Raw genomic sequence first — 167,804 nt, forward strand, 5'->3', positions numbered from 1 at the left:
AGACTCGCAGCGCCGATGGTACTGCAGGGGCGACCCTGTGGGAGAGTAGGACACCGCCGGACATTCATTGCAGAGTGGCCACCCCCAGCGTTCAATAGCGAACGCCGGAGGGTGGCCATTCTTCGTTAACGGGCGTCGCGCAGCGACGCCGAGAGTACGGTTGAGTCCGCAGGACTCCCAGGCAGGACGACAGGAAGCACCCGTGAGCGATTCCACGCAGGATCCCGGCGAACGCCGGAACAACCGAGACGACGAACGCCGCGGAGGCCGCTCGGGGCAGGGGAGTCGCTCCGGTAGCGGCAGGTCGTCCGCCGGCCAGGACGGCCGCCGTTCGTACGGGTCGCGTGACGACCGTGGAGATCGGCGTTCGTACGGTTCGCGTGACGATCGCGGTGGCGAGCGGAAGTACGGTTCGCGTGACGACCGCGGTGGTCAGCGTTCGTACGGTTCGCGTGACGATCGCGGTGGCGATCGGAAGTACGGGTCGCGTGACGATCGCGGTGACGAGCGGAAGTACACCTCGCGTGACGACCGTGGCGGTCAGCGTTCGTACGGGTCGCGTGACGATCGCGGTGGCGAGCGGAAGTACACCTCGCGTGACGACCGTGGCGGTCAGCGTTCGTACGGTTCGCGTGACGATCGCGGTGGCGAGCGGAAGTACGGGTCGCGTGACGACCGCGGTGGTCAGCGTTCGTACGGGTCGCGTGACGACCGCGGTGGCGAGCGGAAGTACACGCCGCGCGGCACCGGTGAGCGCAGGTACGGTTCGCGCGACGACCGCGGCGGTCGCGACGAGCGCCGCTCGGACCGGCCCGGCGGTTCGCGCGAGCACCGCTCGCACGGTCGTGTCGCGGGACGCCCGGCGCAGCGCTCCTCGGACCGCGAGCGCGCCCCTCGCCAGGCAGGGCACGGCGCTGCCGAGCTCTCCATCCGGCCGCGCCACGACGACCCGCCGATCGCGGAACGCATCACGCCGAGGGACCTCGACCCGGCGGCACGCGCCGAGCTCAAGACCCTCTCCAAGGAGAATGCGGAGTGGGTCGCTCGGCACCTCGTAGCCGCATCCGAGGCGCTCGAGGACGACCCGGCGCTCGCGCATCGGCATGCGCTGTCGGCGTCCCGCCGTGCGGGACGCGTCGCCGTCGTCCGCGAGACGCTCGCGATCACCGCGTACGCGACGGGCGACTTCGCCCTCGCGCTCCGCGAGCTGCGCACGTACCGCCGGATCTCCGGCAACGACGACCAGATCGCCCTGATGGTGGACAGCGAACGCGGCGTCGGACGACCCGACCGCGCGCTCGAGCTCGGTCGGTCCGTCGACCGGTCGACGCTGCCGGCGGCGGTGCAGGCCGCGCTCGCCATCGCGATGTCCGGAGCGCGACTCGATCTCGAGCAGCCCGAGCTGGCGCTCGGCGAGCTCGAGGTGCCGCAGCTCGACCCGGACCGCGCATTCTCGTACAGCCCGGCGCTGTTCTCCGCGTACGCGGAGGTGCTCGACGAGCTCGGTCGTTCCGCGGATGCCGCGCGCTGGCGGGCGCTGTCCGACCGCGCGGAGGCCGCGCTCGAGGGCGCACGTCCCGACTTCATCGAGGTGTTCGAACTCGAGGTCGAAGAGGAGCCGGTCGCGATCGACGACCCGGCCGAGACCGACGGTTCGGCCGACACCGACGCCGACACGACGGAGCCCGAGCCGGAGCCCGAGCCCGAGGTCGACGCCGAGGGCGATCCCGCGGATGCGATCGAGCCCGAGGTGGCCGCGGTCCTGGCCGAGACGGCTCACCTCGACGGCGAGCAGGACGCGGGCCGGGGCGCCGACCGCGGATGAGTCCCCTCTTCTCCTCGCGACGCGTGACCGCGACGCCGCTCGACGGCGTCGACGCGGTCTTCGCCGACCTCGACGGCGTCGTCTACGCCGGACCCCACGCGATCCCGCACGCGGTCGAGAGCCTGAACCGCGTCGCCGGATCGCTCCCGGTCGCGTACATCACGAACAACGCCTCGCGCAGCGATGAGCAGGTCGCGGCGCATCTCACTTCGCTCGGGCTGTCGCCCACGCCTCGTGACGTCGTGACCTCGCCGCAGGCCGCGATGCGGCTGCTCGCGGCATCCGTCGCCCCCGGCGCACTCGTGCTCGTCGTCGGCGGGGACGGCATCGTCACCGAGCTCGAACGCGGCGGCTACCGGGTCACGCGTTCGGCCGACGACGCTCCCGACGCGGTCATGCAGGGATTCCACCCGGACGTCGGATGGCGTCAGCTCGCCGAGGCCGCCTTCGCGCTGAACGCGCACGGCGGGCCGGGCGAGCCCGGCGGCATCCCCTGGATCGCGACGAACATGGACTGGACGATCCCGGTCGAACGCGGCATCGCACCCGGCAACGGGACGCTCGTCTCAGCCGTGCACACCGCGGCGGGACGCTTCCCGGAGGTCGCCGGCAAGCCGGAGACGCCGATCTTCGACGAGGCGCGCGAACGCTTCGGCGCGGAGCGTCCGCTCATGATCGGCGACCGACTGGACACCGACATCCGGGGCGCGAACCGCGCCGGCATCGCCTCGCTCGTCGTGCTCACGGGCATCGACCGGGCGAAGCAGGTGCTGGCAGCGGATGCCGCGAGCCGCCCGGACTTCATCGTCTCCGATCTCCGCCAACTGCATGAGCCGTACCCGGAGATCGAGCGTCGTCGTGGCGGCGTGCGCGTGCGCGGGTCGGAGGTCCGGATCGAGGGACGCCGGGTGGTGATCGAGCGCGACGGCGACGATCCGCTCGACCTGCTGCGCGCCGCGTGCGCGGCGATCTGGGAGAACGGCACGGCGATCCACGCGCTCGAGGTTCCGGAGCGCCTGTACCGCTGAATGGGGCGGCGCCGCATTCGCGGTCGGCGGGCCGTTCACAGGCGTGGGCCGAGCCGCGGCGACGGTGGCACGCGGTAGCGTGGAGGTCGTGAGCACAGGAGACTTCGACCCGGACGACCCGGTGGAGGCATCGGACCTGGCGGCGGCGGCCGCCGATGCGCTCTCCTCGATCGAGGCGTCGCCCCTCGAGGAGCGCGCCGCCGGGTTCGACGCGATGGCCGAGCAGCTCCGGCGCGAGCTCGAGCGATCCGATCCCGCGCGCGCCGCGAGCTGATCGGTGACGGCCCAGCGACTCGACGCGGCGCTGGCGGCGCGCGGCCTCGCGCGGTCGCGCACGCACGCGGCGACGCTCATCGCCGACGGCGCGGTCCGCGTCGACGGCGAGCCGGTCACGAAGGCCGCGCATCGTGTCGCGGACGACGCCGTCCTCGAGGTCGCCGAGGCGGATCACTACGTGAGCCGCGCCGCCCACAAGCTGATCGCGGCGCTGGACGCCTTCGGCGTGGACCCGGCCGGCCACGTCGTGCTCGATGCCGGCGCGTCAACGGGCGGATTCACCCAGGTGATGCTCGAGCGGGGGGCCGCGACGGTGCTCGCGGTCGACGTCGGCCACGGGCAGCTCGCTCCAGAGCTGCACGGGCTGCCCGGGCTGATCCTGGTCGAGGGCTGCAACGTGCGGCACCTCGACGCGACGACGCTCGCCCGCCTCACCGGCGTCGACGATCGACCGACGCTCGTCACGGCCGACCTCTCCTTCATCTCCCTCACGACGGTGCTGCCCGCACTCCATGCGACGGCGTCGTCCGACGCCGAGTTCGTGCTGCTCGTCAAGCCGCAGTTCGAGGTGGGGCGGAGCGGCACGCGAGAGGGCGTCGTGCGCGATCCCGCCGCACGGGGCGACGCGGTCATGAACGTGCTCTGGGCCGCGCACGACCTCGGGTTGCGCACGGCGGGCGTCCTGTCCTCCCCGATCGCGGGCACCCACGGCAACCGCGAGGTCCTGGTCCTGCTCAGCTCGACGCGCGGCGCCGATCCGTCAGAATGGTCCAGTCAGGTCAGAGCAGCGACGGGAGGCGTCACGGCGTGAGCGATGCACGGTACTTCCTCGTGGTCTCCCACACCGGTCGGTCGTCGGCCCTCGACGCCACGGCAGACGTGTGCGGGCAGCTGGCCGCGGCCGGAGCGGTGCCGGTCGTCGCCGCGGAGCAGTGGCACGACGTGATGACGGCGCTGCCCGAGCTCGAGGGCATGGTCAAGCGCTTCGAGGAGGTCTCGCCGAAGCACATCGAACTCGTGATCGTCCTCGGCGGCGACGGCACGATCCTCCGCGCGGCGGAGCTCACGCGCGACCATCCCGTCCCGCTGCTGGGCGTCAACCTCGGCCACGTGGGCTTCCTCGCGGAGAGCGAGCGCGACGACCTCGGCTACACGGTGGGCCGTGCGCTCGCGCGAGACTACACGGTCGAGGAGCGCATGACGCTCTCCGTGCGAGCGAAGGTCGGCGAGGACGTCGTCTACGAGGGGTGGGCGCTGAACGAGGCGACCGTCGAGAAGGCCGAGCGCGAACGCATGCTTGAGGTGGTCATCGAGGTCGACCGCCGCCCGTTGTCGTCGTTCGGGTGCGACGGCGTCGTGATGTCGACGCCGACCGGCTCGACGGCCTACTCGTTCTCCGCCGGCGGCCCCGTCGTGTGGCCCGCGGTCGAGGCGCTCCTGCTCGTGCCGCTCAGCGCGCACGCGCTGTTCGCCCGCCCGCTCGTCGTCGGCCCGGACTCGTCGCTCGCCGTCGAGGTGCTGCAGCGGACCGAGGCGGCTGCGGTGATCTGGTGCGATGGCCGGCGGATGTTCGAACTCCCGCCGGGCGCCCGCGTCATCGTCCGGCGGTCGCCGGTCCCCGTCCGCCTGGCGCGGCTGCACCAGGCGCCGTTCACCGATCGGCTCGTGAACAAGTTCCAGCTGCCCGTCACGGGCTGGAAGGGGCCGGTCGCCGGTGATTGAGGAACTCGGAATCCGCGATCTCGGGGTGATCGCCGAGGCTACGCTGCCGCTCGGACCGGGCTTCACCGCGGTGACCGGCGAGACCGGCGCCGGCAAGACGATGGTGGTCACCGCGCTCGGGCTCCTGCTCGGGGCGCGCTCCGATGCGGGCACGGTGCGCTCCGGCGCGAAGCAGGCGTGGGTCGAGGGGCGTTGGCTGCTCACCGAACCCGAGGCCGTGGCCGAACGCGTCGCCGATGCGGGCGGCGAGATCGATGCGGGCGAGTTGCTCCTCGGGCGCTCCGTGTCCGCTGAGGGGCGAAGTCGCGCCATCGTGGGCGGGCGCAGCGCCCCCGTGGGCGTGCTCGCCGAGCTCGCGGACCACCTCGTCGTCGTCCACGGTCAGGCCGACCAGCAGCGGCTCCGTTCGGCGACCGCGCAGCGCGATGCGCTCGACCGGTTCGCCGGTCCGGAGCTGGCGGGCGTGCTCGGCGCGTACCGCGGCGCGTACCGCGGCTGGCGCGCCGAGGCCGACGAGCTCCGCTCGCTTCGGGAGCACCACGACGAGCGCCTCCGCGAGGCTGAGGAACTCCGTCTCGCGCTCGACGAACTCGAGGCCGCCGATCCGCAGCCCGGCGAGGACGAGGCGCTGCAGGAGCGCGCCGAGCGCCTCACGAACCTCGAAGACCTCCGCCTCGCCGCGGCCCAGGCCAGGGAGCTCATCTCGGCCGAGGTCGCCGGCGACGACACGCCCGATGCCATCACGCTCGTCGAGTCCGCGCGTCGACACGTCGACCGCGTGGTCGCGCACGATCCGGCACTCGCCCCCATCGCCGAAGCGGTGGCGAGCGCCGGCTTCGCGCTCGCGGATGCGGCGACCGAGCTCTCCGGCTACCTCGCCGGCCTCGACGCCGACGGCGCAGCGGAACTCGAAGCGGTGCAGGAGCGTCGTGCGGTCCTCGCGAACCTCTCCCGACGGCACGGGACGCTCGACGAGGCGATCGCGTTCCGGCACGACGGCGGTCTCCGCCTCGTCGAGCTCGATGGCGACGACGACCGGATCGAGCTGCTCGAACAGGCCGTCGAGCGTCGCGCCGAGGAGGTCGACGAGCTGGCCGGCCGGATCAGCGCTCTGCGCACCGACGCGGCATCCCGCCTCGCCGCCGCGGTCACGGCCGAGCTCGCGGCCCTCGCGATGCCCGACGCCGAACTCACCGTCGAGGTCGAGCCGCTCGCCGAGCCGACCTCGCACGGCCGCGACCAGGTCGCGATCCTGCTGCGGCCGCATCCCGGCACCGAGCCACGGCCCGTCGCGAAGGGAGCCTCGGGCGGTGAGCTCTCGCGCGTGATGCTCGCCATCGAGGTCGTCATCGCCGGCGCCGACCCCGTGCCGACATTCGTGTTCGACGAGGTCGACGCGGGCGTCGGTGGCGCCGCAGCGATCGAGATCGGCCGCCGCCTCGCGCGACTCGCCGAGCGCTCCCAGGTGATCGTGGTCACCCACCTCGCCCAGGTCGCGGCGTTCGCGTCGAATCACCTCAGCGTCGTCAAGGGCACCGACGGTCGCGTCACGGCATCGAGCGTGCGCCAGCTGGAGGGCGTCGAGCGCGAGGCAGAGATGGCCCGCCTGCTGTCGGGACTCGCCGACTCCGAGTCCGGGCTCGCGCACGCGCGCGAGCTCCTCGAGATCGCCGACGGCGACGCGGCGGCCTGACCTGCGACACGCCCGGGGAGGCCCGACGCTCGGGCGAGTTCGACGAGCGATTCGCGCGCGATCTCGCGGGACGCGGCATCCGTCTTCGGGGTTCGGCGACGGCTCGGGCCATTCCCAGCCGGGAGTCGGATAGACTACAAGCCCGTGGTGGATGATCGCGGCGCAGACATTTCGAACGGCACGACCAAGCACATCTTCGTGACTGGTGGTGTCGTTTCCTCTTTGGGCAAGGGCCTGACGGCGGCAAGCCTCGGCAACCTGCTCACGGCGCGGGGCCTGCGGGTGGTGATGCAGAAGCTCGACCCCTACCTCAACGTCGATCCGGGCACCATGAACCCGTTCCAGCACGGCGAGGTCTTCGTGACCGATGACGGCGCCGAGACCGACCTCGACATCGGCCACTACGAGCGGTTCCTCGACATCGACCTGTCGCAGGCGGCCAACGTCACGACCGGGCAGATCTACTCGACCGTCATCGCCAAGGAGCGTCGCGGCGAGTACCTCGGCGACACCGTCCAGGTGATCCCGCACATCACCGACGAGATCAAGCGCCGCATGCGCCTCCAGGCGACCGAGACGCCGAAGCCCGACGTCATCATCACCGAGATCGGCGGCACGGTCGGCGACATCGAGTCGCAGCCGTTCATCGAGTCCGCGCGTCAGGTGCGTCACGAGCTCGGTCGCAAGAACGTCTTCTTCGTGCACGTCTCGCTCGTGCCGTTCATGGGCGCGTCGGGGGAGCAGAAGACCAAGCCGACGCAGCACTCCGTGGCTGCGCTCCGCTCGATCGGCATCCAGCCCGACGCGCTCGTGCTGCGCAGCGATCGCCCCGTCACCGAGGCGAACAAGCGCAAGATCGCGCTCATGTGCGACGTCGACGAGGCCGCCGTGGTCAACGCGGTCGACGTGCCCTCGATCTACGACATCCCCACGATGCTCCACGAGCAGGGCCTCGACGCGTACCTGATCGAGGCGCTGGGGCTCGGCGAGAAGGCCGCCGAGGTCGACTGGTCGGCGTGGGCCGACCTGCTCCGCGTCGTCCACGACCCGGCGCACGAGGTCACGATCGGCCTCGTCGGCAAGTACATCGACCTCCCCGACGCCTACCTGTCGGTCACCGAGGCCCTCCGCGCCGGCGGGTTCGCGAACGACACCAAGGTGAGCATCGAGTGGATCCCGTCCGACGAGTGCCGCACCCCCGAGGGCGCGAAGGAGAAGCTGTCGCACCTCGACGGGATCTGCGTGCCCGGCGGCTTCGGCGTGCGCGGCATCGAGGGCAAGCTCGGCGCGCTGCACTTCGCGCGCGAGAACGGCATCCCGACGCTCGGTCTCTGCCTCGGCCTGCAGTGCATGGTGATCGAGTACTCCCGGAACGTGGCCGGGCTCCCGGGCGCCTCCTCGAGCGAGTTCGACCCCGACACCGAGTTCCCGGTCATCGCGACCATGGAGGAGCAGGTCGAGATCATCGCCGGCGGCGACCTCGGCGGCACCATGCGCCTCGGCCTCTACCCGGCTGCCCTCGACGAGGGCTCGATCGTCTCCGAGCTCTACGGAGCGACCGAGGTGTCGGAGCGGCACCGCCACCGGTACGAGGTCAACAACGCCTATCGCGACCGCATCGCCGAGGCGGGCATGGTCTTCTCCGGCATGTCTCCGAGCCGGCACCTCGTCGAGTTCGTCGAGCTGCCGCGCGACGTGCACCCGTTCTACGTCGCCACGCAGGCGCACCCCGAACTCCGGAGCCGGCCGAACGACGCGCACCCGCTGTTCCGCGGACTCGTCGGCGCGGCGCTCGAGCGCCGCAAGGCGAGCCTGCTGTTCGACGACGTCGAGGGCGCCTGACATGACGGCCGGGGTCGGCGGGCCGGTCGACCGCACCGCCGACCTGCCCGCCGACGAGTACGTCGACCTGCCGGTCCTCGACCGCGAGACCGTGTTCGAGGGGCGCATCTGGGACGTGCGTCGCGACCGGCTCGAGTACGGTCGCGACGCGGTCCCCATCGTCCGCGAGTACGTCGCGCACCCCGGTGCCGTCGCGATCCTCGCGCTCGACGACGCGGACCGCGTCCTGCTCATCAAGCAGTACCGGCAGCCGGTGCGCGCGCGCGACTGGGAGATCCCGGCCGGCCTCCTCGACGTCGCGCACGAACCGCCACTCGAGGCGGCGAAGCGCGAGCTCGCCGAGGAGGCGGACCTCGTGGCATCCGACTGGGCCGTGCTGGCCGACTACTTCACGACCCCGGGCGGCAGCGACGAGGCCATCCGCGTCTTCCTCGCCCGCGGGCTCGCAGCGGCGCCCCAGGCGCACGCCCGCGAGGACGAGGAGGCCGACATGGAACTCCGATGGGTGGCGCTCGACGACTGCGTCGACGCCGTCCTCGCGCGGCAGGTCGGCAACCCGTCGCTCACCGTCGGCGTCCTCGCCGCCGTGGCGGCGCGCGCCCGCGCGTGGTCGACGCTCGCGCCGGCCGACGCGCCGTGGCTCGCCCACCCGAACCACAGGCCGGCCGCCGGGTGAGTCAGCGCGCGGTCGACGAGTACCTGCGCCACCTCACGGTGGAGCGAGGACTCGCGCGCAACAGCCTCGCCTCGTACCGCCGCGACCTCGCGATCTACACCGACTGGCTGGATCGAGCCGCCATCGCGGGACCGGAGGCCGTCGCCGAGGCCGACCTGTCGGCGTTCGTCCGCTACCTCGGCGCCGAGCGCGAGCCCACCCTCGCCGTCTCGTCGATCGCGCGGGTGCTCTCCGCGGTGCGGGGCCTGCACCGCTTCCTCGCCGAGGAGGGGCGGACGCCCACCGACCCCGCGAAGGACCTCCGTCCCCCGAAGCTGCCCATGCGGCTGCCGAAGGCGATCCCCGTCGAGGACGTCGCCGCGATCATCGACGCCGCCCGCGTCGGCGGGGAGGTCACGGCGCTCCGCGACGTCGCCCTGCTCGAACTGCTCTACGCGACCGGGGCGCGAGTGTCCGAGGCGACCGCGCTCAACGTCGACGACCTCGTCGACGAGGAGGTCGTGCGGCTGTTCGGCAAGGGCGGCACCGAGCGTATCGTGCCCGTCGGCAGCTACGCGCGCGCGGCGCTCGACGCCTACCTCGTCCGGTCCAGACCCGTGCTCTCGGCGCGGGGGAGTGCGACGCCGGCGCTGTTCCTGGGCGTCAGGGGCAGGCGGATGTCGCGTCAGGCCGTCTGGCAGGTGCTGCAGGATGCCGCGGAGCGCGCCGGGGTCGCGGCATCCGTCTCGCCGCACACGCTGCGGCACTCGTTCGCGACGCACCTGCTCGCCGGCGGCGCCGACGTGCGCGTCGTCCAGGAGCTCCTCGGGCACGTGTCCGTGTCGACGACCCAGATCTACACGCTGGTCACGGCCGATACACTCCGGGAGATGTACACGGTCGCCCACCCCCGTGCTCGTTAGAATCGACCAAGCATTCCGGAATCGACGGGGAGAGAGAGCCGCACCGTGACCTACGAACACGACCCGGCGGACGGCACCGCCACGCTGGAGTCGTCGGACCTGGGTCCCACCGGCCGCCCCGCTCGCGACTTCCCGGAGCCCGCGCCGCTGCGTTCGCACGGACCCGCCCGGATCATCGCCCTGTGCAACCAGAAGGGCGGCGTCGGCAAGACCACGACGACCATCAACCTCGGTGCGGCGCTCGCCGACTACGGACGGCGCGTGCTCGCGGTGGACTTCGATCCGCAGGGCGCCCTGTCGGCGGGGCTCGGCGTGCCCACGCACGACGTTCCGACGATCTACGACCTGCTGCTCTCGCGCAGCGTCTCGCCGGCCGACGCGATCCAGCGCACCGCGGTCGAGGGACTCGACGTCATCCCGGCGAACATCGACCTGTCGGCCGCCGAGGTGCACCTCGTGACCGAGGTCGCGCGCGAGCAGATCCTCGCCGGCGTGCTCCGCAAGGTGTCGGCCGACTACGACGTGATCCTGATCGACTGCCAGCCCTCGCTCGGACTGCTCACCGTGAACGCCCTCACGGCGAGCCATGGCGTGGTCATCCCGCTGGAGTGCGAGTACTTCGCGCTGCGCGGCGTCGCGCTCCTCATCGAGACGATCGACAAGGTGCGCGACCGCCTGAACCCGGCCATCACGCTCGACGGGATCCTCGCGACCATGTACGACGCGCGGACGCTGCACTCGCGCGAGGTGCTCGAGCGGGTCGTCGACGCGTTCCACGACCAGGTGCTCGAGACCGTGATCACGCGCACCGTGAAGTTCCCGGATGCCACGGTCGCCGCGACGCCGATCACGGAGTTCGCGCCCGAGCACCCCGCCTCGCGGGCGTACCGTCAGCTCGCGAGGGAGCTGGTCGACCGTGGCGCGGTCGCCTGAGCCGGCGGCGGCGGAGTCGAACACCCCGACGGGCGATGCGGGCGAGGTGCCCGAGTCGCCTGCTGCCGCGGATGCCGCCGCCGAGGCCGGGGCCGAGCCGGAGTTCCGTGTCGCCCTGTCGAACTTCGAGGGCCCGTTCGACCTCCTGCTCTCGCTCATCGCCAAGCACGAGCTCGACATCACCGAGGTGTCGCTGTCGGCCGTGACCGACGAGTTCATCGCGTACCTGCGAGGCATCGAGACCGATGAGGACCTCGATCGCGCGAGCGAGTTCCTCGTCGTCGCGGCGACCCTGCTCGACCTGAAGGTCGCGGGGCTCCTGCCGCAGGGCGAGCTGGTCGACGCCGAGGACGTCGCCCTCCTCGAGGCGCGGGACCTGCTCTTCGCGCGGCTGCTGCAGTACCGGGCGTTCAAGGAGGCGGCGCGCTGGTTCGGCGGTCGCATGGAGGTCGAGTCGCTGCGGCACGCGCGCACGGTCAAGCTCGAGGAGCGGTTCCGCCAGCGCACGCCCGAGCTCCGCTGGACGCTCGGGCCCGCCGACTTCGCCGCCCTCGCCACGCTCGCGCTCACGCCGCGCGAGCTGCCGACCGTGGGCCTCGACCACCTGCACGCGCCGCTCGTCTCGATCCGCGAGCAGGCCGCGCACGTCGTCGCGGTGCTCCGCCGCGGGGAACCGGTCACGTTCCGGCGGCTCATCGCGGGCGTGGACCGGCCCGGGGTCGTCGTCGCGCGGTTCCTCGCGGTCCTCGAGCTCTACCGGCACGACGCGATCGGGTTCGACCAGCTCGAACCCCTCGGGGAGCTGACGCTGCGCTGGGCCGGGAACGAGAACTGGTCCGACGACCGACTGGACAGCCTGGGAGCCGACTATGACGAGTGAGACGGATGCCGCGATGCCGATGGACGACGCGACGGAACGGGATGCCGGGGCGCCGACGGACGACGCGGTGCGCGCCGACCCCGCGGCCGCCGGCGTCGGCGAGCGACCCGAGGTCTCGGTCGCGACGCCGCTCGACGTGCCCGGCCAGCCCCGCCTCGACCTCGACCGCGCGATCGAGGCGCTGCTCTTCATCGCCGACGAGCCGCAGGGCCTCGTGCACCTCGCCGCGGCGGTCGCGCGTCCCATCGCCGAGGTGAAGGCGTCGATCGCGCGCCTCGTCGCGGACTACGACGGCGGGGCGCCGTCCGGCGAGCCGCGCACCGATGCGGCGGGCGAGCAGCCCGCGGCCGGAGGCATCCGTCGCGCCTTCGAACTTCGCGAGGTCGGCGGCGGCTGGCGCTTCTACGCGCGCACCGAGTACGACGCGCTGATCACCGACGCGGTGCTCGCGCAGACCTCGACGAAGCTCTCGCAGGCGGCGCTCGAGACGCTCGCCGTGATCGCCTACAAGCAGCCGATCTCGCGCTCGTCGATCGCGTCGATCCGGGCCGTGAACGTGGACTCCGTCGTGCGCACGCTCTACGGTCGCGGGCTCATCACCGAGGTCGACACCGACGAGGAGACCGGGGCGATCCTCTACGGCACGACCGACCTGCTGCTCACGAACCTCGGCATCGCGTCGATCGACGACCTGCCGCCGATCTCGCCGCTGCTCGACGGCGGCCAGGAGGGATTCGAACGTGACCTCGTCTGACCGGCCGGGCGGCCAGGCCGGCTCGCCCGAGGGCGTCCGGCTGCAGAAGGCGCTCGCCGCGGCCGGCGTCGCGAGTCGCCGCGTCGTCGAGAACCTGATCGTCGAGGGCCGCATCGAGGTGAACGGCCGGGTCGTCACGGAGCTCGGCACGCGCATCGATCCGCTCGCCGACCGGGTGTCCGTCGACGGCGTCGCCGTGCAGCTCGACCAGGACAAGCGCTACTTCATGCTGAACAAGCCGCGCGGCGTGGTCTCGACGATGCGGGACGAGCAGGGGCGGCCCGACCTGCGCCGCTTCACCGACCCGCTCGACGTCCGCGTCTTCAACGTCGGCCGCCTCGACGGCGACACGAGCGGCCTGCTGCTGCTCACGAACGACGGCGAGCTCGCGCACGTGCTCGCGCACCCGTCGTTCGGGGTCGAGAAGACGTACATCGCGAAGGTGGCGGGGCGGATGACCCCGCAGACGCTGCAGCGCCTGAAGCGCGGCGTCGACCTCGACGACGGCCCGATCCGCGCGGATCGCGCGAAGATCCTGCAGGCGCAGGGCGACCAGCGGCACACCATGGTCGAGGTGACGCTGCACTCGGGCCGGAACCGGATCGTCCGGCGCATGCTCGATGCGGTCGGCCACCCGGTCGTGGAGCTCGTGCGCCGCCAGTTCGGGCCGCTCCACCTCGGGACCCTGAAGTCGGGCGCCGTGCGCGAGTTGACTAGAGTCGAACTCGGCCAGCTGCTCACCATCGTGCGCGCGGCGGACGCCGAGCGGAAGGGGAACGGGTAGGTGGTCGAGTCACGGCTCATCGGACCGGTGCGCGTCGTCGGCGCCGGCCTGCTCGGAACGAGCGTCGCGCTCGGGCTCCGGGCCCGCGCCATCGACGTGATCCTCGCCGACGCGTCGCCGACGCACGTCGCGATCGCGGTCGACCTCGGCGCCGGGCGTCCCGCGCAGCCCGACGACGCCCCGCAGCTCATCGTGGTCGCGGTCCCGCCGGATGTCACGGCGAGCGTCGTCGCGGCCGAACTCGCCGCGTTCCCCGAGGCGATCGTGACGGATGTGGCGAGCGTGAAGGCCGGGATCCTCGCCGAGCTCGAGGCCGCGGACGCCGACGTGTCGCGCTACATCGGCTCGCACCCGCTCGCCGGTCGCGAGCGCGGGGGACCGCTCGCCGCCCGTGCCGACCTCTTCGCGGGCCGCCCGTGGGTGGTCGCCGCGCACGACGAGATCAGCTACCGGCGCGCGAGCGCGATCGACGACCTCATCCTCGACCTCGGCGCGACGCTCGTCGAGATGACCCCCGAGGAGCACGACGCCGGGGTGGCCCTCATCTCGCACGTGCCGCAGGTGGTCTCGAGCATCATGGCCCGACGGTTCCTCGACGCGCCGAACGCGGCGCTCGGCCTCGCCGGGCAGGGCGTGCGCGACGTCACCCGGGTCGCCGCCAGCGACCCCGACCTGTGGGTCCAGATCCTCGGCGCCAACGCATCGCCCGTGCGCGACATCCTCATCGCCTACCGCGACGACCTCGACCGCTTCATCGACGCGCTCGCCGAACCGGCCGCGCCCGGCGCGCGTCGCCGCGTCGCCGAGGAGCTCACGGGCGGCAACACCGGCGTGGCGCGCCTGCCCGGCAAGCACGGCACCGACAAGCGCTTCACGACGATCATCGTGATGATCGACGACCGGCCGGGGCAGCTCGCGCGGCTGCTCGCCGAGATCGGCGAGATCGGCGTGAACCTCGAGGACCTCCGCCTCGAGCACTCGCCCGGCCGCCAGGTCGGCCTCGCCGAAGTGCAGGTCGTGCCCGAGGCGGCCGACCGACTGACCACCGAGCTGGCCGCACGCGGCTGGCGGATCGCAGGATGAGCATGCAGCACGACCCCGTCCACCCCGTCGTCGTCGCCGTCGACGGGCCCGCCGGAAGCGGCAAGTCGAGCGTCTCGAAGGAGGTCGCCCGACGCCTCGGCTGGGGCTTCCTCGACACCGGGGCGGCCTACCGGGCGCTGGCCTGGCACGCGGAGGCGTGCGGCGTGGACACCGCGGACGCGGCATCCGTCATCTCGTGCCTCGACTCGTTCGACTACCGCATCGGCACCGACCCGACCGGCTACGCCGTGCACGTCGGCTCGACGGATGTCACGCGGGCGATCCGCGAGCCCGGGATCTCGGGCGTGGTGAGCCAGGTGGCGCGCGTTCCCGAGGTGCGCAGCCACCTCATCGAGCTGTTCCGGGCGATCATGGCCGCCGAGCGGCGTGGCGGGATCGTCGTCGAGGGCCGCGACATCACGACCGTGGTCGCGCCCGACGCGCCCGCGCGCATCCTGCTCACCGCGTCGGAGGAGGTGCGGACGGCCCGGCGCTCGGCGGAGCTCGTCGGCCACTCCGCCTCCGCGACCGGGCAGCAGCTGCGCGCGCGCGACGCCGCGGACTCGAAGGTCGTCGACTTCATGAACGCCGCGGAGGGCGTCGTCACGGTCGATTCCACGGACCTCGACTTCGACGAGACCGTCGAGGCGATGCTCGCCGTCATCCGGGACGCTCAGGTTCGAACTGGTTGAATAGACAGGTTGTGCGCTCGCGCGCGCAGCCCCGAGACCACCCAGGAGTTGCCATGACCGATCGCGACGACGAGTTCGACGCCACCGACGACGACCTCGCCGAGCGCCTCGCCGACGTCGACGACGACCTCGCCGAGCAGCGCGCCGCCGCCCTGCGGTCGGGCCTCGAGGACTACGACCTGGAGGACGAGGACCTCGACCTGCTCGAGCTCGCCGACGAGGGCGAGGAGGGCATCCGCTACCTCCCGGCGCTGCCGGTCATCGCGATCGTGGGCCGCCCGAACGTCGGCAAGTCGGCGCTCGTCAACCGCATCCTCGGCCGCCGCGAGGCCGTCGTCGAGGACACGCCGGGCGTCACCCGCGACCGTGTCTCGTACAAGGGCGAATGGCTCGACCGCCGCTTCACGCTCGTCGACACCGGCGGCTGGGAGCCCGACGCGAGGGGCATCGACGCGTCGGTGGCCGCGCAGGCCGAGGTCGCGATCGACCTCTCCGACGTGGTCCTCTTCGTGGTCGACGCCACGGTCGGCGCGACCGCGACCGACGAGCACGTCGTGCGCCTGCTGCGCAAGACGAAGAAGCCCGTCTTCCTCGTGGCGAATAAGGTCGACGACGCGCGCCAGGAGCCCGAGGCCGCCGCGCTGTGGAACCTGGGCCTCGGCGAGCCGTACCCGGTCTCCGCTCTGCACGGCCGTGGCGTCGCCGACCTGCTCGACGAGGTCTTCAAGGTCCTCCCGCAGGTCTCCGCGGTCGCGAAGGAGGAGTTCGGCGGCCCTCGCCGCGTCGCGATCCTCGGCCGCCCGAACGTCGGCAAGTCGAGCCTGCTGAACAAGGCCGCGCGCGAGGAGCGCGTCGTCGTCAACGACCTCGCCGGCACCACGCGCGACCCCGTCGACGAGCAGATCGAGCTCGGCGGCAAGGTGTGGCGCTTCGTCGACACCGCCGGCATCCGTCGCCGCGTGCACCTGCAGCAGGGCGCCGACTTCTACGCGTCGCTGCGCACGCAGGCCGCGCTCGAGAAGGCCGAGGTCGCGGTCGTGCTGCTCGACGTCTCGCAGCCGATCTCCGAGCAGGACGTGCGCATCATCGACCTCGTGCTCGAGTCGGGCCGCGCGCTCGTGCTCGCGTACAACAAGTGGGACCTCCTCGACGACGACCGCCGCCGCTACCTCGAGCGCGAGATCGAGCAGGACCTCCACCACGTGGCGTGGGCGCCGCGCGTGAACATCTCCGCGAAGACCGGCCGCCACCTCGAGAAGCTCGTCCCCGCCCTGGAGACCGCGCTGGAGTCGTGGGACACGCGCATCCCCACGGGCAAGTTCAACGCGTTCCTCACCGAGCTCGTGCAGGCCCACCCGCACCCGCTGCGGGGCGGCAAGCAGCCGCGCATCCTGTTCGGCACCCAGGCCTCGACGCGCCCGCCGACGTTCGTGCTGTTCACGACCGGGTTCCTCGACCCCGGATACCGCCGGTTCATCCAGCGGCGCCTCCGCGAGATCTACGGCTTCGTCGGCACGCCGATCGTGCTGAACATGCGCGTGCGCGAGCGCCGGCAGCGGCCGTAACGGGTCCGGTCGGCGAGACGATCGAACGGCGCGCGGATGCCTCGGCCGAACGGGACGCGATGGAACTGACCGTGCGCGTGAAGCCGGGCAGCCGGCGCGGGCCGCTCGTCGAGCCGACGCCCGGCGACCCCGCGGCATCCTTCACCGTGCACGTTCGCGAGCGCGCCGTCGACGGGGCCGCCAACGCGGGCGTCGTCGCGGCGCTCGCCGACCACTTCGGGGTGCGCAAGTCCGACGTCGAGATCCTCCGCGGGCACTCCGCGCGGATCAAGCGGGTGCGGGTCGACGGCGCGTGATCGGCTGGAGGCGCCACGCGGGCGCCTCGATCGCGCGCGGGCGGCTGAAGGCCGTCGCCACGCCGGACGATGCGAGCACCGAGTCGGGGTGACGCGTCGCGAGGTCGCCGAACCCCGACGCCGCGAGCAGCTCGTCGTCGATCTCGACGAGTTCGGCGCGCAGCAGGGGCCACGGTTCGTGCGTGTTCCGAGCCCACACGGTGCGGCCGAGGTGCTGCTCGTGGAAGCCCCATCGCGCGGTCAGGAACCGTGCGAGGGACGCATCGGGCGCGTCGGCGCGCACGGGCTCGCCGAGGCGGGCGCGGATGCGGGTCGACGGGCCGCCGGGGCCGTGTCGACGGCTTCGGAAGTCGAGCTCGTGGCCGGAGGCATCCACCCGATGCACGACCCGCGAGCTCGCCCAGTGGTAGGGGAGCCCGAAGGCGACCCGGGCCGCGATGACCGGGAGAAGGCGACCTGCCTCGAGGGTGCGGAATACCACGCCCCGGTTGCCGTCGTGGTCGACCGAGTAGAGGCGCACGTTGACCTCGACGAACGTCCCCAGGCGGTGCATCGGCGGGAGCGGGGGGAAGCGGGTGTCGGCGAGGACGAACGGGATGAGCCCGACCCAGGTCGAGCCGTCGACGACGTCGGGACGCGTCCCCGCCGGGAGGAAGGGCGCGACCCGGTCGGGCTCCACCCGCCAGTGCAGGAACACGAGGTCGCGCCAGCGCTGCTCGACCACGGTGCGGCCGGGCAGCGGCGGGGCTTCGTGCGGCAATCCCTCCACGGTGCCATCCTCGCGCGACCGGCCGCGCCGCCGGAAGGGGACTCGTGCGGTTGACTCGCCGCGGCGCCGCGCCGGACGATGGTCGCGTGGACGCAGCGGACGGTGGGTCACCGGCGGGGGAGCGTGTCGTCGGTGCCGACGCCGATGCCGGTACCGTCGTCGTCGTCGCGCTCCTGGCCGCCCGCGACCGGTTCCGCGAGTTCCTTCCCGGTGCGCTCACCGACGAGCCCGACGCGCTGCATCAGCTCCGCACCAGCGTGCGCCGGCTGCGCAGCGTGCTCGCGGCGTACGGCGGGCTGCTCGACGAGGCGGTCGTGACGGGCCTGCGGCGACGACTTCGCGAGCTCGGCCACGAGCTCGGAACCGTGCGCGACCTCGAGGTGCGCGTGCAGGTCGCCGAGGCGGCCATCGCCGACGCCGACGAGGCGGGTCGGTTCGCGTCCGAGGCGGAGCTCGAGCGGATCCACGGGATCCTGGTCGACGACGAACGGGTCGCGCACGATCGCGCGCACGCCCGATTCGTCGAGCGGCAGGACCTCCCGCGCGCCGTCGAACGGATCGAGGAGCTCGACCGGGTGCTCGCTGCGCCGCCCTTCACCGAGCGCGCCGCCCGCGACGCGGCCACCGAGCTCGGAGAGATGCTCGATCGCGAGGCGGAACGCGCCGGCAGACGCGCGCGGCGACTGCCCGACGACCCGTCGCTCGACGAACTGCACGACCTCCGCAAGGCGTCCCGCCGCCTGCGCTACGCCGCGGAGGCCCTCTCCGAGCCGCCCGTGGCGCTGTTCGGCGAGCTGGCCGCGGACCTCGCGGAGGCGGGCGACGACATCCACGATGTGCTGGGCGACCACCGCGACGAGCTGCTGTTCGCGGAGCACCTGCGTCGCGCGGCCGCGCACGCGGCGCACGCGGGGGAGCCGGCCGACGTGCTGCGGCGCCTCGCCGACGACGCCGACGCACGCGCCGCCGCGCACCTCTCAGAGCTGCCGGACGCCGTCCGGGCGCTGCGGAAGGCGGCGAAGGCCTGGAGCGCGCACCGACCGGACTGAACGCGGCGCCGGGAGGGCCTCAGTCGAGCGGATGCTGCATGACCACGCGGTGCGGCTTCGGTCGCGCCACCTCGCGGAATCCCGCCGCCTCGAACATCGAGACGGTGCCCGGGAAGAGGTCGGCGGCGGGCGGCTTCGTTCGCGCGGCGGGGTCGACGGCGTATGCCTCGAGCAGCGTCGCGCCGTGCTCGCGCGCGGTCGCGACGGCGGCCGCCGCGAGCGCGCGACCGACGCCGCGACGCCGGAAGGCGCGGGGCACCACGAAGCACGTGACCGCCCAGATCGACGAGTCGTCGAAGTCGTCGTCGGGCGAGGCCGACGCCACCGGACTGTGACGGAGCCGCTCGAGCCCGCTGCGGGGCTCGACGGCGCACCAGCCGACCGGGGTCTCGCCGTCGTAGGCGAGGATGCCGGGCCCGGTGCCGGGCGCAGCCAGTTGCTCCTCGAGGCGCCCGCGGAGTTCGTCGCGGCTCGCGGACTCCCACGCGGAGCCCCGGAGCTTGTACCACTGGCACCAGCAGGTCGCCGGGTCGCCGCGGGTGCCGAACACGGCCTCGACGTCGGCGAACGGCACCGACGACGCCGAGACCACGCGCAGGGTCGGGGCGTCGTCGGCTCCGGCGGCAGCGTGGGCCGGGGTGGCAGCGTCGCTCATACCGTGACGGTAACGCGAGCCGGCGACATCCGTCACGCCTCCTTCGGGTCGAGGCGCAGGGCGCGGAGATCCCGCGCGAGGAACCGGAGGTCGTCGGGGTCCGCGGTGAACGCCTCGCCGAGCGCCGCCTTCCCGAGCATCGCGGCGGCGCGGGGATGGCGCCGCTGGTAGTCGGCGAGCAGGTCGAGGCGGGCGGCCGCGTCGAGGTCGACCGCCTCCGCCGCGTACCGGCGCGAGCGCCAGTCGACGCGGACCTCCGGGTTCGCGACGGCGTTCCGCCACCAGTCCGTCCTCCGTCCGCGACTGGCGACGACCCAGAGCGTCGGAGGGGCGGGCGACGCGCCGGCCGCCTCGCGCTTCACGACCTCGATCACGGTGCGGCGTGCGATCCCGCTGGTCCGCCCGACGGCGGTCAGCATGAGGAAGCGGCCGCCCAGGATCCAGCCGAGCCGTGCACGATACAGGGCGGAGGGTGCGCGGTAGAACCAGGCGAGCAGGGGTCCGGGCTTCGACATCGCCATGGGCCCACCCTAGGCAGGGTGCGGGCGGGCGGTGCGGATGCCGCGCGCGGCCGACGCGCGAGTCGAATCGTGCAGCAAGGTGATAGTGAAGTATCATCACGGTATGGATGCGCCCGTGACCGTGCTCGATCGACTCCTCGAGATCAGCGACCTCTTCCAGCGCGATCTCGCCCGCGAGTTCGCAGGCAGCTCGCTGACGCCCGCCCGGACCCGCGTGCTGTGGGACCTCGTGCACGCCGGTCCCTCGACCCAGCACGCGCTGGCCACGCGTCTGGAGGTGAGCCCGCGCAACGTCACCGGCCTCGTCGACGCGCTCGAGGCATCCGGCTACGTCCGGCGCGAGCCGCACCCCGGCGACCGCCGGGCCGTCCTCGTCTCGCTCACCCCGTCGGCCGCCGAGCTCATGCACGCGATGCAGCGCGACCACGCCGAGCTCTCCGACGTGCTCCTGGGCGCAGTCGCGCCGTCGGACCGGGAGGCGTTCCTCCGCGGGGTCGGCGCGGTCGCCGACCGGCTGCGCGACCTCGTCGAGGCCGCCGAGGCGGGCCGGACGGCCGCCCGCGCGGGGGTCGAGCGGTGACCGCCGACGTCCATCGCGCGCCCGCGCCATCCGTCGCCCGTCGCGCCGCCGGCGTCGCCCTTCGCGCGTTGAAGCTCGAGCTGCGCATCTACGCGAGCATCGGGCGCCTCATCGCCAGGCGCCCGGCCATCGCGCCCGGCGCCGCGGGGTTCGGCTACCACGCGCCCGTCATCACGATCCTGTGGATCTTCATCGTGCTCTCCGCCGTCGAGATCCCCATCCTCGACCTGATCGTGCATCGCTGGCCGGTCGTCCGGATCATCGTGCTCATCATCGGCATCTGGGGGCTCACGTGGATGCTCGGGCTGCTCGCGGCCTACCTCATGCGGCCGCACACCGTCGGGCCCGAGGGCATCCGCGTGCGCGAGGGCCTCGAGACCGACGTCCTGCTCGCCTGGGACGACATCGCGTCGGTGGCGCGCGCGAAGCGCGTCGACGAGCCGAAGTCGCCGAAGGTCACCGAGGCGGATGGCGCGCGCACGCTGTCGCTCCGCATGCAGCACGAGACCGTCGTGGCCATCGAGCTGGAACGGCCGACGCTCGTCCGGCTGCCCGGAGCGGCGCCGAAGGGCGGCGAGCAGGTGGTCGACGAGGTGCGGATCTGGGTCGACGACGTCGACGGCTTCATGGCCGCGGTGCGGCGGCACATCTGAGGGGCCGTCGGGTTCGGATGCCGCTCCGCACTCGTGCTCGCCGACGTCACCTGCGAGGCCGCCCGCGTGCACGAGCACGCCTCCGGATGCCGCTATGATGGTCGAGTTGCCTTCGACGGAGACGCTGAGGGCATCGGGCTGTGGCGCAGCTTGGTAGCGCACTTGACTGGGGGTCAAGGGGTCGCAGGTTCAAATCCTGTCAGCCCGACCGATGGAAGTCCCGGCGGATCGCGATCCGCCGGGACTTCTGCGTTTCCGGGGAGATCCGGGGCACCGCGAACGCGGCCCTATCGTGAGGACATGGAGATCGTGCCGGCGGCGGGTGCCGTGATCACCGACGACGACGGGCGCGTGCTGCTCGTCAAGCGCGGAGCGGCGCCGCAGCGCGGCCGGTGGTCGGTGCCCGGCGGCCGGCTCGAGCCGGGGGAGTCGTTCGCGGATGCCGCGGCGCGAGAGGTGCGCGAGGAGACCGGGCTGCGCGTCGCCGTGGGGCCGGAGCTGTGGCGAATCAGGCTGCCGACCGCCGACGGCGGCGAGTTCGACATCCGCGACTTCGCCGCGACCGTCGAGGGCGGTGCGCTCGCCGCGGGCGACGACGCCGCGGATGCGCGCTGGTTCGCGCCGGGCGAGCTGCACCGCGTCCGGGTCACGACCCACCTCGTCGAGCACCTGCGCCGGGCCGGGGTCGTCGAGCCGCTGCCGTTCGTCGACGAGCACGCCGTCGAGGCGACCGCGGATCGCGATGGCGTCTGGCGGGCGCTCGTCGCGGTCGTAGCGCACGTGGCATCCGCCCGGTTCGCCGCCCTCCTCGGAGCCGAGGACGTCGCGAGCGACGCCCCCGCGATGCCCACCCCCGGCGCCGTCGTCCCCGGCTTCCACGTGGTCGCTGCCGACCCGCCCGACCACCTCGCGCTCGCGGGCCGGCACCGGTTCTCCGACTACGAGCTCGTCTTCCGCGTCGACGAGCTCGGACCTGGACGGAGCCGCCTCCGCGCGGAGACGAGAGCGATCTTCCCCGGATGGCGCGGAAGCATCTATCGGACGATGCTCATGCGGTTCGGCCTGCACCGGGCGGCGACGCAGCGGATGCTCCGTGCCGTGCGTCGGCACGCAGAGGCATCCGCCCGCACGCCGTGACGAACCGCACGGGCGGACTCAGTCGAGCACCGACGCGGTCTCGATCGTGCGGCGCAGCGTCTCGGTGAACCGCGAGGCGGGGGCGCCGTCGATCAGGGCGTGGTCGAAGCTCAGCGTGATCGGCAGCATGCGCCGCGCCACGACGCTCCCGTCGCGGACGACGGCCCGGTCCGCGACGCCGCCGACCGTCGCGATCACCGTCAACGGGGCGAGCGGCACCGCCCAGCCCCAGCTGCGCGAGAACATGCCGATCGAGGTCACGCCGACGGCGGGCCCGAACGCGGCGGCGATGCCGGGCACGGTCCCGGCGATGCGGGTCGCGGTCCGCCGGAGCGGGCCGGGCAGCGCGAGGACGGCCCGCATCGCGCCACGCGGGCGGTGATCCGCGCCCGGCCCGGACTTGGCCGCGTGCAGCAGTGCCGTGATCTCGGCCGGCGTCATGCGGTCGGCGTCGCGGACGGTGGCGATGTCGAGCGTCGCGCGACCCTCCCAGTGCCGTTCGACCGTGGCCCCGACGTCGACGTGGTCGAAGGACAGCACCCGCCCGCCCGCCCGCCTGACGTTCACGTCGGGATGCTCCGCGACGGCCCGCGCGAGGGAGGCGACGACGAACCCCGTCCACGACACGTGCGGCTCGGCGACCGCGAGTCGCGCGTCGGCCTCCGCGACGTCGAGCTCGACCAGCGCGTGCACCTGGAACCGGCGCCGGGCACCCGCGAGGCGGTCGAGCACGGGGCGGCGTTCGCGGGGCATCCGCGTGAGCGTGTAGCCGGGCGGCCGCCGGCCCTCGCCGCCGGGCACGGACCCCGCGGACGGCCGGGCGGCGGACCTCACCTGACGCCCTCCCACAGGTCGCGCTCCCACGCGCGCGGATCCACGACCACCCGCGACTCGACGTCGAAGCGCATCGTCGCGCGCAGCTCGGCGTCGTACCGCGGCCAGTGCTCGCCCGGGTCGCCGGAGGCCGCGAACGCGACCCACGCGCCGTGCATCGCGTCGGCGAGCGGATGCGGCGGATCCGCGCCGAGCATCGGCCCGAACAGCGGCGCATCCGGGGAGAGCGTGTCGAACACGAATGGGACCTCCAGGGCGTGCACCGCGCCGAGTCCCGGTGACGGCCACGCGAACTCGTACATGTAGGTGCGACCGCCGCCGGCCGCATGCGCGTCGGCGAGCCGGATCGCGGGGATCCGCATCCACCAGTCGGTCTGGACGGAGGCGAGCAGGTCGCCCGGGGCGGCCCCCGGGTACCGCTCGCGGTACGCGGCGAGCGAGGTCGCCGGCGGGAGGTCGTACGCCGCGAGCGACTGGGAGCCGTACCTCGCCACGGGACCCGTCAGGATGTCGTCGGTGATCTGCGCGAACGCGCCGCTCACCAGGAGCCAGAGCCGCCAGTCGTCGACGTTCGTGCCGACGACGACGTCGACGCCGCGCGCGGAGCCCGCCGCGATGCGCTCGATCGGCGGCCCGGGGATCACCTCGCCGTCGATCACCGGCTGCCACGGCATGGTCGTCGCCACCAGTGGCATCCCCCATCGACCGGGATCGGGATGCGCCATCAGGTCGGCCTTCAACCCGGCCTGCGCCGCGAGCAGGCGGGGCACGCCGACGGCCGCGAGCGCCTCGAGCGTCGGGGCGACCCCGAGGCGCTCGGCCACGAGCCCGGCCACCCGCGTCGCATCGGACATCGCGAGCACGTGATGCGCGGCGCCGCTCTGCAGGACGGCCCGCTGGAACAGCCCGGCCGCGGCGGGCATCGCCAGCAGCATCCCGATGCTCATCGCCCCCGCCGACTCGCCGAAGACGGTGACGTTCCCGGGGTCGCCGCCGAACGCGTCGATCCGGTCGCGGACCCACTCGAGCGCCGCCACCTGATCGAGGAGGCCGCGGTTCGCCGTGCCGCCGTCGAACACCAGGAACCCCTCGGCGCCCGGCCGCCAGTTGATGACGACGCACACGATGCCATCCTGTGCGAACCGGCTCCCGTCGTACGCGGCCGTCGAGCTGAGCTCGAACATGCCGCCCTGGATCCAGACCATGACCGGGAGCCGGACCGCACCGGGATCGGGCGTCCACACGTTGAGGGTCAGCACGTCCTCCGCCGGTGCGGCGTGCTCGAGGTGCGCGAACGCGGCATCGACGCGCCGCCAGTCCTCCGTCGCGCCGGCCTCGGCACCGCCCGTCGACGGAGGGGCCACCTGCGGCGGCTCCGGTCCGAGCGCCCCCGCATCGCGGACGCCGTCCCACGGCTCGACCGGGCGTGGCGGGAGGAGGCGGTTCGCGCCGAACGGCGGGGCCGCGAACGGCACTCCCAGGAAGACATGGACGCCGTCGACGATCCTGCCTCGCACCGCGCCGTGGTCGGTCGTGACCACCGTGTCCATGACCCAACGCTGCACCCGTCGCCCGCGGTCGCGGCGGGGCGAAGGTCCCGCATCGCCCTGTCGCGCCCGCGCAGTAGGCTGACGGCGGCATCCGCGCCGAGGAGGGGACCGGGATGGGCTTCACGCGCGCCGAACTCGAGTCGTACCGCGACGCGACCGTCGACGACCTCATGCCCGACCACCCTCGGCTCGTCTTCGTCGGCATCAGCCCCGGACTCTGGACCGCGGCGACCGGAACGCGCTTCGCCCACCCCGGCAACCGGTTCTACCCGGCGCTCGTCGCGGCAGGGATCCTGCCGGCGCTCCCCGACTTCGCGAACGGCCTCGCGGACGCCGATCGCCGGACGTTCCTCGACGCCGGCATCGGCATCACGAACCTGGTGCACCGCGCCACCGCGCGGGCGGACGAACTCGACCGGAGCGAACTCCGCGAGGGGGCAGCGCGCCTCGAGCGCGACATCGCCCGGTGGCATCCGCTCGTCGTCGCGGTCGTCGGCCTCACCGCCTACCGGCAGGGCTTCGACCGCCCGAAGGTCCGCGCCGGCCGACAGGACGAGTCGATCGCGGGCGCCGAGCTCTGGGTCGTCCCGAACCCGAGCGGGCTCAACGCCCATGCCGGCGTCGCGGACCTCGCGCGCGCGTACGCCGGGCCCGCGCTCGCCGCGGGCATCCCCGCCGCCCCACCGTCCGCCGGCTGAGCGCTCAGCCGCCTCGACGGGACCAGAGTTCGAGCCCGCCGACGCGATGCACCAGGGTGAACTCGCGCTCGAACTCCTCGCGGTGCTCCGCGTCGAGCCAGTCGAGCTCGTCCGGATCGAGCGCCGCGCCATCCGCCCCCTCGAGGTACGACCACCAGCGCGCCTGCCACTCCTCCGACGCGAGGAAGCGGTCGCGGGTCAGCTCCCCGGCATCGGGGAGCGTCAGCGAGAGGCTCAGCGGGTCGACGTCCATCGTGCATCCGGCCTCGAGGTTCCGGCCCACGTGATCGGCCACGACGAGCACCGAGGGCATCCCGGCGACGCACTCGTGTTCGGCCGCCCAGTCCGCGACGACGGATGCCGCCGGCCGCGGGCCGACGACCACGAGGTCGCCCACGGCCATCAGCGCGATCACGGCGAGGCCGCCTGCGGCCACGAGACGACGGGCCCGCGTCCGCCGGATCCGGCCGACGGCGGCGCCGAGGGCGAGGGCGAGCGGCGCCATGAGCCACACCGCGTAGTGGTAGAACGAGACCCCGGATGCCGCGAGCGCGATCGCGTGCGCGAGGGTCACGATCGCGCACCACGCCTCCGGCGGCCACGAGCCCGGACGCGTCCGCCGGCCGATCGCGCCGACGAGGGGCAGCGCGGCGACGGCGAGCGCGAGCACGACGCCGGCGGCCGACGCGGCCGTCGGGACGGCCTCGCGGATCGCCGGGAACGCGAAGTAGGGGGAGAGGTAGTCCGCCCGCTCGGCGAGGTCGACGTCGTTCCCGGCCCGACCGAGCTGGGCGCTCACCGTGAGCTGCCACATGGCGCCGGGGTCGGCGAGCAGGAACGGCAGGCCGATGAGGGCTGCGACGATCGCTCCCGTGCCGAGGTAGCGGAGCGCCGCACCGCGTCCGAGGCGGCTCCAGATCATCCAGCCGACGATGACGACGTCGATCACGACCCAGTACTTGACCAGGAGCGCGACGCCCAGTGCCGCACCGGCGACGATCGGGGCGGATCGGCGGCCGCCGAGTACGGCGAGGAGCGCGACGAGCAGTCCCAGGTTGAGGTACGGCTCGAGCAGGTACGTGCGCTCGGTCGCGACCGCCATGCCCCACGTCGCGTACAGCCCGGCGCCGACGAGCACGGCGGAGACGCCGAATCGCCGGAGCAGGACGCCGATCAGCACGGTGTTCGCGGCGCCCACCGCGACCGTGAGCAGCCGTGCGCCGGCGAGGCCGACGGCCTCGTTCGTGATCTCGGCCCAGCCGGCGAACGGGAGGAGGAGCAGCAGCGACCCGGGCGGATGGACGTAGCCGAAGTCCGCGTACGGAAGTCGGCCGTGGAGCATCGAGACGGCGCCGGCGAACATGATGCCGTCGTCGTTCTCGCGCATCCAGAGGAGTGCGTCCGGGAAGGCGAACGCCGCCGCGCGGAGGACGAGCGCGACCACCCCGACCGCGACGATCGCGACCGTCGTCGCCTCGCGGCGGGTTCCGGTCGCGCTCGTCGGCGCGGAGGTGGCCTCGGTCACGGTCTCCTCCTGGCGTGAGGTCGGCGCGGGAGCGTGGCGCGGGCGGCGCCGTTGCGGACGACCCTAGCGTCTCCGGCGACGGTCGATGGGCCCGGGCATGACGCCCGACTCGACGATCCGGCACCGGCAAGTCGGAACGACCTCTTCCGTATTCCGAGTTATGATCGCAACACGGAATACCATCGTATTCATTCCGAGAAGAGGTGACATGGCGAACGCAGGCACCGGCTGGCCCGTGCACGGTTCACGCACGGTGCCGTGGCAGCAGTCCGGGCGTCACGGCACGCGGGCCGATCGGATGCTGCGCGAGATCACGGTCTCGTTGCCGCCCATGATCGCCCGTCTCGACTACCGTCCCGACCCGACGCTCACGGTCGCGCTCGCCGATGCGGCGCGAGCGGTCATCGCCGTGGACACCGATCCGCGCGGGCAGCTCGGGGCGCTCGGCGGGCTACTCCTTCGCACCGAGTCCGTGTCGTCGTCCCGCATCGAGCAGGTCGACGCGAGCATGGACGACTACGCCCGGGCGGTCGCCGGCATCCGCTCGAACGAGTCCGCGTCGTCGATGGTCGCCGCCACGCGGGCGCTCGGCCGGATGATCGAGCGCGCGGGGACGTCGCGGCGGATCGAGCTCGACGACGTGCTCGACGCGCATCGCACCCTGATGGCCGACGACCCGGTCGACGCGCGGTACGCCGGCCGGGTCCGCGACGTGCAGAACTGGATCAGCGGGTCCGACCACTCGCCGATCGGCGCGGTGCACGTCCCGCCGCCGCCCGAGCTCGTGCCGGAGCTCCTCGAGGACCTCCTCGCCTTCGCCGCGCGCGACGACCTCGATCCGGTCGCCCAGGCGGCGATCGCGCACGCCCAGTTCGAGTCGATCCACCCCTTCACCGACGGGAACGGCAGGATCGGCCGGGCGCTCATCAACGCCGTGTTCCGGCGTCGGGGGCTCACGTCGCGCACCGTCGTGCCCGTGGCATCCGCCATGCTCGCCGAGCGTGACCGCTACTTCTCGCTCGTCAACGGCTACCGCGACGGCCGCGTCGACGCGTTCGTGGCCGACCTCGCGCGCGGCACGCGGATCGCCGCGATCGAATCGCGTCGGGCGGCCGACCGGCTCGCGGAGCTGCCCGGCTACTGGCGCGAACTCACGCGTCCGCGGGCGGGCAGCGCGGCGGCGAAGCTGCTCGACGCGCTCGCCGAGCATCCGATCCTGGGCGCCGAGGAGGCGCAGTCGCTGACCGGAGCGCCGCTGTCGAGCGTGTACACGGCGCTCGATCGACTCGAGGCCGACGGCGTCATCCGCCAGGTCACGGCCCGACAGCGGAACCGCGTCTGGGGCGTCGTCGACCTGCTCGCGGAGCTCGACGACCTCGCGGCGCGGATCGCGGCTGCGGTGCGCGCGGCCGAGTGAGGAGCCGGACGCAGGAGGGGAGTCGCGCGGATGAGCGCATAATGGATTGATGGATCCATCAATCCATGGAGGAGTCACCGTGTTCACCGACGCCAGCCGCCCGCTCTACGAGGTCAAGGCCAACCTCTTCAAGGGGCTCGCGCACCCGTTGCGCGTGCGGGTGCTCGAGGTGCTCGCGGCGTCGCCCGGTTCCGAGACGCCGGTCTCCGCCCTGCTCGACGCCACCGGGCTCGAGGCGTCCCACCTCTCGCAGCACCTCGCCGTACTGCGCAACTACCGGCTCGTGACCGCTGAGCGCCGTGGCAACCAGGTGTCGTACCGGCTCGCCTATCCGCAGGTCGCCGACCTCCTGCGCGTCGCGAGGGCGCTCCTCGGCGAGATCCTGCAAGCCACCGAACGCCAGCTCGTCGAGCAGGCCGGGCTGCCCGACCTCCCGGCGCAGGCGACGGACGGCCCGGCCGCACCGGTCGCCTCGACCGACTCGGTCACATCGGCCCGCTCGGCGGCCCGGCCATGACGGCGACGACCGCGCGGCGCGCCGGCCGCGGCATCCGCTCGCTGCTGCCCGGCGTCGCCGACTACCGCGACATCCGGCGGACGTGGAGGGGCGACCTCGTCGCCGGCGTCACCGTCGGGATCGTCGCGCTCCCGCTCGCGCTCGCGTTCGGGGTGAGCTCCGGCGCCGGCGCCGCGAGCGGGCTGGTCACCGCGATCGTCGCGGGCGTCGTCGCGGCCGTCTTCGGGGGGTCGAACGTGCAGGTGTCCGGGCCGACGGGAGCGATGGTCGTCGTCCTGGCACCGATCATCGCGACCCACGGCGTCGGCGCGCTCGCGATCGTCGGGCTGCTCGCCGGAGCCATCGTGCTCGTGGCCGGCGTCCTGCGGCTCGGGCGCGCCGTCACGTTCATCCCCTGGCCGGTGATCGAGGGGTTCACGCTCGGGATCGCCGTGATCATTTTCCTCCAGCAGGTGCCGGCTGCACTCGGCGTTCCGGCCACGGAGGGCGCGAACGCGGTCGTCGGTGCGATCGACGCGGTGCTCGGGGCATCCTGGCCGGAGGCGGCCTGGGCGCTCGCCGTCGTCGCGACGGTCGCCGCGATCATGCTCATCGCGCCGCGCATCCACCCGCTCGTGCCCGGGTCGATCGTCGCGATCGTCGTCGTCACGCTGGTGGTCGTGCTCATCGGGATCCCCGTCGCGACGATCGGGGCTCTGCCCAGCGGCCTCCCGGTGCCGACGCTTCCGGCCGTCGACCCCGCGACCCTCGCCGCGCTCGCGCTTCCCGCGGCCACGGTCGCCGCCCTCGCCGCGATCGAATCCCTGCTGTCGGCGCGGGTCGCCGCATCGATCTCCGACACGGGGCCGTACGACGCCGACCGGGAGCTCGTCGGCCAGGGGCTCGCCTCGATCGCGTCGGCGCTGTTCGGCGGAATGCCCGCCACGGGCGCGATCGCCCGGACGGCCGTGAACGTGCGGTCGGGCGCCCGGACGAGGCTCTCGGCGATCGTGCACGCCGTGCTGCTCGCCGCGATCGTCGCGGTCGGCGCATCCGTCGTGGCATCCATCCCGCTCGCGGCGCTCGCCGGCGTCCTCATGGTCACGGCCACGCGCATGATCTCGGTCGCGACCGTGCGCTCGGTCGTCGGGTCGACGCGGGCGGATGCGGTCGTGTTCGTCGCGACGGCCATCATCACGGTGAGCGTCGACCTCATCACGGCGGTGCTCGTCGGCATCGCGGTGGCGGCGTTCCTCGCGCTGCGCGCGCTCGCGCGTTCGAGCGGGGTGCACCGCGAGGAGCTTCCCGGGCCGGCCGAGGTCGGCGACGAGCGGGTCGCACTGTTCCGCCTCGAGGGCGCCCTCTTCTTCGGGGTGGCCGAGCGCATGCTCGAGCGCGTCGGTGCGATGCGCGACGTCGACGTCGTGATCATCCGGATGTCGCAGCTCCAGATCCTCGACGCGACGGGCGCGCAGGTCGTCACGGAACTGGTCCACGCCCTCGAGCGGCGCGGCGTGACCGTCCTGGTCAAGGGGATCCAGGACCGCCACCTCGACCTCGCGCGTCGCGTCGGCGTCATCGACTCGCTGCGGCACCGGAACCACCTCTTCGACGACCTCGGGGGCGCGGTCGCGCACGCGCGGAGCCACGTCCGCCGGGCGTCCGCCGCGATGTGACGATCGGGGCCGGCCCGACGTACGATCGAGGCACGCCGGCCGGGGCGCTCGGGAGGGAGCACCACTGGCCAGCTGGCATCCGATCCTCGCCGCCGACGAGCCCGAACCGGGGCGGTGGCGGCTGGTCGACTCGCTCGGCCGCGAGTACGGCCGGGTCGATATCGTGCGCCTCGACGGCGCCGTGCGATACCGCGCCGAGTTCGAGGGGCGACAGCTCGGATGGGGCACCACGTTGCGCGGTGCGTGCGAGCGCGTGCATCAGGCGTTCGTGCGCTCCCACGGCCCGGGCGAGTGGCAGGGCTACCCCGATTTCACGCGTGCCGAACCATGAGGATCCCCCTGTCACGGAGGTGAGCATCCGTCGACTGTTCGGATGACTTTCACAGGGAATGGGCACGACTCGTGGAGAAAGGGTGTGCAGACTGGCGACTTCGCCGCGGCGACCCCCCATTTCATGCACCGAGACGAGAACCGCGGCGCGCGAGGACAGCACCTCGAGCGCCGCCCACGAGATTCCATGCGCAACGAGAACAGTTCCCCCAGCACCACCCTGACCACCCCTGACGAGACCGTCGACGCCACGCGCGCCCGGGTCCGTCGCACCCGGCGCAACCGCCGGGCCGCCTGGATCGCCTCCGGCGCGGTCGTCGCCGTCGGCGCACTCGTCGGCTCCGGCTTCGCGGTCCAGTCGGCCGTGGCCGACCAGGAACGGCGCGTCGCGGAGACCGCCGCCATCGCCGAGGGCGCCGACCGCGGGATCGACCAGCTCGACGCCGCCGGCGGCCTGCTCGAGGCCCACGCCGTCAAGACGGCCGAGGACACGCTGAAGGCCGCCGACGCCACGATGGCGAAGGCGAAGGGCAAGGCGGATGCCACCGAGCTCGCCTCGTCGGTCGCGAGCCTCGAGCACTACAGCTACCTCGCGCCCGAGCGCGTGTTCGAGCTCGCGAGCCTCACGTCCGACAAGGCCGACCAGGTGACCGCCAAGGTCACGGAGTTCGACCGCAAGGCCGCCGAGAAGGCCGCTGCCGAGAAGGCGGCCGCCGAGAAGGCCGCCGCCGAGAAGGCCGCAGCGGAGGCCGCCGCCGCCGAGCAGGAGTCCGCTTCCGCCGCGCCGGCGTACCCGAGCGGCCCGGCGAACCCCAGCGGTGCGCAGGCGATCGCGCGCGACCTGATGGCCTCGATGTACGGCTGGGGCGGCGACCAGTTCGGCTGCCTCGTCGACCTCTGGAACAAGGAGTCGGGCTGGAACGTGTACGCGCAGAACCCGTCGAGCGGCGCGTACGGCATCCCGCAGGCGCTGCCCGGCTCGAAGATGTCGACGGCCGGCGCCGACTGGGCGACGAGCGCGTCGACCCAGATCACCTGGGGCCTCGGCTACATCGCCGGCCGCTACGGCACGCCGTGCGGCGCCTGGTCGCACTCGGTGTCGGTCGGCTGGTACTGACCCTCGGATCCGATCGGATCCCCGCTCACCCGGTGGTCGGCGGCGTCTCGAACGCCGACAGCCACCGGGTGAGCACCCCTTCGAGCACCGCTCGTTCGTCGGCGTCGATCGCCGCGAGCAGGCGGTGCTCGTTCGCCATGTGGGCGGTCATGACCTCGTCGATGAGCTCGCGGCCGCTCGGGGTCAACGCGATGACCCGGCCGCGGCCGTCGACCTCGCTCGTGCGTCGCGTGACCAGTCCGCGTGCGACCAGCCGGTCGACGCGCTTCGTGACGGCGCCGCTCGTCACCATCGTCGATGCGGCGAGGTCGCCCGGCGTCCGCTCGAAGGGCTCGCCCGCCCGACGGAGCGTGGCGATCACGTCGAACTCGCCCTCGGAGAGCCCGAACCGCTCGTAGACGGCGACCAGCTCGTCGGTCAGCGCATTCGCGAGTCGGTGCAGGCGGCCGATCACGCCCTGCGGCGAGACGTCGAGGTCGGGTCGTTCACGGCGCCACTCGCGCATGATGCGGGCGACCCGGTCGTCCGTGGCATCCGTCGTCATGTGCGGAAGTATATCTTCCACGGAAGCTATACTGTCTTCCATGGAAAATACATGGCGCTGGGTGCTCGTGACGGCGATCGCGCCCGTCGCGTGGGGGAGCACGTACTGGGTCACGCGGGAGTTCCTCCCGCCCGACGCCCCGCTGTGGGGCGCCGTGCTCCGCGCGATCCCGGCCGGGCTGCTGCTGCTCGCCATCCGACCGCGGCGCCCCCGAGGCGCGTGGTGGTGGCGGGCGGCCGTCCTCGGCGTCCTCAACGTCGGCGTGTTCTTCGCGCTCATCTACCTCGTCGCGCAACTGCTGCCGACCAGCCTGGCCTCGACGATCATGGCGACCTCGCCCGCCGCGATGATGCTGCTCGCCTGGCTGTTCGCCGGTGAGCGGCTGAGGCTCGTCCCGCTCCTCGGCGCGGGCCTCGGGATCGGCGGCGTCGCGCTCATGCTCGCGGGCGACGGCCCGGCCGCAGCGCCGCTCGGCATCGGCGCGTCGGTGCTCGCGATGCTCCTGTCCTCACTCGGGTACATCCTCGCCAAGCGCTGGCGCGAGGGCGCGGACGTCCTCTCGATCACGTCGTGGCAGCTGGTCGCAGGCGGTCTCCTCCTGCTGCCCGCCGCACTCGTGGTGGAGGGAGCGCCGCCTCCGGTGGATGGCCCGGGCCTCGCCGCCTTCGCCTACGTCAGCGTGATCGCGACCGCCGTCGCCCTCGCCGCCTGGTTCGCCGGGCTCTCCCGCCTGCCGGCCGGCACGGTGGGCCTCGTCGGGTTGCTCAACCCGGTCACCGGCGTCCTGCTCGGCGTGCTCGTCGCGGGGGAGCAGCTCGGCGGCCGGCAGCTCGCCGGCCTCGCCATCGTCCTCGTGGGGATCGTCCTCGGACAGCCGTTCGCGCATCGGTCGCTCGCCCGGGTCCGGCGGCGGCTCGGCGGACGCACGGTCGCCGACGGCACGGATCGGCGCATCCCGCGCGCGCGGCGGACCGAAGTCCGTGCGCCCCTGCCCGCCGACTGCTAACCTGCGGCCCAAGTGCCGCGCCCGGGCTCCGGCGGCGGCGGATCGGGGGGATCATGGCACTCGGGTGGTGGCGTCGGGAGCGCGCGTCGGCGTCCGAGGCGGAACCGCACCCCGACGACGCGGCGTCGACGGCACGGACCTCGGTCGCGTTGCCGCGCGCGGCCGTCATCCTGCTCGGCTTCGCGGGGGTGGTCGTCGTGATGTTCGGGCTGGCGGCCGCCCGATCGGTCGTCGCGCCGGCGTTCCTCGCGCTCGTACTGACGATCTGCGTCCATCCGGTGCGGATCGGGCTCGTGCGGCGCGGAGTGCCGGTCGGCCTCGCGACCGGCGCCGCGATCGTCGCTGTCTTCGCCCTCCTCGCCGGGTTCGTCGCCACACTGGTCTTCGCGCTGGCGCAGTTCACGACGCTGCTGCCCGAGTACGCCCCGCAGATCCAGGCGGCAGGGGCGAACCTCAGCGATGCGCTCGAGGGCCTCGGCATCGGCGCGCAGCAGGCGCAGACCATCGTCGACGGGCTCGAACCGTCGCGCATCATCGACGTCGTGGGCGCGGTGCTCGGCGGCGTCGCCGGCATCACGTTCTCGCTGGTCGTCATCCTCACCCTGCTCATCCTCATGGCGATGGACGGCACCTACGCGCCGGCGATCCTCGCGCAGCTGCGTCCTCGCCGTGCCGCGCTCGTCGACGCGCTCGTCCTCTACACGAGGAACGTCCGGCGCTACATGGTCGTCACGACCGGGCTGGGCGTCGCGCAGGGCGTGCTCAACTGGATCGCCCTGCTCATCCTCCAGGTACCCGGAGCCCTGCTCTGGGGCGTCCTGTCGTTCATCTGCAGCTTCATCCCGAACATCGGCTACTTCATCGCGATCGTGCCGCCCCTCGTGTTCGGATTCCTCTCCGGAGGCTGGCCCGTGTTCATCGCCGTGCTCCTCGTGTACGGCGTCGTGAACGCGGTGGTCCAATCGATCGTCCAGCCCAAGGTGGTCGGCGGCGCGGTGCGACTGAGCGAGACCATCACGTTCGTCTCGGTGCTGTTCTGGGCGCTCGTGATCGGGCCGGTGGGCGCGGTGCTGGCCGTCCCGCTCACGCTCCTCGTGCGCTCGATCCTCCTCGACGCCGATCCCACCCTCGCCTGGTGGCGGCCGGCGACCGGCGACGTCGAGGAGACGAAGGGGATCGCCGCGGAACTGTCGGCCAAGGCGCGCGCGCAGGCCAAGGCCGACCGCGCGGCACGCCCGCCACGGGGGCGGGCGGCCCGCGCGTCAAGGCCGTGATCGCCCGCGGTGCGCTCGCTAGCCTGACGGGATGAGCGAGCAGGCGGGGGAGACGACCACCGGAGGCGGATTCCGCGAACGGGTCACGCACATCGTGCAGTGGGTGCTCAGCACCAAGCCCGCCCGCGCCTTCCTCCTCTACCAGGAGCAGCACGGAGCGCTGCTCGCCGACAGCGTGACCTACCGGACGCTCTTCTCGGTCTTCGCAGGCACGTTCCTCGGGTTCGCCGTCGCGGGCATCTGGCTCGCCGGCAACCCCGACGCGATCGACGCGATCGTGGCCACCGTGAGCGGGGTCATCCCCGGCCTCATCGGCGAGGGCGCCGTGCTCGACCCGGACGCCCTGATCCAGCCCATCACGCTGAGCATCGCCGGATCGCTCGCGCTCATCGGCGTCGTCGGGGCGGCGATCGGCGCGATCCGCTCCCTCCGGATCGCGCTCCGCCAGCTCGCCGGGCGACCCGACGACGACAGCTTCTTCCTCTGGCAGCTGCTCCGCGACCTCGCGATCGCGATCGGCTTCGGCGGCCTCCTCGTGGCGGGCGCCGCCGTGACCGTGGTCGGCACCGGCGCACTGGATGCAGTGGTGGGCTGGCTCGGCCGCCCCTTCGGCGGGGTCCTGTTCGACACCGGGTCGCGCACGCTCTCGGTGCTCGTCGCGTTCGCGATCGACACGGTGGTCATCGCCGGGCTGTTCCGGTTGCTCGCCGGGCTCCGCCCGAGCGCCCGGGCGCTGTGGTCCGGGTCGCTGCTGGGCGGCGCCGGCCTGACGGTGCTCCAGCTGCTCTCGAGCCTCTTCGTCGGCGGAGCGACGAGCAATCCGCTGCTCGCCTCGTTCGGTTCGCTGATCGCGCTGCTGATCTGGCTCAACCTGTCGAGCCAGGTCGTGCTCATCGCCAGCGCCTACATCGTCACCGGCGTCGACGAGGAGCGCGACCGGGTCGCAGTGAGGTACGGCGCGACGTCGATGGCGCTGCGTCGCCTGAAGCGGGCCGAGCGACGGGCAGCGGATGCCGCGGCGGAGGTCGCCGCCGCCCGTGACGCGCTGCCCGGGGTCGCCGACCCGGCGGCGCGCGGACGGCGCTGACCGCACTCGCCCGGCCGGCCGGCCGGCGCCGGGGTTCGCCGTCGCACCGCGCTGGCGCCGCGCGCGAGGCGCGCGCCAGACTGGTCGCGTGCCGACCGTCCTCCAGCTCACCCGCTCCGTCGTCGCCCCGATCACCCGCACGCGGCTGTTCCGTGCGATCGCCCCGGTCCTCCTGCCGCCGATCGAAGCGGTGCTCGGCGCGCTGAGCGGCGGGCGGCTCCAGCTCGCCTCCCTGCTCGTGCCGTCGCTCGTCCTGCACACCGTGGGCGCGCGCACGGGCATGGCGCGGGACGTGCACCTCATGTACACGCCGGACGGACGCGGTCGGGCGATCGTCGCCGGGACGAGCTTCGCGCGGGACCGGCACCCGGGATGGACCTACAACCTCATGGCGGACCGCGACGCATCCATCACGGTCCGCGACCGGACGCTCCTGGTGCGCGCGAGCCTCATCCCGGCGACGGATCGGGACGCCGCGTGGGCCCGCATCGAGGCCCAATGGCCCGGATACCGCGGATACGAGCGGGACTCGGGGCGCACCGCGAGGCTGTTCCTGCTGCAGCCCGTCGCCGAGCTCGCGGGCCCGCGCGACCACGGCGAGGCCGCCGCCCGCCCCCTCGACGCGTCATCCGACCCGGATTAGGCTGCACCGCATGTGCCGGAACATCCGAACCCTCCACAACTTCGAGCCCGTCGCGACGAGCGACGAGGTCCGGGCCGCCGCACTCCAGTACGTCCGGAAGGTGAGCGGCTCGACGCATCCGTCGAAGGCCAACCAGGCGGCCTTCGACGAGGCGGTCGAGGAGATCGCGCACGTCACGCAGCACCTCCTCGACCACCTGGTGACCTCGGCGCCGCCGAAGGACCGCGAGGTCGAGGCCGCGAAGGCGCGCGCTCGCGCCGCGCAACGCTACGCCACGGCGAGCGCATGAGCGGGGGCGTCGGGGGCACGCGGTAGCTTCGCGTCATGGCCCGCGACGCGACGACCCTCGAGATCGACGGACCCGACGGCGTGCGCGCCGTGCGGGTCTCCAGCCCCGACCGGATGGTCTGGCCCGAGGAGGGGATCACGAAGCTCGAACTCGCCGAGTACTTCGTCGCCGTCGGCGAGGCGTTCGTCGCGGCGAACGGCGATCGCCCGGTCTCACTCGAGCGCTTCCGCGACGGCATCGGCGGCGAATCGTTCTTCTCGAAGAACCCGCCGAAGGGCGCGCCCGAGTGGATGCGCGACGTGACGGTGACCTATCCGAGCGGTCGCAGGCATCCGCAGCTCGTCATCGACGAACCCGCCGGCGCGGTCTGGGCCGCGCAGATGAACACGATCGTCTTCCACCCGTGGGCCTCGCGTGCCGGCGACCCCGACCTGCCCGACCAGCTGCGCGTCGACCTCGACCCGCAGCCCGGCACGGGATTCGCCGACGCGGTGCCGACCGCGTACGCCCTCCGCGACCTGCTCGAGGAGGTCGGGCTGACCGGGTTCGTCAAGACCTCGGGCAACCGGGGCATCCACGTCTTCGCGCCGATCGAGCCGGTGCACGAGTTCCTCGACGTGCGTCACGCGGTGATCGCCCTCGGGCGCGAACTCGAGCGACGGATGCCGGATCGCGTCACCACGGCGTGGTGGAAGGAGGAGCGCGGCGAGCGCATCTTCGTCGACTTCAACCAGGCCAACCGGGATCGGACGATGGCCGGCGCCTACAGTCCACGGGCCCTTCCCACCGCGGCGGTCTCGTGCCCGCTCGAGTGGGACGAGCTCGACGCCGCGGAGCCCGCGTCGTTCACCGTGCGGACGGTGCCCGCTCGGCTCGCCGAGCGAGGCGACCCCTGGGCGCACATGCACGACGCACCCGGTCGCATCGACACGCTGCTCGACTGGTGGCGGCGCGACCTCGACGACGGGCTCGGCGAGCTGCCGTTCCCGCCCGACTTCCCCAAGATGCCGGGGGAGCCCACGCGAGTGCAGCCGAGCCGCGCGCGCAAGCCCGGCGCCGACTGAGCTCAGACCTCGGTCGAGATCGCCCCGCGCGGGGGCGGCGGCGGGCCGTGCACCTCGCGGTGCAGCCGCTCCATCCGCGCGTCGAGCTCGGCGGCGGTCCGGGCGGCGTCGGTCAACTGGTCCAGCAGCTCATCGGGCACCCGGCGGTCGAACTTGTAGTAGATCTTGTGCTCGAGGCTCGCCCAGAAGTCCATCGCGATCGTGCGGATCTGCACCTCGACGGCGACCGGGTGCGCTCCCGTCGACAGGAAGACGGGGACCTCGACGATGAGGTGCAGGCTCTGGTACCCGTTGGCCTTCGGCTCGGCGATGTAGTCCTTGACCTTGATCACGCGCACGTCCTCCTGCGCGGTGAGGAGCTCGGCGATCCGGTACGCGTCGGACACGAAGCTGCAGGTCACGCGGACGCCCGCGATGTCGGTGATGGTCGCACGGATCGCGTCGAACGAGGGCTCGATGCCCTTGCGTCGCATCTTGTCGACGACGCTGTCGAGGCTCTTCAGGCGGCTCGAGATGTGCTCGATCGGGTTGTACGCGTGGGCCTGGCTGAACTCCTCGCGCAGGATCGAGAGCTTGGTGATCACCTCGTCCATGCCGAACTTGTAGCGCTGCATGAACCGTTCGGTCTCATCGCGGAGCGCCCGCATCTCGTCGAGGGTCCGCCCGTCGATCGTGTCGAGCGTGCGCTGCGCCCGGTCGGTCAGCATCGGCTGCGGGGCGGGTCGGGCTGGCGGGGTTCCGTCGAGCGGCGTCACGCGGGCCACGCTACGGTGCCAACCTCGGTGTTCCCTCTGCGGCGTCGTCGCATCGGCCGTGCATGCGGCCGCGTCGGCCGCCTCGCTCAGTCGACCGCGTCGAGGTAGCGCCAGCGGTCCTCGCGCAGGAATCGGCTCGTCTCGCGCTGCACGCCCCGCTCCGCCCCGTGCGCGTAGCGCGCGGCGAACTCCACGACGCCGTCGCGGTCAAGCGGACCGCCGCGTTCCGTGCGCACGATCTCGAGCGAGCGCCAGCGGACCTCCGGGTCGAGGTCCAACCGCTCGGGCCGGGTCGACGGATGCCATGTGGCGAGCAGGTACGCGGTGTCGCCGACCACGAAGGCGGTGTAGCGCGAGCGCATGAGCTGGACCGCGGTCGGTGCGGGCCGGCCTGCGAGCAGTGGACCGCAGCATTCGCCGTAGGTGCTCCCGCTCCCGCACCGGCAGCGGGCATCGTCGGTCGGCCTCGCGACGGCGCGTTCGGGCTCCATGCGCTCCAGTCTCACGCACTCGCGGTCATGGTCTGCCCAGCAGAAGTCGAGGTTTCGTTCAGGAATACCGTGCAGAGTAGGGCTTTCGTGCGCCCGGGCCGTCGGCTCGGGCCCGTCCATGCCCCCGCTCGGAGGGCCACCGACCCCCAGGATCCGAGCCACCCCATGCCTATGCAGACCTCCAACTCGATCACGCCTGCCCCCTCCCAGACCACCGAGACCACCGGGACCACCGGGACCGCCTCGTTCCGCACCGAGGCGGCGACCCGTCGCGCCGCTCGGCGCAACCGCATCGGCCGCCGGCGCCGCCTCGTCCTCGCCGGCGCGCTCGTCGCCGTCGGTGCCGTGGCAGCAACCGGTCTCTCCGTCAACTCGTCGCTCGCCGCGCAGCGCGTCGCGGAGACGAGCGCGCTCACCGCGTCCACCGGCCTCGCCGCCGAGCAGCTCGGAGCCTACGCCGGCGTCGCCGAGGCGAAGGTCCACGCCGAGGCGCAGGACACGCTGACCCTCGCCGAGGACACGCTCTCGAGCGTCGAGGGCAAGATCGACGCCGATCCGCTCGCGTCATCGGTCGCCACCCTCGGCGACTACGAGGCGCTGCCGCTCGACGAGGTCCGCGACCTCACGATCTCGACCCGCGCCGAGATCCGCAAGGCGGAGGAGGCCGCGACGGCGCACGACCGCGAGGTCGCCGAGCGCGAGGCCGCCGACGCGCTCGCCCGGGCGAACACGCCGGACGGCGCCAAGCAGACCGCCCGCGCGATGGCCGCCTCCCAGTACGGCTGGGGCGAGGCCGAGTTCCAGTGCCTCGTGCAGCTCTGGACCAAGGAGTCCGGCTGGAACTACCAGGCCGTGAACGCCTCGAGCGGCGCCTACGGCATCGTGCAGGCCTGGCCCGCCGAGAAGCTTGCGACGGCCGGCGCCGACTGGCGCACCAACGCGGCGACCCAGATCAAGTGGGGCCTCGATTACATCGCGCGCGGCTACGGCAGCCCGTGCGCCGCGTGGGGTCACTCGCAGTCCGTCAACTGGTACTGAGCGGCTGCGTCGCCCGTGAGCCGTCGATCCGACCGGATCGGCGGCTCACGCCGTCCGCGGGTCCAGCAGCGTCCGCCGACTCGGGTGCCGGTCGAACCACTGCTCCACGTACCAGCAGCTCGGCACGATCCGCAGCCTCGAGCGGGCCTCGACGTCGTCGACCGCGAATCCGACGAGTTCGGACGCGAGGCCGCAGCCGCGGTAAGGCGGATTCGTGAACGTCCGCACGAACGCGACGGTGCCGTCGAGTTCGCGGTAGTCCAGCGCGCTGGCGACCTGCCCGTCGATGCGGAGCACGTACCGCCGGTGGTCGTGTTCGTGAACGAGTTCCTTCACCCGTCCAAGGCTACGCCCGGGCGGGCGCATCGCCGATCAACGACCTCGGAGACGGTCGAGATCGCGTCGCTCGCGCTTGGTCGGCCGTCCGGCGCCGCGGTCGCGCAGCGGGACGGATGCCACGGCCTCCCGCGGTGGCGGTGCGGGGGTCCGGTCGTCGGCCGCCGCCGCCGCGAGCTCGGCCGAGACGCGCTTCACGATCGGGCGGCGGACGATGAGGATCCGGTCGAAACCGTGCAGGCGCACGCGCACCTCGTCGCCGGGCCGGACCGGCTGCGCCGCCTTCGCCCGATCACCGTTCACCCGCACGTGGCCGGCCCGGCACGCCGCCGTCGCGGCCGAGCGCGTCTTGCACACCCGGACCGCCCACAGCCACGCGTCCACGCGCGCCGCATCGAGCTCCGCCATCCCCCCAGCCTAGGACCGCCGACGGGCACCGGCTCCGCCGCTCAGCGGACGAGGGCCCACCAGATCATCAGCATCGTGACGAGGAATCCCACGACGTAGTTGATGAGGATGAAGTGCCGCCAGCCACGGTTCGACGCCCCGGACCCGGCATCCGTCACCGACCGGTAGGGCCAGGCCGCCCACAGGTAGGGCAGCACCAGCACGGCGGCCAGCGGCCCGGGCCATTCGGTGGCGAGCATCAGGAGTCCCGCCGCAGCCCACAGGCCGAGGGCGATCCGCACCGTCGCGGCCGCGCCGAACGCGGTCGCGATCGATGCGATGCCCGCCTCGCGGTCGGGCACGACGTCCTGCACGGCGCCGAACGCGTGGCTCGCCATCCCCCAGAAGAAGAACGCCACGAGCAGCGCGATGAGCGGCCAGGTGAAGTCCGCTCCCGCGACCGCCAGGCCGTAGACCGCCGGGCTCGCGAAGTGCGTGCTCGAGGTGACCGAGTCGAGCACCGGACGCTCCTTGAAGCGGAGCCCCGGCACCGAGTAGGCGAAGACCGCGAACAGGCTGACGGCGAGCACGACCCACGACCACGGCTCCTCCGTGCCGCCGAGCCAGAGCATGACCGCCGCGAGCGGCGCAGCGGTCGCGATGCCCGCCCACACCACGGTGCGATGGAGGCTCGGGTCGAGAAGGGCGCCCTCGGCGCCGCCCTTCCTCGGGTTCCGCAGGTCGGACTCATAGTCGAAGACGTCGTTCACGCCGTACATCAGGAGGTTGTACGGCACGAGGAAGAACAGCGTGCCCACCACGAGCAGCGCGTCGACGCGTCCGGTCGTGAGCACGTACGCGGCCGCGAACGGGAACGCGGTGTTGATCCAGCTGATCGGCCTCGAGGAGATCAGGACCTGCCCGGCCCGGTGCCCGAGGCCGCCACGGGTCTGCGCCGCGCTCATCCGTCGACCGCCTCGGCGCGGTCCCCACGTGCCCGCGTCGTCAGGCTCCAGACCGCGGGCAGGAGCAGCACGCCGGCGAGCGGGTACAGGAAGTCCTCGACGGGGGCGAGCCCGACGGCCAGGCCCGATCGGTGCGCGTCGTCGTACGCGACGATGCCCGTCCCGACGATGAGCGAGTCGAACACCGCCGTGAGGAGGAGGAGCACGGCCGCCGCGACCGCGGTGGCGATGGCCCGCCGCCGGAGCGCCGTGCGTGGACGCGGGCGTGCGACCCACGCGGCGATCGCGGCGACGGCGAGGAACGGGAGGCTGATCAGGAAGTACGTCATCGGAGGTCCTCCCGTTCGGCGGCGGCCGCGCGTCGGCCGCGGACCGCGAGGATGCGTTCGCCGCCGAGCACCAGCACGAGCGTGAGGTAGCAGAGGAAGGCGAGGAAGACCGGCTCCTCGAGCGGGAGCTCGGGCGCGAGCTCGATCCCGGTCACGATCCCCGAGGTGCCCCGGAAGAAGACGCCCGTGACGATCCCCGCGGCGTCCCACACCAGGAAGAACGCGACGCCCACCACGACGGTGACCGCGGCGGCGAGCGGCGCGCGCCAGAACACGAGGCGCCACCGGGCGTCGATGAGCGCGATGCATCCGATGACGACGATCAGGCCGGCGAGGTAGGCGAACGCCGTCATGCGACGGTCGTGCTCGGGTCGGCGGACTCGTACGCCTCGCGGCCCTCGGGCTCCGCGATGGGCCCGGCCGACCGGTCGCCGCGGACCCGCTTCAGCACGTTCTCGGCACTGATCAGGCACATCGGCAGGCCGATGCCCGGAACGGACGACCCGCCGGCGTAGTACAGCCCGTCCACGCGCCGCGACCGGTTCGTCCCGCGGAGGACGGCCGACTGCCGGAGCGTGTGCGCGGGTCCGAGCGCGCCCCCCTGCCACGAGTTCAGGTCGGCCGCGAAGTCCGAGGGTCCCACGGTGCGGCGCACCACGATGCGCTCGTCCAGGTCGTCGAGGCCCGAGACCTCGGCGATCCGGCGGATGGCGCGGTCCGCGGTCTCCTCGACCAGCCGGTCGCCCGTGCCGTCCTCCCCGCCGCGCCCGATCGCGGTGTCGGCCGGCACCGGCACCAGGACGAACAGGTTGGTGTCGCCCGCCGGCGCCACCGAGGCATCCGTCGCGCTCGGCGAGCACACGTAGAACGAGGCCGGGTCCGGCACGTGGGGGTCGGATCCGAAGATCGCGCCGAAGTTGGCGTGCCAGTCCTCGGTGAAGAAGAGCGTGTGGTGGAGGAGCCCGGGAACCTGTCCGCGGACGCCGAGCATGGCGAGCACCGCGCCGGGGCCGGGGTTGCGCCGACGCCACCAGGCCTCCGGGTAGGTCTGCGCGTGCCGGGGGAGCAGCTCTGTCTCGGTGTGGTGCAGGTCGGCCGCCGAGACGATGCGGTGCGCCGGAGCGACGACGCTGCGGCCCGATGCCGATCGGAAGCGTGCGCCCGCCACCGCGGGCCGGGCACCGCCCGACGAGAGTTCGATCGACTCGACGCGGGCTCCGGTGACGATGTCGACGCCGGCCGCGACGGCGATCGCGGCGATGCGATCGATGAGCTCGGCGAACCCGCCGCGCGGGTAGAACACGCCCTGCTCGAGGTCCATGTGGCTCATCAGGTGGTAGAGCGCCGGCGTCGCATCGGGCGACGAGCCCAGGAACACCGCCGGATAGCCGAGCACCTGCCGCAGGCGGCGGTCGTGCACGGCACGGGCCGTGAACCGCTCGAGCGTGGTCGAGAGGAGCGTCGCGAAGCGGCCGGACTCGCGAAGCACCTCACGGGAGAGGAGGGCCCGCGGATCGTCGAAGTTGGTGTACAGGAAGCGTCGTCGGGCGATGTCGTACGCGGATGCCGCCGAGTCGAGGTAGCGCTCGAGCGCGGCGCCCGCTCCCGGCTCGACGGACTCGAACAGCGCGACGTTCGCGGCGCGGGTCGGCTGCACGTCGAGCGGTTCGTCGTGGCCGTCGGCCCACACGCGATAGCCGGGATCGAGCTGCACGAGGTCGAGCTCGGCGGCGGCGCTCGTCCCGAACAGGCGGAAGAAGTGGTCGAACACCTCCGGCATCAGGTACCACGACGGGCCGGTGTCGAAACGGAAGCCGCGGCTCGACCAGCTCCCCGCACGGCCGCCGAGCTCGTCACGCGCCTCCAGGAGCGTGACGCGGTGGCCGTCCCGGGCGAGGAGCGCCGAGGCGGCGAGGCCCGCGATCCCGCCGCCGATCACCACGATCCGCTCGGATTCCCCGATCATCGTCGACTCCCTCCGGTGGTGAGCGCCGAACGCACGGCGATCGCGAACTTCTCGCCGTCCGGGACGCGGATCCGCGTCGCGATGATCTCGGCGGCGGGCGTGGCGCGGCATCGGGCGGACAGGCTCGCGAAGAGGCCGTGCGCAGCGGCGACCGCGTTGCGTGCGCGCCTCGGCAGCTCGGGGAGCGCCTCCTCGGCGATGGCGAGGTCGCGGTCGATGTCGTCGAGGATCGCCGCCTTGTCGGCCTCGGTGAAGGCGTCCGGGTCGACGCCGGGGAAGTAGTTCCGGCCGAGGGTGCGCCAGTCGACGGCGAGGTCGCGGAGGAAGTTGATCTTCTGGAACGCGGCGCCGAGGTGGATCGCGCCCCGCTCGAGTCGCGCCCGCCGACCGGGATCGACCGCCTCGGCGTCGTCGTCCGCGTCGGTCGCGAGGAACGTGGCCAGGCACATCAGGCCGACCACTTCGGCGGACCCGTGGATGTACGGACCGATCTCCTCCGGCGCGAAGGGGGCCGAATCGAGGTCGCGCCGCATGGAGGCGAAGAAGGGCCGGGTGAGCTCGGTCCCGAACCCGGTCTCCCGGGCGACCCCTGCGAACGCGTGCACCACGAGGTTCGCGGAGTACCCGGACGCGATCGCCCGCTCCGTCTCCGCCTCGAGCCCGTCCAGGACCTCCAGCTGCTCGTCGAGGGTGAGCCCGGCCTCGGCCGCGGCGCCGTCCACGATCTCGTCGGCGACCCGCACGAGGGCGTACACCGACCTGATCCGGCGGCGGGACTCGGCCTCGAGGAGCCGGGCGGCCGCACCGAACGAGGTCGAGTAGCGGGCGATGACCGTCGCCGAGCTCGCCTCGGCGGCATCCGCGTAGCGCTCGAGGAGGGTCCGGTCGTGCCGCCGGCTCATCGCACCCGCTCCGTCGCACGCTGCGCGAACTCGCCGAGCTCGGCGCGGAGCGCCGGCGGGAGTTCCGCGGCGTCGAGCTCGTATCGTGCGAGCGTCACGTGCTCGTGCGCGAGCGCCAGGGCCGCGTCGAGCGCGCCGCACGCGCGGAGCTCCTCGCGCAGCCCTTCCGCGGATGCGTCGTCGAGCGTCGGGTCGCCCAGCCGGTCCCGGATGGCGGGCCACGACGACGTGGTCGCCGCGTGCGCGATGAGCGCCGTCCGCTTGCCCTCGCGGAGATCGGCGGATGCCGACTTCCCCGTGACCACGGGATCGCCGAAGACCCCAAGCACGTCGTCGACGATCTGGAACGCGACACCGGCGAGCCGACCGAAGCGGCAGAGCGCGGCCACCGCGGCCTCCGGCGCGCCCGCGAGCACGGCGCCGGCCGCGAGCGGCGCCTCGAACGAGTAGACCGCGGTCTTCTGCTCGAGCGTCGCGAGCACGCCCTCGAGCGCGGGCGTGGTCCCGTCGAGCGTCGAGACGACGTCGGCGAGTTCGCCTGCGGCAGAGACGAACACCGCACGGTCGAGGATGTCGAGCAGCGATTCGCGGCACGCCCGATCGACGGGCAGCATCGCGAGCTCGCGATGGGCGCGGCTGAGGGCGAGGTCGCCGGCGAGCACGGCGGCGGTCGCCGCCCAGACCTCGCCGGTCCGCGCATCTCCGCCGTGCGCCGCTGCGCGTGCCGCGAACCGGCCCGCCACGTTCGGCGCGCCCCGCCGGACGGTGTCGCGATCGATCAGGTCGTCGTGGATGAGGAACGCCGTGTGGAGGAGCTCGAACGCGAGGGCGACGCGCGTGACGAGCGCGCGCTCCGACCCACCGAAGCCGCGGTACGCGGCCCACACCAGGCGCGGACGCACGCGCTTCCCGCCGGAGCTCTGCTGCTCGATCGACTCCCAGAGCGCGGTGTAGTGGCTTCCGTACGCGCCCGCCCGATCCCGCGCGTCGGCGAAGAACCGGCGCAGTTCCTCGTCGATCGCGGAGTCGAGCAGTTCAGGCACGGAACAGCTCCAGTTCCTTCGCCTGCAGCACGAGCCAGGGGCTGAACGCCCACGGCGCCGCACCGACGGCGGTGGCGAGCGCCCGCGGGTCCACCCAGCGGTACTCGGCGACCTCGCGCGGGTTCGGGTCGGGCTCACCCGCCGCGGTCGCCAGGTAGACCGGGCAGACCTCGTTCTCGACGATCCCGTTGGCGTCCGTCGCGCGGTAGCGGAACAGCGGGAGTGCCAGCTCGACGGTGTCGAGCTCGAGCCCGAGCTCGAAGTCGGCGCGTCGTCGGACGGCGTGGATCAGCGGCTCGGCCGGCTTCGGGTGGCCGCAGAACGAGTTCGTCCAGACGCCGGCCCAGGTCTGCTTGGTCACGGCGCGTCGGGTGACCAGCACCTCGCCGATCGGATTGACGATGTGGCACGAGAACGCGAGGTGCAGGGCCGTGTCCGGCCCGTGCGCCGCGCTCTTCGGAGCCCGGCCGATGGGCGTGCCCGACTCGTCGAGCAGGACCACCTCGTCCTCGACGGTCTCGGTCGTGTGGTTCATGGTGGCCTCCTAGTCCGGCGGGCGATGCGACGAACCGGGTTCGTGTCCCCGAAGCTAGCAGCGGCTCCGAGCCCGACGGAACAACCGAAAGTTGGACCGCGCCGATCGCGGCGCTCGACGGATGCCGCGCACGGACATCGTGCGTCATGCTGGACGGGTGACGGGCGAGAGCGGGGACGGCTGGGCGGAGGGACCCGACGGCCTCCGGTACTGGGGGCGGTACGGGGCTGCCGGGCTGCTGCTCGTCGAGCCGGGCGGGGCGGTGCTCCTGCAGCATCGCGCGACCTGGAGTCACTTCGGCGGCACGTGGGGGATCCCCGGTGGGGCGCGCCATCGCGGCGAGTCCGCGCTCGATGCCGCCGTGCGCGAGGCGACCGAGGAGACCGGGATGCCTCCGGGCGTCGTCACCGCACGATTCGAGAGCGTCCTCGACCTCGGCTTCTGGTCGTACACGACCGTCGTGGCGGATGCGGCGCGACGATTCGAGCCGCGCCTGGCCGACCCGGAGAGCATCGCCCTGCGGTGGACGCCGATCATCGCGGTCGACGGCCTGCCGTTGCATCCGCGATTCGCCGAGGCCTGGCCGGCGTTGCGCGACCGGCTCCGCGATCCCGCCGCTCGATAGGATCGGAGCGTGGCCGAGAAGAGCACGGGGGTGTCGGATCGGATCTGGACGCTGCCCAACGTCCTGAGCATGCTCAGGCTCCTGCTCGTGCCGGTCTTCCTCGTCCTCGTCGTCCTCGGCGAGTACGTCCCGGCACTCGTGGTGCTCATCGTCGCGAGCCTCAGCGACCTGCTCGACGGGTACCTCGCGCGCCGTCTTGGCCAGGTGACGCGTCTCGGGCAGCTGCTCGATCCCGCCGCCGATCGCCTCTACATCTTCGCCGCGCTCATCGGCCTGGCGGCCAACGACCTGGTGCCGTGGTGGATCGTCGTGGTCATCGTGGCCCGCGACCTGTTCCTCGTGGTGCTCGGCGTCGTGCTCGCGAACCACGGGTACGGCCCGCTCCCGGTCCACCAGCTCGGCAAGGCGGCGACCTTCGCGCTCTTCACCGGGCTGCCGATCATCATGCTCGGGCTGGCGTTCCCCGTCCTCCAGCCGGTGAGCGAGCCGTTCGGGTGGGCGGTCACGATCTGGGGCGCCTTCCTGTACTGGTGGGCGGGCGTCATCTACGCGATCGAGACCGCGCGTGTCGTGCGCGAGACGCGGGTGTCCGGGCCACCGGCATCCGATACGCTTGAGCCGGGAGGTTAGCGGTGGCGGATTCCGACATGACCCAGACCGGCGCGAACGGCGAGGAGCGCGAGCCGTCGACTGAGACGTCGGCGCATCGCGTCGGCCAGCCGAACGACACCACGATGGGGTTCAGCCGCGAGGCCGCGGCGCAGTTGAGCGCGCTCGACGCCGACGTGAGCGCGGCCGAGCAGGAGGCGATCGCGGCGCTGCCGTCGGCGTCGGCCCTGCTCATCGTCCGCCGCGGACCGAACGTCGGCGCGCGATTCCTGCTCGACACCGAGGTCACCTCGGTCGGTCGGCACCCCGACGCCGACATCTTCCTCGACGACGTCACCGTGTCGCGCAAGCACGCCGAGTTCGTCCGCCACGGCACGGCGTTCGAGGTGCGCGACCTGAACTCGCTGAACGGCACCTACTTCGACGGCATCCGGATCGAGACGGCACTGCTCAGCGACGGCGCCGAGGTGCAGATCGGCAAGTACCGCCTCACGTTCTACGCATCGCGACACGACCTCGCGCCGACGGGCACCGGGTGAGCGAGGGCGCCGCGGCGCGGCGTCCGTCCCACGCCCCTCCGCTGCTCGGCATCGGCCAGGTCCTGGCGAGGCTCCAGCCGGAGTTCCCGGAACTGACCCCGTCGAAGCTGCGGTTCCTGGAGGAGCAGGGCCTCGTCACCCCGGCGCGGACGGCGGCGGGGTACCGCAAGTTCTCGCCGGCCGACATCGAGCGGATCACGGTCGTGCTCTCGATGCAGCGAGACCACTACCTTCCTCTCAAGGTGATCCGGGCGCACCTCGAGGAGATCGACGCCGGGCGCACGCCGGCCCTGCCCGGCGTCGTCGATGCGACGGCGTTCCGCGCGACCGCCGCCCGGTACTCCCGGGAGGACCTGATCCGGGAGACCGGCGCCGGTGCTGCGCTGCTCGACGACGCGATCAGCGCGTCGCTCATCCGCCCCGCCGAGGTCTACGGCCAGGAGACGAAGGACCTGCTCACCGCGCTGGCCGCGCTGAGGGCCAGCGGCATCGAGCCGCGTCACCTGCGCGGGCTCCGAGCGGCTGCGGAGCGCCAGACCGAACTCGTCGAACGTGCCATCGCGCCCGAGCGTCGTTCCGATCCCGCCGGCAGGGCTCGGAGCGCGGAGCGCGCCAGGGAGCTCGGGGACCGGCTCGCGGTCGTCCACGCCGCGGTGATCCGCGACCTCCTCGACCGTCGCTCGCACTGACCGGGCGACACGCCGTGACGTTCGGCCCGATGTCCTCGACTCCGATGGTCGGCGTGGGTAGCGTTGACTGCGCGCCGCCGCGGCGACGACGAGAGTAGAGGGGCGATCGGATGAGCGAGCTCGATCGGAGCGAGGGAACACGCTACGACCTCGGACTGCTCTTCACCGACGGACTGCCGGAGCACGACGACGGCACGGGCTACCGCGGCGCGGTCGCCGCACGGGCCGCGGGCATCAGCTACCGACAGCTCGATTACTGGGCCCGCACCCAGCTCGTCGAGCCGACGGTGCGGGGCGCGGCCGGCTCCGGGTCGCAGCGGCTCTACGGGTTCCGCGACATCCTCGTGCTCAAGCTGGTGAAGCGGCTGCTCGACACGGGCATCTCCCTCCAGCAGATCCGCGTCGCGGTGACCCAGCTCCGCGAGGCGGGCATCGACGACCTCGCCCAGACGACGCTCATGAGCGATGGCGCGAGCGTGTACCTGTGCACCTCCGACGACGAGGTCATCGACCTCGTCAATCGCGGGCAGGGCGTCTTCGGCATCGCCGTGGGCAAGGTCCTGCGGGAGGTCGAGTCCACGCTCGTCGAACTCGACACGCAGCGGGTCGACCAGGTGGACGAACTCGCCGCGCGTCGCGAGCGGGCATCGCGCAGGATCTCCTGACCCGAGCCGTCCGAGATTCCGACGCCTCGGGTCGGGATTCGCGCACCGCGGATTCGCGTAACCGCCGTCGGACGGCGCACTGGATGACGCCGTGTGACGCGGCCGATCCGCGGGTCAACGCTGGGGCGCGTCGAGCTCCATCTGGGCGGCGCCCGCCTGGCCGTAGTCGCCGATGCGCGCAGCACGCAGCACGCGATCCAGCAGCTGGTCGAAGTGGCTCGACATCTCCTCGGCGCTCTCGCCCGGCCACATGTGCAGCGGCTTCGCCGCACCCTGCGCCTGCTGCAGCGAGGTGCGCTCCGGCAACTGCGGGCTGAGGACGAGCGGACCGAACATGTCGCGCAGCTCCTTGATGCGGAACTGGTGCTCGAGCGACTGCACGCGCGCACGGTTCACGATGATGCCGAGCGGCTGCAGGCGGGGGGAGAGCCCTCGCCGGATCTCCTCGATGGCGCGGAGCGCGCGATCTGCGGCCGCGACCGAGAACAGGCCCGGCTCGGTCACGACCGCGACGCGGTCGCTCGCGGCCCAGGCCGTGCGGGTCAGGGCGTTGAGGGACGGCGCGCAGTCGATGAGGACCAGCTCGTAGTCGGACTCGACGTTGGCGAGCGCCTCCTCGAGCTTCCAGATGTCGCGGATCGACGGGTGCGGCCCGTCGTAGTTGATCGCGGACGGGCTCCCGATCATGACGTCGATGGTCGATTGCGGGTTCGACCGGGTCCAGCCGCTCGGAGCGATCGCCGAGCGGACGATCTTCTCCTTCGGCGATGCGAGGACGTCTGCGACGTTGAGGTGGCCGGACACCTGGATGTCCATGCCGGTCGAGACGTCGGACTGCGGGTCCAGGTCGACCACCAGTGTTCGCACGCCTCGCGCGAAGGCGGCCGACGCCAGCCCGAGGGTGACGGTGGTCTTGCCGACCCCGCCCTTCAGGGAACTGACCGAGAGAACGTGCACGAGCGAATACGTTACCGTTACTCGCACGGCGATACCTAAATGTTCGCTGTGCGGAAGACCCCCATCCGAAAGGCCTGCATGTTCTCGAAGATCCTGGTCGCCAATCGCGGTGAAATCGCCATTCGCGCATTCCGAGCCGCCGTCGAACTCGGTGCGAAGACCGTCGCCGTGTTCCCGTACGAGGACCGCAACTCGCTGCACAGGCTGAAGGCGGACGAGGCGTACCAGATCGGCGAGCAGGGGCATCCGGTCCGCGCCTACCTCGACGTCTCGGAGATCATCCGCGTCGCGAAGGAATCCGGCGCCGACGCGATCTACCCGGGGTACGGATTCCTCTCCGAGAATCCGGAACTGGCACAGGCGGCGGCCGACGCCGGCATCACGTTCATCGGCCCGCCGACGCGCGTGCTCGAGATGGCGGGCAACAAGGTCACGGCGAAGCAGCAGGCGATCGCCGCGGGCGTGCCGGTGCTGAAGTCGACCGAGCCGTCGACCGACGTCGAGGCGCTCCTCGCGCAGGCCGACGAGATCGGCTTCCCGATCTTCGCGAAGGCCGTCGCGGGCGGCGGCGGCCGCGGGATGCGCCGCGTCGACAAGCGGGAGGACCTGCGCCGTTCCCTCGAGGAGGCGATGCGCGAGGCCGACAGCGCCTTCGGCGACCCCACCATGTTCCTCGAGCAGGCCGTCCTCCGTCCACGCCACATCGAGGTGCAGGTGCTGGCGGATGCCACGGGCGAGACCGTGCACCTCTTCGAGCGCGACTGCTCGGTGCAGCGGCGCCACCAGAAGGTCGTGGAGATCGCGCCGGCCCCGAACCTGTCGGACGACGTCCGGGAGTCCCTCTACCGCGACGCGGTCGCCTTCGCGAAGTCGATCGGCTACGTCAACGCCGGCACGGTCGAGTTCCTGCTGGACACGGCCGGCGAGCGCGCCGGTCAGCACGTCTTCATCGAGATGAACCCGCGCATCCAGGTCGAGCACACCGTGACCGAGGAGGTCACGGACGTCGACCTCGTCGTGGCGCAGATGCGCATCGCGGCAGGGGAGGCCCTTGAGGACCTCGGCCTGACCCAGGACCGCATCCACCTGCGCGGCGCGGCGCTGCAGTGCCGCATCACGACCGAGGACCCGACCGCGAACTTCCGCCCCGACACGGGGAAGATCACGACGTACCGCTCGCCGGGCGGAGCGGGTATCCGGCTCGACGGCGGCACGGTCAACCCGGGCGCGCAGATCAGTCCGCACTTCGACTCCATGCTGGCCAAGCTCATCTGCCGTGGCCGCGACTACCAGCAGGCGGTCACGCGCACGAAGCGCGCCCTCGCCGAGTTCCGCATCCGCGGCGTGTCCACCAACATCCCGTTCCTCCAGGCGGTCATGGACGACCCGCACTTCATGAGCGGCGACCTCAGCACCTCCTTCATCGACGAGCGGCCGCAGCTCGTGCGCGGCCGCGTCTCGAAGGACCGCGGCACGAAGATCCTGAACTGGCTGGCCGACGTCACGGTCAACCAGCCGAACGGCCCGGCGCCGACGACCGTGTCGCCCGCCGAGAAGCTGCCCGAGATCGACCTGACGGCGCCCGCTCCGGCCGGTTCGCGCCAGCGCCTGCTCGAGCTGGGACCGACCGGCTTCGCGGCGGCGCTCCGCGCCCAGACGCCGCTCGCCGTCACCGAGACGACCTTCCGCGACGCGCACCAGTCGCTCCTCGCGACGCGCGTCCGCACGAAGGACCTCGTCGCGGTCGCCCCCTACGTCTCCCGCATGACGCCGCAGCTGCTCTCGGTCGAGGCCTGGGGCGGCGCGACGTACGATGTCGCGCTGCGCTTCCTCGGGGAGGACCCGTGGGAGCGGCTCGGCGCGCTGCGCGAGGCGCTGCCGAACATCAACATCCAGATGCTGCTGCGCGGCCGCAACACCGTCGGCTACACGCCGTACCCGACCGAGGTCACGGACGCGTTCGTGCAGGAGGCCGCGACGACGGGCGTCGACATCTTCCGCATCTTCGACGCGTTGAACGACGTCGCCCAGATGCGTCCGGCGATCGAGGCCGTCCTGGCCACGGGGACCGCGATCGCCGAGGTCGCGGTCTGCTACACCGGCGACCTGCTCGATCCGCGCGAGGACCTCTACACGCTCGACTACTACCTCCGTCTCGCCGACGAGATCGTCGCGGCCGGTGCCCACGTGCTCGCGATCAAGGACATGGCGGGCCTGCTCCGCCCGGCTGCGGCCGAGAAGCTCGTCGCTGCCCTCCGCGAACGATTCGACCTGCCCGTGCACCTGCACACGCACGACACCGCGGGCGGTCAGCTCGCGACCCTGCTCGCGGCCAGCCGGGCCGGGGTCGACGCGGTCGACGTCGCCAGCGCGCCCATGGCGGGGACCACGAGCCAGCCCTCGGCGTCGGCGCTCGTCGCCTCGCTCGCCCACACGGACCGCGACACCGGCATCCCGCTCGACGCGGTGTCCGATCTCGAGCCGTACTGGGAGGCCGTCCGGCGGATCTACCGTCCGTTCGAGTCGGGCCTGCCGGGCCCGACCGGCCGCGTGTACCACCACGAGATCCCCGGCGGCCAGCTGTCGAACCTCCGCCAGCAGGCCATCGCCCTGGGGCTCGCCGACGACTTCGAGCTCATCGAGGACATGTACGCCGCGGCGAACGAGATCCTGGGTCGCGTGCCGAAGGTGACGCCGTCGTCGAAGGTCGTCGGCGACCTCGCGCTGCACCTCGCGGCCGTCAAGGCCGACCCGGCGGACTTCGCGGCGAACCCCGAGAAGTACGACGTGCCCGACTCGGTCATCGGCTTCATGGCCGGCGAACTCGGCGACCTGCCGGGCGGCTGGCCGGAGCCGTTCCGCACGAAGGTGCTCGCGGGGCGCGACGTCCGCGTCGGGGTCGCTGAGCTCACCCACGCGCAGCGTCGCGGGCTCGCCGAGCCCGGGGTCGAGCGGCAGGCGCTGCTCAACTCGCTGCTGTTCCCCGCGCCGACGCGCCAGTTCGAGCAGATCCGCGAGCTGTTCGGCGACCTGTCGGTCGTCGACACCGCGGACTACCTCTACGGACTGCGGCCCGGCTCCGAGCACGTCGTGGAGATCGACCGGGGCGTCCGCCTCTACGCCGGTCTCGAGGCGATCGGCGAGGCGGACGACAAGGGCATGCGCACCGTCATGACGATCCTGAACGGCCAGCTCCGGCCGGTCTTCGTCCGAGACCGCAGCATCACCGTCGAGTCCCGGGCGGCCGAGAAGGCGGATGCCTCGCAGCCGGGTCACATCGCGGCGCCGTTCTCCGGCGTGGTGACCCTGCAGGTCGAGACCGGTGCCGAGATCGAGGCGGGCCAGGCCGTGGCATCCATCGAGGCGATGAAGATGGAGGCCGCGATCACGTCGCCGGTCGCCGGTGTCGTCGAGCGGGTCGCCATCCCGAAGACCCAGCAGGTGGAGGCGGGTGATCTGCTCGTCGTCGTACGCCCGGGTTAGACTCGGGACTGTTCCGCACTGATGAGGAGGGGAATCGGTGGCAGAGCACGATGACGATACGAACCGCGGCACCCGCCGCCCCGTCTCCCGGACCACCGCCGACCGTGCGCGGTCGGGCGGTGCGCACGCGGCCGACGACGTCGACGTCCACGTCGACCTTCCACCGGCTCCGGCTCGGGTCATGCCCGACGACGAGGTGGCCGTTGCGATCGACGACGTCGCCGTCGACCCGGGCGACCTGACGGCGGTGACGACGGGAACGACCTCCGTCGACGTGGTGCCCGCCCTGGCGGGAGCCGCCTACCGTTCCGCCGGTCGACACGACGCGTCGCCGTACGGCGCGCTCCTCGCGGCCGACGGTGCACGGCTGCGTCGTGAGCGGGTCACGACCGACACCGGCTCGCACGTCGCGATCGTCGCGGACGGCGAGTCGGCGGTCGTCCCGGCCGAGGTGCCGGAGACGGCGGAGTCGCTGACGGCGGACCGCCTGATCGACGTCAACCGCACCACGCGACCGGCCCCCCAGGGCGGCATGAACCGGCTCCTCTACGAGGCCACCTTCCACCTGGTCAACCTCGGGGACTCGGCGAAGGTCCGAGCCCACAAGGAGATGAGCGAGCGCATCCGTCGCCGGTTCGAGGGCGGGGCGCGCTTCGTCCCGGTCCTCACGCGCAAGGGCGGCGTCGGCAAGACGACCGTGACCGCGCTCCTCGGCATGGCCCTCGCGGACGCGCGCGACGATCGGATCATCGCGATCGATGCGAACCCGGATCGGGGCACGCTGGCGGAACGGGTCGATCGGCAGACGAGGGAGACGGTGCGCGACGTCGTCGCGAAGGCATCGTCGATCGGCGGCTACACCGACTTCTCGAGGTTCGTCTCGCGCGATGGGACGCGACTCGACATCCTCGCTTCCGACACCGATCCCACGCTGTCCGAGGCGTTCGACGACAACGACTACAACGTCGTCGCCGGGCTCGCGGCACGCTACTACTCGCTCGTGCTCACCGACTGCGGCACGGGCATCGTCCACTCGGTGATGCGGGCCACGCTGCAGCGGGCCGACTCGATCGTGATCGTCTCGGGCGGCAGCGTCGACGAGGCGCGACTCGCCAGCGAGACGCTCACCTGGCTCGAGGCGAACGGGTACGGCGAGCTCGTGCGCAACGCCGTCGTCGCGATCAACCTGGCCACGCAGGGCACGCATCTCGTCAAGGTCGACGAGATCGAGGCCCACTTCCAGTCTCGCGTGCGCGAGATCGTGCGGATCCCGTACGACCCGCAGCTCGCAGCGGGGTCGGTGGTGAACTGGAGCGACCTGCGTCCGGTGACCCAGCACTCGGCCCGCGAACTCGCCGCCCTCGTGGTGGAAGGCCTGCCCGTCGAACGCGGGCACTGAACACGGAGCACCATTGCCGGAACGTCCCATTCGCCTGTTCGGCGATCCCGTCCTGAAGACCGTCTCGAGCCCCGTCGACCTCGTCGACGACCGCGTCCGATCCCTCGTCGAAGACCTCGTCGACAGCGTCCGGCTACCCGGGCGCGCGGGCGTCGCGGCCCCCCAGATCGGCGTGAACCTCCGTGTGTTCAGCTACAACGTCGACGGCGAGATCGGCTACATCATCAACCCGGTCCTCGTCGAGGTCACGGGCGATCCGGAGCTCGTCGACGAGGGCTGCCTCTCGGTCCCCGGGCTCTGGCACAAGACGCCGCGGCATCCGTTCGCCCGCGTCCGCGGGATCGACCTCGAGGGGAACGAGATCGAGCTCGCCGGCGAGGGGCTCATGGCGCAGGCGCTGCAGCACGAGACCGACCACCTCGACGGCGTGCTCTACCTCGATCGCCTCGAGAAGGACGAGCGTCGCGCGGCGATGCGTGCCGTGCGCGAATCCGACTGGTTCTGATTCCCCGGCGCAGCCCGCACGACGCAGCGTCGTCGACGGCATGACGGCGAGACGACGGATGCCCCACGGCGCGAGCCGCGGGGCATCCGTCTCGAGGTCGGGTCAGCTGATGATCGAGTGGCCCTCGGTCGCCGGAGCGCCCGAGTAGAGGCCGTCGATCTCGCCGGAGAAGTCCTCGAGGATGACGTTGCGCTTGATGCTCATCTTCGGCGTGAGGTGACCGCTGTCCTCCGTGAACTCGATCGGGAGGATCACGAACTTCCGGATCGACTCGGCGCGCGACACGTTCTCGTTCGCGGCGTCGATCGCGCGCTGCACCTCGGCGAGCACCACGGGGCTCTTCGCTGCCTCGTCGACGCTCATCCCGGCGTCCTCCCCGTGGTTGTTCAGCCACACCGGGAGCATCTCGGGATCGAGCGTGACGAGTGCCGAGATGAACGGCTTCTGGTCGCCGACGACGACGACCTGGCCGACCAGCGGGTTCGCGCGGATCGGGTCCTCGAGGGCGGCGGGGGCGACGTTCTTGCCGCCGGCCGTCACGATGATCTCCTTCTTCCGCCCGGTGATGGTGAGGAAGCCGTCGGAATCGAACTCGCCGACGTCGCCCGTCTTGAACCACTCGCCGTCGAAGGTGTCGGCCGTGGCCTCGGGGTTCTTCCAGTACTCCTTGAAGACGTTGATGCCCTTGACCTGGATCTCGCCGTCGTCGGCGAGGCGCAGCGACACGCCCGGCAGCGCCGGCCCGACGGTGCCGATCTTGGACCGGTGGGCGAGGTTGACGGTCGCCGGTGCGGTGGTCTCGGTGAGGCCGTAGCCCTCGAGGATGGTGATGCCGAGCGCGTGGTAGAAGTGCCCGAGTCGGGGGCCGAGCGGGGCGGAGCCCGAGACCGCGTACTTGACGTTCCCGCCCATCGCCGCGCGCAGCTTCGAGAAGACGAGGCGATCGAACAGCGCGAACTTCAGTCGGAGCCCGAGCGGGATCTTCCCACCGGCCTCCTGCGCGGTCGAGTACGCGACCGCCGTCTCGGCCGCGGCGTGGAAGATCTTGCCCTTGCCGCCGGCCTCGGCCTTCTGCTCCGACACGTTGTAGACCTTCTCGAACACCCGCGGCACGGCGAGCAGGAAGGTCGGCTTGAAGCTCCCGAGCGAGGGGAGGAGCTGCTTGGTGTCGGGCTGGTGGCCGACGCGGACGCCCGCGTGCACGCAGAGGACGGAGATGAACCGGGCGAAGATGTGCGCGGTGGTGATGAACAACAGGGTCGAGGCGCCGTTCGGGTCGAGCACGACCTCTTCGAGCGCGACCGCCGAGTTGCGGCAGAGCTCGACGAAGTTCGCGTGGGTGAGCACGCAGCCCTTGGGCTTGCCCGTCGATCCGGACGTGTAGATCAGCGTGGCGATGTCGGAGCCGACGGCGAGGTTGCGGCGTCGCTCGATCTCGTCGTCGGGAACCTCGGTGCCCGACGACGAGAGCTTGTCGAGGTCGCCGAGGTCGATCTGCCAGACGTTGCGGATCGCGGGGAGGTCGGGGTGCACCTCGTCGAACCGCGCGAAGTGGTCCGCCGTCTCGAGGATGACCGCGATCGCGCCGGAGTCGCCGAGGTTCCAGCGCACCTGGGCGGGCGAGCTCGTCTCGTACACGGGAACGAGGATCGCGCCGGCGAACCACGCCGCGAAGTCGATCAGCGTCCACTCGTAGCGGGTCTTGCTCATCAGCCCGATCTTGTCGCCGGGCCGGATGCCCGCCGCGACGAAGCCCTTCGCCAGGCGCACGACCTGCTCGTGGAACTCGCGCGTGGTGACCGGGCTCCAGCCGCCGTCGGCGGTCGGCAGGGAGAAGAGCACCGAGTCGGGCGTCGCCTTGACCCGGTCGACCAGGAGGTCGGTGGTGTTCGCGTCGGGGTCGGCGGGGACCAGGGGCGCGGTGGTGAACTCGATCACGGTAGCTCCTTCGGCACCGGGAGGGTCGCACGGGTTCGGGGTCGCACGACCACAGCTGTGGGGTTGACTACACTCTAGTCGGTGCAGCGGGGACCAGACCGGCTGTTCACACCCACTCATCCCGGCGAAAGGCGTTCGACGTGCACGCGATCGGCATCGACATCGGCGGCACCAAGATCGCGGGCGCCGTGGTCGACGAGCTCGGCGGCATCGTCCGCTCGGCCCGGGTCCCGACGCCGGTCGACACCGCAGCGCTCGAGGACGCGGTCGTCGCGATGATCGGCGAGCTCGCGGGCGGCGAGCGCATCGAGGCGGTCGGCGTCGCCGCGGCCGGCTTCATCGACGCCGCGCAGTCCACCGTGTACTACGCGCCCAACATCGACTGGCGCAACGAGCCCTTCCGCGAGAAGCTCGAGGCGCGCGTCGGCGGCAGCGTCGTCGTCGAGAACGACGCGAACGCCGCAGGTTGGGCGGAGTTCCGCTTCGGTGCCGGGCGCATGGTGAGCGACATGGTCATGCTGACGATCGGCACGGGGGTCGGCGGTGCGATCGTCGCCGGCGACCGGCTCTTCCGCGGCGGGTTCGGCGCGGGGGCCGAGCTCGGGCACCTCCGCCTGGTGCCGAACGGCGTGGCCTGCGGGTGCGGCCAGCACGGATGCCTCGAGCAGTACGGCTCCGGCCGTGCGCTCATGCGCATGGCGAACGAGATCGCCGACGCCGGCGGCATCGGGCAGAACCTCGCTCGGGCGCGGGAGGAGCACGGCGCGCTCGACGGCACGATCGTGGGCGGGCTGATCGCCGCCGAGGACCCCGGCGCGGTCGCCGCGCTGCGGCAGCTCGGGCGCTGGCTCGGCGAGGCGTCCGCGAGCCTGTCGGCGGTCCTCGACCCACAGCGCTTCGTGTTCGGCGGCGGGGTCGCGGTCGCGGGGGAACTGCTGCTCGCGCCCATCCGCGAGTCGTTCCTCGAGCACCTCCCGGCGCGCGGCTACCACCCGGAACCCGACTTCGTGATCGCCGAACTCGTCAACGACGCCGGCGTCGTCGGCGCTGCCGACCTCGCACGGGTCTGGGTCGAGGAGCACGCCTGACGCCTCCGGCGATAGGCTTGCCGGGCAGCGGGACGAGACGGAGGACCTGGGTGTTCTACTGGATCATGAAGCACATCGTCGTGGGGCCGATCCTCCTCTCGATCTTCCGCCCGTGGGTCGTCGGCCTCGAGCGGGTGCCCAAGGACGGCCCCGTCATCCTCGCGTCGAACCACCTCTCCTTCATCGACTCGATCTTCCTGCCGCTCGTCGTCGACCGGCCCGTCGTGTTCCTCGCGAAGAGCGAGTACTTCACCGGCAAGGGCCTCAAGGGCTGGGCGACGCGCATGTTCTTCCAGGCGGCCGGCCAGCTGCCGATCGACCGCTCGGGCGGCAAGGCCTCCGAGGCATCGCTGAACACCGGCCTGCGCGTGCTCGGCGAAGGGCGCATCCTCGGCATCTACCCCGAGGGCACCCGGAGCCCGGACGGCAAGCTCTACCGGGGTCGCACGGGCGTCGCCCGGATGGTCCTCGAGGCCGGCGTGCCGGTCGTGCCGGTGGCGATGATCGGGACCGCCGAGATCATGCCGATCGGCACGCGGCTGCCCAAGGTGCGGCGCGTCGGCATCGTGTTCGGCGAGCCGCTCGACTTCTCGCGCTTCCACGGCATGGAGGGCGACCGCTTCGTGCTCCGATCGGTGACCGACGAGCTCGTGTACGACCTCCGGGCGCTGAGCGACCAGGAGTACGTGGACGTGTACGCCAGCACGCTCCGGGAGCAGCGCGCCGCCCAGACGACGTCGGGGTAACGCGTCGTCGCCCCACGGTAGGCTGGACCCACGGCGTCGCGACGTGCGGCGCCCGCTCCGTTTCAGCGCCGCGTGCGCCCGAACCCCCAGGACAGTCCAGTGGTACAGCTCGTCGAGCCGGTCGTGAATGCAGATCCCTCCGTGATTGCCGGCCTCGACTATTGGCGCACGCTGCCGATCAAGCAGCAGCCGAGCTGGCCCGACGCCGAGGCCGCGCACGCGGCATCCGCCGAACTCGCCACGCTCCCACCGCTCGTGTTCGCCGGCGAGGTCGACATGCTGCGCGACCGCCTCGCGGCGGCGTCGCGCGGCGAGGCGTTCCTGCTCCAGGGCGGCGACTGCGCCGAGACCTTCGCGGGGGCGACCGCCGACCAGATCCGCAACCGGGTGAAGACCGTCCTGCAGATGGCGGTCGTGCTCACGTACGGCGCGTCGATGCCGGTCGTGAAGATGGGGCGGATGGCGGGCCAGTTCGCCAAGCCGCGTTCGAGCGACACCGAGACCCGCGGCGGCGTCACGCTGCCGGCGTACCGCGGCGACATCGTCAACGGCTACGACTTCACGCCCGAGTCGCGCGCGGCCGACCCGTCGCGCCTGCTGCAGGGCTACCACATGGCCGCGTCCACGCTGAACCTCATCCGCGCGTTCACGCAGGGCGGCTTCGCCGACCTGCGCCAGGTGCACGCGTGGAACCAGGGCTTCGCCGCCAACCCCGCGAACGCCAGGTACGAGAAGCTCGCCCGCGAGATCGATCGCGCGGTGAAGTTCATGGACGCCTGCGGGGCCGACTTCGACGAGCTGCGCCGGACCGAGTTCTACACGGGCCACGAGGGCCTGCTCATGGACTACGAGCGCCCGATGACCCGCATCGACTCGCGCACCGGCACCCCGTACAACACGTCGGCCCACTTCATCTGGATCGGCGAGCGCACCCGCGAGCTCGACGGCGCGCACGTCGACTTCCTGTCGCGCGTGCGGAACCCGATCGGCGTGAAGCTCGGCCCCACGACGACGCCGGAGGTCATGCTGGAGCTCGTCGAGAAGCTCGACCCGAACCGCGAGCCGGGACGCCTCACGTTCATCACGCGCATGGGCGCCGGCAAGATCCGGGACTCGCTCCCGCCGCTGCTCGAGGCGATCACGAGGGCCGACGCGAACCCGCTGTGGGTCACCGACCCGATGCACGGCAACGGCATCACGACGCCCACCGGATACAAGACGCGTCGCTTCGACGACGTGGTCGACGAGGTCAAGGGCTTCTTCGAGGCGCACCGCGCCGCGGGCACGCACCCGGGCGGCATCCACGTCGAGCTCACCGGCGACGACGTGACCGAGTGCCTCGGCGGCTCCGAGCACATCGACGAGGACACCCTGGCCACTCGCTACGAGTCGCTCTGCGACCCGCGCCTGAACCACATGCAGTCGTTGGAGCTCGCGTTCCTGGTCGCGGAGGAGCTCGCGACGCGCTGATCGCGGATCGACGCCGACGGGCGGTCGGGCATGACGGATGCCGCGGCCGCCCGTTCCGCGTCCGAGGCGCCGGCGCGTCGGCGCCACGCGCGACGGCCGATCAGAGCGTGAGGGATCCGACGATGCGTACGCTGCTGCCGCGCGGGGCGAGTTCGCTCGCCGCGGGCGCCTGCTCCTTCACGGTCGCGAGCGGCAGGAAGAGGTCGGGGAGCTCGTAGGCGACCGAGAATCCGGCGGCCTCGAGCTCGACGATCGCGTCGGACATGGTCTTGCCGACGACGTTCGGCACCTCGACGGGCGCCGGTCCCTTCGACACCGTCAACCGCACCGTGTCGCCGGGGTTCATGGGGTCGTCGAGCCACTCCGCGGTGATGACGGAGTCGACCGGGACGGCGTCGTCGTAGGCGGGATCGGCGAACTCGATCTTCAGGCCCGCGCCGTCGAGCCGGGACTGCGCCTCCCCGACCGCGAGGCCCTCGACCGGCGGCACCGGGCCGACCGAGACGACGAGCGTCAGCTTGCCGAGCTCCGCGTACTCGCCGCCCACGGCCGCACCGTCGGCGTCGAGCACCGCGAGGACCAGGCCTTCCGCGACGTCCGCGGAGAACTGCGTCCGGCTCTCCTCGGCGACGCTGAAGTCGGTCAACTGCGCACGGGCATCGGCCTCGGGCTGGCCCACGACGTCGGGAACGGGCAGGATCTGCGGCCCGGTCGAGACGAACATGGTCACGATCGATCCGCGGCGCGCGAGGTCGCCGGCCGGGGGATCGGTGCCGATGACCTGGCCCGCGGGCACGACGGGGTCGTTGCGGTCGACGGGCTCGACGCCGAAGCCGGCCTCCTCGAGCGCCTGCGTCGCGTTCTGGGGCAGCATCTCCGAGGTGGCGGGGATGCTCGCGAGCGCGCCCGGCCCTGCGCCGAAGTACCACCCCGTGCCGACCGAGAGGCCGGTCAGCAGCAGCACGAGTGCGAGCAGCCAGTACCCCCGGTTGCGTCGGCGGTTCGCGGACTGCTCGAGCACCCCTGCGTCGTCGTCGCCCTCGTCGACCGCCGTCGCGACGACCGCGCCGGCCGGAGCGAGCACCCGGGTCTCGGCGGTCGGCACGTCGGTGCCCGTGCCGATGACGAGGGTGTCGTGCATCGCCGTCTGCCGGCGTCCCGGGGTCAGGTCGGGTTCGATCTCGCGGAGGCGGTCGAGCATGATCCGCGCATCCGCCGGGCGCTGGTCGGGATCGCGCGACGTGGCCCAGAGCACGAGCGCGTCGAGTCCGGGCGGGACGGACGGCGTCCGCGTGCTCGGCGCGGGGACCGAGTCGTTGGCGTGCTGGTAGGCGATCTGCATCGGCGCCTCGCCGACGTAGGGCTGCTCGCCCGTCAGCATCTCGTACGCCATGATTCCGAGCGCGTAGATGTCGCTGCGGGCGTCGGCGACGCCTCGCGTGACGAGCTCGGGGGAGAGGTAGGCGATGGTCCCGAGCAGCGCCTGCCCCGTCGCGGTGTTCGCGCTCGCAGCGCGCGCGAGGCCGAAGTCGCCGAGCTTGATGCGACCGTCGTCGGCGAGCAGGACGTTCTCGGGCTTGAGGTCGCGATGGACGATCCCGGCCTTGTGCGCGGCCGCGAGGCCCGAGAGCACGGCGTCGAGGATGTCGACGGTCTGCTCGGGAGTGAGCCGCTTGTAGTCCTTCAGCAGGTCGCGCAGCGTGATGCCGGGAAGGTACTCCATGACGAGGTACGCCATGTCGGCGTCCTGTCCCTGGTCGAACACGTTCACCACGTTCGGGTGCGCCAGGCGTGCGGCCGAGCGCGCCTCCTGCACGAACCGGGTCTTGAACGTGTTGTCGTCGGCGAGGTGGCCGTGCATGACCTTGATCGCCACCCGCCGCTCCAGGCGGAGGTCGGTCGCGAGGTAGACCGTCGCCATCCCGCCTCGCGCGATACGCGAGCGCACCTGGTACCGGCCGTCGACGAGACGGCCGATCATCGGGTCCGCGGGCGGGGCTGTGGTCACCGTACGAGTGTACGAAGTGGCATATGCCGTTCGGTGAACAAACGCCGGGACCTTCGGGATCGAAACGGCATCGTGACGAACGGACGGAGCCCTCCGTTCAGCCGAGTTCGTCGAGCCACCGGCGCGCCGACGACTCCCACTTCGCGTAGTGCTTCGGGTGGGCGCTGCGCTGCACCGCCTGCGCGGCATCCGTCACCGACATCCCGTCCCAGCCGGGGATGTCGAGCAGTCCGGGCGTCCGGCCGTCGTTCGGGGTCGTCGGCCCGCCGTAGAAGGCCGTCGCGGCCCGGACGGGGTCGAGCACCTCGTCGCGGGTGCCCCAACCCTGGCTGGGGCGCTGCTGGAAGAGCCCGAGCGAGTCGCGGTCGCCGTGCCGGACGTTGCGGAGGCCGGACTCCTGCGCGGCAGCGGCGAGGGCGATCACGATGGCCCGATCGGGGATCCCGAGGGACCGCCCCACGTCGACGATGACCCGGGCGTTCGCCCGCATCTCCTCGTCGAGGCGCACGTCGAGCGCCGCGACGTTCGACGCTTCGACCATCGCTGCCCGGACGACGATGCGCTGGTCGGGGACGATGACGCTCGACGCGGTCAGCCCGTTGAGCTCGAGGAGCCGATCGAGCCCGACGCCGTACCGCTCGCCGATCCCGATGAGGGTGTCGCCTTCGACGACGACGTGCGACTGCCCCGGCGTCGGTGCCGGTTCGGGTGCCGATGACGGGTCGGCGGATGGCTCGGCGCGCCCTGCGCCGGGGATCGTGATCGCCTGTCCGGGGAAGATGAGGCTCGCGCGACCGAGTCCGTTGGCGCTGAGCAGGACCTCGACGTCGAGGCCGTACTCGGCGGCGATCGCGATCATGGTGTCGCCCGGCGCGACGATGTGCCTCGCGATGCCGGCGTCCGGAGTCGCGACGACGGCCGGCGTGCCGCCGGGCAGCGCGAGGCGCTGGCCGGGGAAGATCAGGCTGGACCAGCTGAGCCCGTTCTCGGCGAGCACCTCGGCGGTGGAGAGTCCGTATCGTCCGGCGATCGCGCTCACGGTGTCGCCCTGCGCGACGACCACCTCGTGCGGGATCGAGGCGGCGGCAGGCGCCGTCTGGCGGGGCGTCGGCGCGCCGCGCGTCTCCTTCGCCTTCGGCTGGCGTTTCACGGTCTGCGGTGCGGCGTCAGCGGGCTGGGTGATCCCGAGGGTGACGGCGACCGCGCCGACGACCGCGACCGGGACGGTCAGGAGCCGGCGGACGCCGATCCTCCGGAGCCTCGGGGACCGATCGCCCGACCCCGGCGCGCCCCCCGCGGGCTCGTCATCCCGGTACTGCCTCATGTTCCCCCTCCGCCTGCGAGCGGATGCCGTCACGGTCTCACGGCCGAGATGGCGAGTCAATCTCATCGCCGCGAGTCGCGCAGCGCGGGTCCGGCGGTTCCGACGGGAGCCCCTTCGTGGCAGGCTGGTGCCGTGACCGACGTCGAACAGACCGAGTGGCTGACCGTTCCCGAGCTCGTCGAACGCCTGGGCCAGAGCCCGGGACGGATCCGGCGTCTCATCGACGACCGGCACCTCCTCGCGGCGCGCATCGACGGAGTGCTGAAGGTGCCCGCGGCCTTCCTCCGCGACGATGCGCCGCTGCCCGAACTGCACGGAACGGCGATCGTCCTCGCCGATGCGGGATTCTCGGACGACGAGGCACTCGCGTGGTTCCTCGCCGAGGAGGACAGCCTCGGCACGACGCCGATCGCGGCGCTCAGGGCCGGACGCAAGTCCGAAGTGCGGAGGGTCGCCCAGGCGCTGGCGTGATCGACCCGCGGGTCAGCTCTCGCGGCGCGTGACGGCGCGAGCGAGGTCGGTGAGGTCTCGGACCGCCTCGCCGTCCAGGTCGCCCGACCCGAGCGCGGCCAGGGCGCGGTCCGTGTTCGACGCGATCTCGGCCTCGACCTCGTCGACGGCGCCGCATGCGCGGATCGTGTCCTGCAGCATCCGTACCTGCGCGGCGTCGAGGGTGGGGTCGCCGAGCAGCTCGTCGAGCAGCCTGCGCTGTCCGGTCGACAGTCGTTCGCGGGCGATCGCGACCAGCACCGTGCGCTTGCCCTCGCGCAGGTCGTCCCCGGCCGGCTTGCCGGTGACCGCGGGATCGCCGTAGACGCCGAGGAGGTCGTCGCGCAGCTGGAACGCGATGCCGAGCGGGAGCCCGAACGCCCGCAGCGACTCGATCTGGGGCGTCGCGCCGCCGGCGATGGCGCCGCCGATGACGAGCGGTGCCTCGATGCTGTACCTCGCGGACTTGTGGACGACGACCCGCTCGGCACGGGAGCGCTGCTCCGCCTCGGGATGCGCGAGCCAGGCGCGCTCCTCGAGGATGTCGAGGTACTGGCCGACGGTGACCTCCGTGCGCATCCGGTTGAACTCGAGGCGGGTCTCGCGGGAGGCCGCCGGGTCGCGGAGGGCGGCGAGTCCCTCGTCGAGCAGTTCGTCGCTCCAGCCGAGCAGCAGGTCGCCGAGCAGGATCGCGGTCGCCCGCCCGTACTCCTCGGCGTGGCCGGCCCAGCGGCCGTCGCGGTGCTGCGCCTCGTAGACGCGGTGGGCGGCCGGCGCTCCGCGGCGCGTGTCGGAGTTGTCGATCAGGTCGTCGTGGACGAGCGCTGCCGCGTGGAAGACCTCGAGCGCCGCGCTGGCGGACACGACGGCGTAGCGCTCGGCGGTGGCACCGGCGGACTGCTCCCGTCGACTCCCGCGGACGGCATCGAACCCGAGGCTGCAGAACCGCGCCCGGAAGCGCTTGCCTCCGCTGAGAAACCGCTTCGAGAATGCCGCCAGCGGGTCGAGGTCGTCGCTGATCGAGCGGAGAATGGTTGCACGGTCGGCGAGGAACTCCTCGAGGCGTTCGTTCACCGCATCGACGAGTCGGGGAGCAAGGGCCACCCGCCTAGCCTAGCGAGGCCGCGGAGGACTAGAATGGCGTCACGAAGCGTCGGTCCCGAGAACTGAGGGGAATGAGATGCCGCTTTCGGAGCAGGAGCAGCGCCTTCTCGAGGAGATGGAGCGGAACCTCTACAAGAACGACGCCGACTTCGTCGCGACCGTCGGAGGTGCCGGGCGCGGACGCCCGAACTACCGGGCCATCGTGCTCGGCGTGCTGCTCGCCGTCGCCGGCGCCGGCGCCCTCATCGGCGGCGTCGCCTCCCAGATCACGGTCATCGGGGTGCTCGGCTTCGCGCTGATGTTCGTGGGCGTCCTGGTCGCCATCACCCCGTCGAAGCGCCGCGGCTCGGCCGCCACGCCGATGCCCGGTACGGGCGGGTCGTCGAAGCCGGCCAAGCCGCAGGCCGGCTTCATGGACCGACTGAACGAGCGCTGGGACCGCCGACAGGAGGGTCGCGACTGACCGTCGCGCGCCACTGACCGGAACCGACTGACGGGCTGATCTCGGATCAGCCCGTTCTTCGTGTGCGCGCTTGCCCCGCGGATGACGGCGTTCGACGGACGGTCCTCCACCGGGACGCGCCGCACCCCTCCACTTCCCGCCACCGCGGCATGCGAGGGGTCGGTCGCGCCCCCGTCGCACCCTGAGTCGGCCCTTCCGGGTGCGGAATGGTGCTTCTCCCGGCCTCGGTACGCCCCCGCGCCATCCACTTCCCTCCACCTGCGAGAAGCCTGAGAATCCGGGCCTGCACTGAGTCCGAAGGGGTGAAAACGGAGGAATGTCGTTGTTCAGTGGAGGGTAGTGGAGTAAAGTGGGGACCGCACCTGGTTCCTGGCCGGAGGATGGGGGTGACGTGATGTTCCTCGGAAGCTACGAACCGAAGCTCGATGAGAAGGGTCGCGTCATTCTTCCGGCGAAGTTCCGGGATGAGTTGTCGAACGGCCTCGTGCTCACGCGAGGTCAGGAGCGCTGCATCTACGTGTTCAGCGCGCGGGAGTTCGAGGACATGAGCGAGAAGATCCGCCAGGCCCCCGTCACGAGCAAGCAGGCGCGCGACTACATGCGCGTCTTCCTCTCCGGGGCCTCTGCGGAGACCCCCGACAAGCAGCATCGGGTCACCATCCCAGCGAACCTCCGCGCGTATGCGGGGCTCGACCGAGACCTGACGGTCATCGGAGCGGGGAGCCGGGTGGAGATCTGGGATGCGACGGCGTGGCAGACGTACCTCGCCGAGCAGGAGGCGGCCTTCGCGGAGACGGCGGAGGAGGTGATCCCCGGACTCTTCTGAGTCCCCGGGCCCCGACTCCCAGCCGTGCGAGCCTGCTGCACTTCCCCGCAGCAGGACGAACGGATGGGGATCGGGACCCGGAGGCCCGGAAGGAGGGAGATTCATGGACATCGAACGGATCCACACCCCGGTGATGCTCGAGCGCACGCTCGAGCTCCTGGCACCGGCGCTCGAACGCGAGGGCGCCGTGTACGTCGATGCGACGCTCGGCATGGGCGGGCACTCGCGCGCGGTGCTCGAGCGCTTCCCGAACGCGATCGCCGTCGGCCTCGACCGCGACACCGACGCGATCGCGATCGCGGAGGAGCGCCTCACCGCGTTCGGCGACCGGGCCCGGTTCGTGCACACCGTCTACGACGGCATCGCCGAGGCCGTGCACGGCGAGGGGTTCGCAGAGGTCGACGCGATCCTGTTCGACCTCGGCGTCTCCTCCCTCCAGCTCGATCGCGCGGAGCGCGGGTTCGCGTACGCGAAGGACGCGCCGCTCGACATGCGCATGGACTCCACGCGCGGCAGGACGGCGGCCGACGTCATCGCGGAGTACTCGGAGGACGACCTTCGCCGGATCTTCCGCGACTACGGCGAGGAGAAGCTCGCCGCGCGGTACGCCCGAGCAATCGTTCGCGCGCGCGCCGAGTCGCCGATCACCCGCTCGGGCCGGCTCGTCGAGGTGCTGCACGACGCGACCCCGGCTGCCGTGCAGCGTGCGGGGCATCCCGCCAAGCGCGTCTTCCAGGCGCTCCGGATCGAGGTCAACGAGGAGCTCTCGGTGCTCGAGCGGGCCCTGCCCGCGGCGCTCGACCTCGTCGCAGTGGGCGGCCGGATCGTCGTGCTGTCCTACCAGTCGCTCGAGGATCGCCTGGTCAAGCGCGTCCTCGCCGCGGCATCCACCTCCACCGCTCCCGCAGGGCTGCCGATGGAGCTTCCGGAGCACCGCCCGCAGTTCCGGCTCCTCGTCCGAGGCGCCGAGCTCGCGAGCGAGTCCGAGCAGGCGGAGAACCCGCGTGCGAAGCCGGTGCGCCTGCGCGCCGCGGAACGAGTGAGGAGGCCGTCGTGAGCGCACTGCCGGCCCAGACCCGACCCGCCAGGCGGTGGGCGCCGACCGCGGCGCCCCGGCTCCGCCCGGCCCCCGAGCCGGGCGCGCGTCGCGCGCGTCCGCGGCTCGCCTATGCCGTCGTCGCACTCGCCTCGATCGGTGCGATCGCGGTGGTCCAGCTGCTGCTGTCGATCGCGATGACCCAGGGCGCGTACGAGATGGACGAGCAGCTCCTCCGGCAGGGCGAACTGCAGCGCGAGCAGCAGAAGCTCTCCGACGACCTCGATCGACTGGAGTCGCCGCAGTTCCTCGCGGCCAACGCCGAGGCGCTCGGCATGGTCCCGAACGCCGCCCCGGTGTACCTCCGGCTCTCCGACGGCGCGGTGCTCGGAGACCCGACCGCGGCGGCCGGAGCAGCGCCCTCGTCGACCGCCCTCGTGCCCAATGCCCTGATCGACGGCGTGCCGCTCGTGACGGAGCGCGGCGCGGGGGAGACTGCGAAGGGCGGGGAGGGGAAGCCCGCGACGCCCGCGGACGGCACGCCTGCCGCTCCGCCGGCGCTGACGGGCGGTCTTCCCACGCCGGCGACGCACTGACGCGGCAGCCGCACCACCACCCGACGCCGGACGGAGCGAACCAGCCGATGAACCGAGTGAGCCGCCACCCGATGCGCCGCATCGTCGCCGCGGGGTTGGCCCTCGTGCTGATCGTCGGCTGGTTCGTCGTGCGGCTCGTCGACATCCAGGTCGTGCGCGCCGCCGAGCTCAACGAGGCCTCGAAGGACGTGCGGTCCGAGACCCGGGTGATCTACGGCGAGCGCGGCGAGATCCTCGACGCCGAGGGCACCGTGCTCGCGGAGAGCGCGATGCGGTACAACATCACGATCTCGCCGAAGCAGGCGATGGCGACGGAGTCGTTCGAACGCACCGGGTCCGACGGCGAGGAGACCGACGTGCCGCTCGACGACGCCCTCGGCGAACTGGGCGCGGTGATCGGCCGGACCGGTGGCGAGCTGCGCACGCAGATCGAGGGCGAGCTGGCGAAGGATCCGGGCGCCGACTTCTCCTATGTCGCGAAGCGGGTCGACACCGACGTGTACGAGCAGGTGAAGGCGCTGCGCATCCCCTTCGTCTACTCGGAGGAGGTGCCGAGCCGGCGGTACCCGAACGGCGCGGTCGCCGGCAACCTGCTCGGCTTCGTCACCGACGAAGGCGAGCCGGGCGCTGGCCTGGAGTACTCGGAGGATGCGTGCCTCGCGAGCGAGGACGGTGAGATGACCTGGTTGCACAGCCTGAAGGACTGGGTCGCGATCCCCGGTTCCGAGGTCGTCAACACGACCGCGCACGACGGCGGCGACCTGCAGCTCACGATCGACGCCGACCTGCAGTACTTCGTGCAGCGCATCGCCGCCGCGCGCGTCGCCGAGACCGGTGCCGACTGGGCCACCGTCACGGTGATGGAGGCGAAGACGGGCAAGCTGCTCGCGGTCGCCGACGTCCCGACGGTCGATCCGAACTCGCCGAGCTCGGCCGACGCCTCGGACCGCGGCTCGCGCGCCTTCTCGGCACCGTTCGAGCCCGGGTCGACCTTCAAGGCGCTGACGTCCGCGTCGGTCATCGACGCGGGCGAGGGGTCCCCGACGAGCGGGGTCACGGCCGACTACCGGTACCTCCCGCCGAACGGCGCGAACATCAACGACAGCCACTACCACGGCCCGACGAACTACACGATGACGGGGATGCTCATCGATTCCTCGAACACCGCGATGTCGATGTTCGGCGAGAAGGTGAGCGACGAGCGCCGCTACCAGGACATGCGCGACTTCGGCCTCGGCGAGGTGTCCGAAGTCGGGTTCGCGGGGGAGGAGCCGGGCGACCTCCACGGCGGACCGGACGGTTGGGACAACCAGACCAAGTACGCGACGATGTTCGGCCAGGGCCTGACGACGACGGCGATCCAGATCACGAGCGCCTACCAGACGCTCGCCAACGGCGGCGTGCGCATGCCGGTGACGCTCGTCGACGGGTGTCGCCACGCGGACGGCACCGTCACCGAGGCGCCGGCCGACGAGGGGCGGCGCGTGGTGTCCGAGAAGGCGGCGGACGAGACGAGCCGGATGCTCGAGCAGGTCTACCTGAACGGCTGGCTGGCCGACCAGTGGGAGATCCCCGGGTACCGCGTCGCCGCCAAGACGGGAACGGCGCAGGTGCCCGACGGCAACGGCGGGTACCAGTCGGGCTACCTCGTGTCGGTATCGGGCTTCGCGCCGGTGGACGACCCCGAGTTCGTCGTTTCGGTCAGCATCATGAACCCCGTTAAGATGAACTCGTCCGCCGCATCGGCTCCCGTCTTCCAGCAGGTGATGAGCCAGGTGCTCAAGAAGTATCGGACCGTTCCGTCCGGCGCCCAGGCGCCCGAGTTGCCAGCCACCTGGTGAGAAAGTTGGGTTCGTGACCGGATCGCCTCCCACGGCACTCCGGCCGCAGCACCCGAGTCCCCGATCGCTCCGCGGCCTCGCGGATGCGTTCGGATTCGAGGTGCGCGGCGGGATCGACGACCTCGACGTGACCGGCGTCGCGATCGCCTCGGGCGCCGTCGACGGCGGCGACCTGTACGTGGGCGTGCCCGGTCGCCACGCGCACGGGGCCGACTACGTCGCCCAGGCCGCGGCGAACGGCGCCGTCGCGCTGCTCACGGACGCCGCGGGCGCCGAGCGTGCGGTCGACGCCGGGATCCCCGTGCTCGTCACCCACGACGCGCGAGCCGCGCTCGGCGAGGTCGCGGCATGGATCCACCGCACGGCCGAGAATCCGGCGGCGCTGTTCGGCGTCACCGGCACGAACGGCAAGACGAGCGTCGTCTACCTGCTCTACGCGGTGCTCCGGCAGCTCGGCGTCACCGCCGGGCTCACGTCGACCGCCGAGCGTCGCATCGGCGACGAGGCGGTGACGAGCTCGCTCACGACCCCCGAGGCGAGCGAGCTGCATGCGCTGCTCGCGCGCATGCGAGAGGTCGACGTGCGTGCCGTGGGCATCGAGGTCTCCGCGCAGGCGCTCAGCCGCCACCGGGTCGACGGCATCGTGTTCGACGTGGTCGGCTTCACGAACCTCTCGCACGACCATCTCGACGACTACACGTCGATGGTCGAGTACTTCGACGCCAAGCGCGAGCTGTTCACGCCGGATCGGGCCCGTCGCGGCGTCGTCACGGTGGACTCCGAGTGGGGCGAGCGCCTCGTCGCGGAGTCGCGCATCCCGGTCGCGACCCTGGCGACCGAGCCCGGCGTGGACGCCGACTGGCACCTGGAGGTGCTCGAGGAGACCCCGATCCGGACCGCGTTCCGGCTCGAGGGGCCCGGCGGTCGATCGCTCGAGACCGGCATCCCGCTCATCGGCCGGTACAACGCCGCGAACGCGGCCCTCGCGATCGTGATGCTCGTCGAGGCGGGATACGACCTCGACCTGATCGCCGCGACGGTCGGCGAGCAGGGCATCGACGCCTACATTCCGGGCCGGACCGAGCGCGTCTCGGGCGAGCGCGGCCCGGTGGTCTACATCGACTACGGCCACACGCCCGACGCGTTCGCGCAGGCGCTCGAGGCGATCCGCCGCACCACCGAGGGGCGCGTCGTGATGGTCTTCGGCGCCGACGGCGACCGCGACACGACGAAGCGCGCCGACATGGGGGCGATCGCGGCGCGCGGCGCCGACGTGCTGGTCATCACCGACTTCCACCCCCGGTGGGAGGACCCGGCGGCCATCCGCGCCGCGCTCATCGCCGGCGCGAGGGCCGCCGTGCCCGATCGCGAGATCCACGAGATCGCCGACCAGCGCGCCGCGTTCCGGCGCGCGCTCGCGCTCGTCGGCGAGGGCGACGCCGTCCTCTACGCGGGGCCCGGCCACGAGGACTACCAGGAGGTCGCCGGAGTGAAGCATCCGTACTCGGCCCGGGACGACGCCCGGCTCGCACTGCAGGAAGCGGGGTGGCTCGAATGATCGCGCTGACCATGTCCGAGATCGCGGCGGCGACCTCGGGACGGTTCGAGCCGGCCGGGACCGACGCGTCGCCCGAGACGGTCGTCGGCGGCGCCGTCACCACCGACTCGCGCGAGGTCGAGCCGGGCGGGATCTTCGTCGCCAAGCGCGGCGAGTTCGACGACGGGCACCGCTTCGCACCCGCCGCGGTCGCGCAGGGTGCGTCGCTCCTCGTCGTCGAGCACCTCCTCGACCTCCCCGTCGCCCAGATCGTCGTCGAGGACTCCGTCGACGCGCTCGGCGGCCTCGCGACGGAGGTCGTCCGGCGCGTGCGCGCGCTCGGTCGCCTGCGGATCGTCGGCGTGACCGGCTCGAACGGCAAGACGACCACCAAGAACCTGCTGCGCACCGTCCTCGAGCAGGTCGGCCCGACGGTAGCCGCCCGGAAGAGCTACAACAACGAGGTCGGTGCGCCGACGACCATGCTCGAACTCACCGAGGAGACCGAGTTCCTGGTCGCCGAGATGGGCGCGTCGGGCGTCGGCGAGATCGCGCGACTGATCCGGATGGCCCGCCCCGACGTGGGCATCGTCCTGAAGGTCGGCCTCGCCCACGCCGGCGAGTTCGGCGGCATCGAGAAGACCGTCCAGGCCAAGTCCGAGATGGTCACCGACCTGCTGCCGACGGATGTCGCGGTGCTGAACGCGGACGACCCGCGAGTGGTGCCCATGGCCGATCGGACGGCCGCCCGGGTCGTGTGGTTCGGGCTCGGCGAGGGCGCGGACGTCCGCGCCGGCGAGCTCGTCGTGCACCCGCAGGGCACCGAGTTCACGGTCACCGCGCCCGACGGGGAGTCCGCGCGCGTGCGCTTCTCCGTGCTCGGCGAGCATCACGTCATGAACGCGCTCGCCGCGACATCCGCCGCACTCGAACTCGGCGTGCCGCTGGCCACGATCGTCGCGGGCCTCGAGCGCGTCACGCTCGCCGAGCAGTGGCGCATGCAGGTCATGGGCGGCCGCGACGACATCACCGTGATCAACGACGCGTACAACGCGAGCCCCGACTCGATGGCGGCGGCGCTGAAGACGCTCGCGCAGGTGAAGCGGCCCGGCGCGCGCACCATCGCGGTGCTCGGCGAGATGAGCGAGCTCGGCGAGTTCTCGGGCGAGGAGCACGACCGCATCGGCCTGCTCGCGGTCCGACTCGGCATCTCGCAGCTCGTGGTCGTGGGGGAGGGCGCGCGTCGCCTGCACATCACGACGATCAACGAGGGCTCGTGGGACGGCGAGTCGGCGTACGTCGAGACGGCCGACGAGGCGTTCGACCTGGTGACCGGGATGGCCCGACCGGGGGACACGGTGCTCGTGAAATCGTCGAACTCGGCGGGCCTCCGCCACCTCGGCGACCGACTGGGAGAATGGTTCGCGTGAGAGCACTTCTGACCGCCGGAGCCCTGTCGCTCTCGTTCACCCTGTTCCTGACACCGCTGTTCATCCGGCTGTTCACGCGACTCGGGTGGGGCCAGTTCATCCGCGACGACGGTCCGAAGACGCACCACGTGAAGCGGGGCACGCCCACGATGGGCGGCATCATCTTCATCCTGGGCACCCTGTTCGGGTACTTCATCGCGACGACCCTGGTGGGGGACGGACCGACCGCCTCCGGGCTGCTCGTGCTGTTCATGATGGTCGGACTCGGCCTCGTCGGATTCCTCGACGACTTCCTGAAGACGCGCAAGAAGCAGAGCCTCGGGCTCGGCGGCTGGGCGAAGATCGCCGGCCAGACCCTCGTCGCCGCCGTCTTCGCCCTGCTCGCGCTGCAGTTCCCGAACGCCGAGGGGGCCACGCCGGCCTCGACGAAGATCTCGTTCATCCGCGACCTGCCGCTCGACTTCATGGTCCTCGGCACGGTCGTCGGAATCATCGCCTACGTCGTCTGGATCGTGCTCATCACCGCGGCCGCCTCGAACGGCGTGAACGTCACCGACGGGCTCGACGGCCTCGCCTCCGGCGCATCGATCCTCGCGATCGGCTCGTTCATCATCATCGGCTTCTGGCAGTTCAACCAGTCGCGGTTCAGCGAGAACCTCAACCCGAGCGACCTGTACCGCAGCTACGACGTGCGCGACCCGCTCGACCTCGCGATCGTGGCCACCGCGATCGTCGGTGCCGTGGTCGGATTCCTCTGGTGGAACACGAATCCCGCGCACATCTACATGGGCGACACCGGATCCCTCGCGCTCGGCGGCGCGCTGGCGGCGCTCGCGGTGACCAGCCAGACCGAGCTGCTGCTGCTCATCATCGGCGGCCTCTTCGTCATCGAGGCCGGGTCGGTCATCGTCCAACGCGCGTACTTCAAGGTCACGGGCGGCAAGCGGATCTTCCTGATGAGCCCGATCCACCACCACTTCGAGCTGAAGGGGTGGGCGGAGGTCACGATCGTGGTCCGCTTCTGGATCATCGGCGGCCTCTTCGTCGCGGCGGGCGTGGGTGCGTTCTACTTCGAATGGCTGCAGAGTTGACGGATGCCGCGGCCGGGGCCGCACGCCTCGAAGGGCTGACCAGCTGGCACGCCGACGGATGGCGCGACCTCCGCGTCGCCGTCCTCGGGCTCGGCGTGACGGGGTTCGCCGTGGCCGACACCCTCGCCGAGCTCGGTTCGCGGGTGACGGTGTACGCGGCCTCGCCGGACGACGAGCGCGCTCGCATCCTCGACGTGATCGGGGTCGACTTCGTGGTGCACCCGCTCGATCCCGTGCCCGACGAGCTCGCGGCATCCGCCCCCGACCTCGTGGTGGTCTCGCCGGGATTCCGACCGGACCACCCCGTGCTCCGGTGGGCGGCGTCGACGGGCGTGCCCGTCTGGGGCGACATCGAGCTGGCGTGGCGCGTGCGCGACAAGGTGATGGCGTCCGAGTGGATGCTCGTCACGGGCACCAACGGCAAGACGACGACCGTGCAGCTGGCCGCGACGCTGATCGCGGCGGGCGGGGTGCGCGTGGCGCCGTGCGGCAACATCGGCGTGCCCGTGCTCGACGCGGTCCGCGACCCGGCGGGGTACGACGTCCTCGTCGTCGAGCTCTCGAGCTTCCAGCTCCACCACCTGCCGACGAGCGGTCCCGGCGCGGTGCACCCGGTCGCGAGCGTCTGCCTCAACCTCGCCGACGATCACTACGACTGGCACGGTTCGCCGGGGGCGTACCGTGACGCCAAGGCGAAGGTCTACGCCAACACGAAGGTGGCGTGCGTGTACAACCGCGCCGACGAGGCGACGCGTTCGATGGTCGAGGACGCGGAGGTCGAGGAGGGCGCGCGTGCGATCGGGTTCGGCCTGGACACCCCGGGACCGAGCGACTTCGGCGTGGTGGACGGCATCCTCTGCGACCGGGCGTTCCTCGAGGACCGGCGGACCGCGGCGCTCGAGCTCACCACGCTCGAGGAGCTCGAGCCGCAGGGCCTCGCCGTCCCGCACGTCGTCGCCAACATCCTCGCGGCCGCCGCGCTCGCGCGCTCGATCGACGTCCCGGTCGCCGCGATCCACGACGCGCTCGCGGGCTTCCGGCTCGATGCGCACCGCATCCAGACGGTCGCGACGGCGGGCGGCATCCGCTGGATCGACGACTCGAAGGCGACGAACCCGCATGCGGCCGAGGCGTCGCTGCAGGCGTTCGGCCCGGTCGTCTGGATCGTCGGCGGGTTGTTGAAGGGGGTCGACGCCGACGCGCTCGTGGCGCGCCACGTTCCGCGACTCCGCGCGGCGGTGGTGATCGGCGCCGATCGTGCGGCGCTCGTCGAGGCGTTCCGCCGACACGCGCCCGGACTGCCGCTCCTCGAGGTGGAGACGGATGACACTGAGAGCGTGATGCCCGACGCGGTCGCCCTCGCGGCCTCGGTCGCAGAGGAGGGGGACACCGTGCTCCTCGCGCCCGCGGCGGCATCGATGGACCAGTTCGCGGACTACGCCGACCGCGGCCGGCGCTTCCACGAGGCCGTCCGCGACCGGCTCGGAGAGGAGGGGCATGACCAGCCCGCCTCGGACGACCCGCCCGGCCAAGCGGACTGAGCCGACCGGGCTCGCCGCCCGGATCCGACTCGGTGCGTTCCGACCCGAGTCGAAGGACTACTTCCTGCTCCTCGGCACGGTGCTCTTCCTCGTCGTGCTCGGCCTGGTCATGGTGCTCTCGTCCTCCCAGGTCGAGTCCGCGCTGGCGAACGACGGCGACTTCACCTCGCGCGCGGCGCAGCAGGCGACGTACGCCCTCATCGGGGTGCCCGTGATGCTGCTCGCCGGCCGGATGCCGGAGCGGTTCTGGATGCGGATCGCCTGGCTCGTGCTCGGGGTGGCCTGCATCCTCCAGCTGCTCGTCGTGGCCACGCCGCTCGGCGTCGAGGTCGGCGGCAACACGAACTGGTTGCGGCTCGGGCCCGTGCAGTTCCAGCCGTCCGAGCTCATCAAGGTCGCGCTCGTGCTCTGGCTCGGCCTCATCGTGACGAAGAAGCAGGACCACCTCGGCGACTTCGGCAAGGGCGTCATGCCCATCCTGCTCGTCGGGGGAGGGGCCATCGGGCTGGTGCTGCTCGGCGGCGACCTCGGGACGGTCATGGTGATGGCGGCGATGCTGCTCGGCACGCTCTTCCTGATCGGCGTGCCGCTGCGGCTGCTCGCGGTGCCCGTGCTGTTCGGCGCGGCGGCCTTCACGCTCGTGGCGGTCTCGAGCGAGAGCCGGATGCGCCGGATCACCGCGTTCCTCGAGGAGGACTGCGCGAGGTACAACCTCGGCGACTGCTGGCAGATCCAGCACGGCACGTTCGCGATGGCGAACGGCGGCGTCTTCGGCGTCGGCCTCGGCAATTCGGCGGCGAAGTGGTCGTGGCTGCCCGCCGCCGACAACGACTTCATCTTCGCGATCATCGGCGAGGAGCTCGGCCTCATCGGCGCCGTCGTCGTGATCGGGCTCTTCGTGGTGCTGGCCGTCGCGCTCGCCAGGGTCATGCGCTCGGCCGCGACCCCGTTCGGGCGCACGGTCGCCGCGGCGGTCCTCGTGTGGGTGGTCGGGCAGGCGTGTGTCAATATCGGTGTCGTGCTCGGCGTCTTCCCCGTCCTCGGTGTCCCCCTTCCGCTCGTGTCGGCCGGTGGCACCGCCCTCCTCACGACCCTCTTCGCGATCGGCGTCGTGCTCTCGGTCGCACGGGATCCGGGCGTGCCCGCCCGCGCGAACGCCAAGGCCCCCGCGCGTCGCACCTCGAAGGCGACCCGATCGCGATGACGACGTACCTCCTCGCCGGCGGCGGCACCGCCGGCCACGTGAACCCCCTGCTCGCCGTCGCGGATCGCCTGCGCGAGCGCGACCCGGAGGCGAGCGTGCTCGTGCTCGGGACCGCCGAGGGCCTCGAGTCCCGGCTCGTGCCCGCTCGCGGCTACGAGCTGCTCACGATCGAGAAGGTCCCGTTCCCGCGCCGGCCGAACGGGGCGGCGCTCCGCTTCCCGTCGCGGTTCCGACGCTCGATCGCCGACGTCCGCGCGATGATCGCCGCTCGCGGCGTCGACGTGGTCGTCGGCTTCGGCGGCTACGTGTCGACGCCCGCCTACCTCGCCGCGCGCGGCGCGGGCATCCCCGTCGTGATCCACGAGGCGAACGCGCGGCCCGGCCTCGCGAACCGGCTCGGCGCGCGATTCGCGGCACGCGTCGGCGTCGCCTTCGCGGGGACGCCGCTGCCGCACGCCGAGTTCGTCGGGATGCCGCTCCGGCGCGAGATCGAGGCCCTCGACCGCCGGGCGCAGCGCCCGGTGGCCGCCGAGTTCTTCGGACTCGATCCGGCGCGGCCGGTGCTGCTCGTCACGGGCGGCTCGCTCGGCGCCCGGCGCATCAACCGCACGACGGTCGACAGCGCCGCGACGCTCACGGGCACGGGCTGGCAGGTGCTCCACGTGACCGGTGCGAAGTCCGAGGTCGGCGACCCCGGCATCGCCGACTACCGGATGGTCGAGTACGCCGACCGCATGGACCTCGCGCTCGCGATCGCCGACGCCGCGGTCTCCCGGGCCGGGGCCGCGACCGTGAGCGAACTCTCCGCGCTCGGGATCCCCGCCGTCTACGTCCCCTACCCGGTCGGCAACGGCGAGCAGCGATTCAACGCGGCGGGCGTCGTCGAGGCCGGCGGCGGCATCCTCGTCGACGATGCCGACTTCCTGCCCGAGCAGGTCTCCCGCGAGGTGGTCCCGATGCTGGCCGATCGCGACCGACTCGAGCGGATGGCCCGCGCCGCGGCATCCGTCGGCGCCCTCGACGGCACCGACCGCATGATCGAACTCGTCGACGGCGCGCTGCGCCGCGACGGCACCCCCGGCGCCGCGGGCGCGTAACGTTGAACCGTCCGAACCCCTCTCCAGGAAGCACCGCGACACCGTGACGATCAAGCCCGACCCCTCCATCGCGATCCCCGCCGACCTCGGCGCCGTGCACTTCGTCGGCATCGGCGGGTCGGGCATGAGCGGCATCGCGCGGCTCGCGCTCGGCGCCGGCCACCGCGTGACCGGATCCGACGTCCGCGACTCGGCGAACGTCGCGGCGCTGCGCGAGCTCGGTGCGACGATCGCGATCGGCCACGCCGCGGAGAACCTCCCCGACGACGTCGACACGGTCGTCGTGACCGGCGCCCTCTGGCAGGACAACCCGGAGTACCGGCTGGCGCTGTCGCGGGGCCTGCCGGTGCTGCATCGCTCGCAGGCGCTCGCCTCGGTGATCTCCGGGCAGCGACTCGTGTCGGTCGCGGGCGCGCACGGCAAGACCACGTCGACGGGCATGATCATCACGGGGCTGCTCGCGCTCGGCGAGGACCCGAGCTTCGTCAACGGCGGCGTCATCGAGGAGCTCGGCGTGAGCGCGGCATCCGGCTCGGGCGAGCTCTTCGTCGTCGAGGCCGACGAGTCGGACGGTTCCTTCCTCCTCTACGACACGTCGGTGGCGCTCATCACCAACGTCGATCCGGACCACCTCGATCACTACGGCTCGCTCGACGCGTTCGAGCAGGCGTTCGTCGACTTCGCCGACCGGGCGAACGAGTTCGTCGTCATCTCCTCCGACGACGCCGGTGCGACGCGCGTCCGGCATCGGCTCTCGCACGAGCGCGTGCTCACGTTCGGCGAGGCCGCGGACGCGACGGTGCGCGTGCACTCGATCTCCACCGACGGACCGGTGTCGTTCGCGGTCGACCACGCGGGCGAGACGTATCGTGCGCAGCTGCGGATCCCCGGCCGGCACAACGCGATCAACGCGGCGGGCGCGTTCGCCGTCCTCGTCGGCCTGGGATTCGACCCGGCCGCCTCGCTCGAGGGCATCTCGCGCTTCGCCGGCACCGGTCGGCGGTTCGAGCTGCACGGCGTGGTCGACGGGGTCAGCGTGTACGACGACTACGCCCATCACCCCACGGAGGTCGCGGCGGCGCTCTCCGCGGCCCGCACCGTCGTCGGCGACGGCCGGATCATCGCCGTGCACCAGCCGCACCTCTACAGCCGCACCCGGCTGTTCGCGAAGGAGTTCGCCGAGGTCCTGGAGCGCTACGCCGACGAGACCGTCGTGCTCGACGTGTACGGCGCCCGCGAGGACCCGGAGCCGGGAGTGACCGGCGCCCTCGTGAGCGAGCGGTTCGAGCACGCCGAGCGGGTGGCGTTCATCGCCGACTGGCAGGACGCCGCCGACCACACCGCGCGCATCGCGCGGCCCGGCGACTTCGTGATCATGCTCGGATGCGGCGACGTGTACCGGATCGTGCCGCAGCTCCTCGGATCGCTCGAACGCGAGCGGGACGCCTGATCGGAGACCCGTGAAGCGGCCGCAGGGATTCGACGGGGCGCGACCCGCTGGAGGCCGTGCCGGGTCGTCGACGGTGACGGCGTCGCACGGGGGAGCCGTGTCGGCCCCAGGCGCTTCGGGCGCCCGCGGCGCGCGGACCGGCCGGGTCGCGACCGCGCAGCCCGCGCCGGGCGACCGGGACGGGAGCGCGACCGAACCGATCGTGCTGCCCGTGGGCGGCGTCGCGGCGCACGCGGACCGTGCGCGCGACGGCGACGGACGCGACGGGGGACGCGGTGCGGATGCCACGGGCCCGTCCCAGCGCGACGACCGGGCCGCCCGGCGCGCCCTGGCCGCGGCCGAGCGGGCCCGACGCAGGTACGAGCGGCAGGAGGTGCGCCGCTTCACCCGACGCAGCCGACTCCGTCGCGCCACGTGGATCAGCGTGATCGCCTCGGTGGTCGCGATCGCGGTCGCCGCCGTCGCGATCGCGTACTCGCCGCTCATGGCGCTCCGGGAGGTGCGCGTCGAGGGCACGTCGCGGATCGCCGTGGCGGACGTCCGGGCCGCCTTCGACGACCGCGTGGGCACGCCGCTGCCGCTCATCGCGCCCGACGAGGTCCAGCGCGCGCTCTCCGCGTTCCCGCTCATCGAGACCTATTCGACCGAGACCGTCCCGCCCGGCACCCTCGTCGTGCGGATCGTCGAGCGCACGCCGGTCGGGGTGCTCGACACCTCCTCGGGTCTCATGGCGGTGGATGCGGCGGGCGTCGTCGTGGAGCGCGTGGACGCGGTGCCGGACGGTCTCCCGCTGATCGAGGTCGAGGGCGGCGTCGACGAGCCGTCGTTCCGCGCCGCCGGGCGCGTGCTGCGGAGCCTTCCGGCCGAGCTGCGGTCCGGGATCGCGTCGGTCACCGCGGACTCGGCCGACGACGTCCGGTTCGAACTGGCCGGCGGGGCGAGCGTGATCTGGGGGAACGCGGAGGACGCGGCGCTGAAGTCGACCGTCCTCATGGACCTCATGGCGGCGGCGCCGGCCGATCAGGTCGCCCGGTACGACGTTTCCGCGCCGCTGAACCCGGTCACCGGGTGATCCGGGAGGCCGGGATCGCGACACGCCGGGCCCGCCGAGGCGGAGCCGGAGGTGCACGCCCCTACCTTCGATTCAGGAATTGCATACTCGGCAAAACTTTAACCTTCGAGTAGAGGTTCAGGGTTCAGAGTTCGCAGAGAGGGCCGGACATGTCGACAAACCAGAACTACCTCGCCGTCATCAAGGTGGTCGGCATCGGCGGAGGCGGCGTCAACGCCGTCAACCGCATGATCGAACTCGGCCTGCGCGGCGTCGAGTTCATCGCGATCAACACCGACGCCCAGGCGCTGCTCATGTCCGATGCCGACGTCAAGCTCGACGTCGGCCGCGACCTGACGCGCGGGCTCGGCGCGGGCGCCGACCCCGAGGTCGGGCGGCGCGCGGCGGAGGACCACGCCGAGGAGATCGAGGAGGCGCTCGCCGGCGCGGACATGGTCTTCGTCACCGCGGGCGAGGGCGGCGGCACCGGCACGGGCGGCGCTCCCGTCGTCGCCCGCATCGCCAAGTCCATCGGCGCACTGACGATCGGCGTCGTGACCAAGCCGTTCAGCTTCGAGGGCAAGCGCCGGCAGACCCAGGCCGAGCAGGGCGTCGCGCGACTGAAGGAGGAGGTCGACACCCTCATCGTCGTGCCGAACGACCGCCTGCTCGAGATCAGCGATCGCGGGATCTCGATGCTCGAGGCGTTCGCCACCGCCGACCAGGTGCTCCTCGCCGGTGTGCAGGGCATCACCGACCTCATCACGACCCCCGGCCTCATCAACCTCGACTTCGCGGACGTGAAGTCGGTCATGCAGGGGGCGGGCTCCGCGCTCATGGGGATCGGCTCCTCGCGGGGAGCCGACCGGGCGATCAAGGCGGCGGAGCTGGCGGTCGCGAGTCCGCTGCTCGAGGCCTCGATCGACGGCGCGCACGGCGTGCTGCTCTCCATCCAGGGCGGATCGAACCTCGGGATCTTCGAGATCAACGACGCCGCGCGGCTCGTCCAGGAGGCCGTCCACCCCGAGGCGAACATCATCTTCGGCGCGGTCATCGACGACACGCTCGGCGACGAGGTCCGCGTGACCGTCATCGCCGCCGGGTTCGACGGCGGAGACCCGACTCCGAGACCCGCCGAGGTGCGCCAGACGAGCGCCGTGCCCGCGGTGGTCGGCGCGGGCGGCGCCGGCGGAGCGGGAGCGGGGCTGCTCGCCGGCGAGGCGGTCGAGGGCATCACCGAGATCGACATCGAGGAGCTCGTCGAGACCGCCAACTGGGGCGAGGCGAGCACGACCGCCGACCAGATCGTGTCCGACCCGGCGTTCGGGGAGGACTCGGACGACCTCGACATCCCCGACTTCCTGAAGTGACCGCTCGCACATCGCGGCGCCGTCCCACCACGGGCGGCGCCGCGTGAGCGCGCTCGCCGATCGTCTCGACGCGGTTCGCGCGGGCATCGCCGACGCGGCCCGGGACGCCGGGCGCGACCCCGACGAGGTCACCACGATCGTGGTGACGAAGTTCCACCCCGAGGCGCTCATCCGCGAGCTGGCGAGCCTGGGGGTCCGCGACATCGGCGAGAACCGCCACCAGGAGGCGCAGGCCAAGGCGCGCGCCCTCGCCGACCTCGACCTGCGGTGGCACTTCGTCGGCCAGCTGCAGAGCAAGAAGGCGCGGCAGGTGCGCGCCTACGCCTCGGTCATCCACTCGATCGACCGGGACTCCCTCGTCGACGCGCTCCGGTCGGAGGAGGGCGAGGTCGACGGCTTCATCCAGGTCAACCTGACCGAGGACCCGAACCGCGGGGGCGTCGCGCCCGACGACCTCGAGCCCATGGTCGAGCGCGTCCTCGCCGCACCCGGCATCCGGCTGCTGGGGCTGATGGCCGTGGCCCCGCTCGACGAACCGGCGCGAGCCGCGTTCGCGCGCGTGCGCGCGCTCTCGGAACGCGTCCGCTCGCTCGCGCCCGCGGCGACCTCCTTGTCGATGGGCATGTCGCACGACTATCGCGACGCGATCCTGGAGGGTGCGACACACCTTCGGATCGGCACCGCAATCACGGGGAACCGGCCGGCCTGAGGCTAGCCTCGAAGCACGGAACCACTGACGGAGGCAGCGATGTCGAACCCGCTCAAGAAGACCATGGTCTACCTGGGACTCGCCGACGAGGAACTCGAGCCGGAGTCACCCCCGGCCGCCGCGTCGCCGGCGCCGGTCGTGCACGCCGCGCCCGCTCCGGCTCCCAAGGGCGGAGCCGCCGTCACCCCCCTCCGAAAGCACCACGTGCAACCGACACCCCCGCAGGCGGAGATGAACGAGATCCTCACGGTGCACCCGCGCCAGTACCGAGACGCCCAGGTGATCGCCGAGTCCTTCCGCGAGGGGGTCCCGGTCATCATCAACCTGTCCCAGATGTCGGACGGCGACGCGCGTCGCCTCATCGACTTCGCGAGCGGCCTCTCGCAGGGCCTCCACGGCAAGATCGAGCGCGTGACGAGCAAGGTGTTCCTGCTCTCGCCGGCGCACGTGGTGGTCTCCGGCGAGGCCGGCGAGGCGGAGGGCGACGTGGACTCCTCCTTCTTCTCGCACGCGTAGACTCCCGGACGTGAGCGCACTCGCAGTCGTCTGGAATCTCGTCTACACGCTCCTCCTCATCTACTTCTTCGTGATGTGGGCGCGGTTCGTGCTCGACCTCGTGCGGACATTCAACCGGTCGTGGCGACCCCGCGGGGTCGTCCTCGTGCTCGTCGAGGCCGTCTACACGGTCACGGATCCGCTCGTGCGCTTCTTCCGCCGGCTCATCCCGCCGATCCGGCTCGGTCAGGTCGCCCTGGACCTCGGCTGGAGCGTCGCCATGCTCGTGGTCATCATCGCGATGACCGTCGTGTCGTGGCTCGCGGCGGGGGCTGCCGCCGCGGCCTGAGCCCGACCGCGGTCGGGGCGCGCCGTCCAGCCAACGCTCTGCATCAGCGAGGCTCTCTTTGCTACCGTTAGCAGAACGTGATCGATCAGTTCGACAGATTTGAGGGTGGGAAGCCATGGCGCTAACTCCGGAAGATGTGGTCAACAAGCGCTTCCAGGCGACGAAGTTCCGGGAGGGCTACGACCAGGACGAGGTGGACGACTTCCTCGACGAGGTGGTCGTCGAGCTGCGCCGCCTGAACCAGGAGAACGACGAGCTGCGTCAGCGCCTCTCCGCCGCCGAGTCGCGTGCCGCCGAGGGTGCCGGAGCCCCCGCCGCCGCGCCCGTCCCGGCTCCGACGTACGCCGAGCCCTCGCCGGCGGCTCCGACCGTCGCCGTGCCGACCCAGACCGCGGTCCCGCAGTCCGAGATCGACGAGCAGACCAGCACCACGAACCTCCTGCAGCTCGCCCGTCGGCTCCACGAGGAGCACGTCCGCGAGGGCGTCGAGAAGCGCGACGCGCTCATCGCCGAGGGCCACGCGACCGCCGCGCGCATCGTCGCCGAGGCCGAGGCCAAGCAGCGTGCGCAGATGGGCATCCTCGACCAGGAGCGCGTCGCGCTCGAGAAGCGCGTCGACGAGCTCCGCGTCTTCGAGCGCGACTACCGCGCCAAGCTGAAGAGCTACATCGAGGGCCAGCTGCGCGATCTCGACACGGCCCAGCCGGTCCAGGTCGGCGGCGCGAGCTACGCGCAGACGACGTCCGGCGAGCAGCCCGCACCGACCTTCCAGGGCTTTGGCGGCTGAGCAGAGGGCCAGGCTCGGCGTCACCGCACTGCTGATCCTGGTCGGCGTCGCGATCACGGTCTACGCCGTCGACCAGGTCAGCAAGTACTTCGTCGTCACCACGCTCGCCGAGGGCGAGACGGTGCAGGTGATCGGCGACGTGCTGCACTGGCAGTTCGTGAGGAATCCCGGTGCGGCGTTCTCGTTCGCCAGCGGCATGACCTGGGTCTTCACGATCCTCGCGGCGGGCGTGATCACCTTCATCATCTGGTTCGCCCGCCGCATCCGCTCCATCGCCTGGGCGCTCGTGTTCGGGCTGCTGCTCGGGGGCGTGCTCGGCAACCTCACCGATCGGCTGTTCCGCGAGCCGGCCTTCGGCATCGGGCACGTGATCGACTTCATCTCGACGCCGTGGATGCTCCCCGCGATCTACAACGTCGCCGACATCGCGATCGTGTCGAGCATGATCCTGTTCATGATCCTGACGATCCGGGGCATCGGCCTCGACGGGTCGCGTCCGGTCCGCGACGACGGTGCGACGGATGCCGCGTCCCCCGACGCCGGCCGCGAGGCCCGGGGCGGCGCACCCGGCGAGCCGGCGCACGAGTCCTGACGTGGAGCACCGCGCGCTGCCCGTCCCCGACGGGCTCGACGGCGTCCGCGTCGACGCGGGGCTCGCGAAGCTCCTCGGCTTCTCGCGCACGCAGGCCGCGGAGTTCGCCGAGGCCGGCGGCGTCAGCCTCGACGGCCGGACGGTCGACAAGTCCGACCGGCTCCGCGCCGGAGCGTGGCTCGAGGTGAGCTGGACGCCGCCGCGCACGCTCGAGGTCGACCCGATCCCGGTGCCCGACCTCGGGATCGTGCACGACGACGAGCATCTCGTCGTCGTCGACAAGCCCGCCGGCGTCGCCGCGCACCCCTCGCTGGGGTGGGAGGGGCCGACCGTGGTCGGCGCGCTCGCGGCATCCGGCTACCGCATCTCGACCTCGGGGGCGCCGGAGCGCCAGGGCGTCGTGCACCGGCTCGACGCCGGCACGAGCGGCCTCATGGTCGTGGCGAAGTCCGAGACCGCGTACACCGCGCTGAAGCGCGCGTTCCACGACCGCGAGGTCGAGAAGATCTACCACGCGGTCGTGCAGGGCCACCCCGACCCCCTCGCGGGCACCATCGACGCTCCCGTCGGGCGGCATCCGCGTTCCGAGTGGAGGTTCGCGGTGACCGCCGACGGCAAGCACGCGGTCACCCACTACGAGACCATCGAGGCCTGGCCCTACGCGTCGCTCCTCGAGATCCACCTCGAGACCGGACGGACGCACCAGATCCGCGTCCACATGTCCGCCCAGCGGCATCCGTGCGCCGGCGATGCGATGTACGGCGCCGATCCGACGCTGAGCGCCCGGCTGGGCCTCACCCGCCAGTGGCTGCACGCGCGGCAGCTGTCGTTCGTGCATCCCGGCACGGGGGAGTGGACGACGTACGAGTCGGCCTACCCGGCCGACCTGCAGCACGCGCTCGACGTGCTCTCCGGCGACTGAAACGCCCGCCGCCGGAGTCCGCCGCGACGGTGGCGGCCAATAGACTGCAAGCACCCCAGCCCCGCTCGCAGCACCACCGAAGAGGAGCCCTGTGGCCGCCGATTCCTTCGTCCACCTCCACGTCCACTCCGAGTACTCGATGCTCGACGGGGCGGCCCGGGTCGGCGAGTTGATGAAGGCCGCCGCGGCCGAGGGCATGCCGGCCGTCGCGATGACCGACCACGGCAACGTGTTCGGCGCGTACGACTTCTGGAAGCAGGCGACGGATGCCGGGGTGAAGCCGATCATCGGCACCGAGGCGTACCTCACGCCGGGCACCCATCGCAGCGACAAGACCCGCGTGCGCTGGGGCAACGGGGGCGGCGACGACGTGTCGGGCTCGGGTGCCTACACGCACATGACGCTGCTCTCGGAGACCACCGAGGGCATGCACAACCTCTTCCGGCTCTCGAGTCGGGCGTCGATCGAGGGGTACTACTTCAAGCCGCGCATGGACCGCGAGCTGCTGCAGACCTACTCGAAGGGACTCATCGCCACGACCGGCTGCCCGTCGGGCGAGGTGCAGACGCGGCTGCGGCTCGGGCAGTACGACGAGGCGGTGCAGGCGGCCGCGGAGTTCCGCGACATCTTCGGCAGGGAGAACTTCTTCGCCGAGGTCATGGACCACGGCCTCGGCATCGAGAAGCGGATCATGGACGATCTCCTGCGCCTCGCGCGGGAGCTCGACCTGCCGCTCGTCGCCACGAACGACCTGCACTACACGCACGCGCACGACGCGAAGAGCCATGCGGCGCTGCTCTGCGTGCAGTCGGGCTCGACGCTCGACGACCCGAACCGCTTCAAGTTCGACGCCGACGAGTTCTACCTGAAGTCCGCCGCCGAGATGCGGCACCTCTTCCGCGATCACCCGGAGGCGTGCGACAACACCCTGCTCATCGCCGAGCGCTGCGACGTGCAGTTCAACACGAGCGCGAACTACATGCCGCGTTACCCGGTGCCTGCCGGGGAGGACGAGCAGAGCTGGTTCGTGAAGGAGGTCGAGAAGGGCCTGCACGAGCGGTACCCGGCCGGCATCCCCGACGACGTCCGGAAGCAGGCCGACTACGAGGTCGGCGTCATCTCGCAGATGGGGTTCCCGGGCTACTTCCTCGTCGTCGCCGACTTCATCAACTGGTCGAAGGACAACGGCATCCGCGTGGGGCCGGGCCGCGGCTCGGGAGCCGGGTCCATGGCCGCCTACGCGATGCGGATCACCGACCTCGATCCGCTCCAGCACGGCCTCATCTTCGAGCGGTTCCTCAACCCCGATCGCGTCTCCATGCCCGACTTCGACGTGGACTTCGACGAGCGTCGCCGCGGCGAGGTCATCAAGTACGTCACCGACAAGTACGGCGACGAGCGCGTCGCGCAGATCGTCACGTACGGCACGATCAAGGCCAAGCAGGCGCTGAAGGACTCCAGCCGCGTGCTCGGCTTCCCGTTCGGCATGGGGGAGAAGCTCACCAAGGCGATGCCGCCGGCGGTCATGGGAAAGGACATCCCGCTCTCGGGGATCCTCGACAAGGACCACCCGCGCTACAAGGAGGCCGGAGACATCCGGGCCCTCATCGAGACGGATGCCGAGGCGAAGACGGTCTTCGAGACGGCCCTCGGGCTCGAGAACCTCAAGCGCCAGTGGGGCGTGCACGCCGCGGGCGTGATCATGTCGAGCGAGCCGCTCATCGACATCATCCCGATCATGAAGCGGGAGCAGGACGGCCAGATCGTCACGCAGTTCGACTACCCCGCGTGCGAGTCGCTCGGCCTCATCAAGATGGACTTCCTGGGCCTCAGGAACCTCACGATCATCGACGACGCGCTCGACAACATCGAGGCCAACCGCGGCTTCCGCCCGGTGCTCGAAGACCTGGCGCTCGACGACCCCGAGGCGTACGCGCTGCTCTCGCGGGGCGACACGCTCGGCGTCTTCCAGCTCGACGGCGGTCCGATGCGGTCGCTGCTGCGCCAGATGAAGCCCGACAACTTCGAGGACATCTCGGCCGTCATCGCGCTGTACCGGCCGGGCCCGATGGGCGCGAACTCGCACACGAACTACGCACTCCGCAAGAACGGGCTGCAGGAGATCACGCCCATCCACCCCGAGTTCGAGGAGTCGCTGCGGGACATCCTCGACACCAGCTACGGCCTCATCATCTACCAGGAGCAGGTGATGGCCATCGCCCAGCGCGTGGCCGGATTCTCGCTGGGCCAGGCCGACATCCTGCGTCGCGCGATGGGCAAGAAGAAGAAGTCCGAACTCGACAAGCAGTACGAGGGCTTCTCGGGCGGCATGAAGGCGAACGGCTACTCGGATGCCGCGATCCAGAAGCTGTGGGAGATCCTGCTCCCGTTCTCCGACTACGCGTTCAACAAGGCGCACTCGGCGGCGTACGGCGTGCTGAGCTACTGGACCGCGTACCTCAAGGCGCACTACCCCGCCGAGTACATGGCGGCACTGCTCACGAGCGTGGGCGACGCGCGCGACAAGCTCGCGCTCTACCTCAACGAGTGCCGCCGCATGGGCATCAAGGTGCTGCCGCCCGACGTGAACGAGTCCATCGGGTTCTTCGCCGCCGTCGGCGACGACATCCGCTTCGGTCTCGGCGCGGTCCGCAACGTCGGCTTCAACGTCGTCGACGCGATCCGTGCGTCGCGTGATGCGAAGGGCCGGTTCGAGACGTTCCACGACTTCCTGAAGAAGGTGCCGACCCAGGTCGCGAACAAGCGCACGGTCGAGTCGCTCGTGAAGGCGGGAGCATTCGACTCGCTGGGTCACACGCGTCGCGCGCTCGTCGAGATCCACGAGGGCGCCGTCGAGGCGGCCGTGAAGGAGAAGCGCGCGGAGGAGAACGGCGACGTGGGCTTCGACTTCGACAGCCTCTTCGAGGACCACGAGAAGGAGTCCGCGCCGTCGCCGGTGCCCGATCGCCCGGAATGGGCCAAGCGCGACAAGCTCGCGTTCGAGCGCGAGATGCTCGGGCTCTACGTGTCGGACCATCCGCTCGCCGGCCTCGAGGCGACGCTCGCCAAGCACGCCTCGACGACGATCACCGACCTCATGAGCTCGGATGCCACGCAGGACGGCGAGGTCGCCACGATCGCCGGTCTCGTGACGAGCGTGCAGCACCGCGTCGCCCGCCAGTCCGGCAACCAGTACGGCATGATCCAGGTCGAGGACTTCTCGGGCGAGATCACCGTCATGTTCATGGGCAAGGCGTACCAGGAGTTCGCGCCGGCGCTGAAGGGCGACTCGATCGTCGTGGTGCGGGGGCGGGTGAGCCTGCGCGACGACGGCATGAACCTGCATGCCTACAGCGTGTTCGAGCCAGAGGTCGGGACGGACGACGGAACCGGCCCGGTCGTGATCTCCCTGCCCGACGTCCGCGCCACGACCGACACGATCACGGCGCTCGGCGACGTGCTCATAAGGCACCGCGGCGACACCGAGGTGCGGCTGAAGCTCACGAAGGGCCGGACGGCGCGGGTGTTCGAACTGCCCTACCCGGTCTCGGTGAGCGCCGACTTCTACGGCGAGCTGAAGAGCCTCCTCGGGCCGAACTGCCTCACGTGACGTCGCGCTCAGCCGGGTCGCGGTGCGGCTCGCTAGGCTGAGCGGGCCATGCTACGCACGATCGACCTCCGCGGCACCCGTCCGACCCTGTCCGAGCTGCTCGCCCTCGTCCCGAGGGCGGCGACCGACGTCGCCGCAGCGCTCGAGCCAGCTCGAGCCCTCATCGACGACGTGCGCGCGCGCGGCGGAGCCGCGCTGCTCGACCAGGCGGAGCGATTCGATCGCGTGCGACCGGCGGCCGTGCGGGTCGCCGCCGGCGAGCTCGCCTCGGCGCGTGCCGCGCTCCGACCCGACGTGCGGCGCGCCGTCGAGTCCACGATCGAGCGGGTCAGGGCCGCGAGCGCGGCGCAGGTGCCCGCGCCGGAACGGACGGTCCTCGCGACGGGCGCCGTGGTCGAGCAGCGGTGGCAGCCGGTCGGTCGCGTCGGGCTGTACGTGCCGGGCGGCAAGGCCGTCTATCCGTCGAGCGTCGTGATGAACGTCGTGCCGGCCCAGGTCGCCGGCGTGCGCTCGATCGCGCTCGCCTCGCCCGCGCAGGCGGCGCACGGCGGTCGCATCCACCCGACGATCACCGGCGTCGCGGCGCTCCTCGGCATCGACGAGGTCTACGCGATGGGCGGCGCCGGCGCGATCGGGGCCTTCGCCTACGGCGTTCCGGACCTCGGGCTCGAGCCCGTGCAGCGCGTCACGGGTCCGGGCAACGTCTTCGTCGCGGCGGCGAAGCGCGTGGTGCAGGGCGTCACGGGGATCGACGCCGAGGCCGGCCCGACCGACATCCTCGTGATCGCCGACGATTCGGCCGACGCCGACTTCGTGGCATCCGACCTCGTGAGCCAGGCCGAGCACGACGAACTCGCCGCGGCGGTGCTCGTCACCGACTCGGCCGCCCTCGCCGAACGCGTGCTCGAGCGGCTCGTGATCCGCGCCACGGAGACCCGTCACTCCGAGCGGATCCGGGCCGCGCTCGACGGCGCCCAGTCGGCGGTCGTGCTGGTCGACGACCTGGAGCAGGCGGCCGACTTCGCGAACGCGTTCGGCGCCGAGCACCTCGAGATCCAGGTGCGCGACGCCGAGGCCGTCCTCGCCCGCATCGAGAACGCCGGGGCCATCTTCATCGGCCCGTACTCGCCGGTCAGCCTCGGCGACTACGCCGCGGGCTCGAACCACGTCCTGCCCACGGGCGGCCAGTCGCGTCACGCCGCCGGGCTGTCGGCGGCGACCTTCCTGCGCCCGCAGCAGGTGGTCCGCTACGACGAGGGCGCGCTCCGCGAGGTCGCGCCCGTCATCGCGACGCTCTCCGAGGAGGAGGACCTCCCCGCCCACGGCGAAGCCGTCACCGCCCGCTTCGGCGAGCGACGCTGAACCCGACGCTACGCTGGGAGCACCATGTACTGCCCCTTCTGCCGCCACCCCGATTCCCGCGTCATCGACTCGAGGACGAGCGACGACGGACTCTCGATCCGGCGTCGACGCCAGTGCCCGGAATGCGGCCGTCGGTTCTCGACGACCGAGACCGCGAGCCTCGCGGTGATCAAGCGGTCGGGCGTGATCGAGCCGTTCAGCCGTGAGAAGGTCGTGCTCGGCGTGAAGAAGGCCTGCCAGGGGCGACCGGTGACCGATTCCGACCTCGCGGTGCTCGCGCAGAAGGTCGAGGAGACGATCCGGTCGACCGGGGCGTCGCAGATCGAGGCGAACGACATCGGCCTGGCGATCCTGCCGCCGCTGCGCGAACTCGACGAGGTCGCGTACCTGCGCTTCGCGAGCGTGTACCAGGCGTTCGAGTCCCTCGACGACTTCGAGTCGGCGATCGAGGCGCTGCGCGAGGAGCACGGGCGGCTGCCGGCCCGGCCGGCCGAGTGACGGATGCGTCGGGCCGCCCGACGGCCCTCCGGTAGCCTGATCCAGGCATGTATCGACTCCTCTTCTCCCTCGGCTTCTCGCGCATGGATCCCGAGCGCGCCCACCACCTCGCGTTCCGCGTGATCCGAGCCCTTCCCGCGTTCGGGATCGGGCGGCTCGTGGAGCGTGCCACCGGCCCCTCGCCCGAGCTGGCCGTGGAGGCGCTCGGCCTGCGCTTCCCCTCGCCGTTCGGCGTCGCCGCCGGCTTCGACAAGGACGCGCTGGCGGTCGTGGGCCTCGGGAACCTCGGCTTCGGCCACGTGGAGGTCGGCACGATCACGGCGCTGCCCCAGCCGGGAAACGACCGGCCCCGGCTGTTCCGCCTGATCGCCGACCGCGCCCTCATCAACCGCATGGGCTTCAACAACGGCGGGGCGGATGCCGCGGCCGGCCGTGTCTCGCGTCTCTCGCGCCGGCCTCGCCGGCCGGTGCTCGGCGTGAACATCGGCAAGAGCCGGGTCACGCCCGTCGAGCGCGCGACCGAGGACTACGTGCGGAGCACCAAGGTGCTCGCGCCGCACGCCGACTACCTCGTCGTGAACGTCAGCTCGCCGAACACGCCGGGCCTCCGCGGGCTGCAGGAGCTCGACGCGCTCGCGCCGCTGCTCGAGGCCGTCCGCGCGGCGGCCGGTCGGACGCCGCTCCTGGTGAAGATCGCACCCGATCTCGACGACGCGGAGGTCGTGCGGATCTGCGAGCTCGTCGTCAGGCTCGGCCTCGACGGCATCATCGCGACGAACACCACGATCTCCCGCGCGGGCCTGGTGACCCCGGCCGCCGAGGTCGAGGCCATCGGCGCGGGAGGACTCTCCGGAGCGCCGCTCGCGGCGCGGTCGCTGGCGGTGCTGAAGCTCATCCGCGAGCACGTGCCGGCGGAACTCTGCGTGGTATCGGTCGGCGGGGTGGAGACCGCCGAGGACGTGCAGGAACGGGTCGACGCGGGCGCGACCCTCGTGCAGGGCTACTCGGCGTTCATCTACCGCGGGCCGCTGTGGGCGCGCGAGATCAATCGCGGCCTCGACCGGATCCGCCGCGAGCGGCTCGCCGCGGCATCCGTCGCCTGACCGGGCTCACGGTCGACCGACCGCGAGCCGACCTCGGGTGGGAGGGCGCTTCGGGCGCCTCAGAGCATCCCGATGTCGGAGAGCCGGTCGGCGAGCGTCGCGCCGTCGCTCGCCGAGACCCAGGGCACGTCGGCGCCGTGCTGCTCCGACTTCGTGCGACCACCCGCGAGGACGGCCTCGCCCGGGGAGAGCTCGCGGATCGCGATCGCCGCGACGTTGTCCGGATGCTCCCGCGCGAAGGCCGCGTAGAGCTCCTCGTCGTGCTGCCCGTCGTCGCCGATCATGAGCCACCGGACGTTCGGGAACTCCTCGGCGAGGCGGCTGAGGTTGTCGCTCTTGTGCTCCCGGCCGCTGCGGAACCAGCGGTCGTGCGTCGGGCCCCAGTCGGTGAGCAGCAGCGGACCCGCCGGGTAGAGGTTGCGGGAAAGGAAACGGGTGAGCGTCGGAGCGACGTTCCAGGCACCCGTCGAGAGGTAGATGACCGGCGACCCCGGATGCCGCCGCGCGAGCCGCTCGTACAGGACCGCCATCCCGGGGGTGGGGCTCCGGGCGTGCTCGTCGAGGACGAACGTGTTCCATGCGGCGACGAACGGGCGGGGGAGCGCCGTCACCATCACGGTGTCGTCGACGTCGGAGATGATGCCGAAGTCGACGTCGGGCCCGACGATCCGGATCGGCGCCTCGACCGGTTCGGCGCCGTGGACGCTCAGCACCGCGTGCGTCCATCCGGGCTCGAGCCGGGCCGGCACCCGGGTGTCGACGACCCCGCCGCGGTCGGCGAGCACCTCGATGCGCTGGCCGCCCACCTCGATCGTGACCGGCACGTCGCCGACCGGGACGCTCGTGAAGCTCCGCCAGCCGCGGATGCCCTGCTCGCGGCGCTGCCGGCGGCGCTTCGACGTCTCGTCGGCCCGGATCGGCTTCGAGAGCAGCACGCGGCAGAACACGCGGACCCACTCGGTCGAGCCGTAGCCGGCGTACGGGACGACGGTCGGGACGTGACCGCGGCCCCGCGCCCACCGTTCGCGCACGTCGTGGAACCAGTCCTCGAGGCGCGCGGCACCGTGCCGGGCCGGCCGTCGCCGGGGACCGGCCGGGTCGGGGGAACGCTCCGGCATCCCGTCAGTCTTTCATGGACCGTGCGGCCGATGCGAAACCCGCCGCCCCCTGGAAGCGGACTTCCCCTCGAACACGGGTAGAGTGGTGCGGCGAACCAAGGAGGACCCGTGCCGAACATCGACCTGATCCTGGGGGCCGATCACGGGCGGAGGCGCTCGGTGCGAACCGAGCCCACGCAGCGTCGCAGCTCCCAGCGGCTCGACGCGCTGCTGGACGCCGCCGCCGAGATCGTCGACGAGCTCGGATTCGAACGGCTGACCACGCAGATGGTCGCCGAGCGCGCCGGCGCGTCGATCGGCACCGTGTACCGCTACTTCCCCGACCGGGTCGCCGTCCTGCACGCGCTGCGCGAGCGGAGCGTCCGACGCTTCCGCGAGCGGCTGGCCGAGGCGGTCGACGGGGCCGAGCTCGCCGCGTGGTGGGAGGTCATCGACCTCGCGCTCGACGTCTGCATCGAGCTGTACCGCGACGAGCCGGGGTTCGCCGTGGTCTACGGGGCTCCGCGCGAGGCATCGGAGCTCGACGGCGAGCCCGAGATCGCGCACCGCGTGGCACGCCTGCTCGAGCACGACTTCGGCGTGATCGACGACGCCGAGGTCCGCCTGCGGCTCGGCATCGCGCTCGAGATCGGCGCGACCCTCATCCATCGGGCGTTCGTCCGCGACGCCGTCGGCGATGCGCGGTACCTCGACGAGGCGCACCGCGTGGTCCGGGACTACCTCGGACGCCACCTGGCCGACCAGCTCGCCGCCGCACCCGCGGCCTGAGCATCCGCGGCGAACGGCCGCGCACCCCGTTGCCACGCCGTCGCCGAGGTGTTTGGCTGGAGGACGCGGTGCCGCCCGGCGCCCGAGACCGACGGAGAGGCAGCATGATCGAGTTCCGCGGTGTCGCCAAGCAGTTCCCCGACGGAACGGTCGCCGTCCACGACGTCGACATCGTCATCCCACCTCGGAAGACGACGGTCCTCGTCGGCTCCTCCGGCTCGGGCAAGACGACGCTCCTCCGGATGATCAATCGGATGGTCGATCCGACCGCGGGGCAGGTGCTCATCGACGGCACGGACGTCGCGACCGTCGATCCGGTGAAGCTCCGTCGCGGCATCGGCTACGTGATGCAGAACTCGGGCCTCCTGCCGCACCGGAAGGTCATCGACAACGTCGCGACCGTGCCGCTCCTGCGCGGCGAGTCCAGGCGCGCGGCGCACGCCCACGCCCTCGAGCTGCTCGACACGGTCGGGCTCGATCGATCGCTGGCCGACAGGTACCCGGCGCAGCTCTCCGGGGGACAGCAGCAGCGCGTCGGCGTGGCGCGCGGGCTCGCGGTCGACCCGAACATCCTCCTGATGGACGAGCCGTTCGGCGCGGTGGATCCGATCGTCCGCGCGGAGCTGCAGCAGGAGCTGCTCCGGCTCCAGGGCGAGCTCGGCAAGACCGTCGTCTTCGTCACCCACGACATCGACGAGGCATTCCTCCTCGGCGACCAGGTCGTCATCATGCAGCAAGGCGGGCTGATCTCGCAGGCCGCGTCGCCGGCTGAGATCCTCGCGCATCCGGCCGACGCCTTCGTCGCGGACTTCGTCGGCGCCGACCGCGGCAAGCGGGCGCTGCACGTCACGGAGGTCGACGGGCGACGGGTGGTCGTGGACGCGGACGGCAGGGCGGCCGGAGTCCTGGCCCCGTGAACTGGCTCTGGTCGAACCTCGACCTCGTCGGCGAGCTCATGCTCGTCCACCTCGCGTTGTCGGTGCCCGCGATCATACTGAGCTTCGTGGTCTCGGTGCCGATCGGCTGGCTCGCCCACCGCTACCGGTGGTCGAGGGGCGTCCTGCTGTCGATCTGCGGCCTCCTCTACGCCATCCCGTCGCTCGCCCTCTTCATCGCCCTGCCGGCCTTCACCGGACTGAGCCTCCGTTCCCCGGTCAACCTCGTGATCGCGCTCACGCTCTACGGCATCGCCGTCATCGTGCGCACCTCGGCCGACGCGTTCGACTCGGTGGAGCGCGACATCCGGCAGTCGGCGACGGCGGTGGGGTACTCGTCGGCCGGTCGGTTCTGGGGCGTCGAGCTGCCGCTGGCCGGACCGGTGCTCCTCTCGGGCCTGCGCGTCGTGATCGTGAGCACCGTGAGCCTCGCGACGGTCGGTGCGGTGATCGGCGTCCAGAGCCTCGGGAGCCTCTTCACCGACGGGTTCCAGCGCGGCATCCAGGTCGAGATCATCACCGGGATCGTGGCGACGATCGTGCTCGCGCTCGGGCTCGACGCGCTCAGCGTGCTGCTCGGTCGCCTCCTCATGCCGTGGACGCGGCGCGGCTCGCGGAACGGCCGCGCTGCGGCGGCCCGCCGCATCCGGGAGGAGTCCGCGTGAACCTCTTCCTCGACGCCTTCGCCTGGCTCGCCGACCCGGCGAACTGGACCGGACCCGGGAGCATCCCGCAGCGGCTCGCCGAGCACCTCCGGGTCTCGGCGCTCGTGCTCGTCATCGCCTCGGCCATCGCGCTGCCGTTGGGAGCCCTCGTCGGCCACACCGGGCGCGGGCGGGAGCCCGCCGTCATGGTCTCCGGCGGCCTCCGCGCGCTGCCGACCCTCGGCGTGCTGACGCTCTTCGGCATCTGGATCGGGATCGGGCTCGCGGCGCCGGTGATCGCGCTCGTGATCCTCGCCATCCCGCCGCTCCTCGCGGGCGCCTACGCGGGCTTCGAGTCGGTCGACCGGCGCACCATCGACGCGGCCCGGGCGATGGGGATGCGAGAGCTGCAGGTCGTCGGCAAGGTCGAGCTCCCGCTCGGGATGCCGATCGTCGTGGGCGGCATCCGCTCGGCGACGCTCCAGATCATCGCGACGGCGACCCTCGCGGCGTACATCGCCGACGAGGGCCTCGGCCGCTTCATCTTCGCGGGGCTCAAGACCCGCGACTACGGCGAGATGCTGGGCGGGTCGATCCTCGTGATCCTCCTCGCCCTCGTCATCGACGGATGCTTCGCGCTCACGCAGCGCGTCGTCGTCCCCGCCGGCGTCCGCGCGACGCGTACCGCAGAGCTCCGTTCGCGGCCGACCCGGTCGCGAGCGGTCGTGGGGCGACCCAACACCGAAGGGAACCAGGAATGATCACAGCAGGAAAAGGCCGGCTCGTTGCGCTCGCAGCGGTCGCGGTCGGGGCGACAGTGGCCCTGGCAGGGTGTGCATCGGGCGATCCGCTCGACAGCGGATCGGATGGCGGCGACGCCGCCGGCGAGACCATCGTCGTCGGCTCGCAGGACTACTACTCCAACGAGATCATCGCCGAGCTCTACGCCCAGGCGCTCGAGGAGAACGGCTACACGGTCGACCGGCAGTTCCGCATCGGCCAGCGCGAGGTGTACATCCCCGAGATCGAGTCGGGGTCGATCGACGTCTTCCCCGAGTACACGGGCAACCTCCTCCAGTACTACGTGCCCGACACGACGGCCACGACGAGCGACGACGTCTACGCGGAGCTCTCGACCGCGCTGCCCGACGGGCTGCGCGTGCTCGAGCAGTCCCCGGCGACCGACCAGGACTCGTACAACGTGACGCAGGCGTTCTCCGACGAGTACGGCGTCACGAGCCTCGCCGACCTGGCCGACGTCGACGCGTCGATCACGCTGGGCGGCAACTCCGAGCTCGAGACGCGGCCGTACGGTCCCGAGGGGTTGCAGTCGGTGTACGGCGTCGAGGTGGCGTTCACGCCGATCGAGGACAGCGGCGGTCCGCTGACCCTCAAGGCCCTCGTGGACGACCAGGTGCAGATGGTCAACATCTTCAGCGCCGACCCGAACATCGCCGCGAACGACCTCGTGACGCTCGAAGACCCCGAGGGGCTCTTCCTCGCATCGAACGTCGTCCCGGTCGTGAGCGAGAAGGTCGATGACGATATCGCCGGCATCATCGACACGGTGAGCGCGGCGCTCACCGCCGAGGAGCTCGTCGCCCTCAACGCGCTGAGCGTGAACGAGCAGCAGTCCGCGGAGCAGATCGCGAGCGACTGGCTCGCGGAGCAGTCCCTGTTCTAGGGGATCCTGTCCTCGCGCGAGGGGTCGGCGGCTTCGGCCGCCGGCCCCTTCGCCGTGTCGGCCGGCGAGATGTGCGGCGGAACCGGGGGGTGCGCGGCCGGCTCGGCGGCATCCGTCATGTGACGCGCCTCGAGACGCAGGAGGACCTTCTTCCCGAGCCATGCCAGCACGAGGAACAGGATGATGACGCCGACGAAGAGGTAGCCCGCCCAGTGCAGGTTGTCGCTGAGCTCCCGGTAGCCGCCCGCCGCCGCCGACCCGACCCCGACGTAGGCGAACGACCAGATGACGCAGGCGGGCGTGGTCCAGGCCATGAACCGCCGATACGTCATGTCGCTCATGCCCACGGTGAGCGGGACGAGCGAGTGCAGGACCGGCAGGAACCGCGATATGAAGACGGCGGGGCCGCCGCGCCGCGCGAGGTAGCGCTGCGCCCGGTGCCAGTTGTGCTCGCCGATGCGGCGCCCCAGACGCGAGTGCTGGATGTGGGGACCGAACCAGCGCCCGAGGGCGAAGCCGATGCTCTCGCCGATGAGCGCGCCGACGATGACCGCGATCGCGAGTGCGACGAACTCCACCGGACCCTCGACGCCGGTCGCGGCCACGATGACGATCGTGTCGCCGGGCACGATGAGGCCGATGAGCACGGAGGTCTCGAGCATGATGCCGAGGCCGGCGAGCAGCGTCCGGACGACGGGGTCGACGCCCTGCACCGTCGCGAGGATGCCGTCGAGCAGCTCGTTCACGATTCCGAGCCTATGGGCTGCGGCAGGGAAGTCGATCAGAATGCGATGGCGGCGAGCACGCACACCGGGACGGCGACGATCGCCGTCGCCAGCAGCCAGGTCGCGTTTCGCGCCCGAGCGTCGAGCGGGCGCAGGTCGGCGTCGAGGCGCGCCAACCGGCGTTCGAGCACGCGCTCGCCGGGGTCGACCGCGTCGATCGGCGCGTCGGCGTAGGCCCCCGCCGCTCCCGAGCTCCCGACCCTGAGCAGGGCCGTGCGCAGCGGTTCGACGCCCACCCGCCGTCGGGGCGCGTCGTCGGCGAGCATCTCGGTGAGGGTCGCGACCGATCGCTCGGCGCGGTTCGCGATCGGGAACCAGGGGAGCGCGGCGTGCCAGGCCCGGAACGCGAGCAGCACGAGGTGGTGGAGCTGGTCGAGGTGCGCGCGCTCGTGGCCGACGACCGCCCGGAGCTCGTCTTCGTCGAGGAGGTCGACGAGGCCGTCCGTGACGACGGTCGCCGTCCGGAGGCCGGGCACGCAGTAGGCGACGGGCGCGGGGTGCGAGAGCACGCGCGCTCCGGTCGGTTCGCTCGCGGGACTCGCGAGCAGGTCGATCAGGCGGTGCTGGCGCCGCCGGGCGCGCTCCGCGCGCACCGCGGTCGTCCCGAGGTTCAGGGCGAGGTGGACGGCCAGCCCGACGGCGAGCGTGACGGCGGCCAGGTGCACGACGCCGAAGCCGTCGGGGATCGGGCCGGCGGCGAGGACGGGCAGGAGTGCGGTCGCCGCGCCGGTGAGCGAACCCGCCGGCGATGCGCCGAGCGCCAGGAGGGCGCCGATCATCGCGAGTCCGCCGCCGAGCGCGATGCCCTGCCAGAGCACGAGCGCGGTCGCGGGGGAGCGGGCCGGCCACTCGGCCCGCGACAGCGCGACCGGGACTGGCCACGCGAGCGCGAGGGCGAGGGCGCCGAGCGCCACGGAGGCGGCGATCACGTCAGTGGCGCACCAGGTCGTCGAGCAGGCGGCGCAGCGTGTTCGCCTCGCCGTCGCTCACGGTTCCGACGAATCGCGCGAGCGCGGCATCGCGGTCGGACGAGGAGGAGAGCACCTCGTGCATGAGCTCGGCGGTGTGCTCCGCGCGCGAGAGGAGCGCGCTGTAGCGGTGCGGCCGCGTGTCGCGGCTCCGCCCGACGAAGCCCTTCCGCTCGAGGCGCGAGAGCACGGTGAGGACCGTGGTCGTCGCCGGCGCGCGCCCCGGCGCGGACACGAGGGCGAGCCGGTCGCGGACCTCGTTCGCCGTGAGTGCGGAGTCGGTCATCCAGAGCTGCTCCATCACGGAGCGCTCCAACTCGCCGAGACCTGCCATACGACGAGGATACCGCGCAAGAGCCCAACGGTTCTACGTCGTGTAGAAAACATGCTCTACGCTCTGTAGAAGAATCGCGTCGACGATCGTTCCCATGAAAGGGGCCCCCGCGTGAACGAGTTGCTCGATCCGCTCCTGCTCGCCAGGTGGCAGTTCGGTCTCACCACGGTGTACCACTTCCTCTTCGTCCCGATCACCATCGGTCTCGCGACGTCCGCGGCGATCTTCCAGACCGCCTGGGTGCGCACCGGCAAGGTCGAGTACCTGCGGATCACGCGGTTCTTCGGCACGATCTTCCTCATCAACTTCGCGATGGGCGTCGTGACGGGCATCGTCCAGGAGTTCCAGTTCGGCATGAACTGGTCGGAGTACTCGCGCTTCGTCGGCGACGTGTTCGGCGCCCCGCTGGCCCTCGAGGGCCTGCTCGCGTTCTTCCTCGAGGCCACGTTCATCGGCCTCTGGATCTTCGGCTGGAACCGGCTGCCGCAGAAGCTGCACCTCGCCACGATCTGGGCGACGGCGATCGGCACCATCCTCTCGGCCTACTTCATCATCGCCGCGAACGCATTCATGCAGAACCCGGTCGGCTACGAGATGAACGCCGAGCGCGGTCGCGCCGAACTCGTCGACATCTGGGCGCTCCTGACCAACCCCGTCGCCCTCGCGGCGTTCCCGCACACGATCGCGGCCTGCTTCATGGTGAGCTCCGGTCTCATCATCAGCGCCGCCGCGTGGCACCTCGCGCGCAACCAGCACCTCGACACCATGCGGCCGGCCCTCAAGTTCGGCCTGTGGGGCCTGCTCATCTCGGGTGCGCTCACCACGTTCTTCGGCGACCAGCTGAGCCTCGCGATGGTCGCGACGCAGCCCATGAAGATGGCCGCCGCCGAGGCGACCTACGACACGGTCTGCGGGGCGGATGCCTCGTTCTCGCTGTTCACGCTCGGAACGCCCGACGGCACCACCGAGCTCTTCTCCATCCGCGTGCCGTACCTGCTGTCGCTGCTGTCGACGCACTCGCTCGACGGTTGCGTCGAGGGCATCAACGACCTGCAGGCGCAGTACGCCGAGCTGTACGGCCCCGGGGACTACGCGCCGATCATCTGGGTCACCTACTGGGCGTTCCGGTGGATGATCGGCCTCGGCATGCTGCACGTGCTGATCGCGCTCGTCGGGCTCTGGCTCACCCGCAAGGACCGGATGCCGACGCAGCGCTGGATCTGGACCGTCGCCGTCTGGAGCTTCCCGCTGTCGCTGGCCGCGATGATCGTCGGCTGGGTGTTCACCGAGATGGGCCGGCAGCCGTGGATCGTCTTCAGCCTGCTGCCGACCGAGTCGGCGGTCTCGCCGAACGTCACGGGGCTCGAGGTGCTGATCTCGCTCGTCGCCTTCACGCTGATCTACGGCATCCTCGCCGTCGTCGAGGTGAAGCTCATCGTCCGGGCGGTGCGGAAGGGACCGCCCGAGATCGCCCCGCCCGACCCGGAGACGGGCAAGGTCGAACACACCGCAACGGTCTACTAGGAGGACACGGACATGGATCTCGCAGTGCTCTGGTTCTGGATCGTCGCGTTCCTCTTCGTCGGCTACTTCGTCCTTGATGGGTTCGACTTCGGCGTGGGGATGTCGCTGCCCTTCCTCGGGAAGGACGACACCGATCGCCGGGTCCTGATCAACACCATCGGCCCCGTGTGGGACCTCAACGAGACGTGGGTGATCGTCGCCGGCGCGGCCCTGTTCGCGGCGTTCCCGGAGTGGTACGCGACGCTCTTCTCGGGGTTCTACCTCGCGCTGCTGCTCATCCTGCTGGCGCTCATCGCGCGCGGCGTCTCGTTCGAGTACCGCCACCAGCGCCCGGAGGACGCCTGGAAGCGTCGCTTCGACTGGATGATCATCGTCGGCTCGGCCGTGCCGGCGCTCCTCTGGGGCGTCGCGTTCGCGAACATCGTGCAGGGCGTGCCGCTCGACGCCGAGCACAACTACACGGGCACGCTGTTCGACCTGCTGAACCCGTACGCGCTGCTCGGCGGGCTCACGACGCTGCTGCTGTTCTTCACGCACGGCGTGGTCTTCGTCGCGCTCAAGACGGACGGCGACATCCGGCAGCGCGCCCGGCGCCTCGCGACGCGGGCCGGCGTCATCACGATCGTGGTCGCGGCATCCTTCCTGGTGTGGACCGGCTTCGCGCACGGCACGGCCTGGTTCTGGGGGCTCGCGGCCGTCGCGGCGCTGGCGCTCATCGGCTCGTGGCTCGCCAACGGCCGCGGTGCGGAGCGGGTCGCGTTCACGCTCATGGCCGTGACGATCGGCGCCGCAGTGTTCGCGCTCTTCGCCGCGCTGTTCCCCGACGTGATGCCCGCGTCGAACGACCCCGCGAACAGCCTGACCATCGCGAACGCGTCGAGCACGCCGTACACGCTCACGGTGATGAGCTGGACGGCGCTCATCTTCCTGCCGCTCATCCTCGCCTACCAGGGCTGGACCTACTGGGTCTTCCGCAAGCGCGTGACCCGGCAGACGATCGACCCCGCCGCCGTGCACTGACGTGCGGCCGCTCGATCCCAGGCTGCTCCGGCGCTCGCGCGCCGCGCGCGGCTTCATGGCCGCGGGCGGCGCGCTCGCGCTGCTCCAGGCGGGCGCGACGGTCGCGTTCGCGTGGGCGCTGTCGACCCTCGTCGTCGGCCTCATCGCGGGCGAACCGCCGGTCGGCGCGAGCACGATCGTGCTCGTGCTGCTGGCCGCGGCATCCGTTCGAGCACTCTCGGGCTGGTTGTGGGAGTGGCTCGGCTCGGCCGGGGCGATGCGCGTCAAGGCGGAGCTGCGCGACGCGCTGCTGACGCGGCTCGAGGACCGGACCGGGCGGCGCGGCGTCACGACGGCGCGCGCCGCGACGTTGCTGGGTCCGGGCCTCGACGCGCTCGACGAGTACTTCGGTCGCTACCTCCCGCAGCTCGTGCTGACCGCGATCGCGACGCCGGTGCTCGTCGTGGCCGTCTGGACCGCGGACTGGGTCTCCGGCCTCATCCTCGTCATCGTGCTGCCGCTCATCCCCGTCTTCATGGCGCTCATCGGGCTGGCGACCGAGGTCGTCCAGCGACGCCAGTGGGACCGCCTGCAGGCGCTCTCCCGCGGGTTCCTCGAGGTGCTCGGCGGGCTGTCGACGCTCATGGTGTTCGGCAGGGCGGAACGGCAGTCGCGCCGCATCCGGACGGTGACCGACGAGTACCGGTCGAGCACGATGAAGGTGCTGCGGGTGACCTTCCTCTCGGGCTTCACGCTCGAGCTCGCCGGGAGCCTCTCGGTCGCGCTCGTCGCGGTCTCGATCGGGCTGCGGCTGGTCGCCGGCGACATGGCGTTCGCACCCGGCCTCTTCGTGCTGATCCTCGCGCCCGACGTCTTCCTCCCGATCCGGAACGTCGGCGCCGCATTCCACTCCGCGACGGCGGGGCTCGAAGCCTCGAGGGACGCGCTCGACCTGCTCGAGGACCGGCCGACGAGCGCATCGGGGCTCCGAACGGATGCCGCGGCATCCGTCGACGCCGACCGGGGCGCAGCGGACGCAGGGGAGGGCCTGCGCGTCCGCGACCTCGTCGTCGTGCGGGACGGGACGCCCGTCTGCGCGCCGCTCGAGCTCGACGCCGCCCGCGGCGAGTTCGTCGCCCTCGTCGGCGCGAGCGGCTCGGGGAAGTCCTCGGTGCTCGCCGCGATGCTCGGGTTCGCCGACCGCACCGGCGAGCTCGAGCTCGACGGCGTCGCGCTCGGCGCCGGGACGCGACGGCTGGTCGCCTGGGCGGGACAGGCTCCGCAACTCGTCGAGGGCACGATCGCGGAGAACATCCGTCTCGGTTCCGAGGACGCCGACCCCGACCTGCTCGCCCGGGCGGTCGCCGTCGGCGGCGTGGACCTCGATGCGTCGACGCGCCTCGGCCCGTCGGGAGCGGGGCTCTCTGGCGGGCAGGCGCAGCGGGTCGCCGTCGCGCGGGCCGTCCATCGTGCGCTCGCGACCGACGCCCCGCTCGTCCTCCTCGACGAGCCCACGTCGGCGCTCGATCCCGAGCGGGAACGCACGATGGCCGTGGCGCTCCGGGACCTCGCCCGGTCGGGCCGGATCGTGCTCGTCACGACCCACCGAGGCGGGCTGGGCGACGCGGCCGACCGCGTCGTGCGGCTCCGGGAGGCCGTCCGTGCCTGACCGTTCGCGTTCCGTCCTCCGGCAGGCCGTCCCGCCGGTGCGCCGACTGCTGCCGTCGGTGCTGCTCGGGGTGCTCGCCGGGCTGTCGAGCGTCGCGCTGCTGGCCTCGAGCGCGTGGCTCATCGCACGCGCGGCGGAGCAGCCGCCGATCCTCTTCCTCTCGCTCGGCGTCGTGGGGGTCCGCGCGTTCGCGATCGGGCGCGCCGTGTTCCGCTACCTCGAGCGGCTCGCCGGTCACGATGCCGCGTTCCGGCAGCTCGCCGAGATCCGGGTCGGCGTGTTCGAGCGGATGCTCCCGCTCGCGCCCGACGGCCTGGCCTCGTCGCGGCGCGGCGACCTGCTGTCGCGCTTCGTGGGCGACGTCGACGAACTGCAGAACGTGAGCCTGCGGATCGTGCAGCCCGTCGCGAGTGCCGCGATCGTCCTGGCCGCGGCGTTCGCGGGGCTCGCCTGGCTCGCTCCCGGCGCCGCGGTGGCCGTCGCCGTCGTGCTCGTGCTCGGCATCGGGGGAGCGGTGCTCGCCCAGGTGCTGCTCGCCGCCCGCGCGGACGACCGCCTGGCGCCGCTCCGCGGCGAGCTGCAGGCCGCGATCGTCGAGCACGTGCAGGCGCTCGACGTGCTCGTGGCGTTCGACGCGGCCGCCGCGGGGCGCGACCGGATCCGGCGCCTCGGTCGAGACCTCGAGCGGGCGACGCGCGCCCGGGCGTCCGCGGTGGGGCTCGCCGCGGCCGCGATGAGCGCGGTCGGGGCGTTCGCGGCCGCCGCGAGCCTCGGCGCCGCGCAGCCGCTCCTCGATGGCGGGCGGATCGACGGGCCCACCTTCGCGGTGCTCTGCCTGGTTCCGCTCGCGATCGCCGAGGTCGCCGCGGCGATCCCGGTCGCGCTCGGGTCGTTGCGCGTGGTTCGTGCGAGCGCCCGGCGGGTCGCCGACGCGGTGCCGGATTCGGTGCCGCCGGAGATCCCGGCACGGCCGACCGCCGCCGACCGGGACGCGTCGGAGCCACGCGTGCCCGCCATGCGACGGGTTCCCACGATCGAGCTCCGCGGTGCGAGTGCGCGGTGGCCGGCCGTCGCGGTCGACGACCCGACGGATGGCGCCGAGGCATCCGCCCTGCCCTCGCTCGCGCCGCTCGACCTCGACCTCGCGCCGGGCGAGCGGGTGCTCGTCACGGGGCCATCGGGCGCGGGCAAGACCACGTTGGCGCACGTGCTCGTCCGGTTCCTCGAGTACGGCGGGTCGTACCGGCTCGACGGCGTCGAGGCGCGCGAGCACGATCCGCGCGAGGTGCGGCGCGTGGTCGGCCTCGTCGAGCAGCGGCCCTGGCTCTTCGACGAGGACCTCCGTCAGAACCTGGTCTTCGCGCGCGACACCGCGACCGACGCGGAGCTGCTCGACGTGCTCGACCGAGTCGGCCTCGCGGAGTGGGTGGCGGCCCGAGGGGGGCTGGACTCCCGGGTGGGCGAGCGCGGCGAGCTGGTCTCGGGCGGGCAGGCGCAGCGCATCGCGCTCGCGCGGGCCATGCTCGCCGACTTCCCCGTGCTCGTGCTCGACGAGCCCACCGCGAGCGTCGACCCGGCACAGGCGGACGCGCTGCTGCGCGACCTGCTCGCGGCGGCGGGTCGTGAGCGGACCGTGCTGCTCATCTCGCACACGGGTGCGCCCGCCGGGCTCGTGGACCGGACGATCGAGCTCGCGGGGAACGCGGCTCGTCGTCGGCCCGACCTCCCATGAGCCGATCGGCGCACGATCCGGGCGCATCGCGCACGATGCATGCGTGTGCGGTCGCCCGCCCTTCCCGAGCAGGGCGGGGCTGCGCTAGGTTGCGCGTGTGCGCCGGGTGGAACCGGCTTCCGACCCATCCCTCCACGAAGGAGCAACGGTGAACAGAACGAAGACCAGAGCCCGTGTCGGAGCCGTCGCGGTGACGGCTGCCGTCTGCGGATCGCTCGCGATCGCCGGGACCGCGCAGGCCGCGGTGGCGACGAACACGACCGCTCTCCGCGACGCCGTCACGGTCGAGGGCGTCATGGAGCACCTCGAGGCGTTCCAGGCGATCGCCGACGCGAACGACGACAACCGCGCAGCGGGGACGTCCGGCCACGACGCATCCGTCGACTACGTCGAGGGCATCCTCGACGCAGCGGGGTACGACACGTGGCGGCAGCCGTTCAGCTACGAACGTACCGACTTCGGCGACTCGGCCCTGCAGCAGGTCGCTCCGAACGCCGTCGACTACGTGCTCGGCCTCGACTTCTTCCCCATGGACTTCTCCGGCGAGGGTGACGTGACCGCGGACGTCGTGCCGGTCGACGTGAACCTGACGGGCGACCACGCCTCGAGCAGCGGGTGCGAGGCGTCGGACTTCACCGGATTCCCGGCCGGGGCGATCGCGCTGATCCAGCGCGGCACCTGCGCGTTCGGCGTGAAGGCGGACAATGCCGTGGCCGCGAATGCCTCCGGCGTCATCGTGTTCAACCAGGGCAATGTCGTGCCCGGCGACGATCGTCTCGGCCTGTTCGGCGGGACGCTCGGCGAGCCGGTGCGCACCATCCCGGTGGTCAGCGCACCCTACGCGCTCGGCGCCGAGTGGGTCGGGATCGCGAACTCCACGGGTCTCGAGATGCGACTCAACCTCGAGGCCGAGGTCGTGACGGTCGAGACCGAGAACCTGCTCGCCGACACGCCGTCGGGTCGCACCGACCGTACCGTCGTCGTCGGCGGCCACCTCGACTCCGTCGCCGAGGGTCCCGGCATCAACGACAACGGGTCCGGGACCGCGGCGATCCTCGAGACCGCGCTGCAGATGTCCGAGCTCGGAATCGACCCCGAGAACCGCGTGCGCTTCGCGTTCTGGAGCGGTGAGGAGGACGGCCTGATCGGCTCGAGCTACTACGTCTCCCAGTTGACCAGCCGCGAGATCAAGGACACCGCGCTGAACCTCAACTTCGACATGGTGGGCTCGCCGAATGCCGCGTACTTCGTGTACGACGGTGACGGCGACGCGTTCGGGCTCTCGGGTCCGACGGGGTCGGCCGTCATCGAGGACGTCTTCACCGACTTCTTCGGCTCGCAGGGTGAGTACACCGACCCGACCGCGTTCGACGGCCGCAGCGACTACTTCGGCTTCATCAACGCGGGCATCCCCGCCGGGGGACTCTTCACGGGTGCCGAGGGCATCAAGTCGGCCGAGCAGGAGGCTCGCTACGGCGGACAGGCCGGGATCGCGTTCGATCCGTGCTATCACGCCGCGTGCGACACGATCGACAACATCGATGACGACGCTCTCGACATCATGTCGGATGCCATCGCGCACTCGACGCTGACCTTCGCCGAGACGACCTCGGCGGTTCCCGGTACCGGCAAGGGCAAGGGCAAGGGCACCGTCGAGTGGCAGTACCAGGGCAACTCGGCGCTCCGTTGACGCCCTGATCCGCTGATCGCACGACCCGACGGGCGGGTGCCGACGGCACCCGCCCGTCGCCGCGCGCCGCGGGAGCGCGGCGCGGCCGTAGGCTGAGGGGATGCCGCGACGAATCCGCAGCACGGCGCTGCCCGAGTGGCGCGACCCGCAGTCGGTGTTCCTCGCCATCGCAGCGGATGCCCCTCGCGTGGCGTGGCTCGACGGCGGCGACGACGCGACCGAGGGTCGGAGCGTGATCGCGATCGCGGCCGCAGACTCGCCCGTCGTGCGGGCGGGCGGCACGTCCTCGCCGGATGCCGTCTACGCGGCGCTGGCCGACGGGGTCGGCGGTCTCGACGACGCCGGGGTGGCGGCCGGTCGAGCGGCCGTCGGATGGCACGGATGGTTCGGGTACGAGTTCGGCGCCCGCACGCTCGGCGTGCCTGCCGCGGACTCGGGAACCCCCGAGGTCACGTTCTTCCTCGCGGATCGCGTGATCGTCTTCGAGCACGCCGCGCGCACCGTGCGACTCGAGTGGATCGAGGACGCCGCCGCCGGCGCGGCCGGGGCCGACGAGTGGGTCCGGCGTACGACGCTGCGGATCGACGGGATCGGTTCGTCCGCGCCATCCGCCGACGACTCGACACCGCCGCCGCCGCCGAGCGCGGTGCCGGCGCGGACGCGATGGCGCCACTCGCCCGACGAGTACCGGCGCATGATCGCCGAGTGCCAGGCGGCCATCACCCGCGGCGACGCGTACCAGCTGTGCCTCACCAACCGCGTCGACGTCGACGTGCGACCCGACCCGGTGACCGCGTACCTCGCGCTCCGCGCCTCGAGCCCGAGCCACCACGGCGGATTCGTCCGCATCGACGACGTGGCGCTCCTCAGCGCCTCGCCCGAGCAGTTCCTGCTCGTCGAGCCCGACGGCACGGTGGCCACGAAGCCCATGAAGGGCACGCGGCCGCGGTCGGCCGATCCGGCGACGGATGCCGCGCTCCGCGCCGAGCTCCACGCGAGCGAGAAGGAGCGCGCGGAGAACCTCATGATCGTCGACCTCATGCGCAACGACCTCGGCCGCATCGCCGAGCTCGGCACGGTCCGCGTGCCGCACCTGCTCGAGGTCGAGGAGTACCCGCACGTGCACCAGCTCGTCTCGACGGTGACGGCGCGGCTGCGGCATCCGCTCACCGCCCTCGACGCCGTGCGATCGGCGTTCCCCGCCGGCTCGATGACGGGCGCGCCGAAGCTGTCGGCCATGACGATCCTGCACGGACTCGAGCGGGGTCCGCGCGGGGTGTACTCGGGGGCGTTCGGATGCCTCGGGGTCGACGGCACCGCCGACCTCGCGATGGTGATCCGCTCGATCGTGCTGACGCCCGACGGGGCGTCCATCGGCACGGGCGGCGGGATCACGGCGCTCTCCGACCCCGACGAGGAGGTCGAGGAGACCCGCATCAAGGCGCGCGCGCTCATCGCGGCGCTCGGCGGCGAGGCGCCGGACGCCTGGACGGGCCGGTCGGGCGGGCCGGAACCGTCGGCCTCGCCGGCGTGAACGCCCGGCGCGAACGCCCGACGCACCCCTCCGGGCATTGAGTAGGCTTGACCCTCGGGCGCCCGTCGCGCGCGCCCGTATCCGGGCGTCTCGCCCGACCCCCCGCGCATCACGATTGAGAGTCACGTGGCACACGAGCAGGACACCCCCCAGGCCGAGGCAGGCACCTACGACTTCGCGACGATCCAGGCGAAGTGGGGTCCGGTGTGGGAGGAGCTCGAACCGTTCCGCGCGGCGCAGCCGGGGGACACGCGCCCCCGCAAGTACATCCTCGACATGTTCCCGTACCCGTCGGGCGACCTGCACATGGGCCACGCCGAGGCGTTCGGCTTCGGCGACGCCGCTGCACGCTACTGGCGTCACCAGGGCTTCGACGTGCTGCACCCGATCGGCTGGGACTCGTTCGGCCTGCCCGCCGAGAACGCGGCGATCAAGCGCGGCGCCGACCCGAAGGCGTGGACCTACGCGAACATCGAGCAGCAGAAGCGCTCGTTCAAGCAGTACGCGCCGTCGTTCGACTGGACTCGCGAGCTGCACACGAGCGACCCCGAGTACTACAAGTGGAACCAGTGGCTGTTCCTGAAGCTGTACGAGAAGGGCATCGCGTACCGCAAGGACGGCCAGGTCAACTGGTGCCCGGTCGACCAGACCGTGCTCGCGAACGAGCAGGTCGTCGACGGCCACTGCGAGCGCTGCGGCGCCGTCGTGACGAAGAAGGCGCTGACGCAGTGGTACTTCCGCGTCACCGACTACGCCGACCGCCTGCTCGACGACCTGAACCAGCTCGAGGGCAAGTGGCCGAACAAGGTCCTGACCATGCAGCGCAACTGGATCGGCCGCTCGTCGGGCGCCGACGTCGACTTCGCGATCGAGGGGCGCGACGAGCCCGTCACGGTGTTCACGACGCGCCCCGACACGCTGTACGGCGCGACCTTCATGGTCGTCGCGCCCGACTCGGCGCTGGCTGAGGAGCTGGCCGCGGGGGCGCCCGACGAGGTGCGTGCCAGGTTCGACGAGTACCTCAGCTCGGTGCGCGCCGAGAGCGACATCGACCGCCTCTCCACCGACCGCCCGAAGACCGGCGTCTTCCTCGAGCGCTACGCGACGAACCCGCTGAACGGCGAGCGCCTGCCGATCTGGGCGGCCGACTACGTGCTCGCCGACTACGGCCACGGCGCGATCATGGCCGTGCCCGCGCACGACCAGCGCGACCTCGACTTCGCCCGTGCGTTCGAGCTGCCCGTGCGCGTCGTGGTCGACACGAACGCGCCCGTGACCGGCGTCATCCCCGTCATCCCGGTCGACGAGCACGGCGTGCCGCTGCCGATGGACGACCTGCCCACGCTCGACCCCGCCGGGACGGGCATCGCCCTCGCCGGCGAGGGCCGTCTCACGAACTCCGGCCCCCTGAACGGCCTGAGCAAGACGAACGCGATCCGTCGCGCGATCGAGATCCTCGAGGAGCGCGGCGTCGGCCGCGCCGCGAAGAACTTCCGGCTGCGCGACTGGCTGATCTCGCGCCAGCGGTACTGGGGCACGCCGATCCCGATCATCCACTGCGAGCACTGCGGCGAGGTGCCGGTGCCCGAGGCCGACCTGCCGGTGCGACTGCCGGATGCCGCGGGGCTCGACCTCAGCCCCAAGGGTGCGAGCCCGCTCGGTGCCGCCGAGGAGTGGTCGCGCGTGACGTGCCCGGACTGCGGTCGCGAGGCGCGCCGCGACTCGGACACGATGGACACGTTCGTCGACAGTTCGTGGTACTACTTGCGCTACCTGAACCCGAACGACGACGCGAAGGCGTTCGACCCGGCCGAGGCCGAGAAGTGGATGCCGGTCGACCAGTACGTCGGCGGCGTCGAGCACGCGATCCTGCACCTGCTCTACTCGCGCTTCGTCACGAAGGTGCTCTTCGACCTCGGCTACCTCGGGTTCACCGAGCCGTTCACGTCGCTGCTCAACCAGGGCATGGTCATCATGGACGGCACCAAGATGTCGAAGTCCAAGGACAACCTGGTCGAGTTCGCGTCGGAGCTGTCGGCGCATGGCGCCGATGCGCTGAGGGTCACGATGGCCTTCGCCGGTCCGCCCGAGGACGACATCGACTGGGCCGACGTCTCGCCCGTGGGTGCGGCGAAGTTCCTCGCGCGCGCCTGGCGCATCTCGGGCGAGGTCACCTCGAGCCCCGACGTCGAGTGGAAGTCGGGCGACCCTGCGCTGCGCCGCGTCACGCACCGGCTGCTGGCGGATGCCCCGGGCCTGGCCGAATCGTTCAAGTTCAACGTCATCGTGGCGCGCCTCATGGAGCTCGTGAACGCCACGCGCAAGGCCATCGATTCCGGACCCGGCGCCGGCGATGCGGCCGTCCGCGAGGCCGCCGAGGTCACCGCGATGATCCTCGACCTGTTCGCGCCGTACACGGCGGAGGACATGTGGGAGCGGCTCGGTTACGAGCCCACGGTCGCGAACGTCGTGTGGCGCAAGGCCGACCCGGCGCTCCTCGTCGAGGAGTCGGTCACGGCGATCGTGCAGGTCGACGGCAAGGTGCGCGACCGTCTCGAGGTCTCGCCGAAGATCGGCGCCGACGAGCTCGAGTCGCTCGCTCGGGCCTCGTCCGCGGTGACCCGCTCGGTCGGCGACCGCGAGATCGTCAACGTCATCGTGCGCGCGCCGAAGCTCGTCAACATCGCCACGCGCGGCTAGGGTCGTCGCCGCACCGAGTCGTCCTCCACATCGAGACGCTCGGGGCGGCGCACGCCCGGCGGCGTCGAGCATCCGTTCCGGGCCGTGCCGCGACGTAGCGTCGCGACGTGACCGACGAACCCGCTCAGGACCAGCTCGCCCCGCTCGCGGGCGCGCGTGCCCGCCCGCGAGCGCGCGTGGCCGTCGGCGCCGCGGTCGTGCTGTTCGTCGCCGCGGTCGCAGCGTCGGCGATCCTGTCGTTCGCGTCGGGCGGCGGGGGAGCGCAGGGCGAGATCGTCCGGGCCGACATCGACGGCGTCGCAGGCTCGACCGGCGACGGGACGGCCGGCGGTGGCGCGACCGCCGGAGGCGCGACCGCGACCGCGACCGCGACCGGCGCGACGATCGCGGCTCCGGCGATCCTCGTGCACGTGCTGGGTGCCGTCGCAGAGCCGGGCATCGTCGAACTCCGGCCCGGCGCGCGCGTCGTGGACGCGATCGGCGCGGCGGGGGGACTCGTGGACGAGGCCGATCCCGCAGGGGTGAACCTCGCGCGGGTGCTCGTGGACGGCGAGCAGCTCGTCGTCCCGCGCGAGGGGGAGGTGCCGCCGCCTGCGACGGCCGTCACGGGCGGGCAGGCCACCGCGGCGAGCGGCGGTCGGGTCAGCCTCAACCAGGCGGATGCCGCCGCGCTCGACACCCTGCCCAGGATCGGGCCGGCCCTCGCGCAACGGATCATCGACTGGCGGGAGGCGAACGGGCCGTTCACCGACGTCTCGCAGCTGACGGAGGTGGCCGGCATCGGCGATGCCGTCTACTCCGGGCTGGTCGACCTCGTGAGCCTCTGAGTGCGCGGCGCGCACGACCTCAGGCTCGTCGCGCCGGCGGTCACGGCCTGGGCGGCCGCGTGGTCGGCGACGAGCGCGCCCGATGCCGGGGTGCCGAGCTGGGTGGCACCGCTCGTGGGGTGGTGCGTCGCGTCGGTCGCCCTCGGGGCCGTGCTGACCCTCCGGCACGGCCGGCGCGGCGATCGCCGTCGCCGCGTCGACCATGGCGGACCTGGACCAGCGCCAGTGCTCCGCGCCGCGGCCGCGGTGCTGCTCGCCGCGTCGGCCGCGGGCCTCGTCGCGACCGCTGCGTGGAGCGCGCTCGAGCATCGCGCACCCGGCGTCGTCGCAGAAGCGGCGTCGTCGCGCACGGAGGTCCGCGCGAGCGTGCGGCTCGATGCCGCGCCCCGTCGCGCGAGTGCGACGCCGTGGTCGGGGGAGCCGAGGTTGCGCGCGGCCGCGACGCTCGTCGACCTGACCATCGACGGGGCCCGGACCGCGGTTCCACCGATCCGCGTCGACCTGGCGTTGCCGGGCGACGTGGACGGACTGGGCTTCGGGTCGGCCGTCGTCGTCGAGGGCCGACTCGCCGAACTGCCGTCGTCCTCGCGTGCGGCCTTCCGCCTGTCCGCCTCGAAGATCGTCGGAACGGGACCTGCGCCGCCCTGGTTCGCGTGGACGCATCCGCTGCGCGAAGGACTCGCCGAGGCGTCCGCCGGGCTCGGCGGCGACGGGGGCGCCCTCGTGCCCGGCCTCGCGATCGGAGACACATCGCGAGTCTCCGACGAGCTGGAGTCCGCCATGACGACCGCGTCGCTCACGCACCTGACTGCTGTGTCCGGCGCGAACTGCGCGATCATCACCGCGGCGGCGTTCTGGGCCGCCGGGCTCGCCAGCCTCCCGCGGACCGGGCGCGTGGTCGCGGCCCTCGTCGCGCTCGGCGGGTTCGTCGCGCTCGTGACGCCGGAAGCCAGCGTCGTGCGGGCGTCCGCGATGGCGATCGTCGTGCTCACCGCCTGCGCGACCGCTCGGGCGGCGGGCGGCATGCACGCCCTCGGCCTCGCGGTCGTCGCGCTGCTCGCGCTCGACCCGTGGTACGCCGCCGACGCCGGATTCGCGCTCTCCGTGTGCGCGACGGGAGGCCTGGTGCTGCTGTCGCGGCCGCTCGCGACGGCCCTCGGGCGATGGATGCCGCCGCCGATCGCCGCCGTCGTGGCGATTCCGCTCGCTGCGCAGCTGGCGTGCCAGCCCGTCCTCGTCCTGCTCGAGCCGGTGATCCCGGTCTACGGCGTGCCGGCCAACCTCCTGGCGGCGCCCGCCGCTCCGATCGCGACCATGGCGGGACTGCTCGGCTGCCTCCTGCTGCCCGTGCTGCCGTCCGTGGGTCTCGCGGCGCTCCAGGTGGCCTGGGTACCCGCAACGTGGATCGCGCTGCTGGCGCGGGGGGTCGAGGGCATGCCGTTCGCCGGGCTGCCCTGGCCGCCCGATGCCGTCGGCGCGGTGCTCGCGACGATCGCGATCGGCGCCGGACTCGTCCTCGCGTGCGGGCCCCGTCGAGCGGTGAGCCGCACCTGGCGAGCCGTGCGACGGGCGTCCGTCGTGGCACTCGGTCTCAGCGTCGCCCTGCCGGTCGGACTCGCCACGGGGCCGCCGCTGCTCGCGAGCGCGTCGCGCCCGGCCGACTGGGATGTCTGGCAGTGCGACGTCGGGCAGGGCGACGCCATCCTCGTCCGCAGCGGGGACGCCGTGATGCTCGTCGACGCCGGTCCGGACGCGGAGGCGCTCCAGGACTGTCTCGCGAGCGCGGGCGTCGATCGACTCGACCTCGTCGTGCTCACCCACTGGGACGCCGACCACGTGACCGGAACGTCCGCGCTCGCGGGAAGGGTCGCGACGGTGGTGCACGGACCGCTCGACGGTGCGCGGTCCGCCCGCGCGCTCGAGCCGCTCGTCGACGCCGGCGCGACGCACGCCGAGGTCGTCGCCGGAGCGACCGGCACGATGGGCGACGCCCGGTGGCGGGTGTTCTGGCCGCGACCGGGTGCCGTGCCCGGGAACGATGCGAGCGTCGTGCTCGACCTCGTCACGCCCGAGTACCGAGCGCTCTTCCTCGGCGACCTCGGCCGCGAGGCGCAGGACGCGATGCGCCGTTCGACGGAGCTCGGCCGTGTCGATCTCGTGAAGGTCGCCCACCACGGCAGCGCCGACCAGAGCGCCGAGCTCTACGGCGAGCTCGCGGCCTCGGTCGGGCTGATCGGCGTCGGCGCCGACAACGGGTACGGGCACCCGACGGCCTCCGTGCTCGACGCGCTCGAATCCGCTCGGACGGTGCCGGTGCGGAGCGATGTCTCGGGTGACGCCCTGCTCCGGGCCATGCCCGGTGGCTTCGAGCTGTGGTCCGAGCGCGTCGTCGGTGTCGCGGGTGCTCCGTAGACTGGACCGGCACGAGGGAAGGGAGCGCCGTGGCGGCACGTCCGGTCACAGCAAGGTCGAAGACCGCGATCCCGCAGCTGGGGTGGAGCGAAGCTCGACCGGCGCCGGTCGTCCTCGTCTCCGGCGGTGAGGACGTGCTCGCGGAGCGCGCGCTCACGATGCTGCGCGAGACGCTCCGGGCGGAGGACCCGTCGCTCGAGGTCAGCGACCTCGAGGCCGACGGGTACACGCGGGGCACGCTGCTCACGCTCGCGAGCCCATCGCTCTTCGGCGAGCCGCGGCTGATCCGGGTCACGGGCGTCGAGAAGTCGAGCGACGAGTTCCTGCTCGACGCGCTCGAGTACCTCGCGGCTCCCGCCGAGGGCACGACCGTGGTGCTCCGCCATCGCGGCGGCAATCGCGGCAAGAAGCTGCTCGACGCGCTCCGCGCGGGCGAGGGCGGCGGCATCGAGGTCGTCTGCGCCGAGCTCAAGCGCGACGCCGACAAGCAGGACTTCGCCGCGGCCGAGTTCCGGATCGCGGGTCGGCGCATCGCCCCGGCCGCACTCCGCGCCCTCGTCGGTGCATTCAGCGACGACCTCGGCGAACTCGCGGCGGCCTGCCGGCAGCTCATCGCCGACGCCTCCGGCGACATCGACGAGGCGACTGTGCGCCGGTACTACGGCGGGCGCGTCGAGACCAGCGCCTTCGAGGTCGCCGACGCGGCGATCGCCGGCCGTCACGGCGACGCGCTGATCGCCCTCCGGCACGCGCTCGACTCCGGCGCCGACCCGGTGCCGATCGTCGCGGCCTTCGCCATGAAGATCCGCACCATGGCGAAGGTCGCGGGTTCGCGCGGCGCGTCCGCCTCCTCGCTCGGCCTCGCGCCGTGGCAGGTCGACCGCGCGCGGCGCGACCTCGGCGGATGGAGCGACGAGGGCCTCGGCGTCGCTGTGCAGGCGCTCGCTGCGGCCGATGCGGCGGTGAAGGGGGCCGAGCGCGACCCGGTCTTCGCCCTCGAACGACTGGTCGGCATCATCGCCGCACGCGGCCGCGCCCTCGCCTGAACCGCCGGCCCCGGAACGACGAAGGCCCCCGCACCTCACGGTGCGGGGGCCTTCGGACGACGCTCGGATCAGAGCGCGGCGACCTGCTTCGCGATGGCCGACTTGCGGTTCGCGGCCTGGTTCTTGTGGATCACGCCCTTGCTCGCGGCCTTGTCGAGCTTGCGGTTCGCGACGCGGAGGGCGGCGGTGGCCTTCTCCTTGTCGCCCTCGGCGATGGCCTTGCGGGTGGCGGTGATGACGGTCTTGAGCTCGCTCTTCACGGCCTTGTTGCGCTCCTGCGCCTTCAGGTTGGTGCGGATGCGCTTGATCTGCGACTTGATGTTTGCCACGTGGTTCGTCTTTCGTGTGTTCTGCGGGTACCGGAGTTGCCGCAATCGGTAGAGGGGCCGTCGCGGCGCATCGTGCGGGGTGGGACCCACACGCAAGCCAACAGGCAACGATACCAGCAACGCCCGGGCGGCGGCAAAGCGGAACGGCGTCGAAGCGCGCGTCACGCGGTCCCGGTGGCCGACGCATGACGCAGCGCACGCAGTTCGAGTTCGGCCACCGCGCCGAGCACGGCTGCGGTGAACTCCTCGGGTCGGGCGAGGCTCACGAGGTGGGTGGCGCCCTCGATGTGCACGAGCCGGCCGTCGGCGGCGGCGCGGAGCATCCGACGCTCCTCGAACCGGAAGTGGTCGTAGCGCCCGTTGACGAACCAGATCGGCACCTCGACGGCCGCGATCGAGGCCTCGAGATCGAGTTCGCCCACCGCGGTGATCGCCGGACGCATGACGTCGAGCGCGACTCCGCCCGCCACGATGTCGTCGACCGCGGCGGCGGAGAGGAAGAGGCGTGCCATCCGGTCGTTGAGCGCGCGGCCCCGGTCGGGCAGCCGGCCGATCGCGTCGGCGAGGCGCAGGTAGCCGTGCAGCCCCGCGCCGCGCGGCCGGGTGCCGCACGACGCGGCGACGAGCCCGTCGAGGCCCTGCGGATGCCGCGCCGCGAACTCGATCGACAGGTATCCGCCGAGGCTCAGGCCCACGAGCAGCCGCGGCACCCCGGGGACGGATTCGCCCAGTGCCTCGCCGATCGTGTCGAGCGCGTCGTCGAGCGTGAACGGCTCGCCGAGCCGGGCGCCGTGGCCCGGGAGGTCGACGGGCACGACCTCGAGGTCGTGCCGTCCGAGCCGCTGCACCTGCCCGCGCCACATCGTCGCCGAGGTCCGGATCCCGTGGACGAGGACGACGCGGGCGCGCGGCATCCGTCAGCCCGCCCGGATCGCCCCGAGCTCGCGGGCCCGCGCGACCGCGGCGGTGCGCGACCCGACGCCGAGCTTGGTGAAGATGTGCACGAGGTGCGACTTCACCGTCGCCTCACTGAGGAAGAGCGACTGGCCGATCTCCCGGTTCGTCCGCCCGGCGGCCACGAGCGCGAGCACCTCGGCCTCGCGCACCGTCAGGCGCTGGTCGCCGGCGCGCTGCGACTCGTCGAGCCGCGAGGCGACCGTCGGTGCGAGCGCGGACTCGCCGGCCGCCGCGGCCCGGATCGCCGCGACGAGCTCGCCGGGCGGGGCGTCCTTCAGGAGGTACCCGCTCGCGCCGGCCTCGATCGCGCCGAGGATGTCGGCATCCGTGTCGTAGTTGGTGAGGACCAGCACGCGCGGGGCGTTCGGCATCGAGCGGATCCGGCGGGTCGCGTCGACGCCCTGGAGCGCGCCCGGGAACTGCAGGTCCATCAGCACGAGGTCGATGCCCGGCGTCTCGGCGATCCGGACCGCGTCCTCGGCGCTCGCGGCCTCGGCCACGACGTGGAGGTCGTCCTCGGCCTCGAGGAGCGCGCGCATGCCGGCGCGCACGACGGGGTGGTCGTCGCTGAGCAGGAGCCCGATCATGCGGGGACCACCGGGATCCGCACGGAGAGGGCCGTGCCGCCGCCGGGGGTGGACTCGACGTCGACGGTGCCGCCGAGGCTCTCGGCGCGGCGGCGGATGGCGCGGAGTCCGAACGACGGCGCCGTCTCGTCGTCGCCCGTCAGCGCGGACGGATCGAACCCGACCCCGTCGTCGACGACGTCGAGCGCGACCTCGTCGCCGAGGTAGCTCAGCGTGAGCTCGGCGCGCCCGGCGTCGGCGTGCTTGACGACGTTCGAGAGCGAGCCCTGCGCGAGCCGGAGGAGGGTCGCCTCGATCGACATGGGCAGCGGCACCGGGTGGCCGCTCAGGGAGAACGCGATGCGCGTGCGGGTGCCCGCCTGGCGGGCCTGCTCGTTCGTGGCGTCCGCGAGGCGCCGCAACGCGCCGGGCAGCGTCTGCTCGTCGAGCGCCGGCGGCGTGAGCTCCCGGATGAAGCGCCGCGTCTCCTGGAGGTTCTCGGCCGCCGTCTCGCGGGCGAGGCGGAGCTTGTCGCGCGTGCCGTCGTCGGCGACGTCGCGCTCGGCCGCGTGCAGCAGCATCTGGATGCTCGACAGTCCCTGCGCCACGGTGTCGTGGATCTCGCGCGCGATGCGCTCGCGCTCGGCGAGCGTGCCCGCCTCACGGCTGGCCGCGGCGAGTTCCTCGCGGGTCGCGAGCAGGTCGAGGATGAGCGACTGGCGCTCGCGCGTCTCGACGGCCATGGCGCGGTAGCCCAGCCCGATGATGACCGCCACTCCCGCGGAGATGAGCGGCCCGAGCACGCTGCCGACCTCGAAGCCGAGCTGCGAGGTCGAGCTCCACACGCTGATGAGGAAGGTCACCCCGACGAGGGGCACCGCCCAGCGGGCGGGGAGGACGTGGAGCTCCAGGAAGAAGAGCGGGAACGCGAGGAACGCCGCGTCGGGCGTCAGCGCGCTGAGCCCGAGCCACAGGCCGAGCAGCATCACCAGCCACGCCGCGCGCATCCACGGCGTGACCACCGAGTGCGCCGTGACGACGCCGACGAGGTAGGCGCCGATGAAGGCGATCGAGAGGATCGAGATGGCGACGAGCTGCTCGCCGCCGGCGATCACGGCCCGAGCCAGCACGAACATCGTGAGGCCGACCACGAGGACGTGGAGGCCGACCCGCAACGAGACGAAGACGGGTCGCAGTGCGGACGGTCGGACCCGTCCGACGAGTGGGGCATCGAGCACGGTCATGGTGCGTTTCAGCGTAGTCCGGGGGCCCTCGGGCGGCATCCGTCGAAAGGAGGATCTCCCGCATGGGAGAATCGACAGGATGTCTCCGAGAGCTGCTGCCCCACTGGTGCCCGCCGCCACCGATCCCGCGCTGATCCGCAACTTCTGCATCATCGCGCACATCGACCACGGCAAGTCGACCCTCGCCGACCGCATGCTGCAGATCACGGGCGTGGTCGCGGAGCGCGACATGCGCGCCCAGTACCTCGACCGCATGGACATCGAGCGCGAGCGCGGCATCACCATCAAGAGCCAGGCCGTGCGCATGCCGTGGGCCCTTCGACAGGCCGAGGGACCGGAGCAGCCGTACGCCCTGAACATGATCGACACCCCCGGGCACGTCGACTTCAGCTACGAGGTGTCCCGCTCGCTCGCCGCGTGCGAGGGCGCGATCCTGCTGGTGGATGCCGCGCAGGGCATCGAAGCGCAGACGCTCGCGAACCTGTACCTCGCGCTCGAGAACGACCTCGAGATCATCCCCGTGCTGAACAAGATCGACCTCCCCGCGGCGGAGCCCGAGAAGTACGCGCGCGAACTCGCCGACCTCATCGGCGGCTCGCCCGACGACGTGCTGCGGGTCTCCGGCAAGACGGGCATGGGCGTCGAGGACCTCCTCGACCGGGTCGTCGAGCGCATTCCCGCGCCGACGGGGAACGCGGATGCCCCGGCGCGGGCGATGATCTTCGACAGCGTCTACGACAGCTACCGCGGCGTCGTCACCTACGTCCGCATGGTCGACGGCCAGCTGAACCCGCGCGAGCGCATCCAGATGATGTCGACGAAGGCGACCCACGAGATCCTCGAGATCGGGGTGAGCTCGCCCGAGCCCACCCCGACGAAGGGCCTCGGCGTCGGCGAGGTGGGCTACCTCATCACGGGCGTGAAGGACGTGCGCCAGTCGAAGGTCGGCGACACGGTCACGAGCGCCGCGAAGCCCGCGGCCGAGCCGCTCGCCGGGTACACCGAGCCGCTGCCCATGGTGTTCTCGGGCCTCTACCCGATCGACGGCAGCGACTACCCCGAGCTGCGCGAGGCGCTCGACAAGCTCAAGCTGTCGGATGCGGCGCTCGTGTACGAGCCCGAGACGTCGGTCGCGCTCGGCTTCGGCTTCCGCTGCGGGTTCCTCGGCCTCCTGCACCTCGAGATCGTCACCGAGCGGCTCCGCCGCGAGTTCGACCTCGACATCATCGCGACCGCGCCGTCCGTGGTCTACGAGGTGACGACCGAAGACAAGAAGTCGGTCACGGTCACCAACCCGAGCGAGTTCCCGACCGGCGGCAAGATCGCCGAGGTGCGCGAGCCCATCGTGAAGGCCGCGATCCTCGCGCCGAAGGACTACGTCGGCACCATCATGGAGCTCTGCCAGTCGCGTCGGGGGACGCTCCTCGGCATGGAGTACCTCGGCGAGGACCGCGTCGAGATCCGCTACAACATGCCGCTCGGCGAGATCGTCTTCGACTTCTTCGACAACCTCAAGTCGAAGACCGCCGGGTACGCATCGCTCGACTACGAGCCCGCCGGCGACCAGGCCGCCGACCTCGTGAAGGTCGACATCCTGCTGCAGGGCGAGCAGGTCGACGCGTTCAGCGCGATCGTGCACCGCGACAAGGCGTACGCCTACGGCGTGCTGATGACGGGGCGCCTGCGCGAGCTCATCCCGAGGCAGCAGTTCGAGGTGCCGATCCAGGCGGCGATCGGTGCGCGCATCATCGCGCGCGAGTCGATCCGCGCCATCCGGAAGGACGTCCTCGCGAAGTGCTACGGCGGTGACATCACCCGCAAGCGCAAGCTCCTCGAGAAGCAGAAGGAGGGCAAGAAGCGCATGAAGATGGTCGGCCGCGTCGAGGTGCCCCAGGAGGCGTTCATCGCCGCCCTGAGCGGGGAGACCGAGAAGAAGGACGCCAAGAAGTAGGGGGAGCGATGACCCGGCGAAGCACGTTCACCGACCAGTCGGTGACCTATGGCGCGATCGGCGCGACGCTCGACCCCGACCTGCTGCGGTATCCGCCGGCCGGGTTCACGCCGTCGGAGGACTCGGTGCGACTGGGCTCCGGGCGGGAGCGCTTCGACGCCTCGGCCGATGCGCTCATGACGTGGGGCATCCAGCAGGGCGCCGGCTTCACGGTGGTCGACCCGTCGCCCGGCACGGGCGCCCAGTACACGGGCCTCGCCTACGACGAGGCCGGAGCACCGCTCGCCGAGCAGCCCTCGCCCCGCGTCGAGCAGCGTTTCGGCCCCGACGGCACGCCGTACGTCAGCGCCGGGATGACCGCGACGCTGAGGCGGCGCGGGCGCCTGCGCACGCGCTCGACCCCGGTGCTCGTCGTCTACGTCGTCGACGAGCCGAACCGGATCGGCTTCGCGTACGGCACCACCGGTGACGCGTCGGAGAACGGCGAGGAGTCGTTCATCCTCGAGCACCGCGACGACGACTCGGTGTGGCTCACGATCCGGTCGGCGTTCGAGCCGAACGGCGGCCTGCGACGCGTGTTCGGACCGCTCGTGCGCCGGCGGCGACGGGAGCTCACGAAGCGGGAGCTCCGCGCGCTGCATCCCGCATTCCCGGTCTGATGGCCGGACCCCTGCCGATCGCCGACCCGGCACCGGCCGACGGCCTGCTCCCGGCGAGCGCGACGACGGATGCCGCGTCCCGCGTGTTCGGCGTCTACCTGCACGTGCCGTTCTGCCGCGTGCGGTGCGGCTACTGCGACTTCAACACGTACACGTCGGGGGAGCTGCGCGGCGCCCGGCAGGAGGACTTCGCCCACCAGGCCGCGGCCGAGGTCCGGTTCGCACGCGACGTGCTCGAGGCATCCGGCGCCCCCGACGGCCCCGCGTCGACCGTGTTCTTCGGCGGCGGCACGCCGACCCTGCTGCCGGCCGCCGACCTCGTCAGGATGCTCGGCGCGGTGCGCGACGCGTTCGGCATCGCCGGCGGCGCCGAGGTCACCACGGAGGCGAACCCCGACTCGGTCGACGCCGACGACCTGCGGCGCCTCGCCGACGGCGGGTTCACGCGCGTCTCGTTCGGCATGCAGTCGGCCGTGCCGCACGTCCTCGCGGCGCTCGACCGGACCCACGACCCGATGCGGATCCCGCTCGTCGTCGGCTGGGCGCGCGAGGCGGGCCTCGACGTCAGCCTCGACCTGATCTACGGCACGCCGGGGGAATCGCTCGCCGATTGGCGCACGAGCCTCGGGGCGGTGCTCGCCGAGCGGCCCGACCACGTCAGCGCCTACGCGCTCATCGTCGAGGACGGCACGAAGCTCGCCCGGCGGATCCGCCGCGGCGAGCTCGCGGCCGTCGACGACGACCTCGCGGCCGACATGTACGAGCTGGCCGACGAGATGCTCGTCGAAGCGGGCTACGAGTGGTACGAGGTCTCGAACTGGGCGACGGATGCCGCGCACCGGTCGAGGCACAACCTCGGCTACTGGAGGGGCGACGACTGGTGGGGCGTGGGTCCCGGCGCGCACAGCCATGTCGGAGGAGTCCGCTGGTGGAACGCCAAGCACCCCGCGGCGTACGCCGAGCGGCTCGCTGCAGGCGTGTCGCCCGCGGTCGGCCGCGAGAGCCTCGACCACGCGACGCGCGAGACCGAGCGCGTGCTCCTCGCGACGCGCATCCGCGAGGGCGTCGAGGTCTCGAGCCTGCACGCCGGCGGCCGGCACGCCGTCGCCGGCCTGATCGCCGATGGGCTCGTCGACGCGCGAACCGCCCTCGCCGGGCGGCTGACGCTGACCCGGCGAGGGCGGTTGCTGGCGGACGCCGTCGTGCGGCGCCTGCTGGAGACGGTGTTCGAGTAGCGCGGAGCGCGTACCGAGATCAGCTGACGAACTTGATGGCGACGGGGTACACGTAGTACTCGCCGTTGTTCGCCTTGATCGCGGCGATGATGCCGAACACGATCGCGGCGATCCAGGCCGCGAGCAGCAGGAAGATGCCGATGATCACGAAGGTGAGGATCGAACCCACCACGTAGGCGATGAGCAGCGTGATCTGGAAGTTCAGCGCCGTCGCGGTGTGCTCGCGGATGAAGGGGCCCTTGTCCTTCAGGACGAGGTATCCGATCAGCGCCGGCAGGAAGCCGAACAGGATGCCGCCGATGTGGATCAGCGTCGCCCAGAGCTTCTCGTCGGCCGGGCTGAGCGGCTGGCTCTGCTGGTAGGGCCCGTCACCGGGGGGAGGCGGCGGCGTCGGACCACCCGGCGGGTGCGGCGGCGGGCCGCCGGCGGGCGGCGTGGGAGGCGTGGGAGGTGGTGCGTCGGACATGATGCGTGCTCCTCTGTGGTCGCGCCCGGACAGGGGACGTTCCCTCATGCTGGCACACGACGACGCGCCGGTCGAGGGATGCTCGACCGGCGCGTCGGAGGCTCGCCCGCGACCTACTTGATGAGGCGGATGGCGAAGGGGTAGCGGTAGTGGTTGCCGTCCTTCGCGGTCATGAAGGCGATGATCGAGAAGATCACGCCGAGGATCCACGGCAGGTAGGTGAGGAAGCCGAAGAGCGCACCGAACCCGAACGTGACGACCGTGATGATCGTCGTCAGCACCCAGAGTGCGACGGTGGCGAGCACGAGCGTGATCTGGAAGTTCAGCGCCTCCTTGCCCTCGGTGTTCGTGAACGAACCGCGGTCCTTGAAGACGAGCCAGATGATGAGCGACGGCAGGATGCCGAGGATGCCGCCGAGGTGGGCGAACGAGCCCCACTGGACGTCCTGCTCGTGCGAGAGCGGGGCAGAGGGGGTCGGCTGCGGAGCGGCGTTCGGATCCTGAGGAGGAAGGTTGGAGTCGGTCATGGCGGAGCCTTTCGATGTGGGGAAGCGCACGTGCCGCGGCCGGGAACGGCGTCGCGGGGTGCGGGACGATGCACACGCTATCGGCGCGGCGGACCGCCCGGCAACGGTGTGCGCCCTGAATCTCGGGATATGATTAGCAGTCACGTGGGCGGAGTGCCAAGCACGCGTCGTCCGGGTCCGATCGGTCGAGGGAAGCGAGGGTCATGGTCTCCGAACGCAGTCTCGCGGTCCTCCGCGCGATCGTGCAGGACTACGTCGAATCGCGGGAGCCGGTGGGCTCCAAGTCGATCGTCGAACGCCACCGGTTCGGCGTGTCCGCCGCGACGATCCGCAACGACATGGCCCTCCTGGAAGAGGAGGAGCTCATCGCGGCGCCGCACACCTCGTCGGGGCGCATCCCCACCGACAAGGGCTACCGGGTGTTCGTCGACCGGCTCGCCGACATCCGTCCGCTCTCGGCCACGCAGCGGCACGCCATCGAGACCTTCCTCGGCGAGTCGAACGACCTCGACGAACTGCTCGGCCGCACGGTCCGCCTCGTCTCGCAGCTCACCCGGCAGCTCGCCGTGGTCCAGTACCCCAGCTTCGCGCGCGCCCGCGTGCGGCACGTCGAGCTCGTCTCGCTCGCGCCGACGCGGGTGCTCTGCATCCTCATCTCCGACAGCGGCCAGGTCGAGCAGCGGCTCGCCGAGCTCGACCAGCCCGCCGACGAGGCGACGCTCGCGCGCCTCCGCGACCGGCTGAACGAGGTGGCCGCGGGCCTGACGATGGCGGATGCCGCGACGGCCCTCTCCGCCGAGACCGAGCACGCCGACCGCGCCCACGCCGAGGTGCTCCACACGCTCGCGGCGACGCTCGCCGACCAGGCCAAGATCACCCGGTCCGACCGCCTCGTGGTCGCCGGCGCCGCGAACCTCGTGCGCACCGAGCAGGACTTCGCCGGGAACATCCTCGGCGTGATGGAGGCCATCGAGGAGCAGGTCGTCATCCTCAGGCTCTTCGGCGAGATGGCCGCCGACGAGGGCATCGCCGTGCGCATCGGCCGCGAGAACGCCGCGTTCGGGCTCGGCGACACCTCCGTGGTGTCGACCGCGTTCGCCGTGCCCGGGCGCGACGTGTCGCGCCTCGGCGTCGTCGGCCCCACCCGCATGGACTACTCCCAGAGCATGGCCGCCGTCCGCGCGGTCGCCCGCTACCTCTCCCGCACGCTCGGCGAGAACTGAACCGCACGGGCCGCCCCGCGGCATCCGTCACCGGCAATCGAAAGGAACCCGCCTCACGTGGCCGACCACTACGAGGTCCTCGGCGTCGCACGCGACGCCTCCCCGGACGAGATCAAGAAGGCCTACCGCCGGCTCGCGCGCGAGCTCCACCCCGACGTGAACCCCGGCGCCGAGGCATCCGAGCGGTTCAAGGAGGTCACGCACGCGTACGACGTGCTCTCCGACCCGAAGCAGCGCCAGCAGTACGACCTCGGCGGCCAGGGCGGGTTCGGCGGCGGCGGCGCCGGGTTCGGCGGCTTCGGCGACATCTTCGAGACGTTCTTCGGTGCGGGGCAGGCGAGCCGAGGGCCGCGATCCCGGCGCGAACGCGGCCAGGACGCGCTGATCCGCCTCGAGGTCGGACTCGACGACGTCATCTTCGGCACGCACCGCGACCTCGAGGTCGACACGGCCGTCGTGTGCGAGACGTGCCACGGCTCGTGCTGCAAGCCGGGCACCTCGCCCGTCACCTGCGACATCTGCGGCGGCAGCGGCCACATCCAGCGCGCGGTGCGCTCGCTCCTCGGCAACGTGATGACCTCGAGCCCCTGCGGATCCTGCCGCGGGTACGGCACGATCATCGCCACGCCGTGCGTCACCTGCCAGGGCCAGGGCCGCGTGCGAGCGCGCCGGACGGTCCCCGTCGACGTCCCCGCGGGCGTCGACACGGGCGTGCGCCTGCAGATGCCGGGCTCCGGCGAGGCCGGCCCCGCCGGCGGCCCGAACGGCGACCTCTACCTCGAGATCAAGGTGAAGAACCACGAGGTGTTCAGCCGCAACGGCGACGACCTGCTGTGCACCCTCGAGGTGCAGATGACGGACGCCGTGCTCGGCACGTCCGCGAAGGTCGCCGCGCTCGACGGCGACGTCGACCTGGAGCTGAAGCCCGGCGTGCAGTCGGGCGAGATCCTCACCGTGAAGGACCGCGGGATCACGCACCTCCGCGGCAGCGGCCGCGGCGACCTCAAGGTGGCCGTGCACGTCGTCACGCCGACGAAGCTGAACCACAAGGAGCGCGAGCTCGTGGAGCAGCTGGCGAAGCAGCGCAAGGCGCAGCCGCCGCAGCTCGGACACTTCCAGCAGGGGCTCTTCGCGCGCCTGCGCGACCGGTTCCTGGGCTGACGGCGGGGCGGATGCCGCGATGAGCCACCTCTACCTCGACGAGACGCTCGACCTCGACTCGGTGCGGCAGGGCGACGCGGTCGAGCTCGGGGGCGACGAGGCACGGCACGCGGTCACGGTGTCGCGCCTGCGCGTCGGCGAGCGGGTCTCGATCGGCGACGGCCGCGGCCGCGTCGTGCACGGTCCGGTGACCGCGGCCGAGCCGCGGCGGCTGGAGGTCGAGGTCGAATCGGTGGGCGACGAGCCCGAGCCGTCGCCCCGGCTCACGCTCGTCCAGGCGCTCGCGAAGGGCGACCGCGACGAGCTCGCCGTGCAGGCCGCGACCGAGCTCGGCGTCGACCGCATCGTGCCCTGGTCGGCGACCCGGTCGGTGTCGCGCTGGGAGGGGCCGAAGGCCGAGAAGGGACGCGCCCGTTGGGCGAGCATCGTGCGCGAGGCCGTGAAGCAGTCGCTCCGCGCCCGCATCCCCGCGGTCGAGCCGGTCGCGTCGACGCGCGAGCTTCCCGCGCGGCTCGAGGGCGAGCGGATGCTGCTGCTCGTCCCCGGCGCGGAGACGCCGCTCAGCGGCATCCGCCCCGACGGCCGCGACCTCGCGCTCGTCGTCGGCCCGGAGGGCGGCATGGACCCGGCCGAGATCGAGCGGCTCACGCTCGCCGGTGCGGAGCCGGTTCGGCTCGGTGACTCCGTGCTCCGCACGTCGACGGCGGGCCCTGCCGCGATCGCCGTGCTCTCGGTCGCGCTCGGGCGGTGGTGAGCCATCCGTCGCTACGATGGAGGGATGAGCGGAACGGCTGAGCCCACGGTCTTCGAGCGCATCGCCGCCGGCGAGATCCCGGCGAAGATGGTCGCCGAGACCGATCGCGTCATCGCGTTCCACGACATCTCGCCGCAGGCGCCGGTGCACGTGATCGTGACCCCGCGCGTCGGGCGGCACCGCGACGTCGTCGAGCTCGCCGCCGACGACCCCGAGCTGCTCGCCGAACTCGTCTCGGTGGCCAAGGGCATCGCCGACGACCTGGCCGACGGGCAGTTCCGCCTCATCTTCAATACCGGCCCCGCTGCGGGCCAGACCGTGTTCCACGTGCACGCCCACGTCCTCGGGGGCGGCCTCAGGGAGGGATCGCTTGGCGGCTGACGACGCGGGGGACCTCCCGCTCTCCGGATCCGAGGTCCGCTCCGACGAGGAGCGACTGAAGATCGACGGCATCGCCATGGTCCGGCTCCTCGGGCCGCAGGACCGCCTCCTCACGACGATCGAACGGGAGTACCCCGGCGTCGACGTGCACGTGCGCGGCAACGAGATCGCCATCCGCGGCGACGCCGAGGACCGCATCCGCGTCCGCCGCCTCGTCGAGGAGCTCCTCGAGCTCGTCCGCGGCGGCGGCGACCCGACACCCATCGAAGTGAGGAGCTCGGCCCGCATGCTCGACGCCGACCCGAATGCCCGCCCCTCCGAGCAGCTCGGACAGGTCATCGTCTCCAGCCGGGGCAAGTCGATCCGGCCGAAGACCGAGGGCCAGCGCGCCTACGTCGACGCGATCGACGAGCACACGATCGTGTTCGGCATCGGCCCGGCCGGCACCGGCAAGACCTACCTGGCGATGGCGAAGGCCGTCCAGGCGCTGCAGCGCAAGGAGGTCAACCGGATCATCCTGACCCGTCCGGCCGTCGAGGCGGGGGAGCGGCTCGGGTTCCTGCCCGGCACGCTCACCGAGAAGATCGACCCCTACCTGCGCCCGCTCTACGACGCGCTCAACGAGATGATGGACCCCGAGCTCGTCCCGAAGCTCCTCGCGACGGGGACCGTCGAGGTCGCCCCGCTCGCGTACATGCGCGGTCGCACCCTGAACGACTCCTTCGTCGTCCTCGACGAGGCGCAGAACACGACGCCCGAGCAGATGAAGATGTTCCTCACCCGCCTCGGCTTCGGCTCCAAGATGGTCGTCACCGGCGACATCACGCAGGTCGACCTGCCGGGCGGTTCGTCGGGCCTGCGCCTCGTCACGCGCATCCTCGACCACGTGGAGGACATCCACTTCGCCCGGCTCACCAGCGACGACGTGGTGCGGCACACGCTCGTCGGCCGCATCGTCGACGCGTACACCGAGTACGACCAGCGCGCGCAGGCGCAGCGGTACGAGCGCGAGCAGGCTCGCGAGTTCGCGAACCGGGCCGAGCGGCGCGGCGCCGACCGGCGCGGTGCTCAGGGCCCCCGTGACCACCTCCCGAGGAAGAGGCAGCCGTGAGCATCGAAATCAACAACGAGTCGTCGATCGAGGTCGACGAGTCCGCGCTGCAGCGCCTCGCGGTCTACGCGCTCGACATGATGCACGTGCACGCCGACGCCGAGCTCGCGATCGTGCTCGTCGACGAGGGCGCCATGGAGCAGCTGCACGTGCAGTGGATGGACGAGCCCGGACCGACGGACGTGCTGAGCTTCCCGATGGACGAGCTGCGCCCGGGCACCGCCGAGGAGCCCGCGCCGCCCGGCCTCCTCGGCGACGTCGTGCTCTGCCCGCAGGTCGCCGAGGCGCAGGCGAAGGCCGCGGGCCACGCACTGCTCGACGAACTGCTGCTGCTCACCACGCACGGCATCCTCCACCTGCTCGGCTTCGACCACGCCGAGCCCGACGAGGAGAAGGAGATGTTCGGGATCCAGCGCGACATCCTCGTCGGCTTCTCGATGCAGGAGCGTCGTCGCTGACCATGCTGCCCTGGCTCTTCCTCGCGGCCGCCTTCGTCCTCGTCGCGTTCGGCGGCCTCATGGCCGCGGTCGATTCCGCGATCGGCGTGAGCTCTCGCGCCGACCTCGTCGAGCTCTCCGTCGGCGCGCGCGCCGAGCGGTCCCTGCGCGCCATCGCCGACGACACGGGCGCGCACGTCAACGCCGTCAACTTCATGCGCATCCTCGCCGAGACCACGGCGGCCGTGCTCGTGACGCTCGCGTTCACCTTCTTCCTCGACGACGTGTGGCTGGTGCTGCTCGTCTCGGCGCTCATCATGACCGCGGTCTCGTTCGTGCTGGTCGGCGCGAGCCCGCGGAGCGTCGGACGCGCGCACGCCGCGAAGGTCCTCCGTCTCTCCGCGCCGCTGGTGCGCGGCGTGCGGCTGCTGCTCGGACCGCTCGCGAACGCGCTGGTCTCGCTCGGCAACCGCGTCACGCCCGGTCGGATCCGGTTCGCCGGAGTCTCCAGCGAGGAGCAGCTGCTCAGCATCGTCGACGAGGCGACCGAGCTCGAGGTGCTCGAGCAGGCCGACCGCGAGCTCATCCACTCGGTGTTCGAGTTCAGCGACACGCTGGTGCGCGAGGTCATGGTGCCGCGCACCGACATGGTGACGATCGAGTCGTCCGCCCACCTTCCCCAGGCGATGGCGCTGTTCCTCAAGGAGGGCTACTCGCGCATCCCGGTGATCGACCGCGAGGCCGACGACATCGTCGGCGTGCTGTACCTGCGCGACCTCGCCCGGCTCGGCTTCGAGCGCCCGCTCGACGCCGCGACGCTGACCGTCGCCGACCTCGCGCGGCCCGCGGTGTTCGTGCCCGAGTCGATGGGCGCCGATGCGCTGCTGCGCCAGATGCAGCTGGAATCGAACCACCTCGCGATGGTCGTCGACGAGTACGGCGGCATCGCGGGGCTCGCGACGCTCGAGGACCTGATCGAGGAGCTCGTCGGCGACATCTCCGACGAGTACGATCGAGAGGCCGCGCAGGTCGAGGAGCTCGGCGAGGGTCGATTCCGCGTGAACGCGCGCCTGCCGGTCGACGAGCTCGGCGAGCTCTTCGGCCTCGACCTGGAGGACGAGGACGTCGACTCCGTCGGCGGCCTCCTCGCCAAGGAGCTCGGCCGCCTGCCGCTCCGCGGCGACCGCGTGAGCGTCAGCGGCCTCCTCCTCGAGGCCGAGCGCACCGAGGGTCGCCGCAAGCGCATCGCGACGATCCTCGTCGAGGCCGACCAGGCCCTCATCGACGTCCGTGCGGCCTTCGCCGACGACGAGCCGGCCACCCACGAGGGGATCCGCCCATGACCGATTACCGCGCCGGCTTCGTCTCCTTCGTGGGGCGCCCGAACGTCGGCAAGTCCACGCTCACGAACGCGCTCGTCGGCGAGAAGGTCGCGATCACGAGCTCGAAGCCGCAGACGACGAGGCGTGCCATCCGCGGCATCGTGCACCGCTCGTACGGCCAGCTCATCGTGGTCGACACCCCGGGGCTGCACCGGCCGCGCACGCTGCTCGGCGAGCGCCTGAACTCGCTCGTGCAGTCCACGCTCGGGGACGTCGACGTGATCGGATTCTGCGTTCCCGCCGATGAGGCCATCGGCCCTGGCGATCGGTTCATCAACGAGCAGCTCGACCAGTACCCGCGCGCGAAGAAGGTCGCGATCGTCACCAAGACGGATGCCGCGGGCAAGGCGAGGGTCGCCCAGCAGCTGCTCGCGGTCTCGCAGCTGCGCGAGTGGGACGCGATCATCCCGGTCTCCGCGCCGAGGGGCGAGCAGCTCGACGTGCTGGTCGACGAGCTGCTGCAGCTGATGCCCCAGTCGGAGCATCCGCTCTACCCGGCGGAGACCACGACCGACGAGGACACGGCCGAGCGGATCGCCGAGTTCGTCCGCGAGGCGGCGCTCGAGGGCGTGTCCGACGAGCTGCCGCACTCGATCGCGGTGACGGTCGACGACATGATCGAGCGCGAGGACAAGGACCTGCTCGAGGTCTACGCGAACCTGTACGTCGAGCGCGACAGCCAGAAGGGCATCATCATCGGCAAGGGCGGTGCCCGTCTCCGCGAGGTGGGCGAACGCGCACGCGGCCAGATCGAGGCGCTGCTGGGGCGCCGGGTCTACCTCGCACTGCACGTCAAGGTCGCGAAGGACTGGCAGCGCGATCCGAAGCAGCTCGGGCGGCTCGGGTTCTGAGCCGCGCCCGCGTCGACGGAGCGGCATGCGGCCCTCGCCCGCGCCGCTGCGTCAGCCGATCGGATGACTTCGCCGCCGACTCCGGATCGGCGACGCGTCGAGGGCGTAGCGTGATGCGGTGATCACCTCGAGCCGGCGGACGACCCTCATCGTCGACGGCGTCCTGGCCGCCCTGTTCCTCGCGGCGTGCTCGCTGTTCGCGCTCGTCGGCGGCTGGCCCGACGTGATCGTCTCCGTCCTGTTCGCCGCGGCGCTCGCGATCCGGCGCGTCGCGCCCGGTGCGTCGCTCGTGGTCGCGTGGGTCGCGGCGTGCGTGCAGATGCTGCTGCTGCGCGACCTGCAGCCGGCGGATGTCGCGGTGTTCGTCGTCGTCTACTCGACCTCGGCGCACGGCTCGCCCGCCGTCCGCTGGTGGGGCCTCGGGTCGGCGGGCGCGGGCGCGGTCCTCGCGGCGGTGTACCTCGCGCTCGTGAAGCCGTTCGTCGACGGGTTCGCCGGTGTCGCGACCTCCGAGGCCCTCGCGACGCTCGCGTGGACCGCGCTGCTGTTCGGCGCGGCCCTGGCCGGGCTCGTGCTCGCGTGGACGATCGGTCTCCTGGTGCGCACCGTGCGCGACGCGCGCGAGCAACGGCGACGCGCGGAGTTCGATCGCCGTGAGCGGGAGCACGCCGAGTACCGGTACGTGGTCGAGCAGGAGCGCTCGCGCATCGCGCGCGACATGCACGACGTCGTCGCGCACTCGCTCGCGGTCGTCATCGCGCAGGCCGATGGCGCGCGCTTCGCGGCGCGGACGCGCCCGGAGGCGGCATCCGAGGCCCTGCAGACCATCTCGGGCGTGGCGCGCGACGCGCTCGGCGACGTGCGGATGCTCCTCGGCGAGCTCCGGCACCGCGAGGGCACGTCGCCGCAGCCGGCGCTCGACGACCTCGACGACCTGGTCGAGCAGGTCCGCTCGGCCGGCCTCGACGTGCGACGGACGGAGCGCGGCGAACGGGTCGCGCTCGGCGCCGGCCACCAGATCGCCGCGTACCGCATCGTGCAGGAAGGGCTCACGAACGCGCTCCGGCACGGCGACCCGGGCGCGCCCGTGCTGCTCGAGCTCGACTGGGACGCCGACGGTGTCGCGATCCGCGTCGAGAACGCGTTGCACCGAGCCGCCGAGGGCGACGGCGAGGGCGACCCGCGCGACCGGTCGGCAGCTCTGCGGCACGGCATCCCCGGCATGCGCGAGCGCGCCGAGCTCGCGGGCGGATCGTTCGGCGCGGAGGCGTCCGACGGGCGTTTCGTCGTGACGGCGCGCATCCCCGCGCAGGCGGCGGCATGAGCGCCATCCGCGTCGCGCTCGTCGACGACCAGGCGCTGTTCCGGGCCGGGATCCGGATGCTCGTCGAGTCGCAGGACGACCTCGTCTTCGCCGGCGACGCCGCCGATGGCCGTGCCGCGGTCGCGCTCGCGGCACGGAGCCGTCCCGACGTGATGCTCATGGACGTGCGGATGCCGCAGCTCGACGGCATCGCCGCGACCGAGCGGATCCTGGCCGAGGCGGCGCACGAGGGTCGGGAGCCGCCGCGCGTGCTCGTGCTGACGACGTTCGACCTCGACGAGAACGCCGCGCGCGCCATCCGCGCGGGCGCGAGCGGCTTCGTGCTGAAGGACGCGGACCCGGAGTTCCTGCTCGCCGCCATCCGCACGGTGCACCGCGGCAACGCGGTCATCGCGGCGAACGCGACGCGCGACCTCATCGCGCACGCGTCGCGCGGCAGCGGACGGCGCCCGGCCCCACCGGCGTGGGACGACCTGACACCGCGCGAGCGCGAGATCTTCGCGCTGGCCGCGAAGGGGCTCTCGAACGCCGAGATCGCGGCGGCCGAGTTCCTCGGCGAGGCCACGGTGAAGACCCACCTCAGCCGCGTACTCGGAAAGCTCGGCCTGCGCGATCGGGTGCAGCTCGTCGTGTTCGCGTACGAGCACGACCTGCCGGCCGGCTGAGGGGGTCGCCGCGCAGCCGGGGTCATCCCAGCGGATGACGCCGGCGCGACGATCGGCGGACGCGGGCCGCGGAGTCCCGTCCGTAGCGTCGGCGACATGGAGATCCAACCCTCAGACCTCGGGCTCGTCGCCCGCGTCGCCGGCCTCGGCAAGCACTACGGAACGGGCGCCGGTGCCGTCACCGCGCTCGAGGACGTCTCGCTCGGCCTCCGCCGCGGCGAGTTCACCGCGATCATGGGTCCGTCGGGCTCGGGGAAGTCCACGCTCATGCACATCATGGCGGGGCTCGACTCGGCCACGACGGGCCGGGTGTGGCTCGGCGACACCGAGATCACCGAGCTGCCGGACGGCGCGCTGACCGTGCTGCGCCGCCGCCGCGTCGGCTTCGTGTTCCAGGCGTTCAACCTCGTGCCGACGCTCGACGCCCTCGGCAACGTGCTGCTGCCGTTCGAGCTCGACGGTCGGCGGCCGACGCGCGAGGAGCGCGCCCTGATCGACGGCCTCGTCGAGCGGCTCGGCCTCGCCGATCGGCTGCGGCACCGGCCGCACGAGCTCTCGGGAGGGCAGCAGCAGCGCGTGGCGACCGCGCGGGCGCTCGCGACCCGCCCCGACCTCGTGTTCGCCGACGAACCGACCGGCAACCTCGACTCGCGCACCGGGCGGGAGGTGCTCGAGATCCTCGCCGACGCGAGCCGCACGCACGGCCAGTCGATCGCCATGGTCACGCACGACCCGATCGCCGCGAGCCACGCGGATCGCATCCTCTTCCTCGCCGACGGCCGGATCGTGCGCGACGCACAGCGCACGAGCGCCGAGGAGATCGCGACCTACATGCTCTCGATGGAGCGGGCCGCGTGATCGGGCGCCTCCGCAGCGGTCAGGGACCGACGCTCCTCGTCGCGACGATCGCGTCGGCGTTCGGGGTTGCGCTGCTCCAGGTGACCGGCTACCTCGGCTCGGCCATGCGGGCCGACGACGTGACGGGCTCCAGCGGCACGGCCGCCCTGATGCTCGCGATCGTCGCGTGGGTGTTCATCGTCATCGCGGTCTACGTGAGCGGCATCGTCACGGCCAACACGGTCGCGACGGTCGTCGCCGGTCGGACCCGGCAGATCGCGCTGCTGCGCCTGCTCGGTTCGACCGCCCGCGCGCAGCGCGGTGCGATCGCGCGGGAGGGCCTCGCGATCGGCGCGATCGGCGCCGTGCTCGGACTCGTCGTCGGCACGCTCGTCGCGATCGGCCTCGCCGAGTGGGCCGCGGCCGCCGACGTGCTGCCGCGCGTCGACCACGCGTGGGCCGACCCCGTGGTGCTGTCGCCGGCGATCGTCGCCGTGCTGATCACCTGGCTCGCCGCGTGGGCGGGTTCGCGGCGCGTCCTCGCCGTCCGTCCGTCCGAGGCGCTCGGCAACGCCGCGGCGCGTTCCCAGGAGGAGCTGGCGGGTCGCCGAGGACGGACCGCGACCGCCGCGACCCTCGCGACGGTCGGCACGCTGCTCCTCCTCCTCGGCGTCGCGCTCGGGCTCGTCACGCCGCTCGGGGTCCTCGTGGGGCTCCTCGGCGGGGTGCTGTCGTTCACCGGCATCGTGCTCGGCGCGCACGTCGTCATGCCGCCGATCCTGCGGCTGGTCGGGCGGGCGCTCGGCACCTCGCCGTCGGCGCGCCTCGCCGCGGAGAACGCCGTGCGCCATCCGGAGCGGAGCTCGCGCATGACCATCGGACTCGTCATCGGCGTGACGCTCGTCACCATGTTCGCCGTCGCGATGGAGTCGTACCGCGACCTGCTGTTCGCGGCGACCGAGGATCGACCGGACCTGCGTGCGGGCATCGAGCAGATGGTGTCCGCGACGGTGGCCGTGTTCGGGATCCTCGTCGGGTTCAGCGCGCTCATCGCCGCGGTCGGGCTCGTCAACACGCTGTCGCTGAGCGTGCTGCAGCGGACGCGCGAGCTCGGGCTGCTCCGCGCGCTCGGCTTCGAACGCCGGCAGCTCCGAGCGATGGTGCTCGCCGAGAGCACAGCGCTCACGGCCGCCGCGACGGTGACGGGGCTCGTGCTCGGCACGTTCTACGGCTGGGCGGGCGCGCAGTCGCTGCTCGGGAGCGTGCAGGGCGAGCCGCTCGTCATCCTGCCCTCGATCCCGTGGGGCGTGGTCGGGGTGCTGATCGTCGCGGCGGGCGTCCTGACGCTCGTCGCGTCGCTCGCGCCGTCGCGCCGGGCGACGGCGGTCTCGCCGGTCGCCGCCCTCGCGATCGAATGATCGACTGAGAGACGCGAGCGGATGCCGCGGGGCGGGTGCCGGGCCATGGGGGGCGGCACCCGCCCCGTCGCGCCGCCCGCGGGACCGCCGCCCGCGGCATCCGTCGCCGTCATGGTTGCGCTCGCCCGCGCGCGCGGTGTTAGCCTAGGTCCGTGCTTCACGGCGTGCTTCTCCTTAGCTGCCGCAGCGAGTCCTAGTTCACAGGCCTCCCTCGCTGCGGAGTTCGTCGTCGGCTGAAACCCCCGAAGAGCGAGAAGAGCACCTGATGCAGAACCACCAGAAGCCGTCGCCGATGCCCGTGCATCGGTACCGCCCGTTCCACGAGCAGATCCGGGTCGATCTCCCCGATCGCACGTGGCCGTCCAAGCGCATCGAGGTCGCGCCGCGCTGGTGCGCCGTCGACCTGCGCGACGGCAACCAGGCGCTCATCGACCCGATGAGCCCCGAGCGCAAGCGCATCATGTTCGACCTGCTCGTGAAGATGGGCTACAAGGAGATCGAGGTCGGCTTCCCGAGCGCCAGCCAGACCGACTTCGACTTCGTCCGCAGCCTCATCGACGAGGGCGCGATCCCCGACGACGTCACCATCCAGGTGCTCACGCAGGCGCGCGACCACCTCATCGAGCGCACCTACGAGTCGATCCGCGGCGCGAAGCAGGCGATCGTGCACCTCTACAACTCGACGAGCGTGCTGCAGCGCGAGGTCGTCTTCCGCACCGACCAGCAGGGCATCATCGACATCGCCCTGCACGGCGCCCGGAAGTGCCGCGAGATGGAGGCGAGCGTGCCCGGCACGACCGTCTACTACGAGTACTCGCCCGAGAGCTACACCGGCACCGAGCTCGAGTTCGCGGTCGACGTCTGCAACCAGGTCCTCGAGATCCTCGAGCCGACCCCGGAGCGGAAGGTCATCATCAACCTGCCCGCGACGGTCGAGATGGCCACGCCCAACGTCTACGCCGACTCGATCGAGTGGATGAGCCGGCATCTCGCGCACCGCGAGAACGTCCTCCTGTCGCTGCACCCCCACAACGACCGCGGCACGGCGATCGCGGCCGCCGAGCTCGGCTACATGGCCGGCGCCGACCGCATCGAGGGCTGCCTGTTCGGCAACGGCGAGCGCACCGGAAACGTCGACCTGGTCGCGCTCGCGATGAACCTCTTCACGCAGGGCATCGACCCGCAGGTCGACCTGTCCGACATGGACGAGGTCAAGCGCACGGCCGAGTACTGCAACCAGCTGCCGGTGCCCGAGCGCAGCCCGTGGGCGGGCGACCTCGTCTACACGGCGTTCTCGGGCTCGCACCAGGACGCCATCAAGAAGGGCTTCGAGGCCATGGAGGCCAAGGCCGCCGACCGGGGCGTCTCGGTCGACGACCTCGCCTGGGCCGTGCCTTACCTGCCGGTCGACCCGAAGGACATCGGCCGCAACTACGAGGCCGTCATCCGCGTGAACTCGCAGTCGGGCAAGGGCGGCGTCGCCTACCTGCTGAAGACCGACCACGCGCTCGACCTGCCGCGTCGCCTGCAGATCGAGTTCTCCGGCGTCGTGCAGGCGAAGACGGATGCCGAGGGCGGCGAGGTCACGAGCGAGGAGATCTGGTCGATCTTCAACGACGAGTACCTGCCCGCACCGCAGGATCGCCCCGACGAGAAGTGGGGCCGGTTCGAGCTGCTCTCCATGCGCAGCGAGAGCGACCTGACCGGCGAGGTCCGCGTGCGCGTCGGCCTCCGCGACGGCGACGAGCGCGTCGACGCCGACGGCTCCGGCAACGGCCCGGTCGCCGCGTTCCTGTCGGTGCTCGCGGCCGAGGGCGTCGATGTGCGCGTGCTCGACTACAGCGAGCACGCGATGTCGGCCGGCGGCGACGCCATCGCGGCGGCCTACGTCGAGTGCCAGGTCGAGGGGCGCACGCTCTGGGGCGTCGGCATCGATGCCGACATCTCGACGGCGTCGCTGAAGGCTGTCGTGTCCGCCGTGAACCGTGCGCTCCGCGCGGTGCGCGTGCGCGAGGAGGCCGCGGAGCCGGCGCTCGCCTGAGACGACGGATGCCGCGGCTCGCGTCAGCGCGCGCGACCGAGGTACTGCTCGAACGTGATGCTCCCGTAGGGCTCGCCGGGCACGAGGTTCGCGCCCGATCGGAACGCCTCGAACCGGGTGCCCGGGAGGCGGAACGCGGCCGTCGGCCGCCGCGAGCCGCGTGCGGCGAGCCACGCCCGTGCGAGGTCGCGCGCGGTCCGCACCTCGGGCCCGCCGATGTCGGGGGCGATCCCGAGCACCTCGTCGTCGAGGAGCTCGATGAGTCGCTTCGCGACGTCGTCGACCGAGATCGGCTGGAACGAGAAGGCCGGCGCGAAGACCACCGGGGAGAAGCGCTGCACGCGGAAGAGCGTGGCGACGAAGTCGTGGAACTGGGTCGCGCGGAGCGTCGTCCAGCGCAGGCGCGACTCGGCGATGATCCGCTCGGAGGCGCGCTTGCCGCCGTAGTAGGCGAGCGGGATGCGGTCGATCCCGACGATCGAGGAGTAGAGGATGCGCGGTCGGCCCTCGTGCTCGGCCGCCCGGACGAGCCGGCGCGTGATGTCGGTGTCGTCGCGACTCGTCGTCGCGAGGTGCATCACCGCACCGACGCCCTGGAGCGCGGCCTCGACGCCTTCTCCGGTCTCGAGGTCGCCGCGGAGCGTGTCCGGTGCGCCGGACCTGCTCAGCACGCGGACGTCGTCGCCCCGCTCGCGGAGTCGACGGACGACGGCGCGACCGAGCGTTCCGGTGCCTCCGGTGACGAGGACGGGAGTGGACGACGTGGTCACCCGACCATTCTGCCGTCCCGGCGAACGTGCTGCGCGGCGGCCGGTCGCGGCATCCGTCGTCGCGCGGACCGACCTCGATGCTCGCCGGGGCCGGCCGCCCGGCGTGCTCGCGGACCGGGGGAGGGCGGTCGGTGGGAGAATCGACGGGTGCCCGTGTACCGAGATGACGCCGTCGTGCTGCGCACCCACAAGCTGGGCGAAGCCGACCGGATCGTGACGCTGCTCACGCGCCGGCACGGCAAGGTCCGGGCGGTCGCACGAGGCGTGCGCCGGACGGCCTCGAAGTTCGGATCGCGGCTCGAGCCGTTCATGGTCGCCGACCTGCAGCTGTACGAGGGCCGCACGCTCGACGTGATCACGCAGGCCGAGTCGATCGGCGCGTACGGCGCCGAGATCAGCCAGGACTACGCGGCCTACACCGCCGCCAACGCCATGGTCGAGGCCGCCGACCGGTTGACCGAGGCCGAGGGGTCGTTGCAGCAGTACCTGCTGCTCGTCGGCGCCCTCCGCTCGCTGTCGCGGCGCGAGCACGGCCCCGACCTCACGCTCGACTCCTACCTGCTGCGGGCGCTCGCCATCGCCGGATGGGCGCCGAGCTTCGAGGACTGCTCGCGCTGCGGTGCGCCCGGACCGCACACCGCGGTCGTCGTGCAGCTCGGCGGCGTCGTGTGCGACGCCTGCGCCCCACCAGGTACCGCGCGAATCGCGCCCAGCACGGTGCACCTCCTCGGCGCGCTGCTCGCAGGCGACTGGGAGGTCGCCGAGGCGGCCTCGCAGCGCGATCGAGGGCAGGCGAGCGGTATCGTCGCGGCGTACGCCCAATGGCACCTCGAGCGCGGCCTGCGCTCCCTCTCCCATGTCTCCCGAGGAACGGCCCCAGAGTGACCCCGAAGCCCTACACCCACAAGGACGCGGTGCCCTACCGTCCGCTCGACTGGACCGGCCTCACCCCGCCCGCCTTCCCGAAGGGCTCCGTGCCGGGGCACGTCGCGATCGTCATGGACGGCAACGGCCGCTGGGCGAACCGGCAGGGCCTCACGCGCATCGAGGGGCACAAGGCCGGCGAGGAGGTGCTGCTCGACGTCGTCGCCGGCGCCATCCAGGCGGGGGTGAAGCACCTGTCCGTGTACGCGTTCTCGACGGAGAACTGGAAGCGCTCGCCCGACGAGGTGCGCTTCCTCATGGGCTACAACCGCGACGTGCTGCACCGCCGCCGCGACCAGCTCAACGAGTGGGACGTGCGCATCAGGTGGGCAGGCCGCCGCCCGCGACTGTGGAAGTCGGTCATCGACGAGCTGCAGGTCGCCGAGCGCCTGACGGCCGGCAACACCGGGCTGCAGTTCACGATGTGCGTGAACTACGGCGGCCGCAACGAGATCGTCGACGCGGTCCGCGCGATCGCCGACGACGTGGCTGCCGGTCGCATCCGCCCGTCGGCCGTCTCCGAGAAGCTCATCGAGCGGAACCTCTACGTGCCCGACATGCCCGACGTCGACCTCTTCGTGCGCAGCTCGGGGGAGCAGCGCACGTCGAACTTCCTCCTCTGGCAGTCGGCGTACGCCGAGATGGTGTTCCTCGACACGCTCTGGCCGGACTTCAGCCGAGTCGAGCTCTGGAAGGCGATCGAGCTCTACGCGAGTCGCAACCGCCGCTTCGGCGGCGCGGTCGACGCGCCGGATGGCCCGTCGGCCCCCGAGGGCCTGTAGCGTTCGCGCGCGATTCGTGCCGATACGGGAATACGCGTGCCGAACCATCCGTTCGCATACACCGTGAGTTCCCCCATCAAGATCGACATCTGGTCCGACATCGCCTGCCCGTGGTGCTACATCGGCAAGCGCCACCTCGAGGCCGGGATCGCCGCGCTCGGCGACGACGCGCCCGAGGTCGAGATCGAGTACCACTCGTTCGAGCTCTCGCCCGACACCCCGCTCGACTTCGAGGGTTCGACGACCGAGTACCTCTCGAAGGCGAAGGGCCTGCCCCTCGACCGCGTCGAGCAGATGCTCGACCACGTGACCGGGGTCGCTGCCCAGGCGGGCCTCGAGTACCACTTCGAGACCGTCGCGCACACGAAGACGCTGAAGGGCCACGAGCTGCTCCACCTCGCGAAGGCGCACGGCGCCCAGCTGGAGATGAAGGAGCGCCTGCTCAAGGCCTACTTCACCGAGGGCGGCCGCGTGAACCGCATCGACGAGCTCGTCGGCTGGGCCGAGGAACTCGGCATCGACGCCGACGAGGCGCGCGAGGCGCTCGAGTCCGGCCGGTACGCCGACGACGTGCAGGCCGACATCGCGCAGGCGCGGGCCTACGGCATCCAGGGGGTGCCCTTCTTCGTGTTCGAGGGCAAGTACGGCGTCTCGGGCGCGCAGCCCGCCGAGGTCTTCGCCCAGGTGCTCCAGCAGGTCGACGGCGAACGCGACGGCGCCGCCGCGTGAACCCCGACACGACGGACAGCGCGCCGGCGCCGTTCACGATGATCGGCGCCGGTCCGGGCATGGTGTGCGAGGGCGACGTGTGCGTCGTGCCCGGGTCCGGCGCTCCTGCGAGCGAATAGGACCTTCCTGCGGCGGCTACTCCGGGTCGCTGATGTCGGCCACCGTGGCGCCGAGTGCGGCGATCAGCGCATCGGCATCGACGAACAGGCTGCGGCCGTGCTCGCCGGCGCCCATCGAGACGCGGCGGCCGACGATCGTCTCGTCGGCGACCACGGGCCAGTCGATGCTCGAGCCGAGCGGCGTGATCGTGCCGCGCTCGTAGCCCGTCGCGGCGAGCGCGAGCGAGGCGTCGGGCAGCTGCAGCTTGTTCACCGCGAGGAGTGCGCGGAGCTTCGGCCAGCTGATCTTCCGTCCGCCGGGCACCAGCGCGAAGACGTAGGTGTCGTCGCTTCGCTTGACGACGAGGGACTTCACGATGTCGGCCGGCTCGATGCCGAGGAGCTCGGCGGCCTCCTCGAGGCTGCGCGCAGCCGGACGTTCGATCACCTCGATGTCGAGGCCTCGCGCCGAGGCATCCGCCTGCACCCGCTCGACCCCGACCAGCCCGGGGAACCGCGTCATCCCGTCCTCCTCACCGTCGTCCTGCCCGCATCCTATGCGCCCCTCCAGCCGGGCCGGGCGGATCCGCCGTGCGGTCTGGGAGAATCGAAGGCGATGCCAACGACCACGACCCCCGCCCGCCCGCTCACGATCGGCGACCTCGACCTCGAGGTGCCGGTCGTGCTCGCCCCCATGGCGGGCATCACGAACACCGCGTTCCGGCGGCTCTGCCGCGAGTTCGGCGCCGGCCTCTACGTCTCCGAGATGATCACGAGCCGCGCGCTCGTCGAGCGGACGCCCGAGTCGATGCGGCTCATCACGCACCACGAGTCGGAGACGCCGCGGTCGATCCAGCTCTACGGGGTCGACCCGAAGACCGTCTCCGAAGCGGTCACGATGCTCGTCGCGGAGGACCGGGCCGACCACATCGACCTGAACTTCGGATGCCCCGTGCCGAAGGTCACGCGCAAGGGCGGGGGAGCGGCGCTGCCGTGGAAGTCCGGCCTGTTCCGCGACATCGTCGAGGGTGCGGTGAAGGCCGCCGGCGACATCCCCCTCACAGTCAAGATGCGCAAGGGCATCGACACCGATCACCTGACGTACCTCGAGGCGGGGCGCATCGCCGAGGGGGCCGGGGTCGCCTCGATCGCACTGCACGCGCGCACCGCGAGCGAGTTCTACTCGGGTCAGGCGGACTGGCCCGCGATCGCGAAGCTGAAGGAGACGGTCACGAGCGTGCCCGTGCTCGGCAACGGCGACATCTGGTCGGCCGACGACGCCCTGCGCATGGTCGACGAGACCGGGTGCGACGGCGTCGTAGTGGGGCGCGGATGCCTCGGGCGCCCGTGGCTCTTCGGCGACCTCGCCGCGGCCTTCCGGGGCGAGCAGGCCAAGGCCGAGCCGTCGCTCGGCGACGTCTCGCGCACGTTCCGCCGGCACGCCGAGCTGCTCACCGAGTTCTTCGACAGCGAGGAGCGCGGGTGCCGTGACATCCGCAAGCACGTCGCGTGGTACTTCAAGGGCTACCCGGTCGGCGGCGACCTGCGGGCGAAGCTCGCGACGGTCGACACGCTGGCGCACCTCGACGACCTGCTCGGCACGCTCGACTGGTCGATGCCGTACCCGGGTGAGGGCGCGGAGGGGCCGCGCGGTCGTGCCGGCACGCCGAAGAACCCGTCGCTGCCCGACGGCTGGCTCGACTCGCAGGACCTGGCGGGCCACGACCGGGCGACGCTCGTCGATGCCGAGCTCGACACGAGCGGCGGCTGACCGCGTGCGCGACCGACTCTTCGGCGGCTACGACGAGGCCGACGCCGAGCGCTTCCTGCCCGAGCAGCACGAGAACCGGCGTCGCAGCGACTTCGCCCGCGACCGTGCGCGCCTGCTCCACTCGAGCGCGCTCCGCCGCCTCGCGGCGAAGACCCAGGTGCTGAGCCCGACCTCGGGGCTCGACTTCGCGCGCAACCGCCTCACGCACTCCCTCGAGGTCGCACAGGTCGGCCGCGAGCTCGCGACGAGCATCGGACTCGACCCCGACGTCGTCGACACGGCCTGCCTCGCGCACGACCTCGGCCACCCGCCGTTCGGCCACAACGGCGAGAAGGCCATGAACGCCTGGGCGGCCGACATCGGCGGGTTCGAGGGCAACGCGCAGACCCTGCGCATCCTGACGCGGCTCGAGCCGAAGGTCTTCTCGCCCGAGGGGCGCTCGCTGGGGCTCAACCTCACGCGCGCGAGCCTCGACGCGAGCTGCAAGTACCCCTGGCCCGAGCGGGCGGGCGTCGGCGACCCGAGCGGCAGGACCAAGTTCGGCTTCTACGGCGACGACGTCGACGTGTTCGAGTGGATGCGCCACGGCGCCCCCGAGCGCCGGCTGTGCATCGAGGCGCAGGTCATGGACCTCTCCGACGACATCGCCTACTCGGTGCACGACTTCGAGGACGCGATCGTCGGCGGCTACATCGACGTCGCCGCCCTCGGCCGCCGGGTCGACCACGACGAGCTCGTCGATGCGATGGTCGAGTGGATCGGGGGAGCCTTCAGCCACGACGAGCTGATCGCCGCGTTCGACCGGCTCGACTCCCTCGACGTGTGGCTCTCGGAGTGGACCGGCAGCCGTCGCGACCAGGCCGCCCTGAAGAACCTCACGAGCCAGCTCATCGGCCGGTTCGCGCACGCCGCGACGGAGGCGACCCGGACGCACCACCCGGTCGCGAGCCTCATCCGGTTCGACGCCGACGTCGTCGTGCCGCGCTCGATCCAGGCCGAGATCGCCGTGCTCAAGGGCATCGTCGCCGCGTTCGTCATGTCGAAGAACACGCGCCAGCCGATCTACTCGCAGCAGCGGCAGGTGCTCACCGCCCTCGCCGACGCGCTCTGGGAGTCGGGCGACGCGCACCTCGACGCGGGCTTCGCCGAGGACTGGCGGGCGGCGGCGGATGACGCTGCGCGCCGTCGCGTCGTCGTCGACCAGGTCGCGAGCCTCACCGACCAGTCCGCGCTGTCGTGGTACGAACGGCTCGTGCAGCGATGACGGGCGTGCGGGGCCGCCGGGCGGCATCCGCGGAATAGGATTGACGACATGGCGGGCCGCATTCGACAGAGCGACGTCGAAGAGGTCAAGGCCCGCACGAACATCGCCGACATCGTCGGCGAGCACGTCTCGCTGAAGTCCGCCGGCGTCGGCTCGATGAAGGGGCTCTGCCCGTTCCACGACGAGCGCAGCCCGAGCTTCCACGTGCGCCCCCAGCTCGGCTACTACCACTGCTTCGGCTGCGGCGAGTCGGGTGACGTCTACACGTTCCTCCAGCGCATGGACCACGTGACCTTCACGGAGGCCGTCGAGCGCCTCGCGGGTCGCATCGGCTACGAGCTGCACTACGAGGAGGGCGGGGGGCCGGCCGAGGGCGCGGGCAACCGCGCACGCCTGCTCGCCGCGAACCGGGCCGCCGAGGAGTACTTCCTCGAGCAGCTCGGCACCCCAGAGGCCGAGGTCGGGCGGAGGTTCCTCGGCGAGCGCGGCTTCGACGCCGAGGCGGCGCGCCACTTCGGCGTCGGCTTCGCGCCGAAGAGCTGGGAGTCGCTCACCAGGCACCTGCGGGGCAAGGGCTTCACCACGGAAGAGCTCACCGCGTCGGGACTCGTCTCGCAGGGCGACCGCGGCGTCTACGACCGGTTCCGCGGCCGCCTCATCTGGCCGATCCGCGACGTGACCGGGCAGACCGTCGGGTTCGGCGCCCGCAAGCTGCTCGAGGACGACCCGGGCCCGAAGTACCTCAACACCCCCGAGACCGCGGTCTACCACAAGGCGCAGGTGCTCTACGGGCTTGACCTCGCCAAGCGCGAGATCTCGAAGACCCACCGGGTCGTCGTGGTCGAGGGCTACACCGACGTGATGGCGTGCCACCTCGCCGGCGTGACGACCGCGATCGCCACGTGCGGCACCGCGTTCGGGGTCGAGCACATCAAGGTGCTGCGACGCGTGCTCGGCGACGACTCGGGCGTCGGCGAGGTCGTGTTCACCTTCGACGGCGACGCGGCCGGCCAGAAGGCCGCGATGCGCGCGTTCGCCGAGGAGCGCCGCTTCGCGGCGCAGACGTTCGTCGCGGTCGCGCCCGACGGGCTCGACCCGTGCGACCTGCGGCTCGCGCGCGGCGACGGCGCCGTGCGCTCGCTCGTCGAGACGAAGACGCCGATGTTCGAGTTCGTGATCCGCACGACGCTCGCCCGCTTCGACCTCGAGACGGTCGAGGGGCGGGTCGCGGCGCTTCGGGCGGCGGCGCCGGTCGTCGCCGACATCCGCGATCCCGCGCTCCGGCCCGGGTACACGCGCGAGCTCGCCCGCATGCTCGGCATGGAGCTCGACGAGGTCGGGCGGGCCGTCCGGGCGGCGGGAACGCGGGCGCGCGACGGCGAGCACGGTCGCGACGGGGAGCGCGATCGCCGGCGCGACCGAGCCCACGGCGACCGTCGGCCCGAGCAGGCGGGTCGACCAGGGCCGGGCGGTGCGGGCCCCGGTGCCGGATCACCGGCGCGACCGGGCGACGTGGGGCCCGACGGGCACGTCGCGAGCGGCGCCGGGGGCGCCTCCGAGGTCGGCGCGGCCGCGGCATCCGACCGGCCCTTCTCGATCACCATGCTGCCGAACGACCCGGCGACGCGGCTCGAGCGCGACGCGCTGCAGGTGATGCTGCAGTACCCCGACCTCGTCGGGCACGACCTGCTGCGCCACGGCGTGGACTGCCGGTTCGGCAACGGCACGCTCGCCGTGGTTCGCGACGGCATCGCGTCGGTGCTGGCCGCGGCATCCGTCGGCTCGACGCAGGGGGACGGCGGCCGCCCGTCGGCGGTGGCCACGCAGCCCGTGACCGTCGACCGGGTCGTCGCCGAGGTCCCACCGCCATTCGCCTCGATCGTGCAGCAGCTCGCCGTGCTGCCCGTCCCGCAGCGCGACGGCACCGAGCTCACGGCATACGTGCGCGGCGTGGTCGGCGCGCTCGTCGACCGCGAACTGCTGCGCCAGAAGCAGGAACTGCTCGGCCGGCTCCAGCGAACAGACCGGGCCGACACGGCGACGTACGCGATGATCCAGCGCGCGCTGGTCGACATCGAGCGCGAACGGCGGGCCCTGCGCGGCGACTGACGCGGTGACCCGGCGGCGCCCCGAGTGCGGATCGATCGATGCCGGATCCGAGGACTGCTCATCGTGTGCAGCTCGTACCGCCGCGAAGGTTGCAGAACGGTCACATTCGGGCCCCGGTGGCCCCCGCTCCGGGTGTCAGCACCAGCCGCCTGTGCTAGCTCTGAGAGATACACGATCGCGGCGCGGCGAACCCGCGCGCGCTCACCGACAGGAAGAGGTAGACGGATATGGCATCCGCATCCACGAACCGCCGGCGCGGCCTCGCGCTCGCCGCGGGCTTCTCCGCAGCCGCCCTCGCCCTCGCGGGCTGCTCCGCCGGCGGCGGCGACGAGGACTCGTCCGGTGGCGGCACGCTCACCATCGGCACCACCGAGCAGATCACGGCGCTCGACCCGGCCGGCTCGTACGACAACGGCTCCTTCGCCGTCATGAACCAGGTCTACCCGTTCCTGCTGAACACGCCGTACGGCAGCCCCGACGTCGAGCCCGACATCGCGGAGTCGGCGGAGTTCACCTCCGAGAACGAGTACACGGTCACCCTCAAGGAGGGCCTGACCTTCGCCAACGGCAACGAGCTCACCTCGTCCGACGTGAAGTTCACCTTCGACCGCCAGGTCGCGATCGCCGACCCCAACGGCCCGTCGTCGCTGCTCTACAACCTCGAGAGCGTCGAGGCGCCCGACGACCTCACCGTCGTCTTCACGCTGAAGTCGCCGAACGACCAGATCTTCCCGCTCATCCTCTCGAGCCCGGCCGGCCCGATCGTGGACGAGGACGTGTTCGCCGCCGACGCGCTGACGTCGGACGACGACATCGTCGCGGGCGAGCCGTTCGCCGGCCAGTACACCATCTCGAGCTACGACTTCAACAACCTCGTGGCGTACCAGGCCAACCCCGACTACGCGGGCATCCTCGGCGAGGCGAAGACCGACACGGTCAACGTCAAGTACTACACCGACGCGTCGAACCTGAAGCTCGACGTCCAGGAGGGCAACATCGACGTCGCGCACCGCACGCTCAGCGCGACCGACATCGAGGACCTCCGCGGCAACGACAACGTCAAGGTCGTCGACGGCCCCGGCGGCGAGATCCGCTACCTCGTGTTCAACTTCAACACGATGCCGTTCGGCGCGACCACGGCCGAGGCCGACCCGGCGAAGGCCCTCGCGGTGCGCCAGGCGATCGCCGACCTCATCGACCGCGACGCCATCTCGGAGGACGTGTACAAGGGCACCTTCACGCCGCTGTACTCGTACGTGCCCGAGGGGCTCACGGGCGCCAACGAGGCGCTGAAGGACCAGTACGGCGACGGCGCGGGCCAGCCCGACGCCGACAAGGCCGCGCAGCGCCTCGAGGACGCCGGCATCGAGACGCCCGTCGACATCTCGATCCAGTACGTCGCCGAGCGCTACGGCCCGTCGTCGTCCGACGAGTACGCGATCATCAAGGACAACCTCGAGTCGAGCGGCCTGTTCACCGTGAACCTGCAGTCGACCGAGTGGGTCCAGTACTCCGACGATCGCGTCGCCGACCTGTACCCGGCCTACCAGCTCGGCTGGTTCCCGGACTACTCCGACGCCGACAACTACCTGTCGCCGTTCTTCCTCACGGAGAACTTCCTCGCCAACCACTACGAGAACCCCGAGGTCAACGACCTCATCCTCGAGCAGTCGGTGACCGGCGACGCCGACGCGCGCGCCGCGCTCATCGGCGAGATCCAGGACGCGGTGGCCGCCGACCTGTCGACCATCCCGTACATGCAGGGTGCGCAGATCGCGGTCGTGGGCGCCGACGTCGACGGTGCGGAGGACACCCTCGACGCGTCGTTCAAGTTCCGCTACGCCGCGCTCTCGAAGGGCTGAGTCCCGACTAGAGTCGTCGCAGCACGACGACGGGGGCGATCTGCTACCGCGGGTCGCCCCCGTCTCCCTGCACCCGTGAGGAACCAATGAGCACTGTTGACACCGCGCCCTCATCCGAGGCGCCGGCCGCGGCCCGACCCAGGCCGAAGGCCGCGGGGGGAGGGTTCGGGCGCTACCTGCTCGTCCGCTTCCTCCTGATCTTCCCGACCATCTTCATCCTCGTCACCGTCGTCTTCTTCCTGGCGCGGACGACGGGCGACCCGATCACCGCCGCCCAGGGCGGACGGCTCGGCCCCGAGGCGCTCGCAGAGCTGCGCGCCGCCGCGGGATACGACCGGCCGCTGATCGTGCAGTACCTCGAGTACCTCGCGCAGCTCGCGACCGGCGACTTCGGCCGGACCCTGACCACGAACCGACCCGTGATCGAGGTGCTGACGACCTACGGTCCGGCGACCTTCGAGCTGGTCTTCTACTCGCTCATCGTCGCGTTCGCCGTCGGCGTGCCCCTCGGCCTGTACGCGGCCTACCACCGTGACAAGGCGCAGGACGCCATCGCCCGCGTGCTCGCGATCATCTGGTACGCGGTGCCGATCTTCTTCGCGGGCCTCCTGCTGAAGCTCGTCTTCGCCGTCTGGCTCAAGTGGCTGCCCGTCGCGGGGCGCGCCAGCGTGAGCGCCGAACTCCAGATGCAGACGCTGCCGAACCCGACCGGCTTCTACACGATCGACGCGATCCGCACCGGTGACCCGGAGATCGTCGTCGATGTGCTGTCGCACGCGGTGCTCCCCGCGATCGCCCTCGGGCTGCTCACCGCGGGCATCTTCCTCCGCCTGGTGCGGACCAACGTCATCGGCACGCTCGCCACGGACTACGTGGATGCCGCGCGGTCGCGCGGCGTCGCCGAATCGCGACTGCTGCGCAAGCACGCGTACCGGCCCGCGCTGATCCCGATCATCACCGTGATGGGCCTGCAGATCGCACTCCTGCTCGCGGGCGCGGTCCTCACCGAGACGACGTTCGAATGGAAGGGGCTCGGCTTCATCCTCGCCGAGTTCCTCGAGTCCCGGGACTTCGCGGCGGTGCAGGGCATCGTGGTGCTCCTCGCCGTGATCGTCGCGCTCACGAACTTCGTCGTCGACGTGATCGCGGCGTTCATCGACCCGCGAGTGAGGTACTGACATGGCCGTCGCCGTCTCTTCGCGCCCCGGCCACCGCTGGCGCGACCGCATCCCCGTCGTCCACCAGGTGCGCCAGAGCGTCGGGCTCCAGCGCGGCATGCTCGTCGCGGGCCTGCTGATGCTCCTCGTGTTCGTCCTGTGCGCGATCTTCGCGCCGCTGCTCGCACCATACGGGTTCGCGCAGCGCTCCGACGCCGCCGGCGGGTTCGGCACGCAGCAGCCGCCGTCCGCGGCGCATCCGTTCGGCACCACGGTCGGCGGCTACGACGTGCTCTCGCGGGTGATCTGGGGCACGCAGACCGCGATCCTGGTGATCATCGTCGCCGTGGTCCTCGCGATCTTCATCGGCGTCGCACTCGGCTTGTACTCCGGCTACTTCGGCGGATGGCTCGACCGCATCCTCGTCGTCGTCTTCGACGCGATCTACGCCTTCCCCTCGCTCCTGCTCGCGATCGTGCTCTCGATCGTGATCTCCGGCGGGCAGTCGAACCTCTGGGGCGGCGTGCTCGCGGCGGCGGGGTCGATCACGGTGGTCTTCATCCCGCAGTACTTCCGCGTGATCCGCGCGGAGACCGTGCGGATCAAGGCGGAGGCGTACGTCGAGTCGGCGAAGGTGCTCGGCGCGCCGAACCGCCGAATCGTGTTCCGGCACGTGTTCCGGAACGCCACCCGCACCCTGCCGCTCATCATCACGCTGAACTCGTCCGAGGCGATCCTCACGCTCGCCGCGCTCGGCTTCCTCGGCTTCGGCATCGAGCCGACCGCGGCCGCGGAGTGGGGCTACGACCTGAACAAGGCGCAGTCGGATGTCACGAGCGGCATCTGGTGGACGGCGCTCTTCCCCGGCCTCGCGATCGTGTTCACGGTCCTCGCGATCACGCTCGTGGGCGAGAGCCTGAACGACCTCGCCGACCCGCGCCTGCGCGGACGCCGGCGGGTCGCGCAGTCGGCGGGCGAGGTCGCCGAGACCTCGGTCGTGCCGGGCGGCACCCTCGACGCGGGTCCGGGAGGGCTCGCCGGCCTCGAGGACGGGGAGACGTTCGACGAGCACGGGATCGAGGTCAAGCGATGAGCACGGTGGTCGACATCAGGAACCTCGGCGTGTCGTTCTCGACCGATGCCGGTGCGGTGAAGGCCGTCGACGACGTGAGCCTGTCGGTCGAACGCGGCGAGGTGCTCGCCATCGTCGGCGAATCGGGCTCGGGCAAGACCGTGACGGCGAAGACGATCCTCGGGCTGCTGCCCGAGACCGCGACGACGAGTGGCGCCGTGGTGCTCTCGAACCGCGCGGGCACGGGCGAGCACGACGTCATCTCGCTGACCGGCTCCCAGCTGCGAGGCATCCGCGGCACCGATGTCGCCATGGTCTTCCAGGAGCCCTCGACCGCGCTGAACCCGGTCTACACGGTCGGCTGGCAGATCATGGAGGGCCTGCGCGCGCACGGCCAGGTCTCGAAGGCCGACGCGCGGAAGCGCGCGATCGAGATCCTCGGCCGCGTCGGCATCCCCGACCCGGAGCACCGCGTCGACCACTACCCGCACCAGTTCTCGGGCGGGCAGAAGCAGCGCATCGTCATCGCCATGGCGCTCGTGCTCGAGCCGGGCCTCATCGTCGCCGACGAGCCGACGACGGCGCTCGACGTGACCGTGCAGGCCGAGATCCTCGACCTGCTGCGCCGCGTGCGCGACGAGTTCGGCACCGCGATCGTGCTCATCACGCACAACATGGGCGTCGTCGCCGACCTCGCCGACCGCGTGGCCGTGATGTACCAGGGCAGGGTGGTCGAGGAGGCACCGGCGCGCGAGCTCTTCGCCGACCCGAAGGCCGACTACACGAAGGCGCTGCTCGCGGCCGTGCCGTACGTCGGCCACGGCGTCGCGCGGGCGGCGGAGCGCGCCGCGGCCCGTCCGGCCGACTGGGCCGAGCAGCCTCCGGTCGTCGAAGCGCGGGGGCTCGAGATCGAGTACCCGGGCCGGTTCGGCCGTGCGGGCTTCCGGGCCGTCGACGGCGTCGACCTCCTGATCCGGCCCGGCGAGGTGCTCGGCCTCGTGGGCGAGTCCGGATCGGGCAAGACGACGATCGGTCGCGCGATCGCCGGGCTCACGAAGGTCACGGGCGGTTCGCTGCAGGTGCTCGGCCACGAGATGCTCGGCATCCGCGAGCGGCAGTTCCGGCCGACGCGCAGCCGCATCGGCTTCGTGTTCCAGGACCCGGCCTCGAGCTTCAACCCGCTGCTCACGATCGCCGAGTGCGTGGCCGAACCCCTCGTGATCCACGAGCGCGCGGTCGACGCGCGCGACGCGCGGCCCCGGGTGGACGAGCTGCTCGAGGCGGTGCAGCTGCCGGCCTCCTACGGCGACCGCTACCCGCACGAGCTGTCCGGCGGCCAGCGGCAGCGTGCGAGCCTCGCGAGGGCCATCGCGCTCGAGCCCGAGCTGCTCATCGCCGACGAGCCGACGTCGGCGCTCGACGTGTCGGTGCAGGCGCGCGTGCTCGAGCTGTTCGCCGAGCTCCAGCGCGAGTTCGGGTTCGCGTCGCTGTTCATCAGCCACGACCTCGCCGTCGTCGACCTGCTCGCCGACCGCATCGCGGTGCTGTACCACGGGCGGCTCGTCGAGGAGGGGACGGGCGCCGAAGTCCTGGGCGCGCCGACCGATCCGTACACCCAGCGCCTGCTCGCCTCGCTGCCCGTGCCCGATCCGGTCGCGCAGGCCGATCGGCGCGAGGAGCTCCGGCGCCTTCGCGAGGAGGCCGGGCGATGAGCCGCGACGCAGCCCACGGCTACCCGGTGGTCGTCAGCGACCTCTCGGTCGAGTACCCGGCGCGCGGTCCGAGCGCCGCGCACGTCGCCCTGCACGGCGTCAACCTGCGGGTCGCGCCCGGCGAGGTCGTGGGCCTCATCGGCTCAGCCGGCAGCGGCGCGTCGACGCTCGCGCGCGTGCTCTCCGGGGCCGCGTTCGAACCCGTGCTCGCGAGCGGCGAGGTCCGGCCGGTGATCACGGGCGGCGACGCCATGGTGCTCGGCACGCCGCTCCGCGGCGTCTCGCGGCGCAAGCTGAACGCACTGCGGTTCCACGTCGGCTATCTCGCGCAGGACGCGTCCACGCGGCTGCCCTCCGACCGCACGGTCGCCGAGATCATCGGCGAACCGATCCTGGAGCGCGACCACCGGTACAACCGGGCGGCCCTCGCCACCCGTGTCGCGACGATGCTCGACGCCGTGCGCCTGCCGCTCGGCATGCTCGAGAAGTTCCCGTACGAGCTGAGCGGCGGCCAGCGCCAGCGCGTGGCGCTCGCGCGTGCGCTCGTGCTCGGCCCGAAGCTCCTCATCGCCGACCAGCCCACGGCCGGGATCGACGTCACCGTCCGCGACGCGGTCGCCGGGCTGTTCACCGAGTTGCGCGCGGCCCAGGCGTTCTCGGCGATCGTGATCTCGCACGACCTTCCGGTGCTGCGTCGCGTCGCCGACCGGATCGCCGTGCTCGACCGGGGCGAGGTCGTCGCGGACGGCACGATGGAGGAGGTCCTCGACGACCCGCTCCACCCGTACGTGAAGGCGCTCGCGGGCGCGATCGACGACGGGCACGCGATCACCGACGACCTCGGACCCGACGGGCGTCGGTGAGCCCGACGGGGAGCGACCGGATCCGCCATGAGCCGGTGCCGGGTGCGCCCGGTGCCCGGATTGCGGCCGGCACGCCGCCGGAGATCGGACCGATCGCGATCCTGCCCGACGCCGACCCGGCGTTCGTCGCGGCGGCATCCGTCGCCGGAGGACGCGTCGAACCGCTCTCGGGCTCGACGCGCGGGCTCGTGTGGACGAGCTCGGCCGACGCCGACCGACTCGAGGCGATCCTCGCCGAGCATCCGGCGATCTCGTGGGTCCAGTTGCCGTGGGCCGGCGTCGATGCGTTCGCCGACCTGTTCGAGCGCCATCGCGGCGACGGGCGCGCGTGGACGAGCGCCAAGGGCGCGTACGCGCAGCCCGTCGCCGAGCACGCGCTCGCGCTCGCCCTCGCGGTGCTGAGGGAGTTCCCGCGACGCGTCCGCGCGTCCGGGTGGGAGGCCGACGAGCGGGGCCGCACGCTGTACGGCGGCGATGTCGTGATCGTCGGCGCGGGCGGCATCGCCGTCGAGCTGTTGCGCCTCCTGGAACCGTTCCGCGTTCGCACGACGGTCGTGCGACGAGCGGATGCGGCGGTGCCCGGCGCGACCCGGACCGTCACGACCGATCGGCTCGCGGACGTCCTCGGCACGGCCGAGGTCGTGTTCGTCGTCGCCGCGCTCACGAGGGAGACCCGCGGGCTGATCGGCGCGGCCGAGCTCGCGGCGATGCCGGCGGGTGCCGTGCTGGTCAACGTCGCCCGCGGGGGACTGGTGGACGGCGACGCGCTCGTCGCGGCGCTCGATTCGGGTCGGCTCGGCGGCGCGGGTCTCGACGTCACGGACCCCGAACCGCTGCCGGCGGGGCATCCGCTGTGGACGGCGCCGAACTGCCTCGTGACGCCCCACGTCGCCGATACCGACGCCATGACGGTGCCGCTCTTCGCCCGGCGGATCGCGGCGAACGTGGCGGCCTTCGTCGACGGCGGGACGCTCGACGGCCGCGTCGACCTCGACGCCGGATACTGACGTCTGCTGAGCCCGGCTCGGATTGGGAGTCCAGCGCTCGCTTTGCTACAGTATCTCTGCGCCCAGCGTGATCCTCCATAGCTCAATTGGCAGAGCAATCGGCTGTTAACCGATAGGTTCTTGGTTCGAGTCCAAGTGGGGGAGCTTCTTCGGCCCGGACCACCTCGTCCGGGCCGTTCTCGTTCCCCGGTGCACTCCGATTTGCGTGCGGACGCCGACTGCGGGTCAACTTGGATCCGTGCCCGGACCCGACGTCGACGCCTCGATCCGCGGTGCCCGACGCGACGGGATCGCCGTGGGGCTCGCGACGGCCGCCTACGGCATCTCGTTCGGCGCCCTCTCGGTCGCGTCGGGGCTCGACGTCTGGCAAACGTGCTTCCTCAGCCTCGTGATGTTCACGGGCGGGTCGCAGTTCGCACTCGTCGGCGTGATCGGCGCCGGCGGGGTCGCCGCCGGCGGCTCGGCGATCGCGGCCGCCGCCCTGCTCGGCGTGCGGAACGTCGTCTACGGCATGCGCATGCGACCCGTGGTCGGCGAGCACGGCCTCGCGCACCGCATCGCCGCGGCCTGGCTGACCATCGACGAGTCGACGGCCGTGGCGCTCGCGCAGGCGAACGAGCGTGCCGCACGGGTCGGATTCTGGGTGACCGGCCTCGCGATCTTCATCGGGTGGAACCTCACCACCCTCGCCGGCGCGCTCATCGGCGACGCGCTCGGCGACACGCGGGCCTACGGGCTCGACGCCGCGGCTGCCGCCGCGTTCCTCGGCCTGCTCTGGCCGCGACTGAAGCGCGTCCAGGCGGGGGCGACCGCCGTGCTCGCGGCGGTCGTCGCGACGGTTGCGACACCGGTCCTGACGCCCGGTCTCCCCGTGCTCGTCGCGGCCGCCGTGGCGCTCGTCGTCGGGTGGTTCGACCTCTTCCGCAGGCGGGAGGCCGCGCGATGACCGTCTGGCACGTCATCCTGCTCGCGACCGCGGCGACGCTCGCGCTGAAGCTCGCCGGGCACCTCGTGCCCGCGTCGTTCCTCGAGCGCGAGCGGCCGGCGCGCATCGCGGACCTGCTCACGGTCGCCCTCCTCGCGGCGCTCATCGCCGTGCAGACGCTCGCGGTGGGCCAGACGCTGGTCGTCGACGCCCGCGTGCCGGCGCTCGTGGTCGCCGCGGCGCTCTACGCCGTGCGCACGCCCTTCATCGTCGTGGTCGCGGCGGCCGCCCTCGTGGCGGCGGGCATCCGCTACGTCGCCTGAGCGGCCGCGCGTCGGTGCCGCGACGGGCGAGGCGAGCGGATGCGTCGGCTCATGCGTCGAGGTCGTCGACGCCCGGCGTCCAGCTGGAACCCGGCCGACCCCAGCCGCGCTTGCGCGTGATCTTCTGCACGATGCGCTGGTCGTGGTCGTCGAGCCGGTCCATGTAGAGCACGCCGTCGAGGTGGTCGTACTCGTGCTGGAAGATGCGGGCGAGCCATCCGTCGGCGACGATCTCGAACGGTTCGCCCTCGAGGTCGGTGGCGCGCAGGATGGCGCGTTCCGCGCGGCGCAGCGCGAACCGCTCGCCCGGGAACGAGAGGCACCCCTCGGACTCGTCGTCCTCGTCGGGCATGCCCGGCACGGGCGGCGAGATCCACAGCTCGGGGTTGATGGCGACGCCGCGCCACTCGCGGTCGTCCTCATCCGTCCAGCCGAAGGTGAACAGCCGGAGCGGGACGCCGACCTGCGGCCCCGCGAGGCCGACGCCCGGCGCGGCATCCATCGTCTCGAACATGTCGCGCACCAGGGTGCGGATCTCGTCGTCGATGGTCTCGACCGGCGAGGCCGGCGCATGGAGCACGGGGTCGCCCGTGATTCGGATCGGGAGCACGGCCATTCGCCAAGGATATCGGCGGGGCAGCCGGTAGGGTCGAGGGGTGGATCCGGACCTCAGCGAACTCACCGAGCTGATCCCGCTCGATCCGACGCAGTTCATCGGCATCCCGCTCGCGCTCGTCGGGGCGGTCTTCCTGTCGCTCGGGGCCCAGTTCCAGCACCGCGGCGTGGTCAAGGTCGAGGCGAACACGGCCGACACCCTCGGCAAGGGACTGAACGGCAAGCAGCTCGCGCTGCTGCTCGCCCGACCCTCGTGGGTGCTCGGCACGCTCATGCTCGGGCTCGCGATCGTCTTCCAGCTCTCGAGCCTCTACTTCGCGCCGCTGATCGTGGTGCAGCCGCTCGGCGCGCTCGCGCTCGTGATCACGTCGATCCTCAACTCGCGCATCAACAAGGTGAGCCTGAATCGCAAGTCCGTCATCGCGATCGTGATGTGCGTCGGCGGCGTGTTCGTCTTCGTCGGCGTGGCCGCGTTCACCGCGGTCGACAAGCCGGTGCAGGCGCGCCAGCTCATCACGATCCTGATCATCCTCCTCGTGGTGCTCGCCGCAGCGGCGATCACGTTCGCGCTGTTCCGCCGTCGCATCCGCGCAATTTTCTACGTGCTCATGGCGGGCGTGCTCTACGGGTTCGTCGCGACGCTCGCGAAGGTCGTGCTCTCGCGCGTCGACCAGGGCGAGTTCGACTGGCTGACGTTCCTCTGCGTGATCGCGTTGCTCGCGGCCACGGGGCTCGGCGCGTACTTCGTGCAGAACGCGTACGCGAGCGGCCCGCCCGACCTCGTGATCGCCGGCCTCACCGTCGTCGACCCGATGGTCGCGGTCCTCATCGGCATCGTGGTGCTCGACGAGGCGTCGCAGGCGCCGCCGTGGGCGATCGCGGTGTTCGTCGTGACGGGCGCGGTCGCGATCTGGGGCGTGTTCCTGCTGGCGAAGAACCACCCGCAGACGCGACTCTGAGTGCGGTGCGCTGCGAGCCGCGTTCGTGCGTCGCGCCGCTCATCCGAGCACGCCCAGGCGTGTGAGATCGTCGCTGCGGAGGGTGCTCTCGTAGACTAGGGTCGGATGAACCCCGCCCACGCGGCCAGTCTTCACCCCGACGGGCCAGGTATTCGGCCCCACCCCGTTCCACGAACAGCGAGGTACAGCACCACGTGTCCGACTCAACGAGCGTGTCCGCCGACCCCGGCCCGGAGCGCCCGCTCCGGATCCTGATCGGCGCCGACACCTTCGCGCCCGACGTCAACGGAGCCGCCCGCTTCGCCGAGCGGCTCGCCGCCGGACTCGTCGAGCGCGGGCACGACGTGCACATCGTCGCCCCCGCCGCGAGCCGCAAGCACGGCACGTGGAAGGAGGTCCACGAGGGCCAGGAGCTCACGGCGCACCGACTGCTGAGCTGGCGCTGGTACCCGCACGACTGGCTGCGCTTCGCGCTGCCGTGGCGGATCAAGCAGAACAGCGCCCGCATCCTCGACGAGGTGAAGCCCGACGTCGTCCACTTCCAGTCGCACATCGTCGTCGGTCGCGGCCTCTCGATCGAGGCCGCGAAGCGCGGCATCCGCATCGTCGGCACGAACCACTTCATGCCCGAGAACATGCTCGAGTTCACGCTGATCCCGAAGGCGTGGCAGGACTGGTCGGTCGGGCTCGCGTGGAAGGCCGCGCGACGCACGTTCGGGCGGGCCGAGTCCGTCACGACTCCGACGCGCCGGGCCGCCGACTTCCTCGAGAAGTACACGGGCCTTCGCGGCGTGCACGCCATCTCGTGCGGCATCGACGCGCACAAGTACTCGCCGAACTGGGAGCCGCGCACCGAGAACCGCATCGTCTTCGTCGGCCGCGTGACCGGCGAGAAGCAGATCGACGTGCTCCTGCGCGCCGTGACGCTGCTGCCGGCCGAGCTCGACGTCAAGGTCGACATCGTGGGCGGCGGCGACCAGAAGCGCAACCTCGAGCACCTCGCCGTCGAGCTCGGCATCGCCGACCGCGTCACCTTCACCGGCTACGTCACCGACGAGGAGCTCCGCGAGGCGTACCACCGCGCGTCGGTGCTCGCGATGCCCTCGATCGCCGAGCTCCAGAGCATCGTCACCATGGAGGCCATGGCCTCCGCGCTGCCCGTCGTCGCCGCGAACGCGATGGCCCTGCCCCACCTCGTGCACCACGGCGAGAACGGCTACCTGTTCGAGCCCGGCGACCCGAAGGACCTCGCCGACATGCTCCGCACGGTGCTCGAGGCCGCACCCGACGACTACAACGCCATGAAGGCGCAGTCGCTGAAGCTCATCAAGGCGCACGACATCACCCGCACGCTCGACACCTTCGAGAGTCTGTATCGTGGTGAGCGCGTGACCGATCCGGTCACCGAGTCGATCCCGGTCATAGTCCCCGACTGAGGTCGCTCGCGGGGCGGTAGCTCAGCCGGTTAGAGCAGTGGACTCATAATCCATCGGTCACCAGTTCAAGTCTGGTCCGCCCCACAAATACCTGATCAAACAGCATTTCTGCCGACGCTTGTGGCCGCCGTCAAGGGCCGTTCGACAGCACTAGACGGGATCAGAGGGGTTTTCGGTTGAGGTAGAGCCCGGTGGGCGTGAGATCGAACGGTCTCGGGTGATCATCATCGGCGGTATGGTGCTCGCGCTCGTCCAGGCCGGGCGATCGCAGGCACTCTCACTCAGGGGAGCGGGACTGTGAAACTCATCATCGTCACCGACCTCACTCCTGAACACCCCAGAACTCTTGGTGTCGGGGAAGATCCCGATCGCCTTACGGCTGAAGCGCGCGATTCTCTGGAGCCATGCTGTCCCGAGGAGCTCGTCCTTCGCAAGGCCGCTTAGGCGCGTCAGTGCGGACGGGCACAGGCTGTCGTTGAGCCCGAACCTATTGCAAAACTGCGCCAGCGAGGCCATCCTTCACACAGGAGGCACGGCAGCTCATAAGCGGGGGGTCGAAATGCAGCTGAGCCTAGGCAACACTTGTGTGCAAACCAACAACATTTTCGAGCAGCTGAACGCCGCTGAATGAAGCCAAGTTTGTGGCGAAGCTCCTAGTCGCCAAACGCGGGTCCAAGATATCGACCGCGGGCGACTGGAGAGCCGGCTGCAGGCTGATCGCGTTCGGGACCGGTAGTGGCGACGGTAATCGGCACGTCCAACAGCGCCGAGACGGCGTTGCTTCGCCAAGCGCTGGACGAGGGCGGCTTCGCCGAAGGTGCGGATCCGTACGGCGTCCATGTCGTGGACGACCTAGGTGCCGCGGTGGGCAGGCAGATGACCGACCAGCGGGTCATCGTCGTGTCGTGCGGTCGCCAGTCCGACGGCATGTGGGGGCTCCTGGCGCGCGGCGTCGAGGACGTCATAAGCTGGACGGGGGAGGAGACCGTCCGTGTCGTCCTGGCGCGCCTGGAGCGGTGGCGGGAGGTCGACCGGCTGCTGTCCGCCAAGCTGGTCGCGTCGCTGGTCCACGGGCGTTCCACAGCCATGCGTCGCCTCCTGGTCGACCTCGTCGAGCTCGCGGCGTACGGGTCGGGGCCGATCCTGCTCGTCGGCGAGACCGGGACCGGCAAAGAGCTCGCCGCCCGCCTCGTGCACGCGGTGGCCGAGAGCTCGTCTTCCCTCGTCGTCGTCGATTGCACGACGATCGTGCCGTCCCTATCCGGCAGCGAGCTCTTCGGCCACGAGAAGGGAGCGTTCACGGGTGCGGACCGGGCCCGCGCGGGCGCGTTCGCGGCTGCGGACGGCGGCACCCTGTTCCTCGACGAGATCGGCGAGCTGCCCCTGGACCTGCAGGCCGAGCTGCTGCGCGTCTTGCAGGAGGGCACATACAAGCGCGTCGGTGGCGACACGTGGTCACGCACGCGCTTCCGCCTGGTCAGCGCCACGAACCGCGATCTCGAGAGCGAGCAGCGGCAGGGCAGGTTCCGCAGCGACCTCTATCACCGCATCGCTTCCGGCGTCGTCCGGCTCCCACCGCTGCGGGAGCGCGCCGAGGACCTCGAGCCGCTGTTCGAGCACTTCCTCGCCGAGGCGGCCGGTCGCCACCTGGACGTCTCACCGAGTGTCGTGGCGCTGCTCCGGGACCGGGAGTTTCCCGGCAACCTCCGTGAGCTGCGTCAGCTGGCGTACGCCGTCGCGGCCCGGCACGCGGGGCCGGGCGCCGTCAGCCCAGGTGACGTGCCGCCGGGCTACCGGCCCGCGCGTGAGGCGCCCGAACCGGTCGCGTCGTCCCGCCGGCTGCTGGACCTTGCCGTGCGTGCTGCCCTGGCCGAGGGACTGAGCCTGCCCGAGCTCAAGACCGTCGTCGGCGACGTGGCGGTCGAGGCCGCGTTGGAGGAGAACGAGGGGAGCGTCCGGCGGGCGGCCGCGATGCTCGGGGTGACCGACCGGGCGATCCAGCTTCGGCGCAAGGGCCCCGCGGCCGCGCCGGGCGTCCCCCTCTGAGACTTAGGACTGCCCGTAGCCCGCCTCGGCCTCCAGCTCGGCGGCGAGCTCGCGGAGGAACTCCGCCATCTCCAACAGCTCGTGCTCGATGTCGGCGCCGGTGCGTGAGGCCGACTTCTGCGGGAGGCTGATCCGGAGCTGCGTCGCATAGTTGTCGCGGATCTGGCCCTCGATGAGGTTGCCGAGCTGGGTCGGGCACTGCCAGCGAGGGATCCTGTCGGCCGCCGCTGTCACCGTAATCGTGCCTGGCAGGCGATACCAGGTCCTCGGACGTGGGACGCGCTTCCGCGGCCGCCAGGCCGCCACGATCGTGCGGAGCTCGCCCGAGTCTGCCGCGAGGATCTCGTAGCGGGTCCGCGTGGCGTCGACGGGGCGGTAGGTGAGGAGCTGCGGCGTGATGGCGGCGCGCGCCGCGTTGCGTCTGACGAGCTGACGAATGCCGTCCGAGATCCCGTCGGCGTTGTGGGGCTTGATCTCGGCCACGACGCGCTTGCGTGGGAACTTCACGAGGTCCTGCGGCCAGGGCCTGACATCGATGGTCATGATTGTTCTCCTTGTGGTCGTCTGGACGCCCACACGTCCAGGACGGTGAGGGCGAGCAGGGTGGCTCCGTCGAGCACCGCACGGTCCCCGGCCGGCGACCCCGCGGCCCGCGTGAAGGCGCGCGAATGAGGTGCGACGTCGCCGATGGCGAGCTTGGGGTGTGCGACGGGGACGACGTGGCTCACGTTGCCGAGGTCGGTGCTGCCGGCGGTGAGCAGGTCGCGCGGGTCGGCGGCCCGCGGTGACCGGCCGAGGTCGCGCAGGTGTCGCTCCAGGGAAGCCGCCAGCCGGCGGTCGGTGCGCAGCTCCCGGTAAACCCGACCTGCGGGCACGACGCGCGACGTGCACCCGGTCGCCAGTGCCCCGGCGCGCGCGGACCGGGCGACGAGATCGGCCAGCCGTTCGAGGCCGGCCGTGGTCCCCGCGCGGGTCATCACGCGCAGTTCGGCGTCCTCCGGCACCACGTTAGGCGCCGTACCGCCGCGGACCAGCACGGCGGTAACCTGCTCGCCATGGCCAAGGCCGGACCGTGCCGAGCCCAACGCCTGGTACGCGAACACGGCAGCGTCGAGAGCGTTGCGGCCGCTGCCCGGCGCCATCGCCGCGTGGGCGGCGCGACCCCGGAAGAGGACCGAGGAGGACGCCGCGGCCCGGAAGGGCGCGCGGACCTGGTCATGCGGACCGGGGTGGACGAGCAGCGCGGCCGCGGCGCCGTCGAAGGCGTGTCGGCGCAGCAGCTCGATCTTCCCGCCGCCGCCCTCCTCGGCGGGCGTGCCGAGCGCGACGACCCGCCCGCCCGCGGAACCTGCCAGCGGGGCCAGGGCGGCAGCAGCACCGGCCGCCGCCGCCGCCACCACGTTGTGCCCGCACCCGTGGCCGAGCCCCGGGAGTGCGTCGTACTCGCAGCACAGCACCACCAGCGGTCCGGTGGTGCCCGCGGTCGCACGGAACGCGGTCGGCAGGCCGTACGCCGGCAGCTCGACCTCGAGCCCCGCGCCAGCGAGGTAGGCGGCCAGCCGTCGGCTCGACCGGTGCTCGCCCCAGGCCGGCTCGGGGTGGGCGTGCAGGTCGTGGGAAAGCGCGAGCAGGCCGGGTGCGAGGCGCCGTACGGCACTCCGCAAGTCGGCCCGTGGCGGGGCCAGGGTGGTCATGCCGCTCGCCGATCCTCGAGGCGCCGGCGGCGGCGCGCCCGGAACCGCCGCCGTGCCGGAGCCGTGAGCCGGAGCACATTGCCGGCCAGCACGTCGCGCAGTCCGGCGGCGTCCACCGGCAGCGACAGCGCCTTCGCCAGCTCGATACCCGGGTGGAGGAACGGGCCGTCGCTGCCGAAGAGCACCTTTCGCGGCCCGGCCCGGCGTACGGCGTCCTCCAGCAGGTCGTAATAGCGCACTCCTGACGTGTCGGTGAAGACGTTGGGCAGCCGCACCAGCTGGTCGACGAACGCGCATTGCGCTTTCCAGTCGTCGGCGAAAGACGACAGGTGCGGGATCACCCAGGCCACGTCGGGGTAGGCGCGGGCGACCATCTCGACGGTCGCAGTGTCGCCCGCTGGGTCGTAGAGCACGGGAAGTCCCCACCGGCGCGCCGCCTCGGCCACCTCACGGGTGATCCGCGCGTCGTGGGCGTGTACCTTGATCCCGCAGAAGCCCTGCCGCACGCCCGTCGCCACTCGCTCGGCGACGCGGCCCGACTCGGTCCGCGTGTTGACGAACAGGTAGCCGAGGAATCCGGGGCGGGTGGCGATGATGCGGGCGATCTCGGCGTTCGCGCGCGGATAGTCGGACGTGAGCGGGGGCATTATCACCGCGCCGCGGATCCCGGCGGGGCGGGCTCGGCTCAAGTAGAGCGGCAGGGACCCCTCCGTGTCCCAGGGGCCGCGCAGCCCGTCGCCCGTCCCGATGTGGACGTGCGCGTCGATGACCAGCGGCCGGCTCATGCCGCGCTCCTCGTCACGGCCGCCCGGAGCGCCCGGTCCAGCCGGCGCAGCTCCGCGTCGCCGTGGTCGGCGCGCAGGCAGATGGTCAGCGTCGGACGGCCGGTGCATCGCCCCGTGGTGGCGAGCGAGCGGATGCCGGAGGACGCGAGGGCCCGGTGGATCTCGAGCGGTTCGCTGTGGCCGCCTTCGGTGGCGACCACCGGGAAGGGCACGCCCAGCGGTCGCAGGTGGAGCTCCTCGAGGGTGCGGCGGGCGCGGAGCACCAGTCGCGCCAGCCGCGCCCGACGGCCGTCGAGCGAGTCGTCGGCGACGGCGCTTCGCAGGGCGGCAATGTCGGCAGCGGTGGGCGGTCCTGCATGGATCCGCGCGGGGCCTTCTCGGCGTACCCGCTCGATCCGCGCCGCGGGTCCGGCGACCACCGCGAGCGGGGCCGAGAGCCCCTTCGCGAGGGACGCGACGGTGAGCCCCGGCTCCACGTCGAGCCAGGCCGCCGTGCCGCCGCCACCGGTGCCGAGGATCCGCGACGACGTGTCGCGCACGCCCAGCACGCCCGCCGCGAGGGTGTCGTCGACGACCAGCTCACCGTCGTGCCGGCGCGCGACGTCGGCCAGGTCGCGCAGCGGTGCGGGCTTCAGGCAGGAGCCGCACAGGCCGTCGGTGACGAGGACGACGTGTCGGTGCCGGCTGGCCTTGCGGGCCGCGTCGTGGGCATCGTGGTGGCGGAAGGTCACCGGGCCCGCGCCGGGCAGCGCGGAGACGACCGCGCCGACCGCCCACTGGCCGATCGGGTAGATCGCCTCGTCCAGCAGGATCGTCGCGCCCGGTGCACGGGTCGCCAGTGCGTCGACCAGTCCGTGCAGGCTGGTCCGCGCGAGCACCCCGTCCGCGGCGCCGATTCGCCGCGCCACGGTGTGCGCGAGCGGTCGGCCGGCCTCCCGGTCTTCCACCACTGCCGGCCGCCCGGTCGTCAGCGCCGCCGACGTGCCGGACGGCCGGAGGCCGAGGAAATGGGCAGAGGTGAAATCGCCCTCACGCACGGGCCCGCGCGCCGGAGAGCCGGCGGGCCAAGAGCGTGGACGGCATCTCGGTGTTCGGCTCCTCGGCGAGGTCGACGCCAGTCGCGGCGCGGTAGGCGGCGGCGTACTTCTGGATGCCGTAGCGGAACGCCTGCGCCCAGGTGGCGGCCTCGGCCCCACCGACGGCGGGGTCGGCCCAGTTGCCGAGACGAATGGTGAGCACCAGCTGCTCGCCGATCGTGGCGAGGTCGTTGAAGTGCATAATGCTGGTGTCGGTCCAGCCCTGGATCGTCTTCATGCTGTCGACCCGGTCCATCCAGTGCTCGGGGTACGGCGTCATCGGCCGCCCGCCGAGGAACTCGCGCATCTGCGGCTCGGCCAGGATCGACTGCATCACGAGGAACTCGGCACGCGCGGCGACCGCCATCTCGCCGTACTGGTTCTGCGTCCCCTGCGAGAGCACGATGTGGCAGTCGCGCAGCGCCCGGTAGAGCGGGAACGCGTCGGCCTGCACGGTGAGGTCGTCGAGCTCCCTGAAGTAGCGGTGGGCGAGGAACAGGACCTGGTGGAAGGTCGCGATGAAGCCGTTGCGCCGTTCGACCACCGAGTGCGGCCGCGGGACCGCACGACCGATGAGCGAGAAGCCGTACTCGTACTCGTACTCCACGGCACGACGGCGGACGGTGAGCCGGTGCACCTCGTCCTCCGTGTAGCCCCACAGCCGGTTCCGCAGCGGGAGCAGCGGGGTGACGTCGAAGCGGGCGAGCGGGTCGCGGCCGGGCAGCCGGCGGTTCTGGAAGCGGGCCAGGATCACGTTGAGGGTCTGCACGAGCATCCCCTCCTCCAGCCAGTAGTTCCAGATCAGCTCGACGCCCGGGAGGTACGGCGTGTGCGCGTCGCGGGGGAGCTGGATCGCGGGGAACTGCGACTCCGTCTCCTCGAGCTTGCCCTCGACGTAACCAGCCGGGAGCAGGTCGCCGAACGAGGTGACCTTGGCCTGCGAGACGAAGTCGCGGGCGGCGTTGCGTAGCGCCTCGTAGGGCTTACCGCCGAACACCGGCCACGCGTTGGCGTCGTCGTACTCCTCGCCCTTTCCCCACTCGGCCTCGAGGAACTTGCGGAACTCGGCGTACGTGACGGGCGAGCGCTGCTCGGTTTCCCCCTTCGGGCCCTCCCGGACCAGCGCGACCCGGATCGGCTCGCCGACGTCGGGAGAGTCGTGGGACGAGGAGTCGACCCGCTCGCTCTCGGAGATCGAGAAGGCGTCCTCGTCGAGGAGCTGCAGCTTGCCGAACCTCGTCTTCGGGGACCTCGCGTTGGCCGGGGGAGTCCCGAGGTAGAGGTGCACCTGGTAGTCGCCGGGGTCGAAGCCGGGTTTGCGGTCGGCGGTGACGTACTGGAAGTGGTCGTCGGTCACTGTGACGGAGAACTCCTGGCTCAGCTCGAGCCCCTGGGGCGTCGCCCGACGGTCGACCTCTGCGCCCGCGACGGGCCTTCCCTCGTCGTCCAGGATCAGCCAGGTGAAGGTCTCCACCGTCGACTCGACCGCGATCTGGAGAACGACGTCGTCGTCACGCCCGATGTGGTCGTGGCGGGGCCTGATCTCGTTGGACATGTTGACTCCTTCTCATGAGGCGCGTGCGAGCATGCGCCGGTTGGTGGTGATCTGCTCTGCGGAGGCGAGGGTGCTGCGGAGCGCCCAGGCCCGGAGGAGGGTGCCGATTAGCTGGCTCTCGGCCTCGGGGGTGATCCGGCCGGCCGCGCGCGCCTGCCCGGCGACTGCGAAGACGAGACTCGGACGCTGCCGCGCCATCACCCCGACGTCGCCGCGCCACGTGGCGTGCAGCTGGAGCAGGCGCGCCGGTACGCGCTCGCCGACGGGGAACGCCTCACGCAGCGTCCGTCCGCCGAGGCTCGGGGAGCGGTGGGCCAGCAGCGCCGCGACGAACGCCGGGATCCCGGCCTCGAGCGCGGCGAACTCCTGCTGGCGGGCGGGGGGGAGGGTCGCAACCGGGTTGAGCGCCTTCCAGGTGGCGCGCATGCTGACCCACTGAGGGTGCGGGTAGAACGCCTCGCCCATCGCGCAGCTGAGCAGGACGCGGATGTACGGGATCGGGTGCGGGTCGTCGCCGGACGGCCGGAAGACGAAGAAGCGTGGCAGGCTGACGACCGCCAGCAGGCCGAGGGTCGAGGAGATCCCGAGCGTGGCCACCGACCACAGGTCGGCGACGATCTCGGAGATGGTCTGTTCCCAGCTGCGCCACACGGCTTGCTCCCGGGCTCCGGCCGGACGTCGTGCGGCGAGATCCTTGCGCAGGCTCTCCACCAGGCCGAGGAGCGCAGCTCCCTGGTGGCCGACCTCGTGGACGAGGGAGGAGGCGATGCCGTGCCCGACCATCCGCTCCCGCGGGATCCGGATGATCGCCGCGGGGCTGAGGTCTCCGCCGGGCATCTTGGTCTTGGCCCGTCGGATGGCGGCGCCGGGTCCGCGGGCGAGGTAGCAGACCGCCGGTGGCGGGTCGGTGACCAGCGGGGTGATCCGCAGGGCGTCGTCGGCCAGCACGTCGAGGCCGGACAGCCAGGTGCCGGTGCGTGCCTCGCTGCGCTGGGTGACGACCTCGGTGAACATGTCGAGCTGGCTGAGGATCGAGTTGAACCTCATCCGGATCAGCACGAAGCGGTGCTGCTGCTCCGCAGGCGGCGCCTGCCGCCCCGGACCCCGCAGCCACGTCAGGTATTCCTCCACCCGCCGCCGCAGCACGGTCCGGCCGGTGTGCAGGAACCGCTCGATGTCGAGGGCCGCCCGCGGCGGCAGCGCGGCCGCGGGGACCATCGTCTCGTGCAGTGCCAGCGGCCGGATCTGATTGAGGCGTGCCAGCAGCCCGCGGGCCTCCATCTCCAGGAGGGCGGTGCTGCCGGGCAGGCGGGGGTTCATCGTGCGACCTCAGGCCCCGACCAACACGATCTGGTTGCCGCGCCGGTACCAGCGCCCGGCAGGGCCGCCGACTTCGTGGGCCTCATGCGACTCCTGCTGCTCGAAGGCCTCGTAGCTATCCATCTGCGAGCCGTCGTCGTCGAACGGCTCGGAGCCGCCGTGCTGGCCCCCGCAGGAGCAGGCGTGCGGTTGCCGGTCGCCGGCCGGGTCCCAGGCCGGCGCGCCCCAGCTCGGGCCGCGGCGTGAGCGCCACTGGTTGCGGCGACCGTACGGCGGCCGGAGCAGCGACGGCGCGTACCGGCGGGCCGAGGACACGGCGGCGCTTCGGGCGACCGTTCGAGGCGGGACGCCGTACGGCGCGCGCATCGCGTTGCGGACGGTGCCGTTTGCCCAGCGGACGTAGCGGCGGGCCGCCTCGAGCTCCGCCTCGGCCTCGGCCATCGTCTCGCGCTCCTCGGCCTCGAGGAGCTTGGCGGCCATGCTGCCGAGCTTTCCGCCGAGTGCGGTGCCGATGCCGGGCGCGACGAACGAGCCGAGCGCGGAGCCGACCATCGGCAGCGCCGTCTTGGCGACGTTGCGGAGGACACCGCCGACGGCCTTGCCGACGCTGGACTTCATGAACGAGCTGGCGCCGCGGGCGACCCTGCGCACGAGCTTGCCGAGGAACTCCTCGAGCTCGGCCTCGTTGTTGATCTCGAGCAGCTCCTGGGCGAGCTCGAGCTCCAGGCTCTCGTGCAGCTCGCCGGAGAGCTCGTACGACTCGTGGACCTCAGGCTGCTCCCACTCGTGGGACTCGTGCAGCTCGGGCTGCTCCCACTCGTAGGACTCGTGCAGCTCGGGCTGCTCCCACTC

General features: G+C 72.1%; 160 protein-coding genes and 3 tRNA genes. 120 read left to right on the forward strand and 43 right to left on the reverse strand.

Features of this window, described 5'->3' with window-relative positions:
- The first annotated feature begins 202 nt into the window (after window positions 1-202).
- From GLX25_RS18485 to GLX25_RS05935, 17 genes are all read left to right on the forward strand, one after another.
- On the forward strand, window positions 203-1,825 hold the full coding sequence (locus GLX25_RS18485; protein ID WP_205719837.1) for a hypothetical protein: 1,623 nt from the start codon (window positions 203-205) through the stop codon (window positions 1,823-1,825).
- A complete protein-coding gene (locus tag GLX25_RS05860; protein WP_155841396.1) occupies window positions 1,822-2,853 on the forward strand; it encodes an HAD-IIA family hydrolase in 1,032 nt (343 codons plus the stop codon). Before GLX25_RS18485 ends, GLX25_RS05860 begins: the two co-directional genes overlap by 4 nt.
- 88 nt (window positions 2,854-2,941) lie before the next feature.
- Window positions 2,942-3,127: a hypothetical protein gene (locus tag GLX25_RS05865; protein WP_155841397.1), complete on the forward strand. Its 186-nt coding sequence runs from the start codon at window positions 2,942-2,944 to the stop codon at window positions 3,125-3,127.
- 3 nt (window positions 3,128-3,130) lie between these two features.
- Window positions 3,131-3,940 (forward strand): TlyA family RNA methyltransferase, encoded by an 810-nt coding sequence (locus tag GLX25_RS05870; protein ID WP_166548498.1) that lies wholly within the window; start codon window positions 3,131-3,133, stop codon window positions 3,938-3,940.
- Window positions 3,895-4,851 carry an NAD kinase gene (locus GLX25_RS05875; protein ID WP_155841398.1) on the forward strand — a complete coding sequence of 319 codons (957 nt, stop codon included), beginning with the start codon at window positions 3,895-3,897 and terminating at the stop codon, window positions 4,849-4,851. The genes GLX25_RS05870 and GLX25_RS05875 overlap by 46 nt, the downstream gene beginning before the upstream one ends.
- The gene (recN, locus tag GLX25_RS05880) at window positions 4,844-6,544 is read left to right on the forward strand and encodes a DNA repair protein RecN (protein WP_166548499.1); all 1,701 of its coding nucleotides are present in this window, start codon (window positions 4,844-4,846) and stop codon (window positions 6,542-6,544) included. The genes GLX25_RS05875 and recN overlap by 8 nt, the downstream gene beginning before the upstream one ends.
- 147 nt (window positions 6,545-6,691) lie before the next feature.
- Window positions 6,692-8,386 (forward strand): CTP synthase, encoded by a 1,695-nt coding sequence (locus GLX25_RS05885; protein WP_166548540.1) that lies wholly within the window; start codon window positions 6,692-6,694, stop codon window positions 8,384-8,386.
- Window position 8,387: 1 nt separating this feature from the next.
- Complete coding sequence (locus GLX25_RS18490; protein WP_155841399.1) at window positions 8,388-9,062, forward strand: NUDIX domain-containing protein; 675 nt, start codon at window positions 8,388-8,390, stop codon at window positions 9,060-9,062.
- On the forward strand, window positions 9,059-9,964 hold the full coding sequence (locus GLX25_RS05895; RefSeq protein WP_271192458.1) for a site-specific tyrosine recombinase XerD: 906 nt from the start codon (window positions 9,059-9,061) through the stop codon (window positions 9,962-9,964). Before GLX25_RS18490 ends, GLX25_RS05895 begins: the two co-directional genes overlap by 4 nt.
- 45 nt (window positions 9,965-10,009) lie before the next feature.
- The gene (locus tag GLX25_RS05900; RefSeq protein ID WP_166548500.1) at window positions 10,010-10,897 is read left to right on the forward strand and encodes a ParA family protein; all 888 of its coding nucleotides are present in this window, start codon (window positions 10,010-10,012) and stop codon (window positions 10,895-10,897) included.
- Between the two features lie 46 nt (window positions 10,898-10,943).
- Window positions 10,944-11,777: a segregation and condensation protein A gene (locus GLX25_RS05905; protein ID WP_271192460.1), complete on the forward strand. Its 834-nt coding sequence runs from the start codon at window positions 10,944-10,946 to the stop codon at window positions 11,775-11,777.
- Window positions 11,767-12,531, forward strand: coding sequence for an SMC-Scp complex subunit ScpB (gene scpB / locus GLX25_RS05910; RefSeq protein WP_240898190.1), 765 nt, complete (start codon window positions 11,767-11,769; stop codon window positions 12,529-12,531). Before GLX25_RS05905 ends, scpB begins: the two co-directional genes overlap by 11 nt.
- Entirely contained in the window at window positions 12,518-13,315 is a 798-nt protein-coding gene (locus GLX25_RS05915; RefSeq protein ID WP_166548501.1) for a pseudouridine synthase, read from the forward strand. The genes scpB and GLX25_RS05915 overlap by 14 nt, the downstream gene beginning before the upstream one ends.
- A complete protein-coding gene (locus GLX25_RS05920; protein WP_166548502.1) occupies window positions 13,316-14,398 on the forward strand; it encodes a prephenate dehydrogenase in 1,083 nt (360 codons plus the stop codon).
- On the forward strand, window positions 14,395-15,090 hold the full coding sequence (cmk, locus tag GLX25_RS05925; RefSeq protein WP_420837643.1) for a (d)CMP kinase: 696 nt from the start codon (window positions 14,395-14,397) through the stop codon (window positions 15,088-15,090). The genes GLX25_RS05920 and cmk overlap by 4 nt, the downstream gene beginning before the upstream one ends.
- Before the next feature lie 53 nt (window positions 15,091-15,143).
- Window positions 15,144-16,655: a ribosome biogenesis GTPase Der gene (gene der, locus GLX25_RS05930; protein ID WP_155841402.1), complete on the forward strand. Its 1,512-nt coding sequence runs from the start codon at window positions 15,144-15,146 to the stop codon at window positions 16,653-16,655.
- 59 nt (window positions 16,656-16,714) lie between these two features.
- Window positions 16,715-16,951, forward strand: a complete 237-nt coding sequence (locus GLX25_RS05935) for a DUF167 domain-containing protein (RefSeq protein WP_155841403.1) — start codon at window positions 16,715-16,717, stop codon at window positions 16,949-16,951.
- Here GLX25_RS05935 and GLX25_RS05940 read toward each other — a convergent pair.
- A complete protein-coding gene (locus GLX25_RS05940; protein WP_271192457.1) occupies window positions 16,923-17,720 on the reverse strand; it encodes a YqjF family protein in 798 nt (265 codons plus the stop codon). The genes GLX25_RS05935 and GLX25_RS05940 overlap by 29 nt on opposite strands.
- Before the next feature lie 86 nt (window positions 17,721-17,806).
- Here GLX25_RS05940 and GLX25_RS05945 point away from each other — a divergent pair, with 86 nt between their 5' ends.
- Window positions 17,807-18,769 (forward strand): CHAD domain-containing protein, encoded by a 963-nt coding sequence (locus GLX25_RS05945; RefSeq protein WP_166548503.1) that lies wholly within the window; start codon window positions 17,807-17,809, stop codon window positions 18,767-18,769.
- A gap of 19 nt (window positions 18,770-18,788) precedes the next feature.
- On the opposite strand, the gene GLX25_RS05950 is transcribed toward GLX25_RS05945, so the two are convergent.
- Both GLX25_RS05950 and GLX25_RS05955 read right to left on the reverse strand, forming a co-directional pair.
- The gene (locus GLX25_RS05950) at window positions 18,789-19,424 is read right to left on the reverse strand and encodes a GNAT family N-acetyltransferase (protein WP_155841405.1); all 636 of its coding nucleotides are present in this window, start codon (window positions 19,422-19,424) and stop codon (window positions 18,789-18,791) included.
- A gap of 32 nt (window positions 19,425-19,456) precedes the next feature.
- Window positions 19,457-19,945, reverse strand: coding sequence for a nitroreductase family deazaflavin-dependent oxidoreductase (locus GLX25_RS05955; RefSeq protein ID WP_155841406.1), 489 nt, complete (start codon window positions 19,943-19,945; stop codon window positions 19,457-19,459).
- Window positions 19,946-20,048: 103 nt separating this feature from the next.
- Here GLX25_RS05955 and GLX25_RS05960 point away from each other — a divergent pair, with 103 nt between their 5' ends.
- The 4 genes from GLX25_RS05960 (at window position 20,049) to GLX25_RS05975 (ending at window position 22,315) form a co-directional block, all read left to right on the forward strand.
- Window positions 20,049-20,525, forward strand: coding sequence for a MarR family winged helix-turn-helix transcriptional regulator (locus GLX25_RS05960; RefSeq protein ID WP_155841407.1), 477 nt, complete (start codon window positions 20,049-20,051; stop codon window positions 20,523-20,525).
- The gene (locus GLX25_RS05965; RefSeq protein ID WP_155841408.1) at window positions 20,522-21,178 is read left to right on the forward strand and encodes a hypothetical protein; all 657 of its coding nucleotides are present in this window, start codon (window positions 20,522-20,524) and stop codon (window positions 21,176-21,178) included. The genes GLX25_RS05960 and GLX25_RS05965 overlap by 4 nt, the downstream gene beginning before the upstream one ends.
- 134 nt (window positions 21,179-21,312) lie before the next feature.
- Window positions 21,313-21,386: transfer RNA gene (locus GLX25_RS05970), tRNA-Pro, on the forward strand.
- 92 nt (window positions 21,387-21,478) lie between these two features.
- Window positions 21,479-22,315, forward strand: coding sequence for an NUDIX hydrolase (locus GLX25_RS05975; RefSeq protein ID WP_155841409.1), 837 nt, complete (start codon window positions 21,479-21,481; stop codon window positions 22,313-22,315).
- A gap of 18 nt (window positions 22,316-22,333) precedes the next feature.
- Here the strand turns inward: GLX25_RS05975 and GLX25_RS05980 are convergent, their stop codons facing one another.
- Complete coding sequence (locus GLX25_RS05980; RefSeq protein ID WP_155841410.1) at window positions 22,334-23,068, reverse strand: 2-oxo acid dehydrogenase subunit E2; 735 nt, start codon at window positions 23,066-23,068, stop codon at window positions 22,334-22,336.
- A 77-nt stretch (window positions 23,069-23,145) separates the two neighbouring features.
- Complete coding sequence (locus tag GLX25_RS05985; protein WP_155841411.1) at window positions 23,146-24,699, reverse strand: carboxylesterase/lipase family protein; 1,554 nt, start codon at window positions 24,697-24,699, stop codon at window positions 23,146-23,148.
- A 113-nt stretch (window positions 24,700-24,812) separates the two neighbouring features.
- On the opposite strand from GLX25_RS05985, the gene GLX25_RS05990 reads away from it, so the two are divergent.
- Complete coding sequence (locus GLX25_RS05990) at window positions 24,813-25,397, forward strand: mismatch-specific DNA-glycosylase (RefSeq protein WP_155841412.1); 585 nt, start codon at window positions 24,813-24,815, stop codon at window positions 25,395-25,397.
- A gap of 4 nt (window positions 25,398-25,401) precedes the next feature.
- On the opposite strand, the gene GLX25_RS05995 is transcribed toward GLX25_RS05990, so the two are convergent.
- A complete protein-coding gene (locus GLX25_RS05995) occupies window positions 25,402-26,922 on the reverse strand; it encodes a hypothetical protein (protein ID WP_155841413.1) in 1,521 nt (506 codons plus the stop codon).
- A 208-nt stretch (window positions 26,923-27,130) separates the two neighbouring features.
- On the opposite strand from GLX25_RS05995, the gene GLX25_RS06000 reads away from it, so the two are divergent.
- From GLX25_RS06000 to GLX25_RS18495, 4 genes are all read left to right on the forward strand, one after another.
- Window positions 27,131-28,339 carry a Fic family protein gene (locus GLX25_RS06000; RefSeq protein ID WP_155841414.1) on the forward strand — a complete coding sequence of 403 codons (1,209 nt, stop codon included), beginning with the start codon at window positions 27,131-27,133 and terminating at the stop codon, window positions 28,337-28,339.
- A gap of 79 nt (window positions 28,340-28,418) precedes the next feature.
- A complete protein-coding gene (locus GLX25_RS06005; RefSeq protein ID WP_420837644.1) occupies window positions 28,419-28,856 on the forward strand; it encodes an ArsR/SmtB family transcription factor in 438 nt (145 codons plus the stop codon).
- Window positions 28,853-30,511, forward strand: a complete 1,659-nt coding sequence (locus tag GLX25_RS06010) for a SulP family inorganic anion transporter (RefSeq protein WP_155841416.1) — start codon at window positions 28,853-28,855, stop codon at window positions 30,509-30,511. The genes GLX25_RS06005 and GLX25_RS06010 overlap by 4 nt, the downstream gene beginning before the upstream one ends.
- Before the next feature lie 517 nt (window positions 30,512-31,028).
- On the forward strand, window positions 31,029-31,958 hold the full coding sequence (locus GLX25_RS18495) for an aggregation-promoting factor C-terminal-like domain-containing protein (protein ID WP_205719838.1): 930 nt from the start codon (window positions 31,029-31,031) through the stop codon (window positions 31,956-31,958).
- 25 nt (window positions 31,959-31,983) lie between these two features.
- On the opposite strand, the gene GLX25_RS06020 is transcribed toward GLX25_RS18495, so the two are convergent.
- A complete protein-coding gene (locus GLX25_RS06020; RefSeq protein ID WP_155841417.1) occupies window positions 31,984-32,502 on the reverse strand; it encodes a MarR family winged helix-turn-helix transcriptional regulator in 519 nt (172 codons plus the stop codon).
- A gap of 40 nt (window positions 32,503-32,542) precedes the next feature.
- On the opposite strand from GLX25_RS06020, the gene GLX25_RS06025 reads away from it, so the two are divergent.
- The 6 genes from GLX25_RS06025 to ligD all read left to right on the forward strand — a co-directional run bounded on the left by GLX25_RS06025 (window position 32,543) and on the right by ligD (window position 37,865).
- Window positions 32,543-33,508, forward strand: a complete 966-nt coding sequence (locus GLX25_RS06025) for a DMT family transporter (RefSeq protein WP_155841418.1) — start codon at window positions 32,543-32,545, stop codon at window positions 33,506-33,508.
- A 53-nt stretch (window positions 33,509-33,561) separates the two neighbouring features.
- A complete protein-coding gene (locus GLX25_RS06030; RefSeq protein ID WP_155841419.1) occupies window positions 33,562-34,782 on the forward strand; it encodes an AI-2E family transporter in 1,221 nt (406 codons plus the stop codon).
- Between the two features lie 31 nt (window positions 34,783-34,813).
- The gene (locus tag GLX25_RS06035; protein ID WP_155841420.1) at window positions 34,814-35,869 is read left to right on the forward strand and encodes a YihY/virulence factor BrkB family protein; all 1,056 of its coding nucleotides are present in this window, start codon (window positions 34,814-34,816) and stop codon (window positions 35,867-35,869) included.
- A gap of 88 nt (window positions 35,870-35,957) precedes the next feature.
- On the forward strand, window positions 35,958-36,512 hold the full coding sequence (locus GLX25_RS06040; protein WP_271192456.1) for a nitroreductase family deazaflavin-dependent oxidoreductase: 555 nt from the start codon (window positions 35,958-35,960) through the stop codon (window positions 36,510-36,512).
- 10 nt (window positions 36,513-36,522) lie between these two features.
- The gene (locus GLX25_RS06045) at window positions 36,523-36,801 is read left to right on the forward strand and encodes a DUF2277 domain-containing protein (protein ID WP_155051373.1); all 279 of its coding nucleotides are present in this window, start codon (window positions 36,523-36,525) and stop codon (window positions 36,799-36,801) included.
- 35 nt (window positions 36,802-36,836) lie between these two features.
- Window positions 36,837-37,865 carry a non-homologous end-joining DNA ligase gene (ligD, locus tag GLX25_RS06050; protein WP_155841422.1) on the forward strand — a complete coding sequence of 343 codons (1,029 nt, stop codon included), beginning with the start codon at window positions 36,837-36,839 and terminating at the stop codon, window positions 37,863-37,865.
- A gap of 2 nt (window positions 37,866-37,867) precedes the next feature.
- Here the strand turns inward: ligD and GLX25_RS06055 are convergent, their stop codons facing one another.
- Both GLX25_RS06055 and GLX25_RS06060 read right to left on the reverse strand, forming a co-directional pair.
- Window positions 37,868-38,572 (reverse strand): GTP pyrophosphokinase, encoded by a 705-nt coding sequence (locus tag GLX25_RS06055; protein ID WP_155841504.1) that lies wholly within the window; start codon window positions 38,570-38,572, stop codon window positions 37,868-37,870.
- Window positions 38,573-38,706: 134 nt separating this feature from the next.
- Window positions 38,707-39,111: a YchJ family protein gene (locus tag GLX25_RS06060; protein WP_155841423.1), complete on the reverse strand. Its 405-nt coding sequence runs from the start codon at window positions 39,109-39,111 to the stop codon at window positions 38,707-38,709.
- A gap of 165 nt (window positions 39,112-39,276) precedes the next feature.
- Between GLX25_RS06060 and GLX25_RS06065 the strand changes: the two genes are divergently transcribed.
- A complete protein-coding gene (locus tag GLX25_RS06065) occupies window positions 39,277-40,149 on the forward strand; it encodes an aggregation-promoting factor C-terminal-like domain-containing protein (RefSeq protein ID WP_155841424.1) in 873 nt (290 codons plus the stop codon).
- Between the two features lie 45 nt (window positions 40,150-40,194).
- Here GLX25_RS06065 and GLX25_RS06070 read toward each other — a convergent pair whose 3' ends face one another.
- Genes GLX25_RS06070 through idi form a run of 9 tightly spaced genes read right to left on the reverse strand, consistent with a single transcriptional unit; the run spans window position 40,195 to window position 46,612 of the window.
- Window positions 40,195-40,485 carry a GNAT family N-acetyltransferase gene (locus GLX25_RS06070; RefSeq protein WP_271192455.1) on the reverse strand — a complete coding sequence of 97 codons (291 nt, stop codon included), beginning with the start codon at window positions 40,483-40,485 and terminating at the stop codon, window positions 40,195-40,197.
- 36 nt (window positions 40,486-40,521) lie between these two features.
- Window positions 40,522-40,893, reverse strand: a complete 372-nt coding sequence (locus tag GLX25_RS06075) for an RNA-binding S4 domain-containing protein (RefSeq protein ID WP_155841426.1) — start codon at window positions 40,891-40,893, stop codon at window positions 40,522-40,524.
- Between the two features lie 41 nt (window positions 40,894-40,934).
- A complete protein-coding gene (locus tag GLX25_RS06080) occupies window positions 40,935-41,837 on the reverse strand; it encodes a prenyltransferase (protein WP_155841427.1) in 903 nt (300 codons plus the stop codon).
- Window positions 41,834-42,166: a lycopene cyclase domain-containing protein gene (locus tag GLX25_RS06085; protein WP_155841428.1), complete on the reverse strand. Its 333-nt coding sequence runs from the start codon at window positions 42,164-42,166 to the stop codon at window positions 41,834-41,836. The genes GLX25_RS06080 and GLX25_RS06085 overlap by 4 nt, the downstream gene beginning before the upstream one ends.
- On the reverse strand, window positions 42,163-42,519 hold the full coding sequence (locus tag GLX25_RS06090) for a lycopene cyclase domain-containing protein (RefSeq protein ID WP_155841429.1): 357 nt from the start codon (window positions 42,517-42,519) through the stop codon (window positions 42,163-42,165). The genes GLX25_RS06085 and GLX25_RS06090 overlap by 4 nt, the downstream gene beginning before the upstream one ends.
- Window positions 42,516-44,132, reverse strand: a complete 1,617-nt coding sequence (gene crtI / locus GLX25_RS06095) for a phytoene desaturase family protein (RefSeq protein ID WP_155841430.1) — start codon at window positions 44,130-44,132, stop codon at window positions 42,516-42,518. Before crtI ends, GLX25_RS06090 begins: the two co-directional genes overlap by 4 nt.
- Window positions 44,129-45,034 (reverse strand): phytoene/squalene synthase family protein, encoded by a 906-nt coding sequence (locus GLX25_RS06100; RefSeq protein ID WP_155841431.1) that lies wholly within the window; start codon window positions 45,032-45,034, stop codon window positions 44,129-44,131. Before GLX25_RS06100 ends, crtI begins: the two co-directional genes overlap by 4 nt.
- Window positions 45,031-46,077 carry a polyprenyl synthetase family protein gene (locus tag GLX25_RS06105; RefSeq protein WP_271192454.1) on the reverse strand — a complete coding sequence of 349 codons (1,047 nt, stop codon included), beginning with the start codon at window positions 46,075-46,077 and terminating at the stop codon, window positions 45,031-45,033. Before GLX25_RS06105 ends, GLX25_RS06100 begins: the two co-directional genes overlap by 4 nt.
- Entirely contained in the window at window positions 46,070-46,612 is a 543-nt protein-coding gene (gene idi / locus GLX25_RS06110) for an isopentenyl-diphosphate Delta-isomerase (protein WP_155841432.1), read from the reverse strand. Before idi ends, GLX25_RS06105 begins: the two co-directional genes overlap by 8 nt.
- A 157-nt stretch (window positions 46,613-46,769) precedes the next feature.
- On the opposite strand from idi, the gene GLX25_RS06115 reads away from it, so the two are divergent.
- The 5 genes from GLX25_RS06115 (at window position 46,770) to GLX25_RS06135 (ending at window position 49,739) form a co-directional block, all read left to right on the forward strand.
- Window positions 46,770-47,237, forward strand: coding sequence for an NUDIX domain-containing protein (locus tag GLX25_RS06115; RefSeq protein ID WP_309299145.1), 468 nt, complete (start codon window positions 46,770-46,772; stop codon window positions 47,235-47,237).
- 9 nt (window positions 47,238-47,246) lie between these two features.
- Entirely contained in the window at window positions 47,247-47,867 is a 621-nt protein-coding gene (locus GLX25_RS06120; RefSeq protein ID WP_166548505.1) for a CDP-alcohol phosphatidyltransferase family protein, read from the forward strand.
- 17 nt (window positions 47,868-47,884) lie between these two features.
- Window positions 47,885-48,385, forward strand: a complete 501-nt coding sequence (locus GLX25_RS06125; protein WP_154344777.1) for an FHA domain-containing protein — start codon at window positions 47,885-47,887, stop codon at window positions 48,383-48,385.
- Entirely contained in the window at window positions 48,382-49,074 is a 693-nt protein-coding gene (ftsR, locus tag GLX25_RS06130) for a transcriptional regulator FtsR (protein WP_166548506.1), read from the forward strand. The genes GLX25_RS06125 and ftsR overlap by 4 nt, the downstream gene beginning before the upstream one ends.
- Before the next feature lie 110 nt (window positions 49,075-49,184).
- Window positions 49,185-49,739, forward strand: a complete 555-nt coding sequence (locus GLX25_RS06135) for a MerR family transcriptional regulator (protein ID WP_155841434.1) — start codon at window positions 49,185-49,187, stop codon at window positions 49,737-49,739.
- 114 nt (window positions 49,740-49,853) lie between these two features.
- On the opposite strand, the gene GLX25_RS06140 is transcribed toward GLX25_RS06135, so the two are convergent.
- Window positions 49,854-50,696, reverse strand: coding sequence for a ParA family protein (locus GLX25_RS06140; protein WP_166548541.1), 843 nt, complete (start codon window positions 50,694-50,696; stop codon window positions 49,854-49,856).
- A gap of 78 nt (window positions 50,697-50,774) precedes the next feature.
- Between GLX25_RS06140 and GLX25_RS06145 the strand changes: the two genes are divergently transcribed.
- Genes GLX25_RS06145 through def (GLX25_RS06155) form a run of 3 tightly spaced genes read left to right on the forward strand, consistent with a single transcriptional unit; the run spans window position 50,775 to window position 56,083 of the window.
- On the forward strand, window positions 50,775-54,179 hold the full coding sequence (locus GLX25_RS06145; protein ID WP_155841435.1) for a pyruvate carboxylase: 3,405 nt from the start codon (window positions 50,775-50,777) through the stop codon (window positions 54,177-54,179).
- A gap of 37 nt (window positions 54,180-54,216) precedes the next feature.
- Window positions 54,217-55,578 (forward strand): MinD/ParA family ATP-binding protein, encoded by a 1,362-nt coding sequence (locus GLX25_RS06150; RefSeq protein ID WP_271192453.1) that lies wholly within the window; start codon window positions 54,217-54,219, stop codon window positions 55,576-55,578.
- Window positions 55,579-55,591: 13 nt separating this feature from the next.
- Window positions 55,592-56,083: a peptide deformylase gene (gene def, locus GLX25_RS06155; protein ID WP_155841436.1), complete on the forward strand. Its 492-nt coding sequence runs from the start codon at window positions 55,592-55,594 to the stop codon at window positions 56,081-56,083.
- A 102-nt stretch (window positions 56,084-56,185) separates the two neighbouring features.
- Here def (GLX25_RS06155) and GLX25_RS06160 read toward each other — a convergent pair whose 3' ends face one another.
- Window positions 56,186-58,021: an AMP-dependent synthetase/ligase gene (locus GLX25_RS06160; RefSeq protein ID WP_271192452.1), complete on the reverse strand. Its 1,836-nt coding sequence runs from the start codon at window positions 58,019-58,021 to the stop codon at window positions 56,186-56,188.
- Window positions 58,022-58,161: 140 nt separating this feature from the next.
- Here GLX25_RS06160 and GLX25_RS06165 point away from each other — a divergent pair, with 140 nt between their 5' ends.
- The 3 genes from GLX25_RS06165 (at window position 58,162) to GLX25_RS06175 (ending at window position 61,325) form a co-directional block, all read left to right on the forward strand.
- On the forward strand, window positions 58,162-59,109 hold the full coding sequence (locus tag GLX25_RS06165) for an ROK family glucokinase (RefSeq protein ID WP_166548507.1): 948 nt from the start codon (window positions 58,162-58,164) through the stop codon (window positions 59,107-59,109).
- A 50-nt stretch (window positions 59,110-59,159) separates the two neighbouring features.
- A complete protein-coding gene (locus GLX25_RS06170) occupies window positions 59,160-59,855 on the forward strand; it encodes a lysophospholipid acyltransferase family protein (RefSeq protein WP_166548508.1) in 696 nt (231 codons plus the stop codon).
- A gap of 141 nt (window positions 59,856-59,996) precedes the next feature.
- Window positions 59,997-61,325 (forward strand): class II 3-deoxy-7-phosphoheptulonate synthase, encoded by a 1,329-nt coding sequence (locus GLX25_RS06175; RefSeq protein ID WP_166548509.1) that lies wholly within the window; start codon window positions 59,997-59,999, stop codon window positions 61,323-61,325.
- A 100-nt stretch (window positions 61,326-61,425) separates the two neighbouring features.
- On the opposite strand, the gene pknB is transcribed toward GLX25_RS06175, so the two are convergent.
- Both pknB and GLX25_RS06185 read right to left on the reverse strand, forming a co-directional pair.
- Window positions 61,426-63,306, reverse strand: a complete 1,881-nt coding sequence (gene pknB, locus GLX25_RS06180; protein WP_155841512.1) for a Stk1 family PASTA domain-containing Ser/Thr kinase — start codon at window positions 63,304-63,306, stop codon at window positions 61,426-61,428.
- Window positions 63,307-63,430: 124 nt separating this feature from the next.
- Entirely contained in the window at window positions 63,431-64,657 is a 1,227-nt protein-coding gene (locus GLX25_RS06185; protein WP_155841438.1) for a LysM peptidoglycan-binding domain-containing protein, read from the reverse strand.
- A gap of 132 nt (window positions 64,658-64,789) precedes the next feature.
- On the opposite strand from GLX25_RS06185, the gene GLX25_RS06190 reads away from it, so the two are divergent.
- Window positions 64,790-65,128: an Rv2175c family DNA-binding protein gene (locus GLX25_RS06190; protein ID WP_271192451.1), complete on the forward strand. Its 339-nt coding sequence runs from the start codon at window positions 64,790-64,792 to the stop codon at window positions 65,126-65,128.
- 12 nt (window positions 65,129-65,140) lie between these two features.
- Here GLX25_RS06190 and GLX25_RS06195 read toward each other — a convergent pair whose 3' ends face one another.
- Complete coding sequence (locus GLX25_RS06195; protein ID WP_166548511.1) at window positions 65,141-66,250, reverse strand: polyprenyl synthetase family protein; 1,110 nt, start codon at window positions 66,248-66,250, stop codon at window positions 65,141-65,143.
- A 76-nt stretch (window positions 66,251-66,326) separates the two neighbouring features.
- On the opposite strand from GLX25_RS06195, the gene GLX25_RS06200 reads away from it, so the two are divergent.
- From GLX25_RS06200 to GLX25_RS06315, 24 genes are all read left to right on the forward strand, one after another.
- Complete coding sequence (locus GLX25_RS06200; protein WP_155841439.1) at window positions 66,327-66,713, forward strand: DUF3040 domain-containing protein; 387 nt, start codon at window positions 66,327-66,329, stop codon at window positions 66,711-66,713.
- A gap of 394 nt (window positions 66,714-67,107) precedes the next feature.
- Entirely contained in the window at window positions 67,108-67,539 is a 432-nt protein-coding gene (gene mraZ, locus GLX25_RS06205; protein WP_154344783.1) for a division/cell wall cluster transcriptional repressor MraZ, read from the forward strand.
- A 103-nt stretch (window positions 67,540-67,642) separates the two neighbouring features.
- Window positions 67,643-68,596: a 16S rRNA (cytosine(1402)-N(4))-methyltransferase RsmH gene (gene rsmH / locus GLX25_RS06210; RefSeq protein ID WP_155841440.1), complete on the forward strand. Its 954-nt coding sequence runs from the start codon at window positions 67,643-67,645 to the stop codon at window positions 68,594-68,596.
- Entirely contained in the window at window positions 68,593-69,171 is a 579-nt protein-coding gene (gene ftsL / locus GLX25_RS06215; protein ID WP_205719839.1) for a cell division protein FtsL, read from the forward strand. The genes rsmH and ftsL overlap by 4 nt, the downstream gene beginning before the upstream one ends.
- A gap of 56 nt (window positions 69,172-69,227) precedes the next feature.
- Complete coding sequence (locus GLX25_RS06220; RefSeq protein ID WP_166548512.1) at window positions 69,228-71,012, forward strand: peptidoglycan D,D-transpeptidase FtsI family protein; 1,785 nt, start codon at window positions 69,228-69,230, stop codon at window positions 71,010-71,012.
- 13 nt (window positions 71,013-71,025) lie between these two features.
- Window positions 71,026-72,570 (forward strand): Mur ligase family protein, encoded by a 1,545-nt coding sequence (locus tag GLX25_RS06225; protein ID WP_166548513.1) that lies wholly within the window; start codon window positions 71,026-71,028, stop codon window positions 72,568-72,570.
- Window positions 72,567-73,979 carry a UDP-N-acetylmuramoyl-tripeptide--D-alanyl-D-alanine ligase gene (locus tag GLX25_RS06230; RefSeq protein WP_155841514.1) on the forward strand — a complete coding sequence of 471 codons (1,413 nt, stop codon included), beginning with the start codon at window positions 72,567-72,569 and terminating at the stop codon, window positions 73,977-73,979. Before GLX25_RS06225 ends, GLX25_RS06230 begins: the two co-directional genes overlap by 4 nt.
- On the forward strand, window positions 73,976-75,070 hold the full coding sequence (gene mraY / locus GLX25_RS06235; RefSeq protein ID WP_166548514.1) for a phospho-N-acetylmuramoyl-pentapeptide-transferase: 1,095 nt from the start codon (window positions 73,976-73,978) through the stop codon (window positions 75,068-75,070). The genes GLX25_RS06230 and mraY overlap by 4 nt, the downstream gene beginning before the upstream one ends.
- Window positions 75,055-76,611 carry a UDP-N-acetylmuramoyl-L-alanine--D-glutamate ligase gene (gene murD / locus GLX25_RS06240; RefSeq protein ID WP_155841443.1) on the forward strand — a complete coding sequence of 519 codons (1,557 nt, stop codon included), beginning with the start codon at window positions 75,055-75,057 and terminating at the stop codon, window positions 76,609-76,611. The genes mraY and murD overlap by 16 nt, the downstream gene beginning before the upstream one ends.
- Window positions 76,568-77,815: a putative lipid II flippase FtsW gene (ftsW, locus tag GLX25_RS06245; protein ID WP_155841444.1), complete on the forward strand. Its 1,248-nt coding sequence runs from the start codon at window positions 76,568-76,570 to the stop codon at window positions 77,813-77,815. The genes murD and ftsW overlap by 44 nt, the downstream gene beginning before the upstream one ends.
- The gene (gene murG, locus GLX25_RS06250; protein ID WP_155841445.1) at window positions 77,812-78,912 is read left to right on the forward strand and encodes an undecaprenyldiphospho-muramoylpentapeptide beta-N-acetylglucosaminyltransferase; all 1,101 of its coding nucleotides are present in this window, start codon (window positions 77,812-77,814) and stop codon (window positions 78,910-78,912) included. The genes ftsW and murG overlap by 4 nt, the downstream gene beginning before the upstream one ends.
- A gap of 43 nt (window positions 78,913-78,955) precedes the next feature.
- The gene (gene murC, locus GLX25_RS06255) at window positions 78,956-80,362 is read left to right on the forward strand and encodes a UDP-N-acetylmuramate--L-alanine ligase (RefSeq protein WP_166548515.1); all 1,407 of its coding nucleotides are present in this window, start codon (window positions 78,956-78,958) and stop codon (window positions 80,360-80,362) included.
- A gap of 97 nt (window positions 80,363-80,459) precedes the next feature.
- A complete protein-coding gene (locus GLX25_RS19330; RefSeq protein ID WP_155841446.1) occupies window positions 80,460-81,434 on the forward strand; it encodes a cell division protein FtsQ/DivIB in 975 nt (324 codons plus the stop codon).
- 149 nt (window positions 81,435-81,583) lie between these two features.
- Window positions 81,584-82,783, forward strand: coding sequence for a cell division protein FtsZ (gene ftsZ / locus GLX25_RS06265; protein WP_155841447.1), 1,200 nt, complete (start codon window positions 81,584-81,586; stop codon window positions 82,781-82,783).
- Window positions 82,784-82,826: 43 nt separating this feature from the next.
- Window positions 82,827-83,492, forward strand: coding sequence for a YggS family pyridoxal phosphate-dependent enzyme (locus GLX25_RS06270; RefSeq protein ID WP_166548516.1), 666 nt, complete (start codon window positions 82,827-82,829; stop codon window positions 83,490-83,492).
- A 39-nt stretch (window positions 83,493-83,531) separates the two neighbouring features.
- Window positions 83,532-84,008: a cell division protein SepF gene (locus GLX25_RS06275; RefSeq protein WP_155841448.1), complete on the forward strand. Its 477-nt coding sequence runs from the start codon at window positions 83,532-83,534 to the stop codon at window positions 84,006-84,008.
- A gap of 10 nt (window positions 84,009-84,018) precedes the next feature.
- The gene (locus GLX25_RS06280; RefSeq protein ID WP_166548517.1) at window positions 84,019-84,336 is read left to right on the forward strand and encodes a YggT family protein; all 318 of its coding nucleotides are present in this window, start codon (window positions 84,019-84,021) and stop codon (window positions 84,334-84,336) included.
- Window positions 84,337-84,451: 115 nt separating this feature from the next.
- Window positions 84,452-85,123: a DivIVA domain-containing protein gene (locus GLX25_RS06285; RefSeq protein WP_155841449.1), complete on the forward strand. Its 672-nt coding sequence runs from the start codon at window positions 84,452-84,454 to the stop codon at window positions 85,121-85,123.
- Window positions 85,113-85,715, forward strand: a complete 603-nt coding sequence (lspA, locus tag GLX25_RS06290) for a signal peptidase II (RefSeq protein ID WP_240898191.1) — start codon at window positions 85,113-85,115, stop codon at window positions 85,713-85,715. The genes GLX25_RS06285 and lspA overlap by 11 nt, the downstream gene beginning before the upstream one ends.
- 1 nt (window position 85,716) lies before the next feature.
- A complete protein-coding gene (locus GLX25_RS06295; RefSeq protein WP_166548518.1) occupies window positions 85,717-86,637 on the forward strand; it encodes an RluA family pseudouridine synthase in 921 nt (306 codons plus the stop codon).
- Between the two features lie 139 nt (window positions 86,638-86,776).
- Window positions 86,777-90,247 (forward strand): DNA polymerase III subunit alpha, encoded by a 3,471-nt coding sequence (gene dnaE / locus GLX25_RS06300; RefSeq protein WP_155841518.1) that lies wholly within the window; start codon window positions 86,777-86,779, stop codon window positions 90,245-90,247.
- A 48-nt stretch (window positions 90,248-90,295) separates the two neighbouring features.
- On the forward strand, window positions 90,296-91,609 hold the full coding sequence (gene hisD, locus GLX25_RS06305) for a histidinol dehydrogenase (protein WP_155841451.1): 1,314 nt from the start codon (window positions 90,296-90,298) through the stop codon (window positions 91,607-91,609).
- A 24-nt stretch (window positions 91,610-91,633) separates the two neighbouring features.
- Entirely contained in the window at window positions 91,634-92,107 is a 474-nt protein-coding gene (gene nrdR / locus GLX25_RS06310) for a transcriptional regulator NrdR (protein WP_129233566.1), read from the forward strand.
- Window positions 92,108-92,154: 47 nt separating this feature from the next.
- Complete coding sequence (locus tag GLX25_RS06315) at window positions 92,155-93,210, forward strand: quinone-dependent dihydroorotate dehydrogenase (protein WP_155841452.1); 1,056 nt, start codon at window positions 92,155-92,157, stop codon at window positions 93,208-93,210.
- Window positions 93,211-93,269: 59 nt separating this feature from the next.
- On the opposite strand, the gene GLX25_RS06320 is transcribed toward GLX25_RS06315, so the two are convergent.
- On the reverse strand, window positions 93,270-94,328 hold the full coding sequence (locus tag GLX25_RS06320; protein ID WP_155841453.1) for an App1 family protein: 1,059 nt from the start codon (window positions 94,326-94,328) through the stop codon (window positions 93,270-93,272).
- A 108-nt stretch (window positions 94,329-94,436) separates the two neighbouring features.
- Between GLX25_RS06320 and GLX25_RS06325 the strand changes: the two genes are divergently transcribed.
- From GLX25_RS06325 to GLX25_RS06345, 5 genes are all read left to right on the forward strand, one after another.
- On the forward strand, window positions 94,437-95,096 hold the full coding sequence (locus GLX25_RS06325; RefSeq protein ID WP_166548520.1) for a TetR/AcrR family transcriptional regulator: 660 nt from the start codon (window positions 94,437-94,439) through the stop codon (window positions 95,094-95,096).
- A gap of 104 nt (window positions 95,097-95,200) precedes the next feature.
- Entirely contained in the window at window positions 95,201-96,013 is an 813-nt protein-coding gene (locus GLX25_RS06330; RefSeq protein WP_155841454.1) for an ABC transporter ATP-binding protein, read from the forward strand.
- On the forward strand, window positions 96,010-96,696 hold the full coding sequence (locus tag GLX25_RS06335) for an ABC transporter permease (RefSeq protein WP_166548521.1): 687 nt from the start codon (window positions 96,010-96,012) through the stop codon (window positions 96,694-96,696). Before GLX25_RS06330 ends, GLX25_RS06335 begins: the two co-directional genes overlap by 4 nt.
- A complete protein-coding gene (locus tag GLX25_RS06340; RefSeq protein ID WP_166548522.1) occupies window positions 96,693-97,436 on the forward strand; it encodes an ABC transporter permease in 744 nt (247 codons plus the stop codon). Before GLX25_RS06335 ends, GLX25_RS06340 begins: the two co-directional genes overlap by 4 nt.
- Window positions 97,433-98,359, forward strand: coding sequence for an ABC transporter substrate-binding protein (locus GLX25_RS06345; protein WP_155841455.1), 927 nt, complete (start codon window positions 97,433-97,435; stop codon window positions 98,357-98,359). Before GLX25_RS06340 ends, GLX25_RS06345 begins: the two co-directional genes overlap by 4 nt.
- Here the strand turns inward: GLX25_RS06345 and GLX25_RS06350 are convergent.
- From GLX25_RS06350 to GLX25_RS06360, 3 genes are read right to left on the reverse strand one after another with little or no spacing between them, the layout of a single operon-like run.
- On the reverse strand, window positions 98,356-99,105 hold the full coding sequence (locus tag GLX25_RS06350) for a DedA family protein (RefSeq protein ID WP_166548523.1): 750 nt from the start codon (window positions 99,103-99,105) through the stop codon (window positions 98,356-98,358). The two genes, GLX25_RS06345 and GLX25_RS06350, sit on opposite strands and share 4 nt — an antisense overlap.
- 35 nt (window positions 99,106-99,140) lie before the next feature.
- Window positions 99,141-100,073, reverse strand: a complete 933-nt coding sequence (locus GLX25_RS06355; protein ID WP_155841456.1) for a M56 family metallopeptidase — start codon at window positions 100,071-100,073, stop codon at window positions 99,141-99,143.
- A 1-nt stretch (window position 100,074) separates the two neighbouring features.
- A complete protein-coding gene (locus GLX25_RS06360) occupies window positions 100,075-100,446 on the reverse strand; it encodes a BlaI/MecI/CopY family transcriptional regulator (protein WP_155841457.1) in 372 nt (123 codons plus the stop codon).
- Between the two features lie 111 nt (window positions 100,447-100,557).
- Between GLX25_RS06360 and GLX25_RS06365 the strand changes: the two genes are divergently transcribed.
- The 10 genes from GLX25_RS06365 (at window position 100,558) to holA (ending at window position 116,579) form a co-directional block, all read left to right on the forward strand.
- Window positions 100,558-101,970, forward strand: coding sequence for a cytochrome ubiquinol oxidase subunit I (locus GLX25_RS06365; RefSeq protein WP_166548524.1), 1,413 nt, complete (start codon window positions 100,558-100,560; stop codon window positions 101,968-101,970).
- A 12-nt stretch (window positions 101,971-101,982) separates the two neighbouring features.
- On the forward strand, window positions 101,983-102,990 hold the full coding sequence (gene cydB / locus GLX25_RS06370; RefSeq protein WP_155841458.1) for a cytochrome d ubiquinol oxidase subunit II: 1,008 nt from the start codon (window positions 101,983-101,985) through the stop codon (window positions 102,988-102,990).
- Window position 102,991: 1 nt separating this feature from the next.
- Window positions 102,992-104,638: a thiol reductant ABC exporter subunit CydD gene (cydD, locus tag GLX25_RS06375; RefSeq protein ID WP_166548525.1), complete on the forward strand. Its 1,647-nt coding sequence runs from the start codon at window positions 102,992-102,994 to the stop codon at window positions 104,636-104,638.
- Entirely contained in the window at window positions 104,631-106,370 is a 1,740-nt protein-coding gene (cydC, locus tag GLX25_RS06380; protein ID WP_166548526.1) for a thiol reductant ABC exporter subunit CydC, read from the forward strand. Before cydD ends, cydC begins: the two co-directional genes overlap by 8 nt.
- Before the next feature lie 148 nt (window positions 106,371-106,518).
- On the forward strand, window positions 106,519-108,060 hold the full coding sequence (locus tag GLX25_RS06385) for a M20/M25/M40 family metallo-hydrolase (protein ID WP_205719840.1): 1,542 nt from the start codon (window positions 106,519-106,521) through the stop codon (window positions 108,058-108,060).
- 100 nt (window positions 108,061-108,160) lie between these two features.
- On the forward strand, window positions 108,161-109,594 hold the full coding sequence (pabB, locus tag GLX25_RS06390) for an aminodeoxychorismate synthase component I (protein WP_155841459.1): 1,434 nt from the start codon (window positions 108,161-108,163) through the stop codon (window positions 109,592-109,594).
- Between the two features lie 126 nt (window positions 109,595-109,720).
- The gene (leuS, locus tag GLX25_RS06395) at window positions 109,721-112,294 is read left to right on the forward strand and encodes a leucine--tRNA ligase (protein WP_271192449.1); all 2,574 of its coding nucleotides are present in this window, start codon (window positions 109,721-109,723) and stop codon (window positions 112,292-112,294) included.
- A gap of 107 nt (window positions 112,295-112,401) precedes the next feature.
- On the forward strand, window positions 112,402-113,121 hold the full coding sequence (locus GLX25_RS06400; RefSeq protein WP_271192448.1) for a ComEA family DNA-binding protein: 720 nt from the start codon (window positions 112,402-112,404) through the stop codon (window positions 113,119-113,121).
- Complete coding sequence (locus GLX25_RS06405) at window positions 113,122-115,533, forward strand: ComEC/Rec2 family competence protein (RefSeq protein ID WP_155841460.1); 2,412 nt, start codon at window positions 113,122-113,124, stop codon at window positions 115,531-115,533. It abuts the gene before it with no gap.
- Between the two features lie 29 nt (window positions 115,534-115,562).
- Window positions 115,563-116,579, forward strand: a complete 1,017-nt coding sequence (holA, locus tag GLX25_RS06410; protein ID WP_166548527.1) for a DNA polymerase III subunit delta — start codon at window positions 115,563-115,565, stop codon at window positions 116,577-116,579.
- A gap of 68 nt (window positions 116,580-116,647) precedes the next feature.
- Here the strand turns inward: holA and rpsT are convergent, their stop codons facing one another.
- The 4 genes from rpsT to GLX25_RS06430 form a co-directional block, all read right to left on the reverse strand.
- A complete protein-coding gene (gene rpsT, locus GLX25_RS06415) occupies window positions 116,648-116,908 on the reverse strand; it encodes a 30S ribosomal protein S20 (RefSeq protein WP_166548528.1) in 261 nt (86 codons plus the stop codon).
- Window positions 116,909-117,069: 161 nt separating this feature from the next.
- Window positions 117,070-117,822, reverse strand: a complete 753-nt coding sequence (locus GLX25_RS06420; protein ID WP_155841462.1) for an alpha/beta fold hydrolase — start codon at window positions 117,820-117,822, stop codon at window positions 117,070-117,072.
- Between the two features lie 3 nt (window positions 117,823-117,825).
- Complete coding sequence (locus GLX25_RS06425; RefSeq protein WP_155841463.1) at window positions 117,826-118,452, reverse strand: response regulator; 627 nt, start codon at window positions 118,450-118,452, stop codon at window positions 117,826-117,828.
- Complete coding sequence (locus GLX25_RS06430) at window positions 118,449-119,675, reverse strand: sensor histidine kinase (protein WP_155841464.1); 1,227 nt, start codon at window positions 119,673-119,675, stop codon at window positions 118,449-118,451. Before GLX25_RS06430 ends, GLX25_RS06425 begins: the two co-directional genes overlap by 4 nt.
- Window positions 119,676-119,754: 79 nt before the next feature.
- On the opposite strand from GLX25_RS06430, the gene lepA reads away from it, so the two are divergent.
- The 3 genes from lepA to hemW are packed head-to-tail and all read left to right on the forward strand — an operon-like array spanning window position 119,755 to window position 123,520.
- Window positions 119,755-121,626, forward strand: coding sequence for a translation elongation factor 4 (gene lepA, locus GLX25_RS06435; protein WP_155841465.1), 1,872 nt, complete (start codon window positions 119,755-119,757; stop codon window positions 121,624-121,626).
- Window positions 121,627-121,634: 8 nt separating this feature from the next.
- Window positions 121,635-122,285, forward strand: a complete 651-nt coding sequence (locus GLX25_RS06440; protein WP_155841466.1) for a DUF1990 family protein — start codon at window positions 121,635-121,637, stop codon at window positions 122,283-122,285.
- Window positions 122,285-123,520 carry a radical SAM family heme chaperone HemW gene (gene hemW, locus GLX25_RS06445; protein WP_155841467.1) on the forward strand — a complete coding sequence of 412 codons (1,236 nt, stop codon included), beginning with the start codon at window positions 122,285-122,287 and terminating at the stop codon, window positions 123,518-123,520. The genes GLX25_RS06440 and hemW overlap by 1 nt, the downstream gene beginning before the upstream one ends.
- A 19-nt stretch (window positions 123,521-123,539) precedes the next feature.
- Here the strand turns inward: hemW and GLX25_RS06450 are convergent, their stop codons facing one another.
- Both GLX25_RS06450 and GLX25_RS06455 read right to left on the reverse strand, forming a co-directional pair.
- Window positions 123,540-123,986: a DUF4870 domain-containing protein gene (locus GLX25_RS06450; RefSeq protein WP_155841468.1), complete on the reverse strand. Its 447-nt coding sequence runs from the start codon at window positions 123,984-123,986 to the stop codon at window positions 123,540-123,542.
- A 113-nt stretch (window positions 123,987-124,099) separates the two neighbouring features.
- A complete protein-coding gene (locus GLX25_RS06455) occupies window positions 124,100-124,513 on the reverse strand; it encodes a DUF4870 domain-containing protein (protein WP_155841469.1) in 414 nt (137 codons plus the stop codon).
- 203 nt (window positions 124,514-124,716) lie between these two features.
- Between GLX25_RS06455 and hrcA the strand changes: the two genes are divergently transcribed.
- The 13 genes from hrcA to leuA all read left to right on the forward strand — a co-directional run bounded on the left by hrcA (window position 124,717) and on the right by leuA (window position 138,098).
- Window positions 124,717-125,736, forward strand: a complete 1,020-nt coding sequence (gene hrcA / locus GLX25_RS06460; RefSeq protein ID WP_155841470.1) for a heat-inducible transcriptional repressor HrcA — start codon at window positions 124,717-124,719, stop codon at window positions 125,734-125,736.
- A 57-nt stretch (window positions 125,737-125,793) separates the two neighbouring features.
- On the forward strand, window positions 125,794-126,897 hold the full coding sequence (dnaJ, locus tag GLX25_RS06465; protein ID WP_166548529.1) for a molecular chaperone DnaJ: 1,104 nt from the start codon (window positions 125,794-125,796) through the stop codon (window positions 126,895-126,897).
- 19 nt (window positions 126,898-126,916) lie between these two features.
- Window positions 126,917-127,651 carry a 16S rRNA (uracil(1498)-N(3))-methyltransferase gene (locus GLX25_RS06470; protein WP_155841471.1) on the forward strand — a complete coding sequence of 245 codons (735 nt, stop codon included), beginning with the start codon at window positions 126,917-126,919 and terminating at the stop codon, window positions 127,649-127,651.
- Between the two features lie 24 nt (window positions 127,652-127,675).
- Window positions 127,676-128,032 carry a histidine triad nucleotide-binding protein gene (locus GLX25_RS06475; protein WP_155841472.1) on the forward strand — a complete coding sequence of 119 codons (357 nt, stop codon included), beginning with the start codon at window positions 127,676-127,678 and terminating at the stop codon, window positions 128,030-128,032.
- A 76-nt stretch (window positions 128,033-128,108) separates the two neighbouring features.
- Window positions 128,109-129,143: a PhoH family protein gene (locus GLX25_RS06480; RefSeq protein ID WP_155841528.1), complete on the forward strand. Its 1,035-nt coding sequence runs from the start codon at window positions 128,109-128,111 to the stop codon at window positions 129,141-129,143.
- Window positions 129,140-129,601, forward strand: a complete 462-nt coding sequence (gene ybeY / locus GLX25_RS06485) for an rRNA maturation RNase YbeY (RefSeq protein ID WP_166548530.1) — start codon at window positions 129,140-129,142, stop codon at window positions 129,599-129,601. Before GLX25_RS06480 ends, ybeY begins: the two co-directional genes overlap by 4 nt.
- A 2-nt stretch (window positions 129,602-129,603) precedes the next feature.
- A complete protein-coding gene (locus tag GLX25_RS06490) occupies window positions 129,604-130,923 on the forward strand; it encodes a hemolysin family protein (protein WP_155841473.1) in 1,320 nt (439 codons plus the stop codon).
- Window positions 130,920-131,813, forward strand: coding sequence for a GTPase Era (era, locus tag GLX25_RS06495; RefSeq protein WP_155841474.1), 894 nt, complete (start codon window positions 130,920-130,922; stop codon window positions 131,811-131,813). Before GLX25_RS06490 ends, era begins: the two co-directional genes overlap by 4 nt.
- Before the next feature lie 118 nt (window positions 131,814-131,931).
- Entirely contained in the window at window positions 131,932-133,137 is a 1,206-nt protein-coding gene (locus tag GLX25_RS06500) for a sensor histidine kinase (RefSeq protein ID WP_166548531.1), read from the forward strand.
- Complete coding sequence (locus tag GLX25_RS06505) at window positions 133,134-133,802, forward strand: response regulator (RefSeq protein ID WP_155841475.1); 669 nt, start codon at window positions 133,134-133,136, stop codon at window positions 133,800-133,802. Before GLX25_RS06500 ends, GLX25_RS06505 begins: the two co-directional genes overlap by 4 nt.
- Window positions 133,803-133,898: 96 nt before the next feature.
- Window positions 133,899-134,660, forward strand: coding sequence for an ABC transporter ATP-binding protein (locus GLX25_RS06510; RefSeq protein ID WP_155841476.1), 762 nt, complete (start codon window positions 133,899-133,901; stop codon window positions 134,658-134,660).
- Window positions 134,657-136,057: an ABC transporter permease gene (locus GLX25_RS06515; protein WP_271192447.1), complete on the forward strand. Its 1,401-nt coding sequence runs from the start codon at window positions 134,657-134,659 to the stop codon at window positions 136,055-136,057. Before GLX25_RS06510 ends, GLX25_RS06515 begins: the two co-directional genes overlap by 4 nt.
- 265 nt (window positions 136,058-136,322) lie before the next feature.
- On the forward strand, window positions 136,323-138,098 hold the full coding sequence (leuA, locus tag GLX25_RS06520) for a 2-isopropylmalate synthase (protein WP_155841477.1): 1,776 nt from the start codon (window positions 136,323-136,325) through the stop codon (window positions 138,096-138,098).
- A 23-nt stretch (window positions 138,099-138,121) separates the two neighbouring features.
- On the opposite strand, the gene GLX25_RS06525 is transcribed toward leuA, so the two are convergent.
- On the reverse strand, window positions 138,122-138,868 hold the full coding sequence (locus GLX25_RS06525) for an SDR family oxidoreductase (RefSeq protein ID WP_166548532.1): 747 nt from the start codon (window positions 138,866-138,868) through the stop codon (window positions 138,122-138,124).
- Between the two features lie 147 nt (window positions 138,869-139,015).
- Here GLX25_RS06525 and recO point away from each other — a divergent pair, with 147 nt between their 5' ends.
- From recO to GLX25_RS06540, 3 genes are all read left to right on the forward strand, one after another.
- Entirely contained in the window at window positions 139,016-139,753 is a 738-nt protein-coding gene (gene recO / locus GLX25_RS06530; protein WP_166548533.1) for a DNA repair protein RecO, read from the forward strand.
- Window positions 139,750-140,574, forward strand: a complete 825-nt coding sequence (locus GLX25_RS06535) for an isoprenyl transferase (RefSeq protein WP_166548534.1) — start codon at window positions 139,750-139,752, stop codon at window positions 140,572-140,574. The genes recO and GLX25_RS06535 overlap by 4 nt, the downstream gene beginning before the upstream one ends.
- Window positions 140,575-140,637: 63 nt before the next feature.
- On the forward strand, window positions 140,638-141,303 hold the full coding sequence (locus GLX25_RS06540) for a DsbA family oxidoreductase (protein WP_166548535.1): 666 nt from the start codon (window positions 140,638-140,640) through the stop codon (window positions 141,301-141,303).
- A gap of 135 nt (window positions 141,304-141,438) precedes the next feature.
- Here GLX25_RS06540 and GLX25_RS06545 read toward each other — a convergent pair whose 3' ends face one another.
- Complete coding sequence (locus tag GLX25_RS06545) at window positions 141,439-141,924, reverse strand: aminoacyl-tRNA deacylase (RefSeq protein ID WP_155841479.1); 486 nt, start codon at window positions 141,922-141,924, stop codon at window positions 141,439-141,441.
- Window positions 141,925-142,017: 93 nt separating this feature from the next.
- On the opposite strand from GLX25_RS06545, the gene dusB reads away from it, so the two are divergent.
- The 12 genes from dusB (at window position 142,018) to GLX25_RS06605 (ending at window position 155,466) form a co-directional block, all read left to right on the forward strand.
- Window positions 142,018-143,172, forward strand: a complete 1,155-nt coding sequence (gene dusB / locus GLX25_RS06550) for a tRNA dihydrouridine synthase DusB (RefSeq protein WP_155841480.1) — start codon at window positions 142,018-142,020, stop codon at window positions 143,170-143,172.
- Complete coding sequence (locus GLX25_RS06555; RefSeq protein WP_155841481.1) at window positions 143,144-144,436, forward strand: deoxyguanosinetriphosphate triphosphohydrolase; 1,293 nt, start codon at window positions 143,144-143,146, stop codon at window positions 144,434-144,436. The genes dusB and GLX25_RS06555 overlap by 29 nt, the downstream gene beginning before the upstream one ends.
- A gap of 48 nt (window positions 144,437-144,484) precedes the next feature.
- Window positions 144,485-146,545: a DNA primase gene (gene dnaG / locus GLX25_RS06560; protein ID WP_155841482.1), complete on the forward strand. Its 2,061-nt coding sequence runs from the start codon at window positions 144,485-144,487 to the stop codon at window positions 146,543-146,545.
- A 227-nt stretch (window positions 146,546-146,772) separates the two neighbouring features.
- A complete protein-coding gene (locus GLX25_RS06565) occupies window positions 146,773-148,407 on the forward strand; it encodes an ABC transporter substrate-binding protein (RefSeq protein ID WP_155841483.1) in 1,635 nt (544 codons plus the stop codon).
- Between the two features lie 86 nt (window positions 148,408-148,493).
- Window positions 148,494-149,585, forward strand: coding sequence for an ABC transporter permease (locus GLX25_RS06570; protein ID WP_155841484.1), 1,092 nt, complete (start codon window positions 148,494-148,496; stop codon window positions 149,583-149,585).
- A gap of 1 nt (window position 149,586) precedes the next feature.
- Window positions 149,587-150,657 carry an ABC transporter permease gene (locus GLX25_RS06575; protein WP_155841485.1) on the forward strand — a complete coding sequence of 357 codons (1,071 nt, stop codon included), beginning with the start codon at window positions 149,587-149,589 and terminating at the stop codon, window positions 150,655-150,657.
- Window positions 150,654-152,348, forward strand: a complete 1,695-nt coding sequence (locus tag GLX25_RS06580) for an ABC transporter ATP-binding protein (RefSeq protein ID WP_155841486.1) — start codon at window positions 150,654-150,656, stop codon at window positions 152,346-152,348. The genes GLX25_RS06575 and GLX25_RS06580 overlap by 4 nt, the downstream gene beginning before the upstream one ends.
- Window positions 152,345-153,211: an ATP-binding cassette domain-containing protein gene (locus GLX25_RS06585; protein ID WP_155841487.1), complete on the forward strand. Its 867-nt coding sequence runs from the start codon at window positions 152,345-152,347 to the stop codon at window positions 153,209-153,211. Before GLX25_RS06580 ends, GLX25_RS06585 begins: the two co-directional genes overlap by 4 nt.
- Complete coding sequence (locus tag GLX25_RS06590) at window positions 153,208-154,218, forward strand: D-isomer specific 2-hydroxyacid dehydrogenase family protein (RefSeq protein WP_271192445.1); 1,011 nt, start codon at window positions 153,208-153,210, stop codon at window positions 154,216-154,218. The genes GLX25_RS06585 and GLX25_RS06590 overlap by 4 nt, the downstream gene beginning before the upstream one ends.
- Window positions 154,219-154,289: 71 nt before the next feature.
- Window positions 154,290-154,362 (forward strand) — tRNA-Asn (locus tag GLX25_RS06595).
- 94 nt (window positions 154,363-154,456) lie between these two features.
- On the forward strand, window positions 154,457-155,164 hold the full coding sequence (locus tag GLX25_RS06600; protein ID WP_166548536.1) for an AzlC family ABC transporter permease: 708 nt from the start codon (window positions 154,457-154,459) through the stop codon (window positions 155,162-155,164).
- Window positions 155,161-155,466, forward strand: coding sequence for an AzlD domain-containing protein (locus tag GLX25_RS06605; RefSeq protein WP_155841488.1), 306 nt, complete (start codon window positions 155,161-155,163; stop codon window positions 155,464-155,466). The genes GLX25_RS06600 and GLX25_RS06605 overlap by 4 nt, the downstream gene beginning before the upstream one ends.
- A gap of 49 nt (window positions 155,467-155,515) precedes the next feature.
- Here the strand turns inward: GLX25_RS06605 and def (GLX25_RS06610) are convergent, their stop codons facing one another.
- A complete protein-coding gene (gene def, locus GLX25_RS06610; protein WP_155841489.1) occupies window positions 155,516-156,082 on the reverse strand; it encodes a peptide deformylase in 567 nt (188 codons plus the stop codon).
- A 40-nt stretch (window positions 156,083-156,122) separates the two neighbouring features.
- On the opposite strand from def (GLX25_RS06610), the gene GLX25_RS06615 reads away from it, so the two are divergent.
- From GLX25_RS06615 to GLX25_RS06630, 4 genes are all read left to right on the forward strand, one after another.
- Window positions 156,123-157,040: a DMT family transporter gene (locus GLX25_RS06615; protein ID WP_166548537.1), complete on the forward strand. Its 918-nt coding sequence runs from the start codon at window positions 156,123-156,125 to the stop codon at window positions 157,038-157,040.
- Window positions 157,041-157,234: 194 nt separating this feature from the next.
- Window positions 157,235-158,476 (forward strand): glycosyltransferase, encoded by a 1,242-nt coding sequence (locus GLX25_RS06620; protein WP_271192444.1) that lies wholly within the window; start codon window positions 157,235-157,237, stop codon window positions 158,474-158,476.
- 10 nt (window positions 158,477-158,486) lie between these two features.
- Window positions 158,487-158,560, forward strand: a tRNA-Ile gene (locus tag GLX25_RS06625).
- A gap of 651 nt (window positions 158,561-159,211) precedes the next feature.
- The gene (locus tag GLX25_RS06630) at window positions 159,212-160,522 is read left to right on the forward strand and encodes a sigma 54-interacting transcriptional regulator (protein WP_155841490.1); all 1,311 of its coding nucleotides are present in this window, start codon (window positions 159,212-159,214) and stop codon (window positions 160,520-160,522) included.
- Window positions 160,523-160,525: 3 nt separating this feature from the next.
- Here GLX25_RS06630 and GLX25_RS06635 read toward each other — a convergent pair whose 3' ends face one another.
- From GLX25_RS06635 to GLX25_RS18315, 7 genes are all read right to left on the reverse strand, one after another.
- A complete protein-coding gene (locus GLX25_RS06635; RefSeq protein WP_155841491.1) occupies window positions 160,526-161,065 on the reverse strand; it encodes a hypothetical protein in 540 nt (179 codons plus the stop codon).
- The gene (locus GLX25_RS06640; protein ID WP_155841492.1) at window positions 161,062-162,216 is read right to left on the reverse strand and encodes an amidohydrolase; all 1,155 of its coding nucleotides are present in this window, start codon (window positions 162,214-162,216) and stop codon (window positions 161,062-161,064) included. The genes GLX25_RS06635 and GLX25_RS06640 overlap by 4 nt, the downstream gene beginning before the upstream one ends.
- Window positions 162,213-163,001: an amidohydrolase family protein gene (locus tag GLX25_RS06645; RefSeq protein WP_155841493.1), complete on the reverse strand. Its 789-nt coding sequence runs from the start codon at window positions 162,999-163,001 to the stop codon at window positions 162,213-162,215. Before GLX25_RS06645 ends, GLX25_RS06640 begins: the two co-directional genes overlap by 4 nt.
- A complete protein-coding gene (locus GLX25_RS06650; protein WP_166548538.1) occupies window positions 162,998-163,951 on the reverse strand; it encodes an aminotransferase class I/II-fold pyridoxal phosphate-dependent enzyme in 954 nt (317 codons plus the stop codon). The genes GLX25_RS06645 and GLX25_RS06650 overlap by 4 nt, the downstream gene beginning before the upstream one ends.
- Before the next feature lie 79 nt (window positions 163,952-164,030).
- The gene (locus GLX25_RS18310; protein ID WP_166548539.1) at window positions 164,031-165,632 is read right to left on the reverse strand and encodes a hypothetical protein; all 1,602 of its coding nucleotides are present in this window, start codon (window positions 165,630-165,632) and stop codon (window positions 164,031-164,033) included.
- Between the two features lie 12 nt (window positions 165,633-165,644).
- Complete coding sequence (locus GLX25_RS06655) at window positions 165,645-166,952, reverse strand: hypothetical protein (RefSeq protein ID WP_155841495.1); 1,308 nt, start codon at window positions 166,950-166,952, stop codon at window positions 165,645-165,647.
- Between the two features lie 9 nt (window positions 166,953-166,961).
- Window positions 166,962-167,804 (reverse strand): hypothetical protein (locus GLX25_RS18315; RefSeq protein WP_205719841.1); only part of this gene is annotated, 843 nt, incomplete at its 5' end.

The sequence above is a fragment of the Agromyces luteolus genome (assembly GCF_009729855.1).
GTDB classification, from domain to species: Bacteria; Actinomycetota; Actinomycetes; order Actinomycetales; family Microbacteriaceae; genus Agromyces; species Agromyces luteolus.

Bases quoted from the DNA above. Each gene is read 5' to 3' on its own strand.
- GLX25_RS05860 (WP_155841396.1), top strand. From the start codon at position 1,822: ATGAGTCCCCTCTTCTCCTCGCGACGCGTGACCGCGACGCCGCTCGAC.
- GLX25_RS05875 (WP_155841398.1), top strand. From the start codon at position 3,895: ATGGTCCAGTCAGGTCAGAGCAGCGACGGGAGGCGTCACGGCGTGAGC.
- GLX25_RS18490 (WP_155841399.1), top strand. From the start codon at position 8,388: ATGACGGCCGGGGTCGGCGGGCCGGTCGACCGCACCGCCGACCTGCCC.
- scpB (WP_240898190.1), top strand. From the start codon at position 11,767: ATGACGAGTGAGACGGATGCCGCGATGCCGATGGACGACGCGACGGAA.
- cmk (WP_420837643.1), top strand. From the start codon at position 14,395: ATGAGCATGCAGCACGACCCCGTCCACCCCGTCGTCGTCGCCGTCGAC.
- der (WP_155841402.1), top strand. From the start codon at position 15,144: ATGACCGATCGCGACGACGAGTTCGACGCCACCGACGACGACCTCGCC.
- GLX25_RS05935 (WP_155841403.1), top strand. From the start codon at position 16,715: ATGGAACTGACCGTGCGCGTGAAGCCGGGCAGCCGGCGCGGGCCGCTC.
- GLX25_RS05950 (WP_155841405.1), bottom strand. From the start codon at position 19,424: ATGAGCGACGCTGCCACCCCGGCCCACGCTGCCGCCGGAGCCGACGAC.
- GLX25_RS05955 (WP_155841406.1), bottom strand. From the start codon at position 19,945: ATGGCGATGTCGAAGCCCGGACCCCTGCTCGCCTGGTTCTACCGCGCA.
- GLX25_RS05960 (WP_155841407.1), top strand. From the start codon at position 20,049: ATGGATGCGCCCGTGACCGTGCTCGATCGACTCCTCGAGATCAGCGAC.
- GLX25_RS05975 (WP_155841409.1), top strand. From the start codon at position 21,479: ATGGAGATCGTGCCGGCGGCGGGTGCCGTGATCACCGACGACGACGGG.
- GLX25_RS05980 (WP_155841410.1), bottom strand. From the start codon at position 23,068: ATGCCCCGCGAACGCCGCCCCGTGCTCGACCGCCTCGCGGGTGCCCGG.
- GLX25_RS05985 (WP_155841411.1), bottom strand. From the start codon at position 24,699: ATGGACACGGTGGTCACGACCGACCACGGCGCGGTGCGAGGCAGGATC.
- GLX25_RS05990 (WP_155841412.1), top strand. From the start codon at position 24,813: ATGGGCTTCACGCGCGCCGAACTCGAGTCGTACCGCGACGCGACCGTC.
- GLX25_RS06000 (WP_155841414.1), top strand. From the start codon at position 27,131: ATGGCGAACGCAGGCACCGGCTGGCCCGTGCACGGTTCACGCACGGTG.
- GLX25_RS06010 (WP_155841416.1), top strand. From the start codon at position 28,853: ATGACGGCGACGACCGCGCGGCGCGCCGGCCGCGGCATCCGCTCGCTG.
- GLX25_RS18495 (WP_205719838.1), top strand. From the start codon at position 31,029: ATGCGCAACGAGAACAGTTCCCCCAGCACCACCCTGACCACCCCTGAC.
- GLX25_RS06020 (WP_155841417.1), bottom strand. From the start codon at position 32,502: ATGACGACGGATGCCACGGACGACCGGGTCGCCCGCATCATGCGCGAG.
- GLX25_RS06025 (WP_155841418.1), top strand. From the start codon at position 32,543: ATGGAAAATACATGGCGCTGGGTGCTCGTGACGGCGATCGCGCCCGTC.
- GLX25_RS06030 (WP_155841419.1), top strand. From the start codon at position 33,562: ATGGCACTCGGGTGGTGGCGTCGGGAGCGCGCGTCGGCGTCCGAGGCG.
- GLX25_RS06035 (WP_155841420.1), top strand. From the start codon at position 34,814: ATGAGCGAGCAGGCGGGGGAGACGACCACCGGAGGCGGATTCCGCGAA.
- GLX25_RS06045 (WP_155051373.1), top strand. From the start codon at position 36,523: ATGTGCCGGAACATCCGAACCCTCCACAACTTCGAGCCCGTCGCGACG.
- ligD (WP_155841422.1), top strand. From the start codon at position 36,837: ATGGCCCGCGACGCGACGACCCTCGAGATCGACGGACCCGACGGCGTG.
- GLX25_RS06055 (WP_155841504.1), bottom strand. From the start codon at position 38,572: ATGCTGACCGACCGGGCGCAGCGCACGCTCGACACGATCGACGGGCGG.
- GLX25_RS06060 (WP_155841423.1), bottom strand. From the start codon at position 39,111: ATGGAGCCCGAACGCGCCGTCGCGAGGCCGACCGACGATGCCCGCTGC.
- GLX25_RS06065 (WP_155841424.1), top strand. From the start codon at position 39,277: ATGCCTATGCAGACCTCCAACTCGATCACGCCTGCCCCCTCCCAGACC.
- GLX25_RS06075 (WP_155841426.1), bottom strand. From the start codon at position 40,893: ATGGCGGAGCTCGATGCGGCGCGCGTGGACGCGTGGCTGTGGGCGGTC.
- GLX25_RS06080 (WP_155841427.1), bottom strand. From the start codon at position 41,837: ATGAGCGCGGCGCAGACCCGTGGCGGCCTCGGGCACCGGGCCGGGCAG.
- GLX25_RS06085 (WP_155841428.1), bottom strand. From the start codon at position 42,166: ATGACGTACTTCCTGATCAGCCTCCCGTTCCTCGCCGTCGCCGCGATC.
- GLX25_RS06090 (WP_155841429.1), bottom strand. From the start codon at position 42,519: ATGACGGCGTTCGCCTACCTCGCCGGCCTGATCGTCGTCATCGGATGC.
- crtI (WP_155841430.1), bottom strand. From the start codon at position 44,132: ATGATCGGGGAATCCGAGCGGATCGTGGTGATCGGCGGCGGGATCGCG.
- GLX25_RS06100 (WP_155841431.1), bottom strand. From the start codon at position 45,034: ATGAGCCGGCGGCACGACCGGACCCTCCTCGAGCGCTACGCGGATGCC.
- idi (WP_155841432.1), bottom strand. From the start codon at position 46,612: ATGAACCACACGACCGAGACCGTCGAGGACGAGGTGGTCCTGCTCGAC.
- GLX25_RS06125 (WP_154344777.1), top strand. From the start codon at position 47,885: ATGACCCAGACCGGCGCGAACGGCGAGGAGCGCGAGCCGTCGACTGAG.
- GLX25_RS06135 (WP_155841434.1), top strand. From the start codon at position 49,185: ATGAGCGAGCTCGATCGGAGCGAGGGAACACGCTACGACCTCGGACTG.
- GLX25_RS06145 (WP_155841435.1), top strand. From the start codon at position 50,775: ATGTTCTCGAAGATCCTGGTCGCCAATCGCGGTGAAATCGCCATTCGC.
- pknB (WP_155841512.1), bottom strand. From the start codon at position 63,306: ATGATCGGCCGTCTCGTCGACGGCCGGTACCAGGTGCGCTCGCGTATC.
- GLX25_RS06185 (WP_155841438.1), bottom strand. From the start codon at position 64,657: ATGAGGCAGTACCGGGATGACGAGCCCGCGGGGGGCGCGCCGGGGTCG.
- GLX25_RS06200 (WP_155841439.1), top strand. From the start codon at position 66,327: ATGCCGCTTTCGGAGCAGGAGCAGCGCCTTCTCGAGGAGATGGAGCGG.
- mraZ (WP_154344783.1), top strand. From the start codon at position 67,108: ATGTTCCTCGGAAGCTACGAACCGAAGCTCGATGAGAAGGGTCGCGTC.
- rsmH (WP_155841440.1), top strand. From the start codon at position 67,643: ATGGACATCGAACGGATCCACACCCCGGTGATGCTCGAGCGCACGCTC.
- GLX25_RS06230 (WP_155841514.1), top strand. From the start codon at position 72,567: ATGATCGCGCTGACCATGTCCGAGATCGCGGCGGCGACCTCGGGACGG.
- murD (WP_155841443.1), top strand. From the start codon at position 75,055: ATGGCTGCAGAGTTGACGGATGCCGCGGCCGGGGCCGCACGCCTCGAA.
- ftsW (WP_155841444.1), top strand. From the start codon at position 76,568: ATGACCAGCCCGCCTCGGACGACCCGCCCGGCCAAGCGGACTGAGCCG.
- murG (WP_155841445.1), top strand. From the start codon at position 77,812: ATGACGACGTACCTCCTCGCCGGCGGCGGCACCGCCGGCCACGTGAAC.
- ftsZ (WP_155841447.1), top strand. From the start codon at position 81,584: ATGTCGACAAACCAGAACTACCTCGCCGTCATCAAGGTGGTCGGCATC.
- GLX25_RS06275 (WP_155841448.1), top strand. From the start codon at position 83,532: ATGTCGAACCCGCTCAAGAAGACCATGGTCTACCTGGGACTCGCCGAC.
- GLX25_RS06285 (WP_155841449.1), top strand. From the start codon at position 84,452: ATGGCGCTAACTCCGGAAGATGTGGTCAACAAGCGCTTCCAGGCGACG.
- dnaE (WP_155841518.1), top strand. From the start codon at position 86,777: ATGCTCGACGGGGCGGCCCGGGTCGGCGAGTTGATGAAGGCCGCCGCG.
- hisD (WP_155841451.1), top strand. From the start codon at position 90,296: ATGCTACGCACGATCGACCTCCGCGGCACCCGTCCGACCCTGTCCGAG.
- nrdR (WP_129233566.1), top strand. From the start codon at position 91,634: ATGTACTGCCCCTTCTGCCGCCACCCCGATTCCCGCGTCATCGACTCG.
- GLX25_RS06315 (WP_155841452.1), top strand. From the start codon at position 92,155: ATGTATCGACTCCTCTTCTCCCTCGGCTTCTCGCGCATGGATCCCGAG.
- GLX25_RS06320 (WP_155841453.1), bottom strand. From the start codon at position 94,328: ATGCCGGAGCGTTCCCCCGACCCGGCCGGTCCCCGGCGACGGCCGGCC.
- GLX25_RS06330 (WP_155841454.1), top strand. From the start codon at position 95,201: ATGATCGAGTTCCGCGGTGTCGCCAAGCAGTTCCCCGACGGAACGGTC.
- GLX25_RS06345 (WP_155841455.1), top strand. From the start codon at position 97,433: ATGATCACAGCAGGAAAAGGCCGGCTCGTTGCGCTCGCAGCGGTCGCG.
- GLX25_RS06360 (WP_155841457.1), bottom strand. From the start codon at position 100,446: ATGGCAGGTCTCGGCGAGTTGGAGCGCTCCGTGATGGAGCAGCTCTGG.
- cydB (WP_155841458.1), top strand. From the start codon at position 101,983: ATGGATCTCGCAGTGCTCTGGTTCTGGATCGTCGCGTTCCTCTTCGTC.
- pabB (WP_155841459.1), top strand. From the start codon at position 108,161: ATGCCGCGACGAATCCGCAGCACGGCGCTGCCCGAGTGGCGCGACCCG.
- GLX25_RS06420 (WP_155841462.1), bottom strand. From the start codon at position 117,822: ATGCCGCGCGCCCGCGTCGTCCTCGTCCACGGGATCCGGACCTCGGCG.
- GLX25_RS06425 (WP_155841463.1), bottom strand. From the start codon at position 118,452: ATGATCGGGCTCCTGCTCAGCGACGACCACCCCGTCGTGCGCGCCGGC.
- GLX25_RS06430 (WP_155841464.1), bottom strand. From the start codon at position 119,675: ATGACCGTGCTCGATGCCCCACTCGTCGGACGGGTCCGACCGTCCGCA.
- lepA (WP_155841465.1), top strand. From the start codon at position 119,755: ATGTCTCCGAGAGCTGCTGCCCCACTGGTGCCCGCCGCCACCGATCCC.
- GLX25_RS06440 (WP_155841466.1), top strand. From the start codon at position 121,635: ATGACCCGGCGAAGCACGTTCACCGACCAGTCGGTGACCTATGGCGCG.
- hemW (WP_155841467.1), top strand. From the start codon at position 122,285: ATGGCCGGACCCCTGCCGATCGCCGACCCGGCACCGGCCGACGGCCTG.
- GLX25_RS06450 (WP_155841468.1), bottom strand. From the start codon at position 123,986: ATGTCCGACGCACCACCTCCCACGCCTCCCACGCCGCCCGCCGGCGGC.
- GLX25_RS06455 (WP_155841469.1), bottom strand. From the start codon at position 124,513: ATGACCGACTCCAACCTTCCTCCTCAGGATCCGAACGCCGCTCCGCAG.
- hrcA (WP_155841470.1), top strand. From the start codon at position 124,717: ATGGTCTCCGAACGCAGTCTCGCGGTCCTCCGCGCGATCGTGCAGGAC.
- GLX25_RS06470 (WP_155841471.1), top strand. From the start codon at position 126,917: ATGAGCCACCTCTACCTCGACGAGACGCTCGACCTCGACTCGGTGCGG.
- GLX25_RS06475 (WP_155841472.1), top strand. From the start codon at position 127,676: ATGAGCGGAACGGCTGAGCCCACGGTCTTCGAGCGCATCGCCGCCGGC.
- GLX25_RS06480 (WP_155841528.1), top strand. From the start codon at position 128,109: ATGGTCCGGCTCCTCGGGCCGCAGGACCGCCTCCTCACGACGATCGAA.
- GLX25_RS06490 (WP_155841473.1), top strand. From the start codon at position 129,604: ATGCTGCCCTGGCTCTTCCTCGCGGCCGCCTTCGTCCTCGTCGCGTTC.
- era (WP_155841474.1), top strand. From the start codon at position 130,920: ATGACCGATTACCGCGCCGGCTTCGTCTCCTTCGTGGGGCGCCCGAAC.
- GLX25_RS06505 (WP_155841475.1), top strand. From the start codon at position 133,134: ATGAGCGCCATCCGCGTCGCGCTCGTCGACGACCAGGCGCTGTTCCGG.
- GLX25_RS06510 (WP_155841476.1), top strand. From the start codon at position 133,899: ATGGAGATCCAACCCTCAGACCTCGGGCTCGTCGCCCGCGTCGCCGGC.
- leuA (WP_155841477.1), top strand. From the start codon at position 136,323: ATGCAGAACCACCAGAAGCCGTCGCCGATGCCCGTGCATCGGTACCGC.
- GLX25_RS06545 (WP_155841479.1), bottom strand. From the start codon at position 141,924: ATGACGCGGTTCCCCGGGCTGGTCGGGGTCGAGCGGGTGCAGGCGGAT.
- dusB (WP_155841480.1), top strand. From the start codon at position 142,018: ATGCCAACGACCACGACCCCCGCCCGCCCGCTCACGATCGGCGACCTC.
- GLX25_RS06555 (WP_155841481.1), top strand. From the start codon at position 143,144: ATGCCGAGCTCGACACGAGCGGCGGCTGACCGCGTGCGCGACCGACTC.
- dnaG (WP_155841482.1), top strand. From the start codon at position 144,485: ATGGCGGGCCGCATTCGACAGAGCGACGTCGAAGAGGTCAAGGCCCGC.
- GLX25_RS06565 (WP_155841483.1), top strand. From the start codon at position 146,773: ATGGCATCCGCATCCACGAACCGCCGGCGCGGCCTCGCGCTCGCCGCG.
- GLX25_RS06570 (WP_155841484.1), top strand. From the start codon at position 148,494: ATGAGCACTGTTGACACCGCGCCCTCATCCGAGGCGCCGGCCGCGGCC.
- GLX25_RS06575 (WP_155841485.1), top strand. From the start codon at position 149,587: ATGGCCGTCGCCGTCTCTTCGCGCCCCGGCCACCGCTGGCGCGACCGC.
- GLX25_RS06580 (WP_155841486.1), top strand. From the start codon at position 150,654: ATGAGCACGGTGGTCGACATCAGGAACCTCGGCGTGTCGTTCTCGACC.
- GLX25_RS06585 (WP_155841487.1), top strand. From the start codon at position 152,345: ATGAGCCGCGACGCAGCCCACGGCTACCCGGTGGTCGTCAGCGACCTC.
- GLX25_RS06605 (WP_155841488.1), top strand. From the start codon at position 155,161: ATGACCGTCTGGCACGTCATCCTGCTCGCGACCGCGGCGACGCTCGCG.
- def (WP_155841489.1), bottom strand. From the start codon at position 156,082: ATGGCCGTGCTCCCGATCCGAATCACGGGCGACCCCGTGCTCCATGCG.
- GLX25_RS06635 (WP_155841491.1), bottom strand. From the start codon at position 161,065: ATGACCATCGATGTCAGGCCCTGGCCGCAGGACCTCGTGAAGTTCCCA.
- GLX25_RS06640 (WP_155841492.1), bottom strand. From the start codon at position 162,216: ATGACCACCCTGGCCCCGCCACGGGCCGACTTGCGGAGTGCCGTACGG.
- GLX25_RS06645 (WP_155841493.1), bottom strand. From the start codon at position 163,001: ATGAGCCGGCCGCTGGTCATCGACGCGCACGTCCACATCGGGACGGGC.
- GLX25_RS18310 (WP_166548539.1), bottom strand. From the start codon at position 165,632: ATGTCCAACGAGATCAGGCCCCGCCACGACCACATCGGGCGTGACGAC.
- GLX25_RS06655 (WP_155841495.1), bottom strand. From the start codon at position 166,952: ATGAACCCCCGCCTGCCCGGCAGCACCGCCCTCCTGGAGATGGAGGCC.